At 69.1% G+C, this 221,045-nt stretch carries 215 protein-coding genes and 1 tRNA gene (1 of these 216 running past the window's edge); 112 read left to right on the forward strand and 104 right to left on the reverse strand.

Annotated elements, in window-relative coordinates; genetic code table 11:
• Positions 1-851: LysM peptidoglycan-binding domain-containing protein (locus AC2YHJ_RS06095; protein ID WP_487394663.1), on the forward strand; the 851-nt coding region annotated here is incomplete at its 5' end.
• A gap of 163 nt (positions 852-1,014) precedes the next feature.
• Here the strand turns inward: AC2YHJ_RS06095 and AC2YHJ_RS06100 are convergent.
• A complete protein-coding gene (locus AC2YHJ_RS06100; protein ID WP_487394664.1) occupies positions 1,015-1,419 on the reverse strand; it encodes a hypothetical protein in 405 nt (134 codons plus the stop codon).
• Between the two features lie 50 nt (positions 1,420-1,469).
• Between AC2YHJ_RS06100 and AC2YHJ_RS06105 the strand changes: the two genes are divergently transcribed.
• The 4 genes from AC2YHJ_RS06105 (at position 1,470) to AC2YHJ_RS06120 (ending at position 4,452) form a co-directional block, all read left to right on the forward strand.
• Entirely contained in the window at positions 1,470-2,144 is a 675-nt protein-coding gene (locus tag AC2YHJ_RS06105; protein ID WP_487394666.1) for a phosphatidylserine decarboxylase, read from the forward strand.
• Positions 2,141-3,025 (forward strand): CDP-diacylglycerol--serine O-phosphatidyltransferase, encoded by an 885-nt coding sequence (gene pssA / locus AC2YHJ_RS06110; RefSeq protein WP_487394667.1) that lies wholly within the window; start codon positions 2,141-2,143, stop codon positions 3,023-3,025. The genes AC2YHJ_RS06105 and pssA overlap by 4 nt, the downstream gene beginning before the upstream one ends.
• A gap of 120 nt (positions 3,026-3,145) precedes the next feature.
• Positions 3,146-3,997: a c-type cytochrome gene (locus AC2YHJ_RS06115; RefSeq protein WP_487394669.1), complete on the forward strand. Its 852-nt coding sequence runs from the start codon at positions 3,146-3,148 to the stop codon at positions 3,995-3,997.
• On the forward strand, positions 3,994-4,452 hold the full coding sequence (locus tag AC2YHJ_RS06120; protein ID WP_487394671.1) for a protein-tyrosine phosphatase family protein: 459 nt from the start codon (positions 3,994-3,996) through the stop codon (positions 4,450-4,452). Before AC2YHJ_RS06115 ends, AC2YHJ_RS06120 begins: the two co-directional genes overlap by 4 nt.
• Before the next feature lie 85 nt (positions 4,453-4,537).
• On the opposite strand, the gene AC2YHJ_RS06125 is transcribed toward AC2YHJ_RS06120, so the two are convergent.
• On the reverse strand, positions 4,538-5,527 hold the full coding sequence (locus AC2YHJ_RS06125; RefSeq protein ID WP_487394673.1) for a hypothetical protein: 990 nt from the start codon (positions 5,525-5,527) through the stop codon (positions 4,538-4,540).
• A gap of 59 nt (positions 5,528-5,586) precedes the next feature.
• On the reverse strand, positions 5,587-5,790 hold the full coding sequence (gene rpsU, locus AC2YHJ_RS06130) for a 30S ribosomal protein S21 (protein WP_007006360.1): 204 nt from the start codon (positions 5,788-5,790) through the stop codon (positions 5,587-5,589).
• A gap of 183 nt (positions 5,791-5,973) precedes the next feature.
• Between rpsU and def the strand changes: the two genes are divergently transcribed.
• From def to AC2YHJ_RS06145, 3 genes are all read left to right on the forward strand, one after another.
• Positions 5,974-6,492: a peptide deformylase gene (gene def / locus AC2YHJ_RS06135; protein ID WP_487394675.1), complete on the forward strand. Its 519-nt coding sequence runs from the start codon at positions 5,974-5,976 to the stop codon at positions 6,490-6,492.
• Positions 6,492-7,094 (forward strand): COQ9 family protein, encoded by a 603-nt coding sequence (locus AC2YHJ_RS06140; protein WP_487394677.1) that lies wholly within the window; start codon positions 6,492-6,494, stop codon positions 7,092-7,094. The genes def and AC2YHJ_RS06140 overlap by 1 nt, the downstream gene beginning before the upstream one ends.
• A 189-nt stretch (positions 7,095-7,283) precedes the next feature.
• Positions 7,284-7,802, forward strand: coding sequence for a hypothetical protein (locus tag AC2YHJ_RS06145; protein ID WP_487394679.1), 519 nt, complete (start codon positions 7,284-7,286; stop codon positions 7,800-7,802).
• Positions 7,803-7,876: 74 nt separating this feature from the next.
• On the opposite strand, the gene AC2YHJ_RS06150 is transcribed toward AC2YHJ_RS06145, so the two are convergent.
• From AC2YHJ_RS06150 to AC2YHJ_RS06170, 5 genes are all read right to left on the reverse strand, one after another.
• Positions 7,877-9,010 (reverse strand): OmpA family protein, encoded by a 1,134-nt coding sequence (locus tag AC2YHJ_RS06150; RefSeq protein WP_487394680.1) that lies wholly within the window; start codon positions 9,008-9,010, stop codon positions 7,877-7,879.
• A 115-nt stretch (positions 9,011-9,125) separates the two neighbouring features.
• Positions 9,126-10,214 (reverse strand): OmpA family protein, encoded by a 1,089-nt coding sequence (locus AC2YHJ_RS06155; protein ID WP_487394681.1) that lies wholly within the window; start codon positions 10,212-10,214, stop codon positions 9,126-9,128.
• Between the two features lie 177 nt (positions 10,215-10,391).
• On the reverse strand, positions 10,392-11,516 hold the full coding sequence (locus tag AC2YHJ_RS06160; RefSeq protein ID WP_487394682.1) for a 5-(carboxyamino)imidazole ribonucleotide synthase: 1,125 nt from the start codon (positions 11,514-11,516) through the stop codon (positions 10,392-10,394).
• Complete coding sequence (purE, locus tag AC2YHJ_RS06165; protein ID WP_487394683.1) at positions 11,513-12,010, reverse strand: 5-(carboxyamino)imidazole ribonucleotide mutase; 498 nt, start codon at positions 12,008-12,010, stop codon at positions 11,513-11,515. The genes AC2YHJ_RS06160 and purE overlap by 4 nt, the downstream gene beginning before the upstream one ends.
• Positions 12,011-12,182: 172 nt before the next feature.
• Positions 12,183-12,383, reverse strand: a complete 201-nt coding sequence (locus tag AC2YHJ_RS06170) for a YdcH family protein (protein ID WP_198376663.1) — start codon at positions 12,381-12,383, stop codon at positions 12,183-12,185.
• A 135-nt stretch (positions 12,384-12,518) separates the two neighbouring features.
• On the opposite strand from AC2YHJ_RS06170, the gene AC2YHJ_RS06175 reads away from it, so the two are divergent.
• Entirely contained in the window at positions 12,519-12,746 is a 228-nt protein-coding gene (locus AC2YHJ_RS06175; protein WP_487394684.1) for a YdcH family protein, read from the forward strand.
• Positions 12,747-12,913: 167 nt separating this feature from the next.
• On the opposite strand, the gene AC2YHJ_RS06180 is transcribed toward AC2YHJ_RS06175, so the two are convergent.
• Complete coding sequence (locus AC2YHJ_RS06180) at positions 12,914-13,468, reverse strand: DUF1013 domain-containing protein (protein ID WP_487394686.1); 555 nt, start codon at positions 13,466-13,468, stop codon at positions 12,914-12,916.
• 114 nt (positions 13,469-13,582) lie between these two features.
• On the opposite strand from AC2YHJ_RS06180, the gene AC2YHJ_RS06185 reads away from it, so the two are divergent.
• Entirely contained in the window at positions 13,583-13,777 is a 195-nt protein-coding gene (locus tag AC2YHJ_RS06185; protein ID WP_487394688.1) for a DUF1192 domain-containing protein, read from the forward strand.
• A gap of 41 nt (positions 13,778-13,818) precedes the next feature.
• Positions 13,819-15,330, forward strand: coding sequence for a protein adenylyltransferase SelO (locus AC2YHJ_RS06190; RefSeq protein ID WP_487394689.1), 1,512 nt, complete (start codon positions 13,819-13,821; stop codon positions 15,328-15,330).
• A gap of 137 nt (positions 15,331-15,467) precedes the next feature.
• On the opposite strand, the gene AC2YHJ_RS06195 is transcribed toward AC2YHJ_RS06190, so the two are convergent.
• Together AC2YHJ_RS06195 and rpmE are read right to left on the reverse strand one after the other, a co-directional pair.
• Positions 15,468-15,926, reverse strand: a complete 459-nt coding sequence (locus AC2YHJ_RS06195; RefSeq protein ID WP_487394691.1) for an Hsp20 family protein — start codon at positions 15,924-15,926, stop codon at positions 15,468-15,470.
• Between the two features lie 320 nt (positions 15,927-16,246).
• Positions 16,247-16,477, reverse strand: coding sequence for a 50S ribosomal protein L31 (gene rpmE / locus AC2YHJ_RS06200; protein WP_487394693.1), 231 nt, complete (start codon positions 16,475-16,477; stop codon positions 16,247-16,249).
• 207 nt (positions 16,478-16,684) lie between these two features.
• Between rpmE and AC2YHJ_RS06205 the strand changes: the two genes are divergently transcribed.
• Entirely contained in the window at positions 16,685-18,298 is a 1,614-nt protein-coding gene (locus AC2YHJ_RS06205) for a hypothetical protein (RefSeq protein ID WP_487394694.1), read from the forward strand.
• A 205-nt stretch (positions 18,299-18,503) separates the two neighbouring features.
• Positions 18,504-18,947, forward strand: a complete 444-nt coding sequence (locus tag AC2YHJ_RS06210; protein WP_487394696.1) for an SgcJ/EcaC family oxidoreductase — start codon at positions 18,504-18,506, stop codon at positions 18,945-18,947.
• A gap of 166 nt (positions 18,948-19,113) precedes the next feature.
• On the opposite strand, the gene AC2YHJ_RS06215 is transcribed toward AC2YHJ_RS06210, so the two are convergent.
• Genes AC2YHJ_RS06215 through AC2YHJ_RS06235 form a run of 5 tightly spaced genes read right to left on the reverse strand, consistent with a single transcriptional unit; the run spans position 19,114 to position 23,703 of the window.
• Entirely contained in the window at positions 19,114-19,770 is a 657-nt protein-coding gene (locus tag AC2YHJ_RS06215) for an ABC transporter ATP-binding protein (RefSeq protein ID WP_487394698.1), read from the reverse strand.
• The gene (locus tag AC2YHJ_RS06220; RefSeq protein ID WP_487394699.1) at positions 19,763-20,518 is read right to left on the reverse strand and encodes an ABC transporter ATP-binding protein; all 756 of its coding nucleotides are present in this window, start codon (positions 20,516-20,518) and stop codon (positions 19,763-19,765) included. Before AC2YHJ_RS06220 ends, AC2YHJ_RS06215 begins: the two co-directional genes overlap by 8 nt.
• Positions 20,515-21,453: a branched-chain amino acid ABC transporter permease gene (locus AC2YHJ_RS06225; RefSeq protein ID WP_487394701.1), complete on the reverse strand. Its 939-nt coding sequence runs from the start codon at positions 21,451-21,453 to the stop codon at positions 20,515-20,517. Before AC2YHJ_RS06225 ends, AC2YHJ_RS06220 begins: the two co-directional genes overlap by 4 nt.
• Complete coding sequence (locus tag AC2YHJ_RS06230) at positions 21,450-22,385, reverse strand: branched-chain amino acid ABC transporter permease (RefSeq protein WP_487394702.1); 936 nt, start codon at positions 22,383-22,385, stop codon at positions 21,450-21,452. Before AC2YHJ_RS06230 ends, AC2YHJ_RS06225 begins: the two co-directional genes overlap by 4 nt.
• A 10-nt stretch (positions 22,386-22,395) precedes the next feature.
• Positions 22,396-23,703: an ABC transporter substrate-binding protein gene (locus AC2YHJ_RS06235; RefSeq protein ID WP_487394704.1), complete on the reverse strand. Its 1,308-nt coding sequence runs from the start codon at positions 23,701-23,703 to the stop codon at positions 22,396-22,398.
• A gap of 241 nt (positions 23,704-23,944) precedes the next feature.
• Here AC2YHJ_RS06235 and pdxY point away from each other — a divergent pair, with 241 nt between their 5' ends.
• On the forward strand, positions 23,945-24,793 hold the full coding sequence (gene pdxY, locus AC2YHJ_RS06240; RefSeq protein WP_487394705.1) for a pyridoxal kinase PdxY: 849 nt from the start codon (positions 23,945-23,947) through the stop codon (positions 24,791-24,793).
• Between the two features lie 93 nt (positions 24,794-24,886).
• On the opposite strand, the gene AC2YHJ_RS06245 is transcribed toward pdxY, so the two are convergent.
• From AC2YHJ_RS06245 to AC2YHJ_RS06255, 3 genes are all read right to left on the reverse strand, one after another.
• Positions 24,887-25,765: a class I SAM-dependent methyltransferase gene (locus tag AC2YHJ_RS06245; RefSeq protein WP_487394707.1), complete on the reverse strand. Its 879-nt coding sequence runs from the start codon at positions 25,763-25,765 to the stop codon at positions 24,887-24,889.
• Between the two features lie 108 nt (positions 25,766-25,873).
• Positions 25,874-27,328, reverse strand: a complete 1,455-nt coding sequence (locus tag AC2YHJ_RS06250; protein WP_487394708.1) for an N-acyl-D-amino-acid deacylase family protein — start codon at positions 27,326-27,328, stop codon at positions 25,874-25,876.
• Positions 27,329-27,394: 66 nt separating this feature from the next.
• On the reverse strand, positions 27,395-28,810 hold the full coding sequence (locus tag AC2YHJ_RS06255; RefSeq protein WP_487394709.1) for a phenylacetate--CoA ligase family protein: 1,416 nt from the start codon (positions 28,808-28,810) through the stop codon (positions 27,395-27,397).
• A gap of 113 nt (positions 28,811-28,923) precedes the next feature.
• Here AC2YHJ_RS06255 and AC2YHJ_RS06260 point away from each other — a divergent pair, with 113 nt between their 5' ends.
• From AC2YHJ_RS06260 to AC2YHJ_RS06270, 3 genes are all read left to right on the forward strand, one after another.
• Positions 28,924-29,352, forward strand: a complete 429-nt coding sequence (locus AC2YHJ_RS06260) for a hypothetical protein (RefSeq protein WP_487394710.1) — start codon at positions 28,924-28,926, stop codon at positions 29,350-29,352.
• A gap of 115 nt (positions 29,353-29,467) precedes the next feature.
• Positions 29,468-30,715 carry an ABC transporter substrate-binding protein gene (locus tag AC2YHJ_RS06265; protein ID WP_487394712.1) on the forward strand — a complete coding sequence of 416 codons (1,248 nt, stop codon included), beginning with the start codon at positions 29,468-29,470 and terminating at the stop codon, positions 30,713-30,715.
• Between the two features lie 171 nt (positions 30,716-30,886).
• Entirely contained in the window at positions 30,887-33,298 is a 2,412-nt protein-coding gene (locus AC2YHJ_RS06270; RefSeq protein WP_487394713.1) for a recombinase, read from the forward strand.
• Positions 33,299-33,338: 40 nt separating this feature from the next.
• Here the strand turns inward: AC2YHJ_RS06270 and AC2YHJ_RS06275 are convergent, their stop codons facing one another.
• Complete coding sequence (locus tag AC2YHJ_RS06275; RefSeq protein ID WP_487394714.1) at positions 33,339-34,121, reverse strand: enoyl-CoA hydratase/isomerase family protein; 783 nt, start codon at positions 34,119-34,121, stop codon at positions 33,339-33,341.
• Between the two features lie 89 nt (positions 34,122-34,210).
• Between AC2YHJ_RS06275 and AC2YHJ_RS06280 the strand changes: the two genes are divergently transcribed.
• A complete protein-coding gene (locus AC2YHJ_RS06280) occupies positions 34,211-35,260 on the forward strand; it encodes a DMT family transporter (protein ID WP_487394715.1) in 1,050 nt (349 codons plus the stop codon).
• 12 nt (positions 35,261-35,272) lie between these two features.
• Here the strand turns inward: AC2YHJ_RS06280 and AC2YHJ_RS06285 are convergent, their stop codons facing one another.
• The 4 genes from AC2YHJ_RS06285 to AC2YHJ_RS06300 all read right to left on the reverse strand — a co-directional run bounded on the left by AC2YHJ_RS06285 (position 35,273) and on the right by AC2YHJ_RS06300 (position 40,311).
• The gene (locus AC2YHJ_RS06285) at positions 35,273-36,580 is read right to left on the reverse strand and encodes an MATE family efflux transporter (protein WP_487394717.1); all 1,308 of its coding nucleotides are present in this window, start codon (positions 36,578-36,580) and stop codon (positions 35,273-35,275) included.
• Between the two features lie 392 nt (positions 36,581-36,972).
• The gene (locus AC2YHJ_RS06290; RefSeq protein WP_487394719.1) at positions 36,973-37,911 is read right to left on the reverse strand and encodes a 2-hydroxyacid dehydrogenase; all 939 of its coding nucleotides are present in this window, start codon (positions 37,909-37,911) and stop codon (positions 36,973-36,975) included.
• A 127-nt stretch (positions 37,912-38,038) separates the two neighbouring features.
• Positions 38,039-39,328, reverse strand: coding sequence for a phosphopyruvate hydratase (gene eno, locus AC2YHJ_RS06295; RefSeq protein ID WP_487394720.1), 1,290 nt, complete (start codon positions 39,326-39,328; stop codon positions 38,039-38,041).
• A complete protein-coding gene (locus tag AC2YHJ_RS06300; protein ID WP_487394721.1) occupies positions 39,325-40,311 on the reverse strand; it encodes a phosphotransferase family protein in 987 nt (328 codons plus the stop codon). Before AC2YHJ_RS06300 ends, eno begins: the two co-directional genes overlap by 4 nt.
• 158 nt (positions 40,312-40,469) lie before the next feature.
• On the opposite strand from AC2YHJ_RS06300, the gene AC2YHJ_RS06305 reads away from it, so the two are divergent.
• The 11 genes from AC2YHJ_RS06305 to AC2YHJ_RS06355 all read left to right on the forward strand — a co-directional run bounded on the left by AC2YHJ_RS06305 (position 40,470) and on the right by AC2YHJ_RS06355 (position 52,472).
• The gene (locus AC2YHJ_RS06305) at positions 40,470-42,059 is read left to right on the forward strand and encodes an ABC transporter substrate-binding protein (protein WP_487394723.1); all 1,590 of its coding nucleotides are present in this window, start codon (positions 40,470-40,472) and stop codon (positions 42,057-42,059) included.
• Positions 42,060-42,152: 93 nt separating this feature from the next.
• The gene (locus tag AC2YHJ_RS06310) at positions 42,153-43,121 is read left to right on the forward strand and encodes a S1C family serine protease (RefSeq protein ID WP_487394724.1); all 969 of its coding nucleotides are present in this window, start codon (positions 42,153-42,155) and stop codon (positions 43,119-43,121) included.
• Positions 43,121-43,675 carry a cupin domain-containing protein gene (locus tag AC2YHJ_RS06315; RefSeq protein ID WP_487394726.1) on the forward strand — a complete coding sequence of 185 codons (555 nt, stop codon included), beginning with the start codon at positions 43,121-43,123 and terminating at the stop codon, positions 43,673-43,675. The genes AC2YHJ_RS06310 and AC2YHJ_RS06315 overlap by 1 nt, the downstream gene beginning before the upstream one ends.
• Before the next feature lie 89 nt (positions 43,676-43,764).
• Positions 43,765-45,099: an extracellular solute-binding protein gene (locus AC2YHJ_RS06320; protein WP_487394727.1), complete on the forward strand. Its 1,335-nt coding sequence runs from the start codon at positions 43,765-43,767 to the stop codon at positions 45,097-45,099.
• Between the two features lie 4 nt (positions 45,100-45,103).
• Positions 45,104-46,024, forward strand: coding sequence for a carbohydrate ABC transporter permease (locus AC2YHJ_RS06325; RefSeq protein WP_487394728.1), 921 nt, complete (start codon positions 45,104-45,106; stop codon positions 46,022-46,024).
• A complete protein-coding gene (locus tag AC2YHJ_RS06330; RefSeq protein ID WP_487394730.1) occupies positions 46,024-46,851 on the forward strand; it encodes a carbohydrate ABC transporter permease in 828 nt (275 codons plus the stop codon). The genes AC2YHJ_RS06325 and AC2YHJ_RS06330 overlap by 1 nt, the downstream gene beginning before the upstream one ends.
• 57 nt (positions 46,852-46,908) lie before the next feature.
• Entirely contained in the window at positions 46,909-47,232 is a 324-nt protein-coding gene (locus AC2YHJ_RS06335; protein ID WP_487394732.1) for a hypothetical protein, read from the forward strand.
• 292 nt (positions 47,233-47,524) lie between these two features.
• The gene (locus AC2YHJ_RS06340) at positions 47,525-47,989 is read left to right on the forward strand and encodes a (2Fe-2S)-binding protein (protein WP_487394734.1); all 465 of its coding nucleotides are present in this window, start codon (positions 47,525-47,527) and stop codon (positions 47,987-47,989) included.
• Positions 47,990-48,002: 13 nt separating this feature from the next.
• The gene (locus AC2YHJ_RS06345) at positions 48,003-50,201 is read left to right on the forward strand and encodes a xanthine dehydrogenase family protein molybdopterin-binding subunit (protein WP_487394735.1); all 2,199 of its coding nucleotides are present in this window, start codon (positions 48,003-48,005) and stop codon (positions 50,199-50,201) included.
• 78 nt (positions 50,202-50,279) lie between these two features.
• Entirely contained in the window at positions 50,280-51,701 is a 1,422-nt protein-coding gene (locus AC2YHJ_RS06350; protein WP_487394736.1) for a M20 family metallopeptidase, read from the forward strand.
• 66 nt (positions 51,702-51,767) lie between these two features.
• Entirely contained in the window at positions 51,768-52,472 is a 705-nt protein-coding gene (locus AC2YHJ_RS06355; RefSeq protein WP_487394738.1) for an SDR family oxidoreductase, read from the forward strand.
• A gap of 72 nt (positions 52,473-52,544) precedes the next feature.
• On the opposite strand, the gene AC2YHJ_RS06360 is transcribed toward AC2YHJ_RS06355, so the two are convergent.
• The 3 genes from AC2YHJ_RS06360 to AC2YHJ_RS06370 all read right to left on the reverse strand — a co-directional run bounded on the left by AC2YHJ_RS06360 (position 52,545) and on the right by AC2YHJ_RS06370 (position 54,878).
• Positions 52,545-53,348, reverse strand: coding sequence for a DUF169 domain-containing protein (locus tag AC2YHJ_RS06360; RefSeq protein ID WP_487394739.1), 804 nt, complete (start codon positions 53,346-53,348; stop codon positions 52,545-52,547).
• A gap of 122 nt (positions 53,349-53,470) precedes the next feature.
• On the reverse strand, positions 53,471-54,283 hold the full coding sequence (locus tag AC2YHJ_RS06365) for a DUF6065 family protein (RefSeq protein WP_487394741.1): 813 nt from the start codon (positions 54,281-54,283) through the stop codon (positions 53,471-53,473).
• 70 nt (positions 54,284-54,353) lie between these two features.
• Entirely contained in the window at positions 54,354-54,878 is a 525-nt protein-coding gene (locus AC2YHJ_RS06370) for a hypothetical protein (protein WP_487394742.1), read from the reverse strand.
• A gap of 253 nt (positions 54,879-55,131) precedes the next feature.
• Between AC2YHJ_RS06370 and AC2YHJ_RS06375 the strand changes: the two genes are divergently transcribed.
• Positions 55,132-55,293, forward strand: coding sequence for a hypothetical protein (locus AC2YHJ_RS06375; protein ID WP_487394744.1), 162 nt, complete (start codon positions 55,132-55,134; stop codon positions 55,291-55,293).
• A gap of 182 nt (positions 55,294-55,475) precedes the next feature.
• Entirely contained in the window at positions 55,476-57,305 is a 1,830-nt protein-coding gene (locus tag AC2YHJ_RS06380; RefSeq protein WP_487394745.1) for a BTAD domain-containing putative transcriptional regulator, read from the forward strand.
• Between the two features lie 125 nt (positions 57,306-57,430).
• Here the strand turns inward: AC2YHJ_RS06380 and AC2YHJ_RS06385 are convergent, their stop codons facing one another.
• Genes AC2YHJ_RS06385 through AC2YHJ_RS06405 form a run of 5 tightly spaced genes read right to left on the reverse strand, consistent with a single transcriptional unit; the run spans position 57,431 to position 62,458 of the window.
• Positions 57,431-58,270: an alpha/beta hydrolase gene (locus AC2YHJ_RS06385; RefSeq protein WP_487394746.1), complete on the reverse strand. Its 840-nt coding sequence runs from the start codon at positions 58,268-58,270 to the stop codon at positions 57,431-57,433.
• Positions 58,267-59,238 carry a D-2-hydroxyacid dehydrogenase family protein gene (locus tag AC2YHJ_RS06390; RefSeq protein WP_487394747.1) on the reverse strand — a complete coding sequence of 324 codons (972 nt, stop codon included), beginning with the start codon at positions 59,236-59,238 and terminating at the stop codon, positions 58,267-58,269. Before AC2YHJ_RS06390 ends, AC2YHJ_RS06385 begins: the two co-directional genes overlap by 4 nt.
• Before the next feature lie 25 nt (positions 59,239-59,263).
• Positions 59,264-61,108 (reverse strand): heavy metal translocating P-type ATPase, encoded by a 1,845-nt coding sequence (locus AC2YHJ_RS06395; RefSeq protein WP_487394748.1) that lies wholly within the window; start codon positions 61,106-61,108, stop codon positions 59,264-59,266.
• Entirely contained in the window at positions 61,105-61,551 is a 447-nt protein-coding gene (locus AC2YHJ_RS06400; protein WP_487394749.1) for an acyl-CoA thioesterase, read from the reverse strand. Before AC2YHJ_RS06400 ends, AC2YHJ_RS06395 begins: the two co-directional genes overlap by 4 nt.
• A gap of 1 nt (position 61,552) precedes the next feature.
• Positions 61,553-62,458: an ABC transporter substrate-binding protein gene (locus AC2YHJ_RS06405; protein ID WP_487394751.1), complete on the reverse strand. Its 906-nt coding sequence runs from the start codon at positions 62,456-62,458 to the stop codon at positions 61,553-61,555.
• Between the two features lie 233 nt (positions 62,459-62,691).
• Here AC2YHJ_RS06405 and minC point away from each other — a divergent pair, with 233 nt between their 5' ends.
• Genes minC through minE form a run of 3 tightly spaced genes read left to right on the forward strand, consistent with a single transcriptional unit; the run spans position 62,692 to position 64,609 of the window.
• Positions 62,692-63,462, forward strand: a complete 771-nt coding sequence (minC, locus tag AC2YHJ_RS06410) for a septum site-determining protein MinC (RefSeq protein WP_487394752.1) — start codon at positions 62,692-62,694, stop codon at positions 63,460-63,462.
• 38 nt (positions 63,463-63,500) lie between these two features.
• Positions 63,501-64,319 carry a septum site-determining protein MinD gene (gene minD, locus AC2YHJ_RS06415; protein ID WP_487394753.1) on the forward strand — a complete coding sequence of 273 codons (819 nt, stop codon included), beginning with the start codon at positions 63,501-63,503 and terminating at the stop codon, positions 64,317-64,319.
• A complete protein-coding gene (minE, locus tag AC2YHJ_RS06420; RefSeq protein WP_487394755.1) occupies positions 64,319-64,609 on the forward strand; it encodes a cell division topological specificity factor MinE in 291 nt (96 codons plus the stop codon). Before minD ends, minE begins: the two co-directional genes overlap by 1 nt.
• A gap of 15 nt (positions 64,610-64,624) precedes the next feature.
• Here minE and AC2YHJ_RS06425 read toward each other — a convergent pair whose 3' ends face one another.
• The gene (locus AC2YHJ_RS06425) at positions 64,625-65,530 is read right to left on the reverse strand and encodes an ABC transporter substrate-binding protein (protein WP_487394756.1); all 906 of its coding nucleotides are present in this window, start codon (positions 65,528-65,530) and stop codon (positions 64,625-64,627) included.
• A 95-nt stretch (positions 65,531-65,625) separates the two neighbouring features.
• On the opposite strand from AC2YHJ_RS06425, the gene AC2YHJ_RS06430 reads away from it, so the two are divergent.
• From AC2YHJ_RS06430 to AC2YHJ_RS06450, 5 genes are read left to right on the forward strand one after another with little or no spacing between them, the layout of a single operon-like run.
• Complete coding sequence (locus tag AC2YHJ_RS06430; RefSeq protein WP_487394757.1) at positions 65,626-67,233, forward strand: gamma-glutamyltransferase family protein; 1,608 nt, start codon at positions 65,626-65,628, stop codon at positions 67,231-67,233.
• A 42-nt stretch (positions 67,234-67,275) separates the two neighbouring features.
• On the forward strand, positions 67,276-68,193 hold the full coding sequence (locus tag AC2YHJ_RS06435) for an ABC transporter permease (RefSeq protein ID WP_487394759.1): 918 nt from the start codon (positions 67,276-67,278) through the stop codon (positions 68,191-68,193).
• 11 nt (positions 68,194-68,204) lie between these two features.
• Positions 68,205-69,056 (forward strand): ABC transporter permease, encoded by an 852-nt coding sequence (locus AC2YHJ_RS06440; RefSeq protein ID WP_487394760.1) that lies wholly within the window; start codon positions 68,205-68,207, stop codon positions 69,054-69,056.
• The gene (locus tag AC2YHJ_RS06445) at positions 69,053-70,030 is read left to right on the forward strand and encodes an ABC transporter ATP-binding protein (protein ID WP_487394761.1); all 978 of its coding nucleotides are present in this window, start codon (positions 69,053-69,055) and stop codon (positions 70,028-70,030) included. The genes AC2YHJ_RS06440 and AC2YHJ_RS06445 overlap by 4 nt, the downstream gene beginning before the upstream one ends.
• On the forward strand, positions 70,027-70,980 hold the full coding sequence (locus AC2YHJ_RS06450; protein WP_487394762.1) for an ABC transporter ATP-binding protein: 954 nt from the start codon (positions 70,027-70,029) through the stop codon (positions 70,978-70,980). Before AC2YHJ_RS06445 ends, AC2YHJ_RS06450 begins: the two co-directional genes overlap by 4 nt.
• A gap of 4 nt (positions 70,981-70,984) precedes the next feature.
• Here the strand turns inward: AC2YHJ_RS06450 and AC2YHJ_RS06455 are convergent, their stop codons facing one another.
• The gene (locus tag AC2YHJ_RS06455; protein WP_487394763.1) at positions 70,985-72,532 is read right to left on the reverse strand and encodes an ABC transporter substrate-binding protein; all 1,548 of its coding nucleotides are present in this window, start codon (positions 72,530-72,532) and stop codon (positions 70,985-70,987) included.
• A 129-nt stretch (positions 72,533-72,661) separates the two neighbouring features.
• On the opposite strand from AC2YHJ_RS06455, the gene pobA reads away from it, so the two are divergent.
• Positions 72,662-73,828 carry a 4-hydroxybenzoate 3-monooxygenase gene (pobA, locus tag AC2YHJ_RS06460; RefSeq protein ID WP_487394764.1) on the forward strand — a complete coding sequence of 389 codons (1,167 nt, stop codon included), beginning with the start codon at positions 72,662-72,664 and terminating at the stop codon, positions 73,826-73,828.
• Here pobA and AC2YHJ_RS06465 read toward each other — a convergent pair.
• Positions 73,816-74,793 (reverse strand): Gfo/Idh/MocA family oxidoreductase, encoded by a 978-nt coding sequence (locus AC2YHJ_RS06465; protein WP_487394765.1) that lies wholly within the window; start codon positions 74,791-74,793, stop codon positions 73,816-73,818. The genes pobA and AC2YHJ_RS06465 overlap by 13 nt on opposite strands.
• 85 nt (positions 74,794-74,878) lie before the next feature.
• Here AC2YHJ_RS06465 and AC2YHJ_RS06470 point away from each other — a divergent pair, with 85 nt between their 5' ends.
• A complete protein-coding gene (locus AC2YHJ_RS06470; protein ID WP_487394766.1) occupies positions 74,879-75,673 on the forward strand; it encodes an enoyl-CoA hydratase/isomerase family protein in 795 nt (264 codons plus the stop codon).
• Here the strand turns inward: AC2YHJ_RS06470 and AC2YHJ_RS06475 are convergent, their stop codons facing one another.
• Positions 75,674-76,870: an MFS transporter gene (locus AC2YHJ_RS06475; RefSeq protein ID WP_487394767.1), complete on the reverse strand. Its 1,197-nt coding sequence runs from the start codon at positions 76,868-76,870 to the stop codon at positions 75,674-75,676.
• Positions 76,871-76,978: 108 nt separating this feature from the next.
• Here AC2YHJ_RS06475 and AC2YHJ_RS06480 point away from each other — a divergent pair, with 108 nt between their 5' ends.
• Positions 76,979-77,881, forward strand: a complete 903-nt coding sequence (locus tag AC2YHJ_RS06480; RefSeq protein ID WP_487394769.1) for an NAD(P)-dependent oxidoreductase — start codon at positions 76,979-76,981, stop codon at positions 77,879-77,881.
• On the forward strand, positions 77,881-78,849 hold the full coding sequence (locus tag AC2YHJ_RS06485; protein ID WP_487394770.1) for a Bug family tripartite tricarboxylate transporter substrate binding protein: 969 nt from the start codon (positions 77,881-77,883) through the stop codon (positions 78,847-78,849). Before AC2YHJ_RS06480 ends, AC2YHJ_RS06485 begins: the two co-directional genes overlap by 1 nt.
• Here AC2YHJ_RS06485 and AC2YHJ_RS06490 read toward each other — a convergent pair whose 3' ends face one another.
• The 3 genes from AC2YHJ_RS06490 to AC2YHJ_RS06500 are packed head-to-tail and all read right to left on the reverse strand — an operon-like array spanning position 78,850 to position 82,241.
• Entirely contained in the window at positions 78,850-80,370 is a 1,521-nt protein-coding gene (locus AC2YHJ_RS06490) for an amidohydrolase family protein (protein ID WP_487394772.1), read from the reverse strand.
• Between the two features lie 15 nt (positions 80,371-80,385).
• Positions 80,386-81,462 (reverse strand): tartrate dehydrogenase, encoded by a 1,077-nt coding sequence (locus tag AC2YHJ_RS06495; protein ID WP_487394773.1) that lies wholly within the window; start codon positions 81,460-81,462, stop codon positions 80,386-80,388.
• 59 nt (positions 81,463-81,521) lie between these two features.
• Positions 81,522-82,241: a DUF1028 domain-containing protein gene (locus AC2YHJ_RS06500; RefSeq protein ID WP_487394774.1), complete on the reverse strand. Its 720-nt coding sequence runs from the start codon at positions 82,239-82,241 to the stop codon at positions 81,522-81,524.
• A gap of 109 nt (positions 82,242-82,350) precedes the next feature.
• Here AC2YHJ_RS06500 and AC2YHJ_RS06505 point away from each other — a divergent pair, with 109 nt between their 5' ends.
• Positions 82,351-83,334: a Bug family tripartite tricarboxylate transporter substrate binding protein gene (locus AC2YHJ_RS06505; protein WP_487394775.1), complete on the forward strand. Its 984-nt coding sequence runs from the start codon at positions 82,351-82,353 to the stop codon at positions 83,332-83,334.
• Between the two features lie 3 nt (positions 83,335-83,337).
• Here the strand turns inward: AC2YHJ_RS06505 and AC2YHJ_RS06510 are convergent, their stop codons facing one another.
• The 4 genes from AC2YHJ_RS06510 to AC2YHJ_RS06525 form a co-directional block, all read right to left on the reverse strand.
• Positions 83,338-83,511, reverse strand: coding sequence for a hypothetical protein (locus AC2YHJ_RS06510; protein ID WP_487394776.1), 174 nt, complete (start codon positions 83,509-83,511; stop codon positions 83,338-83,340).
• Between the two features lie 73 nt (positions 83,512-83,584).
• Positions 83,585-84,310 carry a haloacid dehalogenase type II gene (locus AC2YHJ_RS06515; RefSeq protein ID WP_487394777.1) on the reverse strand — a complete coding sequence of 242 codons (726 nt, stop codon included), beginning with the start codon at positions 84,308-84,310 and terminating at the stop codon, positions 83,585-83,587.
• Positions 84,307-85,188: an isocitrate lyase/PEP mutase family protein gene (locus tag AC2YHJ_RS06520; protein ID WP_487394778.1), complete on the reverse strand. Its 882-nt coding sequence runs from the start codon at positions 85,186-85,188 to the stop codon at positions 84,307-84,309. The genes AC2YHJ_RS06515 and AC2YHJ_RS06520 overlap by 4 nt, the downstream gene beginning before the upstream one ends.
• 34 nt (positions 85,189-85,222) lie before the next feature.
• Positions 85,223-86,191: a Bug family tripartite tricarboxylate transporter substrate binding protein gene (locus AC2YHJ_RS06525; RefSeq protein WP_487394780.1), complete on the reverse strand. Its 969-nt coding sequence runs from the start codon at positions 86,189-86,191 to the stop codon at positions 85,223-85,225.
• A 130-nt stretch (positions 86,192-86,321) separates the two neighbouring features.
• Here AC2YHJ_RS06525 and AC2YHJ_RS06530 point away from each other — a divergent pair, with 130 nt between their 5' ends.
• Positions 86,322-86,699, forward strand: a complete 378-nt coding sequence (locus AC2YHJ_RS06530) for a nuclear transport factor 2 family protein (protein ID WP_487394782.1) — start codon at positions 86,322-86,324, stop codon at positions 86,697-86,699.
• 14 nt (positions 86,700-86,713) lie between these two features.
• Here AC2YHJ_RS06530 and AC2YHJ_RS06535 read toward each other — a convergent pair whose 3' ends face one another.
• The 4 genes from AC2YHJ_RS06535 to AC2YHJ_RS06550 form a co-directional block, all read right to left on the reverse strand.
• Positions 86,714-87,127 (reverse strand): nuclear transport factor 2 family protein, encoded by a 414-nt coding sequence (locus AC2YHJ_RS06535; protein WP_487394784.1) that lies wholly within the window; start codon positions 87,125-87,127, stop codon positions 86,714-86,716.
• A 61-nt stretch (positions 87,128-87,188) separates the two neighbouring features.
• Positions 87,189-88,175, reverse strand: a complete 987-nt coding sequence (locus AC2YHJ_RS06540; protein ID WP_487394786.1) for a Bug family tripartite tricarboxylate transporter substrate binding protein — start codon at positions 88,173-88,175, stop codon at positions 87,189-87,191.
• Positions 88,176-88,191: 16 nt separating this feature from the next.
• Positions 88,192-89,091 carry a fumarylacetoacetate hydrolase family protein gene (locus AC2YHJ_RS06545; protein ID WP_487394788.1) on the reverse strand — a complete coding sequence of 300 codons (900 nt, stop codon included), beginning with the start codon at positions 89,089-89,091 and terminating at the stop codon, positions 88,192-88,194.
• On the reverse strand, positions 89,088-89,969 hold the full coding sequence (locus tag AC2YHJ_RS06550; RefSeq protein ID WP_487394790.1) for a TauD/TfdA dioxygenase family protein: 882 nt from the start codon (positions 89,967-89,969) through the stop codon (positions 89,088-89,090). The genes AC2YHJ_RS06545 and AC2YHJ_RS06550 overlap by 4 nt, the downstream gene beginning before the upstream one ends.
• Positions 89,970-90,076: 107 nt before the next feature.
• Here AC2YHJ_RS06550 and AC2YHJ_RS06555 point away from each other — a divergent pair, with 107 nt between their 5' ends.
• A complete protein-coding gene (locus AC2YHJ_RS06555) occupies positions 90,077-91,330 on the forward strand; it encodes an NAD(P)/FAD-dependent oxidoreductase (protein ID WP_487394791.1) in 1,254 nt (417 codons plus the stop codon).
• A gap of 6 nt (positions 91,331-91,336) precedes the next feature.
• On the opposite strand, the gene AC2YHJ_RS06560 is transcribed toward AC2YHJ_RS06555, so the two are convergent.
• Genes AC2YHJ_RS06560 through AC2YHJ_RS06570 form a run of 3 tightly spaced genes read right to left on the reverse strand, consistent with a single transcriptional unit; the run spans position 91,337 to position 93,971 of the window.
• Positions 91,337-91,606 (reverse strand): hypothetical protein, encoded by a 270-nt coding sequence (locus AC2YHJ_RS06560; RefSeq protein WP_487394793.1) that lies wholly within the window; start codon positions 91,604-91,606, stop codon positions 91,337-91,339.
• Between the two features lie 48 nt (positions 91,607-91,654).
• Positions 91,655-92,803, reverse strand: a complete 1,149-nt coding sequence (locus tag AC2YHJ_RS06565) for an iron-containing alcohol dehydrogenase (protein WP_487394794.1) — start codon at positions 92,801-92,803, stop codon at positions 91,655-91,657.
• Positions 92,804-92,858: 55 nt separating this feature from the next.
• Complete coding sequence (locus tag AC2YHJ_RS06570) at positions 92,859-93,971, reverse strand: LLM class flavin-dependent oxidoreductase (protein WP_487394795.1); 1,113 nt, start codon at positions 93,969-93,971, stop codon at positions 92,859-92,861.
• Positions 93,972-94,149: 178 nt separating this feature from the next.
• On the opposite strand from AC2YHJ_RS06570, the gene AC2YHJ_RS06575 reads away from it, so the two are divergent.
• On the forward strand, positions 94,150-94,599 hold the full coding sequence (locus tag AC2YHJ_RS06575; protein WP_487394797.1) for a nuclear transport factor 2 family protein: 450 nt from the start codon (positions 94,150-94,152) through the stop codon (positions 94,597-94,599).
• 58 nt (positions 94,600-94,657) lie between these two features.
• Here AC2YHJ_RS06575 and AC2YHJ_RS06580 read toward each other — a convergent pair whose 3' ends face one another.
• The 4 genes from AC2YHJ_RS06580 to AC2YHJ_RS06595 form a co-directional block, all read right to left on the reverse strand.
• Complete coding sequence (locus AC2YHJ_RS06580) at positions 94,658-95,683, reverse strand: amino acid ABC transporter substrate-binding protein (RefSeq protein ID WP_487394799.1); 1,026 nt, start codon at positions 95,681-95,683, stop codon at positions 94,658-94,660.
• Between the two features lie 72 nt (positions 95,684-95,755).
• The gene (locus tag AC2YHJ_RS06585) at positions 95,756-96,628 is read right to left on the reverse strand and encodes an SDR family oxidoreductase (RefSeq protein WP_487394801.1); all 873 of its coding nucleotides are present in this window, start codon (positions 96,626-96,628) and stop codon (positions 95,756-95,758) included.
• A 5-nt stretch (positions 96,629-96,633) separates the two neighbouring features.
• Entirely contained in the window at positions 96,634-97,416 is a 783-nt protein-coding gene (locus AC2YHJ_RS06590) for an enoyl-CoA hydratase (protein WP_487394802.1), read from the reverse strand.
• 19 nt (positions 97,417-97,435) lie between these two features.
• Positions 97,436-98,845, reverse strand: a complete 1,410-nt coding sequence (locus tag AC2YHJ_RS06595) for an amidase (RefSeq protein ID WP_487394804.1) — start codon at positions 98,843-98,845, stop codon at positions 97,436-97,438.
• A 111-nt stretch (positions 98,846-98,956) separates the two neighbouring features.
• Here AC2YHJ_RS06595 and AC2YHJ_RS06600 point away from each other — a divergent pair, with 111 nt between their 5' ends.
• Together AC2YHJ_RS06600 and AC2YHJ_RS06605 are read left to right on the forward strand one after the other, a co-directional pair.
• Positions 98,957-99,706, forward strand: a complete 750-nt coding sequence (locus AC2YHJ_RS06600; protein WP_487394806.1) for an SDR family oxidoreductase — start codon at positions 98,957-98,959, stop codon at positions 99,704-99,706.
• Positions 99,707-99,728: 22 nt separating this feature from the next.
• Complete coding sequence (locus tag AC2YHJ_RS06605) at positions 99,729-100,187, forward strand: DUF4329 domain-containing protein (RefSeq protein ID WP_487394808.1); 459 nt, start codon at positions 99,729-99,731, stop codon at positions 100,185-100,187.
• Positions 100,188-100,193: 6 nt separating this feature from the next.
• Here AC2YHJ_RS06605 and AC2YHJ_RS06610 read toward each other — a convergent pair whose 3' ends face one another.
• Complete coding sequence (locus AC2YHJ_RS06610; RefSeq protein WP_487394810.1) at positions 100,194-101,531, reverse strand: aspartate aminotransferase family protein; 1,338 nt, start codon at positions 101,529-101,531, stop codon at positions 100,194-100,196.
• Positions 101,532-101,634: 103 nt separating this feature from the next.
• Here AC2YHJ_RS06610 and AC2YHJ_RS06615 point away from each other — a divergent pair, with 103 nt between their 5' ends.
• Genes AC2YHJ_RS06615 through AC2YHJ_RS06625 form a run of 3 tightly spaced genes read left to right on the forward strand, consistent with a single transcriptional unit; the run spans position 101,635 to position 103,644 of the window.
• Positions 101,635-102,249: a glutathione S-transferase family protein gene (locus AC2YHJ_RS06615; RefSeq protein ID WP_487394999.1), complete on the forward strand. Its 615-nt coding sequence runs from the start codon at positions 101,635-101,637 to the stop codon at positions 102,247-102,249.
• Entirely contained in the window at positions 102,246-103,367 is a 1,122-nt protein-coding gene (locus tag AC2YHJ_RS06620; protein WP_487394812.1) for an NAD(P)/FAD-dependent oxidoreductase, read from the forward strand. The genes AC2YHJ_RS06615 and AC2YHJ_RS06620 overlap by 4 nt, the downstream gene beginning before the upstream one ends.
• The gene (locus AC2YHJ_RS06625) at positions 103,348-103,644 is read left to right on the forward strand and encodes a (2Fe-2S)-binding protein (RefSeq protein WP_487394814.1); all 297 of its coding nucleotides are present in this window, start codon (positions 103,348-103,350) and stop codon (positions 103,642-103,644) included. The genes AC2YHJ_RS06620 and AC2YHJ_RS06625 overlap by 20 nt, the downstream gene beginning before the upstream one ends.
• An 11-nt stretch (positions 103,645-103,655) precedes the next feature.
• Here the strand turns inward: AC2YHJ_RS06625 and AC2YHJ_RS06630 are convergent, their stop codons facing one another.
• Positions 103,656-104,138, reverse strand: coding sequence for a hypothetical protein (locus AC2YHJ_RS06630; protein WP_487394816.1), 483 nt, complete (start codon positions 104,136-104,138; stop codon positions 103,656-103,658).
• 80 nt (positions 104,139-104,218) lie between these two features.
• Between AC2YHJ_RS06630 and AC2YHJ_RS06635 the strand changes: the two genes are divergently transcribed.
• The 4 genes from AC2YHJ_RS06635 to AC2YHJ_RS06650 are packed head-to-tail and all read left to right on the forward strand — an operon-like array spanning position 104,219 to position 108,314.
• Positions 104,219-105,595: an FAD/NAD(P)-dependent oxidoreductase gene (locus tag AC2YHJ_RS06635; RefSeq protein WP_487394817.1), complete on the forward strand. Its 1,377-nt coding sequence runs from the start codon at positions 104,219-104,221 to the stop codon at positions 105,593-105,595.
• Between the two features lie 59 nt (positions 105,596-105,654).
• Positions 105,655-107,163 carry a L,D-transpeptidase family protein gene (locus tag AC2YHJ_RS06640; protein WP_487394819.1) on the forward strand — a complete coding sequence of 503 codons (1,509 nt, stop codon included), beginning with the start codon at positions 105,655-105,657 and terminating at the stop codon, positions 107,161-107,163.
• A 2-nt stretch (positions 107,164-107,165) separates the two neighbouring features.
• Positions 107,166-107,756, forward strand: coding sequence for a peptidoglycan L,D-endopeptidase MepK (locus tag AC2YHJ_RS06645; RefSeq protein ID WP_487394821.1), 591 nt, complete (start codon positions 107,166-107,168; stop codon positions 107,754-107,756).
• A 6-nt stretch (positions 107,757-107,762) separates the two neighbouring features.
• Complete coding sequence (locus AC2YHJ_RS06650) at positions 107,763-108,314, forward strand: phosphonate degradation HD-domain oxygenase (RefSeq protein WP_487394823.1); 552 nt, start codon at positions 107,763-107,765, stop codon at positions 108,312-108,314.
• A gap of 6 nt (positions 108,315-108,320) precedes the next feature.
• On the opposite strand, the gene AC2YHJ_RS06655 is transcribed toward AC2YHJ_RS06650, so the two are convergent.
• From AC2YHJ_RS06655 to AC2YHJ_RS06675, 5 genes are all read right to left on the reverse strand, one after another.
• Positions 108,321-110,003, reverse strand: a complete 1,683-nt coding sequence (locus tag AC2YHJ_RS06655; protein ID WP_487394825.1) for a putative 2-aminoethylphosphonate ABC transporter permease subunit — start codon at positions 110,001-110,003, stop codon at positions 108,321-108,323.
• The gene (locus AC2YHJ_RS06660; protein WP_487394827.1) at positions 109,996-111,126 is read right to left on the reverse strand and encodes an ABC transporter ATP-binding protein; all 1,131 of its coding nucleotides are present in this window, start codon (positions 111,124-111,126) and stop codon (positions 109,996-109,998) included. The genes AC2YHJ_RS06655 and AC2YHJ_RS06660 overlap by 8 nt, the downstream gene beginning before the upstream one ends.
• A gap of 10 nt (positions 111,127-111,136) precedes the next feature.
• A complete protein-coding gene (locus AC2YHJ_RS06665; protein WP_487394829.1) occupies positions 111,137-112,159 on the reverse strand; it encodes a putative 2-aminoethylphosphonate ABC transporter substrate-binding protein in 1,023 nt (340 codons plus the stop codon).
• An 83-nt stretch (positions 112,160-112,242) separates the two neighbouring features.
• A complete protein-coding gene (gene phnX / locus AC2YHJ_RS06670) occupies positions 112,243-113,067 on the reverse strand; it encodes a phosphonoacetaldehyde hydrolase (protein WP_487394831.1) in 825 nt (274 codons plus the stop codon).
• Complete coding sequence (locus AC2YHJ_RS06675) at positions 113,064-114,176, reverse strand: TIGR03364 family FAD-dependent oxidoreductase (protein ID WP_487394833.1); 1,113 nt, start codon at positions 114,174-114,176, stop codon at positions 113,064-113,066. The genes phnX and AC2YHJ_RS06675 overlap by 4 nt, the downstream gene beginning before the upstream one ends.
• A gap of 130 nt (positions 114,177-114,306) precedes the next feature.
• Between AC2YHJ_RS06675 and AC2YHJ_RS06680 the strand changes: the two genes are divergently transcribed.
• Entirely contained in the window at positions 114,307-115,230 is a 924-nt protein-coding gene (locus AC2YHJ_RS06680; protein ID WP_487394835.1) for an ABC transporter ATP-binding protein, read from the forward strand.
• Positions 115,230-116,000, forward strand: a complete 771-nt coding sequence (locus AC2YHJ_RS06685; protein WP_487394837.1) for an ABC transporter permease — start codon at positions 115,230-115,232, stop codon at positions 115,998-116,000. Before AC2YHJ_RS06680 ends, AC2YHJ_RS06685 begins: the two co-directional genes overlap by 1 nt.
• Positions 116,001-116,006: 6 nt before the next feature.
• On the opposite strand, the gene mepA is transcribed toward AC2YHJ_RS06685, so the two are convergent.
• Positions 116,007-116,846 carry a penicillin-insensitive murein endopeptidase gene (gene mepA, locus AC2YHJ_RS06690; RefSeq protein WP_487394839.1) on the reverse strand — a complete coding sequence of 280 codons (840 nt, stop codon included), beginning with the start codon at positions 116,844-116,846 and terminating at the stop codon, positions 116,007-116,009.
• 73 nt (positions 116,847-116,919) lie between these two features.
• Between mepA and galE the strand changes: the two genes are divergently transcribed.
• From galE to AC2YHJ_RS06705, 3 genes are all read left to right on the forward strand, one after another.
• Positions 116,920-117,921: a UDP-glucose 4-epimerase GalE gene (gene galE, locus AC2YHJ_RS06695; protein WP_487394841.1), complete on the forward strand. Its 1,002-nt coding sequence runs from the start codon at positions 116,920-116,922 to the stop codon at positions 117,919-117,921.
• Between the two features lie 87 nt (positions 117,922-118,008).
• On the forward strand, positions 118,009-119,055 hold the full coding sequence (locus AC2YHJ_RS06700) for a helix-turn-helix domain-containing protein (protein WP_487394843.1): 1,047 nt from the start codon (positions 118,009-118,011) through the stop codon (positions 119,053-119,055).
• A 46-nt stretch (positions 119,056-119,101) separates the two neighbouring features.
• Positions 119,102-120,775 carry an arylsulfatase gene (locus tag AC2YHJ_RS06705; protein ID WP_487394845.1) on the forward strand — a complete coding sequence of 558 codons (1,674 nt, stop codon included), beginning with the start codon at positions 119,102-119,104 and terminating at the stop codon, positions 120,773-120,775.
• Between the two features lie 192 nt (positions 120,776-120,967).
• Here the strand turns inward: AC2YHJ_RS06705 and AC2YHJ_RS06710 are convergent, their stop codons facing one another.
• The 3 genes from AC2YHJ_RS06710 to AC2YHJ_RS06720 are packed head-to-tail and all read right to left on the reverse strand — an operon-like array spanning position 120,968 to position 124,419.
• Positions 120,968-121,249, reverse strand: coding sequence for a hypothetical protein (locus tag AC2YHJ_RS06710; protein ID WP_487394847.1), 282 nt, complete (start codon positions 121,247-121,249; stop codon positions 120,968-120,970).
• Positions 121,250-121,261: 12 nt separating this feature from the next.
• Positions 121,262-122,659 carry an HlyD family type I secretion periplasmic adaptor subunit gene (locus tag AC2YHJ_RS06715; RefSeq protein ID WP_487394849.1) on the reverse strand — a complete coding sequence of 466 codons (1,398 nt, stop codon included), beginning with the start codon at positions 122,657-122,659 and terminating at the stop codon, positions 121,262-121,264.
• Complete coding sequence (locus AC2YHJ_RS06720) at positions 122,656-124,419, reverse strand: type I secretion system permease/ATPase (protein WP_487394850.1); 1,764 nt, start codon at positions 124,417-124,419, stop codon at positions 122,656-122,658. Before AC2YHJ_RS06720 ends, AC2YHJ_RS06715 begins: the two co-directional genes overlap by 4 nt.
• 288 nt (positions 124,420-124,707) lie before the next feature.
• Here AC2YHJ_RS06720 and AC2YHJ_RS06725 point away from each other — a divergent pair, with 288 nt between their 5' ends.
• Positions 124,708-125,907, forward strand: a complete 1,200-nt coding sequence (locus AC2YHJ_RS06725) for a glycosyltransferase family 2 protein (RefSeq protein WP_487395001.1) — start codon at positions 124,708-124,710, stop codon at positions 125,905-125,907.
• Positions 125,908-125,915: 8 nt separating this feature from the next.
• Here AC2YHJ_RS06725 and AC2YHJ_RS06730 read toward each other — a convergent pair whose 3' ends face one another.
• Positions 125,916-126,365 (reverse strand): GtrA family protein, encoded by a 450-nt coding sequence (locus AC2YHJ_RS06730; RefSeq protein ID WP_487394852.1) that lies wholly within the window; start codon positions 126,363-126,365, stop codon positions 125,916-125,918.
• Between the two features lie 134 nt (positions 126,366-126,499).
• On the opposite strand from AC2YHJ_RS06730, the gene AC2YHJ_RS06735 reads away from it, so the two are divergent.
• From AC2YHJ_RS06735 to AC2YHJ_RS06820, 18 genes are all read left to right on the forward strand, one after another.
• Positions 126,500-128,104 carry an ABC transporter substrate-binding protein gene (locus AC2YHJ_RS06735; protein WP_487394853.1) on the forward strand — a complete coding sequence of 535 codons (1,605 nt, stop codon included), beginning with the start codon at positions 126,500-126,502 and terminating at the stop codon, positions 128,102-128,104.
• A 106-nt stretch (positions 128,105-128,210) separates the two neighbouring features.
• Positions 128,211-129,809, forward strand: a complete 1,599-nt coding sequence (locus tag AC2YHJ_RS06740) for an ABC transporter substrate-binding protein (protein WP_487394854.1) — start codon at positions 128,211-128,213, stop codon at positions 129,807-129,809.
• A 68-nt stretch (positions 129,810-129,877) separates the two neighbouring features.
• A complete protein-coding gene (locus tag AC2YHJ_RS06745; protein ID WP_487394855.1) occupies positions 129,878-131,470 on the forward strand; it encodes an ABC transporter substrate-binding protein in 1,593 nt (530 codons plus the stop codon).
• Positions 131,471-131,484: 14 nt separating this feature from the next.
• A complete protein-coding gene (locus AC2YHJ_RS06750; RefSeq protein WP_487394856.1) occupies positions 131,485-133,071 on the forward strand; it encodes an ABC transporter substrate-binding protein in 1,587 nt (528 codons plus the stop codon).
• Between the two features lie 205 nt (positions 133,072-133,276).
• Positions 133,277-134,875, forward strand: coding sequence for an ABC transporter substrate-binding protein (locus tag AC2YHJ_RS06755; protein ID WP_487394857.1), 1,599 nt, complete (start codon positions 133,277-133,279; stop codon positions 134,873-134,875).
• A 23-nt stretch (positions 134,876-134,898) separates the two neighbouring features.
• On the forward strand, positions 134,899-135,840 hold the full coding sequence (locus AC2YHJ_RS06760; RefSeq protein ID WP_487394858.1) for an ABC transporter permease: 942 nt from the start codon (positions 134,899-134,901) through the stop codon (positions 135,838-135,840).
• Entirely contained in the window at positions 135,840-136,769 is a 930-nt protein-coding gene (locus tag AC2YHJ_RS06765) for an ABC transporter permease (RefSeq protein ID WP_487394859.1), read from the forward strand. The genes AC2YHJ_RS06760 and AC2YHJ_RS06765 overlap by 1 nt, the downstream gene beginning before the upstream one ends.
• 6 nt (positions 136,770-136,775) lie before the next feature.
• Positions 136,776-137,765: an ABC transporter ATP-binding protein gene (locus AC2YHJ_RS06770; RefSeq protein ID WP_487394860.1), complete on the forward strand. Its 990-nt coding sequence runs from the start codon at positions 136,776-136,778 to the stop codon at positions 137,763-137,765.
• Positions 137,762-138,796, forward strand: coding sequence for an ABC transporter ATP-binding protein (locus AC2YHJ_RS06775; RefSeq protein ID WP_487394861.1), 1,035 nt, complete (start codon positions 137,762-137,764; stop codon positions 138,794-138,796). The genes AC2YHJ_RS06770 and AC2YHJ_RS06775 overlap by 4 nt, the downstream gene beginning before the upstream one ends.
• Positions 138,768-139,073, forward strand: coding sequence for a hypothetical protein (locus AC2YHJ_RS06780; protein ID WP_487394862.1), 306 nt, complete (start codon positions 138,768-138,770; stop codon positions 139,071-139,073). The genes AC2YHJ_RS06775 and AC2YHJ_RS06780 overlap by 29 nt, the downstream gene beginning before the upstream one ends.
• An 88-nt stretch (positions 139,074-139,161) precedes the next feature.
• Complete coding sequence (locus tag AC2YHJ_RS06785; protein WP_487394863.1) at positions 139,162-139,665, forward strand: (2Fe-2S)-binding protein; 504 nt, start codon at positions 139,162-139,164, stop codon at positions 139,663-139,665.
• An 85-nt stretch (positions 139,666-139,750) separates the two neighbouring features.
• Complete coding sequence (locus AC2YHJ_RS06790) at positions 139,751-142,141, forward strand: xanthine dehydrogenase family protein molybdopterin-binding subunit (RefSeq protein ID WP_487394864.1); 2,391 nt, start codon at positions 139,751-139,753, stop codon at positions 142,139-142,141.
• A gap of 82 nt (positions 142,142-142,223) precedes the next feature.
• On the forward strand, positions 142,224-143,015 hold the full coding sequence (locus AC2YHJ_RS06795; protein ID WP_487394866.1) for an FAD binding domain-containing protein: 792 nt from the start codon (positions 142,224-142,226) through the stop codon (positions 143,013-143,015).
• Between the two features lie 106 nt (positions 143,016-143,121).
• The gene (locus tag AC2YHJ_RS06800; protein WP_487394868.1) at positions 143,122-143,526 is read left to right on the forward strand and encodes an AtzH-like domain-containing protein; all 405 of its coding nucleotides are present in this window, start codon (positions 143,122-143,124) and stop codon (positions 143,524-143,526) included.
• 5 nt (positions 143,527-143,531) lie between these two features.
• On the forward strand, positions 143,532-144,182 hold the full coding sequence (locus AC2YHJ_RS06805; protein ID WP_487394870.1) for a DsbA family protein: 651 nt from the start codon (positions 143,532-143,534) through the stop codon (positions 144,180-144,182).
• The gene (locus AC2YHJ_RS06810) at positions 144,179-145,441 is read left to right on the forward strand and encodes an NAD(P)/FAD-dependent oxidoreductase (protein ID WP_487394872.1); all 1,263 of its coding nucleotides are present in this window, start codon (positions 144,179-144,181) and stop codon (positions 145,439-145,441) included. The genes AC2YHJ_RS06805 and AC2YHJ_RS06810 overlap by 4 nt, the downstream gene beginning before the upstream one ends.
• Before the next feature lie 107 nt (positions 145,442-145,548).
• Positions 145,549-146,334, forward strand: a complete 786-nt coding sequence (locus AC2YHJ_RS06815) for a cold-shock protein (protein ID WP_487394874.1) — start codon at positions 145,549-145,551, stop codon at positions 146,332-146,334.
• A 313-nt stretch (positions 146,335-146,647) separates the two neighbouring features.
• Complete coding sequence (locus AC2YHJ_RS06820) at positions 146,648-147,484, forward strand: flagellin (RefSeq protein WP_487394875.1); 837 nt, start codon at positions 146,648-146,650, stop codon at positions 147,482-147,484.
• On the opposite strand, the gene AC2YHJ_RS06825 is transcribed toward AC2YHJ_RS06820, so the two are convergent.
• The gene (locus AC2YHJ_RS06825; RefSeq protein WP_487394877.1) at positions 147,485-148,234 is read right to left on the reverse strand and encodes an aspartate/glutamate racemase family protein; all 750 of its coding nucleotides are present in this window, start codon (positions 148,232-148,234) and stop codon (positions 147,485-147,487) included.
• A gap of 66 nt (positions 148,235-148,300) precedes the next feature.
• On the opposite strand from AC2YHJ_RS06825, the gene AC2YHJ_RS06830 reads away from it, so the two are divergent.
• Positions 148,301-149,290 (forward strand): Bug family tripartite tricarboxylate transporter substrate binding protein, encoded by a 990-nt coding sequence (locus tag AC2YHJ_RS06830; protein WP_487394878.1) that lies wholly within the window; start codon positions 148,301-148,303, stop codon positions 149,288-149,290.
• Between the two features lie 81 nt (positions 149,291-149,371).
• Positions 149,372-150,130 carry a YoaK family protein gene (locus tag AC2YHJ_RS06835; protein WP_487394879.1) on the forward strand — a complete coding sequence of 253 codons (759 nt, stop codon included), beginning with the start codon at positions 149,372-149,374 and terminating at the stop codon, positions 150,128-150,130.
• Positions 150,131-150,133: 3 nt separating this feature from the next.
• Here the strand turns inward: AC2YHJ_RS06835 and AC2YHJ_RS06840 are convergent, their stop codons facing one another.
• The 9 genes from AC2YHJ_RS06840 to AC2YHJ_RS06880 form a co-directional block, all read right to left on the reverse strand.
• A complete protein-coding gene (locus AC2YHJ_RS06840) occupies positions 150,134-151,861 on the reverse strand; it encodes an ABC transporter ATP-binding protein/permease (RefSeq protein WP_487394881.1) in 1,728 nt (575 codons plus the stop codon).
• Positions 151,862-151,873: 12 nt separating this feature from the next.
• Positions 151,874-152,314, reverse strand: a complete 441-nt coding sequence (locus AC2YHJ_RS06845) for a DUF1499 domain-containing protein (RefSeq protein ID WP_487394883.1) — start codon at positions 152,312-152,314, stop codon at positions 151,874-151,876.
• The gene (locus AC2YHJ_RS06850) at positions 152,311-152,559 is read right to left on the reverse strand and encodes a DUF3253 domain-containing protein (protein WP_487394884.1); all 249 of its coding nucleotides are present in this window, start codon (positions 152,557-152,559) and stop codon (positions 152,311-152,313) included. Before AC2YHJ_RS06850 ends, AC2YHJ_RS06845 begins: the two co-directional genes overlap by 4 nt.
• Positions 152,556-153,152, reverse strand: coding sequence for a pyridoxamine 5'-phosphate oxidase family protein (locus AC2YHJ_RS06855; RefSeq protein ID WP_487394885.1), 597 nt, complete (start codon positions 153,150-153,152; stop codon positions 152,556-152,558). Before AC2YHJ_RS06855 ends, AC2YHJ_RS06850 begins: the two co-directional genes overlap by 4 nt.
• Before the next feature lie 77 nt (positions 153,153-153,229).
• On the reverse strand, positions 153,230-153,844 hold the full coding sequence (locus AC2YHJ_RS06860; RefSeq protein ID WP_487394886.1) for a hypothetical protein: 615 nt from the start codon (positions 153,842-153,844) through the stop codon (positions 153,230-153,232).
• A gap of 134 nt (positions 153,845-153,978) precedes the next feature.
• Positions 153,979-154,734: a DUF1194 domain-containing protein gene (locus tag AC2YHJ_RS06865; protein ID WP_487394888.1), complete on the reverse strand. Its 756-nt coding sequence runs from the start codon at positions 154,732-154,734 to the stop codon at positions 153,979-153,981.
• 199 nt (positions 154,735-154,933) lie between these two features.
• Positions 154,934-155,506: a DUF924 family protein gene (locus tag AC2YHJ_RS06870; RefSeq protein WP_487394889.1), complete on the reverse strand. Its 573-nt coding sequence runs from the start codon at positions 155,504-155,506 to the stop codon at positions 154,934-154,936.
• Complete coding sequence (locus tag AC2YHJ_RS06875; protein WP_487394890.1) at positions 155,503-158,409, reverse strand: FAD-binding and (Fe-S)-binding domain-containing protein; 2,907 nt, start codon at positions 158,407-158,409, stop codon at positions 155,503-155,505. The genes AC2YHJ_RS06870 and AC2YHJ_RS06875 overlap by 4 nt, the downstream gene beginning before the upstream one ends.
• Before the next feature lie 6 nt (positions 158,410-158,415).
• The gene (locus AC2YHJ_RS06880) at positions 158,416-159,396 is read right to left on the reverse strand and encodes a quinone oxidoreductase family protein (protein WP_487394891.1); all 981 of its coding nucleotides are present in this window, start codon (positions 159,394-159,396) and stop codon (positions 158,416-158,418) included.
• Positions 159,397-159,604: 208 nt separating this feature from the next.
• Here AC2YHJ_RS06880 and AC2YHJ_RS06885 point away from each other — a divergent pair, with 208 nt between their 5' ends.
• Positions 159,605-160,789: a pyridoxal-phosphate-dependent aminotransferase family protein gene (locus AC2YHJ_RS06885; protein WP_487394892.1), complete on the forward strand. Its 1,185-nt coding sequence runs from the start codon at positions 159,605-159,607 to the stop codon at positions 160,787-160,789.
• 35 nt (positions 160,790-160,824) lie between these two features.
• Here the strand turns inward: AC2YHJ_RS06885 and AC2YHJ_RS06890 are convergent, their stop codons facing one another.
• From AC2YHJ_RS06890 to AC2YHJ_RS06900, 3 genes are read right to left on the reverse strand one after another with little or no spacing between them, the layout of a single operon-like run.
• Positions 160,825-161,457: a DapH/DapD/GlmU-related protein gene (locus tag AC2YHJ_RS06890; protein ID WP_487394893.1), complete on the reverse strand. Its 633-nt coding sequence runs from the start codon at positions 161,455-161,457 to the stop codon at positions 160,825-160,827.
• Positions 161,458-161,468: 11 nt separating this feature from the next.
• Positions 161,469-162,029 (reverse strand): hypothetical protein, encoded by a 561-nt coding sequence (locus AC2YHJ_RS06895; protein WP_487394894.1) that lies wholly within the window; start codon positions 162,027-162,029, stop codon positions 161,469-161,471.
• A 24-nt stretch (positions 162,030-162,053) separates the two neighbouring features.
• A complete protein-coding gene (locus AC2YHJ_RS06900) occupies positions 162,054-162,944 on the reverse strand; it encodes a M91 family zinc metallopeptidase (protein ID WP_487394895.1) in 891 nt (296 codons plus the stop codon).
• A 132-nt stretch (positions 162,945-163,076) separates the two neighbouring features.
• On the opposite strand from AC2YHJ_RS06900, the gene AC2YHJ_RS06905 reads away from it, so the two are divergent.
• Both AC2YHJ_RS06905 and AC2YHJ_RS06910 read left to right on the forward strand, forming a co-directional pair.
• Positions 163,077-163,799, forward strand: a complete 723-nt coding sequence (locus tag AC2YHJ_RS06905; protein WP_487394896.1) for a glutathione binding-like protein — start codon at positions 163,077-163,079, stop codon at positions 163,797-163,799.
• Positions 163,800-163,835: 36 nt separating this feature from the next.
• Positions 163,836-164,477 (forward strand): VOC family protein, encoded by a 642-nt coding sequence (locus AC2YHJ_RS06910; protein ID WP_487394898.1) that lies wholly within the window; start codon positions 163,836-163,838, stop codon positions 164,475-164,477.
• A 221-nt stretch (positions 164,478-164,698) separates the two neighbouring features.
• On the opposite strand, the gene AC2YHJ_RS06915 is transcribed toward AC2YHJ_RS06910, so the two are convergent.
• Positions 164,699-165,298, reverse strand: coding sequence for a class I SAM-dependent methyltransferase (locus AC2YHJ_RS06915; RefSeq protein ID WP_487394899.1), 600 nt, complete (start codon positions 165,296-165,298; stop codon positions 164,699-164,701).
• 116 nt (positions 165,299-165,414) lie between these two features.
• Here AC2YHJ_RS06915 and AC2YHJ_RS06920 point away from each other — a divergent pair, with 116 nt between their 5' ends.
• A complete protein-coding gene (locus tag AC2YHJ_RS06920) occupies positions 165,415-166,788 on the forward strand; it encodes a PleD family two-component system response regulator (RefSeq protein WP_487394901.1) in 1,374 nt (457 codons plus the stop codon).
• 246 nt (positions 166,789-167,034) lie between these two features.
• Positions 167,035-167,514 carry a hypothetical protein gene (locus AC2YHJ_RS06925; RefSeq protein WP_487394903.1) on the forward strand — a complete coding sequence of 160 codons (480 nt, stop codon included), beginning with the start codon at positions 167,035-167,037 and terminating at the stop codon, positions 167,512-167,514.
• Between the two features lie 215 nt (positions 167,515-167,729).
• On the opposite strand, the gene rpmG is transcribed toward AC2YHJ_RS06925, so the two are convergent.
• The 5 genes from rpmG to dprA all read right to left on the reverse strand — a co-directional run bounded on the left by rpmG (position 167,730) and on the right by dprA (position 175,792).
• Positions 167,730-167,897, reverse strand: coding sequence for a 50S ribosomal protein L33 (rpmG, locus tag AC2YHJ_RS06930; protein ID WP_188966603.1), 168 nt, complete (start codon positions 167,895-167,897; stop codon positions 167,730-167,732).
• A gap of 133 nt (positions 167,898-168,030) precedes the next feature.
• Positions 168,031-169,461 carry a S41 family peptidase gene (locus tag AC2YHJ_RS06935; protein ID WP_487394904.1) on the reverse strand — a complete coding sequence of 477 codons (1,431 nt, stop codon included), beginning with the start codon at positions 169,459-169,461 and terminating at the stop codon, positions 168,031-168,033.
• Positions 169,462-169,541: 80 nt separating this feature from the next.
• Positions 169,542-171,887, reverse strand: coding sequence for a ribonuclease R (rnr, locus tag AC2YHJ_RS06940; protein WP_487394906.1), 2,346 nt, complete (start codon positions 171,885-171,887; stop codon positions 169,542-169,544).
• Positions 171,888-171,961: 74 nt separating this feature from the next.
• Entirely contained in the window at positions 171,962-174,673 is a 2,712-nt protein-coding gene (gene topA / locus AC2YHJ_RS06945; protein ID WP_487394908.1) for a type I DNA topoisomerase, read from the reverse strand.
• 15 nt (positions 174,674-174,688) lie between these two features.
• Positions 174,689-175,792, reverse strand: coding sequence for a DNA-processing protein DprA (gene dprA, locus AC2YHJ_RS06950; protein WP_487394909.1), 1,104 nt, complete (start codon positions 175,790-175,792; stop codon positions 174,689-174,691).
• Positions 175,793-176,009: 217 nt separating this feature from the next.
• On the opposite strand from dprA, the gene AC2YHJ_RS06955 reads away from it, so the two are divergent.
• Together AC2YHJ_RS06955 and AC2YHJ_RS06960 are read left to right on the forward strand one after the other, a co-directional pair.
• A complete protein-coding gene (locus AC2YHJ_RS06955; RefSeq protein WP_487394910.1) occupies positions 176,010-177,317 on the forward strand; it encodes a tetratricopeptide repeat protein in 1,308 nt (435 codons plus the stop codon).
• Positions 177,318-177,546: 229 nt separating this feature from the next.
• Entirely contained in the window at positions 177,547-178,302 is a 756-nt protein-coding gene (locus AC2YHJ_RS06960) for a hypothetical protein (protein WP_487394911.1), read from the forward strand.
• A 23-nt stretch (positions 178,303-178,325) separates the two neighbouring features.
• Here the strand turns inward: AC2YHJ_RS06960 and AC2YHJ_RS06965 are convergent, their stop codons facing one another.
• The 4 genes from AC2YHJ_RS06965 to AC2YHJ_RS06980 form a co-directional block, all read right to left on the reverse strand.
• Positions 178,326-178,667: a type II toxin-antitoxin system RelE/ParE family toxin gene (locus AC2YHJ_RS06965; protein WP_487394913.1), complete on the reverse strand. Its 342-nt coding sequence runs from the start codon at positions 178,665-178,667 to the stop codon at positions 178,326-178,328.
• Positions 178,664-178,891 (reverse strand): type II toxin-antitoxin system ParD family antitoxin, encoded by a 228-nt coding sequence (locus tag AC2YHJ_RS06970; RefSeq protein WP_487394914.1) that lies wholly within the window; start codon positions 178,889-178,891, stop codon positions 178,664-178,666. The genes AC2YHJ_RS06965 and AC2YHJ_RS06970 overlap by 4 nt, the downstream gene beginning before the upstream one ends.
• A gap of 282 nt (positions 178,892-179,173) precedes the next feature.
• Positions 179,174-179,770: a glycerol-3-phosphate 1-O-acyltransferase PlsY gene (plsY, locus tag AC2YHJ_RS06975; protein ID WP_487394915.1), complete on the reverse strand. Its 597-nt coding sequence runs from the start codon at positions 179,768-179,770 to the stop codon at positions 179,174-179,176.
• Positions 179,767-181,044, reverse strand: coding sequence for a dihydroorotase (locus AC2YHJ_RS06980; RefSeq protein ID WP_487394916.1), 1,278 nt, complete (start codon positions 181,042-181,044; stop codon positions 179,767-179,769). Before AC2YHJ_RS06980 ends, plsY begins: the two co-directional genes overlap by 4 nt.
• Positions 181,045-181,148: 104 nt before the next feature.
• Here AC2YHJ_RS06980 and AC2YHJ_RS06985 point away from each other — a divergent pair, with 104 nt between their 5' ends.
• Together AC2YHJ_RS06985 and AC2YHJ_RS06990 are read left to right on the forward strand one after the other, a co-directional pair.
• Positions 181,149-181,700 carry a cytochrome b gene (locus AC2YHJ_RS06985; protein WP_487394917.1) on the forward strand — a complete coding sequence of 184 codons (552 nt, stop codon included), beginning with the start codon at positions 181,149-181,151 and terminating at the stop codon, positions 181,698-181,700.
• A 240-nt stretch (positions 181,701-181,940) separates the two neighbouring features.
• A complete protein-coding gene (locus AC2YHJ_RS06990; protein WP_487395002.1) occupies positions 181,941-182,912 on the forward strand; it encodes a Bug family tripartite tricarboxylate transporter substrate binding protein in 972 nt (323 codons plus the stop codon).
• A 6-nt stretch (positions 182,913-182,918) separates the two neighbouring features.
• Here AC2YHJ_RS06990 and AC2YHJ_RS06995 read toward each other — a convergent pair whose 3' ends face one another.
• Entirely contained in the window at positions 182,919-183,362 is a 444-nt protein-coding gene (locus tag AC2YHJ_RS06995) for a GNAT family N-acetyltransferase (protein ID WP_487394918.1), read from the reverse strand.
• The gene (locus AC2YHJ_RS07000) at positions 183,362-184,297 is read right to left on the reverse strand and encodes an aspartate carbamoyltransferase catalytic subunit (RefSeq protein WP_487394920.1); all 936 of its coding nucleotides are present in this window, start codon (positions 184,295-184,297) and stop codon (positions 183,362-183,364) included. Before AC2YHJ_RS07000 ends, AC2YHJ_RS06995 begins: the two co-directional genes overlap by 1 nt.
• A gap of 211 nt (positions 184,298-184,508) precedes the next feature.
• Between AC2YHJ_RS07000 and AC2YHJ_RS07005 the strand changes: the two genes are divergently transcribed.
• The 3 genes from AC2YHJ_RS07005 to AC2YHJ_RS07015 are packed head-to-tail and all read left to right on the forward strand — an operon-like array spanning position 184,509 to position 186,980.
• Complete coding sequence (locus AC2YHJ_RS07005) at positions 184,509-185,345, forward strand: M15 family metallopeptidase (RefSeq protein WP_487394922.1); 837 nt, start codon at positions 184,509-184,511, stop codon at positions 185,343-185,345.
• Positions 185,342-186,214, forward strand: a complete 873-nt coding sequence (locus AC2YHJ_RS07010; protein WP_487394923.1) for a hypothetical protein — start codon at positions 185,342-185,344, stop codon at positions 186,212-186,214. The genes AC2YHJ_RS07005 and AC2YHJ_RS07010 overlap by 4 nt, the downstream gene beginning before the upstream one ends.
• A 22-nt stretch (positions 186,215-186,236) precedes the next feature.
• Positions 186,237-186,980, forward strand: coding sequence for a lysozyme (locus tag AC2YHJ_RS07015; protein WP_487394925.1), 744 nt, complete (start codon positions 186,237-186,239; stop codon positions 186,978-186,980).
• An 11-nt stretch (positions 186,981-186,991) separates the two neighbouring features.
• On the opposite strand, the gene AC2YHJ_RS07020 is transcribed toward AC2YHJ_RS07015, so the two are convergent.
• Positions 186,992-187,468: a hypothetical protein gene (locus AC2YHJ_RS07020; protein ID WP_487394927.1), complete on the reverse strand. Its 477-nt coding sequence runs from the start codon at positions 187,466-187,468 to the stop codon at positions 186,992-186,994.
• A gap of 61 nt (positions 187,469-187,529) precedes the next feature.
• Complete coding sequence (gene ruvX / locus AC2YHJ_RS07025) at positions 187,530-187,994, reverse strand: Holliday junction resolvase RuvX (RefSeq protein WP_487394928.1); 465 nt, start codon at positions 187,992-187,994, stop codon at positions 187,530-187,532.
• A gap of 44 nt (positions 187,995-188,038) precedes the next feature.
• Between ruvX and gatC the strand changes: the two genes are divergently transcribed.
• The 6 genes from gatC to AC2YHJ_RS07055 all read left to right on the forward strand — a co-directional run bounded on the left by gatC (position 188,039) and on the right by AC2YHJ_RS07055 (position 193,350).
• Positions 188,039-188,335, forward strand: coding sequence for an Asp-tRNA(Asn)/Glu-tRNA(Gln) amidotransferase subunit GatC (gene gatC, locus AC2YHJ_RS07030; RefSeq protein WP_487394930.1), 297 nt, complete (start codon positions 188,039-188,041; stop codon positions 188,333-188,335).
• Complete coding sequence (gene gatA / locus AC2YHJ_RS07035; protein WP_487394931.1) at positions 188,335-189,822, forward strand: Asp-tRNA(Asn)/Glu-tRNA(Gln) amidotransferase subunit GatA; 1,488 nt, start codon at positions 188,335-188,337, stop codon at positions 189,820-189,822. The genes gatC and gatA overlap by 1 nt, the downstream gene beginning before the upstream one ends.
• Complete coding sequence (gatB, locus tag AC2YHJ_RS07040; protein WP_487394932.1) at positions 189,819-191,270, forward strand: Asp-tRNA(Asn)/Glu-tRNA(Gln) amidotransferase subunit GatB; 1,452 nt, start codon at positions 189,819-189,821, stop codon at positions 191,268-191,270. Before gatA ends, gatB begins: the two co-directional genes overlap by 4 nt.
• A 66-nt stretch (positions 191,271-191,336) precedes the next feature.
• Positions 191,337-192,452, forward strand: coding sequence for an AI-2E family transporter (locus AC2YHJ_RS07045; RefSeq protein ID WP_487394934.1), 1,116 nt, complete (start codon positions 191,337-191,339; stop codon positions 192,450-192,452).
• 80 nt (positions 192,453-192,532) lie between these two features.
• Positions 192,533-193,165, forward strand: coding sequence for a glutathione S-transferase family protein (locus AC2YHJ_RS07050; RefSeq protein ID WP_487394935.1), 633 nt, complete (start codon positions 192,533-192,535; stop codon positions 193,163-193,165).
• A gap of 92 nt (positions 193,166-193,257) precedes the next feature.
• Positions 193,258-193,350 (forward strand) — tRNA-Ser (locus AC2YHJ_RS07055).
• A 267-nt stretch (positions 193,351-193,617) separates the two neighbouring features.
• Here the strand turns inward: AC2YHJ_RS07055 and AC2YHJ_RS07060 are convergent.
• The 3 genes from AC2YHJ_RS07060 to AC2YHJ_RS07070 all read right to left on the reverse strand — a co-directional run bounded on the left by AC2YHJ_RS07060 (position 193,618) and on the right by AC2YHJ_RS07070 (position 197,991).
• On the reverse strand, positions 193,618-195,093 hold the full coding sequence (locus AC2YHJ_RS07060; protein ID WP_487394937.1) for a lyase family protein: 1,476 nt from the start codon (positions 195,091-195,093) through the stop codon (positions 193,618-193,620).
• Between the two features lie 185 nt (positions 195,094-195,278).
• A complete protein-coding gene (locus AC2YHJ_RS07065; RefSeq protein WP_487394939.1) occupies positions 195,279-196,529 on the reverse strand; it encodes a glycosyltransferase family 4 protein in 1,251 nt (416 codons plus the stop codon).
• A gap of 1 nt (position 196,530) precedes the next feature.
• The gene (locus AC2YHJ_RS07070) at positions 196,531-197,991 is read right to left on the reverse strand and encodes a glycosyltransferase (protein WP_487394940.1); all 1,461 of its coding nucleotides are present in this window, start codon (positions 197,989-197,991) and stop codon (positions 196,531-196,533) included.
• Positions 197,992-198,146: 155 nt separating this feature from the next.
• Here AC2YHJ_RS07070 and AC2YHJ_RS07075 point away from each other — a divergent pair, with 155 nt between their 5' ends.
• The 3 genes from AC2YHJ_RS07075 to AC2YHJ_RS07085 all read left to right on the forward strand — a co-directional run bounded on the left by AC2YHJ_RS07075 (position 198,147) and on the right by AC2YHJ_RS07085 (position 201,537).
• Complete coding sequence (locus AC2YHJ_RS07075; RefSeq protein ID WP_487394942.1) at positions 198,147-198,902, forward strand: class I SAM-dependent methyltransferase; 756 nt, start codon at positions 198,147-198,149, stop codon at positions 198,900-198,902.
• A gap of 92 nt (positions 198,903-198,994) precedes the next feature.
• Positions 198,995-200,239 carry an alpha-hydroxy acid oxidase gene (locus AC2YHJ_RS07080; protein WP_487394943.1) on the forward strand — a complete coding sequence of 415 codons (1,245 nt, stop codon included), beginning with the start codon at positions 198,995-198,997 and terminating at the stop codon, positions 200,237-200,239.
• Positions 200,239-201,537, forward strand: a complete 1,299-nt coding sequence (locus AC2YHJ_RS07085) for a glycosyltransferase family 87 protein (protein ID WP_487394944.1) — start codon at positions 200,239-200,241, stop codon at positions 201,535-201,537. The genes AC2YHJ_RS07080 and AC2YHJ_RS07085 overlap by 1 nt, the downstream gene beginning before the upstream one ends.
• Here AC2YHJ_RS07085 and AC2YHJ_RS07090 read toward each other — a convergent pair.
• Positions 201,419-202,747 carry an LLM class flavin-dependent oxidoreductase gene (locus tag AC2YHJ_RS07090; protein ID WP_487394945.1) on the reverse strand — a complete coding sequence of 443 codons (1,329 nt, stop codon included), beginning with the start codon at positions 202,745-202,747 and terminating at the stop codon, positions 201,419-201,421. The genes AC2YHJ_RS07085 and AC2YHJ_RS07090 overlap by 119 nt on opposite strands.
• An 80-nt stretch (positions 202,748-202,827) precedes the next feature.
• Here AC2YHJ_RS07090 and AC2YHJ_RS07095 point away from each other — a divergent pair, with 80 nt between their 5' ends.
• The 4 genes from AC2YHJ_RS07095 to AC2YHJ_RS07110 all read left to right on the forward strand — a co-directional run bounded on the left by AC2YHJ_RS07095 (position 202,828) and on the right by AC2YHJ_RS07110 (position 208,274).
• On the forward strand, positions 202,828-203,529 hold the full coding sequence (locus AC2YHJ_RS07095) for a GntR family transcriptional regulator (protein WP_487394947.1): 702 nt from the start codon (positions 202,828-202,830) through the stop codon (positions 203,527-203,529).
• 104 nt (positions 203,530-203,633) lie between these two features.
• Positions 203,634-204,608: a Bug family tripartite tricarboxylate transporter substrate binding protein gene (locus tag AC2YHJ_RS07100; RefSeq protein WP_487394949.1), complete on the forward strand. Its 975-nt coding sequence runs from the start codon at positions 203,634-203,636 to the stop codon at positions 204,606-204,608.
• A gap of 91 nt (positions 204,609-204,699) precedes the next feature.
• Entirely contained in the window at positions 204,700-206,634 is a 1,935-nt protein-coding gene (locus AC2YHJ_RS07105; protein WP_487394951.1) for an AsmA family protein, read from the forward strand.
• A 194-nt stretch (positions 206,635-206,828) separates the two neighbouring features.
• A complete protein-coding gene (locus tag AC2YHJ_RS07110) occupies positions 206,829-208,274 on the forward strand; it encodes an RHS repeat domain-containing protein (protein ID WP_487394953.1) in 1,446 nt (481 codons plus the stop codon).
• 143 nt (positions 208,275-208,417) lie between these two features.
• Here the strand turns inward: AC2YHJ_RS07110 and AC2YHJ_RS07115 are convergent, their stop codons facing one another.
• Together AC2YHJ_RS07115 and AC2YHJ_RS07120 are read right to left on the reverse strand one after the other, a co-directional pair.
• Positions 208,418-209,554, reverse strand: a complete 1,137-nt coding sequence (locus tag AC2YHJ_RS07115) for a CaiB/BaiF CoA transferase family protein (RefSeq protein ID WP_487394954.1) — start codon at positions 209,552-209,554, stop codon at positions 208,418-208,420.
• Positions 209,551-210,537 (reverse strand): Bug family tripartite tricarboxylate transporter substrate binding protein, encoded by a 987-nt coding sequence (locus AC2YHJ_RS07120; RefSeq protein WP_487394956.1) that lies wholly within the window; start codon positions 210,535-210,537, stop codon positions 209,551-209,553. Before AC2YHJ_RS07120 ends, AC2YHJ_RS07115 begins: the two co-directional genes overlap by 4 nt.
• A 132-nt stretch (positions 210,538-210,669) precedes the next feature.
• Here AC2YHJ_RS07120 and AC2YHJ_RS07125 point away from each other — a divergent pair, with 132 nt between their 5' ends.
• Positions 210,670-211,638 (forward strand): hydroxymethylglutaryl-CoA lyase, encoded by a 969-nt coding sequence (locus AC2YHJ_RS07125; RefSeq protein WP_487394957.1) that lies wholly within the window; start codon positions 210,670-210,672, stop codon positions 211,636-211,638.
• Here AC2YHJ_RS07125 and AC2YHJ_RS07130 read toward each other — a convergent pair whose 3' ends face one another.
• Complete coding sequence (locus AC2YHJ_RS07130; RefSeq protein WP_487394958.1) at positions 211,639-212,025, reverse strand: c-type cytochrome; 387 nt, start codon at positions 212,023-212,025, stop codon at positions 211,639-211,641.
• 311 nt (positions 212,026-212,336) lie between these two features.
• Between AC2YHJ_RS07130 and hemA the strand changes: the two genes are divergently transcribed.
• Positions 212,337-213,548: a 5-aminolevulinate synthase gene (gene hemA / locus AC2YHJ_RS07135; RefSeq protein WP_487394960.1), complete on the forward strand. Its 1,212-nt coding sequence runs from the start codon at positions 212,337-212,339 to the stop codon at positions 213,546-213,548.
• 151 nt (positions 213,549-213,699) lie between these two features.
• On the opposite strand, the gene AC2YHJ_RS07140 is transcribed toward hemA, so the two are convergent.
• Positions 213,700-215,331, reverse strand: a complete 1,632-nt coding sequence (locus AC2YHJ_RS07140; protein WP_487394961.1) for a GMC family oxidoreductase — start codon at positions 215,329-215,331, stop codon at positions 213,700-213,702.
• Positions 215,332-215,435: 104 nt separating this feature from the next.
• Here AC2YHJ_RS07140 and AC2YHJ_RS07145 point away from each other — a divergent pair, with 104 nt between their 5' ends.
• Genes AC2YHJ_RS07145 through AC2YHJ_RS07155 form a run of 3 tightly spaced genes read left to right on the forward strand, consistent with a single transcriptional unit; the run spans position 215,436 to position 217,782 of the window.
• Positions 215,436-216,152: a PIG-L deacetylase family protein gene (locus tag AC2YHJ_RS07145; protein ID WP_487394962.1), complete on the forward strand. Its 717-nt coding sequence runs from the start codon at positions 215,436-215,438 to the stop codon at positions 216,150-216,152.
• Positions 216,149-216,985: an alpha/beta fold hydrolase gene (locus AC2YHJ_RS07150; protein WP_487394963.1), complete on the forward strand. Its 837-nt coding sequence runs from the start codon at positions 216,149-216,151 to the stop codon at positions 216,983-216,985. The genes AC2YHJ_RS07145 and AC2YHJ_RS07150 overlap by 4 nt, the downstream gene beginning before the upstream one ends.
• The gene (locus AC2YHJ_RS07155) at positions 216,982-217,782 is read left to right on the forward strand and encodes an ABC transporter substrate-binding protein (protein WP_487394964.1); all 801 of its coding nucleotides are present in this window, start codon (positions 216,982-216,984) and stop codon (positions 217,780-217,782) included. The genes AC2YHJ_RS07150 and AC2YHJ_RS07155 overlap by 4 nt, the downstream gene beginning before the upstream one ends.
• On the opposite strand, the gene AC2YHJ_RS07160 is transcribed toward AC2YHJ_RS07155, so the two are convergent.
• The 3 genes in view from AC2YHJ_RS07160 to AC2YHJ_RS07170 are tightly spaced (at most 12 nt apart) and all read right to left on the reverse strand, a layout consistent with a single transcriptional unit that may run on beyond the window.
• A complete protein-coding gene (locus AC2YHJ_RS07160; RefSeq protein ID WP_487394966.1) occupies positions 217,779-219,488 on the reverse strand; it encodes an N-acyl-D-amino-acid deacylase family protein in 1,710 nt (569 codons plus the stop codon). The genes AC2YHJ_RS07155 and AC2YHJ_RS07160 overlap by 4 nt on opposite strands.
• A 12-nt stretch (positions 219,489-219,500) precedes the next feature.
• The gene (locus AC2YHJ_RS07165) at positions 219,501-220,484 is read right to left on the reverse strand and encodes a zinc-binding dehydrogenase (protein WP_487394967.1); all 984 of its coding nucleotides are present in this window, start codon (positions 220,482-220,484) and stop codon (positions 219,501-219,503) included.
• 7 nt (positions 220,485-220,491) lie between these two features.
• A protein-coding gene (locus AC2YHJ_RS07170) for an ABC transporter substrate-binding protein (protein WP_487394968.1) crosses the window boundary here: on the reverse strand, positions 220,492-221,045 show its final stretch. The gene runs 952 nt beyond the window's last position; 554 of the gene's 1,506 nt are visible here — the last part of the coding sequence; its start codon lies off the right edge, out of view — the gene reads right to left on this strand; its stop codon occupies positions 220,492-220,494.

Below are 221,045 nucleotides of genomic sequence, written 5' to 3' on the forward strand. Positions count from 1 at the left end.
CGCCCGGGGCCGAGGTGGTGCTGATCGTCGATGGCCGCCGGGAACTCGGCCGCGCGCGGGCGGATAGCCGTGGCGAGTGGGTGATCCTGCCGGCTGACCCGCTGCCGGCCGGCGCCTGGGAATTGTCGCTGCGCGCGCGCTTGGCCGGGGATGAGACCGCGGGTCCCGACGCCGTCGTGGTTGTGGTGCCCGAGGCGGCGCCGGCCCAGGCCGCCCGCCCCGCCGTGACCGCCGGCGCCGAGCCTCGCCCGATCGAACCTGCGCCGGAGCCCGCCCCTGGCCCGATTGCCGTGCTGATCCCGCCTGCCACAGCGTCCGCCGCGCCGCGCATCCTGCAGGGGCCGCAGGTCAACCCGCCCGGGGCGCAGCAGGCGCGCGCGGCGCCCCCGCGGCTCGGCATGGATTCGGTCGATTACGAGGAAGGCGGCACGATCCGCTTCGCCGGTTCCGCGCCACCGGGTGCCTCAGTGCGCGTCTATGTCGGGGAACGCCATGCCGGCGATGCGGTGGCCGATGCCTCCGGGCGCTGGGTGCTGGCGCCGGACCAGCAACCGCCGGTCGGGCGCAACTCGCTGCGTGTGGACCAGCTCGCCGCCGCGGGCGCCGTGGCCGCGCGGATCGAAGTGCCCTTCCATCGGGAGGAACTGCCCGGCGACGCCTTCGAATCACGCCGCGTGGTCGTGCAGCCCGGCGCCAATCTGTGGCGCATCGCGCGTTCGGCCTACGGCCGAGGGACACGCTTCACAGTGATCTACCAGGCGAACCGTGAGCAGATCCGCGATCCGCACCGCATCTTCCCGGGGCAGGTCTTCGAACTGCCCGAAGGCCAGACAACCACGGTGATCCGCTGACGGCGACCGGATGGCGGTCGCCCGGTGCGTTGCAAAGCACGCGACCCGCCGAATGGACCAGGATCGAGGCCCTGCCTCGATCCGCGAGCGCGAAGCGCGACCGTGCCCGCCGCCCGCCGTCTGAGGGATCCAGAAACGATGGCCTGCGGCCATCGTGCATGGGTCAGGCCGCGCCCTCGGCCTCCAGCGCGTCCAGGTAAGGGTCGAGGGCGAGCGCGAAACGCACCAGCGCCGCGACCAGCGCCGTCGCGTTGGACGGATTGTCCATCGGCGCCTGGGCCTCGATGCGGATGCGGTGGTCAGGCAACAGGCGGGCATGCCAGCCATCGGGCAGGCGCCGCGGCAGGTCCGCCACGGCAGCGAAGGCGCGGGGCCGGTCGGCGGCGCGGTCGGCGGTGGAGGGGATGCGCGCCGCATCCGCCGCCAGCCGGATCGCGCCGGGGTCGAATTGCGCCTGGCAGGGACGCCCGCGCCAGGCGAAGCGCAGCGCCGGGGATTCCGGCCCCCCGCACGGGGTCACGGTGCCGTCCGGCGCAATGGCGAAGCGGCCGAGTTCGATGGTGTCCATGGCCGCGCAGGGTTGTCCGGAAGGGGTGAACACACCATAACCGGCCGGACATGGCCCTCGAACATAGCCTTCGCATGGTGCTCGCGCCGCCGCATCCGGCCGCGCGGCCCTTCCTGATCGGCGGGGGCGCTGCCGCGCTGCTCGGCCTGGTTCTCCTCGGCAACTGGCTGTTCTGGCTGAGCGCGGCCTTCGTCGCCTTCTGCCTGTACTTCTTCCGCGACCCCGAACGCGTCCCACCCGACCGGCCGGGCATGGTGCTCGCACCGGCGGATGGGCATGTCGTCTCGGTTGCGCAGGCGGTGCCGCCGACCGAACTCGGCATGGGGGATGCGCCGCGCTGGCGGGTGGCGATCTTCCTCTCCGTGCTCGACGTGCATGTGAACCGCATGCCGGTGGACGGCACGGTGACGCGCGTCGCCTATCACCACGGTAAGTTCCTCTCGGCCAATCTCGACAAGGCGTCCGACGAGAATGAGCGCAATGCGCTCGCCATCGCCCTGCCGGATGGGCGCGACCTCGCGGTCGTGCAGATCGCGGGGCTCGTCGCCCGGCGCATCCTGTGCGACGCCAAGGCCGGAGATTCCGTGCAGGCCGGCGAGCGTTTCGGCATCATCCGCTTCGGCAGCCGCACCGATGTCTATCTTCCGGCCGGCGTGCTGCCGCTCGCGCGGGAGGGCCAGACCATGATCGGCGGCGAGACGGTGATCGCGGAACTCGGCGCATGAAGGCCGAGGGCGGGCCCGAGGGACGGGTGCGGCGCCTCCGGCGGCGCTTCCGCCCGCGCACCCGCCCGCGCGTCGAAGGCCAATCCTTCAACCGGCTGATCCCGAACATCATGACGATGCTCGGCCTGTGCTGCGGCCTGGTCGCCATCCGCTTCGCCTTCGAGGGCCGCTTCGAGCAGGCGGCGACCCTGATCCTGGTCGCCGGGGTGATCGACGGGCTGGATGGGCGCCTCGCGCGGCTGCTGAAGGCGACGTCGCGCTTCGGGGCGGAATTCGACAGTCTGTCGGACTTCCTGTGCTTCGGCGTCGCACCGGCGATGGTGCTGTATCTGTGGACGATGCACGACTATCGCGCGCTGGGCTTCGCGCCCTGCCTGCTGTTCGCGGTGTGCATGGCGCTGCGCCTCGCGCGCTTCAACGCCGCACTCGATGTCGGGCCGGTGGTGAAGCCGGCCTATACCTACAACTTCTTCACCGGCGTGCCGGCGCCGGCGGGGGCGGGCTGCGTGCTGTTCCCACTCTTTCTCGGGCTGTGGTTCACGCAGATGGACTGGCCGCTGCTGGCCGCCGCCGCACGCCACCCGGCCTTCGTCGGTGTGATCATGGTGCTGGTCGCGGGGCTGCTGGTCAGCACCCTGCCGACCTGGTCCTTCAAGAACTTCCGCGTGCCGCGCGCCTATGTGCTGCCGCTGCTGCTCGGCGCCGGCCTGTTCGTCGCGGTGCTGCTGTCCGAGCCCTGGGCGGCGCTGGCGCTGGCGGGGCTGTTCTACCTCGGCATGCTGCCCTTCTCGATACGGTCCTACCTGCGGCTGAAGCGGGAGGCGGAGAGCCTGATCGAGCCGGTGGTGGTGACGGACAACAGCCGCAGCGGGGCCGGCTGAACGCTGCCAACGGGGCCGCGCGAGGCATTTGTTGCGCAAACGTCCCTGGCGCAGGGCGCATGCTTGTCGCATGCTGTTCACGGTCGCGCGAGGCGACCTCGCAGGCAGGGGCATCTGGGAATGATCGGTTCGGGAAAGGCCGCGCTTGGCGCGCTGATGCTGTTCGCCGCCTGGCCGGCGCTGGCGCAGCCGGCCGAGGCGCTGGCGCGCGGGCGCTATCTGGTCGAATCGATCGCGGGCTGCGGCAATTGCCACACGCCGAAGGGTCCGCAGGGTGACCTGCCGGGGATGAACCTCGCCGGCGGCCAGGTGTTCGACGAGCAGCCCTTCCGCGCCGTCGCCTCCAACATCACGCCCGATCCGGAGACCGGCATCGGCCGCTGGACCGATGCGCAGATCGCGCGCGCGATCCGCGAGGGCATCCGCCCCGATGGCCGCATCATCGGCCCGCCCATGCCGATCGAGCTTTATCGCGGCATCTCGGACAGCGATCTTGGGGCGATGGTCGCCTATCTGCGCAGCGTGCCGCCGATGCGCAACGCCGTCGCCGCCAGCGAGTACCGGATCCCGCTGCCGCCCGCCTACGGCCCACCGGTCGTGAGCGTGCCCGACCCGCCGGCGAACGACCCGGTGGCGCGCGGGGCCTATCTGGCCGGGCCGATCGGGCATTGCACCGAATGCCACACGCCGATGGGTGCGGGCGGGCATCGCGACTGGTCGCGCGTTGGCGAAGGTGGTCAGCCCTTCAACGGGCCCTGGGGCACTTCGGTCGCGCGCAACATCACGCCGAACCGCGACCACGGCATCGGCAGTTGGACCGACGCGCAGATCATCCGCGCCGTCACGCAGGGTGTCTCCGCCGATGGGCGGCAGATGTTCCCGCCGATGGGCTATGGCTACTACGCGCGGATGACGCCGCGCGACCTTGGCGACCTGGTCGCCTATCTGCGGTCCCTTCGGCCGATCCCGTGACGCTGCGCGGCGCCATCACGCTGGCGGTCGATGGCCGACCGGTGCGCGTCACCGGCGGTCCCTTCGATGCGATGCCGGACGGCGCGCGCGGGCTATGCCTGGAAGCGCGCTCGATGCGTGTGGCCGAAGCGGAATGGCGGTTGGACGTGCCGGATTTCGGCGTGCCCGACACCGAGGCGCTGCGTGCCGTTCTGACGGCGATGCTGGCGGAGATGCGGGGACGGCCGGGCGACGCCTATTACGTCGGCTGCAAGGCCGGGCTAGGGCGCACGGGGGTCGCGCTGGCCTGCCTGGCGCGTCTTGCCGGCGACGTGCAGGGCGATCCGGTCGCCTGGCTGCGGGCGCGCTACGCGGCCGAGGCGATCGAGACGGCCGCGCAGGAGGACTTCGTGCGCGGCTTCGGGCGCGGGGCAGACGGACCCTCGCGCCTTCAACCCATGTCCACGAAGGCCTGAAGCCCTCACGCGGCGCCAAGTCACGGCGTTCCAAGGGGCACTGCCCCTTGGCGGGGTGGTCCGGAGGGGGGGCGCGCCCCTCCGCTCAGCGCAGCTCGCGTGGCGGCCAAGGCAGCGCCGCCAGCGGCTGCCCCGGCGCCGCGCGGACGAAGTTCGTCCAGAAGCGGCAATCGCGCATCTGCCAGCCCGGTCCGGGCGGCTCGCTGACGGCGAGCATCGGGCAGCGCTGCTGCCGTTGCAGCGCTTCCGCCCGCTGCGGCAGGTCCGGCCGGCGGGCGATGGCGGCATTCTCCCACCGTTCCCAGCGCACCATGCCGAGGTCGCGCGCCAGCACGAAGCGCTCGAGGTGATGGGCGCTGGCGATCTCCGCCCCGCCGTAATGCTCGGAGACGATGGCATCGACCACCGCGACGCCGCCCCGGCCGGTCGCGGCATCGCGCCACGGGAGTTCCAGTCGCGTCCGGCGGAAGCGTGTCAGGCTGGCGTCGAAGGCGGCCGGGCAGGCCTGGGGGGAGGGGGCGATGCGCAGCCGCACCACCTGGGTGTTCCAGGCTTCGGACAGGTTCGGCCCGGCCAGCAGCCAGCCCTGCCAGCCGCGCCCGCCCGTGCGGCAATCGGGGGAAAGGAACCACTGCACGCCGCCCGAGGCGTCTTCGGTCATCGCGACATAGGCGGGGCCGGGGCCGAGCGGCACGACCTGCCCGCCATCGCCGCGACCGCGGTCCAGCACGCCGAAATGGCGGTCCTGGGTGGCTCCGAAATCGAAGGTGTGAATGGCCGCCGGCACGCCGAGCAGCGTGCCGAGCACCGCGTCCGACGCCTGGTAGCCCTGGGGCACCGCGCGCGCCTGCGCTGCCGCCGGCCAATCATGCCGGCGATAGGGCATGGGCGCGTCCTGGCGCTGCGGCGCGCGGCGGGTGCAGGCGGGTTCGAAGGGCAGCAGGCCGGGGATGGGTGCGCCGGCGCCATCGACGCAGACGCTCTGCACCAGCCAGGGCAGCAGCGCGTTCTGCGCGGCAGCCGGCAGGCAGCAGGCCAGGAACAGGGCCGCAGACAGCAAAAAACCGCGAAACACGGGGGTCCCGTGCCGCGGTTTCCGGCTTCCTTCCGCCGTTCGGGGCGGAAGGGGCGGGCTCAGAAGCCCTCGCGCTCCAGGCGCTTGCGCTCGACCTTGCGGGCGCGACGGACGGCCTCGGCGGCCTCACGCGCACGACGCTCGGACGGCTTCTCATAGTGCCGGCGAAGCTTCATCTCGCGGAACACGCCTTCCCGCTGGAGCTTCTTCTTCAGGGCCTTGAGCGCCTGATCGATATTGTTGTCACGAACGACGACTTGCACGCGGCGCAACCTCCTGCGCGTTGGATGTGAAGAAAGCCAATAACAATCGGCGCGACCGGAGAACCGGTCACGTCGGTTGCGGGACGCTTATCACGATTCCCCGCCGCACCGGAAGCCCTCCCATGCGGGCGGAAGGCCCTATATGCATGGTCGCGCCACATTTTTCGAGCCCCGCGCACCGCCATGGCCCTTCTGAAGATCGCCCGCATGGGCCATCCCGTCCTGATCGCCCCCGCCGCGCCGGTCGAGGACCCGACCGCGCAGGAGATCCGTCGCCTCGTCGCAGACATGGCGGAGACGATGGAGGACGCGTCGGGCCTCGGCCTTGCCGCGCCGCAGGTCCATGTCGGGCTGCGCCTGTTCGTCTGGCGCACCGGGGCGGGCGGCATCTCCGCGCTGATCAACCCCGAGTTGGAACAGGTGGGGGAGGAGACGGAACTCGGCTGGGAAGGCTGCCTGTCGATTCCCGGCCTGCGCGGGGCGGTGCGCCGCGCGGCGCGGCTGCGCTTCCGCGGCTTCGACATCGACGGCAGGGCGGTGGAAGGGGAGGCCGCCGGCCTCGTCGCCCGCGTCATGCAGCATGAGACGGACCATTTGGACGGGGTGCTCTATCCGATGCGGATGGAGGATTTCACCCTGTTCGGCTTCAACGAGGAGCTGGCGCGCGCCGCCGCGGCCCGCGCCGCCCCGAAGGAGGAATGATGGACGCGCTTTCGGAGTCCGACCGCGCGGGGCGGGACGCCGCCATCCGCGCCATCCTGCCCCTGGTGCCGCGATCCGGCTGGACGCGGCAGACCATCGCCACTGGCCTGAAGGCCGCGGGCCTGCCCGAGGATGAGGCCGCCTTCCTGTTCCCGCGTGGCGTGGCCTCGGCCGTCGAGGCCTGGATCGACCTCACCGACCGGGAGATGGCGACGGCGGCCGGCGACGTGTCGGGCCTGCGCATTCCCGCGCGCATCCGCGCCCTGGTTGCCGCGCGGCTGCATCTGATCGCACCGCATAAGGAGGCGGCGCGCCTGGCGATGGCCGTGCTCGCCTTGCCCTGGAATGCCCCCGCCGGTCTGCGCGGTGCCGCGCGCACCGCCAGCGCCATCTGGCAGGCGGCCGGGGACCGGTCCGACGACCTGTCCTGGTACACGCGCCGGGCGAGCCTTGCGGCGATCTATGGCGCGACCCTGGCCTTCTGGCTGCGCGACGATGCGGAGGATGTCGGCCCCGCGCTCGATTTCCTGGACCGTCGCCTGGCCGGTTTGGCGCGGATGCAGCGTTGCCGGAAGAAGGCGACATCGGCCCGAGCGGCTTGATTTTACAACGCCATCTGCATCACAGCCTGCAAGGCCCTGTATCGGATAGGGATTGAAACAAAATTTTCGTGGCCTTGACGCGCATGCCCGGCTAGTAGCCGGCACAGGAGCCGCTTTGTCGCGCGACCGGGAATCGGGGGCGTGTGCGCGGGCGGTTCACCCCGATCCAGAAGGGAGCGCCCGGCGCCCATGATGAAGACCAAGACCCGCACCATCATCGCCGCGCTCTGCGGCGTCGTCATTGCCGGCCCCGCGCTGGCCAATGCCTGCCTGCGGCCGGAGGAACGCGCGGCGATCGAGATCCGCGCCCTGCGGTCCTACCTGATGGTGGCGGCGCTGCAGTGCCGCACCGGGCAGACCTACAACGCGCCGGATGGCTACAATGCCTTCCTGCGCCGCTTCGGCTCCGACCTTTCGGCCGCCGACCGCATGGCGGCGAGCCACTTCCAGCGCGCCTATGGCGGCGCGTCGCGTGGCGGGCGGCTCGACCAGTACAACACCAACCTCGCGAACGAGCATTCGCAGGATGCGCTGCGCAGCGGCTCCTTCTTCTGCCGCGATGCCGAGCCGCTGTTCCGCCAGGTGGTGCAGACCCCCGCGGCCGACCTGCCGAAGCTCGTGAACGAGCGCAACATCATCGAGGGCTATGACGCACCGGATTGCGGGGCTGCCGCCGCGCCTGCCGCGCGCCGCAGCGCGCGCCGCTGATCCTTCGGCGATAACGAGAAGGGGCGGTCCGCAGGGGCCGCCCCTTTTTCGTGCCCGGATGCTGCGGGCGGCCGTCAGCGCAGGACGATTTCCACCCGCCGGTTCTGCGGCTCGCGCGCATCGTCGGCCGTCGGCACCAGCGGCTGGCTTTCGCCGAGCGCGGTGATGGTGATCTCCTCCCGCGCGACACCGAGGCGGATCAGCTCCGCCGCCACCGTTTCCGCCCGGCGGCGGGACAGGGCTTGGTTGTACTGCACCGTGCCGGAGCGGTCGGCGTGGCCGGCGACCTCGATCCGCGTGGTGCGCTGGGCGCGCGCCTGCTGGGCGGCCTCGGTGATGATCTGGCGGGCGCGCTCGGTCAGGTCGGCGCGGTTCCAGTCGAAGAACACGATGAAGCTGCGCTGCTGCACGGGCGCCGCGGCGGGGGCGGGCGGCGCTGCCGCCGGGCCGCCACTGAAGGCGTAGCGCAGGCCGAGCATGACGGACTGGTTGTAGGCGTCGGGTTCCGCCGTGCCGCGGGCAACGGTGGCGCCGGTGGCGGGGTTGTCGAAGCGAACCTGCAGGCGCGGCTGCAGCGTGCCGAGGAAGCGATACTCGGCAGTCAGCGCGAGGCCCGGGGCGAAGGAGAGTGGGAAGGCGAGGCCCGCGATGCCCTGGTAGGCGAAGCGACCGTCGCTGTCGTCGATGGTCATGCGCAGCGCGCCGTTCTGGCTGAAGCCGCGCACCCCGGCCCAATCGGTCACGACATAGCCGGCGCCGACGCCGACATAGGGCATCACCGGCCCGATCTGGCCGAGATCGAGCAGGATATTGCCCATCACGCCCCAGGATTCCTGGCGGCCGGAAATGCCCCCATCGGCCGACCAGCCCGCGACTCCGGACGAACCATCCGTGTCGTTGCTGCGCAGGGACCCTTCGATCTCCACCCGCAGGCCGTTGCCGAAGCCCCAGCCGAGGCTGAGCACGCCCGCGAAGCCCGGGGCGAAGCCGACGGTCGCGCGGTTGCCATAGCCCGCGGCGGCAAGCCCCGTCACTGCCGCCGAGTCGAGCCCGAGTCCCGTGTTCGGCAGCAGGCTGAAGCCCGCGCCACCGGCGATGTAGAGGCCTTCGGTGAACTGGGCGCGGGCGGCGGGGGCGGCGGCAAGCCAAGCGCCGGCCAGGGCAACGCCCAGAAGCGGGCGGAGGTGGCGGGCACGGGTGCGAGACATGGTGCGAGTATCAGTCATGAGCGTCACTGGAATGTGGAGTATCGCCGGCAGTGCCGCAACGCAGAAAGGGGCGCCTTTCGGCGCCCCTTTCCGGTATCCGACGCTGATGCGCAGATCAGCGGAGGATGATTTCCACGCGGCGGTTCTGCGGCTCGCGGGTGTTGTCCGGGGTCGGGACCAGCAGGTTGGTCTCGCCGAAGCCGCGGGCCACGATCTCGTTGCGCGGCACGCCCAGGCGGACGAGCTCGGCAGCGACGTTGTTGGCGCGACGGACGGACAGGCCCTGGTTGTAGGTGGCCGAGCCCGAGGTGTCGGTGTAGCCGTTGACCTCGATCCGGGTGACCGCCTGGCGGGTGCGGGCCTGGGCCGCTTCCGCGATGATCTGGCGGGCGCGGTCGGTCAGGTTGTCGCGGTTCCAGTCGAAGAACACCAGGAAGGTGCGCGCCGGAGCCGGAGCAGCAGCCACCGGGGCGACCGGGGCGGCGGTGCGGCCGAAGTTGTAGCGAACACCGAACAGGATCGACCAGTTGTAGTTGTCCGACGCGAACTTGATCGTCTCGCGGTCACGGAAGGTCTGGCCGTTCACGGTGACGTTGCCGTTCACGCGGCCGTCCACGTCCTCAGACGCCGTGCCCATGAAGCGGCCTTCGGCGGTCAGCGCCAGGCCCGGGACGGAGTCGATCGGGAAGGCCACACCGAGGATCGCCTGGTAGCCGAAGGCGCCGTTGGTGCCGCCGATGTTCAGGCTGCCCGACTGGTTGCCGTTGCGGGCCTGGAAGCCGACGCCGTCGTAGTCGTGCCAGACATAGCCGGCGCCGACGCCGACATAGGGCATCACCGGGCCGAGCACGAAGTCATACAGCGCGTTGACCATCAGGCCGTAGCTGCGGACCGTGCCGGTCGTGCGCGGCAGGCTGCCGCCCGGGGTGTCGATGCCGTCGACGTCGTTCTGGCGGTAGTTGCCCTCGAGCTCGAGGCGCAGGCCGTTGCCGAAGCCGTAGCCGACCGACAGCACGCCGGCCCAGCCCCACTCGAAGGAGATCGAGATGTTGCGGTCAGCGTCGGAGTTGTCGAGGTAGTTGGCGCCAAGGCCGGCGCCGACATAGATGCCCTGCACCCGCGGGTCCCAGCTCTGCGCGTTCGCGGTCGCGGCCATCGGCAGCGACAGCAGCGTCGCGGCAAGAAGCGCCTTCTTCAGGCTCATTGGTAATCTCCTGCTCGGGCCCCCGAGGGCCATAAGATCCGTTCGAAGCCCGGACACCTGCAGTGTCATGGGCTCGACACGGCTACCTTCTAACATTCTGCGCGACATGCGCCAGGGCCTGAGACGGGATGGCGGTCGAGTGTTGCGTCATTGCCACGGGGGTTGGTGGCAAATCCGTCACAAGCCCTTGAGTGCCTCGGAATCCGTCAGATTCGCGAGGCTGCCATGTGGCAGGAGGCGGTTGGCGTGGCCCATCTTGCGGCCGGGCCGGGCCTCGGCCTTGCCGTAGAGATGCGGCACGACGCCAGCCATGCGCAGCAGGCGGGGCCAGGCGTCGAGTCCCTCCGGTCCAATGAGGTTGCGCATCACCGCATCATGATGCCGCTCGGGCGAGGCGAGCGGCAGGCCGGCGACGGCGCGGATATGCTGCTCGAACTGGGATGCGGCGCAGGCATCCATGGTCCAATGCCCGGAATTGTGCGGCCGGGGCGCGATCTCGTTGCCCATCAGCCGGCCATCCGGCAGCAGGAACATCTCAAGCGCGACGAGGCCGACCAGTTCGAGTCCCTCGGCCACCGCCGCGACATGGGCGCGCGCGGCCTCTGCCACTGCCGCCGGCACGCGGGCCGGGGCGAAGGACAGGTCAAGGATGTGGTGCGCGTGGCGATTCTCGACCGGGTCGAACACCGCGACGGCGCCATCCGCCCCACGCGCTGCGATCGCCGAGATCTCGGCCGCGAACGGCACGAAGGCCTCGAGGATCAGCGGCTTGGGCGCGAGTCGCGCGAAGGCGGGGGCGAGGTCCGCGACTTCGCGCAGCACCGCCTGGCCGCGCCCGTCATAGCCGAGGCGCGTCGTCTTCAGCACGGCCGGCAGGCCGAGCTCGGCCACGGCGGCGGCGAGTTCCGATTCGCTCTCGACCAGCCGCCAGGGCGCGACGGGCACGCCGATACGGTCGAGGAAGGCCTTCTCCGCCGCGCGATCCTGGCAGGTGACCAGCGCGGCAAGGCCGGGCCGGCAGGGCACGAGACCGGCCAGCGCTTCGAGCGCCGCGGCGGGGACGTTCTCGAATTCGAAGGTCACCACGGCGACCGAGGCGGCGAAGCGGGCGAGGGCTGCGCGATCCTCATAGGCCGCGACGGTGCGGTGCGCGGCGACCTGCATGCCGGGCGAGTCCGCCTCGGGCGCGAAGACGTGGCAGGCATAGCCGAGTCGCGCCGCCGCAAGTGCGGACATGCGGCCAAGCTGCCCGCCCCCGAGGATGCCGATGATCGAACCGGGGGGCAGGGGGAAGGTGGTCATGCCGGCGCGTCCGGCACCGAATCGGTCTGCGCGGCGCGCCAGGCGTCCAACCGTCCGGCCAGCGCCGGGTCCGAGGTGGCGAGGATCGCCGCAGCGAGCAGCCCGGCATTCACCGCCCCGGCGCGTCCGATGGCCAGCGTGCCGACCGGGATGCCGGCGGGCATCTGGACGATGGACAACAGGCTGTCCATGCCCTTGAGCGCATGGCTTTCGACCGGCACGCCGAGCACCGGCAGCCGCGTCATGGACGCGGTCATGCCCGGCAGATGCGCGGCCCCGCCGGCGCCGGCGATGATGACCTTCAGGCCCCGCCCGGCGGCGGCGCGGGCGTAGTCCACCATCCGGTCCGGCGTGCGATGGGCGGAGACGACCCGCGTTTCATGCGGCACGCCGAGCTTCTCGAGCGTCTCGGCGGCGTGGCGCATCGTCTCCCAGTCGGAACGGCTGCCCATGATGATGCCGACCAGCGGCGCCGGGGGGGTGTCACCTGTCATTCAATTCACCGTCAGTCGAAGCGAAACAAAACGGATCGAGGCGGTGCCTCGATCCGCGAGCACAAAGCGCGACCGCGCCCGGGCTGTCAGCGGCCGCCAATACGGCAGTGCATGGCGCGAAGCCAAGCGGCCCTGATGGGCCGCTCCCGGCGTTTGAGGGCAAAGCGAAACCTCAAGCAATGATATCGGGAACGAGGCGCCCTTCGAGCCAGGCAATCTCATCCTTCAGCTTCAGTTTTCGCTTCTTCAGCCGCTGCAACTGCAATTGATCCACCGGCGACCCATCGAGTCTTGCGATGACGGTGTCGAGGTCGCGGTGCTCGCTGCGCAACTCGTGCAGGCGGCGGAGCATGGCGTCACGGTCGGCGATCATGGCCGGCGGCCCCGGAACGAAGTTGAAGGTGCATTCCTGATGCCATCGCCCTTAACATGATCGGGCCGGGGCGCGACAGGCCATTCCGGTCCATCGCACATCCGGCCGGAAAGGGGCGGCAACAGCTCCTTCCCGGTGCCGCTGCCGGTCGGCGCGGCACTCAACAGCAATGAGGATGCGCAGCGCATGCCCATGGACGCCCGGATCGCCTCACTCGAGGAACGCCACGCCGCCCTCGAGCGCCGAATCCTGGATGAAGACCGCCGTCCAAGGCCGGACGACACCGAACTGGTCCGGCTGAAACGCGAGAAGCTCCGCCTCAAGGAGGAAATGGAACGCCTGCGGACCAGCAAGCCGCACTGAGTTTTTGTTGATCCTCAGACGGCCGGCGGCGGCCATCCGGCCGCCTTGCCTTCGCGCCATGCGCTGGGGCGGCTGGCGGGTTGGGCGCAGTTGTGCCTTGCGCTCCCGGATCGCGGCGGGGCCGCGATCCGAACAATGGTGGAGCGCGCCACGAGGCCGCTGTCGTTTCAGGCGGCGTCTTCGGCCGGCGGGGGCGGCGTCAGGCTGCCACCGGCGGCCTGGATCGCCGCATTGAGGTCCGACTGGGTGCACAGGCCCAGGATGACCGGATCGCGCGGCTTGATGTTCGGGCTGTTCCAGTGGGTCTTGTCCCGCACCTTGGCGATGGTGTCCTTGGTGGTGCCGAGCAGCTTCGCGACCACCGCATCCGGCAGCATGGGGTAGTTGCGCAGCAGGAAGGCGATGCCGTCCGGCCGATCGTTGCGCTTGGACACCGGGGTGTAGCGTCCACCCTTGGCACGCTGCTTCGGCAGCACGATCGTGCTTTCCTGCAGATGCAGCCGGGCGTTGGGATCGGCCTCGCAGCGGGCGATCTCCTCCCGCGTCAGCTGGCCGGAACCGACCGGGTCGAAGCCCACGATGCCTTGCGCCACCTCGCCATCCGCGATGGCCTGGATCTCAAGCGGGTGCATGCCGACGAAGTCGGCGATCTGGTCGAAGGAAAGCGACGTCTTGTCGATCAGCCACACGGCGGTGGCCTTCGGCATGAGCGGCTGGGGCATGGGCGGACCTCGGATGGCCGGAGGGGCGGCAGGAGCGAACCCCCGCGACAATGTCGCGCCCCGTATAATCAGGCAGAATGGCAGGGTCAAAGCCTTGATGGGAAAGGAGGCAACATGCCCGCGATGGATGAGGATGCGGAACCGCGCCGCCGGCAGGTGCTGGAGAAGCCGAAATTCGATGGCTGGGATGTGTCGCAGCTACAGGACTACATAGCCGAACTGCAGGCCGAGATCGCTCGCGCCGAGATCGCGATCGGGTCGCGCAACGATCACCGCGCGGCCGCCGAGGCGTTCTTCCGCAAGGGGTAGGGCTTGTCGGCGGGGCCACGGAGCGCGATCTGCGAGGAACCATGCCGGACACATCCATCATCGCGCCCGCCCCCCCGCCCGAGGCCGGCACCCGCCCGGCCTTCAACAATTCCTATGCCCGCCTGCCGGAACGGCTGTTCGCGCGGCTGGCGCCGACGCCGGTCAGCGCGCCGCGCCTGCTGCGGCTGAATACCGGCCTCGCGGAGGCGCTGGGGCTTGATCCCGCTTGGCTCGCTTCCCCGGCCGGGGTGGCGATGATGGCCGGCAATCATGTGCCCGAGGGCGCGGAGCCGATCGCCCAGGCCTATGCCGGGCACCAGTTCGGGCATTTCACTCCGAGCCTCGGCGATGGCCGCGCCATCCTGCTGGGGGAGGTGGTCACGCCAGCGGGCGAACGCCGCGACATCCAACTGAAGGGCTCGGGGCCGACGCCGTTCTCCCGCCGCGGCGACGGGCGCGCGGCGGTCGGGCCGGTGCTGCGCGAATACATCATCGGCGAGGCGATGGCCGCACTCGGCATCCCGACGACGCGCGCACTTGCTGCTGTCGCGACCGGCGATTTCGTGTTCCGCGAGGATGCGCTGCCGGGCGCGGTGCTGACCCGCGTCGCGGCGAGCCACATCCGCGTCGGCACCTTCCAGTATTTCGCCGCGCGGCGGGATACGGACGCGCTGCGGGTGCTGACGGACTACGCCATCGCCCGGCACGATTCGGCGGCGGCGGATGCGCCGAACCCGGCGCTGGCGCTGCTGGAAGGGGTGGTCGCACGACAGGCGGATCTGATCGCGCGCTGGATGCTGGTCGGCTTCATCCATGGCGTGATGAACACCGACAATTGCGCCATCTCGGGCGAGACGATCGACTACGGGCCTTGCGCCTTCCTCGATGCCTATCACCCGGAGAAGGTGTTTTCGTCGATCGACCAGCAGGGGCGCTATGCCTACGGCAACCAGCCGGGGATCGCGCATTGGAACCTCGCAAGGCTGGCGGAATGCCTGTTGCCGTTGATCGACGCGGATGAGGACACGTCGCTCGAGAAGGCCAAGGAGGCGCTGTCCCGCTTCGGACCGCGCTTCGGCGCGGCGTGGCGCGACGGCCTGCTGCGCAAGGTCGGGCTGACCGAGGCGCGGGAGGGTGACGAGGACCTGCTGCAGGACCTGCTGGTGCGGATGGCCGCGAATGAAGCGGACTTCACGCTGACCTTCCGGCGGCTGGCGGATGCGGCGGATGATGTAGCGGCGGATGCCTCGGTGCGGGCGCTGTTCGCGGATCCGGCAGCCTATGATGGCTGGGGTGTCGCTTGGCGGGCGCGGCTGGCGCAGGAGTCGCCGGGCCGAGGCGCTGCGATGCGGCTGGTGAACCCCGCCTTCATCCCGCGCAATCATCTGGTCGAGGAAGCCCTGGCCGCTGCCGTGCAGCGCGACGACCTCGCCCCGTTCGAGGAACTGCTGGCGGTGCTGGCGCGTCCCTTCGACGACCAACCGGGCCGGGAGCGCTTCGCCGAGCCACCCCTTCCCGAGGAGCGCGTGACCGCCACCTTCTGCGGCACCTGACGCAAAATGCCCGGCCAGGACGTGACCCTGGGCCGGGCATTCGCTTGATGGGCCTGCCTGCCGGGCCGGGCGCGCCGGCCTGACAGACAGAAAACGAAGGGGGCCCCGGGGGAAGTGTTCCTCCCCCGGAGGTCTCGTCAGGCCGCCTCGGCCGTGGTCTCGAGGGCCGGGCGCGTGCCCTGCACCGGGATACGGCGCGGCTTCAGCGTCTCGGGCACCACCTGCTTCAGCGCGACGTGCAGCAGGCCGTTCGCGAGGTCGGCGCCTTCGACCACGATGTGGTCGGCGAGGACGAAGCGGCGCTCGAAGGCGCGGCCGGCGATGCCGCGGTGCAGGAAGCGGCGGCCGTCCTCGGGCTGGGCCTGGGGCTTGCCGGCGACGGTCAGGGTGTTCTCCTGGGCCGTGATTTCGATGTCGGCCTCGGAGAAGCCGGCGACGGCCATGGTCAGGACGTAGCTGTCCTCACCGGTCTTCTCGATGTTGTAGGGGGGGTAGCCGGTGGCGTCGGTGACGTTGCGCGCGTTGTCCATCAGGCGCGCGAGACGGTCGAAGCCGATGGCGGAACGGAAGAGGGGGGAGAAGTCGATCGCGTTCAATGGAACCTCCTGCCTTGAGCAAGGTTCGTTGCGGGGCGGATCCGGGCTCACTGGGTCCCCAAAAGGGCGACCCTGCCGTTCCGCGCCGATGGCCCCCGAGGGGCGCCATCGACAGGAATGGAGGTAAGTGGAGGGTTCGGCGGCTTCAAGGGGACGCGAACGCCGCACCAGAACGCAAAACGGCCCGAGGCTTTCGCCTCGGGCCGTGAGCGCAAAGCGCGACCGCGCCCAGACCGACTGCAATCGCCAACGCAGCAACGCATTGCGCGAAGGCAAGCAGCCCGGATGGGCTGCGCCCGCCGTCTGAGGGCGCGAAAAGATTAACCCTTCTTGCGGGCGCCGATGCCGGCGAACTTCTTGTTGAACTTGGCGATCTGGCCGCCCGTGTCGATCACGCGCTGCTGGCCGGTCCAGGCCGGGTGCGACTTCGGGTCGATGTCCAGACGCAGCGTGTCGCCGGCCTTGCCCATGCAGGACCGCGTCTTGAACTCGGTCCCGTCGGTCATGATGACGGTGATCTCGTGGTAGTCGGGATGGATATCGGACTTCATCGGGCGACACTCATGCAGGAACGCCCGACGATGCCGACCGGCGGGCAGGGAAGATGCGGCGTATAGGGGAGGGGCGGGGCCGGTGCAACCGCGCCGTCGCTTTTACTTGCGATACCGAGACGAAAGGTCCAGGGTCCGCCGCCGGGAGCCCGCCACGGGAAGGCAGCCCCTGGCGGACTGCTCCCTCACAGCAAGGGAGGGAACAGCATGTTCCGCAAAACGGGAACCCGCGCCGCCCTGGCGGCCGGCCTGGTCCTGACGCCCGGCGCCTTCGCCCAGGCGCAGACAGCACCGGCAGCCGATACCGCGCATCGCACGCACCAGGTGCTCGGCACGGTCAACTTTCCGGTCACCTGCTCACCGGCCGCGCAGGCCGATTTCAACCACGCGATGCTGCTGCAGCATTCCTTCTGGTACCAGGCCGCGGCCGAGGCCTTCCGCAAGGCGCGCGAGACCGATGCATCCTGCGTGATGGCCTATTGGGGCGAAGCCCTGGCGCTGCTGGTGAACCCCTTCACCGTGACGACCGTGGCCAATCTGCGCGCCGGACGCGCCCTGTTGGCCGAGGCGCAGCGGGTAGGCGCGCGCAGCGAGCGCGAGGCGGGCCTGATCGCCGCGCTGTCTGCGCTGTATGGGAACGAAGATCCGACACAGCACCGCGCGCGCATGGAACGCTATGAACAGGCGATGGCGCAGCTCAATGAGCGCTTCCCGGACGATTCCGAGATCGCCATCCAATATGCCCTCGCCCTGGTGATGGTCGCGCCGCCGACCGACAAGACCTATGCGCGGCAGATCCGCGCGGCCGACATCCTGGAACGCGAGGCCGGGCGCCAGCCGCAGCATCCGGGCGTCGCGCACTACCTGATCCATACCTACGACACGCCGGCGCTGGCTGGGCGTGGCGTGCCTGCGGCCGAACGCTATGCCGCCATCGCGGCCGACGCGCCGCACGCGCTGCACATGCCATCCCACATCTTCACGCGCGTCGGGCGGTGGGAGGATTCGATCGAGACCAACCGTCGATCGGCCGAGACGGCCCGCGCGCGGGAAGCCGTGTTCGACGAGATCCACGCCTATGACTACCTGGTCTATGGCTACCTCCAGACCGGGCAGGACGGCGCCGCGCGCGCGGTGCTGGCCGGCCTGACGCGCTTCGACGGCTGGACCGCGCCGGCACCCATCTTCGCCTGGGGCCTGACGGCGATGCGGGCGCGCTGGCCGCTGGAACGCGGCGCGTGGGATGAAGCCTCGGCGCTCGACACTCGCCCGCAGAATGCGCCCTTCGTCGATGCGAATACGCATTTCACCCGCGCGATCGGCGCCGCACGCGCCGGCCGGCCGGATGCCGCGGCCACCGATGTCGAGGCGCTGCGCACGGCTGTCGCGGCCCTGCAGGGGCGCGATCCCTACTGGCAGGAGCAAACCGATCTCCTGCGCCTCGCCGCCGAAGGCTGGGTGGCCTTCGCGCGCGGTCAGCAGGAGGAGGGGCTCGCCCTGCTGCGCCAGGCGACGGAGCGGGAGGCCCGGACCGACAAGCACCCGGTTACGCCCGGGCCACTGATGCCGGCGCGCGAGCAATTGGCCGAGATGCTCGCCCTGATGGGCCGCAACGCCGAGGCGCAGCGCGAATTCGAGGCGGTGCTGGAGATCGAGCCGCGTCGCTTCCGCGCCGTCGCGGGCGCGGCGCAGGCGGCCGAGAAGGCCGGTGATCGCGCGGCGGCGCGCCGGCATTACGACGCGCTGCTGGTGATCGCGGCGCGGGCGGATACGGCGCGGCCGGAACTGGTGGCGGCGCGGGCGTTCGTGGCGGCGAATTGAGGGCCTGCAATGTCAGGTGCCGCACCAATTCTGCGATCAGGGCAGGCGGTGCTTACGGCGCGATGCGCGTTGCCGCATCGCGCCGTTCTCCGATGGGCGGTTGCGGGCGGGGCATTGTCGTGGCCTGTCGCATGAGGATGCGCGTGCCAGCGCCAGGGCTCCGGTGCGCTGCTTCGTTGAGGATTCCAGGCGGGAGGCGCATACGATGCGATTGATTCCCGGTGCGCTTGCCGCGTGCCTTCTTCTGTCGCCCGCGGCCTTCGCCGGACCGCGGGAAGAGGCGTTGGCTGTCGTGCAGCGGTGGTCAGAGGCTTTCGCGGCTTCGGACGTGGACGCCATTACCGCGCTTTACGCCCCGGACGCCCTGTTCATGGGCACCGGAAGCAAGACGGTCGTGACGGACCCGGCCGCGATCCGCCGCTACTTCGAGGGTGCCCTCCTGAGCAACCGGCCACGGGGAACGCAAACGCCATCGCCGCACGTCATGGTGCTGTCCGATGACTCGGTCCTCGTCACGGGGCTGAACGACACGACCGGTATTCGCGACGGCAATACCTACACTCTCGAAGGACGCGTGACATTCGTCGTCGCCCGCCGTGGGGCCGATTGGCGGATCGTGCATTTCCACCGATCCGCGCTGCCCCGGTAGCCGGCGCCGTTCTGGCAGGGCGAAGCATCCGGTGCCGTCACGCTCTTGAGGCTTGTCGGGGTTGTGGACCTGCAAGTGCCTGCCGGGCCGCCCGGAGCAACAAGAAAAGCGATCCGCCCGGGTGACTCCATCCGGGCGGATATGGTTGTGAGCGCAGTAGCGCCCTTCAGCCTGCGGTGATCTCCCCGCGCTCGATCACATAGGTCTGCTCGACCAGCGGCCGCAGCAGTTCCGGATTGCTCTCCGTGATCAGGATGGCGACGTCGGGCAGGGCCGCGCGGAGCCGCTTCAGGGCTTCCGCGTAGCGCAGCGCCAGCGCCGGGGCGAGGCCCTGGAAGGGCTCGTCCAGCAGCACCGCGCGCGTGCCCACCATCAGCGCGCGGCCGAGTGCCACCATCTTGCCCTGCCCGCCCGACAACCCGGCGGCCTTGCGCGGCGCGAGGTCCTTCAGTTCCGGCAGCAGCGCATAGACACGTTCCAGCCGGCGCTGGATCTCCGGCGGGTCGAGCCGCAGCACCTGCGCGGGGAGGAGCATGTTGTCCTCCACCGTGAAGGAGCCGAACAGGCGCCGTTCCTCCGGCGCGTATCCGATGCCGTGGCGCGGGCGGTGATGCGGGGGCAGGCGGGTCTCGTCCTCCCCGTCGATCACCACCTTGCCGGACCCGGCGCTGACCAGGCCCATCAAGGTGCGCAGCGTGGTGGTCTTGCCCGCGCCGTTGCGCCCGATCAGCGCGACGCGGCCGCCAGCGGGGACGGAGAGGGAGACGTTGCGCAGCACCGGCACGCCGGCGATGGCGACGGACACGCCCGACAGCTCAAGCATGACGTTCGATCCCGATCACGTCGCGCTGCACCGCGGGGTCGGCCAGCACCTCCTGCGGCGGGCCCAGGGCGGCGATGCGCCCCTGGGACCAGACCGCGACACGGTCGGCGAACCGTTCGACCACGTCCATGTCGTGCTCGACGAAGACGGCGGTGACCTTGGCATCGCGCAGCACGTTCACGAGCGTCTCGACAATCGCCATCTTCTCCGACGCCGCGACGCCGGAGGTCGGTTCATCCATCAGCAGCAGCCGCGGCTTCAATGCCACGGCCATGGCGATGTCGGCCAGCTTGCGTGCGCCCTCGTTCAAGGCATCGGCGCGGGTGTCGGCGATGGAGGACAGGCCGAAGCGGTCCAGCAGGTCGCGCGCCTCGTCGCGGTAGCGGGGGCGCAGCAGCGGGGCCAGGGGCGACCAGATGCCGTCGCGCGACGCGACGGCGAGCGCGATGTTCTGCTCGACCGTGTGCTCGACGAACAGCTGCGGCAACTGGAAGGAGCGCGCGATGCCGAGCTTGACGATGGCGCGCGGCGACATCCCCACGATGCGCCGGCCCTCATAGGTGATGTCCCCCGAATTCGGCCGCAGGTAGCCGGTGGACATGTTGATGAAGGTGGTCTTGCCGGCACCGTTGGGGCCGATGATGGCGAGGAACTCGCCCTTCATCACGCCGAGATTGATGCCATCCGCCGCCTTCACCCCGCCGAAGGCGAGCCGCAGGTCGGTGGCCTGGAGGAGGACCTCGCTCATCGCGCGCCCCCCTTGTCGAAGACCCGCTTGGCCATGCCCCACAGCCCGCCCGGCGCGAACAGGATGACCAGCAGCAACACCGCACCCAGGATCATCTGCCAGGCATCGGCGAAGGAGGCCGCCGCGTAGATGCGCACCAGCTCATAGGCTGCCGCACCCAGGAACGGCCCGAGCACGCCGCCCGCACCACCCAGGATGGCGATGAAGACGAGTTCGCCCGAGGAGGTCCAATAGGCAAGCAGCGGCGTGACATGGCGCGAGGTCATCGCGATCAGCGCCCCGCCGATGCCCCCGAGCGCGGCCGACATGACATAGGCCGCGAGCAGCACGCCGCGCGCCGGCACGCCCATGAACTCCAGCCGCGTCTCGCGCGTCTTGATGCCGGCCAGCGCCTCGCCCATCGGGGAGGACAGGTAGAGGCGGACGAGCAGGCCGATGACGAAGGCAAGGCCCAGCGCGATGCCGAAGATCGTCCATTCATAGGCGATGCGGTCGAGCGCCTGGCCGGCCACGGGCATCACCTCGACCCGGATGCCGTCGCTGCCTTTGGTGTAGTGGTAGAGCTTCTCGAGCAGCGAATAGAACACCATGGACATGGCGAGGTTCAGCATGCCGAAGAAGATCTGCCGGTAGCGCGTGACGAACAGCCCGATCAGAAGTCCGAGGACGCCCGCGCCCACCGCGGCGAAGGCCAGCAGCAGCACCGCATCGTTGAAGCGCGGTGCCAGGAAGGCGACGGTATAGGCCCCGAAGGCGATATACAGCGCATGGCCGAAGGAAACCTGCCCCGCGCGCAGCAGCAGCAGGATGCCCACCACCGCGATGCCCTTGGCGAGCGCGATGGTCAGCACGAAGCGCAGCCAGGGCGCCATGACGGCCGCCGTGATCATCGCCGCCGCGAGCAGCAGCGCCAGGAAGGGTTCGATCTTCCTCATACGCGGCGCGTTTCCATCACGCCGAACAGCCCCTGCGGGCGGACCAGCAGCACCAGCACCATGATGATGTAGGGCACCACGACTTCCAGTTCCGGCTCGAAATACACGGCGATGGACCGGCCGAGGCCCATCATCAGGGAGGTCAGCGCCGCGCCCTCGATCTGGCCGAGGCCGGCGGTCGCGACCACGGCGAAGGACAGCACGATGGTTTGCGCGCCGATGCCCGGCACCAGGGCGGCGGTCGGCGAGGACAGCGCGCCGCCGAGGGCCGCGAGCATCGCGCCGAAGGTGAAGGTGAGGAGGAAGATCTTCGCCGCGTCGATGCCCATTGCCGTCGCGGCCTCGCGGTCGGTGGTGACGGCGACGATGACCCGGCCCATCAGCGTGCGCCGGAGGAACCAGGCGAGGCCCGCCAGCGTGATCACGGCGATGCCCGGCAGGATGAACAGCTGGTAGTTGGTGAAGGGGATGAAGTCGGCGCCGAAGGGCACGTCGATGGTGCCAAGCCACTTCATCGCAGCATCATGGTGGATCGGCTGCACGCCCCAGACGAGCTTCTGCACGTCCTCCAGGATCATGAACAGCGCGAAGGTGACGAGGAGTTGCACCACTTCCTCCTGCGCGTAGATCCGACGCAGCAGGAAGCGTTCGATCAGCGGGCCGAGCACCGCGCCCACCAGCGCGGCCGAGAGGATCAGCGTCGGGATCGACGCCCATTCCGGCAGGCCGCGGCTGCTGAGGAAGATGCCGATCGAGGCCGCGGAATAGGCCCCGATCGCATAGAGCGAGCCGTGCGCGACATTGACGATGCGCAGCACGCCGAAGACGAGGTTGAGCCCCACCGCGACAAGGAAGATCAATCCGGCGGAAGAAAGCCCATCCAGCAAGGCCAGGCCGAGCAGAAGGCCATTGTCCTGGAACCACTCGGCCATGGCGCGCGGCTCAGCCGATCGGCCGGCCGGAAGAGGCGATGAAGCCCGCCTGCAGCGTCTTCAGCCAGTCGGTGGACTTCTGCCCGACGGGGGCGGAAACCTCGGCGCCGGGGAACTGGATCATCTCCTTCGGCACCGCGAAGGGGAAGCGGTCATTGAAGGACGACAGGCCGACGATCTGGTCCTCCAGCCCCTGGCCGTCCTCGCGCAGCGTGATGGTCGAGGTCGGCGTCGGGAAGGTCAGGCCGCGGAAGGCATTGGCCATTTCCAGGTCCGACGGCCAGCCGCCATTCTTCGCCGCCACCGCCTTCTCGACACCCGCCTTCAGCGCCCAGACCGCCTGCGCCATGTGGTGGCACGGATAGATCGGGTATTCGTTGAAGCGGGTGCGGTAGGCGTTGACGAAGTCGTTGAACAGCTGCGGGTTGGCCGGCGAGGGGTGGTTGTTCCAATGGTCGCCGCGGGTGCCGATGACATGGCCTTCCGGCATGGTCCGCCCCAGGATCTGCAGCGAGGCTTCCGCCACCGGCAGCACGAAGGTGGTGCGTTCATGCAGACGACGCTCGGTCGCCTGGCGGATGAAGGTGACGAGCTCACCGCCCCACGACGTGGACAGGATCACATCGGGGCGCAGCGCGAGCAGGCGGGTGATCTCGGTCGAGAAGTCGGTCGAGCCGAGGCGCGGGAACATCTCGGCCACCACGCGCACGCCGGGCTTCAGCGCGTCCATGCCGGTCTTCCACAGCTCCCAGGAATCGCGGCCCCAGGCGTAGTCCTGGTTGATCACCGCGACAGTGCGGAAGTCTGGCTTCTTCTTCAGCAGGTACAGCAGCGGCGCGAGCACTTCCGGCGTGCCGTAGCCCTGGGTGCGGAAGGCGTAGTCCCAGCGGTTCTCCTCGAAGATGCGCTGGGTGCCGCAATCCCACAGCAGCATCACCTTCGACAATTCGCGCGACAGCGGCGTGCAGGCCAGGCAGGAGCCCGAGGAGATCGACTGGAACAGCACGTGCACGCCTTCGGACTGCACGAGGCGGCGCATCTCGCCGACCAGGTGGTCGGTGCCAGGGGCCTCGTCCACGAAGGTGGCGCGCAGCGGCACGCCGGCGATCCCACCGGAGGCGTTGATCTGGTCGACCAGCATCTCGCAGGCCTTGCGCGACGGGACGCCGAAGACCGAGGCCGGGCCGGAGAGGAAGGTGGTGACGCCGATCTTGAACTCGGCGGGCTTGGCGGCCGGCTGGGCGGACAGCGTCGCGGGCAGCAGCACGGTGCCGAAGCCGGCGGTCAGCGCCTCACGACGCGTCAGGGATGCGGTCATCCGGGTTCCTCCCTCGGGGTTTCCGACCGGGGTTGGCCCCCGGACTTAAGCTGCGAGAATGGACGTGCATCGCTTGACCGCGCAAGGAGGGGGGTGGCGGACCGACCCGCCCGCGGCGCGCCTGCCCAGGCGGAACCGCCCCCGCCCTGAATCTCGGATGGGCGCTTCACGCGGCCGGGTGATTCCACCCGGCCGCGATCTGCTCTAGCGTCCGCGCCCCTTCGTTTCCTCGGATGCGCCGATGACCTCGATCCTGTCCATCCAATCCTGGGTCGCCTATGGCCATGTCGGCAATGCCAGCGCGATCTTCCCGCTGCAGCGACTGGGTGCGGAGGTCTGGGGCATCCACACCGTCCAGTTCTCCAACCACACCGGCTATGGTGCCTGGCGCGGCCAGGTCTTCGGCGCCGAGCTGATCCAGGACTGCGTCACGGGCATCGAGGAACGCGGCGCGCTGGCGCGCTGCGATGCGGTGCTGTCGGGCTACATGGGCTCGGCCGAGATCGGTGCGGCCATCCGCGATGCCGCACGGCGGGTGAAGGCGGCGAATCCGGCGGCGCTGTGGTGCTGCGACCCGGTGATCGGCGATGTCGGGCGCGGCGTCTTCGTCCGCCCCGGCATTCCCGAATTCCTGCGCGACGAGGCCCTGCCCGAGGCCGACATCATCACCCCCAACCAGTTCGAGCTGGAATGGCTGACGGGGCGCGAGGTCACGACGCTGGACGACGCGAAGCAGGCGATCGCCGCCCTTCAGGCGCGCGGGCCGCGCTGCGTGCTGGTGACGTCGCTCCGGCTCGCTGACACGCCGGATGGCGAGATCGGCATGCTGGCGGGCGAGGGCGGTCGCTTCTGGCGGCTGTCCACGCCGATGCTGCCGGTGTCGGTCAATGGTGCGGGCGATGCGATCGCCGCATTGTTCCTGTTCCACCGGTTGCGCGGCGGGACGGATGCCGCGCTGTCGGCTGCGGCATCGTCGATCTTCGGTCTGCTGCGCCGGACGGCCGAGGCCGGATCGCGGGAGATCCTGACCGTCGCGGCGCAGGAGGAATTCGTGACCCCGTCTCGGGTGTTTGCCGCCGCCGGGTGCTGAAGGACCAGCCACGCCGGTCTGCTTCGTTCGCCCGCGCGGTCGACGGGTCGCCTCGTCACGATGGTGTCGGAAGCCTGCGCCGTGCGGACGACGCTATGGCGTCTCGTAGCACGCTGCGTATAGGGCCAGTCCGTAGTGGTCGCCCGTTTCGCCCGGTTCACGTGGCCGGAGGTAGAAGGGACGATATTCCGGATCCAGGTCGGTACGCGCGATCATGGTGCCTGCGTTGCCGCGCAGGCGCATCTCTTGGATGATCTGTTGCAGCACGAAGGTCGCGTAGTCTTCAAAGCACGGACGGCGACACAGGTAGCCCTTGTCGTTCGTCACCAGGAAGAAGGTCAGGTCCGTGTCCGTGGTGTATAGATACTTGAATACCGCAGGCAGGATCTGCGAGTAGTTGAGGTTCGTGAAGTCGTCGAGGCACACTACGCCGTTCGGTGCCAGGATCTCGTCGACGAGGGCCATCTCGGCCAGGGTGTCCCGGTATCCATGGCCGCTGTCGACATGAGCGAATCGCACGGAGCCGCGAATTGCCGCGACATCGAAATGCGCAGCGAACTCTTTGGAACTGGCCTGAACGAATTCGGGACGGGCATAGAACTTGCCGAGCACCTCCTCCGTCAGGAGCTGGTTCACGTCGCACAGGATGAAGCGCTCTCCTGAACGGATATGGGCGCTCATGATCGATGCCGAGCGGCCCTTCCAGACCCCGATCTCCAGTATGTGCCCCATCACGTCACGTGCCGCCTGATGCGCCAGGACGGCATCCATGACTTGCATCGAGAAATCAGACATCATGCCTTCGATGCTGAGCGCATTGGCCTGACGTTCGATGAAGTCGGCAGGCGCAGGTGCTGGTCGTACCGGCGGCAACTCGATGATGCGGCTCGCTGGTGAAGCGTCGGGTGGCGCTTCGGGTGGCGGCGTTGCAAACAACCTTCGGGCTAGGCCTCGGACCAGACGCCGCACCATTGTTCTACGCCATCTTCATTTGATCTTCGGCAACGGTAGCCAGTGCGGTGCGCAATTGCACCTGCCAATTGCGCGTTCGCGGTCACCCTGGCTCGCCCGCGCCGGCAATCACACGCGGTTGCGCGTGACAAGCCGCCCCGGCTTCTCCCCGGTCGCGCCCTTGCCCGCGACATAGGTGACGACGCCGTTCGCCCAGACTTCCTCGATGCCCGCGCTGACCTGCTTCGGTTCCTCGAAGGTCGCACGGTCGATCACCGTGTCCGCATCGAACAGCACCAGGTCGGCATAGGCCCCCTCGCGGATCTCGCCGCGATCGATCATGCCGAACAGGTTCGCGGTGCGGCCCGTCATCTTGTGGATGGCGGTCTCCAGGCTGAACAGCCGCAACTGCCGCGCATAGAGCCCCAGCACGCGCGGGAAGGTGCCCCACAGCCGCGGATGCGGATGCGCGTCATGCGGAATGCCGTCCGACCCGATCACCGAGGACGGATGCGCCATGATGCGCCGCACATCCTCCTCATCCATCTGCCAGGTGACCTGGCCGGCAGGCAGCAGGCGCTGGGCCGCCTGGCGGATATCAGTGTTCCAGCCGCGCGCGATGTCCGACAGGTACTTCCCCGCCATCTCCGGATGCGGGATCGACCAGGTGATCATGACTTTCACGTCGTCGCGCAGGCGGTCCGGCATCAGCACGGTGGACCCGGCCGGATAGGGATACATGTCGAAGAACATGTCCTGCGTCTGGTTGATCGCATCGATCAGCGGCAGCGTCTGCGTCGAACGCCCGTAATTCTCCGGCATCGAGCATTTGTGGTGGCTGACCCAGACCGGCACGCCGACGCGCTTTCCGATCTTCGCCGTCTCCTCGATCGAGGCCAGCACGCGGTCCGCCTCGTCGCGCATATGGGTGACGTAGATGCCACCGAAGGTGCGCAGCGGCTCGGCCACCGCGATCACCTCCTCGGTCGTCGCATGCATGTTGGGCGGGTAGTAGAGGCCCGTCGAGAAGCCGGACGCGCCCTCGGCCAACGAGTTCTTCACCCGCAGGCGCATGTGCTCGATCTCGGAATCCTTGGCGACGCGCATCACGTCGCCATCCATTGCCTCCACGCGCATGGTCTGGTGGCCGACCAGGGCGTAGGTGTTCACCTCCGACCCGCGCTTCTTCAGCTCATGCGCGTAGTCGCCGAAGCTGTCGAAGCGCCACCACCCGTCCTCCCCGATCAGGTCGAGCGGCGGCGGCGGCACGCGCTTGAACCGCGCGGGCGACAGCGATACGCCGCAATTGCCGACGACGACCGTGGTCACGCCCTGGCTGATCTTGCAGGTCATGCATTCCGGCCCGCACATCACCGCGCGGTCGTCATGGGTATGCGCATCGATGAAACCTGGCGCGAGGGCGCGGCCATTCGCCATCACCTCCCGATCCGCCGAGGCGCCACCAAGGTCGCCCACGCCGACGATGCGGTCCCCCGTCACGCCGACGTCGCCACGCCGGCGCGGCCCGCCCGTCCCGTCGAAGATCGTCGCATCGCGGATGATGAGGTCGCAGCGCAGCGCCATGGTCGCAGTCCCGAATGAGGTGAGCACCCGGATCATGGCGCGGGTGCGCGGCCTGCGAAACCCCGGCTACCCCCCGTCCGGCATGTCGCAGACGAAATCCTCGAACTTCCCGGCCGCGCTGCGCGGCAGTTCCGCCATCGCCTCGACCGTCACGCGGAAGGCGGCGCCGAACTTCTTCCGCGCCCAGGCGATGACTGCGTCCTCCTCCGCCGCGGTCGGCGCCCGCACCACGGCGAGTGAGACATGCAGGTGGTCGAGCGCCTTCTGCGCGATGCGGTACTGGCGCAGCGGCGGCACCGCCGCGACCAGCCCCGACAGGTCGCCCGAGGACAGCAGCGGCCAGCGCCGTTCCCCGCCCGGCAGGCGCAGCATGTTCTGCCGCCGGCCCAGGATGCGGCTCAGCACGGGCAACCCGCGGCCACAGGGGCAGGGCGGCCCGACCTCCGCCGCATCGCCGATGTCGTAGCGGATCAGCGGCATGGCGAGGTTGTGCAGCGGCGTCACCAGCACCCGCCCGGTCTCCCCGGGGCGGCAGGGCTGCCCGTCTTCGCCGATGACCTCCACCCGCAGCCCTTCCGACTGCACGTGGAAATGCGGGTGGTCGGGGCATTGCAGTGCGAGATAGCCGGCCTCCCGCGTGCTGTAGATGTCGATCACCGGGACCTGCCAGGCCGCCTCGATTACGTCCCGCGCGTCCGGCCGCAGCATCTCGGCGATGGCGATCGCCTGACGCAGCCGGGGCAGGCGCACCCCGGCATCCCGCGATGCTGCCGCCAGCCGGGCGAGGATGTTCGGATGCGACAGCACATAATCCGGGTCCTGCCGCACCAGCCATTCGAGTTGCTGTTCTACCGGCGTCGTCACGTTCAGGCTGACGAGGCGCCCAGTCTCGAACAGCCCGGCGCTGGAAAAGCCCCAGCCCTGCTGCGCGTCGCCATCGGGCCAGGCGGCCTTGCCCGCGCCGCTCTCGCGGATCACCGCCATCGTTCCGGTCAGGTCGCGGCGGTGCCAGAGGTGGTCGCGAATCGTGAAGGCGCTCCAGACCAGTTCCCAGAGCTGGCTGCGCACCGCCCGAATCGGCATGCCCGTCGAGCCGGAGGTGAAGACCTCCCGGTACTCGCCATGCCCCTGGGGCAGCGCGTCGGCGAGCATCGTCTCGCTGGCGTCCGCCGCCTGGATCTCCTCCCGCCGCAGCACCGGCAGGGACTGCCAGGCCGCTTCCCATGCCGCGCCATCGGCGGGGTCCGGCCAGTCGCGCGGCAGCCGGCCGCGGTAGAAGGGCACCTGGTCCCGCGCGTGGGCCAGCAGGGCAGACAATTGGCGGCGCTGCATCTGCCGCAGCCGTTCCTCGGACCACCATTGCGATTGTTCCAGCTGGAACAGGATCGCCAACAGCGCCGCGCCCGGCGCGGCGGGCAATGCGGGCCAGGCGACACCGGGCGTGGCCGAGACGATACTGAACGGAGGGGCACCGCGATCCATGCGCCAAGCTCTCCCGATGTTGTGTCTTCGCGGTGTCTACGCCCGCCATGACTCTGCCATGTCGCGCTGTCATGCCAATATGAACACCACGCGAATGGCAGCCGGAGGGCCCGATGCGACCTGTGACGATCAGCGCCATCCTGCTTGGCGTCGCCCATGTGACGCTTGGCGGTGTCGCGCAGGCCGCCATGCCAAGCGTGGCCCCGATCATGGCCGATGGTGCGGATGGCGGCGCCGGCGTGACGCTCGCGCGCGCCGGGGCCAACCCGTTCCTCGCGTTGCCGGAAACCCGCCAATCGGCGTTGCTGCCGGTGGGCGAAGGCGGTGAGGGTGGTCGCGGCCGCTGGCGCCGGGGTGGCTACGGGCCCGGCTACTACGGCTGGGCGCCGCCGCCGCCGGTCTATTACGCGCCGCCCCCGCCGCGGTACTACCGGCCGCCGCCGCCGGTCTATTACGCGCCGCCCCCGCCGGTTTATTACGCGCCGCCGCCGCCCGCCTATTACGCGCCGGCACCGGGCGTCAGCCTGAACTTCCGCTTCTGAACCGCGATTCGGCCGGGCGCGTGGCCGCATGCCGCGCGCCCCGCTTGCGCATGGGCCGGGCCCATGCAACGGGATGGACCGCAACCTCGAACGACAATCGGGAGCCGTCCAGACCATGACCATCGTGAACCGCCGCCAGATCCTGGCGGGGGGCGCCGTTGCTGGTGCCGCGACCCTGACTTCCGGCCGCGCCTGGGCGCAGCAGCCGCGCGAGCAGGTGATCCGCATCGGCGTGCTGGCCGATTTCTCCGGCCCCTACCGCTCCACCTCCGGGCCCACCAGCCTCGCCGCCGCGCAGCAAGCCGTCGAGGACATGGGCATGGCCGGCCGCGGCATCCGGGTGGAGGTGATCCAGGGCGACCACCAGAACCGCCCCGATGCGGCGCTGGCACTCGCCCGGCGCTGGATCGACCAGGACGGCGTGGACATGATCTGCGAGTCCAACAACTCGGCCATCGCGCTCGCCGTCGCGAACCTGGTGAAGGACAAGGACAAGGTGCAGCTCGCCTCGGGCGCGGCGTCCTCGGCGCTGACCGGGCCGCAATGCACGGCGAACACCATCCAGTGGACCTACGACACCTGGATGTTCTCGAACGTCGTGGGCGGTGCCTCGGTGCGTGCGGGCGGCAACACCTGGTACATGATCACGGCGGATTATGCCTTCGGCCACCAGCTCGAACGCGATGTCGGCGAATTCGTGACCAAGGCCGGCGGGCGGGTGCTGGGCTCCGCGCGCTATCCCTTCCCGGGCACGGCCGACTTCTCCTCCTTCCTGCTGCAGGCGCAGGCGTCGCGGGCGAAGGTGGTCGGGCTCGCCATGGCGGCGGCGGACATGGTGAACTGCGTGAAGCAGGCGCATGAATTCGGCCTGACGCGGCGCGGCGCGCAGCTCGCGGGCATGATCATGTTCGTGCAGGACATCAAGGCGATCGGCCTCGAAGCGTCGCAGGGCATGTTGCTGTCGGAAGTGTTCTACCACGACCTCAACGACCGCACCCGCGCCGTGGCGCAGCGCATCCTGCGCCGCACGCCGGACAACATGCCGGGGCAGGAGCATGCGGGGACCTATTCCTGCGTCATCCACTACCTCAAGGCGGTGATGGAAGTGGGCGTGCCGCGGGCGAAGGCGAGCGGGCTCGAAGTCGTGACCGTCATGAAGCGCATGCCGACCGATGACGACGCCTTCGGTCCCGGCCGCGTGCGCGAGGACGGGCGGAAGATCCACCCCGCGTACCTGTTCCAGGTGAAGAAGCCGGAGGAAAGCCGCGGCCCCTGGGATTTCTATCATCTGAAGGCCACCGTCCCGGCCGAGGACGCCTTCCGCCCGATCAGCGAAGGCGGCTGTCCGCTGGTGCGCGGCTGACGACTCGCCGCGGGGCCTGGGGCGACTCCCCGGCCCCGCGGAAAATCCAGAACTAGCGGGTCAAGAGCCTTCGGGGCACAATATGTGGTAGTCAGGAAATCGTATTCCTGATACCACTTTCCCTGTCGAATCGCCGCGAGGAGGCGGCGCGTCGGAAGGGGAAAGATCCAGATGGATGGAATGCAGGCCGGTGCCCGTCTGGCACCGAACGGGGTCGTGCGGCCGCTGCCCGGCGGCACCTTCGGGGAGGCCAAGGCCACGCCCCGTCCGCTCGATCCCGGCATGGGCGTCGCCGTCGCCCGCCGCACCGTCTTCCGCCCCGAGGATGCCGAATGCTTCGGCCGCGTCGCCGATCGCGTTGCCGAGGGCAACATGTCGCTGCTCGGCCGGCCGCCCACCGCGCGCGACCGCATTGAGCGCGATCGCCTGCGCAACGCCATCGCCACCGGCGCGCTGATCACCTCCGGCCGCCACCTGCAGCATGGGGATGCGCAGCAGGCCAGCCGCAACATGGAGGTCTTCACCAACTGCGCGACGGCCATCGCCTCCTTCACCAAATTCTACCTGCTGCTGAACGGGTCCGGCGTCGGGCGCGCCTATGACGACGCGCTGATGGCGGTGGATTGGGCGCGCGCGCCGCGCGTGCTGCTGCGCCTGTCGTGCGACCACGCCGACTATCCGCGCGACCGCGCCGCGCTGCATCGCTTCGGCAGCGAATTCGGCCTGCTGCCCTGGGGCGCGGCCGAGGCGGATACGGACGAAGCGGCGATCCGCGCCTTCATCGACCGCGAATGGGTCGATGCCGCCCCGGCCGATGCCATCCACCTCATCATCGAGGACAGCCGCGAAGGCTGGGCCAAGGCCATCGAGCGCATCGAGAGCATGGCCTTCGCCGGTGATACGGACCGCACGCTGCTGCTCGACTTCTCCGCCATCCGCCCGCGCGGTGCGGCGATCGGCGGCATGCAGGGGCGCCCGGCCTCCGGCCCGCTGTCGCTGATGCGCGCCGTCATGGCGATCCGCCGCGACGTCATCGAACCCGCCCGCGACGCCCGCCTGCCGGACCCCTGGGAACAGGCGATGCTGGTGGACCACCACCTGTCGGTCGAGGTGCAGGTCGGCGGCGCCCGCCGCGCCGCCCGCATGGCGACGAAGAACTGGCGCGACCCCGGCATCATCCGCTTCATCCGTGCCAAGTCCGAGGGCGGGCTGTGGACGGCGAACAACTCGGTGATGGTCGATGCTGCCTTCTGGCGCGGCGTGCAGGCGGCGCGTGCCGGTTCGGTGCGCGCCGACGACAAGCGCGCGCTCGAGGTCTTCGAGGAAGTCACCCGTTGCGCCTTCGTCAATGGCGAGCCTGGCTTCATCAATGGCGACATGCTGGAGGACCACCGCACCGGCCGCGCGCGGGAGAAGCCCGTGCATCATGACGGCCGCGACGTGCGATCCGCCCGCTACCAGGTGGACCATGCCGCCGCGCTTCTGGCGGACCTGTCCGCCCGCGCGGCGGAGGCGCATTTCCCCTGCACGACGAACCCCTGTGGCGAGATCGTCCTTCACGTCACCGGCGGCTACTGCGTCATCGCCGATTTCGCGCCGCTGCTGGCCTGCCCGGTCGATCCCGCGACGGTGCCGCCCGGCATCATGCCCGACGCGATGGCGACCGAATGGGATGACCGCGTGGAGGACGCCGTTCGCCTCGGCGTGCGCTTCCTGATGCGCGCCAATTCCATGGACGCGCTCTACGGTGAGGAAGTCCGCCGCACCAACCGCATGGGCATCGGCCCGACGGGGCTGCACGAATGGGCCTGGGCGCGCTTCGGCCTCGACTTCGACGACCTGCTCGACGAGGCGAAGTCGGCACCCTTCTGGGAGGCGCTGTCCCGCTTCTCCGACGCGGCGAAGGAGGAGGCGGACGCCTATGCCGACGAGCTCGGCCGCGCGCGCCCCTTCACAGTGACGACGGTGAAGCCGGCCGGGACGACATCGAAGCTGTTCGGCCTGACCGAGGGCGCGCATCTGCCCGCCCGACGCCAGTATCTGCGCTGGGTGCAGTTCAAGGGCACCAGGGGTGAATCCGGCAACTGGCTTGCGGATTCCGATCCGCTGCTCGCCGACTACGAAGCCCGCGGCTATCCGGTGCGCACGCTGCGCTCCTTCCCCGGCATGTCGATCGTTGGCTTCCCGACGCTGCCGCTGATCCAGCGCCTCGGCCTCGGCGACCGGCTGAAGACCGCGCCGGAAGCGAGCCCCGAGGACCAGTATCGCTGGCTGTCGCTGATGGAACGCCACTGGATCGGGGCGGAGCGCGGCAACCAGATCTCCTACACGCTCAAGGTCTATACCGACCGGCACGACCTCGACGCCTTTCGCGACATGCTGCTGACGCATCAGCCGAATGTGCGCTGCTGCGCGGTGCTGCCTTCCGCGCCCGACTCCGCCCTCGGCTACGAATACCTGCCGGAGGAGGAAGTCACGGAAGCCGAGTTCCAGGCCATCGTCGCCGCCATCCGCGACCCCGCGCTGCATGAGGCGCTGGACATGGCGCATCTCGCCTGCGCCGGCGGGGTCTGCCCGATCTAGTGGTGCCGTTCACCCGGCCGGCATGGCGCCGGCCGGGCCGTCAGCGCCCCTCGAAGACCGGCTTGCGCTTTTCCATGAAGGCACGGGCGGCGTTGCGGAAGTCCTCGGTGAAGGCGAAGGAGCCTTCGCGCACGCGGTCCTGCTCTGTGATGGGCAATTCACCGCGCAGCTGCTGCATGGCGCGCTTGTGGAAGCGGGCCGACAGCGGCGAGCCCTGCGCGATGCGCACCGCCAGGGCCTGCGCTTCCGCGTGCACGGACCCGTCCGCGACCAGGCGGGACAGCAGGCCCTTCTCCTGCGCCTCGCGCCCGGTGAAGACGCGGCCCTCGATCAGGATCTCGGCGGTCACGGCATAGCCGACCGACTGCATGATCGGGTCGATCTCCTCATAGGCGTAGAAGATGCCGAGGTTGCGCGCGGGAATGCCGATCCGCGTCGCTTCGGACCCAATGCGGAAGTCGCACATGGTCGCGATGCCGCAGCCCCCGCCCATGGTCCAGCCGGAACAGGCGGCGATGGTGGGGTGCAGGCAGGTGCGGATGGCATGGAAGGCGCCGTGCAGCTCGCGCCCGTAGATCGCCTCGCGATCCGGCGTGCCGCGTTCATGGGCGAAGGCGGAGATGTCCGCGCCGGCGCAGAAGGCTTCCTCCCCGGCGCCACGGATGATCACCGCGCGCAGGGATTCGTCGGCGGATAGCGCCGAGAGCGCCTCCCCCAGCGCGATCCACATCGGCAGGTCGAGGCAGTTGCGCTTCTCCGCCCGGTCGATGAGGACGGTGGCGATGACGCCGTCTCGGGACGTCTTGATCAGGTCGTGTGGCATGGCGGGGTTTTAAGCGGCCGAGCCGGGCAGGGAAACCATTCCCGCATCGCGCCTGCCCCGCCGGCACCGGGACGGGATAGGCTCCGCACATGATGCACAGCGGCATAACCCTGGCGCTGCTTTCCGCGGTGCTGTTCGGCGCCAGCACGCCCTTCGCGAAGCTCCTGCTCGGCGCCGTCGATCCCTGGATGATGGCCGGGCTGCTTTATCTCGCGGCGGGGGGTGGGCTCGCCGCCTTCCACGCCTCGCGCGCCGCCCTGCGGCTGCCTGTCGCCGAGGCGCCGCTGCGCCGTTCGGACCTGCCCTGGCTTGGCCTGGTGATCCTCGCGGGCGGTGTGGGCGGGCCGCTGTTGCTCATGTTCGGGCTGGCCCGCACCAGCGCTGCCAGTGCCTCCCTCCTGCTCAACCTGGAGGGGCTGGCGACGATGGCGATCGCCTGGCTGGCCTTCCGCGAGAATGTGGACCGGCGGCTGCTGGCCGGCGCCGCGGCGATCCTGGCCGGCGCGGCTACGCTGTCCTGGCAGGGCAGCGCGTCGCTCGACACCGGCGCCCTGCTGATCGCCGGGGCCTGCCTGTGCTGGGGGCTCGACAACAACCTGACGCGCAAGCTCTCCTCGGCCGATCCAGTGCAGATCGCCATGCTGAAAGGGCTGGTCGCGGGCGCGGTCAACCTTGCCCTGGCGCTGGCGCAGGGGGCGGCCATCCCGCCCATCGGCGCCATGCTGGCGGCCGGGGTGGTCGGCTTCCTCGGCTATGGCGTCAGCCTTGTGCTGTTCGTGCTGGGGCTGCGCCATCTCGGCACCGCGCGCACCGGGGCGTATTTCTCGCTCGCCCCCTTCGTCGGCGCCGCGGTGGCGGTGCTGATGCTCGGCGAGCCGGCCTCGGCGCGGCTTCTCATCGCGGCGGTTCTGATGGGGATCGGGCTTTGGCTGCACCTGTCCGAGCGGCACGACCATGAGCATCGGCATGAGGCGCTGGAGCACGAGCACCGGCATTCGCATGACGAGCATCATCGGCACGAACACGGGCCGGACGCGCCGCCCGGCGAACCCCATACCCATTGGCACCGGCACGAGCCGATGGTGCACCGGCACCCACACTACCCGGACCTGCACCATCGGCATGAGCACGGCCGCTGACGGGCCACGCCGCTACCGCCACACCCCCGGCCGCACCGACACCGCCACCAGCAGCCCGTAGGCCACCAGCGCCATCGCGACCGCCGCGAAGGCGCCGGTCAACCCGGTGGTGGTGAAGGCGGCCAGCAACCACCCGCCACCCACGGCGAAACCCAGCCGCGACACCGATGCCGCGAAGGGCCCGCGCATCCGCCCCGCGCCCTGGGACGCGAAATACAGCGCCATCCCCAGGCCGAACGGCCCGAAGGACGGGCAGACCCAGCGCAGATACAGCACGATCGCGTCCTGCACCGCGGGGTCGGAGGCGAAGAGTCGTGCCAGCGGATGCGGGAAGATCGCCGCCGCCAGCCCGATCACCCCCGCCGCCCCGCCGGCGAACAGCCCGCCGCGCCAGGCTGTCGCCCGGGCCGAGGCCCAATCCCCCGCGCCGACCCGCCGCCCGACCAGGGAGGTCAACGCCACGCCAACCCCGAAGCCGAGCGGGATGATGAGAAATTCCAGCCGCACGCCGACGCCATAGGCCGCAATCGCCGCCGTGCCATGGGCGGCGATCAGCGCCGTCATCAGCACCACGGTCAGGTTGGCGATCGTCGCCATCACGGTCGCGACGACGCCGACCGACAGGATGCGGTGGAACAGCGCCCAGCGCAGCGGCGCACCGAAGCGCGGCGCGAAGCCGGCGCCGCCGCGCGCGATGACCACCAGCATCGCCACCGTCGCGACCGCGTAAGCGGTCAGATAGGCGATCGCCGCACCCGGCAGGCCCCAGCCGAGCACCAGCATCAGCACGCCGGACAAAGGTGCCTCCAGCACCCAGGTCACGGTCATGATTGCGGCGGGTGCGCGCATCCGGCCCGCACCGCGCAGCGCAGCACCCAGGATGTTGGCGAGCCACACCAGCACCGCGCCGCCGAACAGGATGCCGGCATAGGACAGTGCGTGGTCGAGCGCCGGCCCCGTCCCGCCCACCGCGCGGAACAGCATCGGCCCGAAGCCGAGGGCGAGGCCCGTCGTCAGCAGCCCCATGGCGATTGCAATCACCGCGGCATGCGTCACCAGCGCGGCCGCTTCCTCCATTCGCCCGGCGCCGATCGAGCGCGCCAGCGCCGAGGCCACGCCGCCGCCCATCGCCCCGCCCGAGGTCATGTTCATCAGCATCAGCAGCGGCAGCACCAGCGCGTAGCCGGCCAGCGCATCGGTGCCGAGCCGGCCGATCAGCGCCGCCTCGCCGGTCTGGGCCGCGGCCTGGACGAAGGTGACGAGGATGGTCGGCGCGGACAGCCGCGCGATCTCGGAGACTGGGGCAGGGGCCTGGGTCATGGACGAGGCGGCATCACAGCGGCCGCCACCTCATCGGATCGCGGCTGTGCCGCGATCCGCGAGCGCGAAGCGCGACCGCGCCCATCCTGCCCGTCGTGCCCAACGCGACAGGGCAGGGCGCGTAAGCCAAGTGCGCGGATGCGCACGCCGGCGCCGGGGACAAAATAGAGCCCGGCGCAGGGCACCATGGCGCGACAGCTAAAGGCGGCCACGACCTCATCGGATCGCGGCTGTGCCGCGATCGGCGAGCGCGAAGCGCGACCGCGCCCATCCCGCCCGCCGTGCCCAACGCGACAGTGCAGGGCGCGCAAGCCAAGTGCGCGGATGCGCACGCCGGCGCTTGAGGCACAACAAAGACCCGGCGCGGGCGCCCGAAACCCGACAAATCTCGCTCACGCCACCCGGTGCAGCAGAGCTTCACCCGCGCCGAGCCTTCTTACATTCTCCGCCGCGATGGCGAAGGACCGGTCGAAGGTGCCGGCCGTCAGCCAGCCGACATGCGGCGTGACCACCACATTGGGCAGCGCGAACAGTGGGTCGGACGCATCGGCCGGTTCCTGCGCGAAGACATCGAGCCCCGCCGCCCCGAGATGGCCGGCGCGCAGTGCCTCGGCCAGCGCCGCCTGGTCCACCAGCCCGCCGCGCGCGGTGTTCACCAGCACAGCGCCCTTCCTCATCCGCGCGATGGCGTCGGCATCGATCAGCCCGCGTGTTTCCGGCGTCTCGGGGATGTGCAGGGAGACGACGTCCGATTCTGCGAGCAGGTCATGCAGCGAGCGGAAGTCGCCAGCCGCGTCCGGCTTCGGTGCGCGCGCCGTGTAGAGCAGCCGGCAACCGAGCGCGGCCAGCACCGGCGCCAGCAGCGCGGGGATGGCGCCGTAGCCGACCAGCCCCACGGTGCGCCCGCCGAGTTCGAACAGATTGTCCTGGAGCACCGGCGGCTGCGCCCAGCCGCGGCCGGCGCGCGTCTCCACGTCGAAATGCGAGACGCGGCGCAGCGCACCGAGCATCAGCAGCAGCGTCAGTTCCGCCACCGCGCGGGAATTGGTACCGGGCAGGTTGCACACGGCGATGCCACGGGCGCGCGCCGCGTCGAGATCGATGGTGTTCACCCCGACACCGATCTTCTGGATCAGCCGGAGATTCGGCGCGGCTGCGATATGTGCGGCGGTGAGCGGCTTCAGGACGTGCCAGATCACCTCGGTCCCGGGCAGCGCGGCGGCAAGGGCGGCGTCATCGGCCTCGGGGCAAACCGACAGGTCGAGCCCGGGCAGGGCGCCCAGCCGCGCGATGAGGCCAGGCCCGGCCGTGTAGTGCAGCAGCACCTTCATGGAGCGCGGCCTTGATTTCGGAGGCCCTGCCGGGCTATAGGAATAAAATCAATACCATGGCCGCGACCGGGCCGAGCCGGGCGGGCCAAATAAAGTCCTAAAAGCCTAAAGTGATAAATGCGCCACATCACCGGCGCGACCGTCCGAGCACCGCACCGCCGGCGAAGCGCGCGCGGGTCCCGAGACCTTCCTCGATCCGCAGCGCCTCGTTCCACTTCGCCATGCGTTCGGATCGCGCGAAGGACCCGACCTTCAACTGCCCGACGCCCCAGCCGAGGGCGAGATGGACGATGGTGACATCCTCCGTCTCGCCGGACCGCGCGGAGACGATGCCAGCATAGCCGACTTCCTTCGCCGCCTCCCACGCCGCCTTGGTCTCGGTCAGCGTGCCGCGCTGGTTCGGCTTGATCAGCACGGTGTTGGCCGCGCCGTTGCGCGCGGCTTCACGCACGCGCGTGGCGTCGGTCACCAGGAAGTCGTCGCCGACCACTTGCACGCGGTGGCCGACTTCCTTGGTGAAGGCGGCGAAGCCGGCGGCATCGTCCTCGGCGAGCGGATCCTCGATGGAGGCGATCGGATAGGCGTCGATCCAGCCGAGCAGCATGCGGATCATGCCATCGGTATCCAGTTCGCGCCCTTCGAGGCCGAGCCGATAGCGCCCGCCCTTGCCGAAATCGGTCGCAGCGATGTCGAGCGCGATTGCGACCTGCGATCCTGGCTTGAAGCCGGCGCGCTCGATAGCTGCGACCAGCGTTTCCAGCGCCTGCTCGTTGGCGGTGAAGGCGGGCCACCAGCCGCCTTCATCAGCGACACCTTGCAGTAGGCCGCGATCCTTCATGATGCCGCCGGCGGCACGATAGACCTCGGCGGTCCAGTCCAGCGCCTCCGCGAAACTCGTCGCGGCCGGGCAGATCACCAGGAAGTCCTGGATGTCCACGCGGCGGCCCGCATGCGCGCCGCCGCCGAGGATCTGGATCTGCGGCAGCGGCAGCAGCGTGGCGTCATCGCCGCCGAGATGCTTCCACAGCAGCATCCCGTTGGCATGGGCCGCCGCATGGGCTGCGGCCATCGATACGGCGAGCGTCGCATTGGCGCCGAGCCGCGACTTGTTCGGCGTACCGTCGAGCGCGATCAGCGCCGCATCCAGCCTCGCCTGGTCGGCGGCATCCATGCGGGTGACACGCGGCGCGATCTCCTCATTCACCGAGGCGACCGCGCCCTTCACGTCATACCCGCCGAAGGCGGTGCCACCGTCGCGGCGGTCGAGCGCCTCGCCGCTGCCCGTGCTCGCACCAGCCGGGGCGATGGCGATGCCGCGCGCGCCGCCGGCCAGCCGCACCTCGGCTTCGACCGTCGGGCGGCCGCGGCTGTCCCAGACGCGGCGGCCGCGCACGGATTCAATGATGGTGGAACTCATGCGCCGATCTCTTCCCCCCAGGCGAGCCGCACCGCGCGCAACCGGTCGGGCGGGCAGGCCAGCAGCGCGCGCGCCACGCGGCGCACGCGGTCCTTGTCCTTCTCCTCGGTCAGGTACTCGACCGGGCTCTTGCCGTCCACGCGCGCCAGGAACAGCCCTGGCAGCAGGGAGGCAGCGCGCGCTTCCAGCGCCGCCGGCGCTTCCCACGCCACGCCGGCGAGGTAGGCGGTGGCCAGCACCTCGAAGCCATGTAGGAAGCGGGGCGCCGCTTCGGGCGTCCACAGGCATTTCAGCAGCAGGTGGTTCAGGCAGAAGGCGAGATCGAAGGCCGGGTCGCCCCACCAGGCGCATTCGGCATCGAGGAAGATCGGCCCACCCGGCCCGACCAGGATGTTCTTCGGGCTGACATCGCCATGCACCAGGGTCAGCTTCGTCGCCGCCGTGCGCGCGGCGAGGCCTTCCAGCGTGGGCGCGAGGTCCGGATGCGCGCGCCCCGTCGCGATCAGATAGGGCTCGAGCCGGATGGCGTGGAACAGCGAGTCAGTTGGGAAATCCGAGGCGAGCCCCGGCCGCGCCGCCGCGAAAGCGTGGATGCGCGCGATGCGCCGGCCGACCTCGGCCGCGAAGGCCGGATCGGCATGGCCTTCGTGCAGGCGCACCTTCCAGACGGGGTGCTGGTCGGGCGTCAGCCATTCCATGACCAGCGTGCCCGTCGCCTCGTCCTGGCCGAGCAGGGCGGGGGCGGAACCGGGTGCTGCCTCCGCCGCGCGGGCGAGCCAGCGCGCCTCGTAGCGATTGCGCACGACCGGGGCGCGCCAATCCGCCGCGACCTTCAGCTTCGCCAGGGCGCGCTTGATGCAGACCTCCCGGCCATCGGGCAGCACGACGCGCCAGATGTCGGAGGAGACGCCACCGGCCAGCGGCAGCCCGCGCGCATGCGCGTCCGGGGCGAGCAGCCCCATCGCACGCAGCCCGGCGGCCATTTCTTGAGGAACGCTTTCCATCCTTTGGAATGGTAGCGCAGGCGCGCGAAAGGGCGAAACCACACCCGCATCGCTTTCGCGTGCGGGCTGTGCGGCCCGCTGCTAGCGTTGCGGGGCAGGGAGAATTGGCCAGTCGCCGACCACCACAAGGAGGCCGCATGTCTGTCAGTCGTCGTTCCGTTCTTGCACTTACGGGTGCGGGCTTTGCCGCGCCCAGGCTCGCGATGGCGCAGGGCACCAATGTCCTGCGCTTCATCCCGCAGATCGACCTGGCCTTCCTCGATCCGCACTTCACCACCGCCTATGTGACGCGCGGCCACGGGCACATGGTGTTCGACATGCTCTACGGGTCGGACGCCTCCTTCAATCCGCACCCGCAGATGGTGCAGGGCCATACCGTCGAGAACGATGGCAAGCTGTGGAACCTGACGCTGCGCCCCGGGCTGCTGTGGCATGACGGGGAACGCGTGACGGCGCGCGACTGCGTCGCCTCCATCCGGCGCTGGGCGAAGCGCGACGCGCTTGGCGGCGCGCTGATGGAGCGCACCGATGAGCTGAGCGCGCCCGACGACCGCACCATCCGCTTCGTGCTCAAGCGGCCCTTCCCGCTGCTGCCCGCGGCGCTCGGCAAGGTGACCTCGCCGATGCCGGCGATGATGCCCGAACGGCTCGCCAACACCGACCCCTTCACGCAGATCACCGAGATGGTCGGCAGCGGGCCGTTCCGATTCCTCGCGAATGAGCGCGTGGCGGGCTCGCGGAATGTCTACGCGAAGTTCGACCGTTATGTCCCGCGCGAGGACGGGCCGGCGGAATGGAATGCGGGGCCGAAGCGCGTCTTCCTCGATCGGGTGGAATGGACAACGATCCCGGACGCCGCGACCAAGGTCGCGGCCCTCGCGCAGGGCGAGCAGGACTGGTGGGAGAACCCGACCCATGACCTGCTGCCGCTGCTGCGCCGGAACCGCCAGGTGAAGATCGAGGTCACGAACCACACCGGCTCGGTCGACATGATGCGGCCCAATCACCTGCAGCCGCCCTTCAACAATCCGGCAATCCGCCGCGCAATGCTGCACGCCTTCAGCCAGGCGGACTTCATGCAGTCGATCGTCGGCGACGACAGCGCCATGTACCACGTGCCGCACGGCGTCTTCTGCCCGAACACGCCGATGGCGAGCGAGGCGGGGCTCGAGCCGCTGCGCGGGCCGCGGGACCTGAACAAGGTCAAGGACATGCTGAAGCAGGCGGGCTACGCGAATGAGAAGGTCGCACTGCTCGCCGCCGTGGACTACGCCCAGTTCAAGGCGATCGGGGAGGTCATGGCCGACGTCATGTCACGCATCGGCATGAACGTGGACTATGTCGCGACGGATTGGGGCACCATGCTGTCCCGGCGCAACAACCGCGGCCCGGTCGACCAGGGCGGCTGGTCCTGCTTCAACACTGGCTGGGAGGGCGTGGACCACATGGACCCGGCCAACCACTACGCCATCCGCGGCAACGGCAACGACCGCGCCGGCTGGCCCGGCTGGTGCGTCAGCCCGCGGCTCGAGGAACTGCGCGAGGCCTGGTTTGAGGCACCCACACTCGCCGCCCAGCAGGAGATCTGCCGCCAGATGCAGGTCCAGTGCATGGTCGATGTGCCCTCGATCCCCCTTGGCCAGTACCTGCAGCCCATCGCCTATCGCGCCAATGTCACCGGCGTGCAGAAGGGCTTCCCGACCTTCTGGAACGTCCGCAAGACGTGACCGGCCTGCCCTCCGCCGGCCGGGGTGCCATGCGCGCGCCGGACCGTGCTAGAACCGAGGCCGCAATCGCAGCGGGGCGCCGGCGGACAAGGCATGAGCAAGGACGAGTTGGACATTCCAGAGCACCTTCAGCCCGACCCTTCGGAATGGTCCTTCAACATCGATGACGCCCTGGCGCGGGTCGTGACGCTGCGCAGCCACGTCCCGGCTGATGCCTTCACCTCTCGCGCCCTGGGCACCGAGCGGGAGGGCAGCGGCGTCGTCATCCGCGACGGGTTGGTCCTGACCATCGGCTACCTGGTGACCGAGGCGGAGGCGATCTGGATCACCACGGCGGATGGCCGCGTGGTTCCGGGGCACACGCTGGCGGTGGACCAGGAAACGGGCTTCGGCCTGGTGCAGGCGCTGGGGCGGCTCGGCGTGGCGCCGATCGAACTCGGCGACAGCGAGGCGTTGCGGATCGGCGCGCCGGTCATGCTGGCGGCGGGCGGCGGGCGCGCCCACACGATCAGCGGCAAGCTGGTCGCGCGCCAGCCCTTCGCCGGCTACTGGGAATACCTGATCGAGGACGCGCTGTTCACCGCCCCGGCGCACCCGTCCTGGGGCGGGGCCGGGCTGATCGGGCCGGACGGCAAGCTGGTGGGCATCGGATCCCTGGTGTTGCAGCAGGGGGAGGAAGGGCGGCGGCTCGACCTCAACATGGTGGTGCCGGTGCATCGCCTGTCGCCGGTGCTGAACGACCTCGTGACCCTTGGGCGGGTCAACCGCCCGGCACGGCCCTGGCTCGGCCTCTATGCGACCGAGGATGAGGAGGGGGTGGCGATCGCCTCCCTCGCCCCTGGCGGGCCGGCGGAGAATCACGGCGTGCGCAGCGGGGACCGGGTGCTGTCGGTGGATGGCGCCGTGGTGACCGACCTCGCCGAGATGTGGCGCGCCGTCTGGGCCTGCGGCACGGCCGGGTCGACGGTGAAGCTGAAGCTCGGCCGTTCGCGCGGGTCGCGGGAGATCAACGTCGTCTCGGCCGACCGCACCGCCTTCCTCAAAGCACCGAGGATGCATTGATGGCCGGCGTGCTGGTGGTCCCACCCGGGCAGGGGGAACAGCACTGGCAGCCCCAGCCAGCCAATGGCTGGATCGAACTGCTGGCCACGCCGCGGTTGCCCGGGGCGCCCGCGGGTTTCTCGGCGGGGCTGCAGGAGCTGCCCCCGCTCGGCAAGATTCGCGAGCACGCCCATCCCGCCCAGACCGAGATCTTCTGGATCATCGAGGGGCAGGCGCTGGCGCGGCTGGACGGCGTGGTGCGGCGAATCACGGCCGGCACCTTCATGGTCGCGCCACCCCATGCGCGCCACGGCTTCATCAATGATGGCGGCGGGCCCTACCGCATGCTGTGGATGCTGGTGCCGGCGGGGCTCGAGGATTTCTTCGTTGCCATCGGCAAGCCCAAGGTTGCTGGCGCGGCGGACCCAACGCCATACCCGCGGCCGGCGGAGACCGGAGCGATCGAATTGTCCACGGTGTTCGAGACGCTCGACCCGCCGCCGGCGCCACCCTGGGATACCGCGCCGATCACCGACGCGGCCGTGCTGGACGCGCTGCGGCGCGAGGCCATCTAGTCCCGACTTGCGCGGACTCCCGCTTCGGGCCGAACATCCGCGCCCAATCAAGGCGGGCGCCGACCCGTCGCATTTGCGGAGGGAATGACATGACCCGTGGGATCACACGCCGCACGGCGCTTTCGGCCGGCGCCGGCCTGTTGGCCGCACCGCCGATCGTGCGCCAAGCCAATGCCCAGTCGGCCTTCGACTGGAAGCGCTTCTCCGGCGAGCGGATCGAGGTCAGCCTGACCTCCAATCCGCGCAGCACCATCCTGATCCAGAACCAGCGCGAGTTCGAGGACCTGACCGGCATCCGCGTCGGCGCCGAGCAGATCCCCGAGCAGCAGCACCGCCAGAAGTTCGCGATCGAATTCGCCTCGGGCCGTCCGTCCTTCGACGTCGTCGGCATCAGCCTGCATGTGAACAAGCGCCAGGTCGGCAAGGCGCGCTGGTGCACCGACATCAAGGCGCTGATGGCCGACCCGACCATCACCGCGCCGGATTTCGACTTCGCCGATTTCGGGGAAGGCGCGGTCGCCTACTCCACCCAGGCCGATGGGCGGATGGATACGCTGCCGGAGTTCACGGACTACTTCATCCTTTACTACAACAAGGAATTGCTGGAGGCGAAGAACATCCGCGCCCCGCAGACCTTCGACGAGATGTATGAAAGCGCGCGGCGGCTGAACGATGCCTCCCGCCAGATCTACGGCAATGTCGGGCGCGGGCTGCGCAACGCGAATGTCGTGCTGTATTCGTCCTTCCTGCTGGGGACGCAGCAGCGCGACTTCCTCGACGCGCAGCGCCGGCTGATCAGCGACTCACCGGATGCGATCTGGGCGGGCGAGTTCTACAAGAAGCTGCTGCGCGACTGCTCCCCGCCGGGCGTGTCCGGCTTCAACTGGAATGAGAGCCAGACGACCTTCATGCAGGGTCGCGCCGCCTTCTGGCTGGATGGCGTCGGCTTCGCCGCGCCGCTCGAGGACCGCACCCGGTCCCGCGTCGCCGGCAAGGTCGGCTACGCCGTCGTGCCGCGTGGTCCGGCGCATCACCACTGCGCCATGTTCGGCACCGCCTTCGGCATCGCCGAGGCATCCCGCAAGAAGGGTGCGGCTTGGCTGTATCTGCAATGGGCGTCGGGCAAGCAGAATCAGCTGCGCTACCTGACCTCGGGGGCCGGTTCGCCGGCGCGCACCTCGGCCTACCGGAACGAGGAGGCGATCAGCCAGTCTCGCTTCTCGCGCGAATTCTTCAACACGCTGATCGAGAGCGCGCGGATCAGCCGCCCCGGCCTGCCGGAGATCGTGCCGGTCACCGAGTTCCGTGACACGATCGGCGCGGCGTTGACCAGCACCATCGGCGGCGCCGATGTCGCGACGGAGCTGCGCCGCGCGACGGAGGCATTCCGCCCCATCCTCGAACAATCCGAACGCGAGAGCTGAGGCGATGGCAGGCAGCACGACCACGCTGGACGGCGCGGCGACGGGGACGACACCCCGCCGCCGGAACAACTACGCCCGCCGCTACTGGTGGTTCGTGGTGCCCTGCGGGGCGGTGGTGCTCGGCACCATCGTCTTCCCCTGGGTCTTCACCGTGTACATGTCGATGCACGACTTCAAGCTCGGCGGCGCGCGGGAATGGGTGGGGTCCGCCAACTACGCCAAGCTCGTCACCGATGAACGCTTCCTGCTGTCGATCGTGCGCACGCTGTACTTCACGGCGCTGTCGGTGGTGATCCCGATGGTGCTCGGGCTGTTGGCGGCACTTGCCTTCGCGCGGAAGTTCCCGCTGCGGGGGCTGGCGCGGACCATCTTCATCCTGCCGATGATGGCGACACCCGTCGCCGTCGCGTTGGTCTGGACGATGATGTTCCACCCGCAGCTCGGCGTGCTGAACTGGCTGCTGCAGCAGGTCGGGCTGCCGCCGTCCATGTGGGTCTATGCGCCCGACACCGTCATTCCGACGCTGGTGATGGTCGAGGTCTGGCACTGGACGCCGCTGGTGATGCTGATCCTGCTCGGCGGTCTCGCCTCGCTGCCCATCGATCCGTATGAGGCGGCGAAGATCGACGGGGCGACGCCGTTCCAAGCCTTCTGGCACATCACCCTGCCGCTGTTGGCACCCTTCCTGGTGGTGGCGCTGATCATCCGCACCATCGATGCGCTGAAGGCGTTCGACACCATCTACGTCATCACCCAGGGCGGGCCCGGCACGGCGAGCGAGACGATCAACATCTTCCTCTATCTGCAGGCCTTCGCTTACTACAACCTGGGCTACGCCAGCGCCGTGGTGGTCGTCTTCTTCACCATCATCATCATGCTGGCGATGGTGCTGCTGTGGACCCGTGCGCGGGTGAAGGACGCGTGATGCGCAAGGTCAAGCGTATCGCCGGGGATATCGGCTTCGGCTTCGGCGTATTGATGCTGGTGGCACCTGCCATCACAGTCTTCCTGTGGATGCTGTCGCTATCGCTCAAGACCGAGCTCGACAACACCGACTATCCGCCGATCTTCATCCCGAACCCGCCGATTATCGACAATTTCGTGCAGGTGTTCGAGCGCAACAACTTCCTGAAATACGCGATCAACTCGATCATCGTCTCCTTCTCTGCGACGGGCCTCGCCATCCTGTTCGGCGTGCCGGCGGGCTATGGCATCGCCAAGATGAAGGCGACCAAGGCGGCGGTGGTGATCCTGATCGCGCGCATCACGCCGGGCCTGTCCTACCTGATCCCGCTGTTCCTGCTGTTCCAGTGGATCGGGCTGACCGGCACGCTGGTGCCGATCGTCATCACCCACCTGGTCATCACCGTGCCCATCGTGGTGTGGATCATGATGGGCTTCTTCGAGGGCCTGCCGCCAGAACTGGAGGAAGCCGCCCTGGTCGATGGCGCCACGATCTGGCAGGCCTTTCGCCATGTGGCGATGCCACTGGCCAAGCCGGGGATCACGGTCGCGACGATCCTCGCCTTCATCTTCTCCTGGAACAACTTCATCTTCGCCATGGTGCTGGCGGGGCGGGAGAGCCGGACGCTGCCGGTCGCGGTCAACAACATGCTGACCTTCGAGCAGATCTCCTGGGGGCCGCTGTCGGCCGCGGCATTGCTGGTGACCGCCCCGGTGCTGCTGCTGACGCTGCTGGCACAGAAGCAGATCGTGGCGGGGTTGACGGCCGGGGGTGTGAAGGGCGGCTGAGGCAGGTTTGCAACGGGGGCGAACCTGCCTATCTTCGAATGCAGAAGGAGACCGCCGATGTCCCCGCACCGCATTCCCGTCGCCGTCCGCTTCATGGTCCTGCATGGGCTGGTGGGCTTCGGCCTCGCCACAGTGTTCGTGGGGGCGGTGCTCTGGGCCGATCCGGGCGGCGCGGGCCAGCTGATCCTGAAGCATGGCGGCTTCCCGGTGATCGCCCTGCTGTGGTTCTTCAGCGGGCTGACGCTGGGGTCGGTGCAGATCGGCACTGCGGTGATGCTGCAGGATGGGCGGGGCGATGCGCCGCGTCGCGGGCATCGGCAACGCCTGTCCAACACGCCGGTGCCGGCGCGCGCGGCGGCGCCGGCACAGCCGGGGCGCTGACCGACTTTCTGCCCCGCCCCCTTTGCGGGTGATCGCGGCGACCCTCGCCGGACGTATTGTTCCAACATGGCGCGGTGCCGCCTTGCCGCGACGGCCGCCCGATCGGCGAGGTGCGTGACGTCGCGGCAGCCGATGACGCCGACCCGTGCCCAGGGCGTGTCAAACCAACCGCAGGCGATGCTGCGCTGCGGCGCGGATCGCCGACAGATTTCGGGTTGCGCGCCGGCGTGGAGCGGCCAAGTCTTTCCCAGGGAACAAGGCCGGCAAAGGCCGGCCGCATGGGAGGACGCCGATGACCCAGACCGTCGCCATGACGGTGAATGGCCGCGCCGCGACCGTCACCGTCGACGACCCGCAGATGCCGCTGCTCTATGCGCTGCGCAATGATCTCGGTCTGACCGGACCGCATTACGGCTGCGGGCTCAGCCAATGCGGCGCCTGCACCGTACATGTGAACGGGGAGGCCGTGCGGTCCTGCCAGGTGCCGGTCGCCGATGCGGCGGGCAAGACGATCGTGACGCTGGAAGGCCTCGGCACGCCGGATCGCCCGCATCCTTTGCAGGCCGCCTTCATCGCCGAGCAGGCGGTGCAGTGCGGCTACTGCGCCAATGGCATGATCATGGAGAGCGCGGCCTTCCTCGCGAAGACGCCACGCCCGACCGAGGCGCAGGTGCGCGACGCGCTCGCCAATAACATCTGTCGCTGCGGCACGCATCCGCGTGTCGTCGCGGCCGTCATGCGCGCCTCGCGCGGTTGAAGGGAGGGGTGCCATGAACGCGATCACGAACCGCCGCGCCCTGCTCACGGTCGGTGGGGCCATGATGGTGGCCTTCTCGATCGGGTTGCGCCCGAAGGGTGCCGCCGCCTGGACGGAGAAGCCCGTCGCCGGCGACGAGGTCGCCGCCTTCCTGTCCATCGATGCGCAGGGCGGTGTCACGGTCTATATCGGCAAGGTCGATCTCGGCACCGGCGTGCGCACCGGCTTCATGCAGATCGCCGCCGAGGAACTCGACGTGCCGATGGCACGCATCCGCGTCGTCGAGGGCGACACGGCGCTGACGCCGGACCAGGGGCCGACCTATGGCTCGCTGTCGATCCAGAATGGCGGCGTGGCATTGCGCGCGGCCTGCGCGACGGCGCGGCGCGAGTTGCTGAACATGGCCGCCGCACGGCTCGGCGTCGCGGCGGCGTCGTTGCAGGTGGCCGATGGCGGCGTCAGCGGCGGCGGGCGCGGCGTGTCCTATGCTGAACTCGTCGGTGGTCGCGCCTTCACGCTGAAGGTCGATACCAACGCGCCGATCAAGCCGCCTGAGGCGCGGCGCATCGTCGGGCGCAGCGCGCCGCGCGTCGATATCCCGGAGAAGGTCTTCGGGCGCTTCCAGTACGTCCATGATTTCCGCCTGCCCAACATGCTGCATGGCCGCCCGGTGCGCCCACCCGCGATGGGCGCGACGGCCGAAGCGGTGGATGAGGCAAGCATCCGCGACATTCCCGGCGTGGTGCGCGTGGTGCACCAGGGCGCCTTCGTCGGCGTGGTGGCGGAAACCGAGTGGGCCGCGATCCGCGCCGCGCAGCAGCTCCGCGTGCGCTGGTCCAGCTGGGCCGGCCTGCCCGACCAGGCGCGCATCTGGGAGCATGTGCGCGCCACCCCGGTCGCGCAGGTGCAAGTGACGCTCGAGCGCGGCGACGCCGCCGCGGCGATCCAGGGTGCGCCACGCCGGATCTCGGCATCCTATGACTTCGCGATCCATTCGCACGCCTCGATGGGGCCGTCCTGCGCGGTCGCTGAATTCCGCGACGGCAGGCTGACGACCTGGAGCGCGAGCCAGGCGACACATAACCTGCGCAAGCAGCTCGGACTGATGCTCGACATGCCGGTCGAGCAGGTCCGCTGCATCTACATGGAAGGTGCGGGATGCTACGGCCGCAACGGGCATGAGGATGCGGCGGCCGATGCAGCACTCCTGGCGCGTGCGGTCGGGCGGCCGGTGCGCGTGCAATGGATGCGCCAGGACGAGCATGGCTGGGACCCGAAAGGCCCGCCACATCTGGTGGATCTGCGCGCCGGCCTCGACGCCCAGGGCAACATTGTGGGATGGCAGGCCGATGCATTCATTCCCAAGGGTGCGGGCGGCAATGTCGATCTGACGGCCGCGGAACTGGGCGGATTGCCGCGGGAGAACCAGATCCACCCCGGCAACATCATTCACAATCTCGCGTTGCCCTACACATTCCCGTCGATCAAGACGACCTGCCACCGGCTGGACAACACGCCGTTCCGGCCATCCTGGATCCGCACGCCGGGGCGGATGCAGAACACTTATTCAAATGAGGCGTTCCTCGACGAATGCGCCGCGCTCGCCGGCGCCGACCCGGTGGAGTATCGACTGCGCCTCATCGCCGCCGACGACCCGCGCGGACGGGAAGTGCTGGAACGCTGCGCGCGCCTCGCCAACTGGCAGACGCGGCCGTCACCGCAGCGCGAGCGTACCGGCGAGATCCTGCGCGGCCGCGGCGTGTCCTATGTGAAGTATGAACTCGTCCGCACCTATGTCGCCGCGGTGGCGGAGGTCGAGGTGAACCGCCGCACCGGCGACATCCGCGTCACGCGCTTCTTCTGCACCCATGATTGCGGACAGATGATCAATCCCGACGGCGTGAAGGCGCAGGTCGAAGGGAACATCATCCACACCCTGTCCCGTACGCTGAAGGAGGAGCTGACCTTCGACCGTTCGACGGTGACGAGCCGCGACTGGGGCTCCTACCAGGTCATCACCTTCCCCGAGGTCCCGGAGATCGTGATCGACCTGATCGACCGCCCTGCCGAACGCCCCTGGGGTGCGGGTGAACCAGCGGCGGCGATCGTGCCCTCGGCCGTCACCAACGCGATCTTCGACGCGACCGGCGTGCGGCTGCGGTCCGTGCCCTTCACGCCGGCCAAGATGCGGGCCGCCCTGCAAGGGGCGTAACGATCCAGGGGCGGCGCTGGACGCCGGCGCCGCCCCGCGCGACATTCCCGGCCCCTATTGCCCCTGGAGAAGTCCGCCATGCAGAACACCGAAGAAATCTGGCGCCTCGTCGATGCCAAGGCACCCGATGCCATTGGCCTTGCGGACCGCGTCTGGGGCATGCCGGAACTCTGCTACGCCGAGGTCCGGTCCTGCGCCGAGCACACCGCTCTGCTGGAGGAGCACGGCTTCCGCGTGACCCGGAACGTCGCCGGCATCCCGACCGCCGTGATGGGCGAGGCGGGGGAGGGCGGTCCGGTCATCGCCATCCTCGGCGAGTATGACGCGCTGCCGGGCCTGTCCAACGAGGCCGGCGTGGCCGAGCACAAGCCGCTGCCCGGCGACGGGTCGGGCCATGGCTGCGGGCACAACCTGCTGGGTGCTGCGTCCCTGCTCGCCGCCTCGGCGGTGAAGGACTGGCTGGCGGCGAACGGGGTGAAGGCACGCGTGCGCTACTATGGCTGCCCGGCCGAGGAAGGTGGCGCCGCCAAGGGCTTCATGGTCCGCTCCGGCGCCTTCGACGATGTGGACATGGCGATCTGCTGGCACCCGGCTGCCTTCACCGGCGTGAACGAGGCCGTGTCGCTGGCGAATACGCGCATCGACTTCTCCTTCACCGGGCGCTCGTCGCATGCCGCGGCGGCGCCGGAACTGGGGCGCTCGGCGCTCGACGCCGTCGAACTGATGAATGTCGGCGTCAACTACATGCGCGAGCATATGCCTTCGGATGCGCGCATCCACTACGCCTATCTCGATGCGGGCGGCATCGCGCCGAACGTGGTGCAGGGCACCGCGAAGGTTCGCTACCTGATCCGCGCGAAGGACTTGGTGGGGCTGAACCAGCTCGTCGCGCGCGTGCGCAAGATCGCCGACGGCGCGGCGCTGATGACCGAGACCTCCGTGTCGACCAAGGTGGTCAGCGCGGTGTCGAACCTGCTGGCGAACACGCCGCTGGAGCAGGCGATGCACGACAACATGCAGCGCCTGGGCGCGCCGCAGTTCGACGACGCCGATCGCGCCTATGCCCGCGAGATCCAGAAGACGCTGTCCGACGAGGACATCGCGGTGGCCTTCCGCCGCCACGGGCTGAAGGTGGAACGCGAAAAGGTGCTGTGCGACGAGATCGTGCCGCTGGATTCGAAGGGCCATGGCGGCGTCGGTTCGACCGATGTGGGCGATGTGTCCTGGGCGGTGCCGACGGTGCAGGCCCGGGGCGCGACCTACGCGATCGGCACGCCGGGGCATTCGTGGCAGCTGACGGCGCAGGGCAAGTCCGGCATCGCGCATAAGGGCCTGGTGCATGTCGCCAAGGTCATGGCCGGCACCGCCGTTGACGCGATCCAGAACCCGGAGTTGCTGGCGGCGGCCAAGGCCGACCACAAGGCGCGCACCGATGTGCACCCCTATGTCTGCCCGCTGCCGGCCGACGTGAATCCGCCGATCAAGATGTCGGCCGACTGATCACGACCGGCGCCCGCCGCTTGTCATGCGGCGGGCGCCCATCATCGTCACGGGGGAAGCAGGAACATGGCGGCAGCGAAGGTGGCGCTCGTTACGGCGGGCGGCAGCGGGATGGGCGCGGATGCGGCGCGACGGCTTGCGGCCGATGGGTTCGAGGTCGCGATCCTGTCCTCCTCCGGGAAGGGGGAGGCATTGGCGGCCGAGCTCGGCGGCATCGGCGTGACCGGGTCCAACCAGTCGAATGACGATCTGCGCCGGCTGGTGGATGGCGCCATGGCGCGCTGGGGCCGGATCGACGTGCTGGTGAACAGCGCGGGGCATGGGCCGCGCGGGCCAGTCCTCGACCTGACGGATGAGGATTGGCATCGCGGCCTCGATGTCTACCTGATGAACGTGATCCGCCCGACGCGGCTGGTGGCACCCGTGATGGTCGCGCAGAAGGGCGGGGCGATCATCAACATCTCGACTTTCGCGGCCTTCGAACCGGATCCGGCCTTCCCGACATCGGGCGTGTTCCGCGCGGGGCTCGCGGCCTATGCCAAGCTGTTCGCCGACAAATACGCAGCGGACAACGTTCGCATGAACAACGTGCTGCCCGGTTTCATCGACAGCCTGCCGGTGCGGCAGGAGCGCATCCCGAGCATCCCGATGGGCCGCTATGGCCGCAGCGAGGAGATCGCCGCGACCGTCGCCTTTCTCGCTTCGCCCGGTGCCGGCTACATCACCGGCCAGAACCTCCGCGTCGACGGCGGCATCACCCGTTCGGTCTGAAGTTCCCGCGGTCCAGGGGGCCGTTGCCCCCTGGCGGGGTGAGGTTCGGAGAGGGGCGGCGCCCCTCTCCGATCAGGTCTTGCCGGCGTAGGACTTGGCCATCCCTTCGCCGGGATCCGCCTGCGGCCCATACGGCATGATCGGATAACGCAGCCCCGCCTTCGACAGCCCCAACAGCCCTTCGACGGCCGTCGCGAGATCCGCCGGCGGCAGCGCCATCAGCATCTCATCGTCGGACACGCCACCATAGCGCCGTTCGGCGTAGCAGGGGATGGACAGAGACGGCGCGCGGTCGCGCAGCGCCTTGCCCCAGGAATCTGCGCAGGCGCTTTCCCCCGTCACGGAGAAGTCGAAGCGCTTGTAGGACTTCCACTGGAGCCCGTTGATGAACAGGATCATCTGCGCGGGGTTCGCGTAGAACAGGCAGATGTCGGGCGGATCGAGCCGCGCGCTGCGCAGCGGCGAGACGACCAGGCCCGAATAGCGCGGCGGAACGCGCGGCATCTCCGCCTGGTGCTTCTTCGCTGCCTCGCGATTCTCGAACCACACGCCCTCGAACTTGCGGCCCGACAGATAGAGTTCGGACGGCTCGTTCAGCCCGATCACGCCGCCGCAATTGGAGAAGCCGGGCACGTTGGCGGTGGTGATGCCCATGGTGAAGCCGGCGATCCGCGCCTGCGTGACCAACTGGCAGGTGGAGAAGGTCTTGCCTTCCGGCGGCCGGCGCAGCCCCGGGACCTTGGCCATCTCCTCGGCGTCGGCGAACAGCTTCATGCCAATGGGGAAGGTGCGCAGGCGCAACAGCTCGGTCAGCTGGCGCGCGAGTTCGGCAACGTGCTTCGCGTCGAGCGCCGGCGCTTCGGCGACATCATTCATGGTCGTTCCTCCTGACTGCCGCGATGATGCGCGCTTGGGCGCCGCTGGCAAGGACCGCCGGGGTGCTCGTCCGCACAGCGATCAAAGCCGCGGGGCCGCGTGGGCCGGCGGCATCGGTGTGGTCAGGAGTTCGAGATGTCGTCCCGCGCCGCGGCCATCGCCGCGAAGGGGCAGCCGGCGCCACGGCGCTGGCGCCGCACCTCGGCGGCGTAGTGGCCCGGCTTGTGCTCCTCGGCGCTCGCGGGGATCACCACGCTCTCGCGATAGGCATTCCACTCCGCATCACCCCACTGGGTGAATGCGTCGGTGGTGGTCGAGGCGTTCATCACCGCATCGGCATAGGCGAATTGCGGGATGGGCTGCACCTGCAGGATCGGGCGGAGCTGGTTGATCTCGACCGGCGTATCCGTGCGGGTCATGCGGATGTTGGTGAAGAGCGGGCCGAACCACTTGTCGAACTCGACGACGCCCTCGAACTGTTCGTAGTGCGGGGAGTGCGGCAGGTTCGCCGGGGCGCGCGACAGCAGCGACCAACCGGGCGCGGTGCGCACGAACAGGCCGGTCCACATCTGCACGACGCCGGGTTCCGGCAGGCCGGTCAGGAAGGGTGGGGAGAAGCCGCGGATGTCCTCCGGCACCTCCTCGTCGAAGCGGGCGCGGAAATGCGGGTATTGCACCGCGCCAAGGCCGAGCGGCATCCATTCTTGCTCGAGCTCCTCGCAGGTCCAGAGGATCTCGTGCCCGTCCCACATCAGGGAGAAGTCCAGCGGAGCGGTGATGTGCCAGCCGAAGCCGGAGGCGCTGGTCACCGCGTCGCAATAGCGGTAGGCGCGCGTTGGTAAGCCGCCGAGGGCCGAACGGTCGGCGCGTTCCGGTGCCGGGATCCCGGGGATCAGGCGGTGGAAAGCGACGATCGGGGTGCGGTCCTGGGACATGCGGCGGCCTTGGTTGTGCCCCTACTTGAACAGGGGCGGGGGCTCCCTGGCGAGCCCCCCCCCTCTGGGATCAGGCGCGGCGCACGCCAGCGCCGATGCGGACGGTGCCCTTGTCGGCGACGGAGGCCTTCGGGGCGCGCACGCCGGCCCCGATGCGGACAGCGCCCTTGTCGGCGATGGACGCCTTCGGAGCGCGCACGCCGGCGCCGATGCGGACGGCGCCCGTGTCAGCGACGGAGGCCTTCGGGGCGCGGACGCCAGCGCCGATGCGGACAGCGCCCTTGTCAGCGATGGATGCCTTCGGAGCGCGCACGCCGGCGCCGATGCGGACAGCGCCCTTGTCGGCGATGGATGCCTTCGGAGCGCGCACGCCGGCGCCGATGCGGACGACGCCCGTGTCAGCGACGGAGGCCTTCGGGGCGCGGACGCCAGCGCCAATGCGGACAGCGCCCTTATCGGCGATGGACGCCTTCGGGGTACGGACGCCGGCGCCGATGCGGACGGCGCCCATGTCAGCGACGGAGGCCTTCGGGGTACGGACGCCGGCGCCGATGCGAACCTTGCCAGAGTCGAGGATCTTGGAAGTGGTCGCCATGATGAGATCTCCAGGTTCGTGCGAGCCACTCCGGCTCGACCAGACCTCATCAACTTGGCGTTGATTTACAGTGAGAGCAAGTAAACATTCCTACTTGAAAGGTTTTTTCTTCTATGTAGACTAAGGAATAGGAAAGTGGTCAGGTCACTTTCGCGATTTGTTGTTTAAAGGCCTTGACCATGACTCAGTCGAACGGGAATTTCATGCGACTCTAACGTGGTTCACGCGCAATTAACGGTAGTAGATGCAACCCATGAGCGATTTTCTCGTCATGCTCTTTGCGGTAGTGGATAGCGCCACCGGCGCCCGCGATCGTTGCATCGATGCTGCGTCGGCCATTGTCCTCTCCTTGATGCCCGCCGCGTCTGGATCATGGCGGTTGGTGGAAGCTCCTCAGCACGTTAAGGCAGCGTGATCATGTCCGACCTCGTCGCCCGATCCAGCAAGGACAGCAGACCTTCCAACGCACCGGACTTGTCGGATGTGCCCTTGGTCACGCCCCCGGCGATTCGGATTCGCATCACCATGCTGGGCCGCATGGATGTGCGCGCGGTCACAGGCGAACCGCTCCTGCCCCGCTCGCGCAAAACGCGAGGCGTGCTCGCTGTGCTCGCGCTCGAGGCGCCGAATGTCGTCTCCCGTCAACGCCTCGCCGACCTGCTCTGGAGCCGGCGGGGAGAGGAACAGGCCCGCGGCTCCCTCCGCCAGGCGCTCCATGAGCTGCAGGAGGCGCTCGGCCCCGATGGCCGCGGCCTGATCGTCGCGACGCGCGAGACTGTGGCGCTTAATGACGAGGCTGTCTGGACCGACGCCCGCGCTCTGCCGGGGCGAGCGCGCGAGCGGGTGGAGGCGCTGAACCTGCTTCAGGCGGAACTCCTGTCCGATCTCGATGGGTTGGACGTCGCCTTCGACGCCTGGCTCGGTGAACAGCGCCGCCGCCTGCGCGACCTTTCGCTTGAAGCCGCGACCGCGCGCCTTGCCGCGGCCACCACGGCCGAGGCCCGTGCGGAGGAGGCGCGCCGCGTGCTTGCGATCGACCCGGCGCAGGAACCGGTCTGGCGCATCCGGCTCCGCGCCGAGGCCGAGCGCGGCGACCTCGGCGGCGCCCTCGCCGCCTGGGATGAGTGCCGTCGCGTCTTCGCGGAGCGCTTCCGCAGCGCGCCGTCGCCCGAAACCGCCGCTCTGGCCGAGTCGCTGCGCGGTGAGGTCGTGGTCCAGCAGCCGCAGCCGGTCCGCCGGACCACGCTGCGGGGTGCGCGGCTCGGCGTGCTGCCGTTCAAGGTGTTGGGCGACGAGACGGAATCGGAGGTTTCGCTCGGCCTCGCGGGGGAAATCACGGCGGCGCTGTCGCGCTTCCGCTGGCTGGTCCTGGTCGATTCGGCCTCGGTCGCGGCGGCGGAGCGGCAAGACCGGCTGGACGGCGTACTCGACCTCGACTTCACCCTGTCGGGGACGGTGCAGCGCGCCGCCGGCCGGGTGCGCGTGACGCTGCGCCTGACCGACCATCGCCCGCCGGAGGCGGTGGTCTGGGCCGAACGCTTCGACCGTCCAGCGGGCGACCTCCTCGCCCTGCAGGATGAGATCGCCGCCGAGGTCGTCGCCCGCGTCGACCCTGAGATCCTGCTGATCGAGGCGAACCGTGCCGCCGCGCGGCACTCAATCATGCCGACGGCTTATGACCTGCTGCTGCGTGCCATCCCGGCGATCTACCGGCTGGACCGCGAATCCTACGAACTGGCCGGAAGCCTGCTGACGGAGGCGACAAGGCTCGAACCCGACTATGCGCCGGCTTTCGCCTGGCACGCCTACTGGCACCTGTTCCTGGTCGGGCAGGGCTGGGCGCCGGCTGGCGACGAGGTGCTGGCACGGAGCGAGGAACTTGCCTCACGCGCCGTGGCGCTCGACCCGTCGGACGCGCAGGCGTTGGCCATCCTGGGGCATGTGCGCGCCTTCCTGCATCATCGCGTGGCCGAAGCCGTCTCGCTCTATACGCGGGCCGTGGCGCTCAACCCGAACCTTCCCATGGCCTGGGTCTTCTATGCGTTGACCCTGTCCTATCGCGGCGAGCACGCCGAAGCGCTGCGGCACTGGGAGCGCTACAAGAGCCTTGCCCCGTTTCACCCGCACGCCTTCTTCTTCGATTCCGCGCGGCTCGTGCCGCTGCTGCTGCTGCATCGGCATGAGGAGGTGGACAATGCCGCCCGGCAGGTCACCTCGCTGCATTCGGGCTTCACCTTCCCCTACAAGATCTGGCTCTCCGCCTTGGGCCATCTGGGCCGGAAGAAGGATGCCGACGAGGTGCGGGCACGGCTGACCACGATGGAGCCGGATTTCGACCTGATCAAGGCGCGCGAGCGCGCACCGTTCCAGCCGGCCGTAGATCTCGACCACTATGTCGAGGGCCTGCGCAGGGCGGGGCTGGATTAGAGGCGTTCCCGTTCGCCTTGGCTCACGGGAACGCCTCTAGCCTTTCGGTTTCGCGGGCATCTTCACCCGATCCGGTGATTCCACCTGGTCGGGATCTGCTCCAGGCCGGCCCCGCGGCGCGCCGCTCACCGCAACAGTTCGGCCGCCGCGCGCGTCAGCGCGCCATCCACGTTCCATAGCGCTTCCAGCACCCGGAAATGGTCGGCGCCCGGAAGCGGGATCAGGGGCCCGGGCGCCTGCGCCTCCGCACGGATACGGTGGAAGACGCGCGACTGCCGGCGCAGCTCCGGCAGTTCCGCCCCGCCATAGGCGACGGCGATCGGCTTCTGCACCACTGGCCTGCGGATCGGCGACAGGTCGGCGACCTCCTGTTCCGTCAGGTGCAGCTTCTCGTCGAGAAAGGTATCGCGGATCGGGCCGAGTTCGAAGACGCCCGACATGGCGAGCGCCGCCGTCACTGCCGGATGTTCCGCCGCCAGCGCCGCGAGATGCCCGCCCGCCGACCATCCCGACACCACGATCGGCCCCGCGATGCCATGCGTCGCTCCCTCGGCGGCGAGCCAGTCGAGCGCCCGGCTGACCTGCCACGCGATCGTCGTCAGCGAGGCGTCCGATGCGAGAGTGTAGCCGGGCAGCGCCGCCGACCAGCCCATTGCGAGCGCGCCCTGCGCGAGGATCGCGAAATCCTCGCGCCGGTTGCGCTGCCAATATCCGCCATGGATGAAGACCAGGCAGGGCGCGCCAGCGTCGGCGCCGGGGAACAGGTCCCATTTCTCGCGCTCGGCATCGCCATAGGGCAGGTCGAGATGCCCCGCATGGGCCGCGCGGAACGCCGCCGAGGCCGCATTGCGCGCGGCGATCTGCCGCGCGCTGTCGGCCACCATGTCGGTGTTGTTGTAGGCGTCGTCGCGCTCCTTCTGCGACCAGTACCGCCAGCCCTCGGCGAAGGCGTAGGGCGTGCTCACGGCTTGATCACACGCACCGGCGCGCCGGCGTTGAAGGCGGCGATCGCCTCGACCGTTCCTTCGTAGTAGGCACGGTAGTTCTGCTGCGTGACGTAGCCGAGATGCGGCGTCAGCACCGTGTTCGGCGCCGACAGGATCGGATGGTCCTTCGACAGCGGCTCGATGTCGTAGACGTCGATGCCGGCGCCCGCGATGGTGCCGGCCTTCAGTGCGGCGATCAGCGCATCCTGGTCGATCAGCGGCCCACGGCTGGTGTTCACGATGTAGGCCGTCCGCTTCATCTGCGCGAGATCGCCGGCACCGATGATGCCGCGCGACCGATCCGACAGGATCAGATGCAGCGTCACCACATCGGCGGTGGATAGCAGCGTCGCCTTGTCCACGCGGGTGACGCCAACCTCGGCCGCACGTTCGTCGGTCAGGTTCTGGCTCCAGGCGATGACCTTCATGCCGAGCGCGAGCCCAACCTTCGCCGCCCGGGCGCCGAGCTTGCCGAGGCCGATGACGCCGAGCGTACGCCCTTCCGTGCCCCAGCCCACCGAGGTCTGCCACTGTCCCGCGCGCAGCGCCGCCTGCTGCGCCGGCAGGTCGCGCATCAGGTTCAGGATCAGGCCCCAGGTGATGTCGGTGGTCGGGTCGCCGAAGGACCCCGTGCCGCAGAAGACGATGCCCTTGTCGGCGCAGGCCGCCGCGTCGATCGACCGGTTGCGCGCCGCCGTGGTGATCAACAGGCGCAGGTTGGGCAGTCGTTCGATCAGCGCGCGGGGGAAGGGCGTGCGCTCGCGCATCGCGAGGATGGCGTCGAAGGGGGCGAGGCGTTGCGCCAGCGCGTCGCGATCGGTGATCGTGTCGCGGAACACGGTGATCTCGATGCCGGGGAGCTTGTCCCAGGGGCCCATGGACACAGCGACACCCTGGTAGTCGTCGAGGATGGCAAGGCGCTTCAGCGGCGCGGTGGGCCCGGTCATGCGGACGTCTCCTGTTGATGGGTCGCTAGATCGCGCCGTCGGGCCGTTCCTGCAAGGCGCGCAGCGCATTGAGGATGACAGCGATGTCGATTGCCTCCTGCAGCAGCGCACCCTGCACGGGCGTCAGCAGACCAAAGGCGGCCGCAACCATGCCGGCGGCGGAGAGGCCGATGCCGACGACGACACTCTCCCGCGCGATGCGCAGCGTTCGACGGGCGATGCGCATCGCGCGCGCCAACCTGTCCAAACGGTCCACCAGCACGACGGCATCGGCGGCCTGGCTGCTTGCGGTGGCGCCGCGCGCACCCATCGCCACGCCGATCGTGGCCGCGGCGAGGGCAGGGGCGTCGTTGACGCCATCACCCACCATCATCACCGGGCCGGCGCGGCATTCGTCCTGCACCACTTCGACCTTGCCTTGCGGCGTGCGCTCGGCGGCCACGGCATCGAGGTGAAGCGCGTGGGCCACCGCATGCGCCGGGGCCTCGGCATCACCGGAGAGCAGCACGACCCGGCCAATCCCCGCCCGGCGCATCTCGTCCAGCATGGCCGTTGCGTCGGGGCGGATCGGGTCCTCGAAGACCAGGATGCCCGCCGGGGCGCCGTCGACGGCGACATGAACCAAGGCGGCGCCGGGCGGCTGCGGGGTGGGCGGGTCGGGTACGCGTCCGCCGATCGCGTCCGTCACGAAGGCGGCGCTCCCGACCACGACCTTGTGGCGTTCGATCATGCCGGCGACGCCCTCACCTGGCGCTTCCCGCACGGCATAGGGTGTTCCGAGTTCTACGCCATGCGCCACTGCTGCCTCGACCAGCGATTCGGCGAACACGTGGCGCGACGCCTGTTCCAGCGACGCGGCGAGGCGCAGCAGCTCCTCCTCCGTGATACCGTGTCCGGGAAGGATGGCGGCGAGCCGGGCGCGACCCACCGTCAGCGTGCCGGTCTTGTCGAGCAGCAAGGTCTTCGCGCTGGCCATGGCTTCCAGCGCGCCGCCGCTCTTGATCAGCACGCCGGCGCCCGCGGCGCGCGAAAGGCCTGCGATGATGGCGACCGGCACGGCGAGGATGAGCGGGCACGGGGTCGCGACAACCATCACCGCGAGCGCACGCACCGGATCGCCCGTCACGAGCCAGGCGCCGCCGGCCAGCAGCAAGGTGAAGGCAAGGAACCAAAGCGACCACCGATCCGCGAGGCGGGCCATCGGAGCCTTGCTGGCCTGCGCGGACTCAACCAGCCGGACGATGCCGGCGTAGGTGCTTTCCGCGGCTGGCCGTGTGGCGATCAGGTCGAAGGCTTCGCCCGCATTCACGCTGCCCGACATTGCTGCGCCGTTGCGCGCGACGCGCGTGGGCAAGGGTTCGCCAGTCAGCGCGGAGACGTCCAGCACCGCGGCCTGCGCGGCGATGCTGCCGTCCACAGGCAATATGGCCCCGCGCGCGATGAGCAACCGGTCACCGGGCAGGATGGCTTCGAGAGGAACCTCCTCCAGACCATTCGGCCCGTGGCGCACTGCGCTGCGCGGAACGCGGGAGAGCAGCGCCGTCATTTCCCGCCGGGCCTGCTGGCGCGCCCGTGTCTCGAGATACTCGCCGCCGGCATACATCAGGGCGACAACCACGGCGGCCAGCGCTTCGCCCAGGGCCAGCGCGCCGGCCATGGACATCGCTGCGATCAGGTCGAGGCCGAACTCGCCACGCCGGAAGCCGTTCCACAGGTCGCGCAGCAAGGCGACGAGCACGGGTGCCGCGCCGAGGACGAAGGCCCAATTCGCCGGACCGTATCCGAACAGCACGGGCAACAGCCCGGCGACCAACCCCGTCGCCGCGATGACGAGCAGGATGAGGCGGCGCCATCTATCCCAAAGGATCATGCCGTGTCCGGCAGGGTGATCCCCGCCAGCGCGCGGCGCAGCACATCCGGCAGCGGCGTGGTCTGCTTCTGCGTCGCGCGGTCCACATAGACATGGACGAAGTGGCCCTCGGCGGAAGCAGTGTCCTCCTCGCCGCGGAAGATGCCGATCTCGTAGCGGACCGAGGTATTGCCCGCGCGGCCGCAGCGCAGAGCGGCGGTGATCGTGTCGGGGAAGGCGATGGGCGCGAAGTAGCGGCACTGGGTTTCCACCACCAGGCCGATTACCGGCGCGGTCGGGATGTGCAGGAAGCCGCAGTCGATCAGGAAGCGCGCCACCACCGTGTCGAACCACGAATAGTAGGTGACGTTGTTCACATGGCCGTAGACGTCATTGTCCATCCAGCGCGTCGGGATGGGCAGGAAGAAGCGGTAGTCGGCGCGGGTGCCGCGGTCGGTCGCCATCTCAGCCCCGCAGCGCGTGGGTGACGATGGCCTCGTCCACGCAGGCTTCGAAGGTCGGTGCGCCCTTCAGGATGCCGGCGGTGCTCATCGCACCGCGCAATTGCTCGAAGGCTTCGCGTGGAAAATGCGGCGTTGGCGACCACAGATGCAGCGCCTGGTAGCGCGCCAGTGCGGCGGTCAGCGCATCGCGCGGGATGTCGCGGAACAGCGGTGCGATGGTCGCCGCGATCTCCTCCGGCGGTGCCTCAGCGATCCAGGCGAGGGCGATGGCCATGGCACGGATCATCGCCTCGAATTCGATGCGGCGCTCCGCGATGCGCGCCTCGGTGGCGTAGAAGGCGGTATAGGCGGATGGCCCGCGATCGGCCGCGCGATGCCAGACCGCCGCGCCTTTCGCCTCGGCCAGTGCCGCATGCGGTTCGAAAACCTGCGCGACATCGAGGCTGCCATCGAGCACTGCGGCGATGTTCTCCGCCATGCTGCGGTCGGTCACGCGATGGAGCCCATCCGGGTCGATCCCGGCCCGCCGCAAATCATCCTGCAGGCACCACCACGGGGTCGGTACTTCACTGACCGACCCGAAGCGCAGCCGCGGCAGGTCGGCCAGCGTGAAGCGGGGATTCGGCCCGCGGCCGACCAGGAGGAAGGGATCCTTCATCACCACCGCGCAGAAGGATCGCAACGGGCAGGACGGGTCGCGGTCGCGCAGCATCATCGGCCGCATCGGGCCCGACCAAGCGATGTCCGCTGCGCCGGACAGCAGGTTCTCCGCCGCCTTGGTCGGGTCCCCAGCGGTGGCACGAACCACATCCAGCCCCTGGGCGGCGAACATCCCGCGCGCCTCGGCGACGTAGAAAGGCGCGTAGAAGACAGCCCGGAAGGGCTCGTTCAGCGTAATGGGGCGCATCGAATGGCTCCGCGAGATGCATGCATCCTGCGAGATGCGTCACCCGCTCGCCAGCCCCGCCGATTCGCCCCTGGCGTCGGTTGCGAACTTCGCGCCATAACCTGTTGCCCGGACAGGGGAGTGGGAACGCGCTCTTCGCCGGGACAACCCCACACGCTATATCTGGTGTCTGTCGGGGCCTTCGGACACAATCCGTATGGTTCCGGCCATCAGACGAACTTCTCGGGAGCCTCATGTCCGCCGCGCCTCGGCCCGAAACGTCGCCCCGACTGGAACCGTTCCGCCTGCGCGGTGCGAACTTCAACCTGCTCGTCCTCCGCCTGCTCGATCCGCGCCCGGAAGCAGTGGTGCCCGCGATCGGCGACCAGTTCCGCCGCGCGCCGGGCTTCCTGCGCTTCGCGCCCATCGTGCTCGGGCTCGGCGATCTGGAGGTGGCGGCGAATGAGGTGGATTTCGCCGGGCTGATCGAGGGTCTGCGCGAATTGCAGATCGTGCCGATCGGCACCACGGGCGGCACCCCGGAACTGCGCAACGCCGCCATGGCCTTTGGCCTGCCCCCGATCCGCAGCGTCGGCGGTAAGGAGACCGAAGAGCCTGTGCCCGCACCGGTCGCCACGGCGCCCGCGGAGCCGCTGGCACCGCCGCCTCCGCCCCCGCCAGCGCCTGGCACCGCGCGCCCGACGATGATCCATGATCAGCCGGTGCGCGCCGGCCAGCGCATCTGGGCGCAGGGCGGCGACCTGATCGTCACCTCCACCGTGAATGCGGGGGGAGAGGTGATCGCGGATGGCAACATCCACGTCTATGGCGCGCTGCGCGGCCGGGCCATCGCCGGCGGCGGCAACAATGCGGAGGCGCGCGTCTTCGCACAGAATTTTGACCCCGAGCTCATCTCCATCGCCGGCTACTACGCCGTGCGCGATGGGCTGGCCGGGGCGCCGATCGGCAAGGCGGTGCAGGTGCGGCTGACGGGGGAGCGCATGCGCTTCGACCCAATCGGCTGAACGCAGCGTCGCAGGGGAATTACGAGGAGGCAGGGGACATGGCACAGGTCGTCGTCGTCACATCGGGCAAGGGGGGCGTGGGCAAGACCACATCGTCCGCCGCCTTCGCCACGGGCCTCGCGCAGCGGGGCAAGAAGACCGTCGTCATCGATTTCGACGTCGGTCTGCGCAACCTCGACCTCATCATGGGGGTCGAACGGCGGGTGGTGTTCGACATCGTCAACGTCATCAGCGGCGAGGCGCGACTGAACCAGGCGCTGATCCGCGACAAGCGCGTCGATACGCTGTCCATCCTTCCGGCCAGCCAGACGCGGGACAAGGACGCGCTGACCAAGGACGGCGTGCAGAAGATCATCGAGGAACTGTCGAAGGATTTCGACTACATCCTCTGCGACAGCCCGGCCGGCATCGAGAGGGGCGCGCTGCTCGCGCTGTACTTCGCCGACCAGGCGGTCGTCGTCACCAATCCGGAAGTGTCGTCAGTGCGCGACAGCGACCGGATCCTCGGCGTGCTGCAGTCGCGTTCCAAGCGTGCGGAGGAAAAGCGCGATCCGGTGAAGGAGCATCTGCTCGTCACCCGCTTCGACCCGGCCCGCGTCGAACGCGGCGAGATGCTGAAGCTCGAGGACATCCAGGAAATCCTGTCGATCCCGCTGCTCGGTGTCATTCCGGAAAGCGAGAGCGTGCTGAAGGCGTCCAACACCGGCACGCCGGTGATCATGGATGCCGAGAGCATGGCCGGTCAGGCCTATGCTGACGCCGTCGCCCGTTTCCTCGGCGAGGAAAGGCCGCACCGCTTCATCGAGGCGGAGAAGAAGGGCCTGTTCAAGCGCCTGTTCGGCGGGAGGGCCGCATAATGAGCTGGCTCGATTACTTCCGCGGCCGCCGCCAGGAACAGCCGGCGAGCGCCTCCGCGGCCAAGGAGCGGCTGCAGATCGTCCTCGCGCATGAACGCATCGGCCGCACGCGCGAAGACTTCCTGCCGAAGCTGCAGCAGGAACTGGTCGCGGTCGTCGCGCGCTATGTCGCGATCGACCCGGGCAAGGTGAACGTCAATCTCGACCGGGGCGGGGACATGTCCACCCTGGCGATCGAGATCGAACTGCCCGCGCCCGCTGCGATGCGGATGGCGGCGCAGGCGCGCTGACGCGACAGGCCGCTCTCAGGCGAGGGCGGCCTCCGTCACATCCTCCGCCACCAGCCCGGCATAGCCGGGCGAGCGGGTGATGGCGCCGGCCGACAGCATGGCCGCTTCCAGCCGCGCGAGGGCCTCGGGCGGGAAGCGGGGCGTCGTCGTCCAGACGCCGAGATCGCGATATCGAGCAATGGCGCGCGATGCCGCGGTGGGATCGAGGTCATCGAAGAACGGCGCGATGCTCGCCAGGATCTCCAGCGGCGGGGCCTTGGCGAACCAGGCGAGCGTGACCGCCAGCCCCCGGACCATCGCCTCGAAGACCGGGCGCTTCGCGGAGATCACGTCCGTGCGCGCGTAGAAGGCGGTGTAGGAGGTCGGGCCGCGGCTCGCCTGCGCATGCCAGGCATCGCCGGTACCGGCGATCTCCATGGCGCTCGCGATCGGTTCGAAGACCTGCGCGACGTCGAGCGTGCCGGCCGCGACGGCCGCCGCATTCTCTGCCATGGTTCGGTCGGTCACGCGTTTCACGCGATTGGGTTCGAGGCCCGCGCGGCGGATATCGTCCTGGAGGGTCCACCATGGCGTCGGCACCTCGCTGACCGTGCCGAGCGTCATCGATGCGAGGTCTGCCAGTCGGAAGCCGCGCTTCGGCTGCCGCCCGACCAGGAAGAACGGATCGCCCATCACCACCGCGCCGAACAGCCGCAGCGGACAGTCCGGGTCCTTGTCATGGGCCAGCAGCAGCCGCATCGGTCCGCCCCAGGCGAGATCCGCCGTGCCGTCCAGCACGCTGTCCTTCGCCAGCGGCGGCGCCGCACCGGGCAGCAACTGCACCTCCACTCCCTGCGCCGCATAGTCCCCACGCGCCAGCGCCGCGTAGAAGGGCGCGTAGAACAAGGCACGGAAGGGTTCCTGCAGCGTCACAACAGGCATCGCGGTCTCCGGGGCTGGCGGTCTGTGGAGGGTGGCGTAACCTGCCCGACGCGCCAACCGCAGGCGCATCCGTGACACCGGGAGGGGGCCGATCCATGGCGTATGAGGGCATCCGGGCGCATCGCCCGCTGATCATGGGCCGCCGCGGCGCGGTCGCCACGAACCATCCGGTCGCCACGGCGGCGGGGATGGATGTGCTGCGCGCGGGTGGCTCGGCAGCGGACGCGGCGGTCGCGGTGTCGCTGACGCTCGGCGTGGTGGAACCCCACATGTCCGGCCTCGGCGGCGACGGCTTCTACCATCACTGGTCGGCGAGGACAGGCCGCGCCGAGACCTTCGCCGGCACCGGCCAGGCACCCGCGGCGGCGACCGTCGCGCGCTATCGCGCGGCCGGCGGCATCCCCATCGATGGGCCGCTATCGGTGCAGACGCCGGGCAAGGTAGCGGGTTTGGCCGCGCTGCATGCCGCGCATGGCGCCAAGACCTGGGGCGCGCTGTTCGGCCCGGCCGTGGAGGCAGCGCGCGACGGCTTCGCTACGACCCATGCACTGCGCCACTTCTGCGGCGAGAACCGCAGACGCATCGGCGCCGACCCGACCAGCAGCGCGATCTTCCTTCCTGGCGGCGCGCCGCTGACGGTCGGTGCGCTGGTGACCCAGCCAGCGCTGGCCGCGACTTTGCAACGCCTCGCGGCGGAAGGGCCGGAGGATTTCTACCGCGGTGCGCTGGCGCGCGACATCGCCGCCGACATGGCAACGATCGGCGCGCTGGTCGCCGGTGGGGACCTCGCCGCGGTGCAACCGCTGCTGGCGCCGCCCATCTCCACCGCCTGGCGCGGCTTCGAGGTCCGCCAGACGCCGCAGCCCTCGATGGGCTTCGCCATGCTCCAGATGCTGCGCATCATCGAGGGCTTCGACCTCGAAGGCATGGGTTGGGGCAGCGCGGCGCTGCTGCACCTGATGATCGAGGCGAAGAAGCGCACCTTCCTGGACCGCGAAACGGAAGCGGGCCGTGACCAGCCCGATTTCGGCGGGTTGCTGTCGGATGCGCGCGCGGCAGCCCATGCGGCGGCGATCGGGGAGCGCGCCGCATCGCTGCCAGTGCGCGCGATGGCAGAAGCCGACACGACGTATTTCTGCGTCGTCGATGCGGAAGGCAATGCCGTCTCCGCCATCCAGTCGATCAACGGCGCCTTCGGTTCCGGCGTGACAGGGCCGCGCACCGGCATCCTGCTGAACAATCGCATGACCTACTGGCACCTGGAGGAGGGCCACGCGAATGCGTTGGCACCTGGCCGGCGCGTGCGCCACACCATGAACGCGCCGATGGCGATGAAGGATGGCAAGCCCTGGCTGATCTTCGGCACGCCGGGCGCGGACAACCAGGTGCAGGTGAATTTCCAGGTGATGGTGTCCTGCGCCGTCTTCGGCATGGACCCGCAGCAGGCGCTGGAGGCGCCACGCTGGACATCATCCCAGCCCGGCCAGGAATCGAACTACCCGCATGGCGGGGAGGATGTGCTGACCATCGAGCGCGGCTTCGGCGAAGCCGCCATCGCCGGGCTTCGCGAGCGCGGGCATCAGGTGAAGGTGGTTGGCGACCTTGAAGGTGCCTGCAGCGTCGAGGCGATCCGCGTGCTCGACAACGGCGTGCGTATGGCCGGGTCCGATCCGCGCCGGGACGGCTGGGCCGCGGCGTATTGATCTTGCGGCGGTGCATCCCGGCCGCTTAGGCTCGCGGCCGGGATGCTTCGCTTCTTTCTCCGCCGCTTCGCGGTCGCGGTGCTCGTCGCGCTGACGGTGCTCACGCTCGCCTTCCTGCTGACCCGGGTGTCGGGCGACCTTGCCATCTCCATCGCCGGGCCGAACGCGACCGCTGAGGATGTCGAGACGATCCGTCGCGTCTATGGGCTGAACAGGCCACTCTACGTCCAGTATTTCGACTGGCTCGGCCGCGCCGTGCAGGGCGATTTCGGCGAGAGCTACTTCTTCCGTGATCGCGTCGCCAATCTCATTGCCGCGCGGATGCCGGTGACGATCACGCTCGGCCTTGTCGGGCTGGCCATCGCCCTCGTCGTGTCGCTGCCGCTCGGCATCCTCGCCGCCGTGAGGGAAGGGTCCTGGGTCGATCGCGCGGTGGGGCTGGTGGCGATGATCGGGCAGGCCATGCCCTCCTTCTGGCTCGGCCTGGTGCTGATGATCGTCTTCGGTCTGCAGCTCGGCTGGCTGCCGATCTCCGGCTTGGATACCTGGGATGGCTTCGTGCTGCCGGGGGTGGTGCTGGCCTTTTCGGCGATCCCGTCGCTGACGCGGCTGACGCGGTCCGGCATGATCGAGGCGCTGGCCTCCGACTACATCCGTACGGCGCGGGCCAAGGGCCTCACGCGGCTGTCGATCCTGGTCAAGCACGGCTTCCGCAACGCGGCGATCCCGGTGGTATCCATCGCGGCGGTGCAGCTCGGCTTCATGCTTGGCGGGTCGGTGGTGATCGAGACAGTCTTCGCCCTGCACGGCGTCGGCTTCCTGGCCTGGGAGAGCATCAGCAAGAACGACTTCCCTGTGGTGCAGGCGGTCGTTCTGGTGCTGGCGATCATCTATATCGGGCTGACGCTGCTGGCGGACCTGCTCAATGCCGTGCTCGACCCGCGGCTGCGCACGGCATGAGCGCGGCGGTGATGCCCACGTCGCGCGGCGCGAAGCTGCTGCGGAATCCCGGCTTCGTGATCGGCGCGGCAATCGTCGGGCTCGCCGCGGTGATCGCGATCATCGCGCCCTGGATCGTGCCCTACGATCCCTTCGTCATCGACCTCGATCGGCGGCTGGTGCCGCCATCCTTCATGGAAGGCGGTGACCCTCGGAATTTCCTCGGCACCGACCAGCTGGGGCGGGACTATTTCTCGCGGCTGATCTACGGCACGCGCATCTCGATGGTGATCGGGGTGCTGACCGTCATCACCTCGGGGCTGATCGGCATCACCATGGGGGTGCTGGGCGGCTTCTATGGCGGGAAGGTCGATGACGCGGTGGTCTTCGCCATCACCACCCGGCTGTCGATCCCGGCAGTGCTGGTCGCACTTGCCGTCGCGGCACTTCGCGGCAGTTCCTTCATCCTGGTCGTGCTGGTGCTGGGATTGCTGCTGTGGGACCGCTTCGCGGTGGTGGCGCGATCCACCACCATGCAGATCCGCAACCTCGACTACGTCTCCGCCGCCTGGTGCGCCGGCGCGTCGCGCTGGTGGGTGCTGACACGGGAAGTACTGCCGAACATCGCCACGCACCTGGCCGTGGTCGCCACGCTCGAGATGGCGCTGGCGATCCTGCTGGAAGCGGCGCTGTCCTTCCTCGGTCTCGGCGTGCCGCCGCCGCTGCCCTCCTGGGGGCTGATGATCAGCGAGGCCAAGGAGTACATGTTCTTCAGCCCCTGGGTGATCATGATCCCCGGCGCGGCCCTGTTCGTGCTGGTGCTGGGGGTGAATTTCCTGGGTGATGCGCTGCGCGACATGATGGGCACGGATCTGTCGCGATGACCGCATTGCTGGAAGTGCGCGACCTGCGCGTGACGATCGGCAGCACGGCCGCCGTGCGCGGCGCCTCCATCGCCGTGAACAAGGGCGAGACGCATTGCCTGGTCGGCGAGTCCGGCTGCGGCAAGTCGATCAGCGCGCTGTCGGTGATGGGCCTGCTGCCGCGTGGATCGAAGCGCGAGACGACGGCGCTGCGCTTCGCCGGGGAGGAGATCGGCACCTACGGCGAGCGCCAGATGGAACGCCTGCGTGGCGACCGCATGGCGATGATCTTCCAGGAACCGATGACCAGCCTGAATCCTGCCTATACCGTGGGTTCGCAGATGACCGAGGTGCTGCGCCGCCATCGCGGCACGCCGCGCGCCCAGGCGGTGGATCGCGCGGCGGAACTGCTCGCGCGCGTCGGCATCACCGCGCCGGGGCTGCGGCTCGGGCAGTTTCCGCATCAATTGTCGGGTGGGCTGCGCCAGCGCGTGATGATCGCGATGGCACTGATGTGCGACCCGGAACTGCTGATCGCGGATGAGCCGACCACAGCACTCGACGTCACAGTGCAGGCGCAGATCCTGCGGTTGCTGGCTGGGCTGCAGAAGGATCTCGGCCTCGGCATCCTGCTCATCACCCATGACCTGGGCATCGTCGCGCGCGTCGCGGACCGTGTTTCGGTGATGTATGCGGGGGAGGTGGTGGAGAGCGCGCCCACCGCATCGTTGTTCGCGGCACCCGAGCACCCCTATACGCGCGGCCTGCTGTCCTGCGTGCCGGTGCCGGGGAAGGTGAGGCGTGGCGAACCACTCGGCAGCATCTCCGGCGTCGTGCCGCGCATCGGTCCGGGTTTTGTTGGCTGCGGCTTCCGCGACCGCTGCACGCAGGCGCAGCCGGCCTGCTCCGGAACTGTACCGCGACAGGCCGTGTCGGCCGGGCATGAACTGCTCTGCACCCTGCCGCCGGGTTGGGACGGGAAGGCAGCCGCATGAGCGGCGCGGCGGCGATCGAGGTCCGCGGCCTGCGGCGAGAATTCCGTGTCCGCCAAGGTGTCTTCGCGCCACCGAAGCATGTGATCGCTGTCGATGATGTGTCCTTCGCCGTGCCGGCCGGCAGCGTGCTGGGTGTGGTGGGCGAAAGCGGCTGCGGCAAGTCCACGCTGGCCCGGCTGATCCTCGGCCTGCTGGAACCGACCGCGGGCGATGTGCTGGTCGACGGGCAGCGCCTGTCCAGCATGGACCGGCGCGCGCGCGCGCGACTGATCCAACCCGTGTTCCAGGACCCCTTCGCCTCCCTGAACCCGAAGCGCCGGATCAGCGACATCGTGGCGATGCCCTTGATCGCCCAGGGCGACATCGCCCGCGCGGAGATCGGCCGCCGCGTGGCGGAGGCGCTGGAGCGCGTCGGCCTGTCGCGCGACCAGGGGCTGCGCTTCCCGGCGCAACTGTCCGGCGGGCAGCGCCAGCGCGTGGCCATCGCCCGCGCCCTGGTGCTGCGACCGCGCATCGTGGTGTGTGATGAACCGACTTCGGCGCTCGATGTCAGCGTGCAGGCACAGATCCTGAACCTGCTCGCCGAACTGCGGCGCGACCTTGGTCTGACCTACCTGTTCATCAGCCACAACCTCGCGGTGGTCGAGCACATCGCGAGCGAGGTGGCGGTGATGTATCTCGGGCGCATCGTCGAGCGGGCGGAAGGTGAGCGGCTGTTTGCGAGGCCACGCCATCCCTATACGCGCGCGCTGCTGGCCTCGGTGCTGACGCCGGAACCGGGCCTCGGCGTGCCTGACGTCGGGCTCGGCGACATCATGCCGGACCCGGCGAATATCCCGCCCGGTTGCCGCTTCCACCCACGCTGCCCGGTCGCCATCGCGAAGTGTTCGACTGAAGCGCCGAGACCCGCGACGGACGCCGCGGGCCTCGTGGAATGTCATCTGGCCTGACGCATCACTTCCACTTGGCGAGGTAGAAGCGCGGCAACTCATCCGGGAAGGTCGGGAATTCGAGCTGCTTCTGGAAGCCGAAGGTGCTGACATAGGTGTGCAGCGGGCACCAATAGGCCTGCTCGGTCGCCCGGCGGATCGCGGCGTTATAGGCGGCGGTGCGGACAGCCTCGTCGGCGGTGTTCCCGCCTTCCTCGACCAGGCGGGTCATCTCCGGGTCGCGCGCATAGTCGTGGGCGCCGCCGTTGAAGTAGTTCGGCATGATCGCCGAGACGTCGTTGATTGAATACGAGCCCCAGGAGCCCATCTCCATCGCGAGTTCACCGCGCTGCGACCGCTGGATCTGCGCCGCCACCTGCATCAGGTTCAGTCGGGCGCGGATGCCCACCGCCTGCAGGTAGTTCTGCACCGCCTCCGACCATTGGCGCGGCTGAACGTAGGAGGTCAGCTCGATGTCGAAGCCGTTCGGGAAGCCGGCTTCGGCCAGCAGCGCGCGCGCCTTGGCCGGATCGTAGTTGTAGGGAACCGCGGCATCCACGTTGCAGCCGAACTGCGATGGGAAGCATGGCGCGGCCGGCACGCGTGAACCACCGCCGATCAGCCGCTCGGCGATAGCGATGCGGTCGATGGCGTGCCAGACCGCCTGGCGTACCTTCTGCTTCGTCATCGGATTGTCCGCCCCGCTGCGCCCCGCCGCATCGAGGTTGAGGAAGCCGACCCGCATCGATTCCTGCCGCGTCGATTGTAGGTAGGGCAGGCGGTTCACATTGGCGACCTGGTCCGGGTTCATGTTCCAGATCCAGTCCACCCGCTGGCCGAGCAGTTCGGTCAGTTCCGTCGCCGCGTCGCCGATATAGCGCGCGACGAGCTTCTGGATCGCCGGCCGCCCCTTGGGCCCACCTGCGTAGTAGTCGTTGAAGCGTTCGAACTCGACGCCTGTCGCGACATCGACCTTGGTGAAGCGATACGGCCCGGTGCCGATGGGCATGCGCGAGAAGCCCTCGGCGCCCAGCCGTTCGCGCGTCGCCTTCGGCCAGATTGGCATCACCAGCGCGAGATACTCGAGTGCAGCCGGCGTCGGCCGCTTCATGGTCAGCCGAACGGTGTTCTCGCCAGTCTTCTCCGCGCCCTCGATCCAGGTGTAGTTCGATGGCGTCGCGACGCGCGTATTGGGGTCGGCCACCGTGTTGATGGTGTAGACCACGTCATCGGCACCGAAGGCGCTGCCGTCATGGAACTTCACGTTCTGGCGCAGCGTGAAGTCGAGCGTCTTGCTGTCCACCCAGCGCCATTCGGTGGCGAGCGCGGGCACGATCCGGAAGGTCTCCGGATCCCGGTGCGTCAGCCCGTCCATCGCCTGGTGGCCGATGATCAGCCCGGTGCGCTGGCTGTTGAAATAGGGGTCAACATTCGGCACGGCATCGCGGAAGGCGATCCGAAGGGTGTTGGCGCTGCGCTGCGCCTCGGCCGGGCGTGGGGCGAGCCATGGCAATGCCAGACCCCCCGTGGCCGCCGCGATGCCCTGTCCCAGCCTGCGTCGCCCGATCGTCATGGCTCATGTCTCCCTTGCCTTGCCCGGAGCCTAGGGAATGGAGGACCCGCCGGGCAAGCCTGACGGCATCCTGGCGCTTGCGCAGCCGGCCGAGGCATCGCCAAATCCATGCCAAGGGAGACTGAACGCATGCGCACACAGGTCGGGATCATCGGTGCCGGTCCGGCCGGGCTTTTGCTCGCGCAGATGCTGCACCAACGCGGCATCGACGCTGTGGTGCTGGAGGCACGGTCCCGCGCGCATGTCGAAAGCCGCGTCCGTGCCGGGCTGCTGGAACAGGGATCGGTCGAGACGCTGGACGAGGCGGGCGTCGCCGAGCGCCTGCACCGGGAAGGACTGGAGCATCACGGTCTGCAACTGCGCTTCGGCGGCCAGGGCCATCGCGTGGACCTCTCTGGCCTGACCGGCGGCAAGGTGGTGACGATCTACGGCCAGCAGGAAGCGGTAAAGGACATGATCGCGATCCGCCTCGCCGCCGGCCTGCCGCTGCATTTCGAAGTGGAGGCGGTCGCGGTACACGACATCGCGGCGACCCGGCCGCGCATCACCTGGCGGCAGGACGGCCAGGACCGCGTGCTTGATTGCGACGTGATCGCCGGCTGTGATGGCTTTCACGGCATCTGCCGGCCATCGATCCCCGCCGATGCGCTCACGGTCTTCGACCGCATCTATCCCTTCGCTTGGCTCGGCATCCTCTCACAATCGCGGCCGATGTCGGAGGAACTGATCTATGCCCGCCACGCCGATGGCTTCGCGCTGGCGACGATGCGCAGCCACAGCATCAGCCGCCTCTACCTGCAATGCGCGCCGGATGAGGATCTCTCGGCGTGGTCCGACGACCGCATCTGGTCAGCGCTGCGCAGGCGCCTTGGCGACGGGCTGGAGGAAGGCCCGATCCTGCAGAAGGGCGTGACCGCCATGCGATCCTTCGTCACCGAGCCGATGCGCCATGGCCGCTTGTTCCTCGCCGGCGATGCCGCGCATATCGTGCCGCCGACCGGAGCGAAGGGGATGAACCTCGCGATTGCGGATGTGCGCGTGCTGGTGCGCGCGCTGGAAGCCTTCTTCGCCGGAAGGGGGGAGGCACTGATGGACAGCTACTCCGCCACCTGCCTCGATCGCGTGTGGAAGGTGCAGCGCTTCTCCTGGTGGATGACGCAGCTGCTGCACCGCTACGACGATCACGACGCCTTCGAGGAGCGCGTCCGCATCGCGGAACTCGACTACCTCGCGGGCTCCACGGCGGCGCTGACGACGCTCGCCGAGAACTATGTCGGGCTGCCCTACGCCGATTGAGCGAGGATCGCCTCGACCACCTGCTGCACCTCCAACGCCTCGCGCAGCGTCGCGAGGTGATGCTTTTCCCCGCGCGTCATCGCCGCGACGCCGTCGAGCTGGCGCTTCAGCACCATCGGGCGCATGCGTTCGTTCGGCAGCGCATCCGGCGCGGCGGCCCAGATGCCATCGGCCCCGCGCCGTTCGGCGAAGGACCAGTCGCGCAGGCGGATCGCCCCGGCGGACCCTTCCAGCACCCACGCATTGTGATCGTCGGCGAGGGTGGTGCCGACGCCGCCCGACAGGGTGGTGAGCACGCCGCCGGCGGTCATCCGCGCGGCGATCGCGGTCTCCGATCGGCCTGCGGAGGCGAAGGTCGCCCGTGCCGCTTCCAGCGCCAGTGGCCCAAGCTGCCGGCGGGTGAGGAACAGGAAGTGAGACACCACTTCCCGCGTGAAGCCACCCTGCTGCGGCTTGTCGAGCCAGGTGTGAGCGTCACGCTGCCAGGAACGCGGCCAGGCGGCGAAGGCGGTGGTGATGGACAATTCGCGCGGCGCGCCGACCGCGCCTTCCGCGCGCCATGCCGCGAGCTGCGCGACAGCGGGGGAGGAGGCCATCGGGAAATTCACCGCACCGCGCGCGCCCGCGGCCTCGGCGGCGTCCACGAAGGCCTGTGCTTCGGCGGGATCGACCGCCAGCGGTTTCTCCAGGAACGCGGCCTTGCCGGCAGCGAAGGCTGCCTTCGCGTGTGCCAGGTGGAATGCGGGCGGGGAGGCGACATAGAGACAGTCGCAGGCAGCGATCACCGCTTCCGGCGAGGCGAGCATCGGCACGCCCGGCACGGCGGCCGCGAGCCGTCCCACAGCGTCCGGCGCAGGGTCCCATGCGCCCACCAGCCGCACCTGGTCGTGCCCGGCCGCGAAGCGCGCGAGCCGTTCCCCCATGATGCCAAAGCCGATGATGCCGAGGCCGATCCGTTCCGCCATGAGTCCTTCCTTCCGCGTCGGGGCGACCATATCGCCGGTTGCGCGGCCGGGGTCTATCCTCAAGGCCGGAATGACGGAGGGACGCATGTCCGAGACACCCGTGCTGCTGACGCGCGAAGGCCCCGTGGCACGGCTGACGCTGAACCGCCCGCAGAGACGCAACGCGATGAACAACGCGATGGGGGAGGCGCTGGACGCCGCTCTCGATGCGCTGGCGGCCGACAGCGAGGCGCGTGTCGTCATCCTCTCCGGCGCCGGAGGGCATTTCTGCGCCGGCCTCGACCTCAGCGAGGTCGGTGCCAGCGGTGCGACGGATGCGGAGCGGCTGGCGGCGCAGCAAGCGCGCAACCACCGCACCGGGCAACGTTTCGTGCGGCTGTCGAACCTGCCGCAGGTGGTGATCGCGGCGGTGCAGGGTGCGGCGCATGCGGGTGGGCTCGGCTGGGTCTGTTCGGCGGATTTCGCGATCGCCACGGCCGATGCGCGCTTCTGCGCGCCGGAAGTGCGGCGCGGTTTGGTGCCGGCGCAGATCCTGCCCTGGCTGGTGCGGCGCATGGGCCGCAGTGCCGCGATGCGCATGACCTTGCGGGGCGATGTGATCGATGCGGCGGAGGCCGGGCGGCTCGGCCTGGTGCATCAGGTGGTGGCTGATGCAGCGGGGCTGGAGGCGACGGTGGACGCCATCGTCGCCGACATCCGCCAGGGCGCGCCGATGGCACTTGCCGAAACCAAGAAGCTGATCGCAGTACTCGGGCCGCTTTCACCGGAGGGCTACGCCGAAGCCGGCGCGCAGGCTTTCGCGAATTGCGCTGCGGGGCCGGAGGCGAAGGAAGGCATCGCCGCCTTCCAGGAAAAGCGCGCGCCGCGCTGGACCGCCTGATCAGCGGCGCAGCGAGATCCCGACAAGGGCCGCGACGACGGCGAGTTGCCCGGCCACCAGCAGCATCGGCAGCACCCAGCCGCCCGACAGCGTGACCAGCAGCGAGAAGGCCGAAGGCCCGGCGACGTAGCCAAGGAAGATGAACAGCGTGCTGCCCGAGGTGACGTCGCCGACCCGGTCCGGCGGCGAGACGCGGGCGACCTCGGCCAGCGAGATGCCGTTCCAGGATGCGCCGACGAAGCCCGCCAGCCCGCACAGCAGCATCAGTGCCGCGACTGGCGCGCTGGCCGGCAGCACTGCCAACGCGGCGACCGACGCGGCCGCGACGAAGGCCTGCACCACGAGGTTGCGCGTCGCGTTGCCCGTGCGATCGGCGATCCAGCCGAGCAGGATGCGCGCCACCACGCCCGCCACCTGCATCACCGCGAAGGTGCTGCCGGCTTGCACCAACCCCATGCCGCGGGTTTCCACCAGCCAGGTGACGGTGAAGGAAAACAGGCAGCCCTGGCACAGCGCGAAGGCGACCGACAACGCGACCAGCTTCGGCAGCAGCGGATCGATCTTCAGCGCCGCGATGGGTGCCGCGATGCTGTGCGGTGACAGCACGTCGCGCGGCCCGATCCGCCGCGCCGGGTCGCGTTCCGCATCCAGCGCGCCGCGCAGCGGCTGGATTGCCAGCGCAGCCAGCACGGCGGTCACGACAGCGACCAGCAGCGCCACGGGCCATCCTGCCGAGGCCGCGATCGGCGCCGAGATCAGCCCCGCCATGGCGCCGCCCAGCGGCGCGCCCGCCTGCTTGACCGAAAAGATCAGCGTGCGGTGTTCCTTCGGCGCCGTCGCCGCCAGGATGCGACTGCCCGCGGGCGGGGAGGGGCCATAGCCGACCCCCAGCAGCAGCGAGGCCAGCCCGAGTGCTGCCACCGTCCCGAAGCCCGCCGTCAGCAGCGCCGCCGCGCAGATCACTGCGCCTGCCTGCAATGTGCGCACCGGCCCCAGTCGCGCGAGGAATGGCCCGCCCAGCAGCAGGAACAGCACCGTCCCGAAGGCGACGAGGGAGGAGAAGTTGCCGACGCGTTCGGGCGCCAACCCGGCGCTCGCCGTGATCAGCGGGGCGACCACGGGCAGGCTCTGCGTCATGAAGGAGGCGACTGACTGCATCAGCAGCGTCGCGCCGAGAGCCGCGATCCAAGGCGCCATGGGTGCCAGCCTATGCGCGCGGCGCGCGGCCGTTAAGCCCACCCATGGCTTGCCTTCCCCCCCCGAGCGCCTAAGCATCGCGCTGCACGACAAGGCAGGGAAACGACCATGGCCGCAGGCGCCGGACCCATTGGATTCATAGGACTTGGCATGATGGGGCTGCCCATGGCGCGCAGCCTGATCGCGCGCGGCTTCCGCGTCCTGGCCTGCGATACCTCGGAGGCTGCGCGTAGCGCGCTGGCCGAAGGTGCCGCGGCCGGTGCCGTGACTTTCGCGGACAGCCCCGCCGCTGTGGCCACCAACGCCGAGGTCGTGGTGCTGATGCTGCCGAACAGCCGCATCATCGCGACGGTGATGGAAGGCCCGGACGGGCTGCTCGCCGCGCTGCGGCCGAGGATGCTGGTGATCGACATGTCCTCCTCCGAACCCGGGGAGACGCGGCGGCTGGCGGGGCTGGTGGCGGCGCGCGGTGCTGCGATGGTCGATGCGCCGGTGTCGGGGTCCGTCGCCAAGGCGAAGACCGGCACGCTGGCCATCATGGTCGGCGGTGACGATGCCGCCTTCGCGCGCGCCGAGCCGGTGCTGAAGGGCATGGGCGAGGCGATCATCCGCACCGGCGCGGTCGGCAGCGCGCATGCGATGAAGGCGCTCAACAACTACGTCTATGCCGCCGGACTGCTCGCAACGGCGGAGGCGCTGCGGATGGGCGAGGCGCTCGGCCTCGACCTTGGCATCCTGACCGATGTGATGAACGCCTCGTCCGGCCGCAACATCGCGACCGAGACCAAGGCGCGGCAGGAGATCATCAACGGCCGCTACGCGGGCGGCTTCCAGCTCGGGCTGATGCGCAAGGACCTCGACGTCGCCGGCAGCATCGCCTCCGAGACGGGCTTCCCCGCGGCGATGCTAGCCCTGTGCCGGGAACAATGGGCAGGCGCCGTCGCCGCGCTCGGCCCTACGGTCGACAACACCGAGATCCACCGCTTCATCGCCGCGGAGGCGAAGGGCTGATGGCCATGACGCCGATCCGCCGCCGCACCTTGCTTGCTTCCGGCGCTGCGCTGCTCGCTGCCCCTGCCGTGGCACAGACCTGGCCCGACCGGCCGATCCGCCTGGTCGTCGCCTTCCCTGCCGGCAGCGTGACCGACACGCTGATGCGCCACCTTGCCGAACCGCTGACGCGTGAGCTCGGCCAGCCGGTGATCGTGGACAATCGCCCCGGCGGCAGCGGCGTGGTCGGCACCGAGAGCGCCGCGCGTTCCGCCCCCGATGGTCATACCTGGTGCGTGCTGTCGGTGACCAACGGCGCGCTCAATACCTATACGATCCGGCGGCTCGCCTATGACCCGCTGCGCGACTTCGCGCCGATCGGCTTCGTGGCGGAGACGGCCTATCTGCTGGTCGTGCCGGCGTCCTCCCCGGCGCGCGATCTGCGCGGACTGGTCGAGCACGCCAAGGCGGTGCGTACGCCGCTGACCTTCAGCTACGGCAATTCCTCCGCGCTGATCGCCTCGGCGACGCTGGCGCGGCTCGGTGGCGTGGAGATGACGGGCGTGCCCTATCGCGGCGGGCCGGAGGCGCTGACGGATGTCATCGCCGGGCGCATCGACAGCACCTTCACCGATTTCGCCGCGGGCATGCCGCAGGTGCGCGAGGGCAAGGTGCGAGCGCTCGCGGTGACCTCGCCGCAGCCCTTCTCGCTGGCGCCGGAGATCCCGACCGTCGCTTCCGTGCTGCCGGACTTCACCTTCGATGTGTGGTTCGGCATGGCGGTGCCGGCCGCCACGCCCGCGCCCGTCATCGCGCGGGCCAATGCCGCGCTGAACAAGGTGCTGGGCGATGCGGAGCTGCGCGAACGGCTCGCGCGGCTGGGCTACGCGCCGCGCGGGAGCGATCCGGAGACGTTCCGCAACTTCATGCGCGACCAGATCACCGTGCTGTCCCAGCGCGCGCGTGAAGCAGGGCTGGAACAGCAATAGTCACGTGCTTGCCTGCTCCGGCGCATCGCAGAGATAGCGCCGGAGATGGTAGGGCTGTGCGGCGAGTGCCGGGCAGAAGGACGAGACGACCGGCGCCAGCCGTTCGTAGAGATCCTTGAAGGTGACGTTCAGCGCCTCGAGCCGCTCGCGCGCCGCCTCGGCCTCCAGGGCGAGTTTCGCCAGGTCGATCGTCAGCAGCCGGCGGTCCTGCACCACGAAGCGTCCGCCAATCATGACGTGGCGCACGCCAGTGCCGTCTTCCACATGCACCATCTGGTTCACCGACCAATGGTGCGGGATCCAGTTGATGGCGCCGAGGTCGAGGAAGACGATGTCGGCCTTCATCCCCGGCGCGATGGCGCCGATATCCTTGAAACCGAGCGCCTTGGCTGAACCGGCCGTCGCGGCCTGATAGACTTCCTCGACGCTCGCCCAGGCCTGCGGGTCGGGCGTCTGCACCTTCGACAGCAGGGAGGCGGCGCGCATCGCCTCATACATGTTCTGGTTGTCGGAGGAACTTGAACCATCGGTGCCGATGCCGATGGTCACGCCGAGGTCGAGCGCGCGGCGCAGCCGGAAGATCCCGTTGCCGAGCTTCATGTTGCTGCCCGGGTTGTGCGCCACCGCGCCGCCGGCATCGCGCAGCCGCATCAGGTCGTCATCGTCCAGCCAGATGCCGTGTGCCGCGGTGAAATCCGCCCCGACCAGGCCGAGCGCATCCATATGCGCGAGCAGAGTCTTGCCGTAGCGTTGGATGCCGACCAGCGCCTGGACCTTGCTCTCGCCGACATGGCTGTGCAGGCCGATGCCGAAGTCGCGCGCCAGGTCACGGCAGCCGCACAGGAAGGCATCCGAGCAATGGTGCGGGATGGTGGGGGCGACCGCCGCGCGGATGTCCTTCGCTCCCCAGCGCCAGCCGGACAGGGCGCGGCGCATGCCTTCCAGCGTGCGCTCGAAGGCGGGCAGGCGCAGGCGGTCCACTTGGGCGCGCAGTTCCTCGGGCAGGGCATCGCGCAGGCCGGGGATCGCCTCCCACACCGTGCGGTCGGCCACCATCGGGGCGATGACGGCGCGCATGCCGATGCCGGCATAGGCCTCGGCCACGGCGTCGAGCCCCTCGGCGGTGGGCAGCGGGAATTCGGAGTAGAGGTCATAGGCGGCGGTGCAGCCCTTCAGGACCAGCTCCGCCGCGTTGATCTGTGCCGACAGCTTCTTGTCCTGCAGCGCGCGACCGCCACCGATCCAGGGGGAGGCAGCGAGCAGCAATTCCAGCGTCCAGCGATCGCCGGTCCCGCGCGCCAGCGCGCCATGGCCATGGGTGTGCGCGTTGATCAGCCCCGGATGCAGCAGGCAGCCCGCGGCATCGACGACGCGGGCGCCGGGCGGAGCCTCGACGCCGAGGCCGACGGCGCGGATCACGCCGTCCTCGGCCAGGATGTCGGCCGGTTCGGCGCGACGCTTCGCCGGATCGGCGAGACGGCCGCCGCGGATGACGATGAAGCCCGGTTCGATCTCCGCCATGCGTGGTCCCCTTCGCTAGATATTGGCACCCTTCAGCGCGGCGATCACGGCATCGGTCACCTGCGCCGTCGTCGCCGTGCCGCCGAGGTCGGGCGTCAGCACGTCGCCGCGCGCCGTCACGGCTTCCACCGCGCGCATCAGCCGCTGCGCGGCCGCGGCCTCGCCGAGATGTTCCAGCATCATCGACGCGGTCCAGAAGGACCCGAGGGGATTGGCGATGCCCTTGCCGGTGATGTCGAAGGCCGAGCCATGGATCGGTTCGAACATCGAAGGCCGGCGCCGCTGCGGGTCGATGTTCCCGGTCGCGCCGATGCCGAGCGAGCCCGCCAGCGCCGAGGCGAGGTCGGACAGGATGTCCGCATGCAGGTTGGTCGCGACCACGGTGTCCACACTGCCCGGCTTCATCACCATCCGCGCGGTCATGGCATCGACCAGCATCTTTTCGACCGTCAGGGCGGGGTACTGCGCGGTGACCTCGGCACAGACCTCGTCCCACATCACCATGCCGTGGCGCTGGGCGTTCGACTTGGTGACGACGGTCAGATGCTTGCGCGGGCGGGACATGGCGACCTCGCAGGCATGACGGCAGATGCGTGCGACGCCGTCTCGCGTGAAGACGGCGACGTCCATCGCGACCTCGATCGGCAGCCCGCGATGGGCACGGCCGCCTACGCCGGCATATTCGCCCTCGGAATTCTCGCGCACGATCACCCAGTCGATCTGCTTGCCGAGATCCTCCCGCAACGGCCCGCGCACGCCAGGCAGCAGCCGCGTCGGGCGGACATTCGCGTACTGGTCGAAACCCTGGCAGATGGCGAGGCGCAGTTCCCACAGGGTGATGTGGTCGGGGATGTCCGGCGCGCCGACCGCGCCGAAGAAGATGGCGTCGAAGCCTTCCAACTGCTTGAGACCGCCATCGGGCATCATCTTCCCGGTCCGGCGATACATCTCGCTGCCCCAGTCGAAGCTCTCGAAGGCGACGGAGAAGCCGCCCTGCGCGGCGGCCGTGGCTTCCAGCACCCGGCAGCCCGCGGCGATCACCTCCGGTCCGATGCCGTCGCCCCCAATGGCGGCGATCCTGTGCTGGCGCATGCTGCGATCCTCCTGCTGGTATTGCCTGACTGCCGCCGCGCGGGCTGGCGTGCAAGCCCTCAGCGGCGGAAGCGCAGATCCATCCCGCGCGCCCGCCAACCGGCCTCGATCGCGTCGAGATCGGTCAGCCCGGCCGGGCTGGCGCGGGACGGGCGGGTATGCTGGGACGGTTCAGTCTGGGTTCGCCACAGCGACAGCAGGCGGGACAACTCGACCAGCGGTTCGCCATGGTCGTCCACGCGAAGGTTGATGTCGGGAAAGTCCTCGGTGGTGGTCACCATCAGCGCGGCGGATTGCCGGCCGCGCCGGTCGCCGCCGGTGGCCTGGCCGGCATGCAGCGCAGCCATCAGGCGTTCGGGCAGCGCAAGGTCCGGGCGGGTGGCGAAGACCTCGGCGGTCGCAGCGATGACATTGCCATTCGCCAGCATGTTGCCCGCGACGGAAAAGCTGTCGGCGGCCACGCTGCCGCACCAATCCACGCAATTGGCCCCGGTATGGGCGGCGACGCGGCCGTGCCTGTCCACGACATGGATCTGGCGCAGCCCCTCACCTTCATCCCCCGCGAGGGCCGAGGCCAGCGCCAGCTGCGGCGACAGCCCGCGGGCCAGCGCATCCAGCACCACCGGGCCGAGATAGCGGTTGCTCATGGATTGCGTGGACACTGCGCCGACCTCGGTGCGCAGGAAGTGACAGGCGGCGCCGACCGCGAGGTTGCAGGTGGTGACGGCGACGGCGAAGGCGCCGGTGGTGGGATCGCGCGCGACGATGGACCAGGTCATGGCTGCAGGCTCCGATGGCGTGCACCCAGCATGCCCCGCCGAGCGCCAGTTGACAGCATGGTCTGGCGCTGCCGATGTGCACGCAAAGAGGTTCGGGAGGTCGCCCATCATGCCATTCGCCATCCATCGCCGCGGACTTGGCGCTCTTGCCCTGGCCGCCGGGCTGCCCACCGGCCTGCGCGCCCAGGGCGCCTGGCCCGATCGTCCGGTGCGGCTGGTCGTGCCCTTCGGCGCCGGCGGCGCGGTGGACACCCTGTCGCGTTCGGTCGCCAATGCCTTCCCGCAGCACGCCAACGGCCAGCCGATGGTGGTGGAGAATCGCTCCGGCGCCGGGGGTACCATCGCCGGCGGCGTCGTCGCCACCAGCCGCCCGGACGGCGCGACGCTGATGATGGCCGATCTCGGCGCCAACGCGATCGGCAAGATGCTGCAACCGGGCCTCACCTATGATCCGCTGACCTCCTTCACGCCGATCATCCATCTGGTGAACCTGCCGCTGGTGATCGTGACGCGGCCCGGCCTCCAGGCGACGACGCTGCCCGAACTGATCGAACTGGCGCGGCGGCGCAACGGGGAGATGACCTATGCTTCCCCCGGCGTCGGCCACGCCAGCCATCTGAGCGCGGAACTGCTCGCGCGGCGCGCCGGCATCCGCTGGCAGGCGGTGCATTATCGCAGCGGTGCGGACGTGTTGCGCAGCACCATCGCGGGGGAGACGGATTTCACCTTCCCGTCTGTCTCGACCTCGCTACCCTTCATCCGTGAGAACAATGTCCGCCCGATTGCCGTCAGCACCGCCAATGCGGTGCCCGCGCTGCCGGGCGTGCCGACGGTCGGCGCGACCTATGCCGGCTTCGCTTCCGCGACGTGGCACGGCGTGGTGGGGCCGGCGGGCATGCCGGCAGAGATGGTTGTCACCGCCAATCGTATCCTGCGCGCGATCATCACCACGCCTTCCGTGAAGGAGGCCGCCGAGCGCGTGCAAGCCGCCGAGGTGGTCGCGGGCACGCCGGAGGAATTCGCGACCTTCATCCGGGCCGAGGCCGCAAAGTGGGAGCCGGTGATCCGCGAGGGCAATATCCGCGCGGAGTAGATGCTACGCCTTCACCGCCAGCACGGCGAAGGCATAGGCGTATTCCGGCCCGGCACGGCGGCCGAGGTCCAGCATGGCGGCGACGATCTCCGGATCGTCGTCGGTCAGGTGGCGCACGGCCTCATCCACTCCCGGCATGCCCCAATAGGGATAGAGGAAGATGCCATCCGCGCGCACCGGCCGCCGCGCGGTCCCGCACCGCGCGTGCCGCCGCTGTCCAGAACGCGCCCTGTTGGGGGAAGGTCACAGTTCAGCAGGCAAGGCGGTCCGCCAGTTCCTCGAAGGATGACGCCACGGCTTCCCAATCCTGTTCGGCGCGGGTGTCGGTGGTCTGGTTCGGGCCATGCTCGGTCGGGCGCAGGACGAAGGCGGTCTTCAGCCCGGCCTTGCGCGCCGCCGCCAGGTCGCCGTTATGGGCGGCGACGAGGGCGACCTCGCCTGGCTGCAGCCCGAGGATGTCGGCCGTGCGCAGATAGGCCTCGGGCTGCGGCTTGTAGGCCTGCGCCGCCTCGGCGCCGAGCACCGCATCCCAGGGCAGTCCCGCGCGCTTGGCCATGTTCGCCAGCAGCAGGATGTTGCCGTTCGACAGCGGCGCGAGGAAGTGCTTCGCCCGCAGCCGGATCAGCCCCGGGATGGTGTCCGGCCAGGGGTCAAGCCGATGCCAGGCGCGATTCAGCCATTCGAGTTCCGCGGCCGGGACGGACGCCGGGTCAATGTCATGGTCGCGCAGTACAAGGTCCAGATTCTCCCGGTGCAGCACGTCCAGTCGCGTGAAGGGACGGCGGCCGGAGCGCACCTCCTCCATCGCCGGCTGGTAGCGCCGGCGCCAGGCATCGGCGAAGGCATGCGGGTCGATCTCGCCGCGGCCGTGGCGCGCGAGGAAAGTCCTCGCGTCGCGCGCCACGCCGTTGCGCCAGTCCACGACGGTGCCGAACACGTCGAAGACCAGCGCCTTGACGCCGGGAAGGGCGGTCATTCCGCGGCCTTCGTAGGCTCGGGCTGGGCCCAGCGCTTCTCGAAATCCCACACTTCGGGGAAGCCCATGAGTTCCGTCATGCGCTTGAAGCCGTAGGATTCACCGATGGCGAGGCTGTCGCCCTCCGTCTTCAGGTGGCTGAAGACGCGCTCCATCGCCGCGGCCATGGCGAGGAAGCCGAGTGCGGGATAGATCGCGATGGCGTAGCCGATCTCCTGCAAGGTCTTCGCCGGCAGGATCGGCGTGCGGCCACCCTCGACCATGTTGGCGAGCAGTGGGCGCTTGATGGCGCGGCCGATGGCGCGCATCTCCTCCTCGCTCTCGGGGCTTTCGATGAAGACGATGTCGGCGCCGGCATCGCCGAACATCAGGCCGCGGCGGATCGCTTCGTCCAACCCCAGCGTCGTGCGCGCATCGGTGCGCGCGACGATCAGGAAATCGGGACTGGTGCGCGCCTCGGCGGCGACCTTGATCTTCAGCACCATCTCCTCGGCCGGGATGACGCGGCGGCCGGGCGTATGGCCGCACTTCTTCGGCATCTCCTGGTCCTCGAGCTGGATGCCGGTGATGCCGGCTTGCTCATAGCCCATGACGGTGTGGCGGACGTTCAGCAGCCCACCATAGCCGGTGTCGGCATCGGCGATCATCGGCGTCTTCACGCCGCGCGCCATCTGCCCCATGCGCGCGACCATGTCGGCATAGGTCGCGATGCCCGCATCCGCGACGCCGAGATGCGAAGCGACGGTGCCGAAGCCGGTGCCATAGAGGCAGTCGAACCCCATGCCGTCGGCGACCTTCGCCGAGATCATGTCGAAGATGCCGGGTGCTACGATGAACTTCTTCTGCTCGAAGGCCTTGCGAAGGGTGGGATTGGCCATGGTGGTGATCCTATTGCTTCGGGCGGATGCCCGTTCACTGCGGACGGATGTGGCCGGCCTGCGCGGCGGTGGCCCAGATGCGGTCATCGCGCTGCATCGCCTCCAGCAGCGCGGGGGCAGGACGGAAATCGCGCTCAACACCCAGGGCGACGAGGCGCTGCTGGAACTGCGTATCCTCGAAGACGCGCTGCACCGTGCCGGCGATCTGCGCGGACAATGCTTCGGGCATGCGCGGCGGCGCCAGCATGGCCACCCAGCCCGAGAGATCGAACTCCGTGACACCCTGCTCGGCGGCGGTCGGCGCATCGGGGAAGAAGGCAGAACGCTGCGCGGTCGATACTGCGAGGATGCGGACCCGCCCCGTCTGCATGTGCGGCGCCGCGCTGACCGTGCTGGTCCAGCCGGTCGGCAGGTGCCCCGCGACGATGTCGTTCATCAACTGCCCGCCAGAGCGATAGGCGACATCGGGCATGTCCACCCCGGCACGGCGCGCGAGTTCCTGCCCGATGAAGGACGACAGCGCCTCGGTGCTGCCGGTGCCGACGCGGCCCGGATTGGCCTTCGCATGGTCGATCATCCCTCGCAGGCTGTCGAAGGGCTGATTGGCGCCGGAGACGAGCACCATCGTGTTGCGCGTCAGCATGGCGATCGGCGTGAAATCGCGGATCGGGTCATAGGGCAGGGAGGGCAGGTGGTAGCGATTCATCACATGGGTCGAGACCACCACCAGCAGCGAATGCCCGTCCGGCTCGGCGCGGGCGACGACTTCGGACCCGACGACGCCGGCCGCGCCGGCGCGGTTCTCCACCACGATGGGCTGCGGCAGTACAGGACGCAGCGCCTCGCCCAGCGCGCGGGCGAGGATGTCGGTGCCGCCGGATGCGGCATAGGGGACGATGACGCGCACGGGGCGGGACGGCCAGCCGGGCGCCTGCGCCAGGAGCGGCGCCGGCAGCGCCAGGCCGGCGGCTGAGAGCAGCAAGGAGCGGCGACCGGATGTCATGGCGTTATCTTCCCTTCCGTTGCCGATCACATGCCCCGTTGACGGGGTGCTGTAAACGGGTCGCGCGGGGCCCCCTGTGCCAGCGGCGGCTTCCGGGCAATGATCAACCGACAACGACCGGGAGGACCCCATGCCCGCCAGCGATATCGCCGCCATCGAGGCCGTGCTGCAGACCTATTTCGACGGTCTGCATGAAAGCGACACGGACAAGCTCGCCAGTGCCTTCCATTCCTGCGCGCATCTCTACTGGGACAAGGACGGGGCGGTGCAGGACATCACGCGGGAACAGTGGTTCGAACTGGTGCGCGGCCGCGGCAGCCCGAAGGCCAAGGGCCTGGCGCGCGAGGACCGCATCCTGACGATCGACCAGTCCGGGCCGGAATGCGCAGTGGCGAAGGTCGCCTGCCAGATCCCGCCGCGCTACTTCACCGACTACCTGGTGTTCCTGAGGACGGCCGAGGGCTGGAAGATCGTCAGCAAGGTCTATCGCTTCGACCTGCGGGGCTGATCTTCAGCGCCGGCCTAGGCGGCGCACGCCACCGCGATGGCACTGGTGTCGTAATATTCGCGGAACTCCGCCACCATCCCGTCGCGAAGGCGCAGCACATCCACCTTGCCGAGTTCCTGTTCCGTGCCGCTGCGGTGGAATTGGGCGCGCACGGTCGCGGTCACGGCGGCCCAGTCGCCATCCACGATGACCTGGCCGATGCGGTAGTCGAGAATGCGACACTCCGCGAACAGCGCCTCGAAATACGCCTCCACCCCCTCGCGTCCGATGCGCTCGCCGGACCAGGGCGCGCCGCCCGCGGCTTCGCCCGATGTCCAGCGGACATCCTCGGCGAGCGCGCCGATCACGAAGGGCAGATCGGCGGCAAGATAGGCCTCGTAAATCGCCAGCACTCGGGCGCGGTTGCGGGCGGTGGCGTCCTCGGCCATGGCACGATCCTTCGTCGTTCTGACATCGGAAGATCGCGCCGGATGAGTGACCGGATCAAGTTCAATCGACGCGTGCACCCGAAGCCCGCACGATCGGCACCCATTTGTCGATCTCGGCGGCAATGAAGGCTCGCGTCGCGTCGGGCGTCATGCCGCCAGGGATGGTATTGCCCAGCGCGACCAGGCGATCGCGCACCTCCGGTGTCTTCAGCACCTCCGCGATCTGCTCATAGAGGAACTGGCGTATCGGCGCCGGTGTGCCGAGCGTCGTGGACCATGGCGTCCAGGTGGTGGCCTGGAAGGCGGGAAGGCCGGCCTCGGCTGCAGTCGGCACGTCGGGGATCATGGAGGATCGTTCGGGGGTGGCGATCACCAGCCCGCGCACCTGCCTGGTGCGAATGGGTTCCGTGACGAAGGAGATGGTGTCCGCCTGGAAGGCCGTGCGTCCCGCCAGCAGGTCCTGGAACGCGGCCGCCGAGCCGCGATAAGGCACATGCTGCGCCTGCACTCCCATCAGGTGCAGCATGAGTGCCGCGGCGATGTGCCCCGTCGTACCATTGCCGGAGGACCCGTAGTCGAAGCGCCCCGGATTGGCGGCGACCTGCTGGCGGAATTCGGCGAGCGTGCGCGCCGGGAAATTGTTGTTCACCACCAGCACGATCGCCGAATGGCTGGAGATGGTGATGTGGTCGACGCCGGTCAGCGGGTGCACGCGCAGCCGGTCGCCATAAAGTCCGACATTCAGCGTATGCGACCCGAGCGCGCCGACCAGCAGCGTGTAGCCGTCGGGCGGCGTCTGCGCGACTGTCTCGAAGGCGACGGTGCCGCCGCCGGAGGGGCGGTTCTCCACCACGAATTGCTGGCCGAGCCGCTGCGACAGCCCCGTCGCCACCAGCCGCGCATTGATGTCGGCGTTGCCGCCTGGGGCGAGGGCGACAACCACCCGCACCGGCCGGTTCGGATAGTCGGTGCCCGGCGCGCGCGGCTGCGCGAGGGCCGGCAGCGCGGCAAGCGCCAGGGCGGCGCCGAACAGCGTCCTTCGAATCATGGTTGTGTCCCCCCCGTCAGGCGATTGTGTGTTCAAGGATGCCGACGCGCTCGACCTCCATCCGCAGCCGGTCGCCCGACTTCAGGTAGCGCGGCGGATCACGGAAATGCCCCACCCCGGCCGGTGTGCCGGTGGCGATGACGTCACCGGGTTCGAGCGTCATGTAGCGCGACAGGAAGGCGATGAGCGTGGCGACGGGGAAAATCAGGTCCCGCGTATTGCCATGCTGCACCTCCTCCTCGTTCAGCCAGCAGCGCAGATCGAGCGCCCAGGGCTCGCCCACCTCATCCGCCGTCGCGATGCAGGGGCCGATCGGGCAGAAGCCGTCCATGCCCTTGGCGAAGGAGGTCATCGCCAGCGGCACGTCGAACTGGAATTCGCGCGCGCTGACGTCGTCGAGCACGGTGTAGCCGGCGACGTGGTCAAGGGCTACGCCCTCGCTGACGTTGCGCGCACGCTTGCCGATGACGACCGCGAGCTCGACCTCCCAATCCGCCTTCCGGACCAGGGGCGGGATGTGCACCGCCGCACCTGGACCGACGACCGAAGACGTCGGCTTCATGAAGATCTTCGGCATCTCCAGTTTCGGGCTGCCGACTTCCTTCGCATGGTCGGCATAGTTGCGCCCGACGCCGAGGATCTTCCCAGGATTCAGCGGCGCCAGCAGGCGGGCCGAAGACAGCGGCGCGCGCAGCGCTGCATTCTCCGCCCGTGCCGCGAAGGCCAGAGCGCGGCCAGCCGCGACCATTGCCGCCTCATCGGCGATCAGTGCGACCATGTCGGTGGGGATCACGGCTTCGGCCGTATCGGCTTCGCCCGCCGCGCGCATCGCTGCGGACAGCGCCGGGCGCAGCAGCACGACGTCATCTCCGACCAGCCCGCCAAGCGCCGGTCCTTCGACCGTGACCAGCCTCATGCCGCGAGCGCCGCGTAGTCGAGATTGGCCATCACCTGCACGCGGAGGATGAAGCGCGGCTCATCCGGGCCGTAATCGGCCACTGCATTGTGCAGCGTACCGATGTTGTCCCACATCAGCACGTCTCCTTCGTTCCATTCGTGCTCGTAGAAGAACTTGTCCTGCGCCTGGTGACGGAACAGGTAGTCGAGCAGCGCGTCGGACTCCGCGTGCTCCATGCCTTCCACGAACATGGCGTAGCCGGAATTGCAGTAGAGCACCTTGCGGCCCGTGATCGGATGCACCCGGACCATGGGCTGCGAGACCGGCGGCTTCTTGGCGCGTTGTTCAGGCGTCAGCGGGCCGCGGATGGAACCGGGGCGGATGCGCATCATGTCCCAGAACTTCGCGAAGTCGTGGATCGCCGTGCGGCCCTCGATGCGGGTCTTCACTTCCGCCGGCAGGGCCTCGTAGGCCGCATGCATGTTGCGGAACTGGGTGCAGCCGATGGCCCGGCCGTCGCGCCGCGGCACGCGTTTGGCGTGCAGTACGTTGGCGAGCGCGATCTCCTTCGAATAGGACATGTCCGTGTGCCAGCCCTGGCCGGCATCCGACAGGCCGATCGGTTTGCCGGCCGCGTCCTTCATGTTGGACAGATGCATCACCTCGGGGTGGCCCTCGGCGTGGAACAGGTTGGCGACGTTGACCTCCAACTCGCCGAAGCGGGAACCGAAGGCGGACAGCGCCGCCGGGTCGAGGTCCTGGCCCGGGAAGCACAGCACGCCATACTGGCCGAGGGCGCGCAGCACGGTCTTGAAATCGGCCGGCGTCAGCGTCTGTGAGAGGTCGATCCCCTCCACGCGCGCACCCAGCCCGGCATTGTTCGGGGTGATCCGCATCGGAACGTTCCTCAGTCTTGCTTGGACGGAAGGGTGCGACGCGGGCGGCCCCCCGTCAACGCGAGGCAGGCTTCCGTCGCCCAGCCTGACGGGGCAGCATGGCGGTCATGGAAGAATCATCGGACAAGCCGCGGATCGTTGTGATCGGCGGCGGGATCGTCGGCCTGTGCGTAGCCTGGCACCTGGCGAAGCGCGGCCTGCGGCCGGTCGTGCTGGATGCGCGCAAGCCGCACGCGGCGTCATCCGGCAATGCCGGGGCGATCAGCCATGGCTCGGTCGCGCCGCTCGCCATGCCGGGCGTGCTGCGCCAGGTGCCGAAGATGATGATGGACCCCGCCGGCGCGCTGCACATCCCGCTGCGCTACTGGCTGAAGGCGGCACCCTGGCTGCTGCGCTTCGTCGCCTCGGCGCGGACTTCGCAGGTCGAGGCGGCGGCGAATGCGCTCGGCTCCCTGTTCTTCGGCACGCTGGAACGCCACAAGGAGATCCTGGCCGAGGAGGGCGCGACCGACCTCATTCGCGAGGCCGGACAGATGTATCTCTATCGCGACGATGCACAGATGGCGAAGGACGCCGCCTCGCTCGATTTGCGCCGCCGCCACGGGCTGCGGATGGAGGTACTGGACCGCGCCGCGCTCGCTGCGCTCGAGCCGGCCGTCGCGCCCGCCTATACCCGCGCCGTCCTGCTGCCGGACCATGGGTCCTGCCTGAACCCGGCGCGATTCACCGAGGTGGTCGCCGCCGGTGTGCGCCGCCTGGGCGGCGAGGTCCGGGAAGTGGAGGTGCGCTCCATCCGCCTCGACGGACGCCGCGCGGCGGGTGTCGTGACCGATGAGGGGGATGTCCCGGCGGATCAGATGGTGCTCGCGGCCGGGGCCTGGTCGGCACGGCTGCTCGCGCCGCTCGGCATCAAGGTGCCGCTCGAGACCCAGCGCGGCTACCACATGATGCTGCCCGATCCCGGCGTGACGCCGGGGCGCATCCTGTCGCCGGCCGATCGCAAGGTCTTCATCTCACCGATGGAGGAAGGGCTGCGCGTGGCCGGATCGGTCGAGATCGCCGGACTCGACGCGACGCCGAACGAGGCCCGCGCGCAGTTACTGCTGGGCGACCTGCGCGCCGTCTTCCCCGACGTGCGGACGGAAGGTGCCACGAGCTGGATGGGCCATCGCCCCTGCCTGCCGGACAGCGTGCCCGTGCTGGGGCCGCTCAAGACCTGGGACGGCATCTGGTGCGCCTTTGGCCACGGCCATCTAGGCCTGACCGGGTCGGCGCCGACCGGGGCGCTGATCGGGGCGGCGATCGCAGGCGAGAAGCCGAATTTTGACTTCGCGCCGTTCAGCGCCGAGCGCTTCGGCTGACGCGATTCAGGTCCGGGGGATCTGCCAGGCCACCAGCATCGCGATGGCGGCCGGAACGGCGAAGTTCACCAGCAGGATCGGCAGTTCCTGCATCACCGTGTAGCCGGCGCGCGTCACGCCGACCCACATGTTCACGATGGCGACGATGAGCCAGGTAGCGATAAAGGCCTGCGCGCCCGTCGCCGATCCCGCCAGCCCATGGCCCCACAGCCAGCCGAACAGCAGGAACACGCCGAGCAACAGAACCCCGCCCAGCATCACCAGGATCATGTGCATCGCCGGCCTTCTCCATCCTTGCGCTTGCGCGACGATACAGGATGGTGGTCAGGCCGCCAGCGCCAGGATCGCCTCCAGATCCGCCGCGCCGCGGACGGGCCGCGGATTGGTCGCGATCGGCGCATCACCAACCCAGCGCGCGGCGAGGTCAGGGATCTCGGCGGCCGTGATGCCCTGTTCGGAAAGCCGCGTCGGCAAGCCGAGGTTTCGCACGAAGGCCTCGATCGCCGGGCCGGCTTCCTCGCCGCCGAGGATATGCGCGACGTCGCGTTGGCGATGCTCATTCACCGGAGCGTTCCAGCGCATGACGGCATGCAGCATGAGGCAGGAGGTGATGCCGTGCGGTACGCCCCGCGCGGCACCCAGGATGTAGCCGAGCCCGTGGCTCGCACCGACCGGCACGCCGGACCAGCCGCCCATCACCGACAGCCACATCGCCGCCTGGCACAGCGACCGAGCGGCGAGGTCGTCTGGATGGCGGCGCACGCGCGGCAGGCCCTCGGCCAGCATCGCCATCGCCTGGCGTGATACCGCGTCGGAGAAGGGTTCCGGCTGCGTGGAGCACCACCTCTCGGCCGCGTGGTCGAGTGCACGGATGCCGGAGGAGAGCAGCAGCTCTGCTGGCGTCTCCAGCGTCGCCGCAGGGTCGAGGATGACCGCCCGCGGCACCATCCAGGGATCGAGCGCACGGTACTTCCGCCCCGCGCCGAGGTCGGTGTAGCCGGCATTCGGCGCGAATTCGGCGGCTGACAGCGTGGTCGGCACGGCGACGATGCGCGGCGCCGGCGATGCGCCATCCCAGAACCCCGGAGCCGACCCACGCGACGCCGCCGCGCCGATCAGCGTTCCCGCGTCGCCGATGCCGCGCCAGACCGCGAGGCAGGCGACCTTCGACCCATCGATCACCGACCCGCCGCCGAGTGCGACGATCACGTCGGCCTCCTGTTCGCGTAGCAAGGCGGCGAGGGCGAGAACGTCCTCGACCGGGCTGTGCGCGCGCATGGCGGAAAACACGGCCGCCAGCCGCTCGCCGATCGCGGCCTTCGCGGCTGCGACCAGCGCGCCATTGGCGAGCGAGCGCGTCGTCACCAGCACGACGCGCGCTGCATCGGCGATCTCGCGCGGCAGGGCCTCGGCCAGCGCGGTGGCGTGATAGACGCGGCCCTGCGCGGGCCATTGATGCAGATGCGCGGCCATCCGTCCCTCCTCGCTTTCTCGCCCGAGGATGGGACGGTGCCCGCGCCCCGGCAACCTATTGCGCGGCGGCGAGGTTCGCCTGGCGTGGCGGCACCAGATGCTTCACGCGCGGCAGCACCTCGCTCTGCAACAGGCCGAGCGAGGTCTTCCACGCCTCCGGGTTCTCGACATAGTCGAAGCCGAAGACGAGGAGCTGACCGAAGCCGCCAACCTCGTGGTAGATGCGCTCGATCTTCTCGGTGACCGTCTTCGGGCTGCCGACGATCCAGTTGTGGCGCGCACAGTATTCCACGGTGACATCGGAATCCGGCACCGACGGGTCGTGCTTCAGGTAATCCTTGAAGCCGAACTGCGCGAGCAGCTGGAGGAAGTATTCCCCCATCATCCGGCCCATATGGGACCCGACCGACAGCCGCCAAGCTTCCTCATCGGTCTCGGCGACGAAGATCTCACGCACGAGGCGCCAGTCGCCACGCCAAGGCGTGCGGCCGGACTTCTTCGCGCCGACCTCGACGCTGTCCCAATGGGACGCGACGTAGGCCGGGTTGAGATTCAGCGACAGCGGCAGGAAGCCCTTCTCGCCGGCGAGCTTCAGCGTATCGGAATTCTTGGAAAGCCCGGCGACGCCGATCGGTGGATGCGGCGCCTGCAGCGGTTTGATGTGCGGCTTGAGGAAGCCGAACATCGTATCCGGCTTGTCCACCTTCCAGTACTTGCCGTCATGGTGCCAAGGCCCGTCCTCGGTCCACATCTTCAGGATGATGTCGAGCGCCTCGCGCGTCATGTCGCGGTTCTGGCCGGACATGCCATCGACGTTGAACATGGCCCAGTCGGAAGGCAGGCCGGAGGCCGCGACGCCGAAGTTCAACCGCCCTTCGGAAAGGTGGTCGAGCATCGCGACACGGTTCGCGAGTTCCGCAGGGTGGTGATAGGGCAGCAGGAAGCCGCCGGGGCCGATGCGCAACCGCTTGGTTTGCAACAGAGCCTGCGCGATCAGTAGATCAGGGGACGGGTGGGGTTCCCATGGGGCGGTGTGGTGCTCGCCGATCCAGGCTTCGGTGAAGCCCATCTCGTCCAGCCAGCGCAGCACCTGAAGGTCCCAGTCATGACCCGCCTTCAGGCCCCGTTCAGGCGGATGCGACGGCATGGCGAAGTAGCCGAATTCCATCGGTCGTTTCCTCCACTCCGGTTTCTACGGTCGGGCGGATGATCCGACCGGGCGCGATGGGGTGCAACGGAAAAGCGAAAAAGTGTTGATCAACACCCGTCGACGCTGTGGTCGCCGGCCTCTACCGTGCCGCGGCGCGCCAGAACGCCATGCCGGGTCCAAGATGATGGAGGAAACCATGCAGTCAGGAAGTCGTCGCGATGTCCTTGCCGGGGCAGCCGTACTGGCCAGCGTCACCCTCGTCGCGGGCGAGGTCGCAGCCCAGGATCAGGCCGCTGTAGGGCAGGCGGTGGAAGCCCTGACCAAGGCCATGCTCGAGGTGGATCGCGACAAGCTGCTGGCACTGACGGCCGCGCAGCTCAGCTACGGCCATTCCGCCGGGCGGATCGAGAACCGCCAGCAATTCGTGGACTACCTCGTCTCGCGCGTCAGTGCTTTCCGCAAGATCGAACTCAGTGAACAGACGATCGGCCTTGCAGGCAGCAATGCGATCGTACGGCACCTTTTCGTCGGGGAGACGGTGAACCCGCAGGGCCAGGTCAGCCCCGTGCGCATCGGTGTGCTGCAGGTCTGGACCAAGGCAGGCAGCGATTGGCAACTGCTCGCGCGGCAGGCCTATCGGCTCTGAACCGCCATTGGGAAGCAACGACCGGCCCCTGGATCGGGGCCGGTCGCGGCATCAGGGATCAGCGCATCGGCCAAGCGTACATCAGGCCACCATCCGTCCACAGCCGGTTCAGGCCGCGATCGAGGCCGATCGGCGTGTTGGGACCGATGGTGCGTTCGAACAACTCGCCATAGTTCCCGACCGCGCGGATCGCGTTGTAGGCCCAGGACACATCGAGCTTCAGCGCGTTGCCCAGAAGCGGATCGGCGCCCAGCAGGCGGCGGATCTCCGGGTTGGTGCTGGTGCGGCGAAGTTCCTCGGCATTCTGGCTGGTGACGCCAAGCTCCTCCGCATTGATCAGCGCGGAGACCGTCCAGCGGATCACATCGAACCACTCCTGGTCGTCACGCCGCACGACCGGGCCGTAGGGCTCCTTCGAGAAGCGCTGCGGCAGGATCACGAAGTCGTCGGGGCGGGCGAACTGGCTGCGAAGTGCTGCGAGCTGCGTGGCATCCGTGCCGATGGCATCGCAGCGGCCCGCCTGGAGGGAGGTCGCATTGTCCTGCATCCGCTCCTGCAGAACCGGGGTGAAGCGCAGGTTGTTGGTGCGGAACCAGTCGGTTGTCACGAGTTCATTCGTCGTGCCGGGGGACAGGCAGATGGTCATGCCGTCCATTTCCTTCGGGTCGCGGATGTTCGCATCGCGCCGCACCATGAAGCCGTGGCCGTCATAGAGGTTCGCGATGGTCAGCCGCAGGCCGAGCGTGGTGTCACGCGACATGGACAGCGTCGTCTGGCGGATCAGCACGTCGATCTCGCCCGATTGCAGCGCGGTGAAGCGCTGCACCGCGGTCAACGGCACGAAGCGGACCTTGTTCGGGTCGCCCAGCACGGCGGCCGCGACCGCACGGCAGAGATCGGCATCCATGCCGCGCCACACGCCCTGGCTGTCCGGCAGCGAGAAACCGGCGACGCCGACATTGACGCCGCAGGCGAGCACGCCGCGGCTCTTTACGCCGTCGAGCGTCGCACCCGCCATGGCCGGCGTGCCGAATGCGAGGGTGAGTCCCGCGGCCGCAGCCGCGATCCATCGTGTGGCCTTCATGGTCGTTCCTCCTGAATCGGACCCGTGCGCGCGGTTGTCGCGCCCGGGTCGGGCAGCGTCAATGTGCGGCGGTCAGCCGCGCTTCGCCTTGTCCGCCTCATTGCGCGCCCTGATGCGCGCGCGTGCTTCCTCCCATTCCGCATCGCCCCAGGCGAGATAGTCCTGGAAGCCGCCGCCGGTGGTCAGCCAGCCGCCGCCATCGAGCGCGATGGTCTCGCCGTTGATCCAGATCGGCGTCAGCAGGAAGGCGGCGAGGTCGCCGATGTCCTGCGGCGTGCCGATGCGTCGCATCGGATTGCCCACCGCAGCGCGCGCGGCGGGATCGTTCTCGCCGGGGCGAAGACGCGCGAACATGCCTTCGGTGGGAATGGTGCCGGGCGCGATGGCGTTGAGGCGGATGCCATAGCGCCCCCATTCGACCGCGAGCGACTTCGTCATCGCGTCGATCCCCGCCTTGGACATGGCCGATGGCACGACGAAGGGCGCGCCGGTGCGTACCCAGGTCACGATGATCGACACCACCGCGCCGCCGGTGCCGTCCTTGATCCATCGCTTGCCGAGCGCCTGCGTCACCTGGAAGGTGCCGTGGAAGACGATGTCGGCGATGGCGTGGAAGGCGCGGGAGGACAGGTCCTCCGTCCGGCTGACGAAATTGCCCGCGGCGTTGTTGATCAGATGCGTCGCGGGCCGGCCTTCCGCCCACATGGCGGCGACGGCCGCCTCGATCGCCTCGGGGTCCTTGATGTCCACGGCGCGCGCGCTGGCACGGCCGGGATGCTTCGCGTTCAACTCGGCCGCGGTCGCCTGCACCACCTCGCCACGGCGGCCCCAGATCTCGACCGACGCGCCGAGTGACAGCAGCCGTTCCGCCATCATCCGGCCAAGCCCGGTGCCGCCGCCCGTCACCAGCACGCGGGAACCGGCGAACAGATCCTCGCGGAACATCGCCGCTACTCCGCGGCGAGGAAACGGGTGAAGTCAGGCTTGCGCTTTTCCTGGAATGCGGCGACGGCTTCGGCGGCTTCCGGTCCGCGCAGCAGCGCACCGAACTTCGCGAATTCCTCGATCATGTGGGCGGACAGGCTTGCTTCGCCGGCCTGGCGCAACAGGCGCTTCGTGGTCGCCAGGGCGATGGGCGGCTTGGCGGCGAGCTTGCGCGCCACCGTCTCGGCCGTGTGGAACAGTTCGGCCAGCGGCACCACGGCATTGGCGATACCGGCACGCACCGCCGTCTCCGGCGTGAAGGCCTCGCCCAGCATCAGCAATTCGTTGGCGAGCAACTGTCCCCCGCGCTGCGGCACGACCAGGGAGGACCCGCCCTCCGGGCACAGGCCGAGATCGACGAAGGGCATGCGGAACACCGCGGTGTCGGCCGCATAGACGAAGTCGCAATGCAGCAGCAGCGTGGTGCCGATGCCGATGGCATAGCCCGCGACCGCGGCAACGACCGGCTTCGGGCAGGCACGCAGCGCGGCCAGCATTTCCCGAGCGGGGGATGGCACGTCGGCCTGCTGGTCGCCGCGCGCCTTGAAGTCGGCGACGTCATTGCCGGAGGTGAAGCAGGCCGCCCCACCGGTGATGAAGACGACGCGCACGGCGGGGGAGGTGGCTGCGTCGCGCAGCGCCTCACCCATCGCGGCGTACATGGCGCGCGTCAGGGCGTTCTTCTTGTCGGGCCGGTCGATGCGGATGGTGCGCAGCCCGGCTTCGTCGGTGACGACGATCTCGTTCATAGTGTCCTCCCTCAATCCTTCAGAGCATGATCGGCGGAACGGCCTCGCCGATCCAGCGTGCAATTGCCGTGGCCCGTTCATCCTGGTGCGGCTGGGCGGTGATGGCGATACCGAGCGGCATGCCCTCCACCGCCATGCGCGGCACCGTCACCACCGGGCAGCCCAGGCCCGAGGAGGCCGTGTTCATGATCGGATTGCCGGTGGTGTGCAGGATACGGTTGGTGGACCCCCCGGTATCGCCGGGCAGCGGCGCCGGGCCGCAGGCGGGCAGGCCGATGAAGGCGTCCACCTCGCCGGCGAGCGCGGCCTGGGCGCGGCGCATCTCCTCCCGCTGCAGCAGCCGCATGCGGTACTGCGGCAGCGTCACGGAACAGCCCAGTTCGAAGCGCGCCTTGAGGCTGTCGGACAGCGCGTCCGGGTTCTTCGCCATCATATTGGCGACCGACCAGGCGCTTTCATAGGCGCAGACATCGGTCGCCAGCGCCATCGCGCCCATCACGCGCTGTTCCAGTGCCTCCAGCAGAGGATGGTCGGTGCGGCGGATGATCGCGACACCCTGCGCCCTCAGCGCATCCAGCGCCTTGTCGAAGGCCGCGATGGCCTTGGGTTCGGCGAGCGGCCAGCCTTCCGTCTCCAGCACCGCGAGGCGGCGCGGCTTCAGCGCGGGTGGCGGGGTCTCGCCGGTGAAGTAAAGGCCCGGTGCGCCGGGATCGCCCCCGACGCGCTTCGTGATCTCCACCGCGACGGCCCACATGTCCTCCGCGCTGCCGGCATGGATGCCGACGGTGGATTGGCTGAAGCCCTGGCGCTCCCCGCGGTTCAGTGCGCCCTGCGTCGGCTTCAGCGCCCAGTTGGCGTTGAAGGATGCCGGCCGGATCACGCTGCCCAGCACCTGCGTGCCGATCGCGACAGGCAGCATCTGCGCGCTGATCACCGCGCCGGAACCGGAGGACGACCCGCCCGGTGTGCGCCGCAAATCGAAGGGATGGCGCGTGGGGCCGGGATGCGACATGCCGAGTTCGGTCGTCACCGTCTTGCCGACGATGACCGCACCCGCCTGGCGCAGCGCCTGCACCAGCGCGGAATCGCGGCCCGGCCGGTTCCCCTTGTAGAAGGCGCTGCCCATCTCGGTCGGCATGTCGCGCGTCTCGAGCAGATCCTTGATGCCAACCGGCATACCGTCGATCGGCGAGAGCGGCGCGCCCGCCTTGTAGCGTGCCGTGCTGGCGTCCGCCGCCTCGCGCGCGCCGGCCTCGTTCAGGCTGGCGAAGGCCATCACCTGCGGCTCGCGCGCCGCGATGGTGGCGAGGCAGCGTTCCAGATAGGCGCGCGGCGTGTCCGATCCGTCGAGGAAACGCGGCACCGCATCGTGGAAGGTCAGCGGGCGGAAGGTCCTGGGCGAATAGGATTGCGGGGCAGGCAGGTCCATGCGGCGTCTCCTCGGCTGTCGGCATGCTCGCCCGCGATGCCGCTGCCGGCAAGGCTGACAGCCGCGCGCGCTTCCGCGACAATGCCGGCAAGAAAGCATCAGGAGGACGCCATGGCACGGCAGGTGATGATGGTGACGGGTGGCTCACGGGGCATCGGCGCGGCGACGGCGCTGCTCGCGGCCCGGCGGGGCTATGACCTGCTGCTGACCTACCGCAGCGAGACTGCGCGCGCCGAGGCCACCGCCCGCGCCTGCGAGTTCGAAGGCGCACGCGTCGTGCTGATGCAGGGCGATGCGGGGGTGGAAAGCGACATCCTTGCCGCCTTCAACCGCGCCGACGAGGCATTCGGACGGGTCGACGTTCTGGTGAACAATGCCGGCATCACCGGGCCGAAGCGGCTGCTCGCCGACAGCACGCTGGCGGATTGGACATCGGTCTTCATGCCGAATGTGATCGGCGTGGCGCTGCATTGCCGGGAGGCGGTGCGGCGCATGTCCACCAAGCGCGGTGGGCAGGGCGGAGTGATCGTCAACGTCTCCTCCCGCGCCTCGGAGATCGGCGGGGGCGGCGAATGGATCCACTACGGCGCCAGCAAGGGCGCGATCGACACGATGACCATCGGCCTCGCTCGAGAGGTCGCGACCGAAGGCATCCGCGTCAACGCCGTGAATCCCGGCCTCATCGAGACGGAGATCCATGCCGCCTCCGGCCAGCCGGACCGGCTCGCCAGGCTGTCACCGGGCGTGCCGCTCGGCCGGCCGGGGCAGGCGGAGGAGGTTGCTGAAGCGATTCATTTCCTGGCCTCCGGCGCCGCGTCATACATCACGGGAGCGTGCCTGCCGGTGGGCGGCGGGCGGTGAAACCCATGAGAGGTCCTGGCCCATGCCACGCAATCCCTGGGGGCAGTTCAAGGCTCGCACGCATGACGTGATCCTCGCCGAGGAGAAGGCCATTGCGCTGTTCAACGAGCATCTCGGCAAGTCGATCGAGGAGGCCGTCGAGTACGGCGGCGTGCTCTACATCGAGGGCAGCGAATGCCTCACCACTGGGCCCTTCCACGGCGACCGCGCCGAGCCAACGGTGAAAATCCACCAATATGAGCCGAATTGCGGCTGCCCGACGGGAACCAAGCCGATCGGCTACTGGCACACCCATCCGCGCCTGTCCGGCGCGGGACAGGCGCTGGTGTGGGACCATTTCGAGGGTCCCGACGTCGACATCGCCAATGACTACCATCTGCACGGGTATATCGGCGCGCTGGACGGCAGGCTGATCTGGTACGACTGGACCGAGAAGAAGGAGCACACGCTGAACGGCGTGCTCCGCAACACCACCGACTGACGCGGATCAGGCCGGCGTCAGCACCGGCTTTCGCGCCGCGCAGAACTCCTCGACAGCGGCGACGAAGCGGGCGCAGTCGGCGTCGGTGACCGGCAGCATCAGCGCCACCATGCCGCGCCGGGCGAGGTAGAGCCCGGCGGCAAGCATGTCGAAGAAGAACAACTCGCGCATCTGCTCCTCGGCCGGGCTCGCCTTGTAGGCGGCGGTGATCGGCCCGGCGCGGAAATGCGGGTTCATCATCGACCCCACGCCCGTGAACTGCACCGCGACGCCATGCTTCGCGCAGGCGGCGTTGCAGGACGCGCGAAGCGCCTCGCCGCGGGCGAACAGCGCCTCGGCTGCGGCCTCGTCGAAGATCTCGCCCATCGCGACGCAACCGGCGGCCATCGACAGCACGTTGTTGTTGAAGGTACCCGCATGGGGCATCGCCCCCGGCTTGTGGCCGTCGAACATCGCCATCACGTCGGCCCGTCCGCCGAAGGCGCCGAACGACATGCCACCCGCCATGTATTTCCCGAAGGTCGTCATGTCCGGCGTGATGCCGAGACGTTGCTGCAGCCCGCCATAGCCGTGGCGGCTGGTCATCACCTCGTCGAAGATCAGCAGCGCGCCGGTTTCCTTCGCCGCGTCGCGCAGCGCCTGGAGGAATTCGCGGCTGGCCGGGATGCAGCCGCCCGATCCCTGCATCGGCTCGACGATCACGGCGGCGAGCTTGTCGCCCACCTCGCGGATCGCCGCCGCGGCGCCCGCCGCGTCGTTGTAGTCGGCGAAGCGCATCGGGATCGGCAGGTTGACCGGCGAGATCGGCACGCCGACCGGGAAGGTGAAGACGCCGCCGTGATAGCCGCCGCGGAAGGCCAGCACCTCGGTGCGCCCTGTGAAGCCGCGCGCGCCGGCCAGCGCCATGATGTTGGCTTCGGTGCCGGAATTCGTGAAGCGCACCTGCTCGACTGAGGGGAAGCGCCCGCAGATCAGCGCCGCGAGCTTGCCTTCGTTCTCACCCACCGCAGCGAGGTTGATGCCGCGATCCATCGCCGCCTTGACGGCGTTCAGGATGCGCACCTCGGAATGGCCGAACAGGCCGGCAGTGTATTCGCCGCAAAGGTCGAGGTACTCGCGCCCATCGGCATCCCACACGCGCGCGCCGTCGCCGCGCACCATCGCGGTGGGGAAGGGGGTGTAGAACAGCACGGTGCGGGTGTTGCCGCCTGCCAGCACCTCCCGCGCCTTGGCGTGGATCGCCGCGCTTTTCGGACGAGCCGTGCTGTAGGCCTCGCGCGCCTCGATCAGCGCGGCTTCGAGGTCGCTGTTGCGCGGGTCGCGCGGTGCGTCGAGCGGGCTCATGGCGTCCTCCGGCAGGTCGGGCGAAGGCTCGCCCCGCCGTGCCGGGGCGTCAACCCGAAAGGGGGCTTCGCCGGATGGACGGCTGCGGCTAACCTCGCCGGTGATGGCAACCGTCTATGGCATGGCGCCGTCCGGCAATTGCTGGAAGGTGGCGCAGATCCTTCGCCTTACCGGGCAACCCTTCCGCTGGGTCGAGGTCGACACCAATGGCGGCGAGACGCGCCGCCCCGAATTCCTCCGCCGGAACCCCTTCGGCAAGGTGCCGGTGCTCGAACTGGATGACGGCACGGTGCTGGTGGAATCGAATGCGATCCTGGCGCATGTCGCGGAAGGCACGCCCTGGCTGCCGCCGCCCGGCCTGCCGCGCACGCGCGTCTTTGAATGGCTGTTCTTCGAGCAATACAGCCACGAGCCCTACATAGCCGTCGCGCGCAACATCCGCGCCTATCTCGGCACCGCGGCGGAGAATGCGGATCGCCTGGCGCGCTGCGACGAGGCCGGCGCGCGGGCGCTTGACGCGATGGAACACCGCCTTGCTACGCATGACTGGCTGACCGATGCGGGGCCAACCATCGCGGACCTCGCGCTGTTCGCCTACACCCATGTGGCGGATGAGGGCGGCTTCGACCTGCGGCGCTGGCCGGGTGTAGCCGCGTGGGTCGCGCGCCTTGCGGCGCTGCCCGGCATCGTCACCCTGCCCCGTAGGGCGGCGGCGTGACCCCGCGGCACGTAGAGGCGATCGTCATTGGCGGCGGCCTCGTCGGCGCGGCCATTGGGCTCGGCCTGCGCGACCGCGGCCTCGATACGGTGCTGCTGGACGAAGGCGACATCGCCTTCCGCGCATCGCGCGGGAATTTCGGCTTGGTCTGGGTGCAGTCGAAGGGCCTCGGTGCGCCTTGGTACCAGCGATGGACGCGCAATTCGGCGCAGCAATGGCTCGCGCTCGCCGCCGATCTCGCATCGCGCACCGGCATCGACACGGCGCTGCAGCAGCCGGGCGGCATCGGCCTTTGCCTCAGTGAGGCGGAATTCGAGGACCGATCCCGCCGTATGGCGCAGATGCGGGAGGAGGCCGGCAATTTCGGCTTCGACTACCGCATGATCCGCGCCGAGGAACTGCGCGACATGCTGCCGGGCCTCGGGCCGAGCGTCGTGGGCGGATCCTTCACACCCTATGACGGGCATGCTGGCCCCTTGCCGCTGCTGCGTGCCCTGCATCGTGCCTTCACCGAGGCGGGCGGCGCCTATGTCCCCAATGCCAAGGTCACCGAGGCGAGCGCGGCGCCGCACGACTTCCGCGTCGACACCGCCGCCGGCGCTTTCGCCGCGCCGCGCGTCGTTCTCGCCGCCGGGCTCGGCAATGCGGATCTCGCGCCGCTCTTCGGGCTGCATGCGCCGGTGCGGCCGCAGAAGGGCCAGGTGCTGGTCACTGAACGCGCGCAGACCATCATGCCCATGCCCACCACCAGCATCCGCCAGACTGCCGAGGGCAGCATCCTGCTGGGCGACAGCCAGGAGGAAGCCGGCTTCGACCTCAGCCAGAAGCCGCCGGTCATGGCGACAATCGCCGAACGCGCGGTGCGTTCCTTCCCCTGGATCGCCGAGCTGAACATCGTGCGTGCCTGGTCGGCATTGCGCGTGATGGCACCGGACGGCCTGCCGATCTACGACGAGTCCGAGCGCTACCCCGGCGCCTTCACCGCCAATTGCCATTCCGGCGTGACGCTGGCCGGGGCACATGCGCGTGTGCTGGCGCCAATGATTGCGGCCGGCGCCCTCGATCCCGTACTCGCCCCCTTCTCTGCAAAGCGATTCGATGTTCAGAACGCGGCCTGACGCCCGCCCCGCCACCGTCGAGGTGTTCGTCGAAGGTGCTCCCGTGCTGGTGCCCGAGGGCGCCTCGGCTGCTGCCGCCGTGCTGATCGCCGGCCATGCCGCGATCCGCGAGACGGCGGTGACCGGCACCCCGCGCGGCCCGCTTTGCCTGATGGGCGTGTGCTTCGACTGCCTGGCCGAGATCGACGGCGTGGCGAACCGCCAGGCCTGCATGGTGACCGTTGTCCCGGGCATGCGCATCGCGCGCCAGCACGGCGCGCGGGCGGCGCGGCCATGACGGCGCTCATGTCAGCCCAGCGGGCGGAACCGCTTGCTGGCGAGGATCGCGAGCAGGATGAACGCCAGCAGCAGCAGCCCTTGCGCGGCGGCGAAGGGCGGCTCGCCTTGGGTCGGCGCCAGCTCATGCGCCGCGGGGATCTTCAGGAAGACCTGAACCACGGCCACGAAGGCATCGAGATAGGTGGCGAGCACCACGCCCAGCACGTAGATCAGCCGCCACTTCCCGGCATAGCCGAAGGCGTAGCGGCCGAGCGCCGCGGCGCCGAGCGCGAGCAGCGACACGACGCCGAAGATGTGCGACGGCAGGATGCGATCGACCGGGAACAGGAAGCCGGTGGCGCTGGTCAGGATCGCCGTCGCCAGGAACAGCGCCGTCATGCCTGGCAACGTGTGCCCGCCCAGCATACCCAGCACCACCACCAGGCCGGCGACGAGTGCGATGAGGCTGACGACGGTATGGAAACCGAGCAGAGTCGTGACGTCGAAGATCATCGCTATTGGCGTTCCGGCTGCGTGACGACAGACTGCATGCACATCCCTGCGCGTGCAATGCAGCATGTGGAGTCAGGCGCATGACGCCGGATGTTGCCATCATCGGCGCCGGCCCTGCCGGCATGGCCGCCGCCATCGAGGCTCGCGCCCAGGGCCTGTCCGTGCTGGTGGCCGATGAGAACGCAGCTCCCGGTGGCCAGGTTTTCCGTGCCGCCGAGGCCGCGGCCTCGGACACCGCCGTCGGCCCCGAGATAGCGCCCGGCCTGCCGCTGATCGCGGCCTTCCGCGCCAGCGGCGCCACCTATCGGTCGGCGACCACGCTCTGGCATCTCGACCCGGAGGATGGCGTGCTCAGCCTGTCCGCCGCCGGTCACACGGAAACAGTGAACGCCCGGCGCATCATCCTCGCCACCGGTGCGCAGGAACGGCCGGTGCCGATCCCGGGCTGGACGCTGCCCGGCGTGATGGGCGCGGGGGCGGCGCAGATCCTGCTGAAGACCACCGGGGCGGTGCCGTCGGGGCGGCTGGTGCTGGCGGGGCAGGGGCCGCTGGTCTGGCTGCTGGCGGTGCAACTCGCCCGCGCCGGCGCGCCGCCGCTGGTGCTCGAGACGCGGCAGGGCCGCATCGCCGCCGCCCTCGCCAGGGCGCGTGGTGGTCTCTGGGCTGGGCGGCACATGCTCGCCAAGGGCCTGGGACTGATGGCGGAGGCGCGACGGGCCGGTATCCGTGTCGTCGGGGGGGTGCGCGGGCTGCGCGCCGAGGGCAGCGGTCGGGTCGAGCAGGTGCATTGGGATGGCGGCTCAGCCCCTTGCGACACGCTGCTGCTGCATGAGGGTGTGATCCCGGCCACCCAGGTGTCGCGGGCCATCGGGCTCGACCACACCTGGGATGCGGCGCAAGGTTGCTGGCGGCCGGTCGTGGACGCCTATGGGGCGGCCTCGCTCGACCGCATCGCCGTGGCGGGTGATGGCGCGGGCATCGGCGGGTGGGAGGCGGCGGTCGCCGCGGGGCGCCTCGCCGGGCTGGACGCCGCCCGCCGCCTTGGCGCCCTGGACAAGAACGGCTTCGCCGCGCACACCGCCGCGCCGCTTGCCGCCCGGGCGAAGGCGCTGGCGCTGCGGCCCTTCCTCGATGCGCTCTATACCCCGTCGCAGGATGTGCTGCGCCCGGCCGACGCGACCGTCGTCTGCCGCTGCGAGGAAGTGACGGCTGGGGAGATCCGTGCCGCCGCCCGGCTTGGCGCGACCGGCCCGAACCAGCTCAAGGCCTATCTGCGATGCGGCATGGGCCCCTGCCAGGGCCGGTTGTGCGCGCCAACGGTCGCCGGCCTGATCGCCGAGGTGCGGGGTCTGTCGCCGGAAGAGGTACCGCCGCTGCGGCCGCGCGCGCCCTACAAGCCCATCACGGTCGGCGCGCTCGCCGAAAGTGCTGCCTCTGTGCAACAGGGTGTGGCCTGAAAGCGTCGTCCTTCCTCGGAACGATTGGCTTTTGCCGCGCTGCGACTTACGAAAGTGACATGCGCCGCGCCCTTCTCCTGTCCATCCTGACCCTTCCCATCTTCGCCCGCCTGCCAGCCTCCGCGCAGGGCAGCGATGCGGTGCCCGCCGCCTCCGATGCCGCCGTCGCGCGGCTCGCCGAGCGGCTGGCGCGGCTGGAGGAGGATGGGCTGGACCCACGGCACTACGGCGTACCCGCCGCATCCCGGACCGATATCCTGCGCGGGGCGCAGGCGGCACTGACAGACCTGTTGCTGGGCCGTGTCGCCTCGCTGCGCGGGCGGGTCGACCTGCGCCGCGATCCGGCGGCCGTGCCGCTGGCGGCCTGGATGGCGGAACTCGCGGCTTCGCCGGAGCCCGCGCAGGTGATCGACCGGGCGGCCGACCTGCCGCCGGATGCCCGCGCCATCAAGGCCGAGCTCGCCGGATACCGCGCGCTTGCCGCCGCCGGCGGCTGGCCGCGGATCAGCGGCGACCTGCAGCGCACGCTGGAACCCGGCACGACCGATGCCGCGCGCGTGCCGCAACTGCGCGCCCGACTCGGCGCGACCGACCCCGCGCTGGCTGCCCAGGACCGTGCAAGCCCGATCTACGACGTGCCGCTGCAGGAGGCGGTGCGCCGCTTCCAGGAGCATGAGGCGCTCGAGGCCGATGGCCGCATCGGACCGATCACCTGGACCGTGCTGAACACGCCGGTCGAGGCGAAGGTCGCGCAGCTGCGCGTCGCACTCGACATGCGGCGCGGCCAGGGGCGGGCGCCGGCCGAACGCCGCATCGAGGTCAATATCCCGCATTTCCGCTTCCACCTGCTGGAGGGCGAGCGGAAGGTGCTCGACATGGCGGTGATCGTTGGGCGGCGGGACCGGCAGACGCCGATGCTCAACGTCCGCATGACGTCGGTGCAGTTCAACCCGCCCTGGGGCGTGCCGGAACGCAATGCGCGGGAGGACCTGCTGCCGCGCTTCCGCCGCGACCCCGCAGCGATGCAGGCGCGCGGCTTCCGCCTCTACCAGCGCGTCGAGGGCGAGGTGGTGCAGGTCGATGCCACCACCGTCGATTTCAGTGGCTACAGCCGGACCAACTTCCCCTATTTCGTCCGCCAGGAAGCGGGCGACGCCAATGCGCTCGGCCGCATCAAGTTCATCATGCCGAATGGCGACGACATCTACATGCATGACACGCCGGACCGGCATTTGTTCCGCCGGCCCGACCGGGCCTTCTCCTCGGGCTGTATCCGGCTCGAGCGGCCCATGGAGTTGCTTTCCGAGGCACTCTCGGGCACAGCGGGCTGGGACCGGGCGCGGGTGGACCGCGTCCTGGCCAGCCGTGCGACCACCAGCGCGGCGCTGGCTCGCACCATTCCGGTGCGGCTGCACTACACCACCGTCATCGTGGATGGAGGCAGAGTGATCATGCGCCCTGACATTTATGGCCTCGACGCCGAATACGCCCGTGCCCTGGACCGCGCGACCAACCAGCGCATCGCTTCCGCGGAAGGGGGGGCGACACGCGGGACAGGGGCTCGCTGACCGTGCGGCGCCTGTTCCATCGTTTCGACTGTCCCTGCTGCGATCCGGTCGTCTCCAAGCGGCGCGAGGTTATTCGCGCCGGCCTGGGCGGTCTGGTGGCGCTCGCCGTTGCGCCCGCCGCGGCGCAGGCGCAATCCGCTGGTGCCGGCGGCGCCCGGACCATCCGCATTCGCCGCGTGCAGACCGGCGAATCCTTCGAGGGCATCTACTGGCGCGACGGACGTTACGACCGCGACGCGCTGCGCCGCCTGGACGTGCTGTTCCGCGATCCGTCGATGGATGAGACCACGCCGATGGATCCGCGCCTGTTCGATGTGCTGTTCACCGTCGCCCGCCACGTCGATTCGGATGAATTCTACGAGGTGATCAGCGGCTACCGCGCGCCGGAGACCAATGCGGCGCGCGCTCAGCAATCCCGCCGCGTCTCGCGCGTGTCGCTGCACATGTCGGGCATGGCTGCGGATGTGCGCCTGCCGGGGCGGCAGTCCATGGGGATCGCCCGCACGGCGGCCGACATGCAGGTCGGTGGGGTCGGGCTGTATCGCCGCGACGGCTTCGTGCATCTCGATTGCGGGCCGGCGCGGCGCTGGTGACCGGCCATGGATGGTGATGTCCTCCGCACCATTCACGACATGCTCGAACATCGCGCCGATGGCCCCTACGGCCTGCACAATGTGACGCAGCGCGAGCATGCGCTGCAATCCGCCTGGCTGGCGGAACGCGACGGCCACCCGCCGGCTTTGATCGCCGCCGCGCTGATGCATGACATCGGGCATCTGGTGCACGAGCTCGGCGAGAACCCGGCGGAGGAAGGCATCGACGACCGGCATGAGGAACTCGGCAATGCCTGGCTCGCGAAGCATTTCGGGCCGGAGGTGAGCGAGCCGGTGCGGCTGCATGTCGCCGCGAAACGATATCTCTGCGCGACCGAGGCGGATTACTTCGGCAAGCTGTCGCCCGACAGCGTGCTGAGCCTGTCCTTGCAGGGCGGGCCGATGTCGGCGGAGGAGGTCGCGGCCTTCGAGGCGCTGCCGTATCACGCCGAGGCTGTGCAACTGCGCCGGTACGACGACGAGGCGAAGGTGAAGGACCTCGTCACCCCGCCGGTCGCGCATTTCATGACCTATGTGGCGGGCTGCCTGCGGGGGTAGGCGACTTCAGCGTCGCCAGGCCTGTGTCAGCCTCGCAACCACCCGGCCCAGCGCCAATTGCGACACCTTCGCGCCCGTGGTGATGCCGAGGATCACCACCGCCATCGCCGCCGCGGCGCTGGCCTGGCCGGCCTCGTCCATATGCACCACGGCAACCGAGGCGGGCTTGGTGTCCGGGCCGTAGAGGAAGATCACCGCGCTGACCGTCGTCATGGCGCTGACGAACAGGTACATCGCGATCTCCAGGATCGCCGGCAGGCAGATCGGCACCGTCACGCGGGCGAAGGTCACCCAGATCGGCACGCGCATCGACGCGCCTACTGCCTCGAATTCAGGGTCGAGCTGGCGGATCGCCGTGACCGCCGTGAGGTGCCCGACCGTGTAGAAATGCACGAGCGAGTTCAGCACCAGGATCGCCACGGTCCCGTATAGAAAGCCGAACGGATTGGCCGGGTGGTTGAAGAACAGGACATAGGCGAGGCCGAGCACCAGGCCCGGCACGGAGAGCGGCACCGAGGCCGCGAAGCGCGCCATGCCCGGCAGGATGCCTCGCTGCGCGCCACGTTCCAGCACATAGGCGATGACGAAGATGATGATCGTGCCGATCACCGCGACCAGTGCGGCCATGCGCACCGACAACCACACCGTGTCCCAGCCTGATGCGTCGAAGCGTGTGAAGTCGTAGTTGTCGAGCGTAAGCGACAGGTTGTAGGGCCAGAAGCGGATCAGTGACCCCCAGGCCGCGACGCCGACGATGCCGATGAGTATAGCGGCGACGACCAGGCACAGCCCGAGCAGTGGCAGGTCGCGTCCCCGACGTGCCGCGGGCCTCAGGGGCACGGCACGGCCCGACAGCGTTGCCGACCGTTGCCGCGTGGCCCAGCGGTCCAGCAGATAGGCCAGCACCGCCGGTGCCAGCAGCACCAGCCCGACCACCGCACCCATGTTGAAGTTCTGCAGCCCGACCACCTGCTTGTAGACATCGGTGGCGAGCACCGGGAACTGCCCGCCGATCACCTTGGGGATGCCGAAGTCGGTCATTACCAGGGTGAAGACCACGACGAAGGCGGAGACGAGGCCGTAGCGCGCGCCGGGCAGCGTCACGGTCCAGAAGATGCGCAGCCGCGATGCCTTGAGCGCCGCCGCCGCCTCGTACAGCCGCGCATCGGCCGTGGACAGCGCCACGGACAGGATCAGCGCCGCAGAGGGGAAGCAGTAGAAGATCTGAGCGATGATGATGCCGATCGGGCCGTAGATGCTGTGCCCCAGCAGCACCCCGCGCAGCATGCCCTGGTTGCCGAACAGGTAGACCAGGGCTAGGGCGGGCAGCAGCGAGGGTGCGAGCAGCGGCAGCATCATCGCCGCGCGGAAGCCGGCCTTGAACGGCATGCAGGACCGCGTCAGCGCATAGGCATAGAAGAAGGCGAGCGGGACCACGATCGCAGCGGTCAGCGCCGCGGTCCACAGGCTGTTCCAGGCCGCGCCCAGCAGCGCCGGCGTGGTGGCATAGGCGCGGAAATTGTCGAAGCCGGCGAAGCCGCCCTGCGGTGTCTCGAAGGCGCGCAGAAGAAGTGTGGCGAGCGGCAGCACCAGGAAGACCGCCAGGAAGGCGAGGGCAAGCCACAGGCCGCCGCGCATCACCGCCTGGTCGAGCGAGACGCGCGGGTGCGACACGGCGGCGTCAGACATCCTCGGGGAAGACCATCAGATGCTCGCGCGGCAGCGTCGCGGCGACCTCCGCGCCAGGCAGCGCGCCAAGTGCTGCGAGTTCGGCCGGCGAGACGCTGGCGAGCAACCGCAGCGGGCCGGCCTCGAGCGACAGCCGCACCACGGGCCCGAGGAACTCCAGCCCCGTCACCACCGCATCCAGCGCGCCCTCCGGCGCGGCATCGGGGCGATGCAGGCGCAGATGCTCGGGCCGGATGAAGCAGGTGACACGTGTGCCGTAGAGCAGCGACCGCGCCGCATCCGCCGCCAGGCGCAGGCCGCCGGCGACGATCAGCCCGGGTGGCGTGTCCACCACCGCCTCGATCCGGCTGGAATGACCGACGAAGCCGGCGACGAAGGGGCTGGCGGGGCGGTCGTAGATCCCGGCCGGCGTGCCGATCTGCTCGATCCTGCCGCGGCTCATCACCACGATGCGGTCGGAGACGCCCATCGCCTCCTCCTGGTCGTGCGTCACCATGATGGTGGTCACGCCGAGGCGCTGCTGCAGCGATCGGATCTCCTGCCGCAGATGCTGGCGCACGATGGCATCCAGCGCCGACAGTGGTTCGTCGAGCAGCAGCAGCCCCGGTTCATTGGCCAGCGCGCGGGCCAGCGCGACGCGCTGCTGCTGCCCGCCGGACAGTTGCGCCGGATACTTCGGCGCATGTTCAGCGAGCCCGATCAGCGACAGCAGCTCGGCCACGCGCTCGCGCACCCGCGCCTTTGGCCAGACGCGTCCGCGCAGCCCATAGGCGATGTTCTGCGTGACCGTCAGGTTGGGAAACAGCGCGTAGGATTGGAAGACGATGCCGAAGTCGCGCTCCGCGGGCGGCAGGTGGGTGATGTCCCGCCCGCCCTGCAGGATGCGCCCCGTGGTCGGCGGGTCCAGCCCCGCGATGCCGCGCAGCAGCGTCGTCTTGCCGCAGCCGGACGGGCCGAGGAAGGTGACGAATTCCCCCGCCCGTACCGCAAGGTTCACCCGGTGCAGGGCGACGAAGCTGCCGAACTGCTTGCCGACCTCATGCGCTTCGAGATAGGGCGCGGCGCGGAAGGCGCGGTTCTCCGCGTCCTCAACCACGGCGATGTCGGGAGCGGGCGCGGTCACGGAAGCCGCGTCAGTTCCGCGGCGCCGACTTGCCGTCGAAGCGCGATGCCCAGTCACGCAGCAGGCGGTCGCGTTCCAGTGCGATGGCGCGGAAATCCGCATCCACCAGCCGCTGCGAGAACTCGGCCGGATAGCCGCGCACCGAGGCATCGACGCCGGGCAGCGCCAGCAGCGCGTAGAAGCGTCCATAGGTCTCCATCGCCGGGCGGGAGACGGCGAAATCCGCCAGGCGCCGCGCGGCGGCCAGGTTGCGCGTGCCGCGCAGGATCGCCGTTGCCTCCAGGTCGAAGCCGACGCCGTCGGTCGGCACGATGATCTCGATCGGCGCGCCCTGGTTGCGCAGCGTCACCGCCCGCATGTCGAGCGAGATGCCGACGCCGAATTCGCCGCGCGCTGCGTTATTGCAGGGCGCCGAGCCGGAGTGCGTGTATTGCTGGATGTTGTCGTGGAGCCGCGTCATGAAGTCCCACGCGCCCGCTTCGCCGCGGCGGCCGATCCAGCCCGCCATGGTCAGGAAGCCGGTGCCCGAGGAATTCGGGTTCGGCATCACGATCTGCCCACGGAAGGCCAGGTTCAGCAGGTCCTCCCAGGTCGTCGGGCGCGGCAGGTTGCGCTGCTGCGCCACCATAGTGTTGAAGCAAATCGCCGAGACGAAGGCGTCCATCCCCGTCCAGGTCATCGGGTTGCGGTCAGACCGCATGGATGGGCGCAACGCCTCGGCCCCGGCAGGCGTATAGGGCTCGAGCATGTCGAGCCCTTCCATCTGCAGCAGCGAGAAGACCGACAGCCCCCACACCACATCGGCGCGCGGATTGGCGCGCTCGGCGATCAGGCGGGCGGTGATGACGCCGGTGGAATCGCGCACCCAGGCGATCTCGATGTCGCGCAACGCGGTTTCTGCGGCCTGCTTGAAGGGCTGCAACTGCTCGTTCTCGAGCGCGGTATAGACGGTCAGCCGTGTGCGCTGCTGCGCCTCGGCAGCCGCGGGCAGCAGGCCCGCGAGGGCAAGGGCGAGTAAAGCAAAGCGGCGCATGCGGCGTCTCCCGTCAGTCAGCGGTTGCCGTGCCTAGCGTGCTCCCCAAGTCGCTAGTGTGACACGCGGATTGCGGTTCCGTGTCAACTCCATTCCACCAGGCCGGGCGTTTCGCCCGCAGTGAGCCGCGCTTCGATATGCGCGACCACGGCGGGAAGATCGGCGATCGAATCAACCACGAGGTGTGCACCGGCGCGCGTCAATTGCTCCGCTGCGTAGCGGCGCAGCGCGTCGCGGTCCTCCGGCGTCAGCGCGGCAAGGCCCTCGGCCGACAGCCCGGCGATGTTGCCCGAAAGTGCGAGGCCCACGGCCCAGCAGCCGGCCGCGCGGGCTTCCCCGATTCCTGGCGGCGTGTCGTCCAGTTTCACCACGGTGCTGGCCGGCCAGATGCCCATTGCCGACATGGCGTGCCACATCTGCAAGGGCGCGGGGCGACCGGCGGCGAGATCGCCGGCGCAGACCATCACCTCCGGCGCGAAGCCCTGCGCGGCCGCAAGCGGGGCCAGCCGTTCCATGATCGGGCGGGTATAGCCGGTGGTCGATCCGATGCGGATGCCGCGCGCCGCGCACCAGTCAATCGCTGCCTTCGCGCCGGGGATCAACGCGCTGTGCGCTTCCACGGCGGCGACGTTCAGCGGTTCGAAGACATTGAAGATGGCGTCGATCGCTGCATCATCGAAGTCGCGCCCATGCTTCGCCCGCCAAGCGGCGGCGACGGTCGGTGCGGTGCCGACCAGGCGGATGTGGTCGCGCTTGGCCATGCCCATCGGCCCGCGCGCATCGGCGATGGAAATGGTCACGCCGAAATGAGCGAAGGCCTCGACGAAGGCGCCCATCGGGGCGCGGCTGCCATGGTCGAGCACGGTGCCCGCCCAGTCGAGAATGACGGCCTTGATCTTGCGGGTCATGGGTTCGCCTCGAAATCGGCCAGCACTTCCTCGGCGAGGCCGAAGGCGGTGGAGGCACCGGTGCCGGAGGTGACGGAAACCAGGCGCACGCCCGGCGCGGGGGTCTCGAAGAAGGCATCCTCGGGGCCGGATGGATACAGCCCCGTCCAGCGTTCGACGACGCGTGGCGCCGGCAGGTCGAGCACGCGCTGCGCCTCCCGGATGATCAGCGCATCCACATGCTCGGGCTGGAAGGGGTCGGGCGTGGGTCCATAGTGGTGGCTGTCGCCGACCACGAGCGAACCGTCAGCACCCTGCACGACGATCAGGTGGACGCCGTGTTCCAGTTCCTCGGCCTGTTCCGCCGCAAGCCGTGTGCGCAGCGCGGGCAGGGACGGGCAATCGGCATAGCCGCGATAGCGATGCAGGCCGAGATCGCTCATCACCGCGGCGGGCAGGCGCCAGCCCGGATTGGCGAGGCGCAGCATATGCAGCTTGCACAGCGTCACCTCCCGCCGCGCGAAGGCATCGGGGAACAGCGTCGCGATGTCCGCACCCGGGCAGACCACGATGCGCGGCGCGCGGAAGGTGCCGCGCGTCGTCTCGACCTCACCCGTCCCCACGGCATGCACCGCGACATGGCGGATGAAGCGGATGCCGAGCGCGCCCTCCATCCAGGCGGCCAGCCGCGGAATGGCGTCGCGGCTTTCGACACGCAGTTCGTGCGGGCTGTGCAGCGCGGCAAGCAGGCCGGGCGCGCGCAGCGGCGACGGAATCTCGGCGCCACGCAGGATGCGGCAGCCGTCGCCCATCGGGCCGGCAGCAAATTCCTGGATGACCGCGACCGCTTCGGGCCGCCGCACCGCCATCAGCAGCCCTCGGTGATGTACGGGGATGCCGGCGAGGGGCGCGACTTCGGCCCAAACCTCTCGTGCGCGGCGGGCGCGGTGCCAGGTGTGCGGGGTGCCCTGGCCGGTGACGGTGACGAAGCCGAAATTGCGGATGCTGGCGCCATTGGCCTGGGCATCGCGGTCGATGACAGTCACGCGCTGCCCGGCGCGGGCGGCATGCAGCGCATGCGCCAGCCCGACGATGCCTGCGCCGACGACGAGAAGGTCCGAATCGTCCATGGCGCGATGCCTAGCACAGGGGGCGGCGAATGAGCCTGCCCGATGATGTGACAGGCCGTCCTGGGCCGGCCCTGCTGCGTCGATCGCCTGCCACTGGTATGGCTGTCGGATGACCATGAGAGTCGAGGCAATGCCACCCATCCTCTCCGTCTCCGGTGTCGAGAAGCACTACGATTCGGGTCTCACGGCGCTCGGCGGCGTCGATCTGGAGGTCCGCCGGGGCGAGATCTTCGCACTGCTCGGGCCGAACGGCGCCGGCAAGACAACCCTCATCAGCATCATCTGCGGCACGGTCACGATGACGTCAGGCACGGTGCTTGTCGGCGGCCATGACGTGGTGACGGATTTCCGCGCGGCGCGCTCGATCATCGGCCTGGTGCCGCAGGAGATCGCGCTCGATATCTTCTCCACCGTCTGGAACACCGTGCGGTTCAGCCGCGGCCTGTTCGGCCGTTCGCCCGACCCGGCTTATCTCGAGCAGCTCCTGCGCGATTTGTCGCTGTGGGACAAGCGCAACAGCAAGGTCATCGAACTTTCAGGCGGCATGAAGCGCCGCGTGATGATCGCGAAGGCGCTGAGCCACGAACCCGAGTTGCTGTTCCTCGACGAGCCGACGGCCGGCGTCGACGTCAACCTCCGCCGCGACATGTGGGCGCTGGTCCGCAGGCTGCGCGACAAGGGCGTCACCATCGTCCTGACCACGCACTACATCGAAGAGGCCGAGGACATGGCCGATCGCGTCGGCGTCATCGACAAGGGGCGCATCCTGCTGGTCGAGGACATGGCGACGCTGATGGACAAGCTGGGCAAGCGCCGCCTCACCCTCGTGCTGCAGCACCCCATGACGGCGATCCCGGCCGAGCTTGCCGGCTGGCCGCTCCAGCTTCAGGCCGACGGGCAGCAACTTCTCTACACTTTCGACGCCAATGCGGAGGGCACGGGCGTGCCGGGGCTGCTCAAGCGGCTCGGCGAGCTCGGCATTGACTTCAAGGATCTCGACACCGAGCGGAGTTCGCTCGAGGAAATCTTCATCAGCCTGGTGGAGCCCGCGTGATGACTGGCATCAACTACCACGGCATATGGGCCATCTACCGCACCGAGATGCAGCGGGCCTTCCGCACCGTCTGGCAGAGCATCATCACGCCGGTGATCACCACGGCGCTGTACTTCATCGTCTTCGGCGCGGCGATCGGGTCGCATATGCAGCAGCTTGGCGGCGTCGACTACGGCGCCTTCATCGTGCCCGGCCTGATGATGCTGACCATCCTCACGCAGAGCATCTCGAACGCCTCGATCGCCATCTACTTCCCGAAATTCACGGGCACCCTCTTCGAGCTCCTCTCCGCGCCTCTCTCGGCTTTCGAATCCGTATTCGCCTATGTCGGGGCGGCGGCGACCAAATCCATGGTCATCGGCCTCATCATCCTGCTGACCGCGACCTTCTTCGTGCGGATCGAGATCCTCCATCCGGTCTGGATGGTGGCCTTCCTGGTCATCACCTCCGTCGCGTTCAGCCTGTTCGGCTTCATCATCGGCATCTGGGCCAAGAGCTTCGAGCAGCTCGCCATCGTGCCGTCCCTGGTGATAACGCCGCTGACCTTCCTCGGCGGGGCCTTCTATTCGATCGACATGTTGTCGCAGCCCTGGCGGACCATCAGCCTGTTCAATCCCGTGGTCTACCTGGTCAGCGGCTTCCGCTGGAGCTTCTTCGGCGTTGGCGACGTCAGCGTGGCAGCGAGTCTCGCATTCATGGCGTGCTTCATGACGCTCTGCCTCGGGGTGCTGTGGTGGATGTTCCGCACCGGATACCGGCTGAAGCCATAGGAACGCCTACCGCGACGCCAGCACCCCCGCACACGCCGCCGGCATCACCGGCGGTGGTCCCGGCCGGCGGGGCGGCGGCCGGCGCGCTTCCTCGGTGAACCACCAGGCGAGCGTCGCGTCGCAGCCATCGCCGGGCGGCGGCGGGGCGATGCCGCGGCATTCCGCCTGGCCGGGCGGGCAGGGCAGGCGGATATGCATGTGCGAATCATGCCCGCGCCACGGCCGCACGCGGCGCAGCCAGGACTGCCCCGCATGGCGCCGGCACAACTCCTGCTTGATCGCGGGATTGACCAGCAGCCTGTCGAGGCCCGGCGTCTCCGCCGCTAGGCGGATCAGCGCGGCATGGCGGTCGGTGAACCGCGCCGGGTCGACGCCCGATCCATCCGGCAGCACGAGGGAGACCATCGGCGTGTTCTCCCGCTGCGCCGCCGGCACGCGCGGCTTCGGGTTCACGTCGAGCCAGATGTCGGCGTCGATTCCCGCCTGATGGCTGGCGTGCCCGTAGGTCATCGGCCCGCCGCGTGGCTGCGACAGGTCGCCGATCCACAGATCCGGGAACCCCTGTGCCCGCGCCCGGCCAGCGAAATCCTGCACCCAGGCGACCATCGCCGGATGCCCCCAATGCCGGTTGCGCGACACGCGCACTGACTGCCAGCCCGGCCCGTCATCGGGCAGTTGCACCGCACCCGCGATGCAGCCGAGCCCCGTGCTGCCGATGATGCGGACCGGACCTGCCGCCGGGGTCGCGACCGCGCCCCAGGTCTCGGCCCGCGATATGCCCTGCGCCGCCGCGGCGGCGGGCGCCAGCAGCAGCGCCACAAGGACGCCAAAGAGTGCCTTTCCCATGCCCGATTGCTAGAGCAGATCCTGCCCGGGCGGAAACGCCCGGCTTCGTGACCGTGCCCGCCGGAGGATTGCCTTGGCTCGTTACCTCGTCACCGGCGGTGCCGGATTCGTCGGCAGCCACGCCGTGCTCGCCCTGCTGGATCGCGGGGATGAGGTGGTCGTGCTCGACAACCTGACTCAGGGCCATCGCGCGGCGGTTCCGGCCGGCGCGACGCTGGTCGAGGCCGACCTTGCGGATACGAGGCGGGTCGCCGAGGTCTTCGCCTCCTGGCGCTTCGATGCCGTGCTGCATTTCGCCGCGCTGTCCATCGTGGGCGCATCCATGCGCGAGCCGCTGCACTACATCGCCGAGAACGTCGCGCATTCGCTGCGGTTGGCGGATGCCGCGATCAAGGCCGGCTGCCTGCGCTTCGTGCTGTCTTCCACCGCAGCGTTGTTCGGCGACCCGGACCGCGTGCCGATCGACGAGGATTGCCGCATCGCGCCGTCCAATCCCTATGGCGACAGCAAACGCATGGTTGAGGAAGGCCTCGCCTGGGCAGGGCGCATCCACGGGCTGCGCTATGCCGCGCTGCGTTACTTCAACGCCGCCGGTTCCGACCCCGCCGGCCGCGCGGGGGAGGACCACGACCCCGAGACGCATCTCGTCCCGCTCGCGATCGACGCCGCGCTCGGCCGCCGCCCTGCGCTGACCGTCTTCGGCGATGACTACCCGACCCCGGATGGCACCTGCATCCGCGACTACGTCCATGTCACCGACCTGGCGCAGGCGCATCTGGCGGCGCTCGCGCGGCTCGAAACACATGGGTCCTGCCGCTACAACATCGGCAGCGGGAATGGCGCCTCGGTGAAGGAGGTGATCACGGCGGTGGAGCGCGTCGGTGGCCGCCCGGTGCCGCACAGCATCGGCCCGCGCCGCGCGGGAGACCCGGCGGTGCTGGTCGCCGCGAGCGACAGGCTGCGGGCCGAAACGGGCTGGGCGCCGCGGCACGGGTCGCTGGATGACATTGTCCGGACCGCCTGGGCTTGGCGTGAGGCGCATCCCGGGGGTTACCGCGACCGGCCACAGAGCTGAGCGCAATATTTTCGTTGCGAGAATGATAGTCATGGGCGTTTGCTTCCGCTCCGCCGCCGCATGCCGGTGGCGAGGGAAACGCCCGGCATGCGGACTGGCAGCAGCGTCGAGACCTTCGACGATCCCGACGCCCATGCGGCGCGCATCCACAATGTCTGCGGGCGTGTGCGGCCGATGCGGGGCGGGCCCTATCGCGCGCGCCTGATCCTGGTGCGGCTTCCCGCCGTCAACCTCGCGATGAGCGAGGAGATCGTGCCCCGCCGCTTCGCTTGCGAGACCTCGCCCGACCGGGTCTTTTTCCGCCTCAAGCACGACGACGAGCCGCCCAGCACCCGCAACGGGCATGCAGCCGAACCGGGTACGGTCGGGATCGGCAGCGGTGGCCGCCCGGTGGATGACCGCGCGGCGGGTCCCTCCCGCTGGCGGTCGGTGTCGATGCCGGTCGTCGATTTCGCGGTCGCCCTCGACACCCTGCTCCAGCGCAGCCTGCCGTCGCCGCTGAGCTGGCCGGACCTTCTGCGCCCGGCGCCGGACGCGTTCGCGCGCCTTGCCTCGCTGCAGCGCGACGCCTTCCGGCTGGCCGCGGAGGCGCCGGAGGTGCTCGAACATCCGGAGGCGGGGCGAATGCTCGACGGCCAGATCACCGAGGCCCTGGTGGCGATGCTCGAAAGCGTCGCCCCGCCGCGTGAAACGGCCGCGACGCGGCGGCACCACGCCGTGCTCCGGCGCGTCGTCGCCCATATCGAGGCGAACGAGGCCCGGCCGATCGCCCTGCCCGAATTGTGCAAGGCCGGCGGCTGCTCGGTGAAGGTGCTGGAGCAGGTTTTCGTCGAGTTCTTCGGGCAGACGCCGAACCGCCATCTGCGCCTGCGCCGGCTTTGGGGCGCGCGCCGGGCGTTGCTCGCCGCGGACCCGCGCGAGGCGACCGTGTCAAGCATCGCGCTCGACTGGGGCTTCTGGGAACTCGGCCGCTTCGCCGTCGCCTATCGGCAAACCTTCGGGGAAAGCCCGTCGCAATCGCTTCGCCGTCTGCCCGGGAGCATCCCGTCCCGGACCCGCGATCCGGCGCCCCCGGCTGTCGAAAAGGGCGAAATCTGCATAGGCGTCACGGTAGGCCAAGCCCATCCTCCGTGACGGTGACCCGAAACGAACCGGGGTCGCAATTGAAGGGGTTGAGACGATGGATTGGTGTTCAACCACCCGCCGATGGCTGGCGGGCACGATCAGTGCGCTGGCGATCGCCGGTCCGCTCGCGGCGCAACAGCCCGCGCCGCCGGCCGCACCCGCGCCGGCCCCCGCGCGGCAACGGCCGAACATCGTCTTCATCATGGGCGATGACATCGGCATGTGGAACATCGGCGCCTACCATCGCGGCCTCATGGCGGGCCGAACGCCGAACCTCGACCGGCTCGCCGCGGAAGGGATGCTGTTCACCGACTACTACGCCGAACCGTCCTGCACCGCCGGACGCGCCAACTTCATCACCGGGCAGTTGCCGATCCGCACCGGGCTGACGACAGTCGGCCAGGCAGGTTCCACCGTCGGCATGCCAGCCGCCGCGCCGACCATCGCGACCGCGCTCCGCGCCCAGGGCTATGCCACCGGCCAGTTCGGCAAGAACCATCTGGGCGATCTCAACCAGTTCCTGCCCTGCGTGCACGGGTTCGACGAGTTCTTCGGCTACCTCTACCACCTCGATGCCATGCAGGACCCGTTCTATCCGACCTACCCGCCGGCACTGCGGGACGCTGTCGGGCCGCGCAACCTCGTGCGCTGCACGGCGGCCGATGTGGACGATGCCACCGAGCAGCCGCGCTGGGGACGGATCGGCCGCCAGCGGATCGTGGACGAGGGCCCGCTGCCCCCGCGCCCGATGCCGGGCATCCAGTACAATATGACGACCTTCGACGAGGTCATCAGCGAGAACGTCATCCGCTTCATCGACCAGTCTACGGCGGCGAACCGTCCGTTCTTCGTCTGGATGAACCCGACGCGCATGCATGTGGAGACCCACCTCTCGCCGGAATACGAAGGCCGGCGGAATGCTGAGAATGGCTGGTCGGTCCAGGAGGCCGGCATGGCCCAGATGGACGACAATATCGGCCGGGTCATGGAGCATCTGCGCCAGCGCGGGCTCGACCGGAACACCATCGTCGTCTTCACCACCGATAACGGTGCCGAGAACTTCACCTGGCCGGATGGCGGCAACACGCCTTTCGCCGGCGGCAAGGGAACGGCACTGGAAGGCGGCATGCGCGTGCCGATGATCGTGCGCTGGCCGGGCCGCGTCGCCCCCGGGACGGTGCAGAACGGCATCATGTCGGGGCTCGACTGGTTCCCGACGCTGCTCACCGCGGCGGGCAATCCGAACATCAAGGAACAGCTGCGTGCCGGGCGCGACCTTGGCGGGCGGAACTACCGCGTGTTCCTCGACGGCTATGACCAGACCGCGATGCTGACCGGGCAGGGGCCGTCAACCCGCCAGGAGATCTTCTACTTCACCGAAGGCACGCTTAGCGCGGTGCGCATCGGCGACTACAAGTACCGGTTCACCGACCAGCCCGGAGGCTGGCTCGGCGGCACGGTGCATGTGGACTGGCCGATCATCGTCAACCTGCGGCTGGACCCCTTCGAGCGCATGGGCCTGCCGGCCGGCGCCAACGGGTCGCTGCATTTCTACACCTTCTTCCTGAACAACTTCTGGCGCTTCGTCTTCGTCCAGCAGGAAGTGGCCCGCTACGCGCAGAGCTTCATCGAATTTCCGCCGATGCAGCGCGGCGCGTCCTTCAACATGGAAGCGGTGAAGGCGCAGATCGAGACGGCGATCGCGCGGGCTCGGAGCAGGAGCAACTAGTCTGCAGCCCGTGAGGTTCGCCACGTCCGCGGCGAATCAAGCGGACGGACACACATCGCCAGGGAAGGCCGCTGACCCGGTTCCGAAATCCACGGCACGTCGGAACCGGGGCGCCGGATCAGATGCCGATCGGGCAGATTCACGCCATCGGATAGCGGCGTGATGCCCCGCCGAAGACCTGCCGCGCGTCGTTCAGCTCTGAAAACGGAAGGCGCCCGGCGCGGCGACGCTGTCGCTGCTGGGCGCCTGCTGCTGCTGCGTTACCTGGGCGCGCACGCGCTCCTCGATCTGCTTCAGCAGGTTGCCCATGCCGTTCACCAGCGCCGGCAACTGCGTCACCGGCACGCACAGCGTCGCGCAGGGCACTGCCTTGCCGTCGGACCCGGTCATGGCCAGCGTGACGCGCGCGACGCCATGCGCCACCTGCGCCTCGATCACGCCGTCGGCGAAGACGGTGGGGCGGTTCTCGGCCATGTCTGGATTTCCCTATTGCTCGCGGAAGGCGCGGGTGAAGCTGTCACGGATCGGCTGGGTAATATAGCGCAGGAAGGATCGTTCGCCGATCTGGATCATCGCCTCCACCGGCATGCCCGGCACCAACTGCACGCCCGGCATGTGCGCAAGCTGGTCCGCGTCGATCAGGATATGGGCGCGGTAGTAGGTGGCGCGGGTGCGTTCATCGAGCGTCACATCCTGCGCGACGAAGGTGACGTGCCCGTGCAGGTACGGCACCAACCGCTGCTTGAAGGCCGGCAGCCGCACTTCCGCCTGCAACCCGACATGGACCACGTCGATGTCGAAGGGCTGGACATTCACCTCGGCGACCAGACGGTCCTGCACCGGCACCAGGTCCATCACCGGGTCGCCGGGACGCACTACGGCGCCGACGGTGAACAGGCGCAGGTTCAGCACCGTGCCGTCCTCAGGGGCGAGGATGTCGCGACGCACCGCGACGTCATGCGCGGCGCGCAGGCGCTCCTCCACCTCCGCGAGGCGGACGCGGATCTCGCGGCGCTCGGCGGCGACTTCCTGGCGGCGCTGGCCGACGATGCTGGCGATCGTACCGCGCGCCTCGGCGATGGTCTGCCCCGCGCGGTCCAACTGGCCTTGCAGATCCTCCCCCTGGCCTTCCAGCGCCGCGGCGGTCCGCTGCAGCGCGAGCAGTGTCGGCAACCGTTGCAGCCCCTGCTGGACCAGGGTGCGCGTCAGCTCCTCCTCCCGCCGGATCAGTTCCAACTGGGCGCGCTGGGCACGCAGCTGGCCGGTGGCGCCGGAGATGATCGCCTCCTGCTGGCCGATCCGCGCTTCCTGCACGGACACCTGGCTGGTCAGCGCGGCACGGCGCGCCTCGAAGACCGCGCCCTGGCCGGCGATGGCATCCTGCGCGCGGGGTTCGGTCGCGGCGCGTAAATCGTCGGGGAAGGCAACGGTGCGGGCATCGTCGAGTTCCGCCGCGAGGCGCGCATCCTGCGCGGCCAGCGCCCAGCGCTGGCTGCGCAGCGTCTCGAGGTCGGTGCCGGCGCGGATGTCGTCGAGGCGCATCAGCACCTGCCCGGCGCGGACCCGGTCGCCGTCGCGCACCAGGATCTCGCGCACGATGCCGCCTTCCAGATGCTGGATCGTCCGCCGCGTGCCCTCGACCTTGATCATCCCCGAGGCGATCGCGGCCTCGCTGAGCGGCGCGAAGGCCGACCAAGCGCCAAAGGCACCGAAGAAAATGGCGATGGCGGCGAAGCCGAACAGCGTCGTGCCGCGGGTGCGCGGCCGCGACGCCGCCTCGGGCATCACGGGTGGCGCGAGGTTCAGCGAGGGCAGCCGTTCCCGGCGCGGCACCAGGTCCTGGTTCGCGGCCGGCGGCGGGATGGCGGGGGCGGGCTCGCTCATGCCTGCGCCTCGCGGCCTTCGGATTGCTGAACTGGAGCGGGGATTGGCGTCGGCTGGGCCGGCTTCATGATCTTCTTCAGCACCTCGGCGCGCGGGCCGAACATCTCGACAGCGCCGTCCCGCATCAGCAGCACCTTCTCCACCCCCTGCACCAGCACCGGGCGGTGGGAGACAAGCACCACGGTGATCTCGCGCCGGCGGAGCTCATGCAGCGCGCGCAGCAGGGCGGCCTCGGAATCGCCGTCGAGGTTCGAGTTCGGCTCGTCCAACACGATGAATTTCGGATTGCCGAACATCGCGCGGGCAAGGCCGATCTGCTGGCGCTGCCCGCCGGACAGATGCTGGCCGCCTTCGCCGATCTCGGTCTCGTAGCCCTTCGGCAGGCGCAGGATCATGTCATGCGCGCCAGCGAGCTTCGCGGCGTCGTAGACAGCCTCGTGCGGCGCCTCGGCCATGCGGGCGATGTTGTCGAAGATGGTGCCGTCGAACAGTTCGACATCCTGCGGCAGGTAGCCGACATGCCGGCCGAAATCCTCCCGCTGCCAGGTGTAGACATCGGCGCCGTCGAGCCGCACGGCGCCCGATGCCGGTTGCAGCGTGCCGGTCAGCAGCCGGATCAGCGTGGTCTTGCCGGCCGCGGACGGGCCGATCACCGCGAGGCTTTCCCCCGCTTCGAGGGCGAAGGCGACGCCCTTCACCACCGCGATGTTGGTGCCCGGAAAGCCGTAGGTGACGCGCTCGACCGCCACTTTCCCGGTCGGGGGCGGCAGAGGCAGGCCGGGCGGGCGCAGCCGCGGCATCACCAGGAAGGCCTGCAGCCGCCGCCAGGACTGCCGCGCCTGCACCAGTTGCTTCCAGCCGCCGATCATCTGTTCCACCGGCGCGAGCGCCCGGCCCATGATGATCGACGCCGCGATCGAGGCGCCCGAGGTCAGTTCCTGCCCGAGCACGAGATAGGCGCCGATGCCGAGGATCGCGATCTGTACGGCCAGGCGGAAGAACTTGGTCACCGCCAGCAATGGCGCGGCGCGGTCCATGGCGCGGTTCATCGGCGCCGTCATCTCCGCCACGCCGACGCGCCAGCGCGCCATGACGGCGGGCAGCATGCCCATGCTGTCGATCACCTCGGCATTGCGGACGATCGAATCCGCCCGCCGCTGCGTGGCCATGGAGGCGGTGTTGGCCTCCCGCAGCAGCTTGGAGGTGGCGAGCTCATTGAGGATGGTCAGCCCCAGCAGCAGCGCCGCGCCGACCAGGGCAACCGTGCCGAGCACCGGATGCAGGATGAAGATCACCAGCAGGTAGACCGGCACCCAGGGCACGTCATAGAGCGCAAGCGCCCCGGGAGAGGCGATGAAGCCCCGGCATACGCCGAGGTCCCGCAACGCCTCCATCCGGTAGGAGCGGCCGCGCAGCTGGCTTTCCACGGCGCGGGCGAAGCCCTCGGGGGCGACCTTCTCCTCCACCCAGGCGCCGACGCGCTGCATGATGCGCGAGCGTGCGGCCTCCAGCACCGCCAGCAGCCCGACGGCGGCAATGGCGATCAGCGTCAGGTAGAGCAGCGTGTTCAGGTTCCGCGTGGCGAGCACGCGGTCGAACACCTGCATCATGTACAGCGAGACGGTCAGCTGCAGCCCGTTGACGACGCCGCTGAACAGCCCAACCGAGACGAACTGCGCGCGGCAGGCCGCGACGGCGCGCGCGAGCGGCGTCTGGGCCGGCTTGCCTTCGCCGAGGATGATCCGGGGATCAATCGCCATCGGGCACGGCTTCCGGGCTCTGGCGCGGTCCGGAAAACCCCGGACCCGGTGTCACGTCTGCCGCCATGCGGGCTGAGCCGTCCCCCCATCGGAATGGTTTGCCATCGGGCACAAGGCGCTTACCTAGTGCAGTCCGGCGTGTGAAAAAAGCGCTGCCTCGCTGACGGGCGCTGGATGACCCGAGCATGACACCATATCACGTTCGGGCCGCCGCGATGTGATCTGCGCAACGAAGGCCGCGCCGGGCCGTCCGGACGGGGCAGGGTGAAAGGGAAGCGCCGCTTGCCGATGGATCTGCCGGAAGCGCGGATGGGGAAGGAGCCTGGGCCGGCCGATGGGCTGGAACTGACCATCCTGATGCCCTGCCTGAACGAGGCCGAGACGATCGGTGCCTGCGTCTCCAAGGCCATGGGGTACCTGGCGCGCAGCGGCGTGGCGGGGGAGGTGCTGATCGCCGACAATGGCAGCACGGACGGCAGCCAGGCGATCGCCGAGGGGCTCGGCGCGCGGGTGGTTCCGGTCCCGATGCGCGGCTACGGCGCCGCCCTGATCGCCGGGATCGCGGCGGCGCGCGGGCGCTTCGTCATCATGGGCGACAGCGACGATTCGTACGATTTCACCGACCTCGACCCCTTCGTCGCCAGGTTGCGTGAGGGTTACGCCCTGGTCATGGGCAACCGCTTCCTGGGCGGGATCAAGCCGGGGGCCATGCCGCCGCTGCATCGCTATCTCGGCAATCCGGTGCTTTCGACCATCGGGCGGCTGTTCTTCGGCGGGCCGGTGCGGGACTTCCATTGCGGCCTGCGCGGCTTCGACCGTGACGCCATCCGCGCGCTCGACCTGCGGGCGCCGGGGATGGAATTCGCTTCCGAGATGGTGGTGAAGGCGACGGTGCAGGGGCTGCGCGTCACCGAGGTGCCGACCACCCTGTCGCCGGATGGGCGGTCGCGGCCGCCGCATCTTCGCTCCTGGCGCGATGGCTGGCGGCATCTGCGCTTCCTGCTCGTGTTCTGCCCACGCTGGCTGTTCTTCTACCCCGGTGCGGGCCTTTTCCTGGCGGGGCTTGCCGTCATGGCCGCGCTGCTGCCGGGGCCGCTGCGGCTGGGTGGCGTCACCTTCGATGTGCACACGATGCTCTATGCCTCGGGTGCGATGGTGATGGGGTTCCAGGCGGTGCAGTTCTGGGCCTTCGCGCGGATCTACGGCGCCCAACAGGGCGTGGTGCCGGAGGACAAGCGCCTGAGCGCGGCGCTGGAACGCTTCGGGCTGGAGCCGGCGCTGATCGTCGCGGTGCTGCTGGTTGTCCTCGGCCTGGGTCTTGGCGTCGCGGCGGTGGCGGTCTGGGGCGGGCAGCGCTTCGGGCCGCTGGAGGGCATGGGGGCGATGCGGGTCGCGATTGCCTCGGTCACCAGCATGGTGCTGGGGCTGCAACTCGCCTTCGGGGCCTTTTTCGTGGCGTTGCTGGGCATGATGCGGACCGGGCCGTAGGCCCCGGCCTATCCGCGGAAGACCAGCCGCCGCGACACCGCGAAATTGGCGAACATCCCGACGATCGACCCGGCGGCGACGCCGAGGATCGGATAGGCCGCGACGACCGGCGTGGTCGCCACCATCAGCGCGTAGGTCCCGTAGTTCAGCGTGAAGCCGGCGAGGTTCACCACCACGAACAGCGCCCATTGCCGATGGATTGGCGCGGTGCTGCCCCGCCCGCGGAAGGTCCAGGCGCGGTTGAGCGCCCAGGTCGTCGTCGCCGCCGTTACATAGGAGATGGCGCGCCCCAGATAGAGCCCGGCCCCGAGCCCGAGCATGCCGTAGAGCACGCCCGTATCGACCAGGAAGCCGACCGTGCCGACCACGCCGAAGCGCAGGAATTCCTGCGCGACCGTCGCGAGCCGGGGGCCAAGCAGGCGCGCCAGCGCGGGACCGAGGATGGGGATGTCCGCCATGCGCGGCGGTGTAGGGCGGCGCGGCCGGCTTGCCCAGCCGCGATTCTGCTGATGCGGGGGGCATTGCCGCGCTGGATCGGACGATCGCGCCCGGTTACTGTCGCCGCAAGCTTCACCGAACGGAGAACGTCTGAATGTTTCGACGCGACCTGCTGGCCGGCGCCGCGGCCGGGGCCACTGCCGCTGCGCTGCCGCGCTTCGCCATCGCGCAGCCCGCCGCCGCGCGCACGCTGAAATACGTGCCGCATGCCAACCTGCCGAATATCGACCCCTTCACCAATACAGCCTTTGTCGCGCGCGACCACGCCTTCCTCGTCTTCGACCAGCTCTACGGCATGAACGACAAGTTCGAGCCGGTGCCTCAGATGGCCCAGGGCCATGTGGTGGAGAATGACGGCCTGCTGTGGCGCTTCACCCTGCGCGAGGGGCTGAAGTTCCATGACGGGACGCCCGTGCGCGGGCGGGATTGCATCGCCTCGATCAAGCGCTGGGGCCGGCGCGATGCCTTCGGGCAGGAACTGATGGCCCGCGTCGCCGACATGACCGAGGACAGCGACCGCGTCTTCACGATCAAGTTGAACCGCCCCTTCGCCAAGATGCTCGAGGCCTTCTCGAAGGTCACGACATCCTGCCTGTTCATCATGCCCGAGCGGCTGGCGAATGTGGATCCCTTCACCAACCTGAGCGAGGCCGTGGGCTCCGGACCCTTCCGCTTCGTGCAGAATGAGTGGGTGCCGGGGTCTTCTGTCGTCTATGCGCGCAACCCGGACTATGTGCCGGTGCCGAACGGCACGCCGTCGATGACGGCCGGGCCGAAGGTCGCGTATTTCGACCGGGTCGAGTGGCGCATCATTCCCGATGCCTCGACCGCCGCGGCGGCGCTGCAGTCGGGCGAGATCGACTGGTGGGAGCAGCCGACCGCCGACCTGTTCCCGCTGGTTGCACGCAACCGCAACGTCGCGGTGGACGTGATCAACGGCACCGGGCTGATCGGCATCTTCCGCCCCAACCACCTGACCGCGCCGTTCAACAACCCGGCGGTGCGCCGCGCCGTGATCACCGCGGTCAACCAGATCGATTTCATGACTGCGGTGATCGGTGACGCCACGGTGCCGGGCTACCAATCGCTCAAGCGGGAAGGGATCGGCTATTTCGCGCCGGAATCGCCATCGGCCTCCACCGTCGGGCTGGACCGGCTGAAGAAGTCCATCGATGCCGCGCGGGCCGAACTCCAGGCCGCCGGCGCGATGGGCGCGAAGATGGTGCTGATGAACGCCACCGATCTCGCGTCGATCAACGCGGCGACGCTGGTCGGCGCCGACCTGTTCCGCCGCATGGGTTTCGACGTCGATCTGGTCTCGGCCGACTGGGGCACGGTGGTGCAGCGCCGCGCCAGCAAGAATCCGTTGGAACAGGGCGGCTGGTCGGGCTTCTTTACCTTCTGGTCGGGCGTCGATCACTGGAACCCGGCGAGCCATGCCTCGATCCGCGGCCATGGCGACGCCGCCTGGCCGGGCTGGCCGACCATCCCGGCCATCGAGGCGCAGCGCAACGCCTGGTTCGACGCGCCCAACGAGGCCGCCGCCAAGGCCGCGACGACGGAGATGCAGCGCATCGCCTTCGAGGAGGTGCCCTATGTGCCGACCGGCATGTATTACCAGCCCACGGCCTATCGGCGGAACCTGACCGGCATGCTGAAGGGCCAGCCGCCCTTGTTCTGGAACCTGCGCCGGAGCTGAGCATGCGCCCCGGGGTGCGCCGTGTGGCGCACCCCGATCGCCGGGACCCCTTGCGTCGCACCGGGCGATGCGGCCAGAACATCGCCGCGTCAATCGGGAGGGCCGGATGCAGCGACGTCACCTCATTGCCGGCACCGGTGCCGCCATCCTCGGCGGGCTCCCAGGGCGCGCGGCGCTGGGGCAGGGGACGTCGGGCGCATCGCGCACCTTGAAGTTCGTGCCGCAGGCGGATCTTGCGGTGCTCGATCCCATCGTCACCACCGCCTCTGCCACGCGCAACCACGGCTTCCTGGTGTGGGACACGCTGTACGGCTTCAACCAGGACTATGCGCCCGAGCCCCAGATGGCCGAGGGCCACAACGTCGATGGTGATGGCAAGCGCATCTCGATCCGGCTGCGTGAGGGGCTGAAGTTCCACGACGGGGAGCCGGTGCGCGCCACCGATTGCGTCGCCTCCATCCGGCGCTGGGCGGCACGCGACCCGCTCGGCCAGGTGCTGCTGGCGCGCACCGAGGAGATTTCCGCGCCCGACGACCGCACCATCCTGTTGCGGCTGTCGAAGCCCTTTCCCATGATCTTCTATGCGCTGGCCAAGCCGGCCGCGCCCGTCTGCTTCATCATGCCCGAGCGCCTGGCGGAGACGGAGCCGACCCGCGCCGTCGCCGAGATCATCGGCTCCGGCCCCTTCCGCTTCCTGGCCGATGAGCGCGTCGCCGGCCGCCTCATCGCTTATGAGCGCTTCGCCGACTACGTGCCGCGCCCCGAGGGCGTGCCGACCTGGACTGCCGGCCCGAAGCGGGTGCAGTTCGACCGCGTCGAATGGCATGTGAAGCCCGATGCCGCGACCGCGGCGGAAGCCCTGACCGCCGGCGACGTGGACTGGTGGGAGAACCCCTCGACCGAGCTGCAGCCGGGCCTGCGGCGCAACCGCAACATCGTCATGGAGATCCCCGACCCGACCGGGCTGATGGCGATCGCGCGCTTCAACCACCTGCATCCGCCCTTCGACCGGGCGGCGATCCGGCGCGCGCTGCTCGGCGCGGTGAACCAGGCGGAATTCATGACCGCGGTGATCGGCGCCGATCACAGCCTGTGGCGCGACGATGTCGGCATATTCCCCCCCGGCACGCCCTTCGCGAGTGACGAAGGGCTCGCCGTGCTCGACGGTGCGCGCGACTTCGACAAGGTGAAGCGCGAGATCTCCGAGGCCGGCTATGGCGGCGAGAAGGTCGTGCTGCTCGCCGCGAACGATTTCCCGACGCTCTCTGCCCTCGCGACGGTGGGGGCCGAGACGCTGCGGCGCGTCGGCATCGAGGTCGAAGTGGTCTCCGGCCCGTGGTCGGAACTCATGCAACGCCGCGCCCGCCGCACGCCGCCCTCCGAGGGCGGATGGAGCATGTTCTTCACTGCCTGGAGCGGCATCGAGATGCTGACCCCCGGCGTGAACCAGGCGCTGCGCGGCACCGGCGAACGCGCCTGGTTCGGCTGGCCGACCATGCCGCAGATGGAAGAGTTGCGCATGAAGTGGTTCGACGCGCCCGACCTTGCCGCGCAGCAGGCTGTGGCGCGTGAGATCCAGGCTGAGGCCATGCGGCAGGCGCCCTATCTGCCGCTTGGGCAGTATTTCCAGGCGACTGCCTATCGGCGTGGCATCGCCGGCATGCTGAAGGGGCTGCCGCTGTTCTGGAACATCCACAGGGCCTGATGGACGGGTTGCCGATCGGGCGCCGTGCTGGTCAGATGCGCGCCGACTGAACGGGCTGGGAGCCGAAGATGAACCGTCGTGACCTGCTGAGGGCCTCCGCCGCCGCGGGGGCCACCGCCGCGCTTCCGCGATTCGCGACAGCGCAACCGGCGCAGAACCGCGTCCTTAAGATGGTGCCGCAGGCGAACCTGACCAGCCTCGACCCGATCTGGACGACGGCGAACATCACCCGCAACCACGGGCACATGATCTACGACAGCCTCTATGGCCTCGACGCGAATTTCGCGCCGCAGCCGCAGATGGCCGAAGGCCATGTGCTGGAGGATGGCGGCAAGGTCGTCACCATCACGCTGCGCCCGGGGCTGAAGTTCCACGACGGCGAGCCGGTGCGCGCGCAGGACGTGGTGCCTTCCATCAACCGCTGGATGAAGCGCAACCCCTTCGGCCAGAAGCTGATGACGGTGGTCGATGCGCTGGAGGTGGTGGACGATCGCCGCGTGCGCTTCAAGCTGAAGAAGCCCTTCCCGCTGCTGTTCAAGGCGCTCGGGCAGGTGTCGAACAGCCCGGCCTTCATCATGCCGCAGCGCCTGGCGGAAACCGACGCCTTCCAGCAGGTGCGCGAGGCGATCGGCTCTGGCCCCTTCAAGTTCAAGGCGGATGAATTCAACTCCGGCAGCCTCGTTGTCTATGAACGCTTCGCCGACTACGTGCCGGTGCCGAGCGGCACGCCGAGCCTGACGGCCGGCCCCAAGGTCGCGCATTTCGATCGCGTCGAATGGAACATCATCGTCGATGCCGCGACCGCGGCCGCCGCGCTGCAGACCGGCGAGATCGACTGGTACGAGCAGCCGCCGCCGGAGATCCAGCAGCTGCTGCGCCGCAACCGCCAGATCTCGATCGAGGCGATCGACCCGCTGCCGCTGACCGGCATCCTGCGTTTCAACCACCTGCACGCGCCCTTCAACGACAAGAAGATGCGCCAGGCGATCCTTCCGGCGATCAGCCAGGAGGATTTCATGCAGGCGGTGGTCGGGACCGATGCCTCGATCTACCGCACCGGCGTCGGGCTGTTCACGCCGGGCACGCCGCTCGCCAACGATGCGGGTCTCGCGCCGCTGATGGGGCCGCGCAGCCTCGACCGCGCCAAGACGCTGATGCGCGAGGCCGGCTACACCAACCAGCCGATGCGCCTGATCGGGCCGACCGACATCCTCGCCCCCGCGGCGATGACGCAGGTGGGCGCGGATCTCGTGCGCCGGCTTGGCTTCAACGCCGATATCTCACTGTCGGACTGGGGCACCACGGTGACGCGGCGCGCCTCGCGCGAGCCGGTGGATCGCAACGGCTGGTCGATGCTGTTCACCTCCTTCTCCTCGGTGGATTTCGTCGATCCGGCGGCGCATTTCCCTATGCGCGGCAACGGCACGAATGCCTGGTTCGGCTGGCCGACCGTGCCGCGGCTCGAGGAACTGCGCGACGCCTGGTTCGAGGCACCGGACCTCGCCGCCGAGCAGCGCCTCGCGCGCGAGATGCAGACCGTGGCGATGGACGAACTGCCCTACGTCCCGGTCGGGTCCTACATGTCGATGACGGCGATCAAGCGGAACCTGACCGGGCGCGTGCCGGGCCTGGCGCTGTACTGGAACATCCGGCGGACGTGAGAGGGGCGGGGATCATGGAACGCAGGACCTTCCTCGGCGCCTCCGCCGGCATCGCCGCCGCGGGTGTTTCCGCACCCGCCTTGTCGCAGGGGGCCGCGGCGCGCACGCTGCGCGTCATCCCGCAGGCGAACCTCACCAGCCTCGATCCGGTGTGGACGACGGCCGTCGTCACCCGCAACAACGCCTTCATGATCTACGACCAGATCTGCGCCCAGGATTCCAAGGGCGAGATCAGGCCGCAGATGGCCGAAGGCTGGGACGTTTCCCAGGACGGGCTGACCTGGACCTTCACCCTGCGCGAGAACCTGTTCTTCCATGACGGGGAGAAGGTGCTGGCGAAGGATTGCGTCGCCTCGATCGATCGCTGGCGGCGGCGCGATCCGTTCATGCAGGTGCTGTGGCCGAATGTCGCGGAACTCGCCGCGTTGGACGACCGCAAGTTCCGCTTCCGCCTGACCAGGCCAACGCCGCTGCTGATCCTCGCGCTCGGCCAGACGCAGTTCCCCTGCTTCGTGATGCCCGAGCGCATTGCGCAGACGGATGCCTTCCAGCAGATCCGCGAGACCGTCGGTTCCGGCCCCTTCCGCTTCATGCGTGACGAGTGGAATCCGGGCCAGCGCGCTGTGTGGGCAAAGAACGACCGCTATGTGCCGCGCCAGGAGGCGGTGGATGGCCTCGCGGGTGGCCGCACGCCGCGCATCGACCGCATCGAATGGACCATCATCACCGATCCCGCGACCAGCGGCTCGGCAATGATGACCGGTGAGCAGGATTACTGGGAATATCCGCTGCACGACCTGCTCGGCATGATGCGCCGCTCGCGCGACCTGGTGGTCGAGCAGCGCCTGCAGGAGGGCACCTACGGGATCGCCCGCTTCAACACGCTGCAACCGCCCTTCAACAACCCGGCGATCCGCCGCGCCGTCGCCATGGCGATCGACCAGCGTGACTATCTGCGCGCGGTCGCCGGTGACGACCCGGCGGGCTGGGGCGCCTGCGAAGGTGTGTTCACCTGCGATACGCCGCTCGCCAACGAGGTCGGCAGCGACCTGCTGAAAGTGCGCAACATCGAACGCGCGAAGCAGGCCCTGCGCGAGGCCGGCTACAATGGCGAGAAGGTCGTGCTGATCGCGCCGGGCGACTATCCGCAGATCAATGCGCTGTCGATGGTGACGGCCGATGTGATCCGCCGGCTGGGGATGAACCTCGAACTCATCTCGGCCGATTGGGGCACGCTGATCCAGCGCCGCAACAGCAAGGAACCGGTCGAGCGGGGCGGGTGGAGCATCGTCCACACCACCTCCTCCGGCCAGTCGCTGTCGCTGCCGGTGTTCCACCTGTTCCTCCGCGCCAATGGCGCCAATGCATGGTTCGGCTGGCCCGATGTGCCGGAGGTCGAACGCCTGCGCGCCGAATGGGTGGAAAAGGGCGGCGATCCGGCCGAGGGGCGGCGCATCGCGGAGGCGCTCAACCGTGAGGCGATGCAGGCCATGTACTACCTCCCGCTCGGGTACTACTGGCAGCCCTCGGCCTGGCGGCGGAACGTCACCGGCGTGTTCCGTGCGCCGGCGACGGTGTTCTGGAACATCGGCAAGGGCTGATCCGGCCTGCCACGGCCCGTTGCCCTCGTCGGCAACGGGCCGGCTGGCACGGCCTGTGCTCCAAGCATTGCCAGCGCGCACCTGGGAACGTGTTTCGTGGGCCTGTAGCCTGCGGCGGCCCTGGTGACGCGCTTATGAATGATGCAATGTGACCGAGAACCGGGCAGGCGAGGCTCCTGACCGGAAGGCTCAAGGGAGACGGTGAATGGACCGCAGGACGTTCCTCAAGGCTGGGGCAGGCACGGCCGCCATCGGCATGTCGGGGGGCATCTCCGCCCCGGCGCTGTCGCAGGGGGCCAATGCGCGCACCCTGCGCTTCGTGCCGCAGGCGAACCTTGCCAATTTCGACCCGATCTGGGGTACGCAATACGTCGTGCGCAACGCCGCCGTGCTGGTGTGGGACACGCTGTACGGCTTCGATGAGAATCTCCAGCCGCAGCGCCAGATGGTCGAGGGCGAGGAAGTCTCGCAGGATGGCAAGACCTGGACCTTCAAGCTGCGCGAAGGGCTGAAGTTCCATGACGGCGAGCCGGTGCGCTCGCGGGATGTCGTTGCCTCGCTCACGCGCTGGATGCCGCGCGACCCGATGGGCCAGTTGCTGCGCGCACTGAACGAGGAACTGGTCGCGGTCGATGACCGTACCTTCCGTTGGCGGCTCAAGGCGCCGTTCACGAAGATGCAGATGGCGCTCGGCAAGAATGCGACGCCGATGGCCTTCATCATGCCGGAGCGGATCGCCAGGACCGATCCCTTCACCCAGATCAACGAGTATGTCGGCTCGGGCCCCTTCCGCTTCGTGCGCGATGAATGGGTGCCGGGCGCGAAGGCGGTGTTCGCGAAGTTCGACGGCTACGTGCCGCGCAACGAACCGGCGAGCTGGCTGGCCGGCGGCAAGCGCGCGCTGGTCGATCGCGTGGAATGGGCCGTGATGCCCGACCCCGCCACGGCATCCGCTGCGCTGCAGAACGGCGAGATCGACTGGTGGGAGAACCCGATCACCGACCTCGTGCCCGTCCTGCGCCGCAACCGCAACATCGTGGTCGATATCGCGGACCCGCTGGGCAATATCGGGTCCTTCCGCATGAACCACCTGCACCCGCCCTTCAACAACGTGAAGGTGCGCCAGGCGGTGATGACGGCGCTGAGCCAGGAAGACTACATGCGCGCCCTGGTCGGCGACGACGGGGCATTGTGGAAGACGCTGGGCGGCTTCTTCACGCCCAACACGCCGCTCTATACCGAGGAGGGCGGCGAGATGATGAAGGTCGCGAACCTCGACCGCGGCAAACAGTTGCTGCGTGAATCTGGCTATGCCGGGGAACCAGTGATCTGCATCGTCGCGCAGGACCAGCCCATCACCAAGGCCTTCGGCGACGTGACCGCCGACCTGCTGAAGCGGCTCGGCATGAATGTCGATTTCGTCGCGACGGATTGGGGTACGGTCGGCCAGCGCCGCGCGATGAAGAACCCGCCGGGACAGGGCGGGTGGTCCATGTTCCACACCTGGCACGCCGGTGCCGATGCCATCAACCCGGTCATCTACAACGCCGTGCGTGCCAATGGCGACGGCGCCTGGTTCGGCTGGCCCAACGTGCCGGCGGTCGAGGCGGAAGTGCCGAACTGGCTCGCCGCGACCGATCTCGCGCAGGAACGTGCGGCGATCGGCCGGCTCAACCGTGCGGCGGTCGAGAATGTGGTCTATTGCCCGACCGGCTTCTTCCTGGGCTATCAGGCCTGGCGCCGGAACGTCTCGGGCATCGTGAAGGGGCCGATTCCCTTCCCCTGGGGCGTCTCCAAATCCTGATTCACTGACAGGTATCCGCGATCATGTTCGCCTATGTCGTCCGTCGTATCCTGGCCACGATCCCCGTCATGGCGATCGTGGCACTCTTCGTCTTCAGTCTCCTCTACATCGCGCCGGGCGATCCGGCGGCGGTGATCGCGGGCGACCAGGCGACCCCCGATGATGTCGAGCGCATCCGCCAGAGCCTTGGTCTCGACCGCCCCTATCTGGTGCGGTTCGGGGCCTGGGTGTGGGACATCGCGCGCGGGGATCTCGGGGTCTCCATCTTCACCAACCTGCCGGTCTCGCTGATGATCAAGCAGCGCATCGAACCGACGCTGTCGCTGATGATCGTGACGCTGATCCTCGCCGTGTCCATCGCCGTGCCGATGGGCGTGGTGGCGGCGTGGAAGGTCGGCACCTGGATCGACCGCGCGGTGATGGGTTTCGCGGTGCTTGGCTTCTCGGTGCCGGTCTTCGTGGTGGGCTACCTGCTGGCCTACATCTTCGCGCTCGAACTCGATTGGCTGCCGGTGCAGGGCTACACCTCCTTCACGCAGGGCTTCGGGCCGTGGATCCAGAACCTGATCCTGCCGGCGATTGCGCTGGGGTCGGTCTATATCGCGCTGATCGCGCGCATCACCCGCGCGACGATGCTTGAAGTCCTGCAGCAGGACTACATCCGCACCGCGCGCGCCAAGGGCGCTGGCCAGCGTTCGATCCTGTTCCTGCACGCGCTCAAGAACGCCGCGGTGCCGATCGTCACGGTCATCGGCATCGGCATCGCGCTGCTGATCGGCGGCGCGGTGGTCACGGAAAGCGTCTTCGCCATTCCGGGCCTCGGCCGCCTGACCGTGGATGCGATCCTGCGGCGCGACTACCCGGTCATCCAGGGCGTCGTGCTGCTGTTCTCCTTCGTCTACGTGCTGGTCAATCTTGCGATCGACCTGCTCTACACCCTGTTCGACCCGAGGATCCGGTACTGATGGCCTCCGCTTCCGTCCTCAGCCCCGGCGAGGTTACGCCGGGCACCGTCAAGGCAGCCGCGGCGCTGCCCGACATCATGCCGCCCGTGAAGGCCCGCAAGGGCCTCTGGGGCTTCATGTACCGCAACCCGGCGATCGCCATCGGCGGCATCATCGTGCTGGCGATGGTGCTGATGGCGATCTTCGCGCCACTGCTGACCTATGCGGACCCGACGGCGCTCGCGCCCGCGCGGCGCACGCGCGAACCGTCCGCGCAATACTGGTTCGGCACTGACATGCTGGGCCGCGATGTCTATTCGCGCGTCGTCTATGGGGCGCGAGTGTCTCTGATCGTCGGCTTCTCGGTTGCCATCTGCGCTTCGATCGCGGGGCTGACGATCGGCCTGATCTCCGGCTTCGTGCGCTGGGCGGACGGCATCATCATGCGTGTCATGGACGGCATGATGTCGATCCCGTCCATCCTGCTGGCCATCGCGCTGATGGCGCTGACGCGCGGTTCGGTCGGCAACGTCATCCTCGCCATCACCATCGCGGAGATCCCGCGCGTGTCGCGGCTGGTGCGCGGTGTGGTGCTTTCGCTGCGCGAACAGCCCTATGTCGATGCGGCGGTCGCCGCGGGCACGCGCACGCCGGTGATCATCTGGCGCCACATCCTGCCCAACACCATCGCGCCGATGACGGTGCAGGCGACCTATGTCTGCGCCTCGGCGATGATCGTCGAATCGATCCTGTCCTTTATCGGTGCCGGCACGCCGCCGATCATCCCGTCCTGGGGGAACATCATGGCGGAAGGCCGGGCGCTGTGGCAGGTGAAGCCCTATATCGTCTTCTTCCCCGCCGTCTTCCTGTCGGTCACCGTGCTGGCTGTGAACCTGCTCGGCGACGGACTGCGCGACGCGCTCGACCCGCGCATGGCCAAGAGGATCTGAGCCACCATGGCCTTGCTTGAAGTCGAGAACCTGCAGACGCATTTTCGCGCCCAGGACGGCATCAATCGCGCCGTCGATGGCGTGAACTTCCACGTCAATGCCGGTGAAACGGTGGCCATCGTCGGTGAATCCGGCTGCGGCAAATCCGTCACCGCCATGTCGATCCTGCGGCTGATCCCCGAGCCGCCCGGCAAGATCGCCGGTGCCATCCGCTTCAACGGACGAGACCTGCTGAAGCTGTCGGATCGTGAGATGCGCGCGATCCGCGGCAACGAGATCAGCATGATCTTCCAGGAGCCGATGACCAGCCTGAACCCGGTGCTGACCGTGGGCCGGCAGATCGGCGAGACGCTGCGCCTGCACCAGGGCATGTCCAACCAGCAGGCCGAGGCCCGCGCGGTGGAGATGCTGAAGCTCGTCGGCATTCCCGAACCCGAGCGGCGCGTGAAGGAATACCCGCACCAGCTTTCGGGTGGCATGCGCCAGCGCGTGATGATCGCCATTGCGCTCGCCTGCAATCCGAAGCTGCTGATCGCCGATGAGCCGACCACCGCGCTCGACGTGACGATCCAGGCGCAGATCCTCGATCTGATGCGCGACCTCAAGCGCACGGTGGGTGCGGCGATCGTCATCATCACCCACGACCTTGGTGTGGTGGCGGAAGTCGCCGAGCGCGTCATCGTCATGTATGCCGGGCGCAAGGTCGAGGAGGCCTCGGTCGAGAAGCTGTTCCGCAACCCGCGTCACCCCTACACCCAGGGGCTGCTGGGCTCGATGCCGAAGCTCGGCTCCTCGCTCACCGGGGACGAGACGCGACTGCAGGAGATCCCCGGCCTGGTGCCGAGCCTGAAGCGCAAGCTCGATGGCTGCGTCTTCGCCTCGCGCTGCTCCTATGCGACCGACCTTTGCCGCACCGTCGCTCCGGCCCTGGAAGACAAGGCCGAAGGCCACATCGCCGCCTGCCACTACGCCATCAAGGAGGCGGTCGCCGCATGACCACCAAGATCCTCGAGGTCAACGACCTCAAGAAGCATTTTCCGATCCGCGGTGGCTTCTTTGGCGGCACGACCGGCTACGTCTATGCCGTTGATGGCGTGTCCTTCTCGATCGAGAAGGGCGAGACGCTTTCGCTGGTCGGTGAATCCGGCTGCGGCAAGTCCACTGTGGGCAAGGCGATCCTGAAGCTGTTCGACATCACTGCGGGCCAGGTGGTGCTGGATGGTCAACGCATCGACGACATGGCCTCAGGCACGCTGCGGCCGATGCGCCGGCGCATGCAGGTGGTGTTCCAGGATCCGTTCAGCAGCCTCAATCCGCGCATGCGGGTGCGCGACATCCTCGCCGAGCCGATCCGCAATTTCGGACTGGCGAGTAGCAGCGCGGATATCGAGAAGCGCGTCGGCGACCTGATGGATCGCGTCCGCCTGCCACGTGACGCGGTGAACCGCTGGCCGCATGAATTCTCAGGCGGGCAGCGCCAACGCATCTGCATCGCGCGCGCACTTGCCGCCGACCCTGACCTGATCATCTGCGACGAGGCGGTCTCCGCGCTCGACGTGTCGGTGAAGGCGCAGATCGTGAACCTGCTGCAGGACCTGCAGAAGGAACTCGGCCTCGCGATGCTGTTCATCAGCCATGACCTCGCGATCGTCGAGCACATGACGCACCGCGTGGCGGTGATGTATCTCGGCAAGATCGTGGAGGTGGCGCCAAAGCGCGCACTCTTCGCCGCACCCAAGCACCCCTATACTGAGGCGCTGCTCTCCGCCGTGCCGGTGCCCGAACCGGGTGCTGCGCGGGAACGCATCATCCTCAAGGGTGATGTGCCTTCGCCGATCAAGCCGCCCAAGGGTTGCCGCTTCCACACGCGTTGCCCCTATGCCTTCGACCGCTGCAAGCAGGACGAGCCCGTGCTGCGGCAGACGGAGGAAGGCCATTGGTCGGCCTGTCACCTGCATGATAGGCCGGATGCCGAGAACCCGCTGGCCGGCGCCCGCGGTGCCGCCGTCATCGCAGCCCACCACTGACCCGGCCGCGCCGCCGGGGGTTTCCCCCGGCGGTTTCGGCCGGCTGGTCAGGCGTACCTTCTGGACCATCCAGGCGGTCGCGGCCCTGGGCGTCGCCATGATGCTTGGCGGATTGGCGCTTGAGGACGTAGCACCCGGATCGCCGGTGCTGGGGCTGCTCGCCGTGCCGATCGGCCTGCTGCCCGTGCTGGGGCCGGTCTGGGTCGTCGCGACGCCGATCCTCGCGGTGCTGATGCTGCTGACGCGGAATCGCCGTCGTCACGCCGCCGACGCTTGACGGCGGCCCGGCCAGGGCGCGAGGCTTGCGCCCGCACAGCCGGGGACCACATTCCCGGACACCAATCGCGGACTGAGGGAGACGCACGATGCCGCAGGTCACGCTGACCGTGAACGGCCAGACCCATACGGCGGAGGTGGAGGGCCGCACCCTCCTCGTGGAGCTCCTGCGGGAGACGCTGCGCCTCACCGGCACGCATGTGGGCTGCGACACCAGCCAATGCGGCGCCTGCGTCGTCCACATCAACGGCGAGAGCGTGAAGTCCTGCACCACCCTGGCGGTGATGGCCAATGGCGCGAACGTCACGACGATCGAGGGCCTGGCGAAGGCCGACGGCACGCTGCACCCGATGCAGGAAGCCTTCCGCGAGTATCATGCGCTGCAGTGCGGCTTCTGCACCCCGGGCATGGTGATGTCGGCGATCGACCTCGTGCAGAAGAACCCGGACGGTCTGACCGAACAGGAGATCCGCGAGGGGCTGGAAGGCAATCTCTGCCGCTGCACGGGCTACCACAACATCGTCAAGGCGATCGCTGCCGCGGCCGACGTGATGCACGGCAAGCGGTCCGAGATCGCGCGCGCGGCGGAATAGCGCCGCGCCCGGGCGCCGTAGGGCGCCCCAAATAACCGTCCGGCAACGACCGGCACGACAATGCCCATTGGGAGAGGCGACATCCATGAACGTGGCAGCCCCGTTCGAAGGCATCGGCGCCAGCGTCCGCAGGAAGGAGGATTTCCGCTTCCTCCGGGGGCGCGGCGCCTATACGGCCGACTTCAACCGCCAGGGTCAGTTGCACGCCTGGATCCTGCGCAGCCCGCACGCGCATGCACGCATCAAGTCCGTGGACACATCCGCCGCCGCGAAGATGCCCGGCGTCGTCGCGGTCTTCACCGGCGCGGACATGGCGAAGGATGCGCTCGGCGGCCTGCCCTGCGGCTGGCAGATCCACAACAAGGATGGCTCGCCGATGGCCGAGCCGCCGCATCCGGTCATCGCGCATGACAAGGTCCGCCATGTCGGCGACCAGGTGGCTGTGGCCATCGCCGCGACGCGCGAACAGGCTCGTGACGCCGCCGAGGCGATCGTCGTGGACTACGATGTGCTGCCGGCTGCCGCGACAATGGAATCGGCGCTAAAGCCCGGCGCGCCAGTCATCCATGACGGGGTCGCGGGCAATCTCTGCTACGACTGGCATATCGGCGACAAGTCGGTGCTGGATGCGGCCTTCGCCAAGGCCGCCAAGGTCGTCTCGCTGGATCTGGTCAATAACCGCCTGATCCCGAACGCGATGGAACCGCGCGCGGCGATGGGTGAATACGACCCGACCACGGGTGACTACACGCTGCACACCACCAGCCAGAACCCGCATGTGATCCGGCTGCTGATGGGTGCCAACGTCCTGCACATCCCGGAATCGAAGCTGCGTGTCGTCGCACCCGATGTCGGCGGCGGCTTCGGGTCGAAGATCTACCACTATGCCGAGGAAGCCATCGTCACCTGGTCGGCCGGCAAGCTCGGCCGCCCGGTGAAGTGGACGGCGGATCGCACCGAATCCTTCATGTCGGATGCGCATGGGCGCGATCACGTATCGAACGCGCAACTGGCGCTGGATGCGAACGGCAAGATCCTCGGGCTGAAGGTGCACACCTACGCGAACATGGGCGCCTATCTGTCCACCTTCGCGCCCTGCGTGCCGACCTATCTCTACGCCACGCTGCTCGCCGGCACCTACACGACGCCGGTGATTTATTGCGAGGTGAAGGCCGTCTTCACCAACACGGTCCCCGTCGATGCCTATCGCGGCGCGGGGCGGCCGGAGGCGACCTTCCTGTTGGAACGGTTGATGGACGTTGCGGCGCTGGAAACCGGCATCGACCGTGTCGAGCTGCGCCGGCGCAACTTCATCCAGCCCGACCAGTTCCCGTACCAGACGCCGGTGGCGCTGCAGTACGATTCCGGCAATTATCAGGCGACGCTGGACCAGGCGCTGCAGGTCGCCGACTGGGCCGGCTTCGAAGCGCGCAGGGCCGAGGCCGCGAAGCGCGGCAAGCTGCGCGGCATCGGCTGCTCCACCTATCTCGAGGCCTGCGGCATCGCGCCATCGGCCGTGGTGGGCTCGCTCGGTGCGCGCGCTGGCCTCTATGAGGTCGGCACCATCCGCGTGCATCCGACTGGGTCCGTCACCGTGCTGACCGGCGCGCACAGCCACGGGCAGGGGCATGAGACGACCTTCGCCCAGCTCGTCGCCGACAAGCTCGGCGTGCCGGTGGCGCAGGTGGACATCGTCCATGGCGACACCGCGAAGGTGCCCTTCGGCATGGGCACCTATGGCTCGCGCAGCCTCGCGGTCGGCGGTTCGGCGATGGTCAAGGCGATGGACAAGATCATCGCCAAGGGCAAGCGCATCGCCGCCCATCTGATGGAGGCCGATGTCGACGACATCGAGTTCGATCGCGGCACCTTCCGCGTCGCGGGGACGGACCGGACCAAGGCGCTGGTGGACATCTCCGTCGCCGCCTACGTCCCGCACAACTATCCGATCGAGGAACTGGAGCCGGGCCTCGAGGAAACCGCCTTCTACGATCCCAAGAACTTCACCTATCCCGGCGGCTGCCACATCGCCGAGCTCGAGATCGACCCGGAGACGGGCAAGGTCTCGATGGTGAACTTCACGGCCGTGGACGATGTCGGCCGCGTCATCAACCCAATGATCGTCGAAGGCCAGGTGCAGGGCGGCATCGCCCAGGGCATCGGTCAGGCGCTGCTGGAAACCTGCGTCTATGACGCGGATGGCCAACTGCTATCGGGCTCGATGATGGACTACACCATGCCGCGCGCGGACGACCTCGCGCCGGTGTCGGTGGCGACGCATACCACGCTGTGCACGCACAACCCGCTGGGCGTGAAGGGCTGCGGGGAGGTCGGCGCGATCGGCTCCCCGCCCGCCGTCATCAACGCCGTGGTGGACGCGCTGCGCGATTACGGTGTGCGGAGCCTGGACATGCCGGCGACGCCGGCCAAGATGTGGCAGATCATCAATGGCGGCCGCCGGCAGGCGGCGGAGTAGGGGACAGCCGCCGTCCGATCGCTGCAGGGCCGCAGGCCCGGAGGCGTGAATCGGCCGGCTTGCGACGCAAGGAGCACACAGGATGTACGATTTCGCCTATCACAAGCCCTCCACGGTCGCCGACGCCGTCAAGCTGCTCGCCGATCCAGATGCGAAGGCGATCTCCGGCGGTCATACGCTGCTGCCGGCCCTGAAGCATCGCCTCAACAAGCCCTCCGCGCTGGTGGACCTGTCCGGCATCGCGGAGCTGAAGGGGATCAAGAAGGTCGGCAATGCCATCGTCATCGGCGCGCTGACCCGCCACGTCGAAGTGGCGAACAGCGCCGAGGTGAAGGCCGCGATCCCGGCACTCGCCTACATGGCCGCGCATATCGGCGACGTGCAGGTGCGCAACCGCGGCACCATCGGTGGATCGGTGTCCAACAACGACCCGGCGGCGGATTACCCGGCGGCGGTGCTCGGCCTCGGGGCGACGGTCCATACCTCCAAGCGCAAGATCGCCGCGGATGACTTCTTCCTCGGCATGTTCACCACGGCGCTGGAAGCGGACGAGATCCTGACCGCGATCGAGTTCCCGATCGTGGACAAGGCCGGCTATGCCAAGATGAAGAACCCGGCCAGCCGCTACGTCATGGCGGGCGTCTTCGTCGCGAAGTCCGGCGGGACGGTGCGCGTGGCCGTGAATGGCGCCGGCCCCTGCGTGTTCCGCCAGTCGGACATGGAAAAGGCCCTGGCAGCCAATTGGTCGGCCGATGCCGTGGCCGGCGTGAAGCAGTCGCCGGACGGCCTGAACGGGGACATCCACGGCAGCGCCGAATACCGCGCCCATCTGGTCGGTGTGATGGCGAAGCGGGCGGTCGCCGCCGCGGGCTGAACCGCCCCGGCAGCGCGAAAAAATGGGCCGGGCGGAAACGCTCGGCCCTTTTGCGTTCCACGGCGCCGCACGGCATGCTGGTCCCGCAACCGGGAGCCGTCCAGCCGTGGAGATCGACAACCCCGACGTGATCGCCGAGGCCCGTGCGGTCTTCGACCGCTATGAGGCCGCGATCGCGTCGAACGACACCGATGTCCTCGACGCCTCCTTCTGGCCCGATCCCCGGACCGTCCGCTTCGGCGTCACCGAGATCCTCTACGGCATCGACGCCATCCGCGCCTTCCGCGCCAAGGTGAAGACCTATGCCGCGCGCGTCACCCGCAAGGTGCACATCACCGCCTTCGGTCGCGACTTCGCCTGCACGCATCTGGAATATGAACGCGTGGGAACCGGGCTGATCGGCCGCGAGACCAAGATCATGGCGCGCCTGCCCGAGCACGGCTGGCGCGTGGTTTCCGCGCATGTCTCGCTGCTGGCGGGGCATGATCCCGGCCGCACGCAGAAGGGGTGACCGCCATGGGCCAGACCGTCGAGTGCTTCTACACCCTGTCCAGCCCTTGGATGTATCTGGGCGGGCCACAGCTGAGCGAGATCGTGAAGCGCCATGGCGCGACGCTGCTGCTCAAGCCCTATGATTTCCGCCTGGTGATCAAGCACACCGGCGGCATCCCGCTGCGCACGCGCCCGGAGCCGCGCCAGGACTACCACGCGCTCGAACTCGACCGCTGGTCGCGATACCTGAACATGCCGATCAAGCTGAAGCCGAAGCACTATCCACCAACCGACCAGATGAATGCCGGGCGGATGGTGATGGCCGCGCAGGCGCGAGGGCTCGATGCCTTCGGGCTGTCGCAGGCGATACTGCGCGCGCTGTGGGTCGAGGAGCGCGACATCGCCGACCCGCGCACCCGCATCGCCATCGCCGAGGAGGAGGGACTGCCCGGCGAGGCCCTGCACCGGGAGGAACAGAGCTCCTCGGTGGACGCCGAGTGGGACCGCAACAACCAGGAGGCCGTGCAGCGCGGCGTCTTCGGGGCGCCGACCTTCTTCTGCGGCGACCTCTGGCTGTGGGGGCAGGACCGGCTGTTCTTCCTCGACAAGCATCTGGCCGGGGAGCAGATCCAGTCCGGCCCCTCCGCGAAGATCGGGAAAATAAGGGCGGCATGACACGTCACGTTGCGATTATCGGCGCCGGCATCGTCGGCGCCTGTTCGGCGGTTGAAGCGCTCCGCCACGGTTTCCGCGTCACCATCATCGATCCCGCCGAGCCTGGCGGCGAGCAATCTGCCTCCTACGGCAATGGCTGCTGGCTGAGCCCGATGTCCGTGATCCCGCCGGCGGTGCCGGGGCTGTGGAAGAAGGTGCCGAAGTTCCTCACCGACCCGCTCGGGCCGCTCGCCATCCGCTGGTCCTACTTCCCGCGCGTCGCACCATGGCTGGTCCGCTACCTGCGCGCCGGCTGGACCTGGGACAAGGTGGAGGACGCCGCGCGTGCGCTTCGCCCGCTGGTGGTCGATGCCCCGGCGCTGCACCAGCGCCTGGCGGAGGAAGCCGGCGTCGGCCACCTGATCGAACGCCGCGGCCTGATCTACATCTACCCCTCCCGCGCGGATTTCGAGGCCGAGGCCATGGCCTGGGAGATCCGCCACCGGGTCGGCGTGCGCTGGCTGGAACTCGACGCCGATGAACTGCGCCAGCGTGAGCCGGAACTCGACCGCCGCTACACCTTCGGCGTGATGGTCGAGGAAGGCGGACATTGCATTGATCCTGGTGCTTATACCGCAGCACTTGTGGCCTATGCCGTGGCGCAGGGGGCAGAGCACCGCCGCGCCGCCGCGACCGGCTTCGCGATCGAGGCCGGCCGCCTGCGCGCCGTGCGCACCGACCAGGGCGATATTGCCGCCGACGCCGCCGTGCTCGCTGCCGGGGCCCACGCCAAGCCGCTCGCCGCCATCGCCGGCGACACTGTCCCGCTCGAGACCGAGCGCGGCTACCACGCCGAGCTCACCGACCCCGAGGTTTCGCCGCGCCACGGGCTGATGCCATCGGATGGCAAGATGTCGGTGATGCGGACCCGGAACGGCCTGCGCTGCGCCGGGCAGGTGGAGATCGCCGGGCTCGATGCTGAACCGAACTGGAAGCGGGCGGAAATCCTGCGCGACCACCTGCTGCGCTGTTTCCCCGGCCTGCCTCGGGATGTGCCCGCCGAACGGGTGAAGGTCTGGATGGGCCATCGGCCCTCCATGCCTGACGGCAAGCCCTGCCTGGGCTATTCCCGCGCCACCCCCGATATCGTGCACGCTTTCGGGCACGGCCATACCGGCCTGGTCGCGGGTGCCCGGACCGGACGGGTGGTGGCGGACCTGCTGGCCGGTCAGGAGCCCGAAATCCCCATCGCACCCTTCGACCCGCGGCGATTCGCCTGAGACTCGCTCCGCGAATTTTGCTCGCTTTCGCTTGGCCGGGGTGCCATCCTGACATGTAGCGCCCCTGCATCCCGCAGGGTCGCCTTCTATTGTGGACCTGCAGGAACGTGTCTGAATTCGACAACCAGGGTGGCACCGGCCCGATCGAGGCCGAGGTGAAATGGTACAACAGCCGCAAGGGGTTCGGCTTCGTGCTCGGACCCGATGGCAACGACGTCTTCTTCCACGCCTCGGCCCTGACCGAGGCTGGGATCGAGCCGCCGGACACCGGTGACAAGCTGGTCTGCGAGATTGGAACGGACCGCCAGGGCCGTCGTCTCGTCACCCGCATCGTGGAACTGAAGCGTGGCGAGGGCGGTGGCGCCGGCGCGCGCCCGCCACGCCGTGACTTCGGTGGCGGCGGTGGCTTCGGCGACCGTCCCCCGCGTCGTGACTTCGGTGGCGGCGGTGGCTTCGGCGACCGTCCCCCGCGTCGTGACTTCGGTGGCGGCGGTGGCTTCGGCGACCGTCCCCCGCGTCGCGACTTCGGTGGCGGCGGTGGCTTCGGTGGCGGTGGTGGCTTCGGCGACCGTCCCCCGCGTCGCGACTTCGGCGGCGGTGGTGGCGGCTTCGGCGATCGTCCGCCGCGGGCCTTCGGCGACCGTCCGCCCCGGCGTGATTTCGGTGGCCGCGACGAAGGCGGGCCGACCTACGACGTCAACGGCACGGTCAAGTGGTTCGACCAGGTGCGCGGCTTCGGCTTCGTGACGCCGGACGATGGCGGCCAGGACGTGTTCCTGCATTCCTCGGTCCTGCAGCGCGCGGGCAAGCAGGACGTGCAGCAGGGCGAGAAGGTCAATCTCGAGGTGCGTGACGGCCAGCGTGGCCGCCAGGCCGTGAACATGAAGGACTGACCTTCGCGGTCATCCTGGAGAGGCCCCGTCGCCGGAAGGCACGGGGCCTTTTCTTTGTCGGTCACACCGATTAGCGCACCCATCTGGTCCGATGCAACGCATCGGGCCGCGAGCGCACAGCGCGACTGCGCCCAGACTGATCTTCGCTGCCAGCGGAACAGCGCAGGGCGCGAAGGCAAGGCCGACGGATGCCGGCCACCCGCCGTTTGAGGGCGCAACAAGAGCCCGTCGCCGTTAGCACTCCCTTCACCCTTCAGCGTCACAGTGGCGCGGCGACGGGAATATCCCGTCACCGTGAAGGGAAGATCCCGCGATGAGCCTCAACTCGGTGAATACGAACGTCGGCGCCATGGTGGCGCTGCAATCGCTCAACCGCACGAATGAGGCGCTGAACACGACGCAGAAGCGCGTCTCGACCGGCTATCGCGTCTCCGATGCGAAGGATGACGGCGCAGCCTTCGCCGTCGCGCAGTCGGTGCGCGCCGATGTCGCCGGCCTGACGGCGGCGAATGAACAGCTCGGCGGCGTGAAGGGCGTGCTCGATACCGCCATCGCCGGCCTGACCAAGGTCTCCGACACCATGACGAAGATTCGGGAGACGCTGGTGCGCCTCGCCGATGACACGCTGAACACCAACCAGCGCGCGCAATACAACGCGCAGTATGAGGCGCTGCGCACGCAGGTTCAGAACTTCATCGCGGATGCGACCTACAACGGGCGCACGCTGCTCGACACCAATGCCGGCAATGGCGGCGGCGACATCACCACGACGCGCAATGAATCCGGCACCACCTACACCCTGACCGCGGCGGATGGCGCCGGCACCATGGTCGTCGCCGCCGCGCCCGCAGACGCCGCCACGGCGCAGGCCGCCATCGCCGCTGGTGGCGACTGGCAGACGGTGAACACGCTGATCGCCGATGCGCTCAACCGCTTCGGCTCCGACTCACGCTATGTCGATGCGCAGATCGCCTACAACCGCGACAAGCTCGATGCCCTCGATGGCGGCCTCGGCGCACTGATCGACGCGGATCTCGCGAAGGAATCGGCGCGGCTCCAGGCGCTGCAGATCCGCCAGCAGCTCGGCACCCAGTCGCTGTCGATCGCCAACCAGGCGCCGCAGTCGCTGCTCAGCCTGTTCCAGGGCTGATCAGCCGTAGCGGCGCGGCCGCAGGCCGGCGAACAGATAGGACGCCAGCGACACCACGTCATGCACCGGCAGGCCGAGCGCGGCCTGCAACGCCGCCGCATAGGGCGGCATGTTGGTGCATTCCAGCACGATGGCGCCGACCTCCGGATGCGCCGCGACCAGCGCACGACCGGCATCGAGGATGTCTTGCTCGGCCGCCAAGGGGTCGAGCTCCGCCTTGTCCTGGCGCACCAGCACCCGATACAGCTCCCGCCCGCCCTCGATGCCGATCACCGGCGTGTCGGGCGCCATGCAAGCGGCGGCGAAATGCGCCGGGGTCAACGACGGCCGGCTGGCGGTGATGACGCCCACGCGCTTGCCCGGCGGCAGCAGTGCCTCCACCCAGGGCACCTGCAACAGGGAGGATGTCGCGACGGGCACGCCGACCGCCGCCGCGATCTCCTTCTGGAAGATGCAGAGGAAGCCGCAGCTGGTGGTGATTGCCTCGGCACCCAGGGCAACCAGGTCCCGCGCGGCGGCGATGAAATCGGGCAGCAGCCCCTGCGCGCCTTGCAGCACCACGCGTTCCGGCGTCGCGCCGTCCACCACGCGGTACAGCACCGGGAAGGGCCAGGTCAGGCCATTGCCGATATCGCCGGGAATGCGCGGAAAGCGCGTCTCCAGCATGATGATGCCGAGCGGCGCGCCCTGCACGGGCTTCCCGCCGCGCGCGATCCGCGCGAGGCTCGGGGCAGGGGAGGAGACGTCCATGGCCGGGCAGGCTAGCCGCTTCGCGCGCACCGGCCCAGCGGCACGTCAACCAAGGAGACCGGGACCATGTTGCGTCGTACTCTGTTCGCTGCGGCCATTGCCGCCACCGCCGCCCTACCGGCCATCGCCCAGGACGCGCCCTGGCCGAGCCGCCCCATCACCATCATGGGCGGCTTCCCCAATGGCGCCGGCACCGACATTTATGCGCGCCGCCTGGCAGAGCCGCTGACGCGTGCGCTCGGCGTGCCGGTGGTGGTGGACAACCGCACCGGCGCGGGCGGCAACATCGGGTCGGAATACGTCGCGAAGCAGGCGGCCGATGGCTACATGTTCCTGATTGGCACGGCCGGGACGCATGCGATCAATGCCGCGCTGTATCGCCGGCTTCCCTTCGACGTCATCCGCGACTTCACGCCCGTCGCACTGCTCGGGGACGTGCCCAATGTGCTGATCGTCAGCCCGGAGAAGCGGCCCAACCTGCGGACCTGCCAGGACGTGCTGACGGCGGCGCGCGCGCGGCCGCAGGCGGTGTCCTACGGCTCGACCGGCAATGGCGCCTCGACTCATCTCGCCGGTGCGCAATTCGCGACCGCCGCGCGGCTCGACCTGCTGCATGTCCCCTATCGCGGCCAGCCCGGGGCGATGACCTCGCTGCTCGCGGGCGACACCGACCTGTTCTTTAACCAGACGGGTGCGGCGATGGGCCCGATCCGCCAGGGACAGGTGCGCCCCATCGTGGTGATGACGCGCGAACGCCTCGCCGCCCTGCCGGATGTGCCGACGGTCTCCGAAGCCTGTGGCCTGCCGCCGATGGACACCTCGACCTGGTATGGGCTGCTCGGCCCCGCCAACCTGCCAGCGCCGATCGTCACGCGCATGAATGCCGAGGTGAACCGCATCATCGCGACGCCCGAATTCCGCGAATGGCTGATCCAGAATCAGGCGATCACCCCGCCGGCGGCGCCGAACTCGCCTGAGCAGTTCCGCCAGACGCTGGCCGCCGATGTGGCGCGCTGGGCGGAGGTGGTGCGCACCTCCGGCGCGACGGTGGACTGATTGCGCATCCGGCCGCAGGGGATGGCGGCCATGCATCTGCCTCCCTCCGTGGCCGGGCCTGCGCCGCGCTAGACTTCGCCGATGGACGGCTCAGCAATCCAAGGCAGCGGCCGCTGGCGGGCGCTGCGCAGCACGGCGCGGCGATGGCTCACCGCCGAGGCCTCGGAGACTCAGCTCGGCCTTGCCCTGACCTTCGTCGCCGGGGCGATCAACGCCGGCGGTTTCATGGTGGTCGGGCACTATACCTCGCACATGTCGGGCATCGTCTCGGCGATGGCGGACCACGCCGCGCTCGGCCATGGCGGGCTGCTGCTGGCCGGGTTCGTCGCGCTGCTGTCCTTCATGGCCGGGGCGGCCCATTCCGCCTGGCTGATCAATTTCGGGCGGCGGCTCGGTTGGCGCGGGCGCTATGCCCTGCCGCTGCTGGTCGAGGCCGGGCTGCTGCTCGCCTTCGGCACGATGGGCGCGCTGCTGCCCACAGAACTGGTCGCCATCCCCGTGGTGCCGCTGCTCTGCTTCCTGATGGGCGTGCAGAATGCCTGCATCACCAAGATCTCAGGTGCGCGGATGCGCACCACCCATATCACCGGGATCGTCACCGACCTCGGCATCGAGATCGGCAAGCTGACCTACTGGAATGCCGACCCGCGCAGCGGGGAGGCGAGGGTGGTCGCTGACCGCGCCAAGATGCGGCTGCTGGCCGGGCTGCTGGCCGGTTTCGCCGTCGGCGGCCTCGCCGGCGCGCTGGCCTTCGCCCGGATCGGCCTTGCGGCCTGCCTGCCCTTGGCGATCGTGCTGCTGGTGCTGGCCAATGCGGTCATCCGGGCCGAGAGCGACTGAGGGTCACGCCTCGACCAGCCGCCCGCCTTCCATCCGCAGCCCGCGGTCATGGAACTTCGCGACCGCCGGGCGATGCGCGATGGAGATCAGCGCCGTGCCCGGCAGCCTTTCCTTCAGCCGGGCATAGAGCCGTTCCTCGGCCGCGGGATCGAGGCTCGCCGTGGCCTCGTCCAGGAACAGCCAATCCGGCTTCAGCAGCAACGCGCGTGCGAGCGCGAGGCGTTGCTGTTCGCCACCCGACAGCCGCTTGTCCCAGGATTCCGCCTCATGCAGGCGAGGCACGAGATGCCCGAGATCGGCCGCCTCCAGGGCCTCGGCTACCTGCGCATCGGTGAAGCCGGCCTCATCCTCCGGGTAGCACACGGCGCGCTTGAGGCTGCCGAGCGGGATATAGGGCCGCTGTGGCAGAAACAGTGCGCGTCCGCTTGCCGGCAGCGATACGTGTCCGCCGCCGAACGGCCAGATGCCGGCGATGGCGCGGAACAGCGTCGATTTGCCGGACCCTGAGGCGCCGGTGATCACGACCGCCTCGCCCGGCGCGACCCTGGCCGCGCCGTGTTCCAGCAGCTTGCGCCCGTCCGGCAGGGCGAGCGTCACGTCGTCGATCACCAGCCCCGCATCGCTGCCCTTGGCGGCGACGGGGCCGCTGCCGGCCGTCCGCGCGGTCGCGACGGCGCGGGTGAAGCCGGTCAGGCGTTCCACCGTCGCGCGCCATTCGGTCAGGTCGCGATAATTATCCACGAACCAGGACAGCGCGCCCTGCACCTGGCCGAAGGCGGACGACGTCTGGATCAGCCCGCCAAGCGGGATGCGCCCGGCGAAATAGGCCGGCGCGGCGACGACGATCGGGAAGATCGTCGCGACCTGGGTGTAGCCGGCGGTGAAGAAGGTCAGCCGCTTGGTGGCGGTCATGATCGACCACCAATTCTCCATCAGCGCGTGGAAGCGTTGGGTCAGGCCGCGCTTCTCGTCGGCCTCGCCGCCATGCAGCGCGATGCCCTCAACATTCTCGCGGAAACGCACCAGCGCGTAGCGGAAATCGGCCTCGACCTTCTGCTGCGTGAAGTTCAGCCGGATCAGCGGCCGCCCGATGAAATGGGCCAGCGTCGTGCCCGCCAGCGCATAGATCAGCGCCACCCAGACCATATAGCCCGGGATCTCGATGCCGAGCACCGTCAGGGGGCCTGACAGCGACCACAGCACCAGGACGAAGGAGCCGAGCGTCACGACCGAGTTCATCAGCCCAAGCCCGAGCACCAGCGTCGCATCAACAAACAGCCGCGCATCCTCGGCGATGCGCTGGTCGGGGTTGTCGGTCTCCGGGTCGGTCAGAGCCATGCGGTAGTAGGCGCGGCCCTCCAGCCACTGCGTGAGGTAGACGCCGGTCAGCCAGCGCCGCCAGCGGATCTGCAGCGCCTGGCGCAGATAGAGCTGATAGACCGCGATCAGGATGTAGAGCGCGGCGACGATCGTGAAGGAGGGCAGGAAGCCCTCGGCCTCGGTCGAGTGCCAGGTGAACAGCAGGGCGATGAAGGCATCCCAGTCCTTGGCCTCGAGCGCGTTGTAGAAGGCGCGCTGCCAGAAGGTCAGCAGCACCGTCATGCCGACCAGCGACAGGTTCAGCGCGATGACGACGGCGAGCAGGCCGCGCGCGCGCCAGCGATCCTCGCTGGACCAGTAGGGGCGCGCGAGCGCCCAGGCATCGCGCAGGAAGGGGCCGAGGCCTCGCATGCAATCTCTCCTTCAGCCGCGCCGCAGCCGGTCCTCGAAATCCCCGAGCCAGGCGAGCACGCGCGCCCGGTTCACCCCAAAATCCGACCGGCCGAGCAGGCTGCGCGAATACAGCCAGAGGCCGGTGCCGCCGCCGCTCGGGGCGCATTCGGCGATGATGATGTCGGGGTAGTTCATCAGCCGTGACCGCACCACCCATTGCGCCTGGAAGCGGTCGGGATACGCCGCGAGGGGGTAGGTGCGCGGCTGCGCCGCCGCCACGGCGCGGATCGCATCGAAGGCGGCCTGCGCCGCGACGGGGAAGGGGTCGCGATGCAGGTGGCCGCGGCCCGGCGCGCTGGCCGGCGTCAGCAGGCAGGTATTGGGCGTCGCCGGCAGCACCAGCGTCGCGAAGTCGAGCGGCTGCGGGGCCGGGACGCCGTTCGCCCCGCGGGAGAACAGCAATTCGATCACGGTCGCGCCCGCAGGCGGATGACGCCGCGGATCTCCGCCTCGGGATCGACCGGCTTGCCCTTGCGCAGGACGTCGATCTTGCCTTCCCGCGCCAGGAGGATCGCTTCCCGCCGGATGCGAGTCAGCAGCGACTGCCAGTTCTCGGTGGTGAGGGCGCGGGCGACGTCCTCGGGGGTGAAGCTCTTCTCGGGGCCGTGCGTGGCGGCCTGGGCGAGGATCGCCTCACGGATGGCAGGTTCGCTCATGGTGCGAGCCAGGTCGCGGCGAGCGTGCCATCAGGTCCCCAGGCGAAGCGCGCGCGGCGATGTCCGGCCGGGTCCAGCAGCAGCCAGTCGAGACTGTCGAAGCGCAGCACCACGGCCGCGAAATGGGCGCGGCCGCCAAAGGGATCGCCGGGTGCGGCGGGTGGCGCCGGCAGGGGTGTGCCAGGAGGGTGGGCGGTGGCGTAGGTCATGCGGCTGGTCTCCCGGCTGGCGGCCCATGCCGCATCGGCGACGGCATCGTCGAGGTGCAGCATCGCATGGCCGGCGAGGCGGAGCTGCATCCGTCCCAGCGGGTCATAAGCATGCAGCGCGACGCGCGGATCGGCGGCGATCTGCGCGGCCTTGGCGCTGCGGCGGTCGGTGTGGAATTGCAGGCTGCGCGCGGCGGGGTCGAAGGCGCGCAGTACGACGGTTCGCAACTCAGGCATTCCATCCGCGCCACGGGTCGCAAGCGTCGGGGTGTGGAACACGCTGCGGTGGTCGTCTACGCCACGGCGCAGTGCGGCAAATGCGCTGGCGCGCGCTGCATCGAGCGTTACGCCGCCGCCGCCAGGGATGGCGGAACCATGAGTCATCGGTGCGGGTATGGCCCGATCCTGGCGCCGCGCAAGCCGGTTTGGCTGCGCGCCTGATGAGCGTCTGCCGCCCGCGGTTAGACCCGGATCAACCGGACCACCCGATAGGCCGGATTCGCGGCTGCGACCGTGTCATAGGTGTTGCCCCAGCTGTAGATCTTGGTGTTGAGCCGGTACATGTAGTGGCAGAGCCCGTCATACTTGGGCAGCAGGCCTTTGCTCACGCCGATGATGCCGTTCGCCCCCGGGTCGGTCGCGTCGCTGATGACTTCGACCGCGGAGTTGTATCCCCACACCCGGGCCAGGTAGTCGACCACCACATGCGGTGGCATCCCGATCGAATAACCGGGGTCGCCGCGGATCGCGACGTCCGAGCGATCGACCGCCTCGTCGACGGATTCGATGTACTCGGCGACGTTCCAGTGACCGAAATCGTATCCGTTCACCTCGCCGAAGGATTGGGTGAACTCCCTGATCTCGTTGAGCAGCGCGATCTGCCCTGCTTCCTGAAGCAGCACCAGGTAGGTCTTGATCTCGGCCAGCACCTGGGTGGCGATACCGGCGCCGCCGAGCTGCGACCGCTTGCCGGGATGCATCTCGAACATGGCGTAGAAGGTGCTGGTGAAGCCGCAGACGCCCCAGTAGTTGTTCGTGATGCCCATCACGTTCAGTTCGGCTTCGGTATAGGACACGCGCCGCATCCTCGCCTGGGTTGTGCAGCGCAACCTAGGCGTGTGGGATTCAAGGCGCCAGTGGTTTTTATATCGAAACGCTCGGCTGGCGGCGCGTTGGCGCCGGTCCCCCGCCATCGTGCGGGCGCGGTGGTTCAGGCGTATGCGCGTTCCACCAGCGGGCCGGGGGCCGGGATCGCCGCGATCTCGCGGATGATCTTGCGGCGGACCGCCCCGGCGAAGGAATCGTAGCCCTCGGCGACCATCAGGAAGGCGCCGGGGCCGCCGATCACCTCGTCGCGGTAGTACTCGTCCACCGGCGGCAGGCCCGCGAGCAGCACCGCGGGCTGCGGGGACCGGTCGAGCACGGCAAGGCCGTTGAGCACGATGCCCTTCTCCAGCGCCTCGGCCCGCGCGGCGGCAAGCGGCCGGCCGGAATTGTTCACCCCGTCGCCGGAGATGTCGACGACGCGGCGCAGGCCTTCGTAGCGCTGGCCGAACTGTGCGGAGGCATAGTCGATGGCGCCCGAGATCGAGGTGTAGAGGTATGTTTCGCGCGACGCGCCGTCGATGGCGCGGGCGAAGCGTTCGGCGCTCGCATGGCCGTCGAGGCGCATCCAGGGCACCAGCGTGTGCTGGATGTTCCAATCCGACCAGACGAACAGGGTGACGGCGATGGCACCCATCGGCCCGCCGGCGATCCCCTCGGCCAGGCGCGGGTCGCGGAAGGCCTCGGCATAGCCGCGCATCTGCATCTCCATCTCCTCCGTATCGACGGAGCGGGAGACGTCCACTGCGAGCACCAGTTCGACATCGACCTCGGTCGAGGCGCGTGCATTGCGGGTCGTGATCAGGGCGGGGGCGGCGAGGCCGGCGGCAAGAAGCAGGCGGCGGGAAACGGGACGCGACATCGGAACCCTCCTGAGGGGCCGTGTGCGAAAGGCTGTTCTTCCCGAGGGCCCCCGTCAGCGCGAGGCGTGTCCGGATCAGATAGGGACCTCTATTGTGCAGTGCAACAGCAATATCAGCATTGCTGTCATAACCTGCCGTGCAAAGCGGCAATCGTGATCATGGCGCCACGGTCCATGAGCAGGAATGGCTCCGCGCCGGTCAGAAGCCCCCGCCGGCCTCCAGCCAGGCCTGTTCCTCCGGGCTGCTGGCCCGCCCCAGTGCCGCGTTGCGGTGGGGAAAGCGGCCGAAACGGGCGATGACCGCCCTGTGACGCCAGGCGTAGTCGATCGTCCCGCCCGGGGTTCTCATGCGCGGATCGTCGCGCATCCCCTCGAACAGCGCGACCGAGAGATCCTGGTCGGCCATCGCCTCGGAATGCTCGAAGGGGAGGTAGAGGAAGATGCGCTGCGTCGGCGTCAGGCCGAGGTCGATGCGCCGCGCCAGCACGGCATCGCGGGCGATGTCGAGCATCAGCGCGTCGGCGGCAAAGGCCTCGGCGCTGCCGCGGTGCAGGTTGCGTGGGCACTGGTCGAGCAGGATGGCCAGCGCCAGCACGCCATCGGCGCTGTCACGCCAGGGCGCCAGCGCACCGGTCCGCGCCGCGGCGGCCGTCGTGCCGAACCGGGTGCGGATCTCCGCGTCGAAGGCCTCGTCGCGCTTGAACCAGGCGTCGCGGAAGGTGTCGGGCCCATCGGCGAACCAGAAGGCGAGGACGTCGAGCGCGGTGGTCATGCGAGGGCCTTCTCCAGCAGCCGGACGGAATGCAGCGCCGGCCGGCCTGCGAGATCGGCAATCTGGTGCCGGCAGGACGTGCCGTCCGCGACGATGAAAGCGCCCGGCGCGGCGGCGCGCACCGCCGGTAGCAGGGCGAGTTCACCCATGGCCTTCGACGCCGCCAGCGTCTCGGCCTGATATCCGAACGCACCCGCCATGCCGCAGCAGGAGGAGGTGATGGGCGTGACCGTCAGGCCCGGGATCCGCTTCAGCAGCGCCACGGCGGGCGGGAAGGCGCCGAACGCCTTCTGGTGGCAATGGCCGTGGATATGCGCCTCGCCTTCGATCGGCTTCAGCGGCAGCGCCGCCTTCTCGCGGTCGAGGAATTCCGACAGCAGGAAGGCGCGGGCGGCGAGTGCGCGGGCCGGTTCGCCCGGCAGCAGCGCGAGGAACTCGTCGCGCAGCGTGGTCAGCGAGGAGGGCTCGATGCCGATGACCGGCGCGCCGTGCGCCGACAGGGCATCCAGCGTGCGCTCTGCTTCTGCCCGCGCCTGGTCCACCAGCCCGGCGGCAAGCAGCGTGCGACCCTCATCGAGTGGCCGCGCACCGCGCGCGGGCCGGGCGATGGCGGGGTCGTATCCGGCGGCGCGCAGCACGGCGACTGCGGCGCGCAGGTTCTCCGGCTCGAAGTACCGGTTGAACACGTCGGGCAGCAGGATGACCTCGCGATCCCGGCCATCCGGCGCGCGCAGTTCCGCGTCATGGAAGGCACCCCAGGCGAAGCGGGGCAGGGACCGTTCGGCCGCGAGGCCAAGCAGCCGTTCCGACAGCCAGGCGAGGCCCGGCACGGTGTCGCGCGCATTGGCGAGCGGCGGCACCAGCGAGGCCCAGCGCGCCCAGCGTGGCATGGTGGCGATGATGCGTTCGCGCCAGCCGATGCCGTGCTGCTTCGCCTGTGCGGCCAGCACCTCGATCTTCATCCGCGCCATGTCGACGCCGGTCGGGCATTCGCGCTTGCAGCCCTTGCAGGAGACGCAGAGCTTCAGCGCCTCCGCGACCTCGGCCGAGGCGAGCGCGCCCGGGATCTGCCGCGTCAGCGCGAGGCGCAGCGTGTTGGCGCGGCCGCGCGTCAGATGCTGCTCATCCCGCGTCGCGCGGTAGGAGGGACACATGACATTCGCGTCGAACTTCCGGCAGGTGCCGTTGTTGTTGCACATCTCGACGGCGCCGAGCATGCCGCCGAGCGGGCCGGGATACTCTGACCAGTCGAGCGCGGGCGTGATCGCGGCATCGGCGGCGTAGCCCGGCGCGTAGCGGAACAGGTTGCGGTCATCCATCTTCGGCGCGCGCACGACGCGGCCGGGATTAAGCAGCGCGTTCGGGTCGAAGCTGTCCTTCACTTCCTCGAAGGCGCGGGCGATGCGGGGGCCGAACATCGGCTCGTTGAATTCGGACCGCACGATGCCGTCGCCATGCTCGCCGGAATGGCTGCCCTTGTATTCGCGCACCAGGGCGAAGCATTCCTCGGCGATGGCGCGCATCTTCGCCACATCCGCCCCGTCCTTCATGTTCAGCACGGGGCGCACATGCAGGCAGCCGACCGAGGCATGGGCATACCAGGTGCCCTTGGTGCCGTGCTTCGCGAAGACGTCGTTCAGCCGTTCGGTGTAGTCGGCGAGGTCGTCAAGACCCACCGCGCAATCCTCGATGAAGGAGACCGGCTTACCGTCACCCTTCATCGACATCATGATGTTGAGCCCGGCCTCGCGGACTTCTGCGATGGCGGCCTGGAAGCCGGCATCCGTCGCGCGCACCACGGCATCCGGGTAACCGAGATCGGCCATCATCTCCTCAAGCCGATCCAGCGCGGCGAGCAGCGGCGCATCCTCATAGCCATGGAACTCGACGATCAGCAGCGAGTCCGGTTCGCCCTTGACCATCTTGTCGATGGTCGCGCGATAGATCGGGATCGATCGGCCGAGGTCGATCATCGTCCGGTCCACCAGCTCCACCGCCTCCGGGTCCAGCGTGACCAGGTGCTGCGACGCCGCCATCGCCGCACGGAAGGTCGGGAACTGGCAGATGCCGAGCGTCTTGCGCGGCTTGATCGGCCACAGTTTCAGATCCAGCGCGGCGGAGAAGGCGAGCGTGCCTTCCGACCCCACCAGCAGCCGCGCGAGATTGCCGCGGCCCTCCGCGCGCGCAGCCGGCGTCAGGGATTCGATATTGTAGCCGCCGACCCGGCGCAACTGGTGCGGGAAGCGCGCGGCGATCTCCTCCGCCTCCCGCGTGCCGAGCGCGCGCAGGCGCTGGATCAGTTCCGCCGCCGGCGCGGGAATGTCACCGCCGAGATTGTCCGGCAGATCCCCGAAGGTGAAGCGCGACCCGTCTGCCAGCAGCGCGTCGATCGCCGTGACGTTGTCTGCCATCAGCCCGTAGCGGATCGACTTCGACCCGCAGGAATTGTTCCCGGCCATGCCGCCGATGGTGCAGCGCTGCCAGGTGGAGGGATCGACCGGGAAGAACAGGTTGTGCTTCTTCAGTGCGTCGTTCAGCGCGCCGAGCGTGATGCCCGGCTGCACGCGTGCGGTCTTCGCGGCCGCATCGACCTCGATCACGTTGCGCAGGTACTTGGTGCAGTCCAGCACCAGCGCGCGGTTCACGGTCTGCCCGCATTGCGACGTGCCGCCACCACGCGCCAGGACAGGGATGCCTTCCTCCCGGCACAGCGTCATCGCCGCTTGCACGTCGTCCAGGCCGCGCGGCACCAGCACGCCATAGGGTTCGATCTGGTAGATCGAGGCATCGGTTGCGTAGCGCCCGCGATCGGCGGCGGAGAACAGCACCTCACCACGGGTCTCGCGCCGCAGGCGCTCGGCAAGGCGGCTGTCGCCTATTGTCGGTCGCGTCGTCACGTTCATGCCGGTCTATTCCTGCGGCAGCAGGACGAGCCGTGCCTCGGCCTGCCGGGATTCGAGCAGCGCATGGGCGCGCGCCGCCTCGCTGAGGGGAAAGGTCGCACCCGCTTCCGCGCGCACGGCGCCGGTGGCGAGCACATCGAACAGCGCGGCCGCCATCGCATCCAGCGCCGCGCGTTCGCCGATGTAGTGGAACAGGATCGGCCGCGTCAGGCTGTTCGACTTCGCGGCGAGGCGCTGCACCTGGAATGGTGGCACCGGCCCGGAGGCCTGGCCGAAATTCACCAGGTGCCCGCGCATGGCGAGGCATTCCAGCGACCCGTCGAAGGTGTCGTGCCCGACCGAATCATAGACCGCATCGACGCCGCGCCCGCCGGTGATGCGCTTCACCTCGGCGACGAAGTCCTGTTCGCGGTAGAGCACGACATGCGCGCAGCCCGAAGCCCGGGCGATCTCCGCACGCGCGGGCGACCCGGCGGTGCCGATTACCGTGGCACCCAGGTGCTTCGCCCATTGGCAGAGCAGCCGCCCGACGCCGCCGGCCGCCGCATGCACCAGGATGGTCTGTCCCGGCTGCACGCGATGCACCTGGCGGAGCAGCATCTCCGCCGTCAGTCCCTTGAGCAGCACGGAGGCGGCGAGGCTGTCTGACATTCCATCGGGCAGGCGCAGCGCGATGGCGGCCGGGATCACGCGATGGGAGGCATAGGCACCATACCCGCCGGTGACGTAGCCGACGCGATCGCCCGGCGCGAAGCCGGTCACGCCGGGGCCGACGGCTTCGACCACGCCGGCGGCCTCGATGCCCGGCACGCCGGGCAGGGGAAGGGTGCGATACAGGCCGGAGCGCACGTAGCAGTCGTGGAAGTTCACGCCGACCGCGGTCTGGCGCAACAGCAACTCGCCGGGGCCGGGCGCCGGGACATGAATGGCCTCGGCGCGCAATACCTCGGGGCCGCCGTGCTCGCGGAGCATGATCGCCTGCGCCATTCCGTCCCTTCCTTCTGACGGCGCGAAACTAGCCGCGATGCGCCGCGCTGTCCGATCCATAATGCTCATCGGCGGGAGAAGTGCTGCTCATGGCCGGGCCGCGGCAAGGCTGACCGATCGCGCCGGCTCATGGCCGCGACGCGCCGAACTCATTTGGCGCCGCGCGCCGCCTGGCGCATGAAGGGCGGCGAGAAAGGGAGACGCCCCCATGGCCTATTTCCAGTCCAAGCCGGTTGCCGGCCGCCATTTCCTGCAGATCCCGGGCCCGACCAACGTGCCCGACCGCGTGCTGCGGGCGATGGACAACCCGACGATGGACCATCGCGGCCCGGATTTCGGGCGGCTCGGCAAGCAACTGCTGGAGAAGGTGCGGCACGTCTTCAAGACGCAGTCCCATGTGATCATCTACCCGGCCTCCGGCACCGGGGCGTGGGAAGCGGCGCTGACCAACACCCTGTCGCCGGGCGATCGCGTGCTGATGTGCGAGACCGGCTGGTTCGCGCATCTGTGGCAGGAAATGTCGGGCCGCCTCGGCATCGTCACCGACCTGATCAAGACCGACTGGCGCCGCGGTGCGGACGTCGCGCAGATCGAGGCCCGCCTGCGTGACGACAAGGCCCACGCCATCAAGGCCGTCTGCGTCGTGCACAATGAAACCAGCACCGGCTGCACCTCGCGCATCGATGAGGTCCGCCGCGCAATGGATGCGGCCGGCCATCCGGCGCTGCTGCTGGTGGACACCATTTCCTCGCTGGGTTCGATTGACTACCGCCACGACGAATGGGGCGTGGATGTCACCGTCGCCGGGTCGCAGAAGGGGCTGATGCTGCCGCCCGGCCTGTCCTTCAACGCGATCAGCGCCAAGGCCCTGAAGGCCTCCGAGACCGCGAAGCTGCCGCGATCCTTCTGGGATTGGAAGGCGATGCTGGCGGCGAATGCGACCGGCTACTTCCCCTATACGCCGGCGACGAACCTGCTCTACGGGCTGGATGCGGCGGTGGACATGCTGCTGGAGGAAGGGCTCGACAACGTCTTCGCCCGCCACGACCGGCATGCCGAGGCGACGCGCCGCGCGGTGCGCCATTGGGGCTTCGAGATCCAGTGCGCGGAACCGCGGCACTACTCCTCCGCGCTGACGGCGGTGCGGCTGCCGGAAGGGCATTCGGCGAATGCGCTGCGGGCGACGATCCTCGAGAAGCACAACATGTCGCTCGGCAATGGGCTCGGGCAGTTGAACGACGTGGTGTTCCGCATCGGGCATCTCGGCGATTTCGGCGACCTGCAACTGGTCGGCACGCTGGGTGGCGTGGAGATGGGCCTGCGGGAAGCCGGCGTGCCGTACAAGGCTGGCGGGGTGCTGGCGGCGATGGACTACCTGGCCGGGAACGCCTGAAGGCTCGCCGGGGGGAGTGGAATCCTCCCCCGCGGTCAGGGCCGATCCCAGTGATCGCAGAACGTCGCCAGGTCGTCGGATTGGAAATCGGCGAGCCGTTCCATCACCACCTCGAACGGCCAGTCCCACCAGGCGATGCGTTGCAGCCGGCCGGCGATGTCGCGCGGGAACCGTTCGCGGATCACCCGACCTGGCACGCCGCCGACGATGGTGTATGGCGCCACGTCCTTCACCACCACCGCGCCGGCCGCGAGCACGGCCCCATCGCCCACGGTTACGCCGGCGAGCACGGTGACGCCGTGCCCGATCCACACATCGTTCCCGATCGTCGTCCGCGCCGCCCGCCGCGCCGCGAAGAACGCGGCGTCGCGTTGCTTCGCCGTGTCGTAGTATTCCGGCACATAGGTGAAGCGGTGCAGCGAGGGCCGTTCCATCGGATGGTTCGGCGGCCCGATCCGCACATGCGCCGCTATGGCGCAGAACTTGCCGATCGTCGCATCCGCCACCTGGCAGTCATGGCCGAGATAGGACGCATCCCCGATCGTCGCATACTCGACCGCGCAGCGTTCCAGCAGTTCGCAGCGCTGCCCGATCACCGTCTCGCGCAGCTTCACGCTCGGATGAATGAAGGTCTCGGCGAGCTTCGCCCGCGGCACCTGCCGGTCCATCGGCCATCCCCTCAGATCAGTGAAGGAATGCCTGGCGCCGGCAGCAGGATCTCGCTCGTCAGGAATTCCTGCAGCATCTTGCCGAAGCCGCTGTCGCATTCCCACGGTGCATCGGGTGGCGACGCCATCGACGGCACGATCACCCCCGCCCCGGGCGGGAAGCGCGCCGAATCCAGGATGCCGAGGTTGAACCCCAGGCTCGGCAGCATGCGCGGTTCGCGCAGCGGCTCGGGCGCGGGGCCGTAGAAGCCGAAATAGGTGACGGGCAGCGGCAGCCCGCAGGCATTCTCCCAGCGCTCCCCGGGCTTCAGCTTCGCGAAATACGGCACCGGCTCGGACTCGACCTTCCGCCCCTCGGGCGGGGTCGGCACCCATTTGCCGATCACCACGCGTTCGCCCGCGCCGCGCGCTGCGAACAGCAGCGCCGGGTCGCGGTCGCGCACGCCGGTATTGTCGGTCGCGAACAGCACCGCCGCGACGAAGATGTCGCTGTTGCGCGTGTTCACCACCGCGACGTCGAGATACAGCGCCTCCCGCGTCAGGGTTCTGATCGTGACCGAGAGGCTCGCCATCGGATGTCCGTTCCGTCCTTGAGTTCAGTAGCGTGGGCGCTGGTGCTCGTGGGGGAACTTGCTGATCCCCTGGTCGTCGAAATCCTTGCGCAGCTTGTTCTCGGTGAAGGGGTCGTTGGCATAGGGGCCGAGGCCCACCGCCTGCTGCTCATACCCCGGCGCGTTGTAGGTGTTGCCGTCCGCGCCGGTGTAGTTGCTGCTCGCCTTCACATTGGTGCCGTGCACGTCGTGATTGGCGTGGATCAGCTCATGCCCCAGGCCGATCGCCGGGTCGCGCGTCTGGTCCGGCCGGCCGTTCAGCTTGTCCTTGTCGGGGTTGAAGAACACCTCGGAATCGGTGCCCGGGCCCGGGGCGCCGGTCACCGGGTTGGCGTAGCCGGCCCCGTTCTCCGAATTGCTGCCGTCCTTGCTCGGCTTGATGGTGGTCGTATGCGGCGCGGCGTCCAGGCTTTGCAGCAGCGCGAGCCCGGTCGGCGTCGCCGCCAGCTTGGCCAGCGCCATCATCGTCTTGAGCTGGAATTCCGGCGGTCCCTCGAGCTTGATCTGCGACTTGCCGGACAGGATCTTCGCCAGCAGCGCCGCCGCCGGCCCACCGCCGCCACCACCTCCGCCGCCCGCGCCGTCGCCCACCAGCACGGTGAAGCAGCCGAGCACGATGATGCCGCCATGCACGCAGTTATCGAGGATGCGCGCCTGCGGCATCTTCATCGTCATCACGGTCGCCGAGCCCTTGGCGATCATGTCCGGCGGTCCGACGCAGACGCACATGTCCGTCACGCGCGCGGCCGGCAGGCTGCCGATCAGCACGGTGGGCGCGCCGGGCCCCGCGATGGGGCCGCCGACATGGGGCACCAGCACCGTGACCATCGGGCAGATGTGCATGTCGGTCAGCCGTGCGGCGGGAAATCCGACCATGATCCTCCAGTCTCCATCACCCGTAGTCTCACGGTCCGGCGCGCGCCCCGCAAGCGCGGCGCGTCACAGGCCCGGGCGTTGTCACCCCGCGCCGGCTGGCGCACCCTTCTCCGTTCACGGAGGAGAGCACCGATGCCGGCACCCATCCAGGTCTGGACCTGGCCGACCCCGAATGGCCACAAGGTCCACATCCTGCTCGAGGAACTGATAGAGGAGGGGCGCGGCATCCCCTACGAAGTGGTTCCGGTCGCGATCGGCAAGGGCGAGCAGTTCCGCCCCGAATTCCTCGCCATCACGCCCAACCACCGCATCCCCGCCATCGTCGATCCCGACGGCCCGGGCGGGAAGCCGCTCAGCCTGTTCGAAAGCGGCGCCATCCTTATCTATCTGGCGGAGAAAGCCGCGAGCGCGCTGATCCCGAAGGACCCGGCCACGCGCTACACCGCGCTGCAATGGCTGATGTTCCAGATGGGCGGCGTCGGGCCGATGTTCGGCCAGTACAATCACTTCGCCAACTACGCGGCCGAGAAGCTCACCTATCCGGTCGAACGCTACACCAATGAGGTCGCGCGCCTGCACCGGGTGCTCGACAAGCGGCTGGCGCAATCGCCCTACCTCGCCGGGCCGGACTACTCGATCGCCGACATCGCCACCTTTCCCTGGATTCGCAATGCGGAGCGGCGCAACGTTGATCTCGGTCAATATCCGAACGTGAAGCGCTGGCACGATGCCATCGCCGCGCGGCCCGCAGTCCAGCGTGGCGTCGCGGTGCTGTCCGAGAACCAGCGCCGCGGGCAGATGACCGATGCCGAACGGGAGGTCATGTTCGGTAAGACCCAGTTCGCGGTGCGCTGACGCGCACCCGGACCAACAGGAAACGCCAGGATTCGCATGGCTGAGATCGACCACATCGTCATTGGAGCCCGCACGCTCGAGGAAGGCGCCCGCTACGTCGAGGAAACCCTCGGCGTGAAGCCCGTGAAGGGCGGCGTTCATACCGGCGTCGGCACCCACAACATGCTGCTTGGCCTCGGGGCTGCCTGCTACCTCGAGATCATCGCCCCGGATCCGGGGCAGCCCGCGCCGGCGCATCCGCGGCCCTTCGACCTCGATGACGCCTCGCTGCGGACGATGCTCGAAGCCGAGCCCCGGCTGATCGCCTATGTCGCTTCCACCCCGGCGCTGGATGCGGTGGTCGCGCGGCTCGGCCCGTCCCATGCCGGGGAGGTCCGCTCGATGTCGCGCGGCGACCTCGCCTGGCGCATGGCCTTCCCGCCGCAGCGCCAGGACATGAACAACCTGATCCCGCCGCTGATCCAGTGGGACGGCGAGCGCGCCGGCAAGCGCATCAAGGATTCCGGCTGGCGGCTGACCTCGCTCGAGGCGGAGCACCCCGACACACAGGCGCTGCGTGGTTCGCTGACCGCGCGCGGCCTGACGGACGCTGTGAAGGTCCGCCAGAGCCCGCATCCGCGGCTGATCGCGCATCTGCGCCACAAGGACGGGCGGGAGGTGACGCTGACCAGCGCGTGACGGGTTCTGTGTGCCTTCAGGCGGCGAGCGCCGCAAATCCGCGCTGCAGGTGGCGGAGGGTCCGGGCGCTGTCGCGCATTCGCGCGCCCGGATCGCGGTTGGGCTGCGATCCGAAGGAGGCGGATGCGGTGGGGACGCCATCCTCACCATTCGTCGCGACCGGGCATCTATGCCGCCCCTCCCGGGTTGGGCGGTGGCGGCGGAAGGATTCGATGCGGCGATCAGCCCGCAGGGCGATAGCGCCAGACGCTGGCGGGCGGGAAGTTGGCCGGCGTCCAGGCTTCGCGGCGCGCCGTCAGCCCCAGCGCGCGCCGCGGCAGCGGCGAAGTCACGCAGTAGCTGTACAGCAGGAAGCCACGCCCCGGCGCCACTGCTTCCACCGCCGCGACGAAGCGGCGCTGCTGCTCCACCGGCAGCAGCACCAGGGGAATGCCGCAGATCGCTGTGCCGACGCGACCGTGCAGCGCGGCCGGCAATGCCTCGGGCAGCGCGAAGGCGTCGCCTTCGATCACCGTGACGCCGGGCAGGGTGCGCGCCAGGTGACGCGCCATGTCGGGCACGATCTCGACCACCACGAGCCGGTCCGGTGGCACGCCGCCATCCAGCAGCGCGCGGCTGACTGCCCCCGTGCCGGCGCCGAGCTCGACCACCACCTCATCCCCGCTGCGTTCCACCAGCGCGGCGATGCGTCGGCCCAGGGCGCGCGAGGACGGCACCACCGAGCCCATCTGCAACGGATTGGCTGCCCAGCGCCGGAGGAACAGGCCGAAGCCGCCCTCCCGCGCCCTGGAGGGATGGTCGCCGGCGGTGATCCCCGACATGCGGTGCTCCATGACATAAGTGTGACGATTCAAGGGCTTGTCACCCAGCTCGTGATAGGTCCCGTTGCTGGAACTGGCCAGTTACGGTTGGATGGCAGGACACGGGGGGTACTGGCGTGACGGCGCGCGTGCTGGTGGTGGACGACATCCCCGCGAATCTCCGCCTGCTCGAGGCGAAGCTGCGGGCCGAGTATTTCGAGGTGGCGCTCGCCGCCTCCGGGCCCGAGGCGCTGGCGCTGACATCCGCCTGGGCGCCGGATGTCGTGCTGCTCGATGTGATGATGCCAGGCATGGATGGCTATGAGGTCTGCCGCCGGCTGAAGTCGCAGCAGGCCACGGCGCACATCCCGGTGGTGATGGTCACGGCGCTGACCGAACAGTCGGAACGCGTGCGCGGCCTCGAAGCCGGGGCGGACGACTTCATCTCGAAGCCCGTCGATACCGCGCTGCTGTTCGCGCGGCTGCGCGCGCTGCTGCGCATGAAGCAGGTGCTGGATGCCTGGCGCGTGCGGGCCGACACGGCGCGCGACCTTGGCTTCGAGGCGCCGGGGGCGCCGGTCGAGGATTTCACCGGCGCGCGGCTGCTGCTCGCAGGCGGAACGCCCGAGGAAGCGAGCGCGGTCGCCGCCGCGGTCGCCGCTGATGGCATGACGATCGAGCACGCGCCCGATGAGCCGACGGCCTGGGAGCGGTTGCAGGACGCGCTGCACGACCTGGCGCTGCTGTGCCTGCCGCTGGCCGGCGGCGATGCGCTGCGCCTCGCATCCCGCCTGCGCGCGCATGGCGACCTCCGCGACCTGCCGCTGGTGCTCCTGGCCGGGGAGGATCAGCGCCACGCCGTGCTGCGCGCCTTCGACCTCGGGGCATCGGACCATGTCATGCGTCCGGTCGATGCGCCGGAACTGCGCGCGCGGGTGCGCAACCAGCTGCGGCGCCGGCGCTATCAGGAATTGCTGCGCGAGAGCCTCGACCGTTCGCTGGAACTCGCGGTCACCGATTCGCTGACCGGGCTGCGCAACCGGCGCTATGTGCGTCGCCACCTCGAATCGTTGCTCCGCACGGGGGCGACGGCGGCGGTGCTGCTGATCGACGTGGACCGGTTCAAGCCGCTGAACGATCGGCATGGCCATGCGGCCGGCGATGCCGCCCTGAAGGAGGTCTCCTCCCGGCTGCGCGAGCACCTCCGCGCGGTCGATGTGGTCGCGCGGTATGGCGGGGAGGAATTCCTCGTCGTGATCGCCGGGGCCGGGGAGGAGGAAGGTGCGGCGGTGGCCGAGCGGCTGCGCGCCGCCGTCGCCGACAGTCCGGCGATGGCCGGTGCGCTGTCGCTGCCGGTCACGGTCAGCATCGGCCTTGCGGTGGCGCGCGGCCAGGCGGCGGCGGATGCGCTGATCGGTGTGGCCGACGCCGCGCTGTACCGCGCCAAGGAACACGGGCGGAACCGGGTCGAGGCCGCGACGGCCGAGGATTGGGGCGAGCAACCGGAATAGCGTCTCCCATTTGCCGCGAAGCAGCGGGTCCGTGGCTTTCAAGGGACGGCGGTAAGGTCCGGCCCCTGCCGGGTGACGGTGAGTGGCCGAAGGTCGTCGGCCAGGGCGCTATTCTCAACTATTTGGCGATTACGTGGGAACGTCGCACACTAAGAGTTGCGTTGAGGATGCCCAAATTAAGCATTACGGATTCGCATCGTCAGGCTTGACAGATAGTTGGCAAGACGGTCGCGGAGGGGCACCAGAATGGTGGATGTCATTGTCATCGTCGGGGACGAAGACGAGTTACTCCGCCTCGGGGCCAGTATCGATGCACTGTTTTGCGGCAAGGGAGCGCAGGTCGTTACCTATCATGATATTCCGCAAAATCTTGGCGATATCGATAGGATATTTTTAGTTGGGCATGCTGATATAAGTAATATTGGGGAATATGATACAAAGAATATAATATCACTCCTTAAGCAATTTTCCATAAAACACAACGGAACTATCGTTCTGGCTGGATGCAGTACAGGCAACGCCACGCAGCAGGTTACGGACGAGCATTTTTTTGCCGGAAAGCCTCTGCTGGCGAAGATCAGGTCGTGGTATCCACACGCTCATCTTTTCTATACGCCAAGCAATTTGGTTCGTCGGAGAGACGACGGATCCCTGTATCTCAGGCCGAGCCTGAGTCAGGGTGTTACGGGCCGCGAAACCGGGGCGGAGTGTTTTCGCGCCTACTGAGGCGCATCGGCGCTGAAGCGTAAGCCGCGCGCCGTATTCCCGGCCTTGAGCAGGTTTGCTTGAACGTGCGTGCAGCCGTTCGTCATGGGCGCGGTTGCACCTCGCGCGCCCGGCGCCGGGGACGCCTGGCACCCACGCAACGACAAACGGGCGCCGCCCGAAGGCGCGCCCGTCCAAACGCCGGCAATCAGGGGCGGGTCATGCCCGCCCGCGGATCACTTGATCTTGGCTTCGCGGAACACGACGTGCTTCCGCGCCACCGGATCGTACTTCTTCTTCTCCATCTTCGCGGTCATCGTGCGGGTGTTCTTCTTCGTGACATAGAAGTAGCCCGTATCGGCGCTGCTCACGAGGCGGATCAGGATGGTGTTCGACTTGGCCATGACACAACTCCATGGCCCGCGGGCGAGTGGGCCCCGGGCGCGAGAGGCCGCAACCTAACGGCCGCGGCGGCGGCGTCAAGCAAGACCGGCATGACTGGTGCGGTTTTTTGCCGAAAAGGCCGGGCGCATGGCCCTACCGCGCCATCGCCGCGGCCCGCGCCTGCGGGTCCAGCGCCAGGGAACGGGCCAGGGGCAGAACCGATTCCGCCACCTCGCCGGCGGGGCACAGCGCCCGCAGGGCCTCCACTTCCTCGGGATTTACCGGATGCCGCAGGGCGCGCTGGCGCGACTGGCCCTCGCCCATCGGGCTCTGGCCGGCGCGCAGGCTGCCCAGCGCCTCGGTCGTCGCGGCCGGCCCGCCGGCGGTGCACAGCCCCGGCAGCACACCGATGCCCTGCAACGGCCAGCCCGCCGGCATGATCAGGCGCGACCAGCTCATCAGCAATTCGCCGCCATCGGGCAGCGGCACCACCAGCTGCACCAGCCCCTTGCCGGTGGTGTTGGTGCCGACCACCGCCGCGCGGCCGCGATCGGACAGGGCGGCGGCGACGATCTCGGCCGAGGATGCCGTGCGCCCATCGACCAGCACCACCAGGGGGCGCTGTTCGGCCAAATCGCGCCCGGCGGTGACGTAGATGCGGCTGGCCTCGGGGTGGCGGCCCAGGGTGCGGAAGGCCTCGCCAGGGCCGAGGAAGATGTCGGTGACGGCCGCCGCCTGGGACAGCAGCCCGCCGCGATTGCCGCGCAGGTCCAGCACGACGGCCCGCGGCATCCCCTGGCTGAAGGCGCCGAGCAGGGCGGCGGCCACCTGGCGTTCCGACTGGGCGGAGAAGGAGGGCAGGCGGATGATGAGGACATCATCCACCCGTTCGGCGGTTACCGGGCTGCCGGGCGGCAGGACACGGCGCAGCGCCACCTCGCGCCGCTGGCGGTCGCGTTCGATCAGCAGCACGACATCGGTGCCGGCCGGGCCTTCCAACAGCCCCGCCGCGCCGGCCGCATCGCGCGGGCGCAGCGCCGTGCCGTCGATGGCCAGCACGCGGTCGCCGACGAGCAGCCCGGCTTCCGCTGCCGGACCGCCATGGGCGATCGCCGCGATCATGGTGCCGGGGCCGCGCCCGGGTGCCAGGCGCAGGCCGAGCCCGGCCTCGCCGGTGCGACGTTCCCGCGCGGCCTGCGCTTCCTCGGGCGTGATGTAGCGGCTGAAGGGATCGAGGTGATTGAAGATGGCCTCGAAACTGTGCCGGATCAGCCCCGAGGTGCCGGCCGCGCGCAGCGCCGCGGAGGCGTTCCAGCCGGCCTGCTGGAACAGCGTCAGCCGGTCGGCCGCGGCACCGCCGGCGGCGGCGAAGCCTTCGCCCTCCGCCCGCCCGGGCAGGCTGCGCGAAAGCAGCACCCGCTCGCCCTGGAGCAGGCGCACCGTCCGCCCGGCGCGCTGGACGGAAAGTTCGGGATCGATGTCCGTCATGCCGGTCAGGGACCAGACCAGCAGGTCCCCCGGCGTCGCGGCTTCCAGGTGCCGTTCCAGGATGGCCGCGAATCCGGCACCGAGGACAAGACGCATCTCGTCGCGCGGATAGGCACCGGTGCTGGAGACCTCCTGCGCCGCGACGATGCCCGGCAGCAGGATCAGCAGCAGCAGGATCAGCGGCGACGGGCGCGCTGCTGGCCTTTTGGGGCGGGGCGGGACCGGCCGCGCTCGGGCAGTCCTTGCATCAGGTGGAACACCATGCCGCCCGTGCGCGGACTCGCTTCCGCCAAGCGGGCCTCCACGGCATCGCCCAGCCGGAAGGTCATTCTCGTCCTGCGACCGGCCAGCGTCTGCGTGGCCTCGTCCAAGTCCCATCGGTCGTCCGGCAGTGATCCGAGCGGGACAATTCCGCTTGCCCCGTTCTCCTCCAGCGTGACGAAGAGGCCGAAGCGAGTCACCCCGGAAATTCGTGCCTCGAACGACTCTCCGACTCGCTGTGCCATATAGGCCGCGAGATAGCGGTCCACGGCATCGCGTTCGGCCGCGGCGGCGCGGCGTTCGGTCGATGTGATGTGCTCGGCGGTGTCGGGGAATCGCGCGGCCTCGGCCTCGTCGATGCCGTCCTTGCCGAGTTTCAGCCCGCGGATCAGCGCGCGATGCACCAGCAGGTCGGCATAGCGGCGGATCGGCGAGGTGAAATGCGCATAGCGCGGCAGGGCCAGGCCGAAATGGCCGAGATTGTCGGGCGAATAGGCGGCCTGGGACTGGCCGCGCAGCACGGCCTCATTCACCAGCCGTTCCTCGGGCGTGCCGCGCACCTTGTCGAGCACGCGGGCGAAGTCGCGCGGGTGCAGCCGGTCGGATTGTGGAAGCGAAATGTCGAAGGTCGCGAGGAACTGCCGCAGCCCTTCCATCTTCTGGTCCGAGGGCCGGTCATGGACGCGGTACATGCAGGGCTGAACCAGGCGTTCCAGCTCCTCCGCCGCGCAGACATTGGCGGCGACCATGAATTCCTCGATCAGCCGATGCGCGTCGAGCCGCGCGCGCGGGACCACCGCCGCGACCTGGCCCTTCGCATCCAGCAGGACGCGGCGTTCCGGCACGTCGAGGTCGAGCGTGCCGCGCTTCTCCCGCGCCGCCAGCAGCGCGCGGAAGGCGCCGTACAGCCGCGCGATGTGGCCCTGGGGTAGGGCGGCCGGATCGGTGCCGGCATCGGCGGCCTGCTGGACCTGCTCATAGGTCAGCCGCGCGGCGGATCGCATGATGCCGCGACCGAAGGCGTGGGCGTGCTTGCGGCCTTCCGCGTCGAACCGCATCTCGACATAGAGGCAGCCGCGTTCCTCGGCTGGGCGCAGGCTGCACCAGCCATTGGACAGGGCCTCGGGCAGCATCGGCACGACGCGGTCGGGGAAATAGACGGAGTTGCCGCGCGCCCAGGCCTCGCGGTCGAGCGGGCTGCCGGTGGTGACGTAATGCGCGACGTCGGCGATGGCGACCAGCACGCGCCAGCCGGTCCCGTCCGGTTCGGCGAAGACGGCATCGTCGAAGTCGCGCGCGTCCTCCCCGTCGATCGTCACCAGCGGGATGTCGCGAAGGTCGGTGCGGCCGCGCGCCGTCACGCCATGCGCCTTCTCGGCCTGCTGCACGGCTTCGGCCGGGAAGACGTCCGGGATGCCATGGGCGTGGATGCAGACCAGGGAGACCGAGCGCGGTTCTCCCATCACGCCCAGGCGTTCGATGATCCGGGCCGGCTTGGGGCCGAAATGCCGCGCCGAAGGCAGGGGTTCTGCGAGGACGATCTCGCCCGGCTTCGCGCCGTTCTCCTCGCCGCGTGGGACGTCCCAGATGCCCTTCTGGCGGCGGTCGGTGGGGATGATCCGGCCTTCCTCGAAGACGCCGAGGATGCGCGCGGGTGCCGTGCCGGCGATCCGCTTGAAGGTGCGCCCTTCATACTTGCCCGGCCCGATCGGCTTCAGCCGCGCCAGCACCCGTTCGCCGGCGGTCAGCGCGGGCTGCCCCTTCGGTTCGAGACGCATGTAGATGACCGGCGGGCGGCCTTCGCCCTGCCAGCCGACCGGCCGGGCGATGGGGTCGCCATCGGGGTCGGTGCCGATGATCTCGACCGGGGCCATCTCCGGCAGGCGGGATGGCGCGATGACGGCGCGCTTGCCGGCCGGGGCGCTGCCGCCCTCCGCGGCGATTTCGCGCATCAGCATCCGCAGCGCCTGGCGCTGGTCGGCCGTCAGGCCGAAGGCGCGGGCGATGGTGGATTTGGTCACCCGCCCGCCGGCCTCGGCGAGGAATTGTCGCAGCGCGGCCTTGGAGGGCAGGGGTTGCGGTTCGTCCGGCCGCGCAGCGGCACGGCGGCGCGAACTCGCCTGCGGTCCGGCAGCAGCGGTGGCCGTCGCGCGATGCGGCCGGGGCGGCTCCGCGGCCGGGCGGGGCGCGGCATCCGGCGCGTCGCCGCGCGGCGGCCGTGTGGTCTCGGCCTTGGATGCCCTCGTGGTTCGGGGCGACACCTTGCCGCCCCCGACGGTCTTTCCCGTGCGGGCGCGCGCCTTGTGCCCCTTGGGCGGCGGCCCGCGCCGGACCATCAGCGGGTGGTCTTGCCGGGGCGCGGGGCGGGCTTGGCCTTTGCCTTGGCCGGAGCCTTCTTCGCCGCGGGCTTGGCCGCTGCCTTGCGAACCGGGGCCTTGGCCGTGGGTGCCTTGCGGGCGGCCGGCGCGGCACCCTCGGCCTTCTTCGCCGCCTTGGGCGCGGCGGCCTTGCGCCCGGCCGCGCCGCGCGGCTTCAGCGCCTTGCCCTTCTCCTCGAGCAGCGCGATCGCGTCTTCGAGGCTCATATCCTCCATCGCGACATCACGCGGCAGGTTGGCGACCGTCTTGCCGTGCTGCGCATAAGGCCCGAACCGCCCCTTACGCACTACCACCGGCTCGCGGTCCTTGGGATGGACGCCGAGTTCGCGCACCCGCGACCGCGCATCGGCAAGGAGCACCAGCGCCCGGTTCATCCCAACCGTCAGCACGTCGTCGTCCTTGTCGAGCGACTTGAACACCGACCCGCAGCGGACATAGGGGCCGAAGCGCCCGAGGCCGGCGGTGATCTCCTCCCCGGTCTCGGGATCGGCGCCCACCACGCGCGGCAGGGACAGCAGCCCGAGCGCCTGATCCAATGTCACATTGTCGGGCGATACGCCGTTGGGAAGACTTGTCCTTTTCGGCTTGATCGGCTTGCCCTTGGCATCCGTCCCGGGCTCGCCGAGCTGGATATAGAAGCCATAGGGCCCGCGCTTCATCGTGACCTTCTCACCGGTCACGGGATCCTCGCCAAGTTCCTGTTCCGCCGGCGCGCCGCCTTCGCCGCCACCGTCATCCACGCCGAAGGGGCGGGTGTAGCGGCATTCCGGGTAGTTGGAGCAGCCGATGAAGGCCCCGGTCCGGCCAAGCCGCAGCCCAAGCCGCCCGTTGCCGCAGGTCGGGCAGAGCCGCGGATCGGACCCGTCCGCCCGCGCCGGGAAGATGTGTGGGCCGAGGTCCTCGTCCAGCGCATCGATCACGTCACGGATCTTGAGGTCGCGCGTCGCCTCCACCGCGGCCGAGAACTCGGTCCAGAAGGCGCGCATCACCGCGCGCCAATCCACCTGGCCGGCGGAGATCTCGTCGAGCTTCTCCTCCATCGCCGAGGTGAAGCCCGTATCCACATATTTTTCAAAGAAACGGACGAGGAAGGTCGTGACCATCCGCCCGAGATCCTGCGCGACGAAGCGCCGCTTTTCGAGCGTCACGTACTTCAAGTCCTGCAGCCGCTGCAGGATCGAGGCATAGGTCGAAGGCCGCCCGATGCCGAGTTCCTCCAACCGTTTCACCAGCGATGCCTCGGAATAACGCGGCGGTGGCTGGGTGAAGTGCTGGCTGGCCGTGACCTCGCCGCGCTTGAGCGGATCACGCTCGGCCATTGGAGGCAGGATGCGGCTGTCCTCGTCCTCGGTCGGTTCGGCGGGCTTGATGCCGGCGCGCAGATCGGCCGCGCGGTCGTCTTCATCCTCGCGATACAGCTTCAGGAAGCCGTCGAAGGCCACGACGGAACCTGTTGCACGGAAATGGATCTTCCCATCGGCGGAGGCGATATCCACCGCCGTCTGGTCCAGCTCCGCCGCGGACATCTGCGACGCCACGGCACGCTTCCAGATCAGCTCGTAGAGTCGTGCCTGGGCGCCATCCAGCTCACGCCCCATCACCTCCGGGGACCGGCTCACATCGGTCGGGCGGATCGCCTCATGCGCTTCCTGGGCGTTCTTCGCCTTGGTCTGGTAGTCGCGCGGCGTGACCGGCAGGTAGTCGGGGCCGAACTCGTCCTTCACGTGGTCGCGGATGGCGGCGATCGCCTCCCGCGCCATGGAGACGCCGTCGGTCCGCATATAGGTGATGTGCCCGGCCTCGTAGAGCTGCTGGGCCGTGCGCATCGCCTGCTGCGCGCCCATGCCGAGCTTGCGCGACGCCTCCATCTGCAGGGTCGAGGTCATGAAGGGCGGCGGCGGGTTGCGCCGCGTCCGCTTCTTCTCGACCGAGGCGACGGCATAGGTCGCGGCTTCCGCCAGCCCCTTCGCCCGGTTCGCCGAACCGGCCTCATTCAGGTCGAACTGGTCGAGCTTCTTCCCGTCCAGATGCGTCATCCGCGCCGTGAAGGGCGCGCCGGCCGGCGTCTGGAACTTCGCCTCGATGGTCCAGTATTCGCGGGCCTTGAAGGCCTCAATCTCGGCCTCACGATCGGAGATCAGGCGCAGCGCAACCGACTGCACGCGGCCCGCCGAACGCGACCCCGGCAGCTTGCGCCACAGCAGCGGCGACAGCGTGTAGCCCACCAGATAGTCCAGCGCCCGCCGCGCCAGATACGCATCGATCAGCGGCACGTCGAGGTCGCGCGGATGCGCCACCGCATGCTGCACGGCGCGCTTGGTGATCTCGTTGAAGGTGATGCGCTGCACGTCCTTGCCGCGCAGCGCCCCGCGGCTGCCCAGCATGTCCTTCACATGCCAGGAGATCGCCTCGCCTTCCCGATCCGGGTCGGTGGCGAGATACAGCCGCTTCGCCCCCTTCAGCGCCTGGGCGATCTTGCCGACCTGCGCCTCGCCGCGCCCGTCCTTGCCCCAGACCATCGCGAAATCCTGGTCCGGCAGGACGGCGCCGTCCTTCTCCTCCAGGTCGCGGACATGCCCGAAGGACGCCAGCACCGTGAAGTCACGACCGAGATACTTCTCGATCGTCTTGGCCTTGGCCGGCGATTCCACCACGACAACATCAGACATTTCGGTCGGATTCACCTAAACTGCGCTGCGCATGACGCGATGGCCTGGCAGCAGTTCTACCAGACCTTCCAACTCCAGATCCGTGAGCACGGCCTGAAGTTCCGGGGGGGTCAGGTGGCAGCGGCGAAGCACCTCGTCAACCGATACCGGTGACAATCCAATCAATTCAATGATTTCCTGCGCCCCTTCCGGGGGCGGTCCAAGGCCGTCGGCCGCGTCTTCCGCGGTTTCCGGCCCCGCGGTGGCCATCCGCGCGGGGTCGAACAGCGGTCCGGCGCGCGGCGCCCCCGGCAGGTGGTCCAGCACGTCATCGGCGTTTTCCACCAGATGCGCGCCCTGGCGGATCAGGTCGTTCGACCCCCGGCAGCGCGGGTCGAGCGGCGAACCCGGCACCGCGAAGACCTCCCGCCCATGTTCCAGGCCGAGACGGGCGGTGATCAGCGTGCCGGAGCGGTGCGCCGCCTCCACCACCACCACGCCGAGCGACAACCCCGCGACGATCCGGTTCCGCTTCGGGAAATGTCGGTTCTGCGGCGCCGTGCCGAGCGGGCTTTCCGCCACCACGGCTCCGCGCTCGGCGATCCACGCCACCAGTGCGGCGTTCTCCGGCGGATAGGGCACGTCGATCCCGCCGGGCAGCACCGCCACGGTCCCGCCCGACCGCAGGGCACCTTCATGCGCTGCGGTATCGATGCCGCGCGCCAGGCCGGAGACGACGCTCAGCCCCTTTCCGGCAAGGGACTCCGCCAGTTCCTCCGCGACACGCCGCCCGGCCGACGACGCATTGCGCGCACCGACGATCGCCACCGCCGGGGCCGCCAGCAGCGAGGCATCGCCCAGCACCGCCAGCACCGGCGGCGCATCCGGCAGCAGCGCCAGCAGCGGCGGGTAGAGCGGGTCATCCAGGAAGACGAAGCGACCGCCACGCTTCGCCAGCACGGCGGTCTCCCGCCGCGCCTCGGCCTCTGAAGGCGGTTCATATGGCGCGGCACGCCTGGCCGACAGCGCCGGCAGCGCGGCAAGCGCGGTATCCGGGTCGCCATGGCGGGCCAGCAGTCGACGGAAAGTGAGGGGACCGATGCCGTCCGTGCGGGCCAGGCGGAGACGGGCGAGGGTCACCGGGGGCGCCGCCCCCGGACCCCCGCCGGGGTAACAGTGTTACCCCGGACCCCGCCGGGTTTGGGGACGATGAAAAGGGTGAGGCGAGGGATCAGAATCACGCGAAAATCATATCATAAAAATCAATCCATGGGCGATATCCGCAGATCCGCTCGGGTTGCCATGTCGCGCCGCGGCCGCGCTAACTTCCGCAGGCGCCACGCCGCGAGGAAGCACCATGCTGACGGATCGCTACGACCTGCCCGTGTCCACGGCCTCCGTCGCCGCACGCGATGCCTATGTGCGCGGCCTCGACATGCTGCTGATGCTGCATGCCGGCGTGCTCGACGCTTTCGACGAAGCCGTCGCCGCCGATCCCGGCTTCGCCCTGGCCCACGCCGCCCGCGCCCAGGTCCTGCTGATGTTCGCCGACATCCCCGGCGCCCGCGCCGCCCTTGCGCAGGCCGAGGCGCTCACACCCGGCGTCACCGCGCGCGAAGCCAGCCAGGTCGACTTCTTCCGCACCATGATGACGAGCCCGATCGCCACCACCATCGCCGCCCTCGAGGCGCATCTCGCGCAATGGCCGCGCGATGCCATCGTGCTGAACACCACGGCCAACCCGAACGGGCTGATCGGTTCCTCCGGCGAGGTCGGGCAAAAGGCGCGCCTCGCCGCGCTGATGACCGCGCTCGCCCCGCACTACGGCGCGGATTGGTGGTTCGATTCCAGCTACGCCATGGCGCTGTGCGAGAACGGCCAGCGCGACGCTGCGCGGCCGATCATCGCTCGGTCCTTTGACCGGCAGCCGGCCAGCGGCTGGATCGCCCATTCCCAGGCGCATCTGTTCTACGAGGACGGCGAGCCCGATGCCGCCCGCGCCTTCCTCGCCGAATGGCTGAAGACCTATCCCCGCGGCGGCATCCTCCACGGCCACCTGCACTGGCACCAGGCGCTCGGCGCGCTGGCCGACGGCGACCTGGACGGTGCCTGCCGGCTGTATCGCGAGGCCTTCTCGCTGGCCGGCCATAGCGGCCTGCCGCGCCAGAAGCTGCAGGACGCTGTCTCCTTCCTGTGGCGCGTCGAACTCGCCGGGGCGCCGCGCGATGAAGCGGCGTGGCGGGAGCTGCACGACTTTGCCGTCGGCACCTTCCCCCAGGCCAGCACGGCCTTCCCCGACCTGCATGTGGTGCTGGCGCAAAGTGTGGCCGGCGACGGGGCAGGGCTGGAGGCTCGCATCCGGCAGATCGAGGACATGGCGCGCGCGGGGCGATATCCCTCCGGGTCCGTGATCCCCGCGGCGTCACGCGCCTTCGCGGCGTTTCAGCGCGGGGATTTCTCCGCGGTGATCGACACTTTGGAACCGCTGCTGGCCGAGAGCGAACGCATCGGCGGCAGCCGGGCCCAGACGGATCTGGTGGAGTTCACGCTGCTGAAGGCGTGCGTGGAGGCCGGGCGCTTTGATGACCTGCGGCGAGTGGCGGGGGCGAGGCGGCCGGGGCCGGCGGGGATTCCGGTGGCGGGGGTTGCTGGTGCCAGGTTCTGAAGACCGGCATGTATTGGCACGGTCCGTTGGGGGCGCCGCCCCCAACACCCCCGCCGGGGTAACAGTGTTACCCCGGACCCCGCCGGGTTATGGCGAGGCGGCTCCGAGGGCATGTATTGTACCGGCGCGGGGTTCAGGGGTGTCTTCTATCGCAAGGTGGTGGACGCGGGCGGCCGGGCCATGAACACTGCGTCGCAGAATGGCGCAACAACCCACACCAAGCCGGACCATGGCCGCGCCTAGCCTGACCGCCGAGGGCTTTATGCATTGGCCGACCCATGACTGGGCCGCGAGCCTGTGCGTCCCGCTGGCCGACGGTACCTGGCTGGTCCAGGCACCGATCGCCGGCGGCGAGAAGCCGTTGCTCTATCTCCTGCGCGATGCCCCGATGAAGGACAGGTTCCTGTTCTGGGCAACCGGCCTCATCCGCCTGCGGATTGCGATGCGCGCGCTGATGTCCTCATTGGTGGTTATAGCACCCCTTATTATGACAGTCGGGCTGTTGCCCGACCTTTCACCGCCGCTGTGGCTATGGCTCTTGCTTGTCCTCCTCATGCTGCTGTGGCCGATCGCCCATTTCGTTTGGTACCAGCAATGCTTCGGATGGCTGGCGGACCACGCCGTCAAGCCGCCCGCGGGCTGGAAACAGCCCGATACGCTGGTCCGCAGTAGCGAAGAATGGGAAGCGCTGTACCTGTCCGGCGGTCTCCGCGCGGAGCGGACGGCGAGCCTGGCCGGTATGGGCGTCATGACAGTGCTCATCCTCCTGTCCCTGTCGAACTGGCTGACCGTCTGCCTCGGGATCGGCGTCCTCGATCCGCTGTTCATGGGCATGTCGGAGTGGGAACGGGCGTCGCGCGAAGCAGCCTGCGGCAATAGAGGCCTGGTCATCCTGTTCAATGCGGGGCTGCTGGGGTTCGTGGTGTTTTGCCATCTGCGGCTGACGCGAATGCGGCACGCGGGCAGGGCCGTACCGCTGCCGTAGAATGTGATGGCGCGGCGCACGCGTCAGCGCGGTGGCGCCTGGGTTTCCGCCCCGATGATCCATGCCGGAACATCCCGCTTCGCATGCAGCACGCGCCAGACATCGACGCGGTCACGCTCGGCCCGGTAAAAGACGAGATAGGGAAAGCGGCGGAGCGGCCAGGCGCACAACCCGTCCATACCCAGTTCGATGCCGATACGCGGTGAGCCGAGGCCGGGATGCGCGCCGATGCGTCGAAAGGCCGCCTGCATTGCGTCGATGAAGGCGAGTGCCACCGCCGCGCCGGCTTTGGCGAGGTAGTGGGCGACGGCGGCTTCGATATCCTGCTGCGCAGCGGCGCGTGGATGGACAGGCTTGGCGGTCACGCGGTTCGGGTGTGGACCGAATGGCGCAACGCATCGAACCAAGTTGCGTCAGCCACCGGTCCGGCGGGAGAGGCCGCCCCGGCGAGCAGCAGGGCGTGCAGGCGCTGGCGGTCCTGATCGCGCCGGATCAGTTCCCGCACATACTCGCTGCTGCTGCCGTAGCCGCGCTGCGCGACCTGTTCATCGACGAAGGCCTTGAGCGCGTCCGGCAGCGAGACGTTCATGGTGCTCATGCTCGGATCGTCCCCTCTTTGGCAAATTTTGGCAAGCGCCGCGCGCTTGCACGCCGCCTTGGTTCTCGATATGTTCTTATTGCTCTTTGACCATCGAATCCGTCTCCAATCCCTCCCTCCGCTGGCGGTGCGTGCCGGCGTGCCCAGCACCAGGTAACGGTTTCCAAAGGCCTCGGGCCTTTGGTGGGGTGGTTTGGAGGGGCAAAGCCCCTCCATTCAGCCCACGTGGAATTTGTCCAAAACCAACACGTCGCGCGCTTATGTATGCGCGGCCTATTTCTGCCCGATCTTCGGTTCCGTCCCGGCGATCAGCCGCCGGATGTTCCCTTCGTGCTTCCAGAAGATCAGCAGCCCGACCAGCAGCGCCAGCAGCGCGTGCTCGGCGTCCGAGAGGATCAGTGCCAGCACCGGCGCGGACGCCACCCCAATCAGCGTGGCGGCCGAGGACATCTTCGTCACCTCCGCCGCCACCAGCCACACCACCATGCAGGCGAGCCCGACCGGCCACATGGCGGCGAAGCACACTCCGAGTCCCGTCGCCCCGCCCTTGCCGCCCTTGAAGCCGAGCCAGACCGGCATGGTGTGGCCGAGCACGGCGGCCGTCCCGGCGACCAGATCCTGGTCGCCAAGGAACCACCGCGCCAGCAGCACCGCAGCCACGCCCTTGAGCGCGTCCAGCAGCAGCGTCGCCACGGCGAGGCCCTTGCGGCCCGTCCGCAGCACATTGGTCGCGCCGATATTGCCCGACCCGATCGCGCGAATGTCCCCAAGTCCTGCCGCGCGAGTGAGCAGCAGGCCGAAGGGGATGGACCCGATCAGGTAGCCGCCGACCAGCGCCAGCGCGAATGCGATGGACGGGTCGGTGATCATGCCCCGAACACCCGCCGCCCGGCCTTCCATGTCCCGAGCACGCGCCCTTCCAGCGCGCGCCCGTCGAAGGGCGAGTTCTGCGCCTTGCCAGGCAACTTCCCGGCCTCGACCTTCCAGCCGCGATCCGGATGGAACAGCACGAGGTCGGCCGGCGCGCCCTTGGCCAGCACGCCGCACGCCAGCCCAAGAAGCGCGGCAGGCCGGCAGGTCAGCAGCCCGAGCGCGGTCAGCATCGGCAGGTCGCCGCCATGCACGCGGGCCAGCGTCACGCCGAGCAGCGTGGCAAGGCCTGTCCCGCCCGCCGCCGCCTGGGCGAAGGGCAGGCGCTTGTCGTCGGCGTCATGCGGCTGGTGGTCCGACGCCACCGCGTCCAGCGTCCCGTCGGCCAGGGCAGCGACCACCGCCTGGCGGTCGGCCTCGGTCCGCAGCGGCGGTGACAGTTTCGCGTAGGTCCGGTAGTCGCCGATCGCTGTCTCGTTCAGGTCGAAATAGGGCGGCGCGGTATCGGCCGTGACCTGTAGTCCTTCCGCCTTGGCGCTGCGGATCAGCTCCAGCGCCGCGCCGGTGGAGACATGCGCGAAATGCACATGCCCCCCGGTGAGGCGCGCGAGCGTGATGTCGCGCGCGACCATCATCGCCTCGGCGGCCGGCGGGATGCCGGGCAGGCCGAGCCGCGTGGCGAGTTCGCCTTCCGTCGCGGCGCCGCCATTGGCCAGCGCCGGTTCCTCGGGGTGCTGAACGATGAAGGCGCCGAAGGCCCGCGCATAGGACAGCGCGAGGCGCATGGTCCGCGCCGACCCGATCGCCTTCGCGCCATCGGTGAAGGCGATCGCACCGGCTTCGCGCAGCAGGCCGAACTCCGCGAGTTCCTTGCCCGCGCAGCCCACCGTCGCGGCGCCGTAGGGCAGCAGCGTGATCGACCCACTCGCCTCGCCCCGGCGGACCATGAAGGACAGCAGCGCGGGATCGTCGAGCGCGGGGTCGGTGTCCGGCAGGACGCAGAGCGTCGTGATGCCGCCCGCCGCTGCCGCGGCCGCGGCGGAGGCGATGCTTTCGCGATGTTCGGCGCCGGGTTCGCCAAGATTGGCGCGCAGATCAACGAGCCCCGGTGCCAGGCAGGCGCCGGCGGCGTCCAGCACCTCGGCACCGTCCGGCGCCGTCAGGCCGGGGCCGAGATCGGCGATGGCGCCGTCCCGCACCAGCAGGGCGCCCGGGCCGTCGAGGCCGGTCGCGGGGTCGAGCAGTCGGGCACCGGTGATCAGCAGGTCGCGCATGGGTCCCGGTTATAGACGTGCCGCCGAGTCCTGCCACCGGGCGCCGCATCGTCATTGACAGTGCAGGGGCGAAACGCTGCCCTGGGGCCGATCGAGGGACGCCGATGCCGCTGCTGAACTCCGCCGAGGGCTATGGCAGCCTGACCAAGGCGCTGCATTGGCTGGTGGTGGCGCTGTTCGCCTTCCAGATCGTCTCGGCGCTGACCATGACGCGCCTCGGCGACGATGCCGCGACCGAACGCGACGCGCTGTACAACTGGCACAAGACGCTCGGCCTGGTCGCGCTGGGGGTCGCGGTGGTGCGGCTCTGGGCACGCAAGGCGGGCGAGTTGCCACCCTGGGCGCCGGGGCTGACGGCGCGGGACCAACGCATCGTCCATCACGCCGAGCGCGCGCTCTACACCGCGATGTTCGTCATGCCGGTCAGCGGCTTCGTCTATGTCATGGCCGGCGGCTACGGCGTGCAATTCGCCGGGGCCTTCGCCCTGCCCAACCCGATCGGCCGGTGGGACCTGCTGGCGGGCGTCGCCAAGGGCATCCACATCGTCGCGGCCATCCTGCTGGGCATGGCGCTGATGGGGCATCTCGGCGTGGTGCTGCGGCACACGCTGGTCCTGCGCAACGGGCTGATCCGGCGGATGCTGCCGGGCGGCTGAAGCCCATTGGGGACGCACCGCGCCCAGTTCGTCCGCGGCGGAACCGGGCATCGACCCCGCGGCGGCGGCGAGCGGCAGCGGCCGCCCGGTCTGCTGCACCCTCCTGGCAGGGCGAGGATGCGCTGGCCTGCCTTCGCCCGACCTCCTCGACCATGCGGCCGCCGACCTTGCCACCTGGCCGGCCGATGTCGTCCGATCGCGATCCGCCCCACGCCCAGGCGAACCATGAAAGGCCACGTGATGCGCCGCCGCAGCCTGCCTGCTCTGTCCGCTGCCCTGTTCGCCGGGCCTGCACTTGCGCAGGGTACTTGGCCGAACCGGCCCGTGCGCATCGTCGTGCCCTTCGCGCCGGGCGGCAGCACCGATGTCTCGACGCGGCTTCTCGTGCCGCGCATGCAGCAGGCTCTCGGCCAGCCGGTGGTGGTCGAGAATCGTGGCGGCGCGGGCGGCACGCTGGGATCGGATGCGGTCGCCAAGGCGGCGCCGGATGGCTCGGCGTTCCTAATGGGGACCATATCGACCCATGTGCTCGCGGTGGGGCTCTACGGTGCGCGCCTGCCCTATGATCCCGAGCGCGATTTCGTCGCCGTGGCGCCGACCGTGCTGGTGCCCATCTGCATCACGGTGCATCCGTCCCTCGGCGTGAACGACCTCGCCGGGCTGACGGCGCTGCTGAAGGCGAACCCCAACCGGTATGCCTACGGCACAGGCGGGGCGGGCGGGTCCGCGCATATCGGGGCGGTCGCCTTCCTCAACGCCATCGGCGCGGAGGCGACGCATGTGCCTTATCGCGGCAGCGGGCCGATGCTGACCGACATGCTGGCCGGCCAGGTCGCGATGTGCTTCGACACGCCGGCGCTGATCGCGCCGCACCACGCGGCGGGACGGTTGCGCTGCCTTGCGGTCGCGACGCAGGCGCGCTCCCAGCTGATGCCCGATGTACCGACCAGCGCGGAGGCGGGGCTGCCGGGTTACCGCGCCTATTCCTGGTTCGGGCTGTTCGCGCCCGCCGGGACGCCGGCGCCCATCGTGGCGCGGATGAACCAGGTGGTGCGGGAGGCGCTGCTCGACCCCGCCAACCGGCAGCGGCTTATCGAACAGGACCTGCCGCCGATCGCGGAGGGCAGCCCGGCGGAATTCGCCGACTTCCTACGGCGCGAACTCGCGACCTGGGTGCCGCTGGTGCGGGCGAGCGGGGCTACGGCCGATTGACCGGTATCAGACCGGCTTCTCGAAGAAGACCCGGCGGTGCCCGGATTGCTCGGCGCGATGCGTCTCGATGAAACCGAGGCGCGGATACATGGCGAGGTTCTCGACCATCATCTCGTTCGTGTAGAGCGTGACCATGGGATGACCGCGGCGGCGTGCCTCGGCCTTGGCGAAGGCGATCAGCGCCTTGCCGATGCCCTGGCCCTGCGCGGCCTGGGCGATGGCGATGTTGTCGAGCAGCAGCGAACCCGGTTGATCCTCGAGAACCAGGACGCCGAGCAACAGGCTATCGCGCTCGATGACCCAGGCCTGTCCGGCCGCGATGCGCGCTGCGTAATCGTCTGTCATCGGAGCCGGTTCGCGGCCGATGCGCGCGACGTATTTCGCATAGGCGCCGCGCACCAAGTCACGCACCGCGTCGGCCTCCTCCGGCCGGGCGAGGCGCGGTTGCATCAGCGGTTGCGGGGTAGCCGCCGTGCGAGGATGTCGAGCACGGCCATGCGGCAGGCCACCCCCATCTCTACCTGCTCCCCGATCACCGAACGTGTCGGGTGGTCGGCGATGGCGCTGTCGATCTCCACGCCCCGGTTCATCGGGCCCGGATGCATCACGATGGAATCCGGCTTTGCGACCGCCAGCTTCTCCGCATCCAGCCCGTAGAAGCGGAAGAACTCGCGCGCCGAAGGCACCAGGCCGCCCGACATGCGCTCGCGCTGCAGGCGCAGCATCATCACCACGTCCGCGTCCTTCAGCCCGGCCTTCATGTCGGTGAAGACCTCAACGCCGAGCCGCGCCGCATCGGCGGGGATCAGCGTCGGCGGGCCGACGATGCGCACGCGGCTGCCCATTGTCGTCAGCAGGTGGATGTTGGACCGCGCGACGCGGGAATGGGCGATGTCGCCGCAGATCGCGACGATCAGCCCCTCCAGCCGTCCCTTGTGGCGGCGGATCGTCAGCGCATCGAGCAGCGCCTGGGTCGGGTGCTCATGCGTCCCGTCCCCGGCATTGATCACCGCGGCATCGACCTTCTGGGACAGCAGCGCCGGCGCGCCCGACTGCGCGTGGCGGATCACCAGCAGGTCGCACTGCATCGCGTTCAGCGTTGATGCCGTGTCGAGCAGCGTCTCGCCCTTGTTCACCGAGGACGTGCTGACGGACATGTTGATCACGTCCGCACCCAGCCGCTTGCCGGCCAGTTCGAAGCTGGTCCGCGTGCGCGTGCTGTCCTCGAAGAACAGGTTGATCAGCGTGCGGCCCTTGAGCAGGTCGCGCTGGGTTTTCCCGCTGCGGTTCAGCAGCGCGTAGGATTCGGCGAGGTCGAGCAGGTCCCCGATATGGGGGGGCTCGAGGCCCTCGATGGCGAGGAGGTGCTTGGACGGGTGCGACACGGCCGGACCTTAGGCCGCCCGTCCGGATTCGGCCAGCGCCCGGCCCTGTTCCGCCTACTCCGTGACAGGCGTCACGGTCTCGCGGAAACATTCCGCCTACGCTATGGTTGTCCAGAAGGCTTCGTTCGGCGGTTCCGCCAACGCACTGCACTTCGCCATGGCGACCGCCCCGTACCGGACCCCGCAGCAGCGGGCAGGAAGGGAGCGTCCCATGGCCGGCGAAATGACCCTGCTCCAGTTCCAGAAAGCGCTGAAGGCTGTCGGGGTCTTCGCCGGGGCGCTGGACGGTGCGCCATCCCAGGACCTGTTCGATGCAATCGACCGCCGGTTCGACCAGGAGGCTGTCGTGGGCAAACTGGTCGATGGCTGGCAGGGCTGGTCCGCCGCCCGCCGCAAGCTGGCCGTCGAGCAGGGCTTCATGCGCGATGCCGGCATCGAGACCGGCAAGATCGACGGTCTGGTCGGCCCGCAGACGATGTTCGCGCGGGAGGCCTTCCAGCATCTCGACGCGACCGGAAGCCCACTGTCGATCCCGGAACGCGACGTGACGCCGGCGCGGCCTGTCCCATCCGGCGCCGCGGCCAAGCGCTGGCCGCGTCAAGCGGAATGCGAGGCCTTCTACGGCCCCGTCGGTACCAGCCAGACCATGCTGCACTTGCCGTTCCAGATGCGGCTCGCCTGGGATACCTCCCAGCGGGTCAGCCGCTTCTCTTGCCATGAGAAGGTGCACGACGCCTTCCTCAAGGTCTTCCAGGACACGCTGTCGGAATACGGGGAGGCGCGGATCGAGGAACTGCGCCTCGACCTGTTCGGCGGCTGCCTGAACATCCGGAAGATGCGCGGCGGGACGCAAATGTCGATGCACAGCTGGGGCATCGCCGTCGACCTCGACCCGGAGCGCAACGCCCTGCGCATGTCGAAGCGGGAAGCCGCCTTCGCCCGGCCGGAATACGAGCCCTTCTGGCGGATCGTGGAGGGGCAGGGCCTGGTCAGCCTCGGCCGCGTGCGGGACTTCGACTGGATGCACTTCCAGGCCGCCCGGTTGTGACCAGGCACCCGGCAGCGCGCGCCGCCGCGGCCGGGTTGATGCTGGGCGGCTGCACCTTCTTCTCGGGCTCGCCCGAACCGATCCGCAACCTCGACGACGACCTCCGGGCCTTGCAGCCCATCTTCGCGCCCACCGAGGTGGTGAATTGCATCTCCGGCACCGTGGAGAGTGGCCCGAAGCTCTGCCGCGACCGCATCGTGCAGGCGCAGCTGCTCGCCACCGACCTGCGCTACCGCGATTTCGAGCGGCGCTTCCTCGCCACCGCGCGCGGTGGGCGGCTGCTGACTCAGCTCGGCGTGCTCGGACTGACCACGACAGCAGGTGCGGGTGGGCTCGCCGCCGGCACCGCGCAGGTGCTGAGCCTGATCGCCGGCGGGCTCACCGGATCGCTCGCCCTCGCCGAGCAGGAACTTCTGGCGGAGCGCACTGCGCTCGCGATCCAGTCGCAGATGCGCGCCGGGCGCGACCGCATCGCGCTGCGCATCCGCGAGGGCCTGGCGCGGCCGGCGGAGGAGTATCCGCTCGGCGTCGCGCTGACGGACCTCGAAGCCTATGCCTATGCCGGCACGCTGCCCGGCGGCATCGGCGCGCTGACGGAACAGGCCGCGACCGAGGCGCAGCGGGCGAGTGAGGCGCTGGTGCGCGGCGTCGGCGTCTCCTCGGCGGCGGCAGCCACGGCGTTGCAGCGCCACATCGCCGATCCCGCGCTGACCGCGCAGCAGCGCGTCGCCCGCCAGCAGGAGGTCGAGCGGATCGCCGCCGCGCTCGGCTTCGGGCGGGTGCTGGCCAGTTCTTTCGTGCGCGACACACGCCCGGAGGTGGCCGCGCAGCAGGCCGCCGTCGCCCGGCGGCTGGGCCTGGTGCCGTGACGGGAGCTTCGGAGGGAAGGCCATGACATTGCCGCTCAACGGGTCGCATTGCGGCCTGACCCGCAGCCAGCTCGAGGCGCTGCGCGCCGAGCTGACCGAACGCGCGCAGATCGAGCGCATCGGCATCCGCTTCCGGGACACCGAGGAGGATGGCGGGACGCTCTGCCTGAATTGGGTCTGGTCGGAGGCGCGGGTCGCGACGGCGGCCGAGCCCGCGGCGGCTGCGGATGATGGCTGGGACTTCTCGGTTCCCGACGCAGGCATGGCGGTGGTCAAGCGGATCGAGGGCTTCTCGGCCATCCCCTATGACGACAATGGCGAGCAGCCGGGCGGCACCTGGACGATCGGCTACGGGTCCATCGTCGATGCGACGGGCCGGCGGGTGACCAGCGCGACGCCGCCGATCACCGAGGAACAGGCCGTCGCGCTGCTGCGGCGGGACATGGCGGGCGCGGTCCGGTCGGTGCGCAACCGGGTGCGCGTGCCGCTACGGATGCATGAGGCGGCGGCGCTGATCTCCTGGACCTACAATCTCGGCGAGGGTTCGCTCGCCGGCTCGACCATGCTGCGCAAGATCAACGCCGGCGAGCCCCAGGCGGTGCCGGCCGAGATGCGGAAATGGATCCTGCAGGAAGGCCGCCCGTTGCTCGGCCTGTTGCGGCGCCGCTGGGCGGAGGCGGCGATCTTCCAGGGGATGGACGGCACCAAGGCCTGCGTGCGGGCCTGGCGCGAGATCGACAGCCTGGACGACTGGCCGGATTTCTGAGCTGCGCGACCTCAGGCGAGGCCGAGTGCAGTCCTGGCCCGTTGCGCCACGGCTTCCTGGTCCGACGCGACGGGGCCTTCGCGGATCAGCCTTTCGCGGCCATCGGTTGCGACCAGCGTGGTGCGGAAGGTGATGTCGCCTTCGCTGTCCTTCGCCTGACGGACCTCGATCGTGGCGATGCTGCCGGGCGGGTAACGTTCTTCCTCCCGCGACAGGAGGCTGCGTCGCGTGATGGTCACGCCGCCATCGATGCCGATGCGCAGCCGGGTCGTGGGCTCCCCGAAGATCTGAAGCGTCGCGGGCAGGCCGATCAGCCAGAACAGCGCGATCGCCCCGTGCTGGAGCCAGGCTGGCTGGGAGGGGTGCGGGCCGTCCCGATGCAGCACCCAGGTCATGAGCGCCAGGAAACCCATCCAGATCGCCATGAAGATCCAGCCGGCGACGGCGGGCCGGGTGGTGAACTCAACGGGCGCGCGCGGTTCCGTCATCGGTCCGGGTTGGTCGTTCCTGGTCCGGAGCATTCGGAGCCTCGCCCGGCGGCGTCAAGCCTCACGGCTTCGAGGCATCGAGTGCGGCCTGCAGCATGTAGGCCGCCGCGGCGCGGTCCACCGCCTCCGCCCGCTTGGCGCGGGTGAGGTCGGCCTCGGCCACCAGCATGCGGTTCACGGCGGCCGAGGAAAGCCGTTCGTCGAACAGCGCGCAGGGCAGGGCGGTGGCGTCCGAGACCGCCCGCGCCCAGTCCTTCGCCGCCTGTGCGGCCGGACCCATGGTCCCATCCATCGACAGCGGCAGGCCGACGACCAGGCCCGCGGCCCCTTCCTTCCGCGCAATGGCTGCGATCTCGGCCGCGTTGGCGGTAAGCTTGCCCCGCTTCAGCGTGCCATAGGGGCTGGCCAGCATCAGCGTCACATCCGTCAGCGCGACGCCGATCGTCTTGGTCCCGGGGTCGAGCCCGATCAGCCGCCCGTGGCGGGGCAGGGCGGCGCGGAGGTCCTTCAGGTTGATGATGGCCATGCCGGGGCTTATGGTCCGCGCCCCGTTCCCCTGGAAGAGAATTGATGTCCCTCGATACCGCCACCGTGCGGCGCGTCGCCGCCCTTGCCCGCATCCGCCTGGAGGAGGAGGAGGTCGCCCGTGTCCAGGGCGAGCTCAACGGCATCCTCGGCTGGATCGAGCAACTGCAGGCGGTGAACACCGATGGCGTGGAACCGATGTCCGGCGGCACGCCGGAAGGCATCGCGGCCATGCCGTTGCGCGACGACGTCGTGACCGACGGCGCCCAGGCGGCGAAGGTCCTGGCCAATGCGCCGGATCGCGAGGGCGAGTATTTCGGCGTGCCGAAGGTGGTCGAGTGATGCATCCCACGGATTTCACCATCGCCGGTGCCGTCGCGGCACTTGAGGAAGGCATCATCTCCGCCGAGGAGCTGACGCGCGCCCATGTCGCGGCGATCGAGGCGCTGAACCCGAAGATCAACGCGCTGATCACGGTCACGGCCGAGCATGCGGTCGAGGCCGCGAAGGCGTCCGACGCGAAGCGCGCGCGGGGCGAGGCCGGGCCGCTGGAGGGCATCCCGCTCGCCATCAAGGACCTGTTCTGCACCGAGGGCGTGCAGACCACGGCCGGGTCGAGGATCCTTGAGGGTTTCATCCCGCCCTATGAGAGCACGGTCACGACGCAGCTGAAGCGCGACGGCGCGGTGTTCCTGGGCAAGGCGAATCTCGATGAGTTCGCCATGGGCTCGTCGAACCTGACGAGTGCTTATGGCGGCGTGCTGAACCCGTGGAGCCGGCGCAACGATCCCGATGCGCGGCTGGTGCCGGGCGGGTCGTCGGGCGGCTCCGCGGCGGCCGTTGCGGCGCGGATGGTGCTGGGTGCGACGGGGACGGACACCGGCGGGTCGATCCGCCAGCCGGCGGCCTTCTGCGGCATCGCGGGCATCAAGCCGACCTATGGGCGGTGTTCGCGCTTCGGGATCGTGGCCTATGCGTCATCCCTGGACCAAGCGGGGCCGTTTGCCCGCACGGTCGAGGATTGCGCCATCCTGCTGCGGTCCATGGCCGGTTTCGATCCGCAGGATTCGACCAGCGCCGACAGGCCGGTGCCGGATTTCGCCGCTGCATGTGGGCGGTCGGTGAAGGGGCTGCGGATCGGCGTGCCGCGCGAATACCACATCGACGGCATGCCGGCCGAGATCGAGAAGCTGTGGCGCCAGGGCCTGGAGTGGCTGCGCGAGGCTGGCGCGGAGATCGTCGACATCTCCCTGCCGCATGCGGGCTACGCGCTGCCGACCTACTACATCGTGGCACCGGCCGAGGCGTCGTCGAACCTCGCGCGGTATGACGGGGTGCGGTTCGGGCTGCGGGCAGCGGAGAAGGATTCCGACCTGCGCGACCTGTATGAGCGCACCCGCGCCGCGGGCTTCGGACCGGAGGTGCGGCGGCGGATCATGATCGGCACCTATGTGCTGTCAGCCGGCTACTACGACGCCTACTACCTCAAGGCGCAGAAGGTGCGTGCGCTGATCGCGCGGGACTTCCGCGAGGCCTGGTCGAAGGTGGATGCGATCCTCGCACCCGCGACACCGTCCGCGGCGTTCGCCGAGGGCGAGGGCAGCGACGATCCGGTGCAGATGTACCTAAACGACGTGTTCACCGTGACGGCGAACCTCGCGGGGCTGCCAGGGCTGTCGGTGCCGGCGGGGCTCGATCCGCAGGGGCTTCCGCTGGGCTTGCAGGTGCTGGGGCGGCCGTTTGATGAGGAGACAGTGTTTGCGGTGGGTGCGGCGCTGGAACGCGCGGCGGATTTCAGATCCCTTCCGGGCATGAGGGCCGGGGCATGAGCTACACCATCGACGGCGAGACCGGCCCCTGGGAACTGGTCATCGGGTTGGAAGTCCACGCGCAGGTCGTTTCCAACGCCAAGCTGTTCAGCGGCGCCGCGACGGAATTCGGCGCCGAGCCCAACAGCCAGGTTTCCTTCATCGATGCCGGTTTCCCCGGCATGCTGCCGGTGATCAACCGAGAATGCGTGGCTCAGGCCGTGCGCACGGGCCTTGGGCTGAACGCGCAGGTCAATCTGTGGTCGCGCTTCGACCGCAAGAACTACTTCTATGCCGACCTGCCCCAGGGTTATCAGATCAGCCAGTTCGCGCATCCGATCATCGGCACCGGGCAGATCGACATCGAGTTGCAGGACGGTTCGACCAAGGCGATCGGCATAACGCGGCTGCATTTGGAACAGGATGCGGGCAAGTCGCTGCACGACCAGCACCCGACCAAGTCCTTCATCGACCTGAACCGGTCGGGCGTGGCGCTGATGGAGATCGTGTCGGAACCCGACATGCGCTCGCCCGAGGAAGCGGGTGCCTATCTAACGAAGCTGCGGCAGATCCTGCGCTACCTCGGCACCTGCGACGGCAACATGGAGGAAGGTTCCATGCGCGCCGACGTGAACGTGTCGGTGCGCAGGGCGGGCGAGGGGTATCGCACGCGCTGCGAGGTGAAGAACGTCAACTCCATCCGCTTCGTCATGCAGGCGGTGGAGGCGGAAGCGCGCCGCCAGATCGAGGTCTGGGAATCCGGCGGCACGGTCGATCAGGAAACGCGTCTGTTCGACACGGGTCGCGGCATCACGCGGTCCATGCGGTCGAAGGAGGATGCGCATGACTACCGCTACTTCCCCGACCCCGACCTGCCGCCGCTGGTGATCGAGCAGTCCTGGGTGGATGCGCTGAAGGCTGCGCTGCCGGAATTGCCGGATCAGCGCCGCGCGCGCTACGTCGCTGACTACGGCGTCACGCCCTATGACGCGCATGTCCTGACGCTCGAGAAGGAAACGGCCGCCTACTACGAAGCGGTGGCCAAGGGGCGCGATGCGAAGCAGGCGGCGAACTGGGTGATGGGCGACCTGTTCGCCGCGATCAACCGGACGAAGACCTCGATCGCCGAGCCACCGGTCTCCGCGGCGGATCTCGGCGCGTTGCTTGACCTGATGGCGGACAACACGCTGTCGGGGAAGCTCGCCAAGGAAGTCTTCGAGGTGATGGTCGAGACCGGCCGCGCCCCGGGGCTGATCGTCGAGGAACGCGGCCTGCGCCAGGTGACCGACACCGGCGCGATCGAGGCGGTGATCGACGGCGTGCTTGCCGCCAATGCCGACAAGGTCGCGGAGTACAAATCCGGCAAGGACAAGCTGTTCGGCTTCTTCGTCGGCCAGACCATGAAGGCCATGCAGGGCAAGGGGAATCCTGCCCTGGTCAATGACGTGCTGAAGAAGAAGCTCGCCTGAACGGCGCGCTTCCCCCGGCAAGCCCAGCCGTGCTTGGCTCCGCCCCGCGAACCGCGGGGGGCGGAGATGGAAACCGAGTCGCAGCAGGCGCCGCGCGCGGCATCCGAGGCACGCTATGCGGACACCGTGCTGCTCGCCGAACGGGCGGCGGTGCTGATCCTCCTCGCCCTGCTGATCTACGGCGTCGCCCGCGTGCTGGAACCCTTCGGCATGGCGATCGCCTTGGGCGGCTTCATCGCCATCGGTACCTGGCCGATGCGCGCGGCCATGGTGGCGCGTGGCGTGCGGCCCGGAATCGCGGCCACGATCATGCTGTTGGTGCTGCTCGTGCTGATCCTGCTGCCGGCGGCGCTGATGGCGCCCGGCCTCGCGGATGGCATCAGCCGCGTCACGGCCACGGCACGCGATGCCCTGGCGGACCTGTCCGAAACACCGCCCACCTGGGTGACCGGCCTGCCCTTCGTGGGTGAACGTGCGGGGCAGGGCTGGACGCGGCTGCACGCGCTGCGCGGGGATCTCAACACGCTGATCGCGCCCTATTCGGGGCAGATCGCACGGACGCTCGTCGATATCGGCCAGCAGGCGGCGGCAAGCCTGTTCCAGGTGCTGCTCGCGCTGATCGTCGCGACTACTTTCTGGATCAGCGGCGACCGGATGGCCGAGCAACTCCGGGAAGTGGCCGGGCGGCTTGGCGGGGATACCGGCGTGGCATCCGTCGATGCCGCCGGTGGGGCGGTGCGCGGCGTCGCCTGGGGCGTGGTCGGCACCGGCATCCTGCAAGCGGTGCTGATGGGCATCGGCCTGGCCATCGCCGGCGTGCCGGGGGCGGGGGTGCTCGGCTTCCTGACCATGATCTTTTCGATCAGCCAGGTGCTCGGCCCGTTGATCATCGTGACCTGGGTCGGCGCGGCGGTCTGGCTGTTCAACCAGGACCAGACAGGCTGGGCGATCTTCATGCTGGTCTGGGGCGTGCTGCCGGTGTCGGGCAGCGACAACATCGTGCGGCCGCTGCTGATCAAGCGCGGTAGCGCGATGCCACTCGGGCTCATCATCCTTGGCGTCTTTGGCGGGTTGATCGCCTTCGGCTTTCTCGGGCTGTTCATCGGGCCCGCGCTGCTGGCGGTGGCCCACGGGCTGTTGCAGGCCTGGCGGCAGGCGGGAACAGCGGCGCGCGCGACCTGACCACGCGCCCCCCCCCGCGGTGGACGGGTCGGGCGGGGCGTGCGAATCCTCGGACCAGGAACGGACGAGGACATGCGTTGATGGCCATCGAACTTTGGACCTGGAACACGCCGAACGGGCGCAAGATCAGCGTCGCACTTGAGGAGATGGGGCTGCCCTACACGGTGAAGACCGTGAACATCTCCAAGGACGAGCAGTTCAATCCTGAATTCCTCGCCTTCAGCCCGAACAACCGCATCCCGGCGATCAAGGATCCGGACGGGCCGGACGGAAAGCCGATCACGGTGTTCGAGAGCGGGGCGATCCTGCTTTATCTTGGTGAGAAGACCGGCAGGTTCCTGCCGAAATCCCTGCATGACCGGGTGCCGGTCTATGAATGGCTGATGTGGCAGATGGGCGGCTTCGGGCCGATGCCCGGCCAGGTGCATCACTTCCTGATGCAGCCCGAGGGGCCGGCGCGGGATTACGGCTTCAAGCGTTATCACAAGGAGACGGTGCGGCTTTACGGCGTGCTGGACCGGCAGTTGGCCGGGCGTGATTTCGTGGCGACGGCCGGCGAGCCGAGCGTGGCCGATTTCGCGATTCTCGGCTGGGCCTGGCGGCATGAGCGGCACCAGGTGGATCTCGCGACCGTGCCGAATGTGAAGCGCTGGTACGAGACGATGATGGCGCGACCCGGCACGAAGCGGGGCTTCGAGGTGGCGCTGTCCTAGGTCGGTGCGGCGGGCGGCGCGGAAGGTTTGACGGCCCGCGCCCCCGCCGGTAGAAGCGGCGCCTGCAACGCCGTGAGACTTTCCACTCCTGCGGAGGGGTGGCCGAGTGGCCGAAGGCGGCGGTTTGCTAAACCGTTATAGGATGTCAAGTCCTATCGTGGGTTCGAATCCCATCCCCTCCGCCAGTTCCCTGAAATCATTAGCAGAATTTCCCGCCTGACAGACTCAGGCGACGCGCTCTCGGGCTATTGTGTCCGCTGCTGCTACGGCTTTTGCTGGCATGATGCCGCGGTGCCTGGCGGATCCAGCCACCATAGACCTGATCCGTCACATCGACGGCCGAGTGCCCCAGGTCGCGACTCGGCCGGTAGATGTCTCCGCCCGCGAGGAGCCAGCGGATCGCATAGGTGTGGCGCAGGTCATGGCAACGGAACCGCGCGGCCGCGCCGCCTTCAGTTCGCCGTGTTCAGCAGCCGCCTGAAATCCGCATCCAGCGCCGCAAGCGCCCCATCCACACGCTCCTGCCTCTCGCGGATCCACCTCTCCTGCGCCACCAGCGCCGCCTGTGCCGCGGCGATCATCCGCGTCATCTCCGCCGGCTGCGGCCCACCCGCCGTCGCGCGGTCGCGGATGATCGCGACCGGGTCGAGCGCCGCGCGGAACGCCGCCTCGCTCAGCGGCAGCACGCCGTTCTCCACATTCATCTCGTGGCGCAGCGTCTCCGCGTAGATCCGTTGCGCTTCGGCATAGGGAAAGTCACTCGGCCGGATGTCATGCGTGCGCGCGTGGCTCACGATCTCGGAGGCGAAGTGGTGGCCGACGCGGAAGGGCAGCCGATGCGCGCGCATCAACACATCCGCCAGCTCCTGCGACGCCGTCCAGTCGAGGTTCAGTTCCTCCAGCGCACGCTCTGGGCTGATGACGAGCGCGTTGAGCACGCGGTCGAAGGATTCCAGCATGCGCGTGGTCGCGACGATGACGCCGACATTGTCGCCGATGCCCTTCGCGTCGCTCATCCCCGGGGGGATGTTGTGCGCCTGAATCAGGCGCCCGAAGCCGAGCGCGATGACGCGCGACGCATCGGCGCGTGTGTTGATCAGCAGGCCCGGGTTCCGCTTCTGCGGCATGGCGCTCGAGACATAGGTGTTGCCGTCGCCCGCCCGCAGCAGGATCCAGGGGCGCGGCTGCGCGTATTGCTGCATCACGTCCTCGATGAAGGCGCCGACATGCACGGCGATGCCGCTCATCACCGCACCGATTTCGACCGGCATTTCGGCGGCCAGGATCTGCGCGGCGTCGTAGGCATTGTCCACCGTGCCGGGGAAGCCGAGATAGCGCGCCATCCTCTCGCGATTCAGCGGCCAACTCGTGCCGTTAAGCACGGTGGTCCCCATGGGCGAGAGGTCGAGCCGCGCCATGGCCTGGCGCATCCGCTCCGCATCGCGTTCCAGGCCTGCGACATGCCCGAGCAGGTAATGCCCGTAGCTGTTGGGCTGTGCCGCGACGCCGTTGGTGTAGTTGGGCACGATGGTGCCGCTGTGCTGCTCGGCCAGACGCACGAGCGTGGCGGTGACGCGACGCAGCTGCGCAGCCAGGCGAAGCAGCTCGTCGCGCAGCATCGCGGAGCGGACGGTCGCCAGCATGTCCTGGCTGGACCGACCGGCATGCAGCAGCGTCGCCTCGACGCCGGCGGCTTCGATCAGCAGCGGCTCGAAGGTGATCACCAGGGTCGGGCGCTGGGCGCCGGGACGGGCCGCTGCATCCAGGACTGCCTGGAGGCCGGCGGCGATGCGCGGGGCCAGCGCGCGGTCGAGCAGCCCTTCATCGGTGTTGATGACGGCGCTCGCCTTGTTGATCTCGCCAAGCCAGAAGAAGGCGTCGCGGCGCGCCGTCGTCTGGCAGAGGCCGGGGAGGGCGAATCCGGACATGATCAACACTCCCAGGCCGAGCCGAATGAGATTCACGGCTTCCTCCCCGATTGGACGCCGGCGCGACCGCCCGCGGTCGGGCCAATGAGTGGCCATCCAAGGCCGTCGTGTCGCTCAATTCAAGCCAGGCCCGAGGGGAACATGGTCGCGACAGGCGCGCGATCCGGACGAAGTTCCGGCGGCCGCTACGCCGCCGGCCTGCCGATGCTCTCCGGCGTGCGGATCTCGCGCAGGAGGCCCACCAGGGGCGCGACGGTCGATTCCCATAGCAACGGTGCCAGCGCGGCATCATCGGGGCCGTTGGCACGGAATGGCGCGTCCAGCGCCTCCATCACGGCGGTACCGAAGGCCGCCGCATCCTCGGCCACCGTCAGGCCGGCGGCGCCGCGGAACGCATCGAAGCCGCGCATGGCGGGGCCGCTCGCGATCACGGGCCGGCCCGACAGCAGCGCCTCGGCCGTCTTCACGTTCGATCCCCCGCCATAGAGGATCGGCACCAGCACGACCTGTGCATTGGCCAGCAGGCAATCGAGCGTCAGCGTGGCCACCCGTCCCAGCGCGATGACCCGGTTCTCCACGAGACGCGACAGGCCGCGGGCCTCCATGGCCTGCAGGATGCCGATGCCGGCATCGCCCGCCACGACGACACGGTGGTGCGGGGCCAGCCGCGGCAGCATCGGCACCACGAGGTCCAGGAAACCGGAGATGTTCGGGGGATGCATGCTGCCGACGACCAGGGCGAAGGCATGGTCCGGCGCCAACCCGTCGGGCAGCACGTCGATCAGGTGGTCGCGTGGTTGCCGCACCCCGCCATTCGGCGCCACGACGACCCGCCGCGCGCCCCATTCCGCGAAGACGGCGGCATCGGCCGCCGTGCAGGCCGCGACGCCGGCCGCCGCGGCCACCAGTCCATGTTCCAGCGCGCCGATCCCTGCGAGCAGGCTGTCGCGTAGTGCCGGGGGTGGGGCCACGCCCTTCTCGTCCAGGATCTGCTGCTTCAGCGTCAGTTCGACATTCTGGCTGCTGTAGATGACCGGCAGGGCGCCGGACCGCACCGCCTCATGCCGCGCCAGCAGCGGCCAGGTCCAGGGATGCTCGAGCAGGATGAGGTCCGGGTCCGCTTCCGTGACACGTTCATCGAACTCCGCAAGCAACTCGGGCGATTCCAGCGCCGCGACGGCGCAGAGATAGTCCGAGACGAGCCAGCCGCAGGCGCCATAGGCGCGGAAGGCATCGCTGCTCCAGAAGGGCAGGCGCCCGACATTGATCAGCGGCTCGCGCCGGTCGTCGCGGTGCTCCGGGCTGCGATGGGCGAAGGCGAGGCGGCGCAGTTCGAAGCCCGATTGCTCGATCACGCGGCCGATGTGATGGCTGCGCAGCATGCCGCCGTGGCGCGGCACCAGCGTCGTGTGGGTACTCAGTTGAAGGACGCGCATCTCAGGCCGCCGCGGCCTGTGTGAGGAGACCGCGCAGCGCGGCCTCGACCGCCGCCGGGCCGGGCAGGGTCGGTGGCGGGGACGCCGGCCGGACTGCCTTGGCGGCGGCAGCGAGGATGGCGGCCTGCCACTCCTCAGGGGCGTCGGGGGCCACCAGCGTGGCGAGGCCAAGGCTCTCGGGCGGGATGGTGCCCCGCCGCGCGGCGAGGACAGGCCGCCCGAGCCACAGCGCCTCGACCACCGCGGCGGGCCAGGCTTCCCCGGCGCCGGGGAAGATCAGCAGGTCGCAGGTCGCGTGCAACTGTTGCAGCAGCGGTCCGGCAGCCTCCCGCAGCCAGAAGACGCGCGTATCGAAGAGTGCTGACGATTCGATGGTCTTCACCGCATCACCAGCATGCTCGCCCGGCGCGCCGAGGATGATGAGGTTCAGGGCGAAGTCCTGTTGCGCTGCCAACTCCTCCCACAACGTGACTAGTTCCGCATGCCCGCTGTCGCGCGCCACGCTTCCGGTGACGAGTGCGAAGTGCGTGCGAGGCAGGGCGGTTGGCCAGTCGGAGGGGGCCTCCCTATGTTGCGCCGATGCTTGGACCAGCCGGATCGATGGGGTCGGCCAGCCGAGGCCTGCGGCCGCCGCCCGCAGCGTATCCGCCGCCGTGGAGGAGGATGCGAGAATCAGATCGGAGCCCTGCAGCAATTCGGCCTGCAGCGTGGTGGCGACCAACGCGGCCGCGTCGTTGCGCAAGGAGGGCAGGTCCTGCGCCAGCGCCACGACACGCAGCCCGTGGCCGGCGCGCATGCCGGAGATGGCACGCATGGTCGTCCAGGGCGACGCCGTCCCGCCCGTCCACAGCACGTCGCCCGGCCGCGGATGGACCTCCAGGCGCGGCCCGGCCCGCAGCGGCGGCGGGGGCCGGCGCGGCGGTGGAGGGGCCGGCGGCGACGATGGCGATGGCACCGGCAGCGGCGAAGCGAGCGGCGGGGCGGCAGGCTGTGGCGGGGTGCCGTAGGCGAGGATGCGCACGACCTGGCGCGTGTGAATCAGGGTGGCCCGGGCATCTTCACGGATCGAAGCCGGTAGGCTGGCAATGGCCCCGCGAGCCACTCGCCGCAGAACACCCGTAACGCGCAGGCGGATCCCCGCCGGGGGCGGAGGTGAGGCGGGCGCTTCCACGGCCGGCAACGTCGGCGGCGCGACCGCCGGTGGGGGCCGGTGCAACACGGTTTCGCCTTCCGGGGGGGCGGCCGTCAGCAACGACTCGCGGGCGGCATCGGCATCAATCGCCAGCAGGCGGCCGTCACGGACCAGGACCGGCACCGCCATGAGGTCGGGCTGCGACAGCAGGCGATGCGCGATCTCCGCCAGCGGGAGGTCGAGGCCAAGGTGCAGATCACCCTCCACCCGCGCCGTTGGTGTGATGTCCACAAGCAATCGCGGCGGCACCGGAACCTTCCGGATGGTCATTCCTCAGGCTCCCGATATTGCCGACCGCCGCTACATAGGGGTGGTAAGGTGCCTCGGGCAACCTCGACCTACTTGACGTCGGCCGAGGCGGACGCGTCTATGCCTAGGCGCGCTGGTCACTGCCGATGCCGGCTCGCGCAGAGCGAGGGGCCAGCATGACACGCAGCATCACCGAGCGCATCGCGGGCCGCATGCGCCGGATCGCCGAGCGGGCGACGCAGGGGCAGGGCGGCGACGCCGCCGCCGAGGCAACTACCGATGACAATGCCGCGAGCGCGGCACTGGACTGGGCGCGGACGCAGCCTGGCTGGTGGCACGATTCGGGCAATCTCGGCGCACCGGTGCTGGAACGCATCCTGCACCACGCCGAACGCGTCGGGACGCGCAGCAGCGCGGAGACCGGCTGCGGCTTCTCCACCATCCTGTTGTCCAATGTCGCGGACCGGCACACCTGCTTCACAGTCGCCATGGGCAATTCGCTGGAGCGCGTGCAGGATGCGCAGCACTTCAACCGCGACCGGGTGAACTTTGTCATCGGCCCGTCGCAGCTGACCCTGCCGCGCCACTCCTTCCAGGATCCGCTGGACTTCGTGCTGATCGACGGGACGCACGGCTTCCCCTTCGCTCATCTCGACTACTATTTCCTGCATCCGCAGATCCGCCGCGGCGGCATGCTGCTGATCGACGACATCCACATCCCGACCTGCGGCCAGCTCTATGAGGTGCTGAAGGAGGACAAGATGTGGCGGCATGTCGAGGACGTGCTGTTCACCGCCTTCTTCGAGCGCACAGACGCGCCGCTGTTCGACCCGCATGGCGACAACTGGTTCATGCAGGGCTTCAACAAGAAGCATTTCGCCTACAAGGAATCGCTGGTTTCCGCCCTCGGCGAGAAGTGGTGGGAGAAGTAATCGCGGCGACATGGCAGCCATGACCCGGCCGGGGTCTGGCCTTGATGGCGCGCCGGTATCATGATCGGCGCTTCGTCCAGGATGAGCAGCCCATGACCGCCGAAGGTTCCGCGCAGTCGCGCGCCCCCGTAGCCGCCGAGGGATTGTCGCAGAAGCGCGCCGCCCCGCCGGTGCCGCCGAGCCTGCAGAAATTTCTCTCGCTGACCGATTTCGAGGTCGCGGCGAAGCGCTATTTGCCGAAAATGCTGCATGGCTACCTCGCCGGGGGGGTCGAGACGGACTGGTCGCTCGAGGACAACCGTCGTGCCTTCGCCGAATGGGGCATGATCCCGCGCTGCCTGGTCGATGCGCGGGCGCGCCACACCCGCGCGACGTTGTTCGGCAAGGAATACGCCGCGCCCTTCGGCATTCCGCCGATGGGGTCCTCTGCGCTGATGGCCTATCGCGGCGACCTCGTGCTGGCGCAGGCGGCGCGGGTGAAGAACATCCCGATGATCATGTCGGCCTCCTCGCTGATCAAGCTGGAGGAGATCGCTAAGGCCAACCCGGATGCATGGTACCAGGCCTATCTGCCCGGCGAGCCCAGCCGCATCGAGCCGCTGGTCGATCGCGTCATCTCGGCGGGCTTCAAGACCTTCGTGCTGACGGTGGATGTGCAGGTCTCCTCCAACCGGGAGAACAACATCCGCAACGGCTACACGATCCCGCTGAAGCCGACCTTCAAGCTGTTCTGGCAGGGGGCGACGCATCCCGGCTGGGCCTTCGGCACCTGGTTCCGGACGCTGAAGAACCACGGGATGCCGTATTTCGAGAACATGGACGCCGGGCGCGGCCCGCCCATCCTTTCGCGTGAGCTGGAACGTGCCTTTGGCGCGCGGGATGGGCTGTCCTGGCCGCACCTGGAACTGATCCGCAAGCGCTTCCCAGGCAAGGTGCTGATCAAGGGCGTGCTGCATCCCGACGACATCGTCCGCGCGAAGGAGATGGGCGTGGACGGCTTCATGGTGTCGAACCACGGCGGCCGGCAGCTCGACGGCGCGGTGTCGGGGCTGCGCATGCTGGAAGCGGCGGTGCAGGTGGCTGGTGGACTTCCGGTGATCTATGACGGCGGCATCCGCCGCGGCACCGATGTGTTGAAGGCCTATGCGCTGGGCGCGGCTTTCGTTTTCGTCGGGCGGCCGATGCTCTCGGCTGCCGTCGTGCGCGGCCAGCCTGGCGTGGAGCGCGCGATCGACCTGCTGCAGGAGGAGATCCACCGCGACCTCGCGCTGATCGGCGCGAATTCGATGGAGGAACTCGGGCCGCAATTCCTGATGCGGGTCGGCACGCCAGGGTGATGCCACCCGCGGCCAGTCCGACTTTGGCCTGGCTGCGGGATGCGGGCTGGCTGACGGCGAAGCGCGCCGCGCTCTACGGTGGCCTGCTCGGCGTCGTGCCCGCGGCCTATCTCGTTGTGGCACTGCTACGCATGGCGGGCGAGGCCGGGCAGGAGGTCCGCGGGATCGACTTCGCTGGCTTCTATTCCGCCGCAGTGCTGGCGCTGGAGGGCAGCCCGGCCATGGCCTGGGATCGCGCCGTCCATGCCGCCGCGCATAGCGGATCTCTGGACGGCGGATACTTCATCTTCATCTATCCGCCGATTTTCCTGCTGTACTGCCTGCCCTTCGCGCTGCTGCCCTTCGCGGCCGCCTATTTCTCCTGGATCAGCCTGACCAGCGCGATCTGTATCGCTGCGCTCGCGGCATATCGCGCAGCGCCGTGGTGGGTTGTCGCGCTGCTCGTCATCCTCGCGCCGGGGGCCGTGCAGAACGTCGCCAACGGTCAGAACGCATTCCTGACCGCGGCGATCTTTGCGATAGCGGGGCTGGCCTTGGATCGGCGGCCCGGCGTGGCAGGCGCCGTCTTCGCGGCGCTCTGCTATAAGCCGCAATTCGGCCTGGTCGTGGCGCCGGCCCTCCTGGCGGCGCGACGCTGGCGGGTGCTTGCCATCGGTGTGCTGGCGGGCGTCCTGCTCGTTCTGGTCACGATCGCTGTGCTCGGGGTCGATGCATGGCGCGCCTTCATCGCCGGCACCCGGATGGCGGTGAGCGTTATCGAGGACGGCCTCGTCCCTTTCTGGCAGATGCAAAGCGTCTATGGCGTGCTGGGTGCGCTTGGCGTTCCGCGCGCGATCGCACAGCTGGCCCAGTTGGTCGTGACCTGCGCGGCGCTCGCTGCCGTTGCCCGGATCGCCTGGCACCGCCCCGGCGGCCGGGCCGAAGCCGCGGCCATGGCGGCCGGCGCGCCGCTGGTGACGCCCTATCTGCTGGCCTATGACGAGACCGCGCTGCTGGTACCGATGATGTGGCTGTGGTCCGAGGCACGGCGCAGGGGGTATCTGCCCTGGGAGAAGATCGGGCTGCTCGTCGCCTACCTGCTGCCTGCGCTGTCCATCCTTCTCGGCCTGACGGTAGGGGTCAGCGCAGGCCCCCTCGCGCCGCTGCTGCTCCTCGTTCTGGTGGCGCGACGGGTTCGCGTCAGCCGGCGAAATATCCCGCCGGCCGCTTCAGCCCCAGATTCTCCCGCAATGTCCGGCCTTCATAGTCCCGGCGGAACAGCCCCCGCCGCTGCAGTTCCGGCACCACCAGCCGCGTGAAGCGTTCGAGGCCCGTTGGCACCACCGGCGCCGCGATCATGAAGCCGTCGCAGCCCTTGCCGCGGTACCATTCCTCCATGACGTCGGCGACCTGGATCGGGTCGCCCTTGAACATGTTACCGGCCATCTGCGGCAGGATGCGCTTGTAGGTTTCGCGCAGCGTCAGCCCTTCCTCCTTTGCCACCTGCAGGATCGCCTTGCTGATCCCGGTGGGGCCGGCATGGTCGCCGAGGTCGGGCATCGGGCCATCGACCGGATACTGCTTCATGTTGTGCCCGACCATCTTGGAGAGATAGTCGACGCCGACCGCCGGCGGCACGAGGTCGTCGAGCTGGCGCGCGAGGTCCTCGGCCTCCTGCGCTGTCTCGCCCACGAAGATCGTGACGCCGCTCAGGATCTTCAGGTCCTCCGGCGCGCGGCCGTATTTGGCGAGGCGCCCCTTCAAATCCGCATAGAGCGCCTGCGCCGCCGGCAGCGTGCCCTCGATGGCGAAGACGCAGTCGGAATGCCGGGCGGCGAGATCCTTGCCCGTCTCCGACTGGCCGGCGGAGAAGCCGACGGGATGCCCCTGCGGCGGGCGCGGCGCGTTGAGCGGGCCGGCGACCTGGAAATGCTCCCCCTTGTGGTTCAGCGCGCGAACCTTGCCGGGGTCCAGGAAGCGGCCGGTCGCCTTGTCCTGCGGGAAGGCATCGTCGGCCCAGGAATCCCACAGCCCCTTTACGATGTCGGCGAATTCATTGGCGCGTTCATAGCGTGTCGGCCGCGCGACATGCTCGGAATGGGAGAAGTTCAGCGCGTCGCCCGCGTTGGAGGTGGTGACCAGGTTCCACCCCGCGCGCCCGCCGCTGATGTGGTCCAGCGAGGCGAAGCGCCGCGCGACATGGAAGGGCTCGTCATAGGTCGTGGTGGTCGTCGCCACGAGGCCGATATGCTTCGTGACCATCGCCAACGCCGAGAGCAGCGTCACCGGCTCGAACACGCCAGGCCGGTCGGACGGCGAGGTGGCGGCGAAGAGGTCCGGCTTGTCGAGGTTCCGCACGCCATTGCCGTCGGCGAGAAACAGCAGGTCCATCTTTCCGGCCTCGGCGATCTGCGCGAGGCGCACCGCATTGGCGATGTTCGCCGCCGGCCGGTCCCAGGCATCGGGATGGCGCCATTCCCCGACATGGCTGCCCTGGGCATTGGCATTGGCGGCGAGGATCATCGACATGGGTAGGGTTCCGGCATCGGGTCGCGCAAAGGCTGCTTGCATTGCGGAACTCTGTCCAGCATTTTGAATTCAATTTTGTCATGACCCACGCACCATACCTCCGCCTGCCGAAACCGCGCCCCGGCGCGCAGGATGCGCATGCGTCGCTGCCGACCTTCGTCGCCGAGCGGCTGCGCGAGGCGATCCTGTCCGGCACCATCCCGTCCGAGGCGCTGCTGCGACAGGAGGACATCGCGACCCGCCTCGGCGTGTCCCGACCGCCGGTGCGCGAGGCGCTGAAGCAGTTGGAAGCCGAAGGACTGGCGCAATCGCGCCCGCGTCGCGGCTATGTCGTCGCGGCACTCGACCCCGCCGACATTGGCGAGATCTTCGAGATCCGCGCCCTGTTCGAGGAACGCATCGGTCAGGCCGCGGCGCGGCACCGCTCCGAGGCCGATCTCGAAGCGCTGGAGACCGAGATCGCGGCCATGGAAATGCTGCCCGCCGGCACGGCGGAAGGCGGCCGCGGCTTCGGGGAGCATAATCGCCGCTTCCACGACCGCATCCGCGCCGCGAGCGGGCGGCGCGTCATGGGCGAGTTGCTCGGCGTGCTGGGCAACCGCGTGGAACGCTACATCCGCCTCGGCGGGCAGATCGCCAACAGCCGCGACCAGGTGAACCGCGAGCATCGCGACATTCTCGCCGCGTTGCGGGAAGGGGATGGCGACCGGCTTGGCCTGCTGCTGCGGCTGCATGTGCATGACGCCGGCGCGCGCCTGCTGCGGTCCCTGCGCGACCGGTGAGGTTGTAAATTGAATTCAAATCGGCTGGTATCCTGCCGAGAGCGCCGAGTGTCACGACCTTGCCGGCAATGACCGGCCCCCGACCTTCCTGCCGGAGCCTCGACATGACCCGCACCACCCGCCGCCAGGCCCTGGGCCTCACCGCCGCCATCGGCCTCGCCGGCCCCGCCGCCGCGCAGGGCAGTTTCCCCACACGCCCGATCCGCGTCATCGTGCCCTTCGCGCCGGGCGGCACCACCGACCTGATGACGCGGCTGGTGGCGGATAATCTCGGCGCGCCGCTTGGGCAGCAGGTGGTGGTGGAAAACCGCGCCGGCGCCTTCGGCGTGATCGGGGCGGATGCCGTCGCGAAGGCGGCGCCGGATGGCTACACGCTGCTGGCCGGCAGTCCGGGGCCGATGGCGGTGAACGGGCATGTCTATCGCAACCTGCCCTATGACCCCGCGCGCGACCTTTGCGGCGTCTGCATGGTGGCGAATATCCCCTATGTCATGACGGTCCCGGCCTCGCTCGGCATCACCTCGGTGCGGCAGTTCATCGACCGCGCCCGCGCCCAGCCGGGCAGCCTGAATTTCGCGACCTCCGGCATGGCCTCCCGCCTGACGGTCGAGATGTTCCGCGCCATGGCCGGCGGGCTGGAACTGGAGATGGTGCAGTATCGCGGCGGCGCCCCGGCGCGTACCGACCTGATCGCCGGGCGCATCCAACTGGTGATCGAACAGGCGCCGGCCTTCCTCGAGGATTTCCTCTCCGGGCGACTGGTGCCGCTCGCCGTCGGCACCAGGCGCCGCTTTCCGCTGCTGCCGGATGTGCCGACGATGGAGGAGGCCGGGCTGCCTGGCTACGAGGCCAATGCCTGGATGGGCTATGGCGCGCCCGCCGGCACGCCGATCGAGATCCGCCGCCGCCTCGCGACCGAGATCGACCGCATCGTGAAGTCCCCTGCCATCCAGGAACGGCTGCTGTCCTGGGGCTCGGAACCGCTCGGCGGCACGCCGGAGGATATGGACCGCATGCTCGCCGAGGACCGCGAGCGCTGGGGCCGCGTCGTGCAGATGGCCGGAATCGAGAAGGAGTAGCGCCGGCATTCACAGTTTCGTGCGCCGGCGAACCTGATCGGACACCACAAGCGTTGTCCTCCTCGGTGAACCCTGAACCGATGAGGTCGCAATGTGGCGCAGGGCGGCGAAATGGACCTTTGGCGGTATCGCGTTCCTCGCGCTGATCATCGGCACGGCTGCCGGTGTCGCCTGGTTCGCCGCGCGCCCGATGGCGGAGACGCGGCTGTCCATCGCGCTCGGCCGGACGGTCTCCATCGGGTCAGTTTCGGTCACGCCGTCCTTCGGGCTGACGCGCATCACCTTGGGGGACGTGCGCGTCGCCAATCCTGAAGGCTGGCCGGCCGATCCGCCCTTTGCCCGCGCGGCGCGTGTCGTCGTCGATGTCGATGTCGCGGAGACGCGGCGCAACCGCGTGCTCGTGCTGCCTTCGGTCACCGTGGAATCCCCGGTCATCACCGCGCTGTCGCGCGGCGAAGGCGACAACAACTATGCGCTGGCGCTGCCGGCACCGGCCGGCGATCCGGCCGGGCAGGGGCCGCCGCAGCCCTCCAGGCTGCGCGTCGGCGCGGTGCGCGTGCAGGGCGGTCAGGCATTTGTCGGCATCAACCACCTCCGTGCGGAATTCGAGGTCGGCTTCGAGACACGCGACGATGCCTCCGGCGCGCCGATGATCGTCGCCGAGGCGCGCGGCACCTATGCCGCGCAGCCGCTGACGGCGTCACTGACCGGCGGCGCCCTGCTCGCCCTGGGTGCCACCACCGTGCCCTGGCCGATCGACCTGACGCTGGCCAATGGTCCGACCCGCGGCCGGCTGACCGGCACGCTGAATGACGCACTCGCCCTTGCCGGCGCGGACCTGACGCTGGAACTCGCCGGACCAGACATGGCGCTGCTGACGCCGTTGACCGGCGTGCCGATTCCGCAGACGCCGCGCTACCAGGTGCGGGGCAAGCTCAGCTACGCCGATGCCCGGGTTCGCTTCACCGAGATGGCCGGGCGGGTCGGCAACAGCGACCTGGGCGGTACCATCACCATCGACCCGCGCGGCACGCGGCCCGACGTGACCGCGGCGCTGCAGTCGCGCCGCGTCGATCTCGCCGACCTCACCGGCTTCATCGGCGGGCGGCCGGGGCGTGGCACGCCGACGCGGCAAGCGCAGCAGGGTTCGCGCGTGCTGCCGGATGCGCCGGTCAACATCCCGAAGCTGGAAGCGGCGAATGTGCACCTGACCTATCGCGCGCGGCAGGTGGTGGGCGGTTCCGCGCCGGTGGACAATCTCCGGGCGGAACTCGAACTGATCGACGGCACCATCACGTTGCATCCAATTGCCTTCGGTGTCGGGCGTGGTGAGGTCGCGGCCAACCTGGTGCTCACCCCGGTCGCTGGCGACGCCCTGCACATGCAGGGCCAGATCGATTTCCGTCGCGTCGATATCTCACGCATCATGCGCTTCGTCGGATCGGAAGGTGGCGGCGCGCTGACCGGGCGGGCCCGCATCGACGCCACAGGGCGTTCAACGGCGGAACTGCTCGCGCGTGGCGACGGATCGCTGATCCTTGCCACCACAGGCGGCAATCTCTCGGCCGTGCTGGTGGACCTGTCGGGGCTGCGGCTCGGTAACGCGATCTTCTCGGCGCTGGGCCTGCCCTCGCGCACCCGCATCGAATGCTTCGTCGCCGATTTCGCCCTGCAGCGCGGGGTGCTGCGGCCGCGCGTGCTGCTGCTGGAAACGACGGATGCGCTGCTGAGCGGCGCGGGGTCGGTCCGGCTCGATCAGGAAAGGCTTGACATGCGCGTGCGCAGCCAGGCGAAGCGGCTGACGATCGCGGCCCTGCCGACCGACCTGCTGGTGACCGGCACGCTGCGCGATCCGGTCGTGCAGCCGGAGATCATCGAACTCGGCATTCGTGGCGGCATCGCCGCGGCGCTCGGCTTCGTCTCGACGCCGCTCGCCATCCTGCCAACTATCGAGCTGGGCATCGGGGACGACACGCGCTGCAACGACACCCTGCGGCGCGCCCAGGGTGGGCGGCGCGCCGAGTAGCAGCCACGCCCGGTTTCGCAGCGCGCCTAGTGATGTCTAAAATATACGACTTTCCAACAATTAAAAATTTACTTATAGATCGAGTGGGCTCGAAGCCGGGCGCCTGATCGCGAGCAATGCGCATAAGCGCAGAGAATCGGGCTGTTCATGCGCTGAATGAGTCTCGGATAATTGCTGCGGGGAACCAATAATCAATGAGCACTGATATTTACGCCGACCACATAGGAACCTCAGGGTGGATCGGTGAAGGTTCGATCATATACAGCAATATAGACTATTACGATGATATTGATTTCTTTCGGACATACCTCAGTGCCGGGAAAACATATCAATTCTCGATGCGTGGGTGGGACTCGAACGGCGGAACGCTTCTCGATCCGCTATTCGCCATAACGGATTCAGCAGGATACCTCGTTACGTATGACGATGAATCTGGTTGGGGCCATGACGCACTCCTGAATTATACGCCGTATACCTCAGGGACATACTACATCGCGGCTGGATCCTACTGGTACGACGATGCCGGCAGCTACACCCTGTCGATGAGCGAGGCCACGCCGGATTCGTACTTTACCTGGTATTTCGTCGCAAATTCTGGAGATAGCTGGGGCGGCCACTTCTACGACGACAGCCAGGACTACGCCGCCGGCCAGAGTTGGACCACTGCCTACGGCCGCTACGTGATCTCGAGTGAATACCAATACTACTACGATCTCACCAGCAGCACCGGCCTCACCGAAGGCTCCACCTACACGACCTGGTACACTGATGCGGCCTCGGGCCAGACACTTTCGACCTACAGCGCCGGCGCCTATGCCACGAGCCGAACTGGCCCCGGTGGCGAGTACGACTATGCGTGGACCGGTTCCGCCTGGGATGATTTCGGCGCCAACGGGTACCATCAAGCCGATGGCGACCTTCCGGATTCCGTCTTTGGCTGGCGTTTCGTCGCCAACAGCGGGGACGTCTATGGCGGCCACTTCTTCGACGATAGCCGCGACTACGCCGCAGGGAATGCCTGGACCACGACGTCGGGCCGCTATGAGATCGTCTCCGAATCCCAGTACGGCTACGACCTCGGCTCGGGCGCGCATATCAACGAGGGCCAGACCTACACCACCTGGTACTTCGACGCCGCGACCGGGCGCACGCTCTCGACCTATAGCGGCGGCAGCTATGCCACCAGCCAGACCGGCCTGGGCACCGAGTACGATCATGCCTGGACCGGCTCAGGCTGGGATGATTTTGGCTATGCCGGCTACCATCAGGCCGATGCCGACCAGCCGGATTCTTACTTCACCTGGTACTTCGTAGCGAATTCCGGCGACGTCTATGGCGGGCATTTCTACGACGATAGCCGCGACTATGCGGCCGGCCAGAACTGGACGACCGCCCGGGGCCAGTACGTCATCTCCAGCGAGTACGAATACGGCACCGACCTCACCGGTCCTTATGGCATCGCGGAAGGCGCCACCTACACCACCTGGTACGACGACGACGCCACCGGCCAAGTGCTCGCGACCTACAGCGCGGGACGCTATGCCACCAGCACATCCGGCCTTGGCACCGAATACGATCACGCCTGGACCGGCTCAGGCTGGGACGATTTCGGATACGGCGGATATCACCAGGTCGGCTGATCACTGCGGCGGCGCGACCGCCGCCGGTCCGGAGCAATGACCGATCAGGTGGGACCACCTGATCGGATTGCGTGCTCCTGGGATCGGGCTTCAGATTGGATGAAGCCGCATGGCGGCACGACCCTGGCGGGCCCGGGTAGCCTCTACTCCGCCGCTCTCAGCGCCGTCGCGTTGTCCGCCCCGAGCCGCGGCGCGCCGCCCTGCATGCGCGGCCGCTGCCCATCGAAGGACAGCGGCATCGCGACCAGGGAGAAATCCTCACCCGGCACCGGCTGCACCATGTCCATCGCCTGCACCTGCGGTTCCGCCAGCACCTCCGGGATCGAGTTCACCGGCGCGCAGGGCACGCCGATCCGCTGGAGCCGGTCGAGCCATTCCGCCCGCTTCACCCCGCGCATCAGCGCCGCGATGATCGGCAGCAGCGTGCCCTGGTTCACCAGCCGTGCGCGGTTGGTCGCGTAGAGCGGATCGGTGATCCATTCCGCATGCCCGAGTTCCTGCGCGAAGCGCGCGAACAGCCGGTCATTGCCGCAGCACACCAGGATCGGGCCGTCCGCCGCGTCGAAGGACTGGTAGGGCACCATGTTCGGATGCCCCGAGGCATGCCGTTCCCCCACCTTGCCCGTGTTGACGTAGCCGCTGATCTTCTGGCCGGCCCAGAGCAATGCCGTTTCCAGCAGTGAGGTATTCACCACGCCGCCGCGCCCGGTGCGGTGGCGCCGTTCCAGCATGGCCAGCGCGCCCAGCACCGTCCAAAGCCCGGTGCCCTGGTCGACGACCGAGGCTCCCATGCGCACCGGCGGCCCATCCGGTTCCCCGGTGATCGAGGACAGCCCGCCAAAGGCCTGCAGCAGCGGTTCATAGCCCGGCCGCAGGCTTTCGGGGCCGCGATGCCCAAAGGCGGACATGGCGCAGTAGATCAGTCGCGGATGTCGCGCCGTCACCTCTTCCGGCCCGATGCCGAGCGTCTCCGCCACGCCGGGGCGGAGATTGTGCACCATGATGTCGGCATCTTCGAGCAGCCCATGCAGCGCCGCGACGCCCTCGGGGGACTTCAAATCCAACGTGACCGACCGCTTGCCGCGGTTGAACTCGTGGAAGTTCAACGCGTCGCCGTGGCGGAAGGCGGGGCCCATCTGGCGGGCATCGTCGCCGCCATCGGGCTTCTCGACCTTGATCACCTCGGCGCCGAGATCGGCGAAGATCGCCCCCGCGAAGGGACCCGCCAGCACCTGGCCGAGTTCGACCACCCGCAGCCCGGCAAGCACACCTTCGCTCATTGCAGTTCGATCCCCGCGGCGGTGACGATGCGCTTCCACTTGTCGATCTCGGCGGCCTGGAAGGTCGCGAGGGCGTCAGGCGATCCCGGCCGCAGCACCGTGCCGGTGGCGGTCAGCCGTTCCGCGATGGCGGGCCGGGCCATGACCTCGTTCATCAGCTGGTTCATGCGCGTGACGATCGGCGCCGGCGTGCCGGCCGGCCCGTACACGGCCGTCCAGGACAGCATCTCATAGCCCGGGAAGCCCTGCTCCTCGACGGTCGGCACGTCGGGAAGGATCGGGGTGCGCTGGCGGCTGGTGACGCCGATGGCACGCACGCGGCCCTCCCGTGCCTGCGGGGCGGAGGTCGTGGCATCGACGAACATCACCTGCGCGACGCCACCCATGACGTCGGTGATGCCGAGCGGGTTCGAACGGTAGGTGACGTTCACCATGTCCACCCCGGCCATCGACTTGAACATCTCCCCCGCGACGCGGGAGGAAGCGGAGCCGGACGCGAAGTTCAACCGGCCCGGATTGGCGCGCGCATAGGCGACCAGATCCTGCATGGAGCGGATCGGCAGGTCGTTGTTCACCACCACCAGCAGCACGCCGAGACCGACCAGCGCGACGGGCGAGAAATCCGCGATGGGATCATAGGGCAGCCGGCGGAACAGCGCGGGGTTCGACCCATGCGTGGTGTTGGCGGTGAACAGGAACGTGTAGCCATCGGGCCTGGCGCGAGCGACCGCCTCCGATGCGATGAAGCCATTCGCGCCGCCGCGATTGTCCACCACGATGGGCTGGCCGAGCTCGGCCTGCATCGCCTCGGCGAAGATGCGTGCATTCGTGTCGGTGCCGCTGCCGGCGGGGAAGGCGACGATGAAGCGGATCGGCCGCGACGGCCAGGGCCCGTCGGCCGCCTGCGCCAGGGCGAGGCCGGGCAGGGCAGGGGTGGCGGCGAGCGCGGCCAGCGCGGCACGCCGACCGATCGGTCGGGACATGGGGAACTCCTTCCGGACAGGCACCCTCTTTCAGGGGGCTTGGTGCGGCCGCATACTGCGCGGCGAAGCAGCAACGTCCATGCGGTGGCGCGCGACGTCAATCGGCGCTGCCCGCATGGCAGGGGAAACGCCATGTCCGACCTGCCGAAGCGCGTTCATTTTCATGAAGAAGGTCCGCGCGAGGGATTCCAGATCGAACGCGGCAGCTTCCCGCTCGATCAACGGGCGACGCTGGTCGATGCGCTGTCGGAGACGGGGCTGGAGGAGATCCAGGTCTCCTCCTTCGTCTCGCCCAAGGCGGTGCCGCAGATGGCCGATGCCGAGGCGCTGTTCGCGGCCATCAAACGCAAGCCCGGCCTGCGCTACGACGCCGTCTGGCTGAATGAGCGCGGCTACGACCGCGCCCGCGCGTGCCCCGGCGTGCACATCACCGGGCGGATCGCACTCTACGCCTCCGACGCCTTCGCCATGCGCAACAACAACTGCACTGCGGCGGAGATGCGCGGGCGGGTGAATGACTGGCTCGATCGCTACGCCGCCGACGGCGTGGCGATGGAACGCGCCCTGGTCATGGCCGCCTTCGGCTGCAATTTCGAAGGCGAGGTCGCGCCCGAACGCGCCGTCGGCGAACTGGTCTGGGCCTGGAAGACATGCAAGGCGCGCGGCATGGCCACACCCAGGCTGTACCTCGCGGACACCATGGGCTGGGCCAATCCGCAGGCGATCCGCCGCGCCATCGGCCTGCTGCGCAACGCGGCGCCGGAGGCCGAGGTCGGGCTGCACCTGCACGACACACGCGGCCTCGGCCCGGCCAATGTGCTGGCGGCGCTGGAGATGGGCGTGTCCCATTTCGACAGTTCCGTGGCCGGCCTCGGCGGCTGCCCCTTCGCCGGGCATGGCGACGCGAAGGGGGCGGGCAACATCTGCACGGAGGACATGGTCTTCCTGTGCCACGAGATGGGCATCGAGACCGGCGTGGACCTGGAGGCGCTGATCGAGGCGGCGCGCCTGGCCGAACGGGTCATCGGCCGGCCGTTGTCGGGCCGGCTGATGCATGCGGGGTCGCTGAAGGCCTACCGGCAGCGCCGGGCAGCCGCCTGACTACTTCAGCGAGGCGAGGTAGGCCATCAGGTCGTTGACCTGCGTCTCGTTGCGGATGCCGGGGAAGGACATGCTGCCGGTCGGCACCACCGCCTTCGGGTTGGTGACATAGGCGCGCAGCCGGTCCTCGTTCCACACCAGGCCGCCGGTGGCGAGTTCGCGCAGGTTCGACGAGTACCGGAAGCCCGCGATCGATCCGGCATTGCGCCCGACGATGCCGAACAGGTTGGGCCCGACGCCGTTGCGTCCGCCTTGGTCCGAGGTGTGGCAGGCGCGGCACTGGTTGAAGACGCGCTGGCCGGCCGCCGCATCGCCTGACTGGGCCATCGCCAGTCCCGGGATTGCGGTGGTCGCGGCCAGGAGTGCCGCAAGCATCATCCGTCGCATCCGATGTTCCTTTCCAGCGGTTCGTCCGGGCACCTATCATTGGCGCATCGTCCGCCGCCGGCATACTGCGCTCTGACGATCTGACAAGATGGTCATGGTGGCGAGGGTGTCCATCGGCCTTGAGCATGGGGCCAAAGAGGATTATGGCCGCCCCGGCGTGGGTTTCGGGACGTGGCGGCAGTTCATGTTTACCGCGCCGCAGCATGATCTGCGTCAAGGCACCGGGCGGAAAGGTATTGCATCTGGCAGGGCGTGGCCCCGTCTCGGATGCTGTCCCGGCATGGCGGGCAATGGTCCCGCGGAGATCAGTGATGGACTACGAGGCCCATTTCCGGAGCGCGCTCGAAACCCTTCGCCGCGAGGGCCGCTATCGCGTCTTCGCCGATATCGAGCGCCAGGCCGGACAGTATCCGCGCGCCATCCGCCACGATGCCGGAACGGCGCGCGAGGTGACGGTCTGGTGCTCCAACGATTATCTCGGCATGGGCCAGCACCCGAAGGTGCTGGCGGCGATGCATGCGGCGCTCGACCGGTATGGGGCGGGGGCGGGGGGCACGCGCAACATCTCTGGCACCAACCACGAGCATGTGCTGCTGGAACAGGCCCTGGCCGGGTTGCACGGGACCGAGGCCGCGCTGCTGTTCAATTCCGGCTACATGTCGAACTGGGCGTCGCTGTCCACGCTGGCCTCGCACCTTCCGGGCTGCGTGATCGTCTCGGATGAGATGAACCATGCCTCGATGATTGAGGGCATGCGCCATTCCCGCGCCGACCGCCGGCTGTTCCGCCACAACGACGTGGCCGATTTGCGCCGCGTGCTGGCCGCGCTCGATCCCGCCGCGCCGAAGCTGGTGGCCTTCGAGAGCGTCTATTCCATGGATGGCGACATCGCGCCGATCCACGACATCTGCGACGTGGCCGAGCAATTCGGCGCCATGACCTATTGCGACGAGGTGCATGGCGTCGGGCTGTATGGCGCGACCGGCGGCGGCGTGACGGAACGCGACGGTGCCGCGCATCGCCTGACGGTGATCGAGGGCACGCTCGCCAAGGCCTTCGGGGTGATCGGCGGCTACATCGCAGGGTCCGCCGCGATGGTGGATTTCGTGCGGTCGTTCGCTTCGGGCTTCATCTTCTCGACCGCGCTGCCGCCGGCCATCGCCGCCGGGGCGCGCGCGGCGATCGAGCATCTGCGCGGGAGCGATGCGGAACGTGCGCGGCTGCACGAGCGCGTGGCGACGCTGCGGCGGCGGCTGGATGCGGCCGGCGTGCCGCATCTGCCGAACCCGGGCCATATCGTGCCGGTGATGGTGCACGATCCGGTGGTCTGCCGGACGATCAGCGACGTCCTGCTCGATGAGCACGGCATCTATGTCCAGCCGATCAACTACCCGACCGTGCCGCGCGGCACGGAGCGGCTGCGCATCACGCCATCCCCGGTGCACAGCGATGCCGACATGGACCGGCTGGTGGCAGCGCTTGAGGATGTCTGGGCGCGCTTCAGTCTCAGGCGTGCCGCCTGAGGCCGGCTTTTCTTGGCCTCAGGCGCCGGCGCCGGCGTCCGCCGCTCGGCTCGCGCGCCGAGCACTGTTGCATTGGCGGCCGCGGGCGGGTTGGGCGCGGTCGCGCTTTGCGCTCCCGGCCCGATGCAACGCATCGGGCCGAAGGGGCTGGTCAGGCGGCGAGGGGCGGGCGGCCGCGGATGAAATCGGCGCCGCGCTCGGCGATCATCATCGTCGTGGCGTAGGTGTTCGACGAGGTCATGGACGGCATGACCGATGCGTCGATCACCCGCAGCGCCTCCAGCCCATGCACCTGCAGCCGGTCATTCACGACGGACGAGGTGTCGGTCTCCGGCCCCATGCGGCAGGTGCCGATCAGGTGGTAGGTGGTGGAGCCATTCCTGTAGGCGAAGTCCAGCAACTCATCGTCGCGCTCGATGTTCACGCCGGGCAGCACTTCCTGTTCCAGCAGCTTCTGCATCTGGGGCGTGTTCAGCAGGCGGCGGATCAGGCGGATGCCGCCGAGATGGACGCGGCGATCCATCTCGTTGCTCAGGTAGTTCGGCTGGATCTCGGGATCGTCGAAGACGTCGGCGGTCTTCGCACGGACCCAGCCGGTGCTTTCCGGGCGGTGCTGCCAGGCGCCGGCGGTGCAGCCCGGGTAATCGTCCAGCACATAGACCTTGCCCTCGGCATAGGAGCCGGGGGTGAAGACGCCCTGGAGGTCCGGCTCGTCCAGCCCCTCGAAGGACTTCCAGAAGATGTGCACATGCGACGGCGCGGTGGCGAGGATGGACGGCTTGCCCATCGCCCAGCGCGTCACCTGCTGCGCCAGTTTGAAGCCTTTGGCGAGCTGGTTCAGCGTCTCCACCCCATCGCGCGCGCGCATGACGACGCGGGATGCGTAGTGGTCGCGGAAATTCTCGCCGACCGGCAATTCGTGAAACACCGGCACGTTGATGCGCGCGAGCGTCGAGGCCGGCCCGATGCCTGAGACCTGCAGCAGCCGCGCCGTATTCACCGTGCCGGCCGACAGGATCACTTCCCGCCGCGCACGCACCTCGGTCACGGCACCGCCGCGTTGCGAGATGTAGCGGATGCCCACGGCGCGTTTGCCTTCGAAGATGATGCCGCAGGCGCGTGCATTGGTGCGGACTTCCAACTCCTTCCGTGCCATCGCCGGCTTGAGGAAGGCGCGTGCCGCCGAGACGCGCCAGCCCTTCTGGATGCCGCGCTGGAAATATCCCACGCCCGCCTGGTCGCCGCTGTTGTAGTCGGGGTTGCGCGGCAGGCCGGCGGCGACGCAGCCTTCCAGGAAGGCCTCCGACAGCGGGTGGATCCAGTCCATGTCGGTGACCGGCAGCCCGCCCTGCTTGCCGCGGCGATCGTCCCGGCCGAAGCCGATGCGCTTCTCGGTCCGCATGTAGTAGGGCAGGCAATCCTCATAGCCCCAGCCGCGATTGCCGCGCTGCGCCCAGGAATTCAGGTCCCCGGGCTGGCCGCGATTGTAGATCATGCCATTGACGGAGGATGACCCGCCCAGCGTCCGCCCCTGGGTGGTCGCGATTCCGCGCCCGCCCGTCCGCTCGGTCGGTTCGGTCTTGAACTGCCAGGTGACGGCCGGATCAACCAGCGTCTTGATGAAGCCTGCGGGAATGTGAATCCACGGATTGCGGTCCGGCGGGCCCGCTTCCAGCACGCAGACGGTCACACCCGGATCCTCGGTCAGTCGCGCGGCCAGGATCGATCCGGCGGCGCCGGCGCCGACGATGACATAGTCGAAGGTGTCGGGCGTGCTGGCCATGGCGGGGTGGCGGCTCCTGGTGTTTTCTACCCTCCGCAGCCTAGGCGCGCGCGCGCCCTGCCGCCAGACTGCGGCCATCAGGCCCAGGCCACCGGAGGAAACGCATGTCCAGAACCGCCCTTGTCGTCAGCGCCCATTCGGCCGATTTCGTCTGGCGTTGCGGCGGCGCCATCGCGCTGCATGCCGACAAGGGCTGGAAGGTCACGGTGATCTGCCTGTCCTATGGTGAGCGCGGCGAATCCGCGAAGCTGTGGCGCGTGCCGGGGATGACGCTGGATCGCGTGAAGGCATCGCGCGAGGTCGAGGCGAAGAAGGCCGCCGAGGTGCTCGGCGTGCACGACATCCAGTTCTGGGACCTAGGCGACTACCCGATCACGCTGACCAATGACTCGCTGTTCCGCCTGGTCGATGTCTATCGCGACATTCATCCCGACTTCGTGCTGACCCACAGCAAGGAGGACATCTACAACCGCGATCATCCGGCGGTGACGGACTTCGCGCAGCACGCCCGCATCACTGCGCAGGCGCATGGACACAATCCCGGGCAGAAGGTGCTGGGCGCGCCGCCGGTCTTCCTGTTCGAGCCGCACCAGCCCGAGCAATGCGGGTGGAAGCCGGACATGCTGCTGGACATCGGCAGTGTGTGGCCGAAGAAGCGCGCGGCGATCGAATGCATGGAGGGGCAGGAGCACCTCTGGGAATACTACACCCGCGTGGCCCAGCAGCGCGGCGCGCAGGCCGCTCGCAATTCCGACAAGAAGATCACTTGGGGCGAGGGCTTCCAATCCGTCTTCCCCCATGTCGTGGAGACGCTGGCATGACCTTCGCCGCACCGCCACGCCGCGCCGGCTGGATCGAACGGCCCGATGCGCGCATTCGCTACGAGGTCACGGGGCAGGGGCCGGCGATTGTCTTTGCCCATGGCCTCGGCGGCTGCCTGTTCTCCTGGTGGCAGCAGGTGGCGAATTTCGCGACGCGCTACACCTGCGTGGCCTTTTCCCATCGTGGCTTCTTTCCCTCGACGGCGCCGGGAGGCGGGCCCGATCCAGCGGAGTATGCGAGCGACGTCGCGGCGCTGGTCGATGAGCTGAAGCTCGGCGACATCCGCATGGTCTGCCAGTCCATGGGCGGCTGGTCCGGTGTGGAATACGCGCTGTTGCGCCCGGGCCGTGTGAAAGCGCTGGTGCTGGCGGCGACCACCGGCTCGCTCGACCCGCGGCAGATGCGCGAACCGGAACGCTCGCGCCTGCCGGTCTGGAGCAAGGAGAGTGCGGAGGCGCGCAGCGCGCTGCTGTCGCGCAACATCCTGCCCGCGGGCGGTGCGCGCATGGCGGAGGACCAGCCCGCGCTGCACCAGCTCTACACGCACATCAACGGCCTGTCGCAGGGCTTCGACCGGGAGGCGGTGCGCGCCAGGCTGCACGCCGCGCGCACGCGCCCGCCGGAATCCTTCGCCGCGGCGAACACGCCGGTGATGTTCGTGCCCTGCGAGGAGGATGTCGTCATCCCGCCCTTCGCGCCGCAGGCCATGGCGGCGGTGATCCCGGACGCACGCGTCTCCCCGCTACCGCAGGCCGGGCATTCGGGGCATTTCGAGCATGCGGCGGCCTTCAATGCGAAGGTCGAGGCCTTTTTCGCGGAGGTCGGCGCATGAGCCAGTGCGTTCTGACGGCCGCGATCGGCGAATACCCCCATACGGCCGCGTTGGCGGAAAGTGCCGCGGTGCGGCTCGATCGCGCGACGATTAAGCCGATCAACATGGCCTTCGCGCCCATGGTGCGGGAACTGCGCTTCGATGTCAGTGAAATGGCCATCGCCACCTTCCTGATGGCGAAGGAGGCCGGCATCCCCATCACGCTGCTGCCGGTGGTGATGGCTGAACGATACCAGGAAGGCGCGCTGGTCTGCCCGAAGGACAGCCCGATCCGGGGCCCCGCCGATCTCAAAGGCAAGCGCGTCGGCGTGCGCGCCTACAGCCAGACGACGGGGATGTGGCTCCGCGGCGTGCTGGCGGACAGCCATGACGTCCCGTCGGAGTCCATCGCCTGGACGACCTTCGAGGACGCCCATGTGCCGACCTTCCGCGACCCGCCCTTCGTGACCCGCGCAGCACCGGGCAGCGATATCGCCGCGATGCTGCGCGGCGGCGACCTGGACGCCGCGATCTTCGGCTTCGAGGTGCCGGAGGGCATGCGGACGGTCTTCCCCGACCCGGCCGCCGCCGGCCGCGACTTCCATGCGCGTTACGGCTTCAGGCCGGTAAATCACCTCGTGGTGGTGAAGTCGGAACTGGCGCGCGACGCGGCGGTGATGGACGGGCTGCGGCACATCTTCGCGGCATCGCTGTCGACGCCGGATGCGCTGGCCCCGGCGATCGCGCTGGCCGGTCGGTTCTGCGCGGCGCAGGGGCTGATCGCGAAACCCCTGACGCCGGCGCAGGTCTGGTCCTAGGCAGGCGCCTGCGGCCCGCGGACGAGGCGGCCGGGTAGTGCCCCGGTTGCCTCCCCCTCGCGATAGGTGACGGCACCCGACAGCACCGTCGCGACATAGCCTTCCGCCTTCTGCACCAGCCGCTTGCCACCGGCCGGCAGGTCGTAATGCATCTCCGGCGCGCGCATCCGCAGCCGGGCAAAGTCGATGACGTTGATGTCGGCCTTGTGCCCGGCGGCGATCGCGCCGCGATCCGCAAGGCCCATCGCCATCGCATTGTCGCGGCTGATGCGCTTTACCGCTTGCTCGACCGGCAGCTTCGGTCCGCGCTGCCGGTCGCGTGCCCAATGCACCAGCATATGCGTCATGCAGGACGCATCGCAGATGTAGCCGACATGCGCCCCACCATCGCCGAGACCCATCAGCGTGTGCGGATGCGTCATCATCTCGCGGATCGCGGTCAGGTCCCCATCGGCATAGTTCAGCAATGGCCGGTTCAGGATGGCGCGCCCGTCGCGTTCCAGCATCAGGTCGTAGCACAGCGCCTCGGCCGTCATGCCGCGCGCGGCCGCCATGGCGGCGACGGAACGCTCGGGCGGCGGCTCGTAATCGGGCGGGTCGCCGAGCGAGAAGATCTTGTCCCAGTTGTTCAGCCGCACCTTCAGCCCGGCATCGTCGGTCGGCTCGGCCAGGATGCGCGCGCGCCGCGCCGGGTCGCGCAGGGCGGCGACGCGCTCGGGCAGCGGAAGATGCGCGACCTCGCGATAGGACGGCCTTGTCAGGAAGGGATGCTGCGACAATTCGAAGCCGAACATCAGCCCGACCGGCCGGCCCATCACCTGGCCGAACATCGGCACGCCGGCGGTATTGGCTTCCTCGACGCGATCGAGCAGCCAGCGCCAGAAGCCCGGCTTCGATTCACGCTGCAGCAGGGAGAAGGTGAGGGGACGCCCTGCTACCGCGGCGACGCGGCGCAGCCGGGCGAACTCCTCCTCGGCTGGGTCGTCGAAGTCGGAGATCACCTGAAGCCAGCCGCTGCCATGCGCGCGCAGGGCACGCGCCAGGGCTTCGAGTTCGGCCTCCGGCGCGCCGAGGGTCGGGATGTGCCGCCCATCCAGCGTGCGGTGCGCCAGCGCGCGCGAAGTCGAAATGCCGACCGCACCCGCCGCCAGCCCTTCAGCGGCGAGCCGCGCCATCTCCAGGCATTCGGCCTCGGTTGCCTCGGCGTGGGCTTCGGCGCGCTCACCCATCACATGCACGCGCAGCGGCGCATGGGTGACCATCGCGGCGATGTCGGTGTCGTAGCGGCGGCTGCCTAGGAAGTTCATGTAGTCGGGGAAGGATTCCCAAGACCAGGGCAGACCCTCCGTCAGCACGACTTCGGGCAGGTCCTCCACGCCTTCCATCAGCTTCACCAGCATGTCGCGCCGTTCCGGCCGGCACGGCGCGAAGCCGACGCCGCAATTGCCGATCAGCGCGGTGGTGACGCCGTTGATCGACGACGAGATCAGTCGCTCCGACCACGACGCCTGCGCGTCGTAATGCGTGTGGATATCGACGAAGCCGGGCGTGACGAGCAGGCCCTTCGCGTCGATCTCCTCCGCGCCGCGATCGGCGACCTTGCCGACTGTGACGATGCGGCCGCCCTGCACGGCGACATCGGCCTCGAAGGGTGCGGCACCGGTGCCGTCCACCACCGTGCCGCCGTGGATCACCAGGTCATGCATGGCGCATCTCCCTCAGACCGACAGCACGATCTTGCCGAAATGCTTGTTGGCCTTCATGTGGCCGAGTGCTTCCACCACCAGGTTCAGCGGGAAGACGCGATCGATCGGGATGCTAAGCTTCCCTTCCTCCACGGCATGCCACAGGTCGCGGCGCATCGCGGCGTATTCGGCACGGATCTCGTCGCGCGACCGCGTGCGGTGCGTCACGCCGATATAGGCGATGCGCCGCGTGGCATGCAGGTCGAAGTCGAACTCGCCCCTGCTGCCGCCGAGCCGCCCGACATTGACGATGCGCCCCAGGATCGCCGTGCAGCGCATCGCCGCATTGATGGTCGGGCCGCTGATCTGGTCCACCACCAGGTTCACGCCCTTGCCACCTGTAGCGGCCAATACCTGGTCGGCCCAATCCGCATCGCGCGTATTCACCGCGACATCGGCGCCGAATTCCTTCAACCGCGCGCGGCGGTCGTGGTCGGTCGAGGTGCCGACCACCAGCGACGCGCCCATGAACTTCGCGATCTGCATGCCCATGATGCCGACGCCGGACGACGCGCCGAGGATCATCACGCTCTCGCCCTTGGCGAGCCGTCCATTCATCACCACCGCGTCATGCATGGTGGCGAGCGCGACCGGCAGCGTCGCCGCTTCCTCCCAGGACAGGTTGCGATCCGGCACCGGCTGCACGCGCGCCATGTCGGCGATGGCGTATTCGGCGTAGCCGCCGGCACCCGAACAGGTCACGCGATCGCCGGCCTTCACGTGCTTCACCGCGCTGCCGACGGCGGCGACCTCGCCCGCGAAGTCGAGGCCGAGGATCGTCCCGGCCCCACCCATTGCGCCATGCGAGCCGCCGGCGGCGACACCAAGGTCGGCACGGTTCAGCGTCGCGGCACGGACGCGGACCAGCACCTCCTCCGGTCCCGGCGTTGGGCGCGGCACCTCCAGCACCTGCACGCCCTCGGTCGTGACAACCGCCGCCCGCATCGTATCCGTCATGTCCGCTTCATCCCCTGGCACCCTGAAGGCCCTGCACACGGATGAGGCCGTCCGGCACCGCGCGCAATCCCTGGATCGACGCACCCACGCCATGCAGCGTCAAGGGCTGCCAGAGATTGATGTAGGGCCGATCCGCGAGGTATTGCCGCGCCGCGCGATCATAGGCCGCCGCGCGCACCGCCGGATCGACGCTGCGGCGCGCCTCGGTCATCGCCGCATCGACGTCGCGGTTGCAGTAGCGCCCACCATTCAGCGGCACGCCGCAGGCATAGAAGGCGTAGAGATTCCCATCCAGGTCGGCGCGACCTGACCACTGGATCATCAGCGCCTCGAAATCCCCGGCGGTCCATTGGTTCAGCAGCGTCGCCGTCTCGATCAGCTGGATCTCGATGTCGATGCCGGCCTCGGCGGCCATCGCCTGGATCACTTCGGAGGATTGCTGGTAGTCGGTGGTGTTGGGCACCGACAGCCTGATCCGCACGCGCTGGTGGCCGGCTTCGCGCAGCCGGGCGCGGGCGCGCGCCACGTTGCGCGCCGGCATCGGGACGGATCGCGCATAGA

It is taken from the genome of Roseomonas sp. SRI_022 (assembly GCF_057586215.1).

Bases quoted from the DNA above. Each gene is read 5' to 3' on its own strand.
- AC2YHJ_RS06100 (WP_487394664.1), bottom strand. From the start codon at position 1,419: ATGGACACCATCGAACTCGGCCGCTTCGCCATTGCGCCGGACGGCACC.
- AC2YHJ_RS06105 (WP_487394666.1), top strand. From the start codon at position 1,470: ATGGCCCTCGAACATAGCCTTCGCATGGTGCTCGCGCCGCCGCATCCG.
- pssA (WP_487394667.1), top strand. From the start codon at position 2,141: ATGAAGGCCGAGGGCGGGCCCGAGGGACGGGTGCGGCGCCTCCGGCGG.
- AC2YHJ_RS06115 (WP_487394669.1), top strand. From the start codon at position 3,146: ATGATCGGTTCGGGAAAGGCCGCGCTTGGCGCGCTGATGCTGTTCGCC.
- def (WP_487394675.1), top strand. From the start codon at position 5,974: ATGGCCCTTCTGAAGATCGCCCGCATGGGCCATCCCGTCCTGATCGCC.
- AC2YHJ_RS06140 (WP_487394677.1), top strand. From the start codon at position 6,492: ATGGACGCGCTTTCGGAGTCCGACCGCGCGGGGCGGGACGCCGCCATC.
- AC2YHJ_RS06145 (WP_487394679.1), top strand. From the start codon at position 7,284: ATGATGAAGACCAAGACCCGCACCATCATCGCCGCGCTCTGCGGCGTC.
- AC2YHJ_RS06150 (WP_487394680.1), bottom strand. From the start codon at position 9,010: ATGTCTCGCACCCGTGCCCGCCACCTCCGCCCGCTTCTGGGCGTTGCC.
- AC2YHJ_RS06155 (WP_487394681.1), bottom strand. From the start codon at position 10,214: ATGAGCCTGAAGAAGGCGCTTCTTGCCGCGACGCTGCTGTCGCTGCCG.
- AC2YHJ_RS06160 (WP_487394682.1), bottom strand. From the start codon at position 11,516: ATGACCACCTTCCCCCTGCCCCCCGGTTCGATCATCGGCATCCTCGGG.
- purE (WP_487394683.1), bottom strand. From the start codon at position 12,010: ATGACAGGTGACACCCCCCCGGCGCCGCTGGTCGGCATCATCATGGGC.
- AC2YHJ_RS06170 (WP_198376663.1), bottom strand. From the start codon at position 12,383: ATGATCGCCGACCGTGACGCCATGCTCCGCCGCCTGCACGAGTTGCGC.
- AC2YHJ_RS06180 (WP_487394686.1), bottom strand. From the start codon at position 13,468: ATGCCCCAGCCGCTCATGCCGAAGGCCACCGCCGTGTGGCTGATCGAC.
- AC2YHJ_RS06185 (WP_487394688.1), top strand. From the start codon at position 13,583: ATGCCCGCGATGGATGAGGATGCGGAACCGCGCCGCCGGCAGGTGCTG.
- AC2YHJ_RS06190 (WP_487394689.1), top strand. From the start codon at position 13,819: ATGCCGGACACATCCATCATCGCGCCCGCCCCCCCGCCCGAGGCCGGC.
- rpmE (WP_487394693.1), bottom strand. From the start codon at position 16,477: ATGAAGTCCGATATCCATCCCGACTACCACGAGATCACCGTCATCATG.
- AC2YHJ_RS06205 (WP_487394694.1), top strand. From the start codon at position 16,685: ATGTTCCGCAAAACGGGAACCCGCGCCGCCCTGGCGGCCGGCCTGGTC.
- AC2YHJ_RS06210 (WP_487394696.1), top strand. From the start codon at position 18,504: ATGCGATTGATTCCCGGTGCGCTTGCCGCGTGCCTTCTTCTGTCGCCC.
- AC2YHJ_RS06215 (WP_487394698.1), bottom strand. From the start codon at position 19,770: ATGCTTGAGCTGTCGGGCGTGTCCGTCGCCATCGCCGGCGTGCCGGTG.
- AC2YHJ_RS06220 (WP_487394699.1), bottom strand. From the start codon at position 20,518: ATGAGCGAGGTCCTCCTCCAGGCCACCGACCTGCGGCTCGCCTTCGGC.
- AC2YHJ_RS06225 (WP_487394701.1), bottom strand. From the start codon at position 21,453: ATGAGGAAGATCGAACCCTTCCTGGCGCTGCTGCTCGCGGCGGCGATG.
- AC2YHJ_RS06230 (WP_487394702.1), bottom strand. From the start codon at position 22,385: ATGGCCGAGTGGTTCCAGGACAATGGCCTTCTGCTCGGCCTGGCCTTG.
- AC2YHJ_RS06235 (WP_487394704.1), bottom strand. From the start codon at position 23,703: ATGACCGCATCCCTGACGCGTCGTGAGGCGCTGACCGCCGGCTTCGGC.
- pdxY (WP_487394705.1), top strand. From the start codon at position 23,945: ATGACCTCGATCCTGTCCATCCAATCCTGGGTCGCCTATGGCCATGTC.
- AC2YHJ_RS06245 (WP_487394707.1), bottom strand. From the start codon at position 25,765: ATGGTGCGGCGTCTGGTCCGAGGCCTAGCCCGAAGGTTGTTTGCAACG.
- AC2YHJ_RS06250 (WP_487394708.1), bottom strand. From the start codon at position 27,328: ATGGCGCTGCGCTGCGACCTCATCATCCGCGATGCGACGATCTTCGAC.
- AC2YHJ_RS06255 (WP_487394709.1), bottom strand. From the start codon at position 28,810: ATGGATCGCGGTGCCCCTCCGTTCAGTATCGTCTCGGCCACGCCCGGT.
- AC2YHJ_RS06260 (WP_487394710.1), top strand. From the start codon at position 28,924: ATGCGACCTGTGACGATCAGCGCCATCCTGCTTGGCGTCGCCCATGTG.
- AC2YHJ_RS06265 (WP_487394712.1), top strand. From the start codon at position 29,468: ATGACCATCGTGAACCGCCGCCAGATCCTGGCGGGGGGCGCCGTTGCT.
- AC2YHJ_RS06270 (WP_487394713.1), top strand. From the start codon at position 30,887: ATGGATGGAATGCAGGCCGGTGCCCGTCTGGCACCGAACGGGGTCGTG.
- AC2YHJ_RS06275 (WP_487394714.1), bottom strand. From the start codon at position 34,121: ATGCCACACGACCTGATCAAGACGTCCCGAGACGGCGTCATCGCCACC.
- AC2YHJ_RS06280 (WP_487394715.1), top strand. From the start codon at position 34,211: ATGATGCACAGCGGCATAACCCTGGCGCTGCTTTCCGCGGTGCTGTTC.
- AC2YHJ_RS06285 (WP_487394717.1), bottom strand. From the start codon at position 36,580: ATGACCCAGGCCCCTGCCCCAGTCTCCGAGATCGCGCGGCTGTCCGCG.
- AC2YHJ_RS06290 (WP_487394719.1), bottom strand. From the start codon at position 37,911: ATGAAGGTGCTGCTGCACTACACGGCCGGGCCTGGCCTCATCGCGCGG.
- eno (WP_487394720.1), bottom strand. From the start codon at position 39,328: ATGAGTTCCACCATCATTGAATCCGTGCGCGGCCGCCGCGTCTGGGAC.
- AC2YHJ_RS06300 (WP_487394721.1), bottom strand. From the start codon at position 40,311: ATGGCCGCCGGGCTGCGTGCGATGGGGCTGCTCGCCCCGGACGCGCAT.
- AC2YHJ_RS06305 (WP_487394723.1), top strand. From the start codon at position 40,470: ATGTCTGTCAGTCGTCGTTCCGTTCTTGCACTTACGGGTGCGGGCTTT.
- AC2YHJ_RS06310 (WP_487394724.1), top strand. From the start codon at position 42,153: ATGAGCAAGGACGAGTTGGACATTCCAGAGCACCTTCAGCCCGACCCT.
- AC2YHJ_RS06315 (WP_487394726.1), top strand. From the start codon at position 43,121: ATGGCCGGCGTGCTGGTGGTCCCACCCGGGCAGGGGGAACAGCACTGG.
- AC2YHJ_RS06320 (WP_487394727.1), top strand. From the start codon at position 43,765: ATGACCCGTGGGATCACACGCCGCACGGCGCTTTCGGCCGGCGCCGGC.
- AC2YHJ_RS06325 (WP_487394728.1), top strand. From the start codon at position 45,104: ATGGCAGGCAGCACGACCACGCTGGACGGCGCGGCGACGGGGACGACA.
- AC2YHJ_RS06330 (WP_487394730.1), top strand. From the start codon at position 46,024: ATGCGCAAGGTCAAGCGTATCGCCGGGGATATCGGCTTCGGCTTCGGC.
- AC2YHJ_RS06335 (WP_487394732.1), top strand. From the start codon at position 46,909: ATGTCCCCGCACCGCATTCCCGTCGCCGTCCGCTTCATGGTCCTGCAT.
- AC2YHJ_RS06340 (WP_487394734.1), top strand. From the start codon at position 47,525: ATGACCCAGACCGTCGCCATGACGGTGAATGGCCGCGCCGCGACCGTC.
- AC2YHJ_RS06345 (WP_487394735.1), top strand. From the start codon at position 48,003: ATGAACGCGATCACGAACCGCCGCGCCCTGCTCACGGTCGGTGGGGCC.
- AC2YHJ_RS06350 (WP_487394736.1), top strand. From the start codon at position 50,280: ATGCAGAACACCGAAGAAATCTGGCGCCTCGTCGATGCCAAGGCACCC.
- AC2YHJ_RS06355 (WP_487394738.1), top strand. From the start codon at position 51,768: ATGGCGGCAGCGAAGGTGGCGCTCGTTACGGCGGGCGGCAGCGGGATG.
- AC2YHJ_RS06360 (WP_487394739.1), bottom strand. From the start codon at position 53,348: ATGAATGATGTCGCCGAAGCGCCGGCGCTCGACGCGAAGCACGTTGCC.
- AC2YHJ_RS06365 (WP_487394741.1), bottom strand. From the start codon at position 54,283: ATGTCCCAGGACCGCACCCCGATCGTCGCTTTCCACCGCCTGATCCCC.
- AC2YHJ_RS06370 (WP_487394742.1), bottom strand. From the start codon at position 54,878: ATGGCGACCACTTCCAAGATCCTCGACTCTGGCAAGGTTCGCATCGGC.
- AC2YHJ_RS06375 (WP_487394744.1), top strand. From the start codon at position 55,132: ATGAGCGATTTTCTCGTCATGCTCTTTGCGGTAGTGGATAGCGCCACC.
- AC2YHJ_RS06390 (WP_487394747.1), bottom strand. From the start codon at position 59,238: ATGACCGGGCCCACCGCGCCGCTGAAGCGCCTTGCCATCCTCGACGAC.
- AC2YHJ_RS06395 (WP_487394748.1), bottom strand. From the start codon at position 61,108: ATGATCCTTTGGGATAGATGGCGCCGCCTCATCCTGCTCGTCATCGCG.
- AC2YHJ_RS06400 (WP_487394749.1), bottom strand. From the start codon at position 61,551: ATGGCGACCGACCGCGGCACCCGCGCCGACTACCGCTTCTTCCTGCCC.
- AC2YHJ_RS06405 (WP_487394751.1), bottom strand. From the start codon at position 62,458: ATGCGCCCCATTACGCTGAACGAGCCCTTCCGGGCTGTCTTCTACGCG.
- minC (WP_487394752.1), top strand. From the start codon at position 62,692: ATGTCCGCCGCGCCTCGGCCCGAAACGTCGCCCCGACTGGAACCGTTC.
- minD (WP_487394753.1), top strand. From the start codon at position 63,501: ATGGCACAGGTCGTCGTCGTCACATCGGGCAAGGGGGGCGTGGGCAAG.
- minE (WP_487394755.1), top strand. From the start codon at position 64,319: ATGAGCTGGCTCGATTACTTCCGCGGCCGCCGCCAGGAACAGCCGGCG.
- AC2YHJ_RS06425 (WP_487394756.1), bottom strand. From the start codon at position 65,530: ATGCCTGTTGTGACGCTGCAGGAACCCTTCCGTGCCTTGTTCTACGCG.
- AC2YHJ_RS06430 (WP_487394757.1), top strand. From the start codon at position 65,626: ATGGCGTATGAGGGCATCCGGGCGCATCGCCCGCTGATCATGGGCCGC.
- AC2YHJ_RS06435 (WP_487394759.1), top strand. From the start codon at position 67,276: ATGCTTCGCTTCTTTCTCCGCCGCTTCGCGGTCGCGGTGCTCGTCGCG.
- AC2YHJ_RS06440 (WP_487394760.1), top strand. From the start codon at position 68,205: ATGCCCACGTCGCGCGGCGCGAAGCTGCTGCGGAATCCCGGCTTCGTG.
- AC2YHJ_RS06445 (WP_487394761.1), top strand. From the start codon at position 69,053: ATGACCGCATTGCTGGAAGTGCGCGACCTGCGCGTGACGATCGGCAGC.
- AC2YHJ_RS06450 (WP_487394762.1), top strand. From the start codon at position 70,027: ATGAGCGGCGCGGCGGCGATCGAGGTCCGCGGCCTGCGGCGAGAATTC.
- AC2YHJ_RS06455 (WP_487394763.1), bottom strand. From the start codon at position 72,532: ATGACGATCGGGCGACGCAGGCTGGGACAGGGCATCGCGGCGGCCACG.
- pobA (WP_487394764.1), top strand. From the start codon at position 72,662: ATGCGCACACAGGTCGGGATCATCGGTGCCGGTCCGGCCGGGCTTTTG.
- AC2YHJ_RS06465 (WP_487394765.1), bottom strand. From the start codon at position 74,793: ATGGCGGAACGGATCGGCCTCGGCATCATCGGCTTTGGCATCATGGGG.
- AC2YHJ_RS06470 (WP_487394766.1), top strand. From the start codon at position 74,879: ATGTCCGAGACACCCGTGCTGCTGACGCGCGAAGGCCCCGTGGCACGG.
- AC2YHJ_RS06475 (WP_487394767.1), bottom strand. From the start codon at position 76,870: ATGGCGCCTTGGATCGCGGCTCTCGGCGCGACGCTGCTGATGCAGTCA.
- AC2YHJ_RS06480 (WP_487394769.1), top strand. From the start codon at position 76,979: ATGGCCGCAGGCGCCGGACCCATTGGATTCATAGGACTTGGCATGATG.
- AC2YHJ_RS06485 (WP_487394770.1), top strand. From the start codon at position 77,881: ATGGCCATGACGCCGATCCGCCGCCGCACCTTGCTTGCTTCCGGCGCT.
- AC2YHJ_RS06490 (WP_487394772.1), bottom strand. From the start codon at position 80,370: ATGGCGGAGATCGAACCGGGCTTCATCGTCATCCGCGGCGGCCGTCTC.
- AC2YHJ_RS06495 (WP_487394773.1), bottom strand. From the start codon at position 81,462: ATGCGCCAGCACAGGATCGCCGCCATTGGGGGCGACGGCATCGGACCG.
- AC2YHJ_RS06500 (WP_487394774.1), bottom strand. From the start codon at position 82,241: ATGACCTGGTCCATCGTCGCGCGCGATCCCACCACCGGCGCCTTCGCC.
- AC2YHJ_RS06505 (WP_487394775.1), top strand. From the start codon at position 82,351: ATGCCATTCGCCATCCATCGCCGCGGACTTGGCGCTCTTGCCCTGGCC.
- AC2YHJ_RS06515 (WP_487394777.1), bottom strand. From the start codon at position 84,310: ATGACCGCCCTTCCCGGCGTCAAGGCGCTGGTCTTCGACGTGTTCGGC.
- AC2YHJ_RS06520 (WP_487394778.1), bottom strand. From the start codon at position 85,188: ATGGCCAATCCCACCCTTCGCAAGGCCTTCGAGCAGAAGAAGTTCATC.
- AC2YHJ_RS06525 (WP_487394780.1), bottom strand. From the start codon at position 86,191: ATGACATCCGGTCGCCGCTCCTTGCTGCTCTCAGCCGCCGGCCTGGCG.
- AC2YHJ_RS06530 (WP_487394782.1), top strand. From the start codon at position 86,322: ATGCCCGCCAGCGATATCGCCGCCATCGAGGCCGTGCTGCAGACCTAT.
- AC2YHJ_RS06535 (WP_487394784.1), bottom strand. From the start codon at position 87,127: ATGGCCGAGGACGCCACCGCCCGCAACCGCGCCCGAGTGCTGGCGATT.
- AC2YHJ_RS06540 (WP_487394786.1), bottom strand. From the start codon at position 88,175: ATGATTCGAAGGACGCTGTTCGGCGCCGCCCTGGCGCTTGCCGCGCTG.
- AC2YHJ_RS06545 (WP_487394788.1), bottom strand. From the start codon at position 89,091: ATGAGGCTGGTCACGGTCGAAGGACCGGCGCTTGGCGGGCTGGTCGGA.
- AC2YHJ_RS06550 (WP_487394790.1), bottom strand. From the start codon at position 89,969: ATGCGGATCACCCCGAACAATGCCGGGCTGGGTGCGCGCGTGGAGGGG.
- AC2YHJ_RS06555 (WP_487394791.1), top strand. From the start codon at position 90,077: ATGGAAGAATCATCGGACAAGCCGCGGATCGTTGTGATCGGCGGCGGG.
- AC2YHJ_RS06560 (WP_487394793.1), bottom strand. From the start codon at position 91,606: ATGCACATGATCCTGGTGATGCTGGGCGGGGTTCTGTTGCTCGGCGTG.
- AC2YHJ_RS06565 (WP_487394794.1), bottom strand. From the start codon at position 92,803: ATGGCCGCGCATCTGCATCAATGGCCCGCGCAGGGCCGCGTCTATCAC.
- AC2YHJ_RS06570 (WP_487394795.1), bottom strand. From the start codon at position 93,971: ATGGAATTCGGCTACTTCGCCATGCCGTCGCATCCGCCTGAACGGGGC.
- AC2YHJ_RS06575 (WP_487394797.1), top strand. From the start codon at position 94,150: ATGCAGTCAGGAAGTCGTCGCGATGTCCTTGCCGGGGCAGCCGTACTG.
- AC2YHJ_RS06580 (WP_487394799.1), bottom strand. From the start codon at position 95,683: ATGAAGGCCACACGATGGATCGCGGCTGCGGCCGCGGGACTCACCCTC.
- AC2YHJ_RS06585 (WP_487394801.1), bottom strand. From the start codon at position 96,628: ATGTTCCGCGAGGATCTGTTCGCCGGTTCCCGCGTGCTGGTGACGGGC.
- AC2YHJ_RS06590 (WP_487394802.1), bottom strand. From the start codon at position 97,416: ATGAACGAGATCGTCGTCACCGACGAAGCCGGGCTGCGCACCATCCGC.
- AC2YHJ_RS06595 (WP_487394804.1), bottom strand. From the start codon at position 98,845: ATGGACCTGCCTGCCCCGCAATCCTATTCGCCCAGGACCTTCCGCCCG.
- AC2YHJ_RS06600 (WP_487394806.1), top strand. From the start codon at position 98,957: ATGGCACGGCAGGTGATGATGGTGACGGGTGGCTCACGGGGCATCGGC.
- AC2YHJ_RS06605 (WP_487394808.1), top strand. From the start codon at position 99,729: ATGCCACGCAATCCCTGGGGGCAGTTCAAGGCTCGCACGCATGACGTG.
- AC2YHJ_RS06610 (WP_487394810.1), bottom strand. From the start codon at position 101,531: ATGAGCCCGCTCGACGCACCGCGCGACCCGCGCAACAGCGACCTCGAA.
- AC2YHJ_RS06615 (WP_487394999.1), top strand. From the start codon at position 101,635: ATGGCAACCGTCTATGGCATGGCGCCGTCCGGCAATTGCTGGAAGGTG.
- AC2YHJ_RS06625 (WP_487394814.1), top strand. From the start codon at position 103,348: ATGTTCAGAACGCGGCCTGACGCCCGCCCCGCCACCGTCGAGGTGTTC.
- AC2YHJ_RS06630 (WP_487394816.1), bottom strand. From the start codon at position 104,138: ATGATCTTCGACGTCACGACTCTGCTCGGTTTCCATACCGTCGTCAGC.
- AC2YHJ_RS06635 (WP_487394817.1), top strand. From the start codon at position 104,219: ATGACGCCGGATGTTGCCATCATCGGCGCCGGCCCTGCCGGCATGGCC.
- AC2YHJ_RS06640 (WP_487394819.1), top strand. From the start codon at position 105,655: ATGCGCCGCGCCCTTCTCCTGTCCATCCTGACCCTTCCCATCTTCGCC.
- AC2YHJ_RS06650 (WP_487394823.1), top strand. From the start codon at position 107,763: ATGGATGGTGATGTCCTCCGCACCATTCACGACATGCTCGAACATCGC.
- AC2YHJ_RS06655 (WP_487394825.1), bottom strand. From the start codon at position 110,003: ATGTCTGACGCCGCCGTGTCGCACCCGCGCGTCTCGCTCGACCAGGCG.
- AC2YHJ_RS06665 (WP_487394829.1), bottom strand. From the start codon at position 112,159: ATGCGCCGCTTTGCTTTACTCGCCCTTGCCCTCGCGGGCCTGCTGCCC.
- phnX (WP_487394831.1), bottom strand. From the start codon at position 113,067: ATGACCCGCAAGATCAAGGCCGTCATTCTCGACTGGGCGGGCACCGTG.
- AC2YHJ_RS06675 (WP_487394833.1), bottom strand. From the start codon at position 114,176: ATGGACGATTCGGACCTTCTCGTCGTCGGCGCAGGCATCGTCGGGCTG.
- AC2YHJ_RS06680 (WP_487394835.1), top strand. From the start codon at position 114,307: ATGCCACCCATCCTCTCCGTCTCCGGTGTCGAGAAGCACTACGATTCG.
- AC2YHJ_RS06685 (WP_487394837.1), top strand. From the start codon at position 115,230: ATGACTGGCATCAACTACCACGGCATATGGGCCATCTACCGCACCGAG.
- mepA (WP_487394839.1), bottom strand. From the start codon at position 116,846: ATGGGAAAGGCACTCTTTGGCGTCCTTGTGGCGCTGCTGCTGGCGCCC.
- AC2YHJ_RS06700 (WP_487394843.1), top strand. From the start codon at position 118,009: ATGCGGACTGGCAGCAGCGTCGAGACCTTCGACGATCCCGACGCCCAT.
- AC2YHJ_RS06705 (WP_487394845.1), top strand. From the start codon at position 119,102: ATGGATTGGTGTTCAACCACCCGCCGATGGCTGGCGGGCACGATCAGT.
- AC2YHJ_RS06710 (WP_487394847.1), bottom strand. From the start codon at position 121,249: ATGGCCGAGAACCGCCCCACCGTCTTCGCCGACGGCGTGATCGAGGCG.
- AC2YHJ_RS06715 (WP_487394849.1), bottom strand. From the start codon at position 122,659: ATGAGCGAGCCCGCCCCCGCCATCCCGCCGCCGGCCGCGAACCAGGAC.
- AC2YHJ_RS06720 (WP_487394850.1), bottom strand. From the start codon at position 124,419: ATGGCGATTGATCCCCGGATCATCCTCGGCGAAGGCAAGCCGGCCCAG.
- AC2YHJ_RS06725 (WP_487395001.1), top strand. From the start codon at position 124,708: ATGGATCTGCCGGAAGCGCGGATGGGGAAGGAGCCTGGGCCGGCCGAT.
- AC2YHJ_RS06730 (WP_487394852.1), bottom strand. From the start codon at position 126,365: ATGGCGGACATCCCCATCCTCGGTCCCGCGCTGGCGCGCCTGCTTGGC.
- AC2YHJ_RS06735 (WP_487394853.1), top strand. From the start codon at position 126,500: ATGTTTCGACGCGACCTGCTGGCCGGCGCCGCGGCCGGGGCCACTGCC.
- AC2YHJ_RS06740 (WP_487394854.1), top strand. From the start codon at position 128,211: ATGCAGCGACGTCACCTCATTGCCGGCACCGGTGCCGCCATCCTCGGC.
- AC2YHJ_RS06745 (WP_487394855.1), top strand. From the start codon at position 129,878: ATGAACCGTCGTGACCTGCTGAGGGCCTCCGCCGCCGCGGGGGCCACC.
- AC2YHJ_RS06750 (WP_487394856.1), top strand. From the start codon at position 131,485: ATGGAACGCAGGACCTTCCTCGGCGCCTCCGCCGGCATCGCCGCCGCG.
- AC2YHJ_RS06755 (WP_487394857.1), top strand. From the start codon at position 133,277: ATGGACCGCAGGACGTTCCTCAAGGCTGGGGCAGGCACGGCCGCCATC.
- AC2YHJ_RS06760 (WP_487394858.1), top strand. From the start codon at position 134,899: ATGTTCGCCTATGTCGTCCGTCGTATCCTGGCCACGATCCCCGTCATG.
- AC2YHJ_RS06765 (WP_487394859.1), top strand. From the start codon at position 135,840: ATGGCCTCCGCTTCCGTCCTCAGCCCCGGCGAGGTTACGCCGGGCACC.
- AC2YHJ_RS06770 (WP_487394860.1), top strand. From the start codon at position 136,776: ATGGCCTTGCTTGAAGTCGAGAACCTGCAGACGCATTTTCGCGCCCAG.
- AC2YHJ_RS06775 (WP_487394861.1), top strand. From the start codon at position 137,762: ATGACCACCAAGATCCTCGAGGTCAACGACCTCAAGAAGCATTTTCCG.
- AC2YHJ_RS06785 (WP_487394863.1), top strand. From the start codon at position 139,162: ATGCCGCAGGTCACGCTGACCGTGAACGGCCAGACCCATACGGCGGAG.
- AC2YHJ_RS06790 (WP_487394864.1), top strand. From the start codon at position 139,751: ATGAACGTGGCAGCCCCGTTCGAAGGCATCGGCGCCAGCGTCCGCAGG.
- AC2YHJ_RS06795 (WP_487394866.1), top strand. From the start codon at position 142,224: ATGTACGATTTCGCCTATCACAAGCCCTCCACGGTCGCCGACGCCGTC.
- AC2YHJ_RS06805 (WP_487394870.1), top strand. From the start codon at position 143,532: ATGGGCCAGACCGTCGAGTGCTTCTACACCCTGTCCAGCCCTTGGATG.
- AC2YHJ_RS06810 (WP_487394872.1), top strand. From the start codon at position 144,179: ATGACACGTCACGTTGCGATTATCGGCGCCGGCATCGTCGGCGCCTGT.
- AC2YHJ_RS06820 (WP_487394875.1), top strand. From the start codon at position 146,648: ATGAGCCTCAACTCGGTGAATACGAACGTCGGCGCCATGGTGGCGCTG.
- AC2YHJ_RS06825 (WP_487394877.1), bottom strand. From the start codon at position 148,234: ATGGACGTCTCCTCCCCTGCCCCGAGCCTCGCGCGGATCGCGCGCGGC.
- AC2YHJ_RS06830 (WP_487394878.1), top strand. From the start codon at position 148,301: ATGTTGCGTCGTACTCTGTTCGCTGCGGCCATTGCCGCCACCGCCGCC.
- AC2YHJ_RS06835 (WP_487394879.1), top strand. From the start codon at position 149,372: ATGGACGGCTCAGCAATCCAAGGCAGCGGCCGCTGGCGGGCGCTGCGC.
- AC2YHJ_RS06840 (WP_487394881.1), bottom strand. From the start codon at position 151,861: ATGCGAGGCCTCGGCCCCTTCCTGCGCGATGCCTGGGCGCTCGCGCGC.
- AC2YHJ_RS06850 (WP_487394884.1), bottom strand. From the start codon at position 152,559: ATGAGCGAACCTGCCATCCGTGAGGCGATCCTCGCCCAGGCCGCCACG.
- AC2YHJ_RS06855 (WP_487394885.1), bottom strand. From the start codon at position 153,152: ATGACTCATGGTTCCGCCATCCCTGGCGGCGGCGGCGTAACGCTCGAT.
- AC2YHJ_RS06865 (WP_487394888.1), bottom strand. From the start codon at position 154,734: ATGTCGCGTCCCGTTTCCCGCCGCCTGCTTCTTGCCGCCGGCCTCGCC.
- AC2YHJ_RS06870 (WP_487394889.1), bottom strand. From the start codon at position 155,506: ATGACCACCGCGCTCGACGTCCTCGCCTTCTGGTTCGCCGATGGGCCC.
- AC2YHJ_RS06875 (WP_487394890.1), bottom strand. From the start codon at position 158,409: ATGAACGTGACGACGCGACCGACAATAGGCGACAGCCGCCTTGCCGAG.
- AC2YHJ_RS06880 (WP_487394891.1), bottom strand. From the start codon at position 159,396: ATGGCGCAGGCGATCATGCTCCGCGAGCACGGCGGCCCCGAGGTATTG.
- AC2YHJ_RS06885 (WP_487394892.1), top strand. From the start codon at position 159,605: ATGGCCTATTTCCAGTCCAAGCCGGTTGCCGGCCGCCATTTCCTGCAG.
- AC2YHJ_RS06890 (WP_487394893.1), bottom strand. From the start codon at position 161,457: ATGGACCGGCAGGTGCCGCGGGCGAAGCTCGCCGAGACCTTCATTCAT.
- AC2YHJ_RS06895 (WP_487394894.1), bottom strand. From the start codon at position 162,029: ATGGCGAGCCTCTCGGTCACGATCAGAACCCTGACGCGGGAGGCGCTG.
- AC2YHJ_RS06900 (WP_487394895.1), bottom strand. From the start codon at position 162,944: ATGGTCGGATTTCCCGCCGCACGGCTGACCGACATGCACATCTGCCCG.
- AC2YHJ_RS06905 (WP_487394896.1), top strand. From the start codon at position 163,077: ATGCCGGCACCCATCCAGGTCTGGACCTGGCCGACCCCGAATGGCCAC.
- AC2YHJ_RS06910 (WP_487394898.1), top strand. From the start codon at position 163,836: ATGGCTGAGATCGACCACATCGTCATTGGAGCCCGCACGCTCGAGGAA.
- AC2YHJ_RS06915 (WP_487394899.1), bottom strand. From the start codon at position 165,298: ATGTCGGGGATCACCGCCGGCGACCATCCCTCCAGGGCGCGGGAGGGC.
- AC2YHJ_RS06925 (WP_487394903.1), top strand. From the start codon at position 167,035: ATGGTGGATGTCATTGTCATCGTCGGGGACGAAGACGAGTTACTCCGC.
- rpmG (WP_188966603.1), bottom strand. From the start codon at position 167,897: ATGGCCAAGTCGAACACCATCCTGATCCGCCTCGTGAGCAGCGCCGAT.
- AC2YHJ_RS06935 (WP_487394904.1), bottom strand. From the start codon at position 169,461: ATGCGTCTTGTCCTCGGTGCCGGATTCGCGGCCATCCTGGAACGGCAC.
- topA (WP_487394908.1), bottom strand. From the start codon at position 174,673: ATGTCTGATGTTGTCGTGGTGGAATCGCCGGCCAAGGCCAAGACGATC.
- AC2YHJ_RS06955 (WP_487394910.1), top strand. From the start codon at position 176,010: ATGCTGACGGATCGCTACGACCTGCCCGTGTCCACGGCCTCCGTCGCC.
- AC2YHJ_RS06960 (WP_487394911.1), top strand. From the start codon at position 177,547: ATGGCCGCGCCTAGCCTGACCGCCGAGGGCTTTATGCATTGGCCGACC.
- AC2YHJ_RS06970 (WP_487394914.1), bottom strand. From the start codon at position 178,891: ATGAACGTCTCGCTGCCGGACGCGCTCAAGGCCTTCGTCGATGAACAG.
- plsY (WP_487394915.1), bottom strand. From the start codon at position 179,770: ATGATCACCGACCCGTCCATCGCATTCGCGCTGGCGCTGGTCGGCGGC.
- AC2YHJ_RS06980 (WP_487394916.1), bottom strand. From the start codon at position 181,044: ATGCGCGACCTGCTGATCACCGGTGCCCGACTGCTCGACCCCGCGACC.
- AC2YHJ_RS06985 (WP_487394917.1), top strand. From the start codon at position 181,149: ATGCCGCTGCTGAACTCCGCCGAGGGCTATGGCAGCCTGACCAAGGCG.
- AC2YHJ_RS06990 (WP_487395002.1), top strand. From the start codon at position 181,941: ATGCGCCGCCGCAGCCTGCCTGCTCTGTCCGCTGCCCTGTTCGCCGGG.
- AC2YHJ_RS06995 (WP_487394918.1), bottom strand. From the start codon at position 183,362: ATGCAACCGCGCCTCGCCCGGCCGGAGGAGGCCGACGCGGTGCGTGAC.
- AC2YHJ_RS07005 (WP_487394922.1), top strand. From the start codon at position 184,509: ATGGCCGGCGAAATGACCCTGCTCCAGTTCCAGAAAGCGCTGAAGGCT.
- AC2YHJ_RS07015 (WP_487394925.1), top strand. From the start codon at position 186,237: ATGACATTGCCGCTCAACGGGTCGCATTGCGGCCTGACCCGCAGCCAG.
- AC2YHJ_RS07020 (WP_487394927.1), bottom strand. From the start codon at position 187,468: ATGACGGAACCGCGCGCGCCCGTTGAGTTCACCACCCGGCCCGCCGTC.
- ruvX (WP_487394928.1), bottom strand. From the start codon at position 187,994: ATGGCCATCATCAACCTGAAGGACCTCCGCGCCGCCCTGCCCCGCCAC.
- gatC (WP_487394930.1), top strand. From the start codon at position 188,039: ATGTCCCTCGATACCGCCACCGTGCGGCGCGTCGCCGCCCTTGCCCGC.
- gatA (WP_487394931.1), top strand. From the start codon at position 188,335: ATGCATCCCACGGATTTCACCATCGCCGGTGCCGTCGCGGCACTTGAG.
- gatB (WP_487394932.1), top strand. From the start codon at position 189,819: ATGAGCTACACCATCGACGGCGAGACCGGCCCCTGGGAACTGGTCATC.
- AC2YHJ_RS07045 (WP_487394934.1), top strand. From the start codon at position 191,337: ATGGAAACCGAGTCGCAGCAGGCGCCGCGCGCGGCATCCGAGGCACGC.
- AC2YHJ_RS07050 (WP_487394935.1), top strand. From the start codon at position 192,533: ATGGCCATCGAACTTTGGACCTGGAACACGCCGAACGGGCGCAAGATC.
- AC2YHJ_RS07060 (WP_487394937.1), bottom strand. From the start codon at position 195,093: ATGTCCGGATTCGCCCTCCCCGGCCTCTGCCAGACGACGGCGCGCCGC.
- AC2YHJ_RS07065 (WP_487394939.1), bottom strand. From the start codon at position 196,529: ATGCGCGTCCTTCAACTGAGTACCCACACGACGCTGGTGCCGCGCCAC.
- AC2YHJ_RS07070 (WP_487394940.1), bottom strand. From the start codon at position 197,991: ATGACCATCCGGAAGGTTCCGGTGCCGCCGCGATTGCTTGTGGACATC.
- AC2YHJ_RS07075 (WP_487394942.1), top strand. From the start codon at position 198,147: ATGACACGCAGCATCACCGAGCGCATCGCGGGCCGCATGCGCCGGATC.
- AC2YHJ_RS07080 (WP_487394943.1), top strand. From the start codon at position 198,995: ATGACCGCCGAAGGTTCCGCGCAGTCGCGCGCCCCCGTAGCCGCCGAG.
- AC2YHJ_RS07085 (WP_487394944.1), top strand. From the start codon at position 200,239: ATGCCACCCGCGGCCAGTCCGACTTTGGCCTGGCTGCGGGATGCGGGC.
- AC2YHJ_RS07090 (WP_487394945.1), bottom strand. From the start codon at position 202,747: ATGTCGATGATCCTCGCCGCCAATGCCAATGCCCAGGGCAGCCATGTC.
- AC2YHJ_RS07095 (WP_487394947.1), top strand. From the start codon at position 202,828: ATGACCCACGCACCATACCTCCGCCTGCCGAAACCGCGCCCCGGCGCG.
- AC2YHJ_RS07100 (WP_487394949.1), top strand. From the start codon at position 203,634: ATGACCCGCACCACCCGCCGCCAGGCCCTGGGCCTCACCGCCGCCATC.
- AC2YHJ_RS07105 (WP_487394951.1), top strand. From the start codon at position 204,700: ATGTGGCGCAGGGCGGCGAAATGGACCTTTGGCGGTATCGCGTTCCTC.
- AC2YHJ_RS07110 (WP_487394953.1), top strand. From the start codon at position 206,829: ATGAGCACTGATATTTACGCCGACCACATAGGAACCTCAGGGTGGATC.
- AC2YHJ_RS07115 (WP_487394954.1), bottom strand. From the start codon at position 209,554: ATGAGCGAAGGTGTGCTTGCCGGGCTGCGGGTGGTCGAACTCGGCCAG.
- AC2YHJ_RS07120 (WP_487394956.1), bottom strand. From the start codon at position 210,537: ATGTCCCGACCGATCGGTCGGCGTGCCGCGCTGGCCGCGCTCGCCGCC.
- AC2YHJ_RS07125 (WP_487394957.1), top strand. From the start codon at position 210,670: ATGTCCGACCTGCCGAAGCGCGTTCATTTTCATGAAGAAGGTCCGCGC.
- AC2YHJ_RS07130 (WP_487394958.1), bottom strand. From the start codon at position 212,025: ATGCGACGGATGATGCTTGCGGCACTCCTGGCCGCGACCACCGCAATC.
- hemA (WP_487394960.1), top strand. From the start codon at position 212,337: ATGGACTACGAGGCCCATTTCCGGAGCGCGCTCGAAACCCTTCGCCGC.
- AC2YHJ_RS07140 (WP_487394961.1), bottom strand. From the start codon at position 215,331: ATGGCCAGCACGCCCGACACCTTCGACTATGTCATCGTCGGCGCCGGC.
- AC2YHJ_RS07145 (WP_487394962.1), top strand. From the start codon at position 215,436: ATGTCCAGAACCGCCCTTGTCGTCAGCGCCCATTCGGCCGATTTCGTC.
- AC2YHJ_RS07150 (WP_487394963.1), top strand. From the start codon at position 216,149: ATGACCTTCGCCGCACCGCCACGCCGCGCCGGCTGGATCGAACGGCCC.
- AC2YHJ_RS07155 (WP_487394964.1), top strand. From the start codon at position 216,982: ATGAGCCAGTGCGTTCTGACGGCCGCGATCGGCGAATACCCCCATACG.
- AC2YHJ_RS07160 (WP_487394966.1), bottom strand. From the start codon at position 219,488: ATGCATGACCTGGTGATCCACGGCGGCACGGTGGTGGACGGCACCGGT.
- AC2YHJ_RS07165 (WP_487394967.1), bottom strand. From the start codon at position 220,484: ATGACGGATACGATGCGGGCGGCGGTTGTCACGACCGAGGGCGTGCAG.